198 protein-coding genes and 13 pseudogenes (1 of these 211 running past the window's edge) are annotated in these 227,495 nt (G+C 72.2%); 128 read left to right on the top strand and 83 right to left on the bottom strand.

Translation table 11 applies throughout. The annotated features are described in order from the left end of the window. The first annotated feature begins 232 nt into the window (after positions 1–232). Positions 233–1,600 (top strand): nucleobase:cation symporter-2 family protein, encoded by a 1,368-nt coding sequence (locus tag ACGFRF_RS06230; RefSeq protein WP_393737419.1) that lies wholly within the window; start codon positions 233–235, stop codon positions 1,598–1,600. Between the two features lie 164 nt (positions 1,601–1,764). Here ACGFRF_RS06230 and ACGFRF_RS06225 read toward each other — a convergent pair whose 3' ends face one another. Next, positions 1,765–3,213, bottom strand: coding sequence for an MFS transporter (locus ACGFRF_RS06225; protein ID WP_393737418.1), 1,449 nt, complete (start codon positions 3,211–3,213; stop codon positions 1,765–1,767). Positions 3,214–3,312: 99 nt separating this feature from the next. Here ACGFRF_RS06225 and ACGFRF_RS06220 point away from each other — a divergent pair, with 99 nt between their 5' ends. Next, positions 3,313–3,714, top strand: coding sequence for a winged helix-turn-helix transcriptional regulator (locus ACGFRF_RS06220; protein ID WP_393737417.1), 402 nt, complete (start codon positions 3,313–3,315; stop codon positions 3,712–3,714). A gap of 12 nt (positions 3,715–3,726) precedes the next feature. On the opposite strand, the gene ACGFRF_RS06215 is transcribed toward ACGFRF_RS06220, so the two are convergent. The 6 genes from ACGFRF_RS06215 to ACGFRF_RS06190 form a co-directional block, all read right to left on the bottom strand. Next, a complete protein-coding gene (locus ACGFRF_RS06215; RefSeq protein WP_393737416.1) occupies positions 3,727–4,149 on the bottom strand; it encodes an acyl-CoA thioesterase in 423 nt (140 codons plus the stop codon). Between the two features lie 52 nt (positions 4,150–4,201). Further along, positions 4,202–4,849 carry a hypothetical protein gene (locus tag ACGFRF_RS06210; protein WP_393737415.1) on the bottom strand — a complete coding sequence of 216 codons (648 nt, stop codon included), beginning with the start codon at positions 4,847–4,849 and terminating at the stop codon, positions 4,202–4,204. 628 nt (positions 4,850–5,477) lie between these two features. Further along, positions 5,478–6,077 carry a histidine phosphatase family protein gene (locus ACGFRF_RS06205; protein WP_393737414.1) on the bottom strand — a complete coding sequence of 200 codons (600 nt, stop codon included), beginning with the start codon at positions 6,075–6,077 and terminating at the stop codon, positions 5,478–5,480. Between the two features lie 237 nt (positions 6,078–6,314). After that, positions 6,315–6,842 (bottom strand): DUF4232 domain-containing protein, encoded by a 528-nt coding sequence (locus ACGFRF_RS06200; RefSeq protein ID WP_393737413.1) that lies wholly within the window; start codon positions 6,840–6,842, stop codon positions 6,315–6,317. Positions 6,843–6,870: 28 nt separating this feature from the next. Continuing rightward, a complete protein-coding gene (locus ACGFRF_RS06195; RefSeq protein ID WP_393737412.1) occupies positions 6,871–8,682 on the bottom strand; it encodes a trypsin-like serine peptidase in 1,812 nt (603 codons plus the stop codon). A 204-nt stretch (positions 8,683–8,886) separates the two neighbouring features. Next, a complete protein-coding gene (locus ACGFRF_RS06190) occupies positions 8,887–10,095 on the bottom strand; it encodes a pyridoxal phosphate-dependent aminotransferase (RefSeq protein ID WP_393737411.1) in 1,209 nt (402 codons plus the stop codon). 87 nt (positions 10,096–10,182) lie between these two features. On the opposite strand from ACGFRF_RS06190, the gene ACGFRF_RS06185 reads away from it, so the two are divergent. Further along, positions 10,183–10,809 (top strand): winged helix-turn-helix transcriptional regulator, encoded by a 627-nt coding sequence (locus ACGFRF_RS06185; RefSeq protein WP_393737410.1) that lies wholly within the window; start codon positions 10,183–10,185, stop codon positions 10,807–10,809. Positions 10,810–11,212: 403 nt separating this feature from the next. Here the strand turns inward: ACGFRF_RS06185 and ACGFRF_RS06180 are convergent, their stop codons facing one another. The 3 genes from ACGFRF_RS06180 to ACGFRF_RS06170 form a co-directional block, all read right to left on the bottom strand. After that, positions 11,213–12,013 carry a hypothetical protein gene (locus tag ACGFRF_RS06180; RefSeq protein WP_393737409.1) on the bottom strand — a complete coding sequence of 267 codons (801 nt, stop codon included), beginning with the start codon at positions 12,011–12,013 and terminating at the stop codon, positions 11,213–11,215. Next, positions 12,013–13,275, bottom strand: a complete 1,263-nt coding sequence (locus ACGFRF_RS06175) for a VWA domain-containing protein (RefSeq protein WP_393737408.1) — start codon at positions 13,273–13,275, stop codon at positions 12,013–12,015. Before ACGFRF_RS06175 ends, ACGFRF_RS06180 begins: the two co-directional genes overlap by 1 nt. 116 nt (positions 13,276–13,391) lie before the next feature. Continuing rightward, entirely contained in the window at positions 13,392–14,930 is a 1,539-nt protein-coding gene (locus ACGFRF_RS06170) for an IucA/IucC family protein (protein WP_393737681.1), read from the bottom strand. 86 nt (positions 14,931–15,016) lie between these two features. On the opposite strand from ACGFRF_RS06170, the gene ACGFRF_RS06165 reads away from it, so the two are divergent. After that, a complete protein-coding gene (locus ACGFRF_RS06165; protein WP_393737407.1) occupies positions 15,017–16,522 on the top strand; it encodes an IucA/IucC family protein in 1,506 nt (501 codons plus the stop codon). A gap of 410 nt (positions 16,523–16,932) precedes the next feature. Here ACGFRF_RS06165 and ACGFRF_RS06160 read toward each other — a convergent pair whose 3' ends face one another. Genes ACGFRF_RS06160 through ACGFRF_RS06150 form a run of 3 tightly spaced genes read right to left on the bottom strand, consistent with a single transcriptional unit; the run spans position 16,933 to position 20,644 of the window. After that, positions 16,933–19,143: a xanthine dehydrogenase family protein molybdopterin-binding subunit gene (locus tag ACGFRF_RS06160; protein ID WP_393737406.1), complete on the bottom strand. Its 2,211-nt coding sequence runs from the start codon at positions 19,141–19,143 to the stop codon at positions 16,933–16,935. After that, positions 19,140–20,129: an FAD binding domain-containing protein gene (locus tag ACGFRF_RS06155; RefSeq protein WP_393737680.1), complete on the bottom strand. Its 990-nt coding sequence runs from the start codon at positions 20,127–20,129 to the stop codon at positions 19,140–19,142. Before ACGFRF_RS06155 ends, ACGFRF_RS06160 begins: the two co-directional genes overlap by 4 nt. Positions 20,130–20,131: 2 nt before the next feature. After that, the gene (locus ACGFRF_RS06150; RefSeq protein ID WP_393737405.1) at positions 20,132–20,644 is read right to left on the bottom strand and encodes a (2Fe-2S)-binding protein; all 513 of its coding nucleotides are present in this window, start codon (positions 20,642–20,644) and stop codon (positions 20,132–20,134) included. Between the two features lie 270 nt (positions 20,645–20,914). Between ACGFRF_RS06150 and ACGFRF_RS06145 the strand changes: the two genes are divergently transcribed. Both ACGFRF_RS06145 and ACGFRF_RS06140 read left to right on the top strand, forming a co-directional pair. Continuing rightward, positions 20,915–21,829, top strand: a complete 915-nt coding sequence (locus ACGFRF_RS06145; RefSeq protein WP_393737404.1) for a HipA family kinase — start codon at positions 20,915–20,917, stop codon at positions 21,827–21,829. Beyond that, positions 21,826–22,107 (top strand): SelT/SelW/SelH family protein, encoded by a 282-nt coding sequence (locus ACGFRF_RS06140; protein WP_393737403.1) that lies wholly within the window; start codon positions 21,826–21,828, stop codon positions 22,105–22,107. Before ACGFRF_RS06145 ends, ACGFRF_RS06140 begins: the two co-directional genes overlap by 4 nt. An 87-nt stretch (positions 22,108–22,194) precedes the next feature. Here ACGFRF_RS06140 and aceB read toward each other — a convergent pair whose 3' ends face one another. After that, positions 22,195–23,820: a malate synthase A gene (gene aceB / locus ACGFRF_RS06135; protein ID WP_393737402.1), complete on the bottom strand. Its 1,626-nt coding sequence runs from the start codon at positions 23,818–23,820 to the stop codon at positions 22,195–22,197. Positions 23,821–24,004: 184 nt separating this feature from the next. Next, on the bottom strand, positions 24,005–24,613 hold the full coding sequence (locus tag ACGFRF_RS06130; protein ID WP_393737401.1) for an NTP transferase domain-containing protein: 609 nt from the start codon (positions 24,611–24,613) through the stop codon (positions 24,005–24,007). A gap of 143 nt (positions 24,614–24,756) precedes the next feature. Here ACGFRF_RS06130 and ACGFRF_RS06125 point away from each other — a divergent pair, with 143 nt between their 5' ends. Then, positions 24,757–25,074, top strand: a complete 318-nt coding sequence (locus tag ACGFRF_RS06125) for a DUF5955 family protein (protein WP_393737400.1) — start codon at positions 24,757–24,759, stop codon at positions 25,072–25,074. A gap of 82 nt (positions 25,075–25,156) precedes the next feature. On the opposite strand, the gene ACGFRF_RS06120 is transcribed toward ACGFRF_RS06125, so the two are convergent. After that, positions 25,157–25,951 (bottom strand): IclR family transcriptional regulator, encoded by a 795-nt coding sequence (locus ACGFRF_RS06120; protein WP_393737399.1) that lies wholly within the window; start codon positions 25,949–25,951, stop codon positions 25,157–25,159. Between the two features lie 271 nt (positions 25,952–26,222). Here ACGFRF_RS06120 and allB point away from each other — a divergent pair, with 271 nt between their 5' ends. From allB to ACGFRF_RS06105, 3 genes are all read left to right on the top strand, one after another. Next, positions 26,223–27,560 carry an allantoinase AllB gene (gene allB / locus ACGFRF_RS06115; RefSeq protein ID WP_393737398.1) on the top strand — a complete coding sequence of 446 codons (1,338 nt, stop codon included), beginning with the start codon at positions 26,223–26,225 and terminating at the stop codon, positions 27,558–27,560. A 45-nt stretch (positions 27,561–27,605) separates the two neighbouring features. Then, a complete protein-coding gene (gene alc / locus ACGFRF_RS06110) occupies positions 27,606–28,721 on the top strand; it encodes an allantoicase (protein WP_393737397.1) in 1,116 nt (371 codons plus the stop codon). A 124-nt stretch (positions 28,722–28,845) separates the two neighbouring features. After that, a complete protein-coding gene (locus ACGFRF_RS06105; RefSeq protein WP_393737396.1) occupies positions 28,846–29,661 on the top strand; it encodes an AIM24 family protein in 816 nt (271 codons plus the stop codon). A 140-nt stretch (positions 29,662–29,801) separates the two neighbouring features. Here the strand turns inward: ACGFRF_RS06105 and ACGFRF_RS06100 are convergent, their stop codons facing one another. Beyond that, positions 29,802–30,188 carry a ribonuclease domain-containing protein gene (locus ACGFRF_RS06100; protein ID WP_393737395.1) on the bottom strand — a complete coding sequence of 129 codons (387 nt, stop codon included), beginning with the start codon at positions 30,186–30,188 and terminating at the stop codon, positions 29,802–29,804. A 170-nt stretch (positions 30,189–30,358) separates the two neighbouring features. Next, positions 30,359–30,499, bottom strand: a complete 141-nt coding sequence (locus ACGFRF_RS06095; protein ID WP_393737394.1) for a hypothetical protein — start codon at positions 30,497–30,499, stop codon at positions 30,359–30,361. A 32-nt stretch (positions 30,500–30,531) separates the two neighbouring features. On the opposite strand from ACGFRF_RS06095, the pseudogene ACGFRF_RS06090 reads away from it, so the two are divergent. Both ACGFRF_RS06090 and ACGFRF_RS06085 read left to right on the top strand, forming a co-directional pair. Beyond that, positions 30,532–30,729: pseudogene (locus ACGFRF_RS06090) on the top strand (response regulator transcription factor); the annotation flags it as partial. A 72-nt stretch (positions 30,730–30,801) separates the two neighbouring features. Further along, positions 30,802–31,996, top strand: a pseudogene (locus ACGFRF_RS06085) (cytochrome P450). A gap of 13 nt (positions 31,997–32,009) precedes the next feature. Here the strand turns inward: ACGFRF_RS06085 and ACGFRF_RS06080 are convergent. Further along, entirely contained in the window at positions 32,010–33,032 is a 1,023-nt protein-coding gene (locus ACGFRF_RS06080) for a Gfo/Idh/MocA family oxidoreductase (RefSeq protein WP_393737393.1), read from the bottom strand. A gap of 130 nt (positions 33,033–33,162) precedes the next feature. Between ACGFRF_RS06080 and ACGFRF_RS06075 the strand changes: the two genes are divergently transcribed. From ACGFRF_RS06075 to ACGFRF_RS06025, 11 genes and pseudogenes are all read left to right on the top strand, one after another. Further along, entirely contained in the window at positions 33,163–33,900 is a 738-nt protein-coding gene (locus ACGFRF_RS06075) for a GntR family transcriptional regulator (protein ID WP_393737679.1), read from the top strand. A 199-nt stretch (positions 33,901–34,099) separates the two neighbouring features. After that, positions 34,100–35,113, top strand: coding sequence for a sugar ABC transporter substrate-binding protein (locus ACGFRF_RS06070; RefSeq protein ID WP_393737392.1), 1,014 nt, complete (start codon positions 34,100–34,102; stop codon positions 35,111–35,113). Next, the gene (locus ACGFRF_RS06065; RefSeq protein ID WP_393737391.1) at positions 35,110–36,210 is read left to right on the top strand and encodes an ABC transporter permease; all 1,101 of its coding nucleotides are present in this window, start codon (positions 35,110–35,112) and stop codon (positions 36,208–36,210) included. The genes ACGFRF_RS06070 and ACGFRF_RS06065 overlap by 4 nt, the downstream gene beginning before the upstream one ends. Continuing rightward, the gene (locus tag ACGFRF_RS06060; protein WP_393737390.1) at positions 36,207–36,998 is read left to right on the top strand and encodes an ATP-binding cassette domain-containing protein; all 792 of its coding nucleotides are present in this window, start codon (positions 36,207–36,209) and stop codon (positions 36,996–36,998) included. Before ACGFRF_RS06065 ends, ACGFRF_RS06060 begins: the two co-directional genes overlap by 4 nt. Before the next feature lie 142 nt (positions 36,999–37,140). Next, entirely contained in the window at positions 37,141–38,286 is a 1,146-nt protein-coding gene (locus ACGFRF_RS06055) for an ROK family glucokinase (protein ID WP_393737389.1), read from the top strand. Then, the gene (locus tag ACGFRF_RS06050) at positions 38,283–38,864 is read left to right on the top strand and encodes a sugar kinase (RefSeq protein WP_393737388.1); all 582 of its coding nucleotides are present in this window, start codon (positions 38,283–38,285) and stop codon (positions 38,862–38,864) included. The genes ACGFRF_RS06055 and ACGFRF_RS06050 overlap by 4 nt, the downstream gene beginning before the upstream one ends. 109 nt (positions 38,865–38,973) lie before the next feature. Continuing rightward, the gene (locus ACGFRF_RS06045) at positions 38,974–41,835 is read left to right on the top strand and encodes an SNF2-related protein (protein ID WP_393737387.1); all 2,862 of its coding nucleotides are present in this window, start codon (positions 38,974–38,976) and stop codon (positions 41,833–41,835) included. 818 nt (positions 41,836–42,653) lie between these two features. Continuing rightward, on the top strand, positions 42,654–44,537 hold the full coding sequence (locus ACGFRF_RS06040) for an SWIM zinc finger family protein (RefSeq protein WP_393737678.1): 1,884 nt from the start codon (positions 42,654–42,656) through the stop codon (positions 44,535–44,537). A 332-nt stretch (positions 44,538–44,869) separates the two neighbouring features. Next, positions 44,870–45,292: pseudogene (locus ACGFRF_RS06035) on the top strand (non-reducing end alpha-L-arabinofuranosidase family hydrolase); the annotation flags it as partial. A gap of 275 nt (positions 45,293–45,567) precedes the next feature. Beyond that, positions 45,568–46,056, top strand: coding sequence for a GNAT family N-acetyltransferase (locus ACGFRF_RS06030; RefSeq protein ID WP_393737386.1), 489 nt, complete (start codon positions 45,568–45,570; stop codon positions 46,054–46,056). Between the two features lie 6 nt (positions 46,057–46,062). Then, positions 46,063–46,491: pseudogene (locus ACGFRF_RS06025) on the top strand (amidohydrolase family protein); the annotation flags it as partial. A 222-nt stretch (positions 46,492–46,713) separates the two neighbouring features. Here ACGFRF_RS06025 and ACGFRF_RS06020 read toward each other — a convergent pair. Both ACGFRF_RS06020 and ACGFRF_RS06015 read right to left on the bottom strand, forming a co-directional pair. Beyond that, positions 46,714–48,399, bottom strand: a complete 1,686-nt coding sequence (locus ACGFRF_RS06020; protein WP_393737385.1) for a ribonuclease J — start codon at positions 48,397–48,399, stop codon at positions 46,714–46,716. A gap of 669 nt (positions 48,400–49,068) precedes the next feature. After that, entirely contained in the window at positions 49,069–49,938 is an 870-nt protein-coding gene (locus tag ACGFRF_RS06015) for a helix-turn-helix domain-containing protein (protein ID WP_393737384.1), read from the bottom strand. 132 nt (positions 49,939–50,070) lie between these two features. Here ACGFRF_RS06015 and ACGFRF_RS06010 point away from each other — a divergent pair. From ACGFRF_RS06010 to ACGFRF_RS05990, 5 genes and pseudogenes are all read left to right on the top strand, one after another. Next, positions 50,071–50,199: pseudogene (locus tag ACGFRF_RS06010) on the top strand (dehydrogenase); the annotation flags it as partial. Beyond that, positions 50,196–50,714, top strand: coding sequence for a cyclophilin-like fold protein (locus ACGFRF_RS06005; RefSeq protein ID WP_393737383.1), 519 nt, complete (start codon positions 50,196–50,198; stop codon positions 50,712–50,714). The pseudogene ACGFRF_RS06010 and the gene ACGFRF_RS06005, both read left to right, overlap by 4 nt. Positions 50,715–50,882: 168 nt before the next feature. Then, a complete protein-coding gene (locus tag ACGFRF_RS06000) occupies positions 50,883–52,127 on the top strand; it encodes an MFS transporter (protein ID WP_393737382.1) in 1,245 nt (414 codons plus the stop codon). Positions 52,128–52,185: 58 nt separating this feature from the next. Next, positions 52,186–52,572, top strand: a pseudogene (locus ACGFRF_RS05995) (SDR family NAD(P)-dependent oxidoreductase); the annotation flags it as partial. Then, positions 52,564–52,980, top strand: a pseudogene (locus ACGFRF_RS05990) ((2Fe-2S)-binding protein); the annotation flags it as partial. The pseudogenes ACGFRF_RS05995 and ACGFRF_RS05990, both read left to right, overlap by 9 nt. A 1,313-nt stretch (positions 52,981–54,293) precedes the next feature. Here the strand turns inward: ACGFRF_RS05990 and ACGFRF_RS05985 are convergent. Further along, complete coding sequence (locus ACGFRF_RS05985; protein ID WP_393737381.1) at positions 54,294–54,518, bottom strand: hypothetical protein; 225 nt, start codon at positions 54,516–54,518, stop codon at positions 54,294–54,296. 590 nt (positions 54,519–55,108) lie between these two features. Here ACGFRF_RS05985 and ACGFRF_RS05980 point away from each other — a divergent pair. From ACGFRF_RS05980 to ACGFRF_RS05965, 4 genes are all read left to right on the top strand, one after another. Next, on the top strand, positions 55,109–55,528 hold the full coding sequence (locus ACGFRF_RS05980; protein ID WP_393737380.1) for a fatty acid desaturase: 420 nt from the start codon (positions 55,109–55,111) through the stop codon (positions 55,526–55,528). Between the two features lie 33 nt (positions 55,529–55,561). After that, entirely contained in the window at positions 55,562–55,999 is a 438-nt protein-coding gene (locus ACGFRF_RS05975) for a DUF5994 family protein (protein ID WP_393737379.1), read from the top strand. Positions 56,000–56,354: 355 nt separating this feature from the next. Continuing rightward, a complete protein-coding gene (locus ACGFRF_RS05970) occupies positions 56,355–56,675 on the top strand; it encodes a hypothetical protein (RefSeq protein ID WP_393737378.1) in 321 nt (106 codons plus the stop codon). 224 nt (positions 56,676–56,899) lie between these two features. Further along, positions 56,900–57,880 carry a slipin family protein gene (locus tag ACGFRF_RS05965; protein WP_393737377.1) on the top strand — a complete coding sequence of 327 codons (981 nt, stop codon included), beginning with the start codon at positions 56,900–56,902 and terminating at the stop codon, positions 57,878–57,880. Here ACGFRF_RS05965 and ACGFRF_RS05960 read toward each other — a convergent pair. After that, positions 57,866–58,273 (bottom strand): hypothetical protein, encoded by a 408-nt coding sequence (locus tag ACGFRF_RS05960; RefSeq protein ID WP_393737376.1) that lies wholly within the window; start codon positions 58,271–58,273, stop codon positions 57,866–57,868. The two genes, ACGFRF_RS05965 and ACGFRF_RS05960, sit on opposite strands and share 15 nt — an antisense overlap. Before the next feature lie 565 nt (positions 58,274–58,838). On the opposite strand from ACGFRF_RS05960, the gene ACGFRF_RS05955 reads away from it, so the two are divergent. The 4 genes from ACGFRF_RS05955 to ACGFRF_RS05940 all read left to right on the top strand — a co-directional run bounded on the left by ACGFRF_RS05955 (position 58,839) and on the right by ACGFRF_RS05940 (position 61,691). Continuing rightward, positions 58,839–59,042: a cold-shock protein gene (locus tag ACGFRF_RS05955; RefSeq protein ID WP_003973099.1), complete on the top strand. Its 204-nt coding sequence runs from the start codon at positions 58,839–58,841 to the stop codon at positions 59,040–59,042. Between the two features lie 345 nt (positions 59,043–59,387). After that, positions 59,388–60,881 (top strand): DEAD/DEAH box helicase, encoded by a 1,494-nt coding sequence (locus tag ACGFRF_RS05950; RefSeq protein WP_393737375.1) that lies wholly within the window; start codon positions 59,388–59,390, stop codon positions 60,879–60,881. A 46-nt stretch (positions 60,882–60,927) separates the two neighbouring features. Next, a complete protein-coding gene (locus ACGFRF_RS05945) occupies positions 60,928–61,332 on the top strand; it encodes a CBS domain-containing protein (protein ID WP_393737374.1) in 405 nt (134 codons plus the stop codon). A gap of 50 nt (positions 61,333–61,382) precedes the next feature. Next, entirely contained in the window at positions 61,383–61,691 is a 309-nt protein-coding gene (locus tag ACGFRF_RS05940; RefSeq protein ID WP_393737373.1) for an SCO5918 family protein, read from the top strand. 98 nt (positions 61,692–61,789) lie between these two features. Here ACGFRF_RS05940 and ACGFRF_RS05935 read toward each other — a convergent pair. After that, positions 61,790–62,150, bottom strand: a pseudogene (locus tag ACGFRF_RS05935) (hypothetical protein). Between the two features lie 1,050 nt (positions 62,151–63,200). Between ACGFRF_RS05935 and ACGFRF_RS05930 the strand changes: the two are divergent. From ACGFRF_RS05930 to ACGFRF_RS05920, 3 genes are all read left to right on the top strand, one after another. Further along, a complete protein-coding gene (locus tag ACGFRF_RS05930; RefSeq protein ID WP_361994512.1) occupies positions 63,201–63,539 on the top strand; it encodes a MerR family transcriptional regulator in 339 nt (112 codons plus the stop codon). 241 nt (positions 63,540–63,780) lie between these two features. Continuing rightward, the gene (locus ACGFRF_RS05925) at positions 63,781–63,984 is read left to right on the top strand and encodes a cold-shock protein (RefSeq protein WP_030052720.1); all 204 of its coding nucleotides are present in this window, start codon (positions 63,781–63,783) and stop codon (positions 63,982–63,984) included. Between the two features lie 1,098 nt (positions 63,985–65,082). Then, positions 65,083–65,868, top strand: coding sequence for a hemolysin III family protein (locus tag ACGFRF_RS05920; protein WP_393737372.1), 786 nt, complete (start codon positions 65,083–65,085; stop codon positions 65,866–65,868). Positions 65,869–65,988: 120 nt separating this feature from the next. Here ACGFRF_RS05920 and ACGFRF_RS05915 read toward each other — a convergent pair. Then, positions 65,989–66,637 (bottom strand): annotated as a pseudogene (locus ACGFRF_RS05915) (serine/threonine-protein phosphatase); the annotation flags it as partial. A 246-nt stretch (positions 66,638–66,883) separates the two neighbouring features. On the opposite strand from ACGFRF_RS05915, the pseudogene ACGFRF_RS05910 reads away from it, so the two are divergent. Continuing rightward, positions 66,884–67,498: pseudogene (locus tag ACGFRF_RS05910) on the top strand (superoxide dismutase); the annotation flags it as partial. A 548-nt stretch (positions 67,499–68,046) separates the two neighbouring features. Further along, positions 68,047–68,838, top strand: a complete 792-nt coding sequence (locus ACGFRF_RS05905; protein WP_393737371.1) for a hypothetical protein — start codon at positions 68,047–68,049, stop codon at positions 68,836–68,838. Between the two features lie 29 nt (positions 68,839–68,867). Here ACGFRF_RS05905 and ACGFRF_RS05900 read toward each other — a convergent pair whose 3' ends face one another. From ACGFRF_RS05900 to ACGFRF_RS05880, 5 genes are read right to left on the bottom strand one after another with little or no spacing between them, the layout of a single operon-like run. Next, complete coding sequence (locus ACGFRF_RS05900; RefSeq protein ID WP_393737370.1) at positions 68,868–70,247, bottom strand: sensor histidine kinase; 1,380 nt, start codon at positions 70,245–70,247, stop codon at positions 68,868–68,870. Further along, complete coding sequence (locus tag ACGFRF_RS05895; protein ID WP_393737369.1) at positions 70,244–70,906, bottom strand: response regulator transcription factor; 663 nt, start codon at positions 70,904–70,906, stop codon at positions 70,244–70,246. Before ACGFRF_RS05895 ends, ACGFRF_RS05900 begins: the two co-directional genes overlap by 4 nt. Beyond that, a complete protein-coding gene (locus tag ACGFRF_RS05890; RefSeq protein WP_393737368.1) occupies positions 70,860–71,678 on the bottom strand; it encodes a phosphatase PAP2 family protein in 819 nt (272 codons plus the stop codon). The genes ACGFRF_RS05895 and ACGFRF_RS05890 overlap by 47 nt, the downstream gene beginning before the upstream one ends. Then, positions 71,675–72,280: a phosphatase PAP2 family protein gene (locus tag ACGFRF_RS05885; RefSeq protein ID WP_393737367.1), complete on the bottom strand. Its 606-nt coding sequence runs from the start codon at positions 72,278–72,280 to the stop codon at positions 71,675–71,677. Before ACGFRF_RS05885 ends, ACGFRF_RS05890 begins: the two co-directional genes overlap by 4 nt. Further along, positions 72,277–72,945 carry a DedA family protein gene (locus ACGFRF_RS05880; protein WP_393737366.1) on the bottom strand — a complete coding sequence of 223 codons (669 nt, stop codon included), beginning with the start codon at positions 72,943–72,945 and terminating at the stop codon, positions 72,277–72,279. The genes ACGFRF_RS05885 and ACGFRF_RS05880 overlap by 4 nt, the downstream gene beginning before the upstream one ends. A gap of 126 nt (positions 72,946–73,071) precedes the next feature. On the opposite strand from ACGFRF_RS05880, the gene ACGFRF_RS05875 reads away from it, so the two are divergent. Both ACGFRF_RS05875 and ACGFRF_RS05870 read left to right on the top strand, forming a co-directional pair. Continuing rightward, the gene (locus tag ACGFRF_RS05875; protein ID WP_393737365.1) at positions 73,072–73,443 is read left to right on the top strand and encodes a BlaI/MecI/CopY family transcriptional regulator; all 372 of its coding nucleotides are present in this window, start codon (positions 73,072–73,074) and stop codon (positions 73,441–73,443) included. Continuing rightward, positions 73,440–74,369 (top strand): M48 family metalloprotease, encoded by a 930-nt coding sequence (locus tag ACGFRF_RS05870; RefSeq protein ID WP_393737364.1) that lies wholly within the window; start codon positions 73,440–73,442, stop codon positions 74,367–74,369. Before ACGFRF_RS05875 ends, ACGFRF_RS05870 begins: the two co-directional genes overlap by 4 nt. A 50-nt stretch (positions 74,370–74,419) precedes the next feature. Here ACGFRF_RS05870 and ACGFRF_RS05865 read toward each other — a convergent pair whose 3' ends face one another. Then, on the bottom strand, positions 74,420–74,575 hold the full coding sequence (locus ACGFRF_RS05865; protein ID WP_393737363.1) for a hypothetical protein: 156 nt from the start codon (positions 74,573–74,575) through the stop codon (positions 74,420–74,422). Positions 74,576–74,870: 295 nt separating this feature from the next. On the opposite strand from ACGFRF_RS05865, the pseudogene ACGFRF_RS05860 reads away from it, so the two are divergent. The 6 genes and pseudogenes from ACGFRF_RS05860 to ACGFRF_RS05835 form a co-directional block, all read left to right on the top strand. Further along, positions 74,871–76,337: pseudogene (locus ACGFRF_RS05860) on the top strand (YbhN family protein); the annotation flags it as partial. Between the two features lie 259 nt (positions 76,338–76,596). Continuing rightward, entirely contained in the window at positions 76,597–77,397 is an 801-nt protein-coding gene (locus ACGFRF_RS05855; protein WP_393737362.1) for a M48 family metalloprotease, read from the top strand. Positions 77,398–77,524: 127 nt separating this feature from the next. Continuing rightward, entirely contained in the window at positions 77,525–78,463 is a 939-nt protein-coding gene (locus ACGFRF_RS05850; RefSeq protein ID WP_393737361.1) for an ATP-binding cassette domain-containing protein, read from the top strand. Further along, positions 78,460–79,299 carry an ABC transporter permease gene (locus tag ACGFRF_RS05845; RefSeq protein ID WP_393737360.1) on the top strand — a complete coding sequence of 280 codons (840 nt, stop codon included), beginning with the start codon at positions 78,460–78,462 and terminating at the stop codon, positions 79,297–79,299. Before ACGFRF_RS05850 ends, ACGFRF_RS05845 begins: the two co-directional genes overlap by 4 nt. A gap of 27 nt (positions 79,300–79,326) precedes the next feature. Then, positions 79,327–80,607 (top strand): histidine kinase, encoded by a 1,281-nt coding sequence (locus ACGFRF_RS05840; RefSeq protein WP_393737359.1) that lies wholly within the window; start codon positions 79,327–79,329, stop codon positions 80,605–80,607. Next, positions 80,604–81,272: a response regulator gene (locus tag ACGFRF_RS05835; RefSeq protein ID WP_393737358.1), complete on the top strand. Its 669-nt coding sequence runs from the start codon at positions 80,604–80,606 to the stop codon at positions 81,270–81,272. Before ACGFRF_RS05840 ends, ACGFRF_RS05835 begins: the two co-directional genes overlap by 4 nt. Positions 81,273–81,370: 98 nt before the next feature. Here the strand turns inward: ACGFRF_RS05835 and ACGFRF_RS05830 are convergent, their stop codons facing one another. Both ACGFRF_RS05830 and ACGFRF_RS05825 read right to left on the bottom strand, forming a co-directional pair. Beyond that, on the bottom strand, positions 81,371–82,099 hold the full coding sequence (locus ACGFRF_RS05830; RefSeq protein WP_393737357.1) for a response regulator transcription factor: 729 nt from the start codon (positions 82,097–82,099) through the stop codon (positions 81,371–81,373). Positions 82,100–82,151: 52 nt separating this feature from the next. After that, positions 82,152–82,319: a hypothetical protein gene (locus ACGFRF_RS05825; RefSeq protein ID WP_393737356.1), complete on the bottom strand. Its 168-nt coding sequence runs from the start codon at positions 82,317–82,319 to the stop codon at positions 82,152–82,154. Positions 82,320–82,366: 47 nt separating this feature from the next. Between ACGFRF_RS05825 and ACGFRF_RS05820 the strand changes: the two genes are divergently transcribed. Next, entirely contained in the window at positions 82,367–83,518 is a 1,152-nt protein-coding gene (locus tag ACGFRF_RS05820) for a histidine kinase dimerization/phospho-acceptor domain-containing protein (protein WP_393737355.1), read from the top strand. A gap of 7 nt (positions 83,519–83,525) precedes the next feature. On the opposite strand, the gene ACGFRF_RS05815 is transcribed toward ACGFRF_RS05820, so the two are convergent. Further along, positions 83,526–84,569 (bottom strand): sodium-dependent transporter, encoded by a 1,044-nt coding sequence (locus ACGFRF_RS05815; RefSeq protein ID WP_393737354.1) that lies wholly within the window; start codon positions 84,567–84,569, stop codon positions 83,526–83,528. Between the two features lie 90 nt (positions 84,570–84,659). Here ACGFRF_RS05815 and ACGFRF_RS05810 point away from each other — a divergent pair, with 90 nt between their 5' ends. The 15 genes from ACGFRF_RS05810 to ACGFRF_RS05740 all read left to right on the top strand — a co-directional run bounded on the left by ACGFRF_RS05810 (position 84,660) and on the right by ACGFRF_RS05740 (position 95,926). Then, on the top strand, positions 84,660–85,499 hold the full coding sequence (locus ACGFRF_RS05810) for a hypothetical protein (RefSeq protein WP_393737353.1): 840 nt from the start codon (positions 84,660–84,662) through the stop codon (positions 85,497–85,499). Positions 85,500–85,734: 235 nt separating this feature from the next. After that, a complete protein-coding gene (locus ACGFRF_RS05805; RefSeq protein ID WP_393737352.1) occupies positions 85,735–86,283 on the top strand; it encodes a hypothetical protein in 549 nt (182 codons plus the stop codon). 45 nt (positions 86,284–86,328) lie between these two features. After that, a complete protein-coding gene (locus tag ACGFRF_RS05800; protein WP_393737351.1) occupies positions 86,329–86,586 on the top strand; it encodes a hypothetical protein in 258 nt (85 codons plus the stop codon). Positions 86,587–86,786: 200 nt separating this feature from the next. After that, the gene (locus ACGFRF_RS05795; RefSeq protein WP_393737350.1) at positions 86,787–88,010 is read left to right on the top strand and encodes an MFS transporter; all 1,224 of its coding nucleotides are present in this window, start codon (positions 86,787–86,789) and stop codon (positions 88,008–88,010) included. A 188-nt stretch (positions 88,011–88,198) separates the two neighbouring features. Beyond that, positions 88,199–88,459, top strand: a complete 261-nt coding sequence (locus tag ACGFRF_RS05790; protein WP_393737349.1) for a hypothetical protein — start codon at positions 88,199–88,201, stop codon at positions 88,457–88,459. A gap of 21 nt (positions 88,460–88,480) precedes the next feature. Then, positions 88,481–88,849, top strand: coding sequence for a hypothetical protein (locus tag ACGFRF_RS05785; protein WP_393737348.1), 369 nt, complete (start codon positions 88,481–88,483; stop codon positions 88,847–88,849). Then, a complete protein-coding gene (locus ACGFRF_RS05780; RefSeq protein ID WP_393737347.1) occupies positions 88,822–89,307 on the top strand; it encodes a transposase in 486 nt (161 codons plus the stop codon). The genes ACGFRF_RS05785 and ACGFRF_RS05780 overlap by 28 nt, the downstream gene beginning before the upstream one ends. A 32-nt stretch (positions 89,308–89,339) precedes the next feature. Then, the gene (pcaC, locus tag ACGFRF_RS05775; protein WP_393737346.1) at positions 89,340–90,629 is read left to right on the top strand and encodes a 4-carboxymuconolactone decarboxylase; all 1,290 of its coding nucleotides are present in this window, start codon (positions 89,340–89,342) and stop codon (positions 90,627–90,629) included. 36 nt (positions 90,630–90,665) lie between these two features. Beyond that, positions 90,666–91,301, top strand: a complete 636-nt coding sequence (locus tag ACGFRF_RS05770) for an MBL fold metallo-hydrolase (RefSeq protein WP_393737345.1) — start codon at positions 90,666–90,668, stop codon at positions 91,299–91,301. A 44-nt stretch (positions 91,302–91,345) separates the two neighbouring features. Then, on the top strand, positions 91,346–92,125 hold the full coding sequence (locus tag ACGFRF_RS05765) for an exodeoxyribonuclease III (RefSeq protein ID WP_393737344.1): 780 nt from the start codon (positions 91,346–91,348) through the stop codon (positions 92,123–92,125). Positions 92,126–92,140: 15 nt separating this feature from the next. Beyond that, entirely contained in the window at positions 92,141–92,560 is a 420-nt protein-coding gene (locus ACGFRF_RS05760; RefSeq protein WP_393737343.1) for a DUF6278 family protein, read from the top strand. Between the two features lie 148 nt (positions 92,561–92,708). Further along, positions 92,709–93,452 (top strand): amino acid ABC transporter ATP-binding protein, encoded by a 744-nt coding sequence (locus tag ACGFRF_RS05755; RefSeq protein WP_393737342.1) that lies wholly within the window; start codon positions 92,709–92,711, stop codon positions 93,450–93,452. Positions 93,453–93,471: 19 nt separating this feature from the next. Then, entirely contained in the window at positions 93,472–94,395 is a 924-nt protein-coding gene (locus tag ACGFRF_RS05750) for a glutamate ABC transporter substrate-binding protein (RefSeq protein WP_393737341.1), read from the top strand. 11 nt (positions 94,396–94,406) lie between these two features. Further along, positions 94,407–95,051, top strand: a complete 645-nt coding sequence (locus tag ACGFRF_RS05745) for an amino acid ABC transporter permease (protein WP_393737340.1) — start codon at positions 94,407–94,409, stop codon at positions 95,049–95,051. After that, positions 95,048–95,926: an amino acid ABC transporter permease gene (locus tag ACGFRF_RS05740; RefSeq protein WP_393737339.1), complete on the top strand. Its 879-nt coding sequence runs from the start codon at positions 95,048–95,050 to the stop codon at positions 95,924–95,926. Before ACGFRF_RS05745 ends, ACGFRF_RS05740 begins: the two co-directional genes overlap by 4 nt. Positions 95,927–95,974: 48 nt before the next feature. Here the strand turns inward: ACGFRF_RS05740 and ACGFRF_RS05735 are convergent, their stop codons facing one another. Beyond that, a complete protein-coding gene (locus ACGFRF_RS05735) occupies positions 95,975–97,540 on the bottom strand; it encodes a CocE/NonD family hydrolase (protein WP_393737338.1) in 1,566 nt (521 codons plus the stop codon). 107 nt (positions 97,541–97,647) lie between these two features. Then, complete coding sequence (locus ACGFRF_RS05730; RefSeq protein ID WP_393737337.1) at positions 97,648–98,394, bottom strand: hypothetical protein; 747 nt, start codon at positions 98,392–98,394, stop codon at positions 97,648–97,650. A 141-nt stretch (positions 98,395–98,535) separates the two neighbouring features. Between ACGFRF_RS05730 and ggt the strand changes: the two genes are divergently transcribed. Next, positions 98,536–100,338 carry a gamma-glutamyltransferase gene (gene ggt, locus ACGFRF_RS05725; protein ID WP_393737336.1) on the top strand — a complete coding sequence of 601 codons (1,803 nt, stop codon included), beginning with the start codon at positions 98,536–98,538 and terminating at the stop codon, positions 100,336–100,338. Positions 100,339–100,458: 120 nt separating this feature from the next. Here ggt and ACGFRF_RS05720 read toward each other — a convergent pair whose 3' ends face one another. Further along, positions 100,459–102,999: an ATP-dependent Clp protease ATP-binding subunit gene (locus ACGFRF_RS05720; RefSeq protein WP_393737335.1), complete on the bottom strand. Its 2,541-nt coding sequence runs from the start codon at positions 102,997–102,999 to the stop codon at positions 100,459–100,461. On the opposite strand from ACGFRF_RS05720, the gene ACGFRF_RS05715 reads away from it, so the two are divergent. The 10 genes from ACGFRF_RS05715 to ACGFRF_RS05670 all read left to right on the top strand — a co-directional run bounded on the left by ACGFRF_RS05715 (position 102,998) and on the right by ACGFRF_RS05670 (position 114,620). Continuing rightward, entirely contained in the window at positions 102,998–103,240 is a 243-nt protein-coding gene (locus ACGFRF_RS05715; RefSeq protein WP_393737334.1) for a hypothetical protein, read from the top strand. The two genes, ACGFRF_RS05720 and ACGFRF_RS05715, sit on opposite strands and share 2 nt — an antisense overlap. 38 nt (positions 103,241–103,278) lie before the next feature. After that, positions 103,279–103,530, top strand: coding sequence for a helix-turn-helix domain-containing protein (locus ACGFRF_RS05710; RefSeq protein ID WP_393737333.1), 252 nt, complete (start codon positions 103,279–103,281; stop codon positions 103,528–103,530). A gap of 149 nt (positions 103,531–103,679) precedes the next feature. Continuing rightward, entirely contained in the window at positions 103,680–105,440 is a 1,761-nt protein-coding gene (locus ACGFRF_RS05705) for a hypothetical protein (RefSeq protein WP_393737332.1), read from the top strand. A 272-nt stretch (positions 105,441–105,712) separates the two neighbouring features. Further along, the gene (locus ACGFRF_RS05700) at positions 105,713–106,555 is read left to right on the top strand and encodes a nitrilase-related carbon-nitrogen hydrolase (RefSeq protein WP_393737331.1); all 843 of its coding nucleotides are present in this window, start codon (positions 105,713–105,715) and stop codon (positions 106,553–106,555) included. Further along, positions 106,552–107,835 carry an aspartate aminotransferase family protein gene (locus ACGFRF_RS05695; RefSeq protein ID WP_393737330.1) on the top strand — a complete coding sequence of 428 codons (1,284 nt, stop codon included), beginning with the start codon at positions 106,552–106,554 and terminating at the stop codon, positions 107,833–107,835. Before ACGFRF_RS05700 ends, ACGFRF_RS05695 begins: the two co-directional genes overlap by 4 nt. 40 nt (positions 107,836–107,875) lie before the next feature. After that, positions 107,876–109,453, top strand: coding sequence for a PucR family transcriptional regulator (locus ACGFRF_RS05690; RefSeq protein WP_393737329.1), 1,578 nt, complete (start codon positions 107,876–107,878; stop codon positions 109,451–109,453). A gap of 155 nt (positions 109,454–109,608) precedes the next feature. Next, a complete protein-coding gene (locus tag ACGFRF_RS05685) occupies positions 109,609–110,451 on the top strand; it encodes a nitrilase-related carbon-nitrogen hydrolase (RefSeq protein ID WP_393737328.1) in 843 nt (280 codons plus the stop codon). Positions 110,452–110,545: 94 nt separating this feature from the next. Next, positions 110,546–111,940 carry a dihydropyrimidinase gene (gene hydA / locus ACGFRF_RS05680; RefSeq protein WP_393737327.1) on the top strand — a complete coding sequence of 465 codons (1,395 nt, stop codon included), beginning with the start codon at positions 110,546–110,548 and terminating at the stop codon, positions 111,938–111,940. Between the two features lie 11 nt (positions 111,941–111,951). Beyond that, entirely contained in the window at positions 111,952–112,971 is a 1,020-nt protein-coding gene (locus ACGFRF_RS05675; RefSeq protein WP_393737326.1) for a TIGR03842 family LLM class F420-dependent oxidoreductase, read from the top strand. Between the two features lie 122 nt (positions 112,972–113,093). Further along, the gene (locus ACGFRF_RS05670) at positions 113,094–114,620 is read left to right on the top strand and encodes an NCS1 family nucleobase:cation symporter-1 (protein ID WP_393737325.1); all 1,527 of its coding nucleotides are present in this window, start codon (positions 113,094–113,096) and stop codon (positions 114,618–114,620) included. Between the two features lie 283 nt (positions 114,621–114,903). Here the strand turns inward: ACGFRF_RS05670 and ACGFRF_RS05665 are convergent, their stop codons facing one another. From ACGFRF_RS05665 to ACGFRF_RS05655, 3 genes are all read right to left on the bottom strand, one after another. After that, positions 114,904–115,572, bottom strand: coding sequence for a hypothetical protein (locus ACGFRF_RS05665; RefSeq protein WP_393737324.1), 669 nt, complete (start codon positions 115,570–115,572; stop codon positions 114,904–114,906). Positions 115,573–115,764: 192 nt separating this feature from the next. Further along, entirely contained in the window at positions 115,765–115,911 is a 147-nt protein-coding gene (locus ACGFRF_RS05660) for a hypothetical protein (protein ID WP_393737323.1), read from the bottom strand. A 56-nt stretch (positions 115,912–115,967) separates the two neighbouring features. After that, complete coding sequence (locus ACGFRF_RS05655; protein WP_393737322.1) at positions 115,968–117,032, bottom strand: biotin/lipoate A/B protein ligase family protein; 1,065 nt, start codon at positions 117,030–117,032, stop codon at positions 115,968–115,970. A 119-nt stretch (positions 117,033–117,151) separates the two neighbouring features. Between ACGFRF_RS05655 and ACGFRF_RS05650 the strand changes: the two genes are divergently transcribed. The 4 genes from ACGFRF_RS05650 to ACGFRF_RS05635 all read left to right on the top strand — a co-directional run bounded on the left by ACGFRF_RS05650 (position 117,152) and on the right by ACGFRF_RS05635 (position 122,110). Continuing rightward, positions 117,152–118,969 carry a gamma-glutamyltransferase family protein gene (locus tag ACGFRF_RS05650; RefSeq protein ID WP_393737321.1) on the top strand — a complete coding sequence of 606 codons (1,818 nt, stop codon included), beginning with the start codon at positions 117,152–117,154 and terminating at the stop codon, positions 118,967–118,969. Between the two features lie 109 nt (positions 118,970–119,078). After that, a complete protein-coding gene (locus tag ACGFRF_RS05645) occupies positions 119,079–119,924 on the top strand; it encodes an inositol monophosphatase family protein (protein ID WP_393737320.1) in 846 nt (281 codons plus the stop codon). Between the two features lie 270 nt (positions 119,925–120,194). Next, positions 120,195–121,604, top strand: a complete 1,410-nt coding sequence (locus ACGFRF_RS05640) for a phytoene desaturase family protein (RefSeq protein WP_393737319.1) — start codon at positions 120,195–120,197, stop codon at positions 121,602–121,604. Then, positions 121,601–122,110 (top strand): O-acetyl-ADP-ribose deacetylase, encoded by a 510-nt coding sequence (locus ACGFRF_RS05635; RefSeq protein WP_393737318.1) that lies wholly within the window; start codon positions 121,601–121,603, stop codon positions 122,108–122,110. Before ACGFRF_RS05640 ends, ACGFRF_RS05635 begins: the two co-directional genes overlap by 4 nt. 153 nt (positions 122,111–122,263) lie before the next feature. On the opposite strand, the gene ACGFRF_RS05630 is transcribed toward ACGFRF_RS05635, so the two are convergent. Together ACGFRF_RS05630 and ACGFRF_RS05625 are read right to left on the bottom strand one after the other, a co-directional pair. Further along, complete coding sequence (locus tag ACGFRF_RS05630) at positions 122,264–123,982, bottom strand: PLP-dependent aminotransferase family protein (protein WP_393737317.1); 1,719 nt, start codon at positions 123,980–123,982, stop codon at positions 122,264–122,266. Positions 123,983–124,019: 37 nt separating this feature from the next. Then, positions 124,020–124,721 (bottom strand): B3/4 domain-containing protein, encoded by a 702-nt coding sequence (locus ACGFRF_RS05625; protein ID WP_393737316.1) that lies wholly within the window; start codon positions 124,719–124,721, stop codon positions 124,020–124,022. Positions 124,722–125,487: 766 nt separating this feature from the next. On the opposite strand from ACGFRF_RS05625, the gene ACGFRF_RS05620 reads away from it, so the two are divergent. From ACGFRF_RS05620 to ACGFRF_RS05610, 3 genes are all read left to right on the top strand, one after another. Continuing rightward, a complete protein-coding gene (locus ACGFRF_RS05620; protein ID WP_393737677.1) occupies positions 125,488–126,294 on the top strand; it encodes a methylenetetrahydrofolate reductase in 807 nt (268 codons plus the stop codon). 122 nt (positions 126,295–126,416) lie between these two features. After that, complete coding sequence (locus ACGFRF_RS05615) at positions 126,417–127,898, top strand: AlkA N-terminal domain-containing protein (RefSeq protein WP_393737315.1); 1,482 nt, start codon at positions 126,417–126,419, stop codon at positions 127,896–127,898. 12 nt (positions 127,899–127,910) lie between these two features. Next, positions 127,911–128,402, top strand: a complete 492-nt coding sequence (locus ACGFRF_RS05610) for a methylated-DNA--[protein]-cysteine S-methyltransferase (protein ID WP_393737314.1) — start codon at positions 127,911–127,913, stop codon at positions 128,400–128,402. Positions 128,403–128,456: 54 nt separating this feature from the next. Here ACGFRF_RS05610 and ACGFRF_RS05605 read toward each other — a convergent pair whose 3' ends face one another. After that, entirely contained in the window at positions 128,457–129,194 is a 738-nt protein-coding gene (locus ACGFRF_RS05605) for an NAD-dependent deacetylase (RefSeq protein ID WP_393737313.1), read from the bottom strand. Positions 129,195–129,513: 319 nt separating this feature from the next. Between ACGFRF_RS05605 and ACGFRF_RS05600 the strand changes: the two genes are divergently transcribed. Continuing rightward, positions 129,514–129,714 (top strand): DUF2191 domain-containing protein, encoded by a 201-nt coding sequence (locus tag ACGFRF_RS05600; RefSeq protein ID WP_393737312.1) that lies wholly within the window; start codon positions 129,514–129,516, stop codon positions 129,712–129,714. Positions 129,715–129,718: 4 nt separating this feature from the next. On the opposite strand, the gene ACGFRF_RS05595 is transcribed toward ACGFRF_RS05600, so the two are convergent. From ACGFRF_RS05595 to ACGFRF_RS05570, 6 genes are read right to left on the bottom strand one after another with little or no spacing between them, the layout of a single operon-like run. Further along, entirely contained in the window at positions 129,719–130,210 is a 492-nt protein-coding gene (locus ACGFRF_RS05595) for an NUDIX domain-containing protein (protein WP_393737311.1), read from the bottom strand. After that, positions 130,197–134,150 (bottom strand): SAV_2336 N-terminal domain-related protein, encoded by a 3,954-nt coding sequence (locus ACGFRF_RS05590; protein ID WP_393737310.1) that lies wholly within the window; start codon positions 134,148–134,150, stop codon positions 130,197–130,199. The genes ACGFRF_RS05595 and ACGFRF_RS05590 overlap by 14 nt, the downstream gene beginning before the upstream one ends. Positions 134,151–134,155: 5 nt before the next feature. Then, positions 134,156–135,160 (bottom strand): AAA family ATPase, encoded by a 1,005-nt coding sequence (locus ACGFRF_RS05585; protein WP_393737309.1) that lies wholly within the window; start codon positions 135,158–135,160, stop codon positions 134,156–134,158. Next, complete coding sequence (locus ACGFRF_RS05580) at positions 135,157–137,307, bottom strand: trypsin-like peptidase domain-containing protein (RefSeq protein WP_393737308.1); 2,151 nt, start codon at positions 137,305–137,307, stop codon at positions 135,157–135,159. Before ACGFRF_RS05580 ends, ACGFRF_RS05585 begins: the two co-directional genes overlap by 4 nt. A 3-nt stretch (positions 137,308–137,310) precedes the next feature. Continuing rightward, positions 137,311–137,676, bottom strand: a complete 366-nt coding sequence (locus ACGFRF_RS05575) for a CU044_2847 family protein (RefSeq protein WP_393737307.1) — start codon at positions 137,674–137,676, stop codon at positions 137,311–137,313. A gap of 39 nt (positions 137,677–137,715) precedes the next feature. Next, a complete protein-coding gene (locus tag ACGFRF_RS05570; protein WP_393737676.1) occupies positions 137,716–138,819 on the bottom strand; it encodes an ADP-ribosylglycohydrolase family protein in 1,104 nt (367 codons plus the stop codon). Positions 138,820–138,999: 180 nt separating this feature from the next. Here ACGFRF_RS05570 and ACGFRF_RS05565 point away from each other — a divergent pair, with 180 nt between their 5' ends. After that, the gene (locus tag ACGFRF_RS05565; protein WP_393737306.1) at positions 139,000–140,136 is read left to right on the top strand and encodes a glycerate kinase; all 1,137 of its coding nucleotides are present in this window, start codon (positions 139,000–139,002) and stop codon (positions 140,134–140,136) included. A gap of 621 nt (positions 140,137–140,757) precedes the next feature. On the opposite strand, the gene pssA is transcribed toward ACGFRF_RS05565, so the two are convergent. The 9 genes from pssA to ACGFRF_RS05520 all read right to left on the bottom strand — a co-directional run bounded on the left by pssA (position 140,758) and on the right by ACGFRF_RS05520 (position 151,730). Next, positions 140,758–141,576, bottom strand: a complete 819-nt coding sequence (gene pssA, locus ACGFRF_RS05560) for a CDP-diacylglycerol--serine O-phosphatidyltransferase (RefSeq protein ID WP_393737675.1) — start codon at positions 141,574–141,576, stop codon at positions 140,758–140,760. 22 nt (positions 141,577–141,598) lie between these two features. Beyond that, a complete protein-coding gene (locus ACGFRF_RS05555; protein ID WP_393737305.1) occupies positions 141,599–142,255 on the bottom strand; it encodes a phosphatidylserine decarboxylase in 657 nt (218 codons plus the stop codon). A gap of 169 nt (positions 142,256–142,424) precedes the next feature. After that, positions 142,425–143,630, bottom strand: a complete 1,206-nt coding sequence (locus tag ACGFRF_RS05550; RefSeq protein WP_393737304.1) for an acyl-CoA dehydrogenase family protein — start codon at positions 143,628–143,630, stop codon at positions 142,425–142,427. Positions 143,631–143,633: 3 nt separating this feature from the next. Continuing rightward, positions 143,634–144,161 (bottom strand): MaoC family dehydratase, encoded by a 528-nt coding sequence (locus tag ACGFRF_RS05545; RefSeq protein ID WP_393737303.1) that lies wholly within the window; start codon positions 144,159–144,161, stop codon positions 143,634–143,636. Positions 144,162–144,166: 5 nt separating this feature from the next. Next, positions 144,167–145,129 (bottom strand): HpcH/HpaI aldolase/citrate lyase family protein, encoded by a 963-nt coding sequence (locus tag ACGFRF_RS05540; RefSeq protein ID WP_393737302.1) that lies wholly within the window; start codon positions 145,127–145,129, stop codon positions 144,167–144,169. Continuing rightward, positions 145,126–147,153 carry a protein meaA gene (locus tag ACGFRF_RS05535; RefSeq protein ID WP_393737301.1) on the bottom strand — a complete coding sequence of 676 codons (2,028 nt, stop codon included), beginning with the start codon at positions 147,151–147,153 and terminating at the stop codon, positions 145,126–145,128. Before ACGFRF_RS05535 ends, ACGFRF_RS05540 begins: the two co-directional genes overlap by 4 nt. Before the next feature lie 17 nt (positions 147,154–147,170). Beyond that, entirely contained in the window at positions 147,171–148,514 is a 1,344-nt protein-coding gene (gene ccrA / locus ACGFRF_RS05530) for a crotonyl-CoA carboxylase/reductase (protein WP_393737300.1), read from the bottom strand. A 434-nt stretch (positions 148,515–148,948) separates the two neighbouring features. Then, a complete protein-coding gene (locus tag ACGFRF_RS05525; protein WP_393737299.1) occupies positions 148,949–149,770 on the bottom strand; it encodes a TetR family transcriptional regulator in 822 nt (273 codons plus the stop codon). A 145-nt stretch (positions 149,771–149,915) separates the two neighbouring features. After that, the gene (locus ACGFRF_RS05520; protein WP_393737298.1) at positions 149,916–151,730 is read right to left on the bottom strand and encodes a 3-hydroxyacyl-CoA dehydrogenase family protein; all 1,815 of its coding nucleotides are present in this window, start codon (positions 151,728–151,730) and stop codon (positions 149,916–149,918) included. 379 nt (positions 151,731–152,109) lie between these two features. Here ACGFRF_RS05520 and ACGFRF_RS05515 point away from each other — a divergent pair, with 379 nt between their 5' ends. Continuing rightward, on the top strand, positions 152,110–152,694 hold the full coding sequence (locus ACGFRF_RS05515; RefSeq protein WP_393737297.1) for an adenylosuccinate lyase: 585 nt from the start codon (positions 152,110–152,112) through the stop codon (positions 152,692–152,694). Between the two features lie 7 nt (positions 152,695–152,701). Here the strand turns inward: ACGFRF_RS05515 and ACGFRF_RS05510 are convergent, their stop codons facing one another. The 3 genes from ACGFRF_RS05510 to ACGFRF_RS05500 all read right to left on the bottom strand — a co-directional run bounded on the left by ACGFRF_RS05510 (position 152,702) and on the right by ACGFRF_RS05500 (position 156,400). Continuing rightward, on the bottom strand, positions 152,702–153,226 hold the full coding sequence (locus ACGFRF_RS05510) for a GNAT family N-acetyltransferase (RefSeq protein WP_393737296.1): 525 nt from the start codon (positions 153,224–153,226) through the stop codon (positions 152,702–152,704). Positions 153,227–153,621: 395 nt separating this feature from the next. Further along, a complete protein-coding gene (locus tag ACGFRF_RS05505) occupies positions 153,622–155,202 on the bottom strand; it encodes an alpha/beta hydrolase (protein ID WP_393737295.1) in 1,581 nt (526 codons plus the stop codon). Between the two features lie 136 nt (positions 155,203–155,338). Continuing rightward, on the bottom strand, positions 155,339–156,400 hold the full coding sequence (locus tag ACGFRF_RS05500; protein ID WP_393737294.1) for an Rv2578c family radical SAM protein: 1,062 nt from the start codon (positions 156,398–156,400) through the stop codon (positions 155,339–155,341). Between the two features lie 134 nt (positions 156,401–156,534). On the opposite strand from ACGFRF_RS05500, the gene ACGFRF_RS05495 reads away from it, so the two are divergent. The 10 genes from ACGFRF_RS05495 to ACGFRF_RS05450 all read left to right on the top strand — a co-directional run bounded on the left by ACGFRF_RS05495 (position 156,535) and on the right by ACGFRF_RS05450 (position 170,987). Beyond that, positions 156,535–156,978, top strand: coding sequence for an SRPBCC family protein (locus ACGFRF_RS05495; protein ID WP_393737293.1), 444 nt, complete (start codon positions 156,535–156,537; stop codon positions 156,976–156,978). Positions 156,979–157,130: 152 nt separating this feature from the next. After that, positions 157,131–159,587, top strand: a complete 2,457-nt coding sequence (locus ACGFRF_RS05490; protein WP_393737292.1) for an MFS transporter — start codon at positions 157,131–157,133, stop codon at positions 159,585–159,587. Positions 159,588–159,751: 164 nt separating this feature from the next. After that, complete coding sequence (locus ACGFRF_RS05485) at positions 159,752–162,199, top strand: SpoIIE family protein phosphatase (RefSeq protein ID WP_393737291.1); 2,448 nt, start codon at positions 159,752–159,754, stop codon at positions 162,197–162,199. 145 nt (positions 162,200–162,344) lie between these two features. Beyond that, positions 162,345–163,064: a class I SAM-dependent methyltransferase gene (locus ACGFRF_RS05480; RefSeq protein ID WP_393737290.1), complete on the top strand. Its 720-nt coding sequence runs from the start codon at positions 162,345–162,347 to the stop codon at positions 163,062–163,064. A 310-nt stretch (positions 163,065–163,374) separates the two neighbouring features. After that, a complete protein-coding gene (locus ACGFRF_RS05475; protein WP_393737289.1) occupies positions 163,375–164,208 on the top strand; it encodes a M55 family metallopeptidase in 834 nt (277 codons plus the stop codon). Continuing rightward, positions 164,201–165,505, top strand: coding sequence for a M20/M25/M40 family metallo-hydrolase (locus tag ACGFRF_RS05470; protein ID WP_393737288.1), 1,305 nt, complete (start codon positions 164,201–164,203; stop codon positions 165,503–165,505). The genes ACGFRF_RS05475 and ACGFRF_RS05470 overlap by 8 nt, the downstream gene beginning before the upstream one ends. Before the next feature lie 3 nt (positions 165,506–165,508). Continuing rightward, complete coding sequence (locus ACGFRF_RS05465; RefSeq protein WP_393737287.1) at positions 165,509–167,476, top strand: prolyl oligopeptidase family serine peptidase; 1,968 nt, start codon at positions 165,509–165,511, stop codon at positions 167,474–167,476. Beyond that, positions 167,473–168,396 (top strand): LD-carboxypeptidase, encoded by a 924-nt coding sequence (locus tag ACGFRF_RS05460; RefSeq protein ID WP_393737286.1) that lies wholly within the window; start codon positions 167,473–167,475, stop codon positions 168,394–168,396. Before ACGFRF_RS05465 ends, ACGFRF_RS05460 begins: the two co-directional genes overlap by 4 nt. Positions 168,397–168,413: 17 nt before the next feature. Then, complete coding sequence (locus ACGFRF_RS05455) at positions 168,414–168,965, top strand: GNAT family N-acetyltransferase (RefSeq protein ID WP_393737285.1); 552 nt, start codon at positions 168,414–168,416, stop codon at positions 168,963–168,965. 60 nt (positions 168,966–169,025) lie between these two features. After that, positions 169,026–170,987, top strand: coding sequence for a DUF5107 domain-containing protein (locus ACGFRF_RS05450; RefSeq protein WP_393737284.1), 1,962 nt, complete (start codon positions 169,026–169,028; stop codon positions 170,985–170,987). On the opposite strand, the gene ACGFRF_RS05445 is transcribed toward ACGFRF_RS05450, so the two are convergent. Then, positions 170,954–171,355: a VOC family protein gene (locus ACGFRF_RS05445; RefSeq protein ID WP_393737283.1), complete on the bottom strand. Its 402-nt coding sequence runs from the start codon at positions 171,353–171,355 to the stop codon at positions 170,954–170,956. The genes ACGFRF_RS05450 and ACGFRF_RS05445 overlap by 34 nt on opposite strands. A gap of 81 nt (positions 171,356–171,436) precedes the next feature. Between ACGFRF_RS05445 and ACGFRF_RS05440 the strand changes: the two genes are divergently transcribed. Then, positions 171,437–171,877 (top strand): phage holin family protein, encoded by a 441-nt coding sequence (locus ACGFRF_RS05440; RefSeq protein WP_393737282.1) that lies wholly within the window; start codon positions 171,437–171,439, stop codon positions 171,875–171,877. Between the two features lie 186 nt (positions 171,878–172,063). Here ACGFRF_RS05440 and ACGFRF_RS05435 read toward each other — a convergent pair whose 3' ends face one another. After that, positions 172,064–173,020 carry an LLM class F420-dependent oxidoreductase gene (locus ACGFRF_RS05435; protein WP_393737281.1) on the bottom strand — a complete coding sequence of 319 codons (957 nt, stop codon included), beginning with the start codon at positions 173,018–173,020 and terminating at the stop codon, positions 172,064–172,066. A 213-nt stretch (positions 173,021–173,233) separates the two neighbouring features. On the opposite strand from ACGFRF_RS05435, the gene ACGFRF_RS05430 reads away from it, so the two are divergent. The 13 genes from ACGFRF_RS05430 (at position 173,234) to ACGFRF_RS05370 (ending at position 183,273) form a co-directional block, all read left to right on the top strand. After that, positions 173,234–174,637 (top strand): NAD(P)/FAD-dependent oxidoreductase, encoded by a 1,404-nt coding sequence (locus ACGFRF_RS05430; protein WP_393737280.1) that lies wholly within the window; start codon positions 173,234–173,236, stop codon positions 174,635–174,637. A gap of 340 nt (positions 174,638–174,977) precedes the next feature. After that, complete coding sequence (locus tag ACGFRF_RS05425; RefSeq protein WP_393737279.1) at positions 174,978–176,825, top strand: transketolase; 1,848 nt, start codon at positions 174,978–174,980, stop codon at positions 176,823–176,825. After that, complete coding sequence (ligD, locus tag ACGFRF_RS05420) at positions 176,822–177,787, top strand: non-homologous end-joining DNA ligase (RefSeq protein WP_393737278.1); 966 nt, start codon at positions 176,822–176,824, stop codon at positions 177,785–177,787. The genes ACGFRF_RS05425 and ligD overlap by 4 nt, the downstream gene beginning before the upstream one ends. 104 nt (positions 177,788–177,891) lie before the next feature. Continuing rightward, positions 177,892–178,272 (top strand): gas vesicle protein, encoded by a 381-nt coding sequence (locus tag ACGFRF_RS05415; RefSeq protein ID WP_393737277.1) that lies wholly within the window; start codon positions 177,892–177,894, stop codon positions 178,270–178,272. A gap of 57 nt (positions 178,273–178,329) precedes the next feature. Further along, a complete protein-coding gene (locus ACGFRF_RS05410) occupies positions 178,330–178,752 on the top strand; it encodes a gas vesicle structural protein GvpA (protein ID WP_393737276.1) in 423 nt (140 codons plus the stop codon). Continuing rightward, positions 178,749–179,519: a GvpL/GvpF family gas vesicle protein gene (locus tag ACGFRF_RS05405; RefSeq protein WP_393737275.1), complete on the top strand. Its 771-nt coding sequence runs from the start codon at positions 178,749–178,751 to the stop codon at positions 179,517–179,519. The genes ACGFRF_RS05410 and ACGFRF_RS05405 overlap by 4 nt, the downstream gene beginning before the upstream one ends. 30 nt (positions 179,520–179,549) lie before the next feature. Next, entirely contained in the window at positions 179,550–179,807 is a 258-nt protein-coding gene (locus ACGFRF_RS05400) for a gas vesicle protein GvpG (protein ID WP_393737274.1), read from the top strand. A 1-nt stretch (position 179,808) separates the two neighbouring features. Further along, the gene (locus ACGFRF_RS05395) at positions 179,809–180,435 is read left to right on the top strand and encodes a DNA primase (RefSeq protein WP_393737273.1); all 627 of its coding nucleotides are present in this window, start codon (positions 179,809–179,811) and stop codon (positions 180,433–180,435) included. Beyond that, complete coding sequence (locus tag ACGFRF_RS05390) at positions 180,432–181,703, top strand: SRPBCC family protein (RefSeq protein WP_393737272.1); 1,272 nt, start codon at positions 180,432–180,434, stop codon at positions 181,701–181,703. Before ACGFRF_RS05395 ends, ACGFRF_RS05390 begins: the two co-directional genes overlap by 4 nt. Beyond that, complete coding sequence (locus tag ACGFRF_RS05385) at positions 181,700–182,035, top strand: gas vesicle protein (protein ID WP_393737271.1); 336 nt, start codon at positions 181,700–181,702, stop codon at positions 182,033–182,035. The genes ACGFRF_RS05390 and ACGFRF_RS05385 overlap by 4 nt, the downstream gene beginning before the upstream one ends. Next, positions 182,032–182,784: a GvpL/GvpF family gas vesicle protein gene (locus ACGFRF_RS05380; RefSeq protein WP_393737270.1), complete on the top strand. Its 753-nt coding sequence runs from the start codon at positions 182,032–182,034 to the stop codon at positions 182,782–182,784. The genes ACGFRF_RS05385 and ACGFRF_RS05380 overlap by 4 nt, the downstream gene beginning before the upstream one ends. Positions 182,785–182,797: 13 nt before the next feature. After that, positions 182,798–182,986, top strand: a complete 189-nt coding sequence (locus ACGFRF_RS05375; RefSeq protein ID WP_393737269.1) for a gas vesicle protein — start codon at positions 182,798–182,800, stop codon at positions 182,984–182,986. Continuing rightward, positions 182,983–183,273, top strand: coding sequence for a gas vesicle protein K (locus ACGFRF_RS05370; RefSeq protein WP_393737268.1), 291 nt, complete (start codon positions 182,983–182,985; stop codon positions 183,271–183,273). Before ACGFRF_RS05375 ends, ACGFRF_RS05370 begins: the two co-directional genes overlap by 4 nt. A gap of 199 nt (positions 183,274–183,472) precedes the next feature. Here ACGFRF_RS05370 and ACGFRF_RS05365 read toward each other — a convergent pair whose 3' ends face one another. Continuing rightward, on the bottom strand, positions 183,473–184,294 hold the full coding sequence (locus tag ACGFRF_RS05365) for a class I SAM-dependent methyltransferase (protein ID WP_393737267.1): 822 nt from the start codon (positions 184,292–184,294) through the stop codon (positions 183,473–183,475). A 122-nt stretch (positions 184,295–184,416) separates the two neighbouring features. Then, on the bottom strand, positions 184,417–185,907 hold the full coding sequence (locus ACGFRF_RS05360) for a bifunctional phosphatase PAP2/diacylglycerol kinase family protein (protein WP_393737266.1): 1,491 nt from the start codon (positions 185,905–185,907) through the stop codon (positions 184,417–184,419). 80 nt (positions 185,908–185,987) lie between these two features. Between ACGFRF_RS05360 and ACGFRF_RS05355 the strand changes: the two genes are divergently transcribed. Together ACGFRF_RS05355 and ACGFRF_RS05350 are read left to right on the top strand one after the other, a co-directional pair. Next, positions 185,988–186,647 carry a histidine phosphatase family protein gene (locus ACGFRF_RS05355; RefSeq protein WP_393737265.1) on the top strand — a complete coding sequence of 220 codons (660 nt, stop codon included), beginning with the start codon at positions 185,988–185,990 and terminating at the stop codon, positions 186,645–186,647. A 42-nt stretch (positions 186,648–186,689) separates the two neighbouring features. Further along, positions 186,690–188,309 (top strand): ABC-F family ATP-binding cassette domain-containing protein, encoded by a 1,620-nt coding sequence (locus ACGFRF_RS05350; RefSeq protein ID WP_393737264.1) that lies wholly within the window; start codon positions 186,690–186,692, stop codon positions 188,307–188,309. Between the two features lie 63 nt (positions 188,310–188,372). Here ACGFRF_RS05350 and ACGFRF_RS05345 read toward each other — a convergent pair whose 3' ends face one another. Further along, complete coding sequence (locus ACGFRF_RS05345; RefSeq protein ID WP_393737263.1) at positions 188,373–189,488, bottom strand: Vms1/Ankzf1 family peptidyl-tRNA hydrolase; 1,116 nt, start codon at positions 189,486–189,488, stop codon at positions 188,373–188,375. Here ACGFRF_RS05345 and ACGFRF_RS05340 point away from each other — a divergent pair. Next, positions 189,468–189,832 (top strand): annotated as a pseudogene (locus ACGFRF_RS05340) (DUF6158 family protein). The gene ACGFRF_RS05345 and the pseudogene ACGFRF_RS05340 sit on opposite strands and share 21 nt — an antisense overlap. 96 nt (positions 189,833–189,928) lie before the next feature. On the opposite strand, the gene ACGFRF_RS05335 reads toward ACGFRF_RS05340, so the two are convergent. The 4 genes from ACGFRF_RS05335 to ACGFRF_RS05320 all read right to left on the bottom strand — a co-directional run bounded on the left by ACGFRF_RS05335 (position 189,929) and on the right by ACGFRF_RS05320 (position 193,406). Next, on the bottom strand, positions 189,929–190,471 hold the full coding sequence (locus ACGFRF_RS05335) for a type 1 glutamine amidotransferase domain-containing protein (protein ID WP_393737262.1): 543 nt from the start codon (positions 190,469–190,471) through the stop codon (positions 189,929–189,931). A 5-nt stretch (positions 190,472–190,476) separates the two neighbouring features. Further along, positions 190,477–191,130, bottom strand: coding sequence for a diguanylate cyclase (locus tag ACGFRF_RS05330; protein ID WP_393737261.1), 654 nt, complete (start codon positions 191,128–191,130; stop codon positions 190,477–190,479). Then, complete coding sequence (locus ACGFRF_RS05325; protein WP_393737260.1) at positions 191,127–191,504, bottom strand: DUF2795 domain-containing protein; 378 nt, start codon at positions 191,502–191,504, stop codon at positions 191,127–191,129. The genes ACGFRF_RS05330 and ACGFRF_RS05325 overlap by 4 nt, the downstream gene beginning before the upstream one ends. Before the next feature lie 105 nt (positions 191,505–191,609). Continuing rightward, positions 191,610–193,406: a thiamine pyrophosphate-requiring protein gene (locus tag ACGFRF_RS05320; protein WP_393737259.1), complete on the bottom strand. Its 1,797-nt coding sequence runs from the start codon at positions 193,404–193,406 to the stop codon at positions 191,610–191,612. A gap of 414 nt (positions 193,407–193,820) precedes the next feature. Between ACGFRF_RS05320 and ACGFRF_RS05315 the strand changes: the two genes are divergently transcribed. From ACGFRF_RS05315 to ACGFRF_RS05305, 3 genes are all read left to right on the top strand, one after another. Continuing rightward, positions 193,821–194,996, top strand: a complete 1,176-nt coding sequence (locus ACGFRF_RS05315; RefSeq protein ID WP_393737258.1) for a hypothetical protein — start codon at positions 193,821–193,823, stop codon at positions 194,994–194,996. Positions 194,997–195,333: 337 nt separating this feature from the next. Beyond that, positions 195,334–196,590, top strand: a complete 1,257-nt coding sequence (locus ACGFRF_RS05310) for an aminotransferase class I/II-fold pyridoxal phosphate-dependent enzyme (protein ID WP_393737257.1) — start codon at positions 195,334–195,336, stop codon at positions 196,588–196,590. Next, positions 196,587–197,711 (top strand): MBL fold metallo-hydrolase, encoded by a 1,125-nt coding sequence (locus ACGFRF_RS05305; protein ID WP_393737256.1) that lies wholly within the window; start codon positions 196,587–196,589, stop codon positions 197,709–197,711. Before ACGFRF_RS05310 ends, ACGFRF_RS05305 begins: the two co-directional genes overlap by 4 nt. Positions 197,712–197,808: 97 nt before the next feature. On the opposite strand, the gene ACGFRF_RS05300 is transcribed toward ACGFRF_RS05305, so the two are convergent. Then, positions 197,809–198,441 (bottom strand): DedA family protein, encoded by a 633-nt coding sequence (locus ACGFRF_RS05300; RefSeq protein WP_393737255.1) that lies wholly within the window; start codon positions 198,439–198,441, stop codon positions 197,809–197,811. Further along, positions 198,438–199,211: an MBL fold metallo-hydrolase gene (locus ACGFRF_RS05295; RefSeq protein WP_393737674.1), complete on the bottom strand. Its 774-nt coding sequence runs from the start codon at positions 199,209–199,211 to the stop codon at positions 198,438–198,440. Before ACGFRF_RS05295 ends, ACGFRF_RS05300 begins: the two co-directional genes overlap by 4 nt. Positions 199,212–199,325: 114 nt before the next feature. On the opposite strand from ACGFRF_RS05295, the gene ACGFRF_RS05290 reads away from it, so the two are divergent. The 4 genes from ACGFRF_RS05290 (at position 199,326) to dnaK (ending at position 204,933) form a co-directional block, all read left to right on the top strand. Next, the gene (locus ACGFRF_RS05290) at positions 199,326–199,727 is read left to right on the top strand and encodes a hypothetical protein (RefSeq protein WP_393737673.1); all 402 of its coding nucleotides are present in this window, start codon (positions 199,326–199,328) and stop codon (positions 199,725–199,727) included. A 163-nt stretch (positions 199,728–199,890) separates the two neighbouring features. Beyond that, positions 199,891–202,029 (top strand): phage holin family protein, encoded by a 2,139-nt coding sequence (locus tag ACGFRF_RS05285; protein WP_393737254.1) that lies wholly within the window; start codon positions 199,891–199,893, stop codon positions 202,027–202,029. A gap of 475 nt (positions 202,030–202,504) precedes the next feature. Further along, the gene (locus tag ACGFRF_RS05280) at positions 202,505–202,930 is read left to right on the top strand and encodes an OsmC family protein (RefSeq protein ID WP_393737253.1); all 426 of its coding nucleotides are present in this window, start codon (positions 202,505–202,507) and stop codon (positions 202,928–202,930) included. Positions 202,931–203,067: 137 nt separating this feature from the next. Next, complete coding sequence (gene dnaK, locus ACGFRF_RS05275) at positions 203,068–204,933, top strand: molecular chaperone DnaK (RefSeq protein WP_393737252.1); 1,866 nt, start codon at positions 203,068–203,070, stop codon at positions 204,931–204,933. A 131-nt stretch (positions 204,934–205,064) separates the two neighbouring features. On the opposite strand, the gene narJ is transcribed toward dnaK, so the two are convergent. From narJ to ACGFRF_RS05260, 3 genes are all read right to left on the bottom strand, one after another. Then, entirely contained in the window at positions 205,065–205,562 is a 498-nt protein-coding gene (gene narJ, locus ACGFRF_RS05270; RefSeq protein ID WP_393737251.1) for a nitrate reductase molybdenum cofactor assembly chaperone, read from the bottom strand. Between the two features lie 180 nt (positions 205,563–205,742). After that, complete coding sequence (locus ACGFRF_RS05265) at positions 205,743–206,606, bottom strand: helix-turn-helix domain-containing protein (RefSeq protein ID WP_393737250.1); 864 nt, start codon at positions 206,604–206,606, stop codon at positions 205,743–205,745. 109 nt (positions 206,607–206,715) lie between these two features. Further along, positions 206,716–207,543, bottom strand: a complete 828-nt coding sequence (locus ACGFRF_RS05260) for a helix-turn-helix domain-containing protein (RefSeq protein WP_393737249.1) — start codon at positions 207,541–207,543, stop codon at positions 206,716–206,718. A gap of 132 nt (positions 207,544–207,675) precedes the next feature. On the opposite strand from ACGFRF_RS05260, the gene ACGFRF_RS05255 reads away from it, so the two are divergent. From ACGFRF_RS05255 to ACGFRF_RS05240, 4 genes are all read left to right on the top strand, one after another. Next, a complete protein-coding gene (locus ACGFRF_RS05255) occupies positions 207,676–207,981 on the top strand; it encodes a 4a-hydroxytetrahydrobiopterin dehydratase (RefSeq protein WP_393737248.1) in 306 nt (101 codons plus the stop codon). Between the two features lie 5 nt (positions 207,982–207,986). Beyond that, on the top strand, positions 207,987–208,778 hold the full coding sequence (locus tag ACGFRF_RS05250; protein WP_393737247.1) for a class I SAM-dependent methyltransferase: 792 nt from the start codon (positions 207,987–207,989) through the stop codon (positions 208,776–208,778). Between the two features lie 289 nt (positions 208,779–209,067). Beyond that, positions 209,068–209,244, top strand: coding sequence for a hypothetical protein (locus ACGFRF_RS05245; protein WP_393737246.1), 177 nt, complete (start codon positions 209,068–209,070; stop codon positions 209,242–209,244). Positions 209,245–209,294: 50 nt separating this feature from the next. Then, a complete protein-coding gene (locus tag ACGFRF_RS05240) occupies positions 209,295–210,422 on the top strand; it encodes a low temperature requirement protein A (RefSeq protein ID WP_393737245.1) in 1,128 nt (375 codons plus the stop codon). A 67-nt stretch (positions 210,423–210,489) separates the two neighbouring features. On the opposite strand, the gene ACGFRF_RS05235 is transcribed toward ACGFRF_RS05240, so the two are convergent. The 6 genes from ACGFRF_RS05235 to ACGFRF_RS05210 all read right to left on the bottom strand — a co-directional run bounded on the left by ACGFRF_RS05235 (position 210,490) and on the right by ACGFRF_RS05210 (position 221,760). Then, a complete protein-coding gene (locus ACGFRF_RS05235) occupies positions 210,490–212,232 on the bottom strand; it encodes a pyruvate dehydrogenase (protein WP_393737244.1) in 1,743 nt (580 codons plus the stop codon). 208 nt (positions 212,233–212,440) lie between these two features. Beyond that, the gene (locus ACGFRF_RS05230; RefSeq protein ID WP_393737243.1) at positions 212,441–213,478 is read right to left on the bottom strand and encodes a helix-turn-helix domain-containing protein; all 1,038 of its coding nucleotides are present in this window, start codon (positions 213,476–213,478) and stop codon (positions 212,441–212,443) included. 149 nt (positions 213,479–213,627) lie between these two features. Continuing rightward, the gene (locus ACGFRF_RS05225) at positions 213,628–214,884 is read right to left on the bottom strand and encodes an ABC transporter substrate-binding protein (RefSeq protein WP_393737242.1); all 1,257 of its coding nucleotides are present in this window, start codon (positions 214,882–214,884) and stop codon (positions 213,628–213,630) included. A gap of 107 nt (positions 214,885–214,991) precedes the next feature. Next, positions 214,992–215,756: an alpha/beta fold hydrolase gene (locus tag ACGFRF_RS05220; protein ID WP_393737241.1), complete on the bottom strand. Its 765-nt coding sequence runs from the start codon at positions 215,754–215,756 to the stop codon at positions 214,992–214,994. 88 nt (positions 215,757–215,844) lie between these two features. Continuing rightward, positions 215,845–218,592 (bottom strand): AAA family ATPase, encoded by a 2,748-nt coding sequence (locus tag ACGFRF_RS05215; protein WP_393737240.1) that lies wholly within the window; start codon positions 218,590–218,592, stop codon positions 215,845–215,847. Positions 218,593–218,844: 252 nt separating this feature from the next. Next, complete coding sequence (locus ACGFRF_RS05210) at positions 218,845–221,760, bottom strand: glycoside hydrolase family 48 protein (protein WP_393737239.1); 2,916 nt, start codon at positions 221,758–221,760, stop codon at positions 218,845–218,847. A 261-nt stretch (positions 221,761–222,021) separates the two neighbouring features. Between ACGFRF_RS05210 and ACGFRF_RS05205 the strand changes: the two genes are divergently transcribed. Beyond that, the gene (locus ACGFRF_RS05205) at positions 222,022–223,497 is read left to right on the top strand and encodes a cellulose binding domain-containing protein (protein WP_393737238.1); all 1,476 of its coding nucleotides are present in this window, start codon (positions 222,022–222,024) and stop codon (positions 223,495–223,497) included. A gap of 34 nt (positions 223,498–223,531) precedes the next feature. Continuing rightward, entirely contained in the window at positions 223,532–225,325 is a 1,794-nt protein-coding gene (locus tag ACGFRF_RS05200) for a glycoside hydrolase family 6 protein (protein ID WP_393737237.1), read from the top strand. Here the strand turns inward: ACGFRF_RS05200 and ACGFRF_RS05195 are convergent. Continuing rightward, positions 225,307–225,623: pseudogene (locus ACGFRF_RS05195) on the bottom strand (hypothetical protein); the annotation flags it as partial. The gene ACGFRF_RS05200 and the pseudogene ACGFRF_RS05195 overlap by 19 nt on opposite strands. Positions 225,624–225,836: 213 nt before the next feature. Here ACGFRF_RS05195 and ACGFRF_RS05190 point away from each other — a divergent pair. Both ACGFRF_RS05190 and ACGFRF_RS05185 read left to right on the top strand, forming a co-directional pair. Continuing rightward, positions 225,837–226,718, top strand: coding sequence for a class I SAM-dependent methyltransferase (locus ACGFRF_RS05190; protein WP_393737236.1), 882 nt, complete (start codon positions 225,837–225,839; stop codon positions 226,716–226,718). A 31-nt stretch (positions 226,719–226,749) separates the two neighbouring features. Then, positions 226,750–226,977: a hypothetical protein gene (locus ACGFRF_RS05185; protein WP_393737235.1), complete on the top strand. Its 228-nt coding sequence runs from the start codon at positions 226,750–226,752 to the stop codon at positions 226,975–226,977. A gap of 156 nt (positions 226,978–227,133) precedes the next feature. On the opposite strand, the gene ACGFRF_RS05180 is transcribed toward ACGFRF_RS05185, so the two are convergent. Continuing rightward, positions 227,134–227,495, bottom strand: the 3' portion of a protein-coding gene (locus ACGFRF_RS05180) for a glycoside hydrolase family 75 protein (RefSeq protein ID WP_393737234.1). Its footprint extends 346 nt past the window's final position; only the last 362 of its 708 coding nucleotides appear in the window; the start codon falls outside the window, past its right edge — the gene reads right to left on this strand; its stop codon occupies positions 227,134–227,136.

The following is a 227,495-nucleotide window of genomic DNA, read 5'->3' as shown; positions in this document are numbered from 1 at the left end:
GCCACGAGACTCCGGTCGGGAGGGACGGCTCCCGGCCGGGGCCGTGGATCCGAGCGGGATCCACGGCAAGCCGTGTCCGGGGCGCGTGCGGACGCGCGCGCCCCGGACACGGTCACCCCTCAGCCCCCGCACCGCTCATGCGCCACCTCCGTCACGGTCCCGCACGACCACATGCACCACCTCCCTGAAACCCACGTCGACGACGACGTGTTACCCGCCCGGAGGAGCCGCCGTGGCCGCCCATCCTGTCGACGAGAAACTCCCCGCCCTCAAAATGGCGACCAGCGGCCTGCAACATGTGGCCGCCATGTACGCCGGAGTCGTCGCCCCACCCCTGATCGTCGGCGCGGCCGTAGGCCTGTCCGCGACCGACCTGACGTTCCTCACCGGCGCCTGCCTGTTCACCGCGGGCCTCGCCACCTTCCTGCAGACCCTGGGCGTCTGGAAGATCGGTGCCCGGCTGCCCTTCGTCAACGGCGTCACCTTCGCCGGTGTCGCCCCCATGACCGCGATCGTCGCCTCCACCGAGGACAAGTCCGACGCCCTGCCGATCATCTTCGGCGCGGTCATCGTCGCCGGCCTCCTCGGCTTCCTCGCGGCCCCGATCTTCTGCAAGGCGATCCGCTTCTTCCCGCCGGTCGTCACCGGCTCGGTCATCACCCTGATCGGTGTCTCCCTCCTCCCGGTCGCCTTCGGCTGGGCCCAGGGCCCCAACCCCGGGGCCGACGACTACGGTTCGACGACCTACCTCACCCTCGCCGGCGTCACCCTGCTCATCGTCCTGCTGCTGCGCCGCTTCACCCGTGGCTTCGTCAAGCAGATCGCCGTCCTGCTCGGACTGGTCGTCGGCACCCTCGTCGCCATACCGTTCGGCGTCACGGACTTCGGCCCCGTCGCGGACGCCGACGTGGTGGGCTTCCCCACCCCGTTCCACTTCGGCGCCCCCCAGTTCCAGCTCGCCGCCATCCTGTCGCTGTGCGTGGTGATGGTGGTCTCGATGACCGAGTCGACCGCCGACATGCTGGCACTCGGTGAGATCGTCGAACGCCCCGCCGACGAGCGGACCATCGCGGCCGGTCTGCGCGCCGACACCCTCGGCTCGGCGCTCAGCCCGCTGTTCAACGGCTTCATGTGCAGCGCCTTCGCGCAGAACATCGGCCTGGTCGCGATGACCAGGATCCGCAGCCGGTACGTCGTCGCGACCGGCGGCGGCTTCCTGGTCCTGATGGGCCTGTGCCCGATGGCCGCGTCCCTCATCGCGGTCGTGCCCCGCCCGGTTCTCGGCGGTGCCGGCATCGTCCTGTTCGGCTCGGTCGCCGCGAGCGGCATCCAGACCCTGGTCCGGGCCGGCCTCGACAGGGACAACAACGTCCTGATCGTGGCCGTGTCCCTGGCCGTCGGCATCATCCCGATCACCGCGCCGGAGTTCTACCACTCCTTCCCCGAGACCGCGAAGATCGTCCTGGACTCGGGCATCTCCACGGGCTGCGTGACGGCCGTGGTCCTCAACCTCCTCTTCAACCACCTCGGCAAGGGACGCGAGGCCCACGACGTCACCCATCCGATGGAGGCGGGGGAGGAGATCGCAGCCGCACACTGACACCGCGCGGGGGTACGGACCCGGACGCCGTATCCCCGCCGCCACCCTGCCAGACCCGCGGACCCGCCTGGCACGGGGTCTGGAGGGCAGCCGGGACGTGCCCGAGGTCCGGGCGGCCGGCGCGGACCTGCCGCGCGCGGGCGCAGGGCCCAACCGGTCGGCGTTCAGCGGGAGCCGAGGCGCCCGGGGCGCAGCACCGCCCCCGCCAGCAGCAGTGCCGCCACCGCGATCCCGGTCGCCACGCGGAACGCGAGACGGTACCCCTCCGCCGTGGCCGGGATCAGGTCCGCGCCGCCGTCGAGCAGGGTGCCGGTGCGGCTCGCCGCGAGGGTGGACAGGACGGCCAGGCCCAGCGAACCGCCCACCACCTGCGTGGTGTTGAACAAACCGGAGGCCAGACCCGCGTCCTCCGCGCGCGCCCCGGACATCGCGAGTCCGGTCAGCGCGGGCATCGCGGCCGCGAACCCGGCGGCGAGCAGCAGCATCGGCGGCAGCACGTCGGCGGCGTAGGAGCCGTCGGCGGGCGCGCGGCCCAGCAGGGCCATGCCGGCGGTGATCAGCACCAGGCCGGCCAGCAGCACCCGGTAGGCCCCGAACCGGGCGACGGTCCGCGCGGACAGCCCCAGCATCAGCACGCCGATCGCGACCGGAGCGGGAAGGAACGCGGTGCCGGTCGCCAACTCGCCGTAGCCGAGCACGCGTTGCAGATACAGCGCGCCGATGAACTGGAAGCCGTACATCGTGCCGATCATCAGCACCTGGACCGCGTTCGCGCCGGTCAGCAGCCGGGAACGGAACAGGCGCAGCCGCAGCAGCGGACGGGCGGCCCGGGCCTGACGCAGGGCGAACCCGGTGAACAGGACCAGGGCGAGGGCCGCGAGCAGCAGGGTGACGGTCAGGGTGCGGTCGCCGGCACCGACGATCACGTACACCGTGAGCATCAGCGCACCCGTGACCAGCGCGGCCCCGGGATAGTCGGCGCCCTTGCCGAGCCCGGCACCGCGCTCCGGCGCGAGGACCCGTACCGCGGCCAGCCACGCGACCACCCCGATCGGCAGGTTGATCAGAAAGATCCAGTGCCAGTTCAGGGCCTGGGTCAGCGCGCCACCGAGGAAGGTGCCGAGCGCCCCGCCCGCCGCGCCGACCGCGCTGAACGCCGCGATGGCGCGGGCCTGTTCGCGCGGCTCGGGGAAGAGCGCGACCAGCATCCCCAGAACCACGGCCGAGGCCATCGCCCCGCCCGCGCCCTGCAGCGCCCGAGCCGCGATCAGCGTGCCCTGCCCGGTGGCCGTGCCGCACAGCACCGACGCCACCGTGAACACCGCGAGCCCCGCCGTGAACATCCGCTTGCGGCCCACCAGGTCACCCAGTCGTCCCACCAGCAGGAGCAGCCCGCCGAAGGCGATCAGGTAGGCGTTGACGACCCAGGCCAGACCGGAGGCACTGAAGCCGAGATCGCTCTGGACGGCGGGCATCGCCACCGTGACGATGTTGCCGTCCAGGACCGTCATCAGCGTCCCCGCGCACAGCACGGCGAGCGACGCCCACCGGGAGTACCGTCGTCCGGACGCCACCGTCTCCGGTGACGGCCTGTTCTCGATCGTGGCCGACATCGCGTGCCGCCTCCCCGTTCTTCCTGCGCGCCTTGGTGCACGACTTGTAACGGGGTTCATGGTGGGTGACCATGGAGCCGGGTGTAAGGAGGCAGTCGGATGTCCCAGAGGAACACCGGTGTTACCGTCCAGGCAGTGAACGCGCACGCGTGCCCCATCCGCGAGGTTCTTGACAGGGTGGCCGGCAAGTGGAGCGTGCAGATCCTCGTCGCCGCCGCGCACGGGCCCATCCGGTTCACTGAGCTGGAGCGCGGCATCGAGGGCATCAGCCGCCGCATGCTCACCCTCACGCTGCGCAACCTGGAGCGGGACGGGCTGGTGACCCGCACCGTGCACCCGACGGTGCCGCCCAAGGTGGAGTACGCACTCACGCCCGTCGCCCACGAGTTGAACGACACCCTGCGACGGCTGACCGACTGGGCCGAGCGCAACCGGGTGTACATCGCGGAGGCGCGGGCGGCCTACGACGCCGAGCACGAGCCGGAGTCGCTCGACGCGTAGGCCGGAAGCCGGTTACAGGCCGAACAGGCCGAGGTCCGTCGCCAGCTCCTTGAACACCTCCCGTGGATCGGCGAGCAGCTTGCGCTCCTTGAGGTTCAGCAGGCCGCCCACCGCGGTGACCTCCGCCGCCACGGTGCCGTCGGCCTTGCGTATCTCCTGCCGGATCCGGAAGGTCTTGCCGTCACCCCACTCGAACTCACAGGTCACATCGACCTCGTCGCCGGCGAGCAGCTCTCGCCGGTAGCGGATCGTCGTCTCCAGCGCCACCGGGCCCACGCCCCGGCCCACGAGCCGGGCCTGGCTCACCCCGGCCGCCTGGAGCAGCGACCAGCGGGCGTGCTCCGCGTAGTTGAGGTACACGGCCTGGTTGAGATGTCCCTGCACGTCGGTCTCGTAGCCGCGGACGGTCACACGGACGGAAAACGGTTCGGCCACTGCTTGCCCTTCTCGCGTTCGAATCTCCGGTCGATCGATCTTGGCACGCCGGTCATGCCCGGCGCGGCGAGGCCAGCAGATAGCGCGCCCTGGTCCGCGGCTCGGTGTACTCGCCCGCCTGCCAACCGGCCCGGCCCAGCGTGGCCGCGCAGGCCGCCAGTGCCCCCGCGTCCGGCGCGTACACCGCGACCGCCTCGGGCTGCGGGGTCGCCCGCACCCGGTACCCGTCCGCGTCGCCGCCCGCCGGACGGTGGCCCGCCGCCTCCAGGGCCAGGGCCGCGGCCCGCACCAGATGCGTGCGCTCCCAGCCGCACGGCCGGTCCACGGCACCGTCGGGATTGGTCATCCGGCGCAGCTCCAGCAGCCCCTCCCAGGCGCTGCGCACCTCGCGCAGCCGCGCCGGTGCCGACGGCGGGGCCGCCTCCTCACCGCCGACGCGGGCCGCGAACACCCCGGTGGACGGCGCGGACGGCTCCGTCGTCCGCGTCGCCTCCCTCGCCTCGCTCGCATCCGGCACCGCCTCGCGTATCCGGTGCCCGGCAGGGGTCAGGAAGTGATCGTGCGGCGGCCGCGGATGCCGGAAGGCGAGCCCCCGCTTCACCAGCGCCGAGAGCTGCGCGTCCGTGCCCCGCAGCCGGCCGGTGACCGGATCGGCGGCCTCGATCACACGCCGCTGCGCGGCGGTCGGCGGTCGGGTCACGGCGCGCTCCTTCCAGTGCCTTCGCTGCACGGAGCCGCCCGGCGGACGGCCCCTTCGCAGGGTACGGCCCGGGTCCGACAACAGGCGGGGCGTGAAGCCGCTGCCGGGCACCGGCCGAGGATGCGTACAGCCGGCTGCCGACCGTCGCCGAACGGTGTGGCCACGGCAGTCGGAGGCCCGCGCACGGCCGACCGCCCGGCAGCTCGCGTGCGGTCGGCCGAGGACAGCTCGCGTGCGGTCGACCGAGGGCGGCTCGCGCACGGCCGACCGCCCGGCAGTTCGCGTACGGTCGACCGCCCGGCAGTTCGCGTACGGCCGACCGCCCGGCAGTTCGCGTGCGGTCGACCGCCCGGCAGTTCGCGTGCGGTCGACCGGAGGCAGCTCGCGTACGACCGACCGCGCGGCAGCTCCGGTGTGGCAGCTCCTCTACGGTCGACCGGCGGCAGCGCAGCTCCGGTGCGGCAGCTCCCCTACGGTCGACCGGCGGCAGCTCGCGCACGGCCGACCGCCCGGCAGTTCGCGTACGGCCGGCCGGCGACGCTCGCCCGATCGCTCCCGCACACGCGTGACCACGCTCGCTCAGCGGCAGAGCGACCGTGACGCTCACCCGGCCGACCCGCGCCTCGACCTACCCCGGTGGCCGGATGTTCCACCCCGCCACGACCGGTCGCCCGTGCTCCGTGCCGAGGCGGCACAGGGTGCCCGTGGCCAGCTGGAAGAGGGCCCCGTGCTGCGGCGGGAGCCCCAGACGGCGGGCGGTGAGGACGCGCAGGAAGTGGCCGTGGGCGACCAGGACCACGACACTCTCCGTGTCGGCCAGGGCGGCATCGACCTTGTCCAGCACGCGGTCGGCGCGCTCCCCGACCTGCTCCGGGGTCTCGCCCGGATGCTCCGGCGGCCCGGGCGCCACCCCGTCCGTGAACAGGAACCAGCCGGGCCGGCTGCGCTGGATCTCCACGGTGGTGACGCCCTCGTACCCGCCGTAGTCCCATTCGCGCAGGTCGGCGTCGACCCGGGCGTCGTGGATGCCGATGAGCCGGGCGGTCTCCCGGGCCCGCTGCAGGGGGCTGACGAAGGCGGCGCCGATCCGGTGCGAGCGGATCAGCGGCACCAGTCGGCGCGCCTCCTCCCGCCCGTGCTCGGTCAGGGGTACGTCGGTGCAGCCGGTGTGCCGTCCGGACCGAGACCACTCGGTCTCACCGTGCCGGACGAGAAAGAGGTCACCCACGTCAGCGCCCTTCCCGCTCGTCTGCACTCACGGTGCCACAGGACGGCCACCGCCCGCAGGACGGACTGGGCCGGACGGCAGTCCTAGACGGCTTCGGTGCGTGGATCGACTCGAACACCGGAGCCGTCCACGAGCGGCGCCTGGGCAAGGCCGGCGAGAGCCTCTCCAGGGAATCCCTCTCCCGGACCGACAAGAAGGCCGGCTCCTCCTGCAAGGACATCCTCGTCCGACCGGCCGTCACGTCCGGCGTGGGGGAGCCAACGACATGGATTCCCCGCACGCATCGATCGTGGTGTGCCTCAGATGCGCGTCCAGGACCGGGACGACGGCACGCGCGGCGTCGTGCGGTGCCCAGACCACGGCCTCGGGCTGCCGTACGCAGTTCGGGCCCGCGTCCTTCGTGCCACCGGGTGTGTAGCGGATGTCGACGGTCGCCGCCGCCTTCCCGGGCAGCGGGAGCGACGCGGCGTGCCCGTGCCCGGCACCGTCGATCGTCTCCGCTTTCCCGTTGTGGACCTCCACGCCCGGATAACCGTCGAACACGCAGGTTCCCGGGCCCTTGTTGACGGCGGTCAGCCGTGCGTTGGGCCGCCTGCCGTCCTGGTCGGTGCCGTCGAGCAGGGTCAGGGTCCACGTCAGCGAAGAGGTTCGGCACGGCGGTGCCTTCGCGTCGGGTCCGGCGGTCGTGGTGGTGCCGCAGGCCGTCAGGGCCAGGCCGGCAGTGAGGACGGTGAGGCCGCCGGTCAGTCGAGTCGTCGCTCGCATCGTTCCCCCTGGAAGATGTGCGGTGCGGTCAGGTGCCGGGGTGGACCAGCGTGTGCTCGGTGCCGAGGGCCCTGGTGCGCGTGTCGGCGTACAGGGTGGTCTCCCCGTCGGACCAGCGGACGATCAGGTCGTTGCCCATGTGGTCGGCGGTGAAGTCGCCGACCGCCATGACCTGGGCGTGCTTCCAGAGACCGTTCGGGCCGCGCACCCGTGCCTCGGTGCCGAGCTTCGCGGTCGAGGTGTGCGCGTAGGTGTCGAGCGCGCCGTCCGTCCAGCGCACGAGCAGGTCCCAGTCGGCCGTGCGGCCGAAGTTCCCACCGGTCAGCAGGGCGGCCCCGGTCCAGGTGCCGTTCGCCGCGCGGAGCCGCTTCCCGGTGCCGAAGGTGCCGGCGCCGACCCCGGTGTACACGGTCACCCGGCCGTCGGACCAGCGGGCCAGCAGGTCGGTGGCGCCCGTGGCGCCGTGGAACTGCCCGGCCGTGACCTGTACGGCGTTCTTCCAGCCGGAGCCGGGGCGCGCCATCCGGATCTCCCGGCCCAGGCCGGAGGTGCCGAGGTCCGGGTACAGGGTGACCTCGCCGTCGGACCAGCGCACCAGCAGGCCGGAGCGATCGGCGTCGGTGAAGTTCCCGCCGGTGAGGGTCCGGGCGTGCGTCCAGGTGGAGTTGGCCTTCAGCAGCCGCCTCTCCACGCGGAAACCGCCCTTGCCGTCGCCGGGATGCAGGGTGACCGCACCGTCGGACCAGACCACGAGCAGGTCGCCGCGCCGGTCGCCGGTGTAGTCGCCGGAGGTCATGAGAGCGGCCTTCCGCCAGCGTGCCGCGCCGCCCGCCAGCTTCTCTCCCAGGCCCTGGTACGGGGGGAGGCCGGCGGGCGGGGCCTGGTCGGCCACGGCGTAGCCGAGGAGGTTCGCGGCGTCGGCGCCGAACGCGGGGGCGTAGCTGATGTAGTCGACGTTCGCGTCGTTGCCGCCGCCGTTGTAGCCGCCGAGGTTGCCGATGACGTGGCCGGAGCGCGCGTCGTCCGCGTAGTCGGTGATCCACGGGCTGCCGGACACACCGCCGTAGTAGCCGCCGCAGGTCATCGACATCTGCCGGTAGCCGCGCAGTTGCGTGGTCGGCACGGTGCACTTGACGGCGCGTCCCGCGCTGTTGTGCCGGTGCGCGGGGTATCCGACGACGGTGACCTTCTGGTGGGTGTAGCCGGACGGCCGGGTGAAGGTCAGTCCGCCGCCGACGGCGTCCTGGAGGGAGGTGCCGTGCTGGTTGGCCGAGACGCGTGCGAACGCGGTGTCCAGGTCGGACGACTGCTTCTTGGTGGTCGTCGACCCACGGTCGGGCTGGTAGCGAGGGTCGGTGAACACGCGCTGGACGGGGAAGATGCCGTACGGCTGCCGGTCGGGGCCCGCTCCCTTCACGAACTTCGGTACGAAGAGGTAGTCGCTCTTCATGTTCAGCGCGCAGTGGGCCGCGGTGAGGACGATGTCCCGTGCCGGGGTGTCGATCACGCTGCCGGTGCAGTGCCAGGTGGTGCCGCTCGGCCCGTCGGAACCGAAGAACGTCCCTACCAGCCGGGTCCCCTTGAACATCGTGCCCTGGGGCCGGCGCGCCGCCGCGCCGCCCGGCCGCACCGGACGGGACGGGGCCGCGCGGAGCCCGTCCAGCGGCTGCGCGTCCGCCATGCGCTGGGCGGTCCAGTACCGGGCCGCGTCCCGGGCTTCCTGTCCGGCGGAGCCCACAGGCGGCGCGGGCGACCCGGCCCGGGCGGCCGGGGCGGCGAGCCCGAGCGCCGCCACGCACACAGCGGCGACGGCCGCCCGGCGTCCGCCGCCGTACGCCAACAGGCGTCTTCCGCAAGCGAACAGGCGTCTTCCCTGCGCGAACAATGCTGATCCCCCTGAATCGATCGAACGGACCGGAGGGAACGACGGTCGGTGCGGTGCGGCGCTGGTCAGGCGCGCACCGGCGGCTCGTACGGGCCGTGCACCGCGACACTCCCCCGGTCATGCGGGGGTGATCTTCGCACAGACGCGCGAAACGGGCCACTACTGCCGGTATCCGCCGAGGAACCGCCCGATCCGCCCGATCGCCGCCTCCAGGTCGTCGGCGTGCGGCAGGGTGAGGATGCGGAAGTGGTCGGGGGAGGGCCAGTTGAAGCCGGTGCCCTGCACGACCTGGATCTTCTCCCGCAGCAGCAGGTCGAGGACGAACTTCTCGTCGTCGTGGATGGCGTGGACCTTGGGATCGATGCGCGGAAAGGCGTACAGCGCGCCCTTGGGCTTCACGCAGGACACCCCGGGGATCTCGTTCAGCTTCTCCCAGGCGACATTCCGCTGCTCGTACAACCGGCCGCCGGGCACGGTGAGTTCGCGGACGGACTGGCGGCCGCCGAGCGCGGCCTGGATGGCGTACTGGGCGGGCGCGTTGGCGCACAGGCGCATGGAGGCCAGCATGGTCAGGCCCTCCAGGTAGTCCTTCGCGTGCTGCTTGGGGCCCGTCACGACCAGCCAGCCGGAGCGGAAGCCCGCCACCCGGTACGTCTTCGACAGGCCGCAGAAGGTGAGGACCACCAGGTCGGGGGCGAGCGCGGCGGCCGAGTGGTGGACGGCGTCGTCGTACAGGATCTGGTCGTAGATCTCGTCGGCGAACACCATCAGGCCGTGCCGGCGGGCGAGGTCCAGGATGCCCTCGACGACCTCCTTCGGGTACACAGCGCCCGTCGGGTTGTTGGGGTTGATGATGACCACGGCCTTCGTCCGGTCCGTGATCTTCGACGCCATGTCGGCCAGGTCCGGGTTCCAGTCGGCCTGTTCGTCGCACAGGTAGTGGACCGCCTTGCCGCCCGCCAGCGTGGTCACGGCCGTCCAGAGGGGGAAGTCCGGTGCGGGGACGAGGATCTCGTCGCCGTCCTCGACCAGGGCCTGTACGGCCATGGAGACCAGTTCCGAGACACCGTTGCCCAAGTAGACGTCGTCGACGTCGACTTCGAGACCGAGGTTCTGGTAGCGCTGGGCGACCGCGCGGCGGGCGGAGAGGACGCCGCGCGAGTCCGTGTAGCCGTGGGCCTGCGGCAGCATCCGGATCATGTCCTGGAGGATCTCCTCCGGCGCCTCGAAACCGAAGGCCGCGGGATTGCCGGTGTTCAGGCGCAGCACGCTGTGCCCCGCCTCCTCCAGCGCGTTGGCGTGCTCGATCACCGGGCCGCGGATCTCGTAGCAGACCTCGCTGAGTTTGTTCGACTGCCGGAACTCCATGCGCCGCTTCCCCTCCGGTATCTGGTGTCGCTTGGTTTTACCAAGTGTGAGCTTGGAAAGTCCAACAACGCGTCTAGACTGCGTCGCATGTCACCTCGCCGAAGCTACGACCAGTACTGCTCCGCAGCCCGCGCGCTCGATCTCGTCGGCGACCGCTGGACCCTGCTGATCGTCCGGGAGCTGCTCGCCGGTCCCCGCCGCTACACGGACCTGCACGCGGACCTGCCCGGCGTGAGCACGGACGTACTCGCCTCACGGCTGAAGGACATGGAACGCGACGGGCTCACCACCCGCCGCAGGCTGCCTCCTCCCGGCGCCGCGTACGTGTACGAACTCACGTCGCGGGGGCGTGAGTTGCTGCCCGTGCTGCAGGCGCTGGGGAAGTGGGGCGAGGCTGAACTGGGCGAGCGGCGGCCGACCGACGCGGTACGTGCGCACTGGTTCGCGCTGCCGCTGCTGCGGGCGCTGGAGGGGGAGGGGGTCGTCGAAGTCCGGCTGGAGGAAGGGGAGTTCCACCTGCGTGTCGACACCGACAGCGGGCCGGTGTACGGCGAAGGGCCCGCGCCGGGTGAGGCCGAGGCACGGCTGGCGATGGACGCGGCGACCTGTGAGGCCATCGCCCGGGGGGAATTGACCCTGCCGGACGCGGTGCGGGACGGACGGGTGACGGTGACCGGGGACGGCACGCTCGCCAAGACGCTACGGGAGGTGTGACAGCCCACAGACCGGCTGGCCGCCGACCTGACCGCCCGCCTACCCGGCCCCGCTTCCCGTCCCGGCCTGCGTGCTTGTCCGGTCCGGTTCGGGGGTCGGTGAGGGCGGGCGACGTCTTGGCACGGCGGGTGGCCGGAGGACATCCGCCCGCCCGCTTGTCCGGCCCCGCCTCCCGTCCCGGCCTGCCCGGCTCGCCCGCTTGTCCGGCCCGGTGCGGGGCCGTGGAGCGGGCGACGCCTCGGGCTCGGACTGCTCGGCGCCCGCGTGCGGGCGGGTGCCTCGGGCTCCGACTGCTCGGCCGACCGCGTTCCGACGACGCCCTCAGCCTGCGGTTCCGCGGTCGGCCGGGTGGGGTGGGCGAGCGGAAGGCCCGCCGGCAGGCGGGCCTTCTACCCGGGTCGGCTCAGACGCTCGGCGGCACGCGGGACGGCCGCCCGGACCCACGCGTCAGCACGTACCCGCCGATGCCGGCGAGCGCCGCAAGGATGCCGCCGATCGCGGTCCACACCCAGCGGTCGGACCACCAGCCGGAGGACCAACCGTCGTCCGAGCCGAAGCTGGACAGCACCGCCGACTTCGAACCGTCCGCGTCCTCCTCGGACTCGACGGCGATCCCCGGGACGAGCGGCTTGCCCAGCGAGCCGTCCACCGCCGCCGCGCCGCCGATGTGCTTGGAGTCGACGCGGACGTCGGCGTTCACCGGCAGACCGAGGTCGGAGGCACCGAGGCCCACCACGGTCAGCCGGACGTAGTACGTGCCCGGCAGGGGGTCGTCGGCCCACGGCTCCGACCAGCCGCGCACCGTACGCAGCACACAGGCCAGCTCGACCGAGGAGGTGCCCTGCGCGGCGGTGCGGGTCTGGGCGCCGTACTGGCAGGCCTGGCGGCGCCGCAGCCCGTCGTACACGTCGAGCTGCCAGGTCTGCGAACCGTGCGTGTCGGGGAGCTTCACCGTCGCCTTGACGGTGGGGCGCTGCCCGGTGTCCGCCGGGAACGACCAGTACAGGTAGTCGCCGGTGGAGCCGGACGCGGTGGCCTGCTGCCCCTGCTCGATCTCCGTGGCCGTACGGAAGGAGGTGCCCGCCTGGGTGGGTGCCTTGCCGTCGTCCGAGGGGCTCGGGGAGGGCGAGGAGTCGGCGGCGGCCGGTCCGGCGGCCAGTCCCAGCGCCAGCAGCGCGGCGCCCCATATACGTGTGATCCGCATCAGTTCGTCCTCCAGACCGCGACCCGCCAGCGCGACAGCCAGCCCCACAGCAGACCCGCCAGGAAGCCGGCCAGCACCAGGGCGCCCAGCAGCCACCAGCCGCGGCCGAGACCGAAGGCGGCCACGTCGTGGTGGCCCGACGGTCCGTCCACGACGTCGACGGTGAGCTCCAGCGGCAGACCCGGCGTGGTCTTCACGCCCGCGGCCGCCGTGAACGACTGGGTGACCTGCAGGCACACCGTCTCCGCCGGCGCGTTGTCGTCGTCGCTCTCCGGGCTCGGGTAGCGCAGCCCCGTGGAGATCACATCCGTACGGCCGGTGCCGGCCGCCTCCCCGCGCACGATCTCCCGCCCGTGCGAGGTGACCGCCCGCAGCAGTACCCCGTAGTTCGGGCCCACGGCCCGGTCGTCCGCCACGCTCACCGAAGCACGCAGCTCCTGGCCGGGGTTGACGTCCACCTTGTACCAGCGCTGCTGCCCGAACTCCTCACGGTCGGTGTAGAGGCCGGACTTGAGCGTCGGCGCCTTCTCGCAGCTGTCCGCACCGTCGGTCGCCACCGGCGTGACCACCGGATCGGCCGCCCGGTCGACCAACTGCCCGACCCGGTCGCTCAGTTCCTCCTTGTGCTGCACGGAGGTGTAGGTGCCGCCGGTCGCGTCCGCGATGCAGCTGAGCTGGTCGCGGGTCTTGGCGTCCGGCACCAGGCCGAGGGTGTCGATGGTCAGCCCGATGCCCTTGGCCGCTATCTCCCGCGCCACTTCGCACGGGTCGAGCGGCTGGCAGGTGTCCTCGCCGTCACTGATCAGGACGATGCGGCGGGTGCCGGCACCGCCGTTCAGGTCGTCGGCCGCCTTCAGCAGCGCCGGTCCGATCGGCGTCCAGCCGGTCGGCGCCAGCGTGGCCACCGCCGTCTTCGCCTCGGTCCGGTTCAGCGGGCCGACCGGGTAGAGCTGCTCGGTGTCCTTGCAGCCCTCCTTGCGGTCGTTGCCGCGGTAGTTGGCGCCCAGGGTGCGGATCCCGAGCCGGACCTCCTCCGGGGTCGCGTCGAGCACCTCGTTGAACGCCTGCTTCGCCGCGGCCATCCGGGAGCCGCCGTCGATGTCCCGGGTGCGCATGGAACCGCTGACGTCCAGCACGAGTTCGACCTTGGGGGCGGCCTGCTCGGTCTCGTCGGCGACCGCTCCGGCGGGGAACGCCAGCCCGGCCGTCAGGGCGGCGAGGAGAGCACAGGCTCCCGCCGCCAGCCGTTGTCTTCTGATCATCGCCGGATCCTATTGATCAGATGTACCCCTCTTCAAAACGGCAGGTGGCGGAGCGGGTTCCCGTAGTTGTCGTTCCCGCCGGGCGCGGTGTGCGGCATGTCGTGACGTGTACGTGTTCAGCCCCGCACCGGGAGCCGGGTCGAGCGGGGATGGGGGAGGGCCGTCCAGATGTCCCCGGAGTGGCCGGGGGAAAGGCGCATCAGCGTCAACGCCTTCGTCGGCAGCGGGTCTTCGCGCAAGGCCGCGAGGTCCGGGGTGTGCGGGAGGCCGGGCAGGGTGGCCTCCAGGGCCGCGGCGAGGGCCGGGCCGGAGCCCGCAGTGCCCGCCAGCGCGCCCGCCACCAGGGAGCCGAACAGCTTGCGGCGCAGGGCGGTCTCGTCGTCGGTGATCAGGCGGCCCGTCAGGGCGGGCGGGGTGATGCCGTGCCGGGTCAGGCGGGCGGGGCTGATGCGGATGTCGGCGAGGTCGCGGTAGACGAGACGCAGCGGGGTGCCGTCGGCCGACAGGATCACCAGCAGGTTCTGCCCGTGCGCCTCCAGGGCCACCCCCAGGTCCAGCAGGCGCAGGCCCACGGTCAGGGCCAGGCGGGTGAAGGCGGCCAGCCAGGCGGGGGAACCCGGGAGTCCGGTGGTGGCCAGTGCGGCCACCGGCAGGACCCGTTCGCCCGCTGCCGCGTACGCCTGCGGCGACTCCCGCAGCAGCGCGGCCAGGTCGGGCGAGCCGGCGGTGACCGCGCCCAGGGTGCGGGTGATGTGCAGCAGCCCGTCCGTGCGCGCGGCCAGGTCCGTCGCGAGGGCGGTCAGCGCCGCGGACGCCTCGACGGAGTACGGCGAGATGTCCCGCACCGAGGACGTCAGCCGCGCGCTCAGCGCGGTCTTCACGTGCGGGCCGCCGGGCAGGGCCAGGGTGCGCAGGGACATCAGCGGGTGCGCGGACCGCCAGGGGGTGCAGGACCGCTTGAGCACATGGGCCGCCTGCCAGGGATGCACCGGCAGCAGCAGCCGGTCGGCGTCCCGCAGTTCCGCCGGCCAGTCCCCCGACACCAGGCACTCCGCCGCCGGCACCGGCACCGTTCCCAGCTCCACCGACGGCCGGTGCTCCGGCCCGTACGCCAGGTGGTCCGCCGCCGAGAAACCGGGACGCGAACGACAGTTCGGATGGTAGGGGTGGCCGTCCACCACCCGCTGCTCCCACTCCCAGTCCCTCCCCCGGCCTCCGGCCGGGGGGACCCCCACCGGCCACTCCTCCGGGTGATCCGCGTCCGCCCGGGACAGCGCCATCGAGGCGGTGCTGTCGGCCAGTTCGGCGGCGAAGGCGGACGCGTGCGGCACCGCGAGGTCGGTCATGAGCCGCGCGGGATCGTCGTAGCGCTCCCGGTCCAGGCGCAGGGCCGTGACGTACGCGCCGGTCGCGTAGGGATCCGCGTGCGGCCCGTGCAGCCTCCTGCCGTCGGCCAGCCGCAGGGCGAGACCGTGGGCCCCCTCGACCCGGTCGGCGACCCAGGGCAGGGGCTCGTGGGCGAGCGCCCGCCACAGCCGGGTCAGCACGGCCGCGCGGGCGCCCGGCAGCTCGGCCCGGTACCGGGGCAGCAGACCGGGCCGGACGGCGGCCAGCTCCTCGGCCAGCCTGTCCTCGGCGGTGGGGGAGTGGTACACGATGGGCTCCTCGGGTACGGGCACCACGGCACGTTGTCAGGGACGACAGACATACTGGTCGGGATCGGGCCCAGGACGAAGAACGAATGGATCGCGTGGACCTCAAGCCCCCCACCGACACCGTCGGACAGCGCGCCGACGCGTACGCGGCCGCCCCGCTGCTGAACTGCCTGCTGCGGGAGGTGGCCCAGCCGCTCCCCGGCCACGACGGGGAACGGCCGGTCTACCGGCTGCCCGGCAGCGGCCGGCTGCTGCGGGTGCGCCCCGGCCGCCGGCCCGCCGACCCCGAGGTGCGCGCCGCCGGGGCCTGGCGCCCGGTCGGCCACACCGAACTGGTCAAACTGGTCGCCGACGAGCTGCGCCGGCACACCGGGCTGCCGGGCGGCGACCTGCCCGCCGAGATGATCGACAGCCGCGACGCCGTCGCCGCCCTGCTCACCGCCCGCGAGCAGGCGACGGCACCCGCGGACCCGTACCTGCGCTCCGAGCAGTCCCTGCTCACCGGCCACCCCTACCACCCGGCCCCCAAGGCGCGCGGCGGCGGCCCGGTCGCGTCCTGGCTGCCGTACGCCCCCGAGGCCCATGCCCGCTTCCCGCTGGTGCTGCTCGGGGTCCGCGAGGACCAGGTCGCCGAGGAGGGCGACACCCGCGCCCTGGACGCCCTCGGCACCGCCCCGCCCGGCTACCGGCTGCTGCCCGCCCACCCCTGGCAGCTCGCCCTCGTCGGCCACGACCTCGCCCCGGCCTTCGCCGACGGCCGCCTGCTCCGGCTCGGCACGACCGCCTTCGACACCTGGCCGACGGCGGCGGTGCGCACGGTGTACGAGCCCCGGCGCGATGTGTTCCTGAAGTTCAGCCTGGACGTGCGCATCACGAACGACATCCGCCGCCTGTGGCGCCACGACCTGCACCGGCTGCGCCGCACCGACCTCGCCGCCGAGCACGCCTTCGCGGCGATGGGCCCGCCCGCGGCCTGGCTGAGCGACCGCGGCTACCGCACCGCCGTCCCCGCCTTCGAGGAACTGGCCGTCCTCGTCCGGGACGGCCTGCGCGGCCACCTGGTTCCGGGCGCCACCCCCCTGCTCGCCGCGGGCCTCGCCGAGGGCTTCGACGGCAGCCCGCTGGCCGCAGCGGCCGATCCGGCGGCCTGGTGGGAGGCCTATCTGCGGCAGGTCGTCCCGCCCGCCCTGACCGCCTTCGACGACCACGGGGTCGTCCTGGAGGCCCATCTGCAGAACACCCTCGTCGCCGTGGACGCGGCCGGCACGCCCGTACAGGCGCTGTTCCGCGACGCCGAGGGTGCGAAACTGCTGCCGGACGTCTCCCGGGCCGCCGGCTGGGAGCGGCTGGTGTACTGCCTCCTCGTCAACCACCTCGGCGAGATCGCCGGCGCCCTGGCCGAACACCACCCCGGCTTCGATCCGTGGCCCGCTGTCCGCCGCGAACTCGCCCGGCACGCCCTGCCCGAGATCCCCGCCCTGCTCACCGCGCCCAGCCTGCCCGGCAAGACGAACCTGCTGCTGCGCTGGACGGCGGCGGACGGCGCGGCGGCCCGCTATCTGCCCCTCCCGAACCCGCTGCTCGGCGGCTGACCGGCGCATGTGCCGGACGGCGGCACACGCACCCGACCCCGCAGCGACTCCCCCGGCCGGGGGAGCACGCCCAAGGGGGTGTCCGGTCCGGGCCGGCGCCCCGCCGGTACGGACACCGCGGGACTGCCCCGGCGGGGCCGCCCCTGACCGGCCGGTGGCCGGCGGATGGCGCCGCCGAGCCTCGGCCGGCAGCCATCGCCGGGGCGCGGCGATACACGCCGTACCAGTGACCGCTCGCCGGTTCGCCGGCGGTGGTGGCGTCGTCGCCGGCCTCGCTGTCGGCCACCTGCTGGGCGGTGCCCCGGCCGCCGCCCTTGCGCCTCCCCGACGACTTCGAGCCCCCACGCCGGCTCATGCCCGCGATTCGGCAGGTCGCCGGAGTGCGGGTCGCGCGGGCGGTGCCGGGGCCGTCAGAGCATGAGCTGATCGATGGTGATCGGCAGGGAACGGATCCGGCGCCCCGTGGCGTGGTGGACGGCGTTCGCGATGGCCGCCGCCACACCGACCAGCCCGATCTCCCCGATTCCCTTCGTACCGACAGGCGTGGCCCGGTCCGGGCCGCCGACGAAGATCACCTCCATGTCGGGAACATCGGCGTTGACCGCCACCAGGTAGTCCCCGAAGGTGGCATTGGCGATGCGTCCGGTCCCGGCATCGGTGGCCGTCTCCTCGAACATCGCCTGGCCGATCCCGCCCACCGTGCCGCCGACGATCTGGCTGGTGGCGGTCTTCTCGTTGAGGATGCGCCCGCCGTCGATCGCCGACACCACGCGGGCCACCCGCAGCAGTCCCAGGTCGGGATCGACACGGACCTCGACGAACTTGGCTCCGAAGGCGCCGGCGGTGGCCATCCCCCCTTCGTCGGGCCGGGGAGGCGTGCTGCGGCCGTCGGCGCTCAGTTCCTCCAGGCCATGGCGGACCAGGATGTCCGTGTACGACTCGCCCTGGTCCGGGATCCCGGTGCGGTGGATCCGCCCTGCGTGGACGGAGACATCGTCGAGCGCCGCTCCACGCAGCGGTGAGTCCGGGTCGTCCTTCACCACGTCGAGGAACTCCTGCACGAGACGGCGGCAGGCGGAGTGGACGGCGTTGGCCAACGCGCCGGTGAGACCGGAACCTCCTGCCTGCGGCGCGTAGGGCAGGTCGGAGTCGCCGAGGTCGAAGTGGACGCGGGAGACATCCAGGCCCAGCAGTTCGGCGGACAGCTGCGTGATGATCGTGTAGGTGCCCGTGCCGATGTCGGTGGCCGCGCTGCGCACATCGGCCGACCCGTCGCGGTGGAGCGACGCACGGGCCTGGCACGGCACCTGGTAATTCGGATAGGACACCCCGGCCAGTCCGTAACCGATCAGCCAGCGGCCGTCGCGCATCGAACCCGGCTGAGGACTGCGGTGTGACCAGCCGAACCGCTCCGCTCCCTGCAGATAACACTCCCGGAGGGCCTTGCTGGACCAGGGCAGCCCGAGCAGCGGGTGCTCGTCCGCATAGTTGCGCAGGCGTAGTTCGAGGGGGTCGACGCCGAGTTCGTGGGCGAGCTCGTCGATCGCGGACTCCAGGGCGAAGTTGCCCTGCCCCTCGGCCGGCGCCCGCATGGAACCGGGGCACGGGATGTTCAGCCGCACCTGCCGGTCCCGCGTTCTGACGTTCGGGCAGGCGTAGGAGACGGCCGACCCGGCGGACACGGGCTCGTAGTCGTCGTCCTCCATCGCCACGGGGGAGACCCCCTCGTGCTCGATGACGGTCAGCTCTCCGGCCCGGGTCGCCCCGATCCTGATCTGCTGGACGCTGTAGGGCCGATGCCCGACAGCGGTGAACATCTCGGGCCGGGTGAGCACGAGCTTGACCGGCTTGCCCACCTCGCGTGCGGCGAGCACGGTGAGGATCACATGGGGCCACACACGCAGCCCGGCACCGAAGCCACCCCCGACGTAGGGGGCGAGGACCCGGATGCCGCTCTCGGGGACCTTGAAGACGGCGGCAAGCGTGGCGCGGACGTTGTGGGGCCACTGGGTGGAGTCGTGGACGGTGAGCGAGTCGCCGTTCCAGGCGGCGACCGTGGACATCAGGCCGAGCGGGTTGTTGGTGTTGTCCGGAGTGGTGTAGGTGCCGCCGACGACCACGTCCGCGGCGGCCAGCCCGGCGTCGACGTCGCCCCGGTCGGAGTCGAGCCCCCAGGGGTTGGTGACCACCGTGGCGCGCGGGTCGTGGAGGTCCAGCAGCGGCTCGGCCGGCTCGTAGTCGACGCGCACCAGCGACGCCGCGTGGCGGGCCTGCTCCCACGTGGCGGCCACCACGACGGCGACGTGCTGCCCGTAGTGCAGGATCCGGTCGTCCTGGAGCGGGGCCGGCGGGGACGGACCCAGCAACGTCATCGGCCCGCGCTCCAGCTGCGGCGCCGTCAGGTGGGTGATGACGGCCAGGACGCCCGGTGCGGTTTCCGCCGCGGTGGTGTCGATCCCGCGGATGCGTCCTGCGGCGTTGGTGCTGTGCACCAGGGCGGCGTGCACCATGCCGGGCAGGCGGAAGTCGTTGGGGTAGGGCGCCTTTCCGGTGATCTTCATAGGCGCGTCTACGCGATCCAGGCCGGGACCGACGGCCCTGGCGGCTTCGAGCGTGGTCATTGCTCGGCTCCTGACACGGTTTCGAGGGTGCGGATGAGCGTGCGCTGGGCCAGCTCGATCTTGAACGCCGTGCCGGGCAGTGGACGGGCTCCCGCGAGGGCGGCCCGGGCAGCGGCCAGGAACGTCTCCGCGTTCGCGGGCGCGTCACGCAGTACGTCCTCGGCGCCCCAGGCCCGCCAGGGAACGGTGCCCACTCCGCCGAGCCCCACCCGCGCCTCCCGGATGACGCCGTCCTCCTGCAGCAGTGCCACACCGGCCGAGACCAGCGCGAACTCGTACGAGACCCGGTCGCGGACCTTGATGTAGTGCGAACGCGTACCCCGTGGTGGCAGCGGGATCTCGACCGCGGTGATCAATTCGCCGTGCTGGAGCACGTTCTCGATGTGCGGGGTGTCACCCGGTGGCAGATAGAACCGGGTCAGCGGTACACTACGCGCTCCGATCGCGCCCTGGAGGTGGACGACGGCGTCGAGGGCGGTCAGGGGCACGGCGACATCCGAGGCATGCAGCGCGATGCAGTGGTCGCTGGTGCCCAGGATGGCGTGCATCCGGTGGACCCCGGTGATGGCGGCGCACCCGGACCCAGGGCTGCGCTTGTTGCAGGCGGCCACGGTCGGATCCCGGAAATAGCGGCACCGGGCGCGTTGCAGCAGATTGCCGCCGATCGTGGCCATGTTGCGCAGCTGCGTCGAGGCCCCGAGGAGCAGCGCTTCCCGTACGAACGGCAGCCGGTCCGTCACCACGGGATCGGCGGCGAGCTGCTCCATGGTGGTCAGCGCCCCGACGCGGACCGTCGACTCGGTGTGCGTGATGCCGCCGAGCGGGAGACGGGTGATGTCGACGAGCCGGCTCGGATGCAGCACACCGTCCTTCATCAGGTCCAGCTGCGTGGTGCCACCCGCGAGGTAGGAGGAGCTGGGATCTTCGCTGACCACGGCCACGGCCTGGTCGGAATCGGTGGCCCGCACGTATGCGAAGGGGTGCATCGTCACGCCCCCGCCACCACGTCGCGGATCGCGGCGCGGATGTTCGGGTAGGCGCCGCAGCGGCAGATGTTGCCGCTCATGAACTCGCCGATGGCCTCGTCGGAGGTGGCGCGTCCCTCCGCGATGAGGGAGATCGCCGACATGATCTGGCCCGGGGTGCAGTAACCGCATTGGAACGCGTCGTGCCGGGCGAAAGCCGCCTGCACGGGGTGCGGTTCACCGTTCGGCGACAGGGCTTCGACGGTGGTGATCTTCCGCCCCTCGTACTGGGCGGCCAGCGCCAGGCACGCCACCACGCGTCGTCCGTCGGCCAGCACCGTGCAGGCACCGCAGGCCCCCTGGTCACAGCCCTTCTTCGAGCCTGTCAGACCGAGGTGGTCACGTAGCGCGTCGAGCAGGGTGACCCGGCTGTCGAATCGCAGGTGGTGTTCGGTGTCGTTCACGTCGAGTGTGATGTCCACCTGGGGCGGGGCATCGGCGGAGGACGGCATTGCCGCGGTGTCTGTGTGGTCCATGGCAGCTCGATTCCAGGGCGTGCGGCTGGCTCGGCGCAGAGACTCACGGCCCCCTGAGCCGATCTGGAGTCGATGCTATGCACAGAAAACCTTTTGCGCGATTCATACCGGATCGAGTGAAATGTCGGCATGCCGCACGGCTTCCAGGCCGTACCGGAGGACCGGGCGGGCGCTCCTCGTCGGCTGGTGCGCCCGATTACTATGGTCACTTCACGCCGGTTGGGGGTTGACCGTGACATACAGGGCAAAAGAGCCGTGGGGCCTGGGAAAATGCTGAGAACGGTCACCGCGACCCGCTACGTCGAACCCCTGCGCTCCGGCGGCTCCGTGCCCGGTGTCGTGGAGGCCGACGACCTCGGCACCTACGTCGTGAAGTTCACCGGTTCTGCGCAAGGACACAAGGCGCTGGTCGCCGAGGTGATCGTCGGCGAACTCGCCCGCGCGCTCGGCCTGCGCTTCCCCGAGCTGGTCCTGGTCCACTTCGACCCGGCCGTCGCCGCCGGCGAGCCGCACCAGGAGGTGCGGGAGCTGCACACCGCGAGCGCCGGCGTGAACCTCGGCATGGACTATCTGCCGGGCGCCCGGGACTTCGCCCCGGACATCGCGAAGCTCTTCGAGGTGGACCCGCTGGAGGCCGGCCGGATCGTCTGGCTGGACGCGCTGACCGTCAACGTGGATCGTACGGTCCACAGCTCCAATCTGATGGTCTGGCCCACGCTCGGCACCGCGCCCCCGCGCCTGTGGCTCATCGACCACGGCGCCGCCCTCGTCTTCCACCACCGCTGGGACACCACGACCCCCGGCAAGAAGTACGACTTCCGGCACCACGCACTCGGCCACTACGGCCCCGACGTGCGGGCCGCCGACGCCGCACTGGCGCCCCGGGTGACGGAGGAGCTGCTGCGCGGGATCGTCGCCGAGGTGCCGGACGCCTGGCTGGCCGAGGACGCCGGGTTCGCCACCCCCGACGACGTCCGGGACGCCTACGTCGACTACCTCCTGGCCCGCGTCCGGCTCTCACCCGAGTGGCTGCCCACCGACTTCCCGAGTCGCGAGGAACTGGCGGCCGAGGAGGCCGCCCGCGCGGCGAAGACGCAAGCGGGCCGCCCGGACTGGCTGAAGCGGGTCCCCGACCTGCACGGCAAGCCGGCGGCGGAACAGGATTGGTCGGTGCACCTGGGATGACGGACGTACAGCGGGTCCAGATCGAGTACTGCACCCAGTGCCGCTGGCTGCCCCGCGCGGCCTGGCTGGCGCAGGAGCTGCTCACCACCTTCGAGGCCGAGCTGACCGAGCTGTCGCTCAAGCCCGGCACCGGCGGAGTCTTCGTCGTCCGCGTGAACGACGAGGTGGTGTGGGACCGCCGCGAGCAGGGCTTCCCGGAGCCCACGGCGGTCAAGCGGCTCGTCCGCGACCGGGTGGCACCGGGCAAGCCCCTGGGCCACTCGGACCGGCCGGCCTGAACCAGGACGGCCGGCACGGGGACGGCGTCGGCCTTCACGATCCGGCGGGTCGTCAAGGCCGACGCACATGGTGCCGGGGGGCCGGTTTCAGCCCGCGAGCTGCTCGTACGCCGGCAGGGTGAGGAAGTCGGCGTAGTCCTCGTCGAGGGACACCTTCAGCAGCAGGTCGTGCGCCTGCTGCCAGTGCCCGGCCGCGAAGGCCTCCTCGCCGATCTCCTTGCGGATGCTGTCCAGTTCCTCGGCGGCGACCTTGCGGGCCAGCTCCGGCGTGGCCTTGTCGCCGTTCTCGAACTCCACGCCCGCGTTGATCCACTGCCAGATCTGGGAGCGGGAGATCTCGGCGGTGGCCGCGTCCTCCATCAGGTTGAAGATGGCGACCGCGCCGAGCCCGCGCAGCCAGGCCTCGATGTAACGGATGCCGACCTGGACGGCGTTGACGAGACCGTGGTACGTCGGCTTGGCGTCCAGCGAGTCGATGGCGATCAGGTCGGCCGCTTCGACGTGCACGTCCTCGCGCAGCCGGTCCTTCTGGTTGGGCCTGTCACCGAGGACCTTGTCGAAGGACTCCATGGCGATCGGCACCAGGTCGGGGTGGGCGACCCAGGAACCGTCGAAACCGTCGTTCGCCTCACGGTCCTTGTCGGCGCGGACCTTCTCGAAGGCCACCTTGTTGACCTCGGCGTCCTTGCGGGAGGGGATGAAGGCCGCCATGCCGCCGATCGCGTGGGCGCCGCGCTTGTGGCAGGTGCGGACGAGGAGTTCGGTGTACGCCCGCATGAACGGGGCGGTCATCGTCACCGCGTTGCGGTCCGGGAGGACGAACCTCGCCCCGCCGTCACGGAAGTTCTTCACGATGGAGAACAGGTAGTCCCAGCGGCCGGCGTTCAGGCCCGAGGCGTGGTCGCGGAGTTCGTAGAGGATCTCCTCCATCTCGTACGCGGCTGTGATCGTCTCGATCAGCACCGTGGCGCGGACGGTGCCCTGCGGGATGCCGAGGTATTCCTGCGCGAAGACGAACACGTCGTTCCAGAGCCGGGCCTCGAGGTGCGACTCGGTCTTCGGCAGGTAGAAGTACGGGCCCTTGCCGAGGCCGAGCAGCCGCTGCGCGTTGTGGAAGAAGTACAGGCCGAAGTCGACGAGGGCGCCGGGCACCTGGCGGCCGTCGGCGTCCACGAGGTGGCGCTCGTTCAGGTGCCAGCCGCGCGGGCGCATGACGACGGTCGCCAGCTCCTCGTTCGGGCGCAGGGCGTAGGACTTGCCGGTGCGCTCGTCGGTGAAGTCGATGTTCCGGGTGTAGGCGTCGACCAGGTTGACCTGGCCGAGGACGACGTTCTCCCAGGTGGGCGCGGAGGCGTCCTCGAAGTCGGCGAGCCAGACCTTCGCGCCCGAGTTGAGCGCGTTGATGGTCATCTTGCGGTCGGTCGGGCCGGTGATCTCCACGCGCCGGTCGTTCAGCGCGGCCGGGGCCGGGGCGACCTTCCAGGAGTCGTCCGCACGGACGGCGGCCGTCTCGGGGAGGAAGTCGAGCGTGGAGGTGCGGGCGATCTCGGCGCGGCGCTCGGCCCGGCGGGCGAGGAGTTCGTCACGGCGCGGGGTGAACCGCCGGTGCAGCTCCGCCACGAAGGCGAGCGCCGCGTCCGTGAGGACCTCTTCCTGCCGGGGCAGGGGCTCGGCGTCGACGATGGCCAGCGGGGACGGCGCTGGTGCGGACATGAGCTGTCACTTCCTTCAGCGGTGGCACCGGGTGCCAAGCGGCACGAACAGGGCGATCAGCGCCCCCTGTGCGGACAGGCGCTTCTGAACAGTGGATAGTAGTTTCCTCATCGTGGAACTTCAATGGTTTGTTGATGTCGAGATTCTCTGAGTCGAGGCAAGGTGGCGCCCAGTGCCACCCCGTTCACTCAAGGTGGCTCAGATCGGCCTCGGTGTCGATGTCGTACGGCTCGGCCACGTCCGCGCACTCCACCAGCCGGATCGCCGCCGCGTGCCGCGCCAGGTAGGCGCGTGCCCCGCGGTCTGCAGTGGCAGTGGCCGCGATACCCGCCCAGTGGGCCGCGCCGAAGAGCACCGGATGGCCGCGCGTCCCGTCGTAGGCGGCCGACACCAGCGAATGCTCACCCTCGTACGCGCCGAGCACCCGGGCCACCGCCGCGGGCCCGATACCGGGCTGGTCCACGAGACTCACCAGGGCCGCGCGCGCACCCGTACCGGCGAGCGATGCCAGTCCCGCGCGCAGGGACGACCCCATCCCCTCGGCCCACTCCGGGTTGTCCACGACCACGCAGCCGCTCAGCTCGGCGCGCCGTCTCACCTCGTCCGCCCGGGCGCCCACCACGACGTGGATCCGCCCGCATCCGGCCGCGCGCAGCACACCGACCGCGTGCTCGACCAGGGGCCGCCCCCGGTGCTCCAGCAGCGCCTTGGGCCGCCCGCCGAGCCGTCTGCCGCCGCCGGCGGCGAGCAGCAGCCCGGCGACCTCCCCCCGATGATCCTGGTTGTCCGTCATGGGTCCTGCATACCCGACGGGGGACCGGGCGTCCGGTTTCCGGGCGGCGATTCCGTTGGGCTGAATTTCGGTCCGCGCTGTGGCGCTCCCGCACGGGGTGGCGTTTACTGGCCCGCGCACGACGGCGTGTCAGGGGGAGGGCTGTGTTGCGGAGCTTGGGGCAGAGGCAAGTGACCGGCAGCGACGAGGACCCGAGAGTGACGGAACTGCGGACCGCGGTGTCCCGGCTGCGCCGTGAACTCGCCGCGCACCCGGCGGAGTTCCCCGACCGGGCCATAGCCGAGGACGAACTGGCGGCGCTGGCCGCGATGGCGGCGGGCGGCCCCCCGGAGATCCCCCGCCTGCGCCGCTCGCTGTTACTGATCGCGGGTGCGATCGGCTCGGTCAGCGCGCTGGCGCGGGGCTTGCGGGGCGTGCGTGAGGCGGTGGAGTTGTTCGGGCAACCACCGCGGCAGAGCTGAGTGCGCCGACTCCGCAGCGGGGGAAGTGCGCGAACGACCACGGCGCACCCGCGGTCGCCCACGCACCGCTGACGGTCCCCGCTCAGGCGCCAGAACTCGCCAGCGCCGCGGACAACTCGAGGGCGACCTGCTGGAGCACCGGCACGATCTTCTCCGTCGCCGCTTCCGTGACCCGTCCCGCCGGCCCCGAGATGGAGATCGCGGCCGCCGTCGGGGAGTCCGGGACGGACACCGCGAGGCACCGCACCCCGATCTCCTGTTCGTTGTCGTCGACGGCGTATCCCGCGCGCCGTACGTCCTCCAGCGCGGCCAGGAAGCCCTCGGGCGTGGTGATGGTCTTCTCGGTGGCCGCGGGCATCCCGGTACGAGCCAGCAGTGCCCGCACCTCGTCGTCCGGCACCCCGGCCAGCAGTGCCTTGCCCACCCCGGTCGAGTGGGGCAGCACCCGTCGGCCCACCTCGGTGAACATCCGCATCGAGTGCTTGGACGGCACCTGTGCCACGTACACGATCTCGTCGCCGTCCAGCAGCGCCATGTTCGCCGTCTCGCCGGTCTCCTCCACCAGCCGGGCCAGGTACGGCCGCGCCCAGGTGCCGAGCAGCCGGGACGCGGACTCACCGAGCCGGATCAGCCGCGGTCCGAGCGCGTACCGCCGGTTCGGCTGCTGACGGACGTACCCGCAGGCGACCAGCGTGCGCATCAGCCGGTGGATGGTGGGCAGCGGCAGTCCGCTGGTCGCGGACAGCTCGCTCAGGCCGACCTCGCCGCCCGCGTCCGCCATGCGCTCGAGCAGGTCGAAGGCGCGCTCCAGGGACTGGACCCCGCCTCCGTTGGAGGACTTGGCGGAGTCGGTGGTGCTGGCGCTGGACGTCGGCACGGCGCGTTCCTTTCGGGGCTGGCAGAGGGCAGAAGCCTACCCGGCAGCCGGTTGACTCCCAGCTTGTGCGTAGCTACGTTCTGCCTGCTGGAATTCTAATTCCGCTTTGTGGAAACGTCCAGGGTGGGTGCGGGTGGTGTCCCACCCGGAAGTGTGCCTCTTGACGGAGGAGGAGCGGGAGTGAAGACTCCTTCAACAGAACGTTGAAATCCGTTACGTGGGAGTAAATCCCGTTTCCTGGGCGTAAACGGCGGTACAGAGAGGGGTTCGGGTGTCCGAGGCTGAACTGGTGCTGCGCTCGAGGCGCGTCATCACTCCGGAAGGCACGCGGGCCGCCACGGTCACCGTGTCCGCCGGGAAGATCACGGCCGTTCTGCCGTACGACGCCGAGGTCCCGGCCACGGCCCGGCTGGAGGACGTCGGCGACCACGTCCTGCTGCCCGGCCTGGTCGACACCCACGTGCACGTCAACGACCCGGGCCGCACCGAGTGGGAGGGCTTCTGGACCGCCACGCGCGCGGCGGCGGCCGGCGGCATCACCACCCTGGTCGACATGCCGCTCAACTCCCTGCCGCCGACCACGACCGTGCCGCACCTGCGGGTGAAACAGGAGGTCGCCGCCGGCAAGGCGCACATCGACGTCGGCTTCTGGGGCGGCGCCCTGCCCGACAACGTCAAGGACCTGCGCCCGCTGCACGACGCCGGCGTCTTCGGCTTCAAGGCCTTCCTGTCCCCGTCCGGCGTGGACGAGTTCCCGCACCTCGACCAGGACCAGCTCGCCCAGTCCATGGCGGAGATCGCCGGATTCGGCGGACTGCTGATCGTGCACGCGGAGGACCCGCACCACCTGGCCGCCGCCCCGCAGCACGGCGGCCCGAAGTACGCCGACTTCCTCGCCTCCCGCCCGCGCGACGCCGAGGACACGGCGATCGCGGGCCTCATCGCGCAGGCCCGCCGGCTGCACGCGCGCGTGCACGTGCTGCACCTGTCCTCCAGCGACGCGCTGCCACTGATCCGCGCCGCCCGCGCCGAGGGCGTCCGCGTCACCGTCGAGACCTGCCCGCACTACCTCACCCTCACGGCCGAGGAGGTCCCGGACGGCGCCAGCGAGTTCAAGTGCTGCCCGCCCATCCGCGAGGCCGCCAACCAGGACCTGCTCTGGCAGGCCCTCACCGACGGCACCATCGACTGCGTGGTCACCGACCACTCGCCCTCCACCGCCGACCTCAAGACCGACGACTTCGCCACCGCGTGGGGCGGCATCTCCGGCCTCCAGCTGAGCCTGTCGGCGGTGTGGACCGAGGCCCGCGAGCGCGGCCACGCACTGGAGGACGTCGTGCGCTGGATGTCCACGCGGACCGCCGCCCTGGTCGGCCTGCGCCAGAAGGGCGCCATCGAGGCCGGCCGCGACGCCGACTTCGCCGTCCTCGCCCCCGACGAGACCTTCACCGTCGACCCGGCCGGCCTCCAGCACCGCAACCGGGTCACCGCGTACGCCGGCAAGACCCTGTACGGCGTCGTCAAGTCCACCTGGCTCCGCGGTGAGCGCATCGTCGCCGACGGCGCGTTCACCGAGCCGAAGGGCACGCTGCTCAGCCGCCCCCGGTGAGCCACCCCAGCACCGGCCGACCTCAGAAAGGAACCCCTGATCTCCGTGACGGCGACACCAAGCTTCACCGGCGACGCGAACCCCTACCGAGGCGGCGACCCGTACGCGGACTACCGCACCGCCGACTTCCCCTTCACCCAGTACGCCAACCTCGCCGACCGGCAGCTCGGCGCCGGTGTCATCGCCGCCAACGACGAGTTCTTCGCCCAGCGCGAGAACCTGCTGGTCCCCGAGCCCGCCGAGTTCGACCCCGAGCACTTCGGGCACAAGGGCAAGATCATGGACGGCTGGGAGACCCGCCGCCGGCGCGGAGCCTTTGCCGAGCACCCCTGGCCGGCCGCCGAGGACCACGACTGGGCGCTCGTCCGGCTCGGCGCACCCGGCGTGATCCGCGGGATCGTCGTCGACACCGCCCACTTCCGCGGCAACTACCCGCAGGCCGTCTCCATCGAGGGCACCTCAGTACCCGGCTCCCCCTCACCGGAGGAACTGCTGGGCGACGACGTGAAGTGGACGACCCTCGTCCCGCGCACCCCGGTCGGCGGCCACGCGGCGAACGGCTTCGCCGTCTCGGCCGAGCAGCGCTTCACGCACCTGCGGATCAACCAGCACCCCGACGGGGGCATCGCCCGCCTGCGCGTGTACGGCGAGGTCGTCCCGGACCCGAAGTGGCTGCAGGTGCTCGGCACCTTCGACGTGGTCGCCCTGGAGAACGGCGGCCAGGTCGAGGACGCCTCCAACCTCTTCTACTCCCCGGCCACCAACACCATCCAGCCGGGCCGCTCCCGCAAGATGGACGACGGCTGGGAGACCCGCCGCCGCCGCGACCAGGGCAACGACTGGATCCGCTACCGGCTGGTGTCCCAGTCCCAGATCCGCGCGATCGAGATCGACACCGCCTACCTGAAGGGCAACAGCGCCGGCTGGGCCTCGGTCTCCGTGAAGGACGGGGAGGACGGCGACTGGACCGAGATACTGCCGCGCACCCGCCTCCAGCCCGACACCGATCACCGCTTCGTCCTGCCGCGGCCGGCCGTCGGCACGCACGCGCGTGTCGACATCTTCCCCGACGGCGGCATCTCCCGCCTGCGCCTGTTCGGCTCCCTGACCGAGGAGGGCGCGACCCGGCTCGCGACCCGCCACCAGGAACTGGGCGGCTGACCGACCCTCACGCGCGCGTGGGGCGCCCCGGCCGGACAGCACCGGGGCGCCCCACGTGTCACTCGCACCGACCCAGTTCCCCAGGCCCGGAACTCTTTCGTCCGCCTCCCGCGTTCTTCTCCACGTGACCCTTCAGCAAGAGATCGTCGGCAACGCCATGCAGATGGCGGTCGTCAACCTGCACCCCGGCCAGACCGTGTACTGCGAAGCCGGGAAGTTCCTGTTCAAGACCACGAACGTGACCATGGAGACGCGGCTGTCCGGCCCGTCGGGCAACGGCGGGCAGCAGCAGAACGGCTCGGGCGGCGGCATGGGCGGCCTGCTGCGTCAGGCCATGGGCACCGCCATGCAGGTCGGCCAGCGCATGCTCGCGGGCGAGTCGCTGGCCTTCCAGTACTTCACCGCCCAGGGCGGTGAGGGCACGGTCGGTTTCGCCGGCGTGCTCCCCGGCGAGATGCGCGCCCTCGAGCTGGACGGCACGCGCGCGTGGTTCGCGGAGAAGGACGCCTTCGTGGCCGCCGAGTCCACCGTCGACTTCGGCATCGCCTTCGCCGGCGGCCGCACCGGCATGAGCGGCGGCGAGGGCTTCATCCTGGAGAAGTTCACCGGGCACGGCACGGTGATCATCGCCGGCGCGGGCAACTTCATCGACCTGAACCCGGCGGACTTCGGCGGCCGCATCGAGGTCGACACCGGCTGCGTGGTCGCCTTCGAGGAGGGCATCCAGTACGGCGTGCAGCGCGTCGGCGGCCTCAACCGGCAGGGGATCATGAACGCCGTGTTCGGCGGTGAGGGCCTGTCCCTGGCCACCCTGGAGGGCAACGGCCGGGTGATCCTGCAGTCCCTCACCATCGAGAGCCTCGCCAACGCCCTGAAGAAGGCCCAGGGCGGCGACAAGCAGGGCCCGACCGGCGGACTGTTCTCCACCCACGCCGGCTGAATCGATACGTTGCGGGTGCGTGCGGGGTCCGAGCTGATGACAGCGGACCCCGCACCCCGGAAGAGGGCACCCGCCACGGAAAAGCTGGTCTGCACCGTCTTCGTCACCCTCGACGGCGTCCACCAGGCGCCCGGCGGACCTCAGCAGTCGAAGTCGATGAGCTTGAACGTCGCGTAGTGGTCGGACGTGTAGTAGTCCTCCTCGTACCGCTCACCGGTGACGATGCGGCGTGCGCCGCGCGTGGGGGAGCCCGGCGTGATCACGGTGTATTCGTGGTAGTAGCCGGACGCCTGGCTGGGCAGGACGCCTTCGCGGTTCGAGAAGACGGTGCCGTCCTGCGAGTACGGGAACGGGCCGCCCTGCTCGATCAGGTCGAGCGTGTCGTACGCCTGGGAGGGCAGGGCGCTGTGGCAGATGCTGCCGACCGCGGCGTTCGCCGTGGTGGCGGAGACGGTGCCACCCACGAGGAGGGCGGACAGGAGTGTGGCTGCGGCGCCGATCCGTGCGGCGCTGTGGGGGATTCGCATGCCCTCATGGTGACGCGCGTAGAGCATGGCATGTCAACGACAACTTCGGAGTTTTCGCCGTCAAGTCCGATGTCTTTTCGGGAAGTTGACCTGGCCGGCCGACGGCTCCATGGGTTCTCCACAGGCCGTTCACCGGCGCGCCACCGGCGGCGCCACGGCGGCGCACGCACTCAGCCGGGCCCCTGGCTCCCCGCGGCGGCGAACAGCGCGAACGCGAGCACCACCAGCGCGACGCCGGCGTAGACCCCGTAGCCGTCGAGGAAACCGATCCGCTGTACGAGCCCCACCTGCCAGTGCGTGAACTCGTGCACCAGGGCCAGCGCGCCCTGTACCAGGGCGAGGAATCCGAGACCGCGAGCGCGAGGTCGCCGTCGCCGTCGGCCGTGGTCTCGCCACCGCCCAGATCGCCGCCGAACTCTTCATGAGCGTGGCCACCGTCAAGACCCGCGTCTCCCGCATCCTCGCCAAGCTCGGCCTCGGCAACCGGGTCCAGATCGCCCTGCCGGCGTACGACGCGGGACTGCTGGAGGACGGGCACTGAGCGGCCGCCCCGGGCGTTGTCCCGGTACCGGGATGCGCCCGGGCAGCCTCGGGGGATTGCGGAGGGGGAGCGATGGACAGGCAACGGGTGGTCGATCTGCGGGAGTTCGGAGACACGTTGCGCCGCGATCCCCATCGGGTGTACGCCCGCCTGCGCGAGCAGGGCCCCGTGCACCGGGTCCGGCTGCCGTCGGCGGACGAGGGCTACGAGACCTGGCTGGTCGTGGGGTACGAAGAGGCGCGCGCGGCCCTCGCCTACCCCCGGCTGGCCAAGGACGGCGCCAAGATCGGCGCGACCTTCCTGGACGAGCAGATGATCGGCAAGCACCTGCTGGCCACCGACCCGCCTCAGCACACCCGCCTGCGCGGACTCGTCACGCGCGCGTTCACGATGCGCCGGGTGGAGCAGCTGCGCCCCCGGATCCAGCAGATCACCGACGACCTGCTGGACGAGATGCTGCCGCGCGGCCGCGGCGACCTCATCGACTCGCTCGCCTTCCCGCTGCCCATCACCGTCATCTGCGAACTCCTCGGCGTCCCGGACATGGACCGCGCGGAGTTCCGGAAGATGTCCACCGAGGTGGTCGCACCGACCGACGGGGACACGGAGTACGACGCGGTCGTCCGCCTCGCCGCGTACCTCACCGAGCTGATCGAGGACAAGCGGTGCGCCGGACCCACCGACGACCTGCTGAGCGACCTGATCCGCACCACCGCCGAGGGCGGCGACCTGCTCTCCCCGCAGGAACTGCGCGGCATGGCCTACCTGCTGCTCATCGCGGGCCACGAGACCACCGTCAACCTCATCGGCAACGGCGTCCTCGCCCTCCTCACCCACCCGGAACAACTCGCCGCCCTGCGCGCCGACATGGGCCTCCTGGACGGCGCCGTCGAGGAGATGCTGCGCTACGAGGGCCCGGTGCAGAGCGCCACGTTCCGGTACGCCGCCGAGCCCCTGGAGATCGCCGGCACGGTCATCGAGCAGGGTGAACACGTGGTGGTCGGCCTCACCGCCGCCCAGCGCGACGGCGGCCGGTACAGCGACCCGCACCGGTTCGACATCCGCCGTGACACCCGCGGTCACCTGGCGTTCGGCCACGGCATCCACTACTGCCTGGGGGCACCCCTAACCCGTCTGGAGGGCCGGCCGTATCGCCGTCGGCACCCTCCTGGAGCGCGCCCCCGGTCTCGCCCTCGACGGCGCGCCGGGCGAGTGGCTGCCGGGCCTGCTGATGAGAGGGATGCGCAGCCTTCCGGTGCGCTGGTGAGCGGCCCGGGGAGTCAGGCGTACGACGGCCCCGCCCGGTCCGGGACCTCCGCCAGCGCCACCGGCCGCCGCTCCCGGCGGGAGATCTCGCAGGCCTCGGCGACCCGCAGTGCCTGCAGCGCCTCCCGGCCGTCGCACGGGTTGGGCCGCTCGCCGCGCACCACCTCCACGAAGGCGGCCAGCTCGGCCTCGTAGGCGGGCCCGAACCGCTCCAGGAAGCCCGGCCAGGGCTTGTCCGCGGGCGGTGGCCCGGTCGGCTCGGTGGACGCCAGCGGCGTACGGTCGTCCAGTCCCACCACCACCGTGTCCCGCTCCCCGGCCAGCTCCATGCGCACGTCGTAGCCCGCGCCGTTCAGCCGGGTCGCCGTCGCCGACGCCAGGGTGCCGTCGTCCAGCGTGAGCAGCGCCGCGCCCGTGTCGACGTCACCGGCCTCGCGGAACATCGCGGGACCGGTGTCGGAGCCGGTGGCGTACACCTCGGCCACCTCGCGGCCCGTCACCCAGCGCAGCACGTCGAAGTCGTGGATCAGCGTGTCCCGGAAGAGCCCGCCGGACAGCGGCAGCCACTCGGCCGGGGGAGGGGACTGGTCGCAGGTCAGGGCCCGTACGGTGTGCAGCCGCCCGAGCCGTCCCGTGCGCACCGCCTCGCGGGCGCCGGCATAGCCCGCGTCGAACCGCCGCTGGAAGCCCATCTGCAGCACCGTCCCGGCCGTCTCGACCTCGGCGAGCGCCTGCAGCGTGCCCGGCAGATCGAGGGCGATCGGCTTCTCGCAGAAGACCGGCAGACCCGAGCGGGCTGCCCGGCCGATCAGCTCGGCGTGGGCCGCCGTCGCCGCGGTGATCACCACCGCGTCCACGCCCCACGTGAAGACCTCGTCCACCCCCGGCGCCGCCGTCTCGCCCAGCCGGTGCGCCAGCTCCTGCGCCCGCGCCGGGTCCGCGTCCGTCAGGATCAGGGATCCGACCTCGCGGTGGCGGCTGAGCGTCCGTGCGTGAATGGTGCCGATGCGGCCCGTACCGATGACGCCGATGCGCATGGAAACAAAGTGAGGGCGGACCCCGCACGCTGTCAATGCGTATGTCCGGACAACCGGACTACACGACTTCCCGTCAACCCGTCACGGGGATACGCTCGGGCCCGTGCCGAAACCAGATGTGGACCCGACCGTGTCGCTCGACCTCCGCGTGGACCGTAGCTCCCCGGTACCGCTGTACTTCCAGCTCTCCCAGCAGCTGGAGGCCGCCATCGAGCGCGGCAGCCTCACTCCGGGCAGCCTGCTGGGCAACGAGATCGAGCTGGCCGCGCGGCTCGGCCTGTCCCGGCCGACCGTCCGCCAGGCCATCCAGTCGCTCGTCGACAAAGGGCTCCTCGTCCGCCGCCGGGGCGTCGGCACCCAGGTCGTGCACAGCCAGGTCAAGCGCCCCCTGGAACTGAGCAGCCTCTACGACGACCTGGAGGCGGCAGGCCAGCGCCCCGCGACCAAGGTCCTGGTCAACACCGTCGTCCCCGCCTCCGCCGAGGTCGCCGCGGCGCTCGCGGTCGCCGAGGGCAGCGACGTCCACCGCATCGAGCGCCTGCGCCTCGCGCACGGCGAGCCGATGGCCTACCTGATCAACCACCTGCCGCCCGGCCTGCTCGACCTGGACACCGTCCAGCTGGAGGCCACCGGCCTGTACCGGCTGATGCGCTCCGCCGGGATCACCCTGCACAGCGCCCGCCAGTCCATCGGCGCCCGCGGCGCCACGCCCGCCGAGGCCGAGCGGCTCGCCGAGGCGGAGGGCGCCCCGCTGCTCACCATGCAGCGCACCACCTTCGACGACACCGGTCGCGCGGTCGAGTTCGGCGACCACACCTACCGTCCGACGCGCTACTCCTTCGAGTTCCAGCTGCTCGTACGTCCGTGACGTCACCCCGGCATTCGTCGCAATGTCCGGACAATGAGACCGTCATGAGGTCCCCGGTCGTGTCACGGGTGTTCCCTGTGTTCGATACTGAAGTGTTTGGGGCAGGTGAGGTCACCGCCGGGACACGCCGACGGTGAGGTCGCCCGCCCCTTGCGCACGTCGGAGCAGAGCAAGAGCACAGCAAGAAGGGCACGGCCTCGTGGCACGGTTTCGGACCTGGGTAGGCATAGCGCTGGCGGGGGCACTCTCCGTGACGTCCTTGTCGTTGGCCGGGTGCAGCAGCACCGGCGGGAAACGGGCCGAGGACGCCCGCAAGGCCGCCGCCGCCCAGGGCAGGGCGGCGGTGAACACGCCCCGCTGGACCTTCGCGATGATCACGCACTCGGGAGACGGCGACACCTTCTGGGACATCGTGCAGAGCGGTGCCGAGCAGGCCGCCGTCAAGGACAACATCAAGTTCCTGTACTCGCACGACGACGAGGCCCAGCAGCAGGCGCAGCTGGTGGACGCGGCCGTGGACAAGAAGGTCGACGGCATCATCGTCACCCTCGCCAAGCCGGACGCCATGAAGGCCGCCGTGGCACGCGCGGAGAAGGCCGGCATCCCCGTGATCACGGTCAACTCCGGCTCCGAGGAGTCCAAGGACTTCGGCGCCCTCACCCACATCGGCCAGGACGAGACCATCGCCGGTGCGGCCGTGGGCGACGAGCTGAACAAGCGCGGCAAGAAGAAGGCCCTGTGCGTCCTGCACGAGCAGGGCAACGTCGGCCACGAGCAGCGCTGCGACGGCGTCGCCAAGACCTTCCGCGGCACGCTGCGGAAGCTCTACGTCAACGGCACCAACATGCCCGACGTGCAGTCCGCGATCGAGGCCAAGCTCCAGGCCGACACGTCCCTCGACGCCGTCGTCACCCTCGGCGCTCCCTACGCCGACACCGCCGTGAAGGCGAAGACGGACGCGGGCAGCAAGGCCGAGATCGACACCTTCGACCTCAACGCCAAGGTCGCGGCCTCGCTGAAGGACGGCACCCTCGGCTTCGCCGTGGACCAGCAGCCGTACCTCCAGGGCTACCAGGCGGTCGACCTGCTGTGGCTGTACAAGTACAACGGCGACGTCCTCGGCGGCGGCGAGCCGGTGCTGACCGGACCGCAGATCATCACCAAGGACCAGGCGTCCGCGCTGGCCGAGTACACCGAGCGGGGCACCCGATGAGCGCCACGACGGAACCGACCGCCGACGGGACCGCTCCCGGGGCAGCCGACGGGGCCGCCCCTGAGACAGCCGGCGCGACGACGGACGAAAGGGTTCTGCGGACCTCGCCGCTGCGCAAGCTGCTCGCCCGCCCGGAACTCGGCTCGGTCGTCGGCGCGCTCGCGGTCTTCGTCTTCTTCGCCTTCGCCGCCGACGGCTTCCTGCGCGCCACCAGCCTCAGCACGGTCCTGTACGCGTCCTCGACCATCGGCATCATGGCCGTACCCGTGGCCCTGCTGATGATCGGCGGCGAGTTCGACCTGTCGGCGGGCGTGCTGGTGACGTCGTCCGCGCTGATCTCCTCGATGTTCAGCTACCAGATGACGGCGAACACCTGGGTCGGCGTGGGCGTGTCCCTGCTGGCCACCCTGGCCGTCGGCGCCTTCAACGGCTTCATGCTCACCCGCACCAAGCTGCCCAGCTTCATCATCACGCTGGGTACCTTCCTGATGCTGACGGGCATGAACCTCGGCTTCACCAAGCTGATCGACGACACGGTCTCCACCAAGTCCATCGCCGACATGGAGGGCTTCCCGAGCGCGCGCGACGTCTTCGCCTCGACGATCACCGTCGGCGGCGTCGACTTCAAGGTCACCATCCTGTGGTGGCTGGGTCTGGTCGCCCTCGCCTCCTGGATCCTGCTGCGCACCCGCGCCGGCAACTGGATCTTCGCCGTCGGCGGCAACGAGGACGCGGCCCGCGCGGTCGGCGTCCCGGTCGCCAAGACCAAGATCGGCCTCTACATGGGCGTCGCCTTCGGCGCCTGGATCTCCGGCCAGCACCTGCTCTTCTCCTTCGACGCCGTCCAGTCCGGCGAGGGCGTCGGCAACGAGCTGATCTACATCATCGCTGCCGTCATCGGCGGCTGCCTCATCACCGGTGGCTACGGCAGCGCCATCGGCTCGGCCGTCGGCGCCCTGCTGTTCGGCATGACCAGCAAGGGCATCGTCTTCGCCGAGTGGAACCCCGACTGGTTCAAGTTCTTCCTCGGAGCGATGCTGCTCCTCGCGACCCTGCTCAACGCCTGGGTCCGCAAGCGCGCGGAGGCGACGACATGACGCAGACCGAGACGCGTACGGCCCTGGTGGAGCTGTCCGGCGTCAGCAAGCACTACGGCAACGTCCGGGCCCTGGAGGGCGTCTCCCTGGAGGTCCACGCGGGCGAGATCACCTGCGTCCTCGGCGACAACGGCGCGGGCAAGTCGACGCTGATCAAGATCGTCGCCGGTCTGCACCAGCACGACGGCGGCACCCTGTGCATCGAGGGCGAGGAGACCCGCCTCGCCTCCCCGCGCGAGGCCCTGGACCGGGGCATCGCCACGGTCTACCAGGACCTCGCGGTCGTCCCCCTCATGCCGGTCTGGCGCAACTTCTTCCTCGGCTCCGAGCCCCGCAAGGGCGTGGGCCCCTTCAAGCGCCTCGACATCGACCTCATGCGCCGCACCACCCGCGAGGCCCTGCTCCGCATGGGCATCGACCTCCGGGACGTCGACCAGCCCATCGGCACCCTCTCCGGCGGCGAACGCCAGTGCGTGGCGATCGCCCGGGCGGTCCACTTCGGCGCGAAGGTCCTGGTCCTGGACGAGCCGACGGCCGCACTGGGCGTGAAGCAGTCCGGTGTGGTGCTCAAATATGTGGCCGCGGCACGCGACGAGGGACTGGGCGTTGTTTTGATCACCCACAACCCACACCACGCGTACCTGGTCGGCGACCGATTCGTGCTCCTGCGCCGGGGCACGATGGTGGGCCATCACACACGGGACGAGATCACACTGGACGAGCTGACCCAGCAGATGGCGGGCGGGGCCGACCTGGACGCCCTGGTCCACGAACTGCAGCGCACCTGAAGGGGCGCGGGGCCGTGCCGAGCAGCGGCTCCGCCGCGGGGCGCGATCGACCGGAACGGACCCGCACCGGGCGGCGATCGCGCGCCTCTTCCCCCCTGCCCCGCGCAGCACCCACCGTGAGCGTGCGGCAGAATCGAGCCCGATGAGCACCTACCGCGACCTCACGGCCCCCATCGGCTCCCGCCGAGCCCCCGTCCTGCGAACGGTCGGTACCCGGGAACGCCGGTCACATCTGACTGCCCCCCGTGTCCCCACCGTCGGCATCGACATCGGCGGCACCAAGGTCATGGCGGGCGTCGTGGACGCCGACGGCAACATCCTGGAGAAGCTCCGCACGGAGACCCCGGACAAGTCCAAGAGCCCCAAGGTCGTCGAGGACACCATCGTCGAACTGGTCCTGGACCTGTCCGACCGGCACGACGTGCACGCGGTCGGCATCGGCGCGGCCGGCTGGGTCGACGCCGACCGCAACCGCGTGCTGTTCGCCCCCCACCTGTCCTGGCGCAACGAACCCCTCAGGGACCGCCTCGCCAGCCGGCTGTCCGTGCCGGTCCTCGTGGACAACGACGCCAACACCGCCGCCTGGGCCGAGTGGCGCTTCGGCGCCGGCCGCGGCGAGGACCACCTCGTCATGATCACCCTCGGTACCGGCATCGGCGGCGCCATCCTGGAGGACGGCCAGGTCAAGCGAGGCAAGTTCGGCGTCGCCGGCGAGTTCGGCCATATGCAGGTCGTGCCCGGCGGCCACCGCTGCCCGTGCGGCAACCGCGGCTGCTGGGAGCAGTACAGCTCCGGCAACGCACTGGTTCGCGAGGCCAGGGAGCTGGCCGCCGCCGACTCCCCGGTCGCCTACGGGATCATCGAGCACGTCAAGGGCAACATCGGTGACATCACCGGCCCGCTGATCACCGAACTGGCCCGTGAGGGCGACGCCATGTGCGTGGAACTCCTCCAGGACATCGGCCAGTGGCTCGGCGTCGGCATCGCCAACCTCGCCGCCGCCCTCGACCCGTCCTGCTTCGTGATCGGCGGAGGCGTCAGCGCCGCCGACGACCTGCTCATCGGCCCCGCCCGGGACGCCTTCAAGCGCCACCTCACCGGCCGCGGCTACCGCCCCGAGGCCCGCATCACCCGCGCCCAGCTCGGCCCCGAGGCCGGCATGGTGGGCGCCGCCGACCTGGCCCGGCTGGTCGCCCGCCGCTTCCGCCGGGCCAAGCGGCGCCGGGTGGAGCGGTACGAGCGCTACGAGCGGTACGCCCAGGCCCGCCGCGACCGGGACACCGCATGACCCCGTCCCTTCCCCACCAGGGCGGCCCGCCGGACGAGCCGGGGCCGCCCGCGGAGGACCCGCGCCACAAGGCCAAGCGCCGGGCGCTCACCCTGCTGATCATCGTCCTGCTCATCGGCGTCCCGGCCGGCTACCTGGTGATCTCCGCGAACCAGAGCCGCAACAGCGGCAAGGACAAGGAGGCGAAGTACTCCGCGACCGGCCTCACCCCCGGCTGGCCGTCGAAGGTGCAGCGCCGCCTCTACCAGGTGACCGTCCCGCACCCCGCCGACCGCATCGCCTACTACGAGACGAACAACTGGAAGACCAGCCGCCTGTACGTGCAGTTCCGCACCAACGCGGCCGGTCTCGACAGCTTCCTGGGAGCCATGGGCGTGCGCCGGGACCAGCTGGAGAAGGACGACATCACCATCAGCGACCGCGACCAGCAGGTCTCCGGCTGGCAGTTCACCGGCCCCGGCCCCTGGTCCGGCCTCACCCATGCGCAGAAGAACCCGGCGCCCACCCAGGACGTGGTCGTGAACCTGTCCGACCCGGACTTTCCGATGGTGTACGTCGTCTCCCGCACGGTGCCGTGATCACTGCCCTGGTCACCGGCCCCGGCTGGTCCCCGGAGCCGATTGTCGGACCCCGCCCGTAGAGTCGAAGACGTCTGATCCGACGCACGGGCGGGAGGTGGCAGGACGTATGAGCGGGGGCACGGCCGCGGTGGCCGAGCGCACGGGAGTTTCCGGGCGGACCGGGAACCCGGTCCCGGTGCGCCTCGCGTCCGTCTACCTGCCCGCACCCCTCCCGCGTGAGGGCCGCATCGCCTTCTGGGACCCCGACGGCGGCCCCCTGCCCGCCGACGGCGACACCGGAGCCGACCTCGCCGAGCTGACGGTCGTACGACGCCACGGTCCCGGTGTGCGCCGCCGGCAGGTGCCCGCGCTCACCCTGCCGCTCGCCGAGGCCCTGCCGCTGCTGGTCCGGGCCCGGCGCGACCCGGCCGCCCACCCGGCCACGGCCTGCTGGGGCGCCGCCGCCCTGCACGCCCTGCGCCTGGTCGCCCGCGGCCGCCTGCTGCCGGGCCTGACCCCGAGCGGCCACGACGCCTGGCGGGCCGGCCCGCTGGAACCCGACGACATCGCCCACCTGCGCGCGATCGCCGCCGCCCTGCCCCCGGAGGGCCACGCCGTGCCCCTGCCGGACCCCGGCCCGCTCCGGCTGCCCGAGCCGGAGGCGTTGATCCGCTCCTTCCTGGACGCGGTCGCCGACACCCTGCCCCGCACCCCCGCGGCCCCGTACACCTCCGGCCGGCCCTTCGCCGCCCGCGAGCCCCAAGCCCTGCCGCAGGCCCACGAGTGGGCGGCCGAGGTCGCCGCCGGGATGGACGCGGGCGTGCGGATCTCGCTGCGCCTCGACCTGTCCGCGTACGACGTCTTCGACGCCGGCGCGAGCGAAGGCGCGCATGCCGCGGGGGCGGCGATCGTGCAGGTGCACAGCCTCGCCGACCCCACCCTGGTGGCCGACGCGGCCGCCCTGTGGGCGGGGGAGGCCGACACGGCGTTCGGGCCCCGCGCGCGCGTGGACGCGGCCCTCGCCGTCCGGCGCGCGGCCCGCGTGTGGCCGCCCCTGGACCGGCTCGCCGAACAGGACGTACCCGACGTCCTCGCCCTGTCCGAGGAGGAGCTGGCCGAGCTGCTCGGCGTCGCGGCCGCCAGGCTCGCCGCCGCCGGGGTGGCCGTGCACTGGCCCCGGGACCTCGCCCGAGACCTGACGGCCGCCGCGGTGGTCCGCCCGGCACCCGGCTCGGCCACCGACGGCACCGGCTTCTTCGAGAGCGAGGACCTGCTCCAGTTCCGCTGGCAGCTGGCGCTCGGCGGGGAACCGCTCAGCGAGGCCGAGATGGACGCGCTCGCCGAGGCCCACCGGCCCGTCGTACGGCTCCGGGACCGCTGGGTCCTCGTCGACCCTGCCCTCGTCCGCAAGGCCCGCAAGCGCGAACTCGGCCTGCTCGACCCGGTCGACGCCCTGTCCGTGGCGCTCACCGGCACCGCCGAGGTCGACGGCGAGACCGTCGACGCCGTCCCCGTCGGCGCCCTGGCCGCCCTGCGCGACCGCCTCACGGCGGGCCTCCGCCCCGCCGACCCGCCGGCCGGCCTGAACGCCACCCTGCGCGACTACCAGCTGCGCGGCCTCGCCTGGCTGGACCTGATGACCACCCTCGGCCTCGGCGGCTGCCTCGCCGACGACATGGGCCTCGGCAAGACGATCACGCTCATCGCCCTCCACCTGAAGCGGGCCCGCACCGAGCCGACCCTCGTCGTCTGCCCGGCATCCCTCCTCGGCAACTGGCAGCGGGAGATCACCCGGTTCGCGCCCGGCGTGCCCGTCCGCCGCTTCCACGGCCCCGACCGCACCCTGGACGGCCTTCAGGGCGGCTTCGTCCTCACCACCTACGGAACCATGCGCTCGGCCGCGGGCCGCCTCGCCGAGCAGCCCTGGGGCATGGTCGTCGCCGACGAGGCCCAGCACGTGAAGAACCCCTACTCGGCCACCGCCAAGGCACTGCGCACCATCCCGGCACCCGCGCGCGTGGCGCTCACCGGCACCCCGGTGGAGAACAACCTCTCCGAACTGTGGGCCCTGCTCGACTGGACCACCCCCGGACTCCTCGGCCCGCTGAAGTCCTTCCGCGCCCGGCACGCCCGCGCGGTGGAGAACGGCGAGGACGAGGAGGCGGTGGAGCGCCTGGCCCGGCTGGTCCGGCCTTTCCTGCTGCGCCGCAAGAAGTCCGATCCCGGTATCGTCCCCGAGCTGCCGCCCAAGACCGAGACGGACCACCCGGTGCCGCTCACCCGGGAACAGGCCGCGCTGTACGAGGCGGTGGTGCGCGAGTCCATGCTGGCCATCGAGACCTCCGAGGGCTTCGCCCGCCGCGGCCTGGTCCTCAAGCTCCTCGGCGCTCTGAAGCAGATCTGCGACCACCCGGCGCTGTACCTGAAGGAGGAGACACACGCCCACGACCGCCTGTCCGCCCGCTCCGGCAAACTCGCCCTCCTCGACGAGCTGTTGGACACCCTGCTCGCCGAGGACGGCTCGGCGCTCGTCTTCACCCAGTACGTCGGCATGGCCCGCCTCATCACCGCCCATCTGTCCGCCCGCGCGATCCCCGTGGACCTCCTGCACGGCGGCACACCGGTCCCGGAGCGCGAGCGCATGGTCGACCGCTTCCAGGACGGCCGGACCCCGGTCCTGGTGCTGTCCCTGAAGGCCGCGGGCACCGGCCTGAACCTCACCCGCGCCGGCCACGTCGTCCACTTCGACCGCTGGTGGAACCCGGCCGTCGAGGAACAGGCCACCGACCGCGCCTACCGCATCGGCCAGACCCAGCCCGTCCAGGTCCACCGCCTGGTCACCGAGGGCACGGTCGAGGACCGCATCGCCGAGATGCTGACCGCCAAGCGCGCGCTGGCCGACGCCATCCTCGGTTCCGGCGAGGCTGCCCTCACCGAACTGACGGACCGTGAACTGTCCGACCTCGTCTCGCTGCGGAGGACGACGTGACGACCGGCGAACAGCGCCCGGGTGATGCCGCCCGCCGGGCCCTGCGGGCGGCACGGGAACGCGCGCAGTCCGAACGAGAAGCCACGGCCCGGACGACACCGGGCCCTGCGGGCGGCACGGCCCCGACGGCGCGGGGTGCGGCGGAAAGCGTGGCTGGGACGGCGCGGGATGCGGTGGGAGGTACGGCCTCGACGGCGGAGGGCGCGGTGGGGGGCGTGGCGGGGACGGCGCAGGGTGGGGCGGGCGGCGTGGCTCGGACGGTGGGAGGTACGGCCCCGACGGCGCAGGGGGCAGCGGGCGGCACGGCCCCGACGTCGGAGGGTGCAGCGGGAGGTGTGGCACGGACGGCGCCGGGTGTGGCCGCGGCAGAGGGCGCGGTTTCCGACACGGCTCAGGCACCGCAAGGCCCTGCCGGGGACGGGACGGAACGCTCCGGCGGCACCGGTCCGAACCCCCGCGCCGCGGCGCGAGCGGCGCTCAGGGCCGCCGTCTCGGCACGCCGGGGTGACGCCGAAGCGTCGGCGGCCACCGTTGCGGTACCGCCCGCCGACGCCACCGCTCCGACACCGGACGAAGCTCCGGAAAAGACCTCCCGTCAAGCGCCGGAGGCCGGATCCACCGAGGCTGCGCGCGGTCGCAGGCCCGGTGACGCGGCCCGGGAGGCGCTCCGCGCGGCCCGGAGGGAGGCGCTGCGCGCCGAGGCGGCGGAGCCCCGGCGCGAGCGGCAGGCACCCGCGCGTCCCGGCCTCTCCACAGCGCGCACCTCGTCCGCGCCCGGGCAGGAGACCCGGGCCGCCCAGGCCAAGGCCGCCCAGGACATGCGGCACTACTTGGCGAACGCCTTCCGCATGCCCACCTGGACGGAAACTCCCGACCAGACGCAGGAACCCGGCCCCGACACGCCGACAGCCCCCGCCCCGACCCCCTCGACCCCGGCCCCCGCCCCCGCCCCGTCGGAGTCCGCCTCCTCGACCCCGGATGTCGCGCCCTCGGCCCCGGCGCCTTCCGCTGCGGCGCCTTCGGCCTCGGACTCCCACCTTCCGGTACCTGCGCCTTCGGCTTCCGGCTCCTCGGCGTCTGAGTCCACCACCTTGCCTTCGGCTTCGGCTTCCGGCTCCTCGGTCTCGGAGTCCACCACCTTGCCCCCGGAGTCCACCCCCGTGCCCCCGGCGCCCGCTGCCTCGGCCTCAGCCCCCGAACCCACCCCTCCGTCCCCCGGCCCCACCCCTCCGGCGCCCGCGCCCGCCCCCTCGAACCCACCGCCCGCTCCCTGGACCTCGGCCCCCGTGCCTACATCCCCGGCCCCCGTGCCCGCGGCGCCCGCACCCCCTGCCTCCGTGCCCGCACCCCCTGCCTCCGTGCCCGCACCCCCTGCCTCCGTGCCCGTGCCCGCGGCGGCCGCCCCCGTGGCCCCTCACGTGCCGAGCACCATGGCCGCCCCGCACCGGGACACCGAACTCCGCCGGACTTTCCCGGCGTTCCGGACCCGCGAGACGCGTGCCGAGGGCGGGGCGTTCGCCGGGACCTGGTGGGGCAACGCATGGGTCGAGGCACTGGAGGAGGGCGCGCTGGATCGGAAGCGGCTGGTGCGCGGCCGTGGTTACGCCGACCAGGGGCATGTCGACGCCATCACCGTGACACCGGGACTCGTGCTGGCGTACGTGCGGGGGAGCCGGCCGCGCCCGTACCGCGTGCAGGTGCGGGTGCGCACGCTGGCGGACGAGGACTGGGAGCGGTTCCTGGACGCGGCCGCCGACCGGCCGGGGCACATCGCCGCGCTGCTGGACAAGGAGCTGCCCCAGTCCCTCGCGGACTGTGGCGTCCCCCTGCTGCCCGTCCCCGGCGATCTCGCCCCCCGGTGCAGCTGCCCCGACTCCGGCCACCCCTGCAAGCACGCGGCCGCCCTGTGCTACCAGACGGCACGCCTGCTCGACGCCGACCCGTTCGTGCTGCTCCTGCTGCGCGGCCGGGGTGAGAAGGACCTGCTCGAAGCGCTCTCCCGCCGCAGCGCCGCCCGCGCGGCCCGCGCCGCACAGGAGCGGCAGCCGGAGTCCCTGCCCGGAGTGCGCGCCACCGAAGCACTCGCGCCCCGTCACCTCCCGCCGCTGCCCCCGCCGATGCCGGTGCCGCCGCACCCTGAGCAGCCCCCGGTCTATCCGGCGGCCCCCGGCGGTCCCGACCCCTTCGCGCTGGACCAGCTCGCGACCGACGCCGCCGTTCGCGCGCACGCGCTGCTCGGCACCGGGCACGACCCCGTCGGCGAGTTGACCCTGTGGCAGGACGCGGTGCGTCTCGCCGCGGCCCGCCCCGGTTCCGGACTGACCGCGGCCACCCGGACGCTGTACTCCACGCTCGCCGCGGCCGCCGGCCGCACCCCGGCCGACCTCGCGCGGGCCGTCGCGGCCTGGCGGCAGGGCGGCCCGGAGGGGCTGGCCGTCCTGGAGGAGCCGTGGGACCCGCCCGCCGGCCGCTTCGACCGGGCGCGCCCGCTGTTGCTCGCCGCCGACCTCCCGGCGTTCCGCCCCTGGTGCAACCGCCTCACCCACCCCCGCGGCCACGTCCAGCTCCGCCTCGGCCGCGACGGCCTGTGGTACGCCTACGAGTCGGAGCCCGGCCAGGAGGACTGGTGGCCCCGCGGTACCCCGGACCTCGACCCGGTGGGCGCACTGACGGGCCTCGGCACACCGGACGACGTCGAGTAGACATCCGCCTCTTCGCCCCGGCAAAGGCTGTCACAAAGGAGGACAGCCTGCGCGGGTGGGACCTTCCCCCAGCGGCAGAGTGAGTGCCGGGCTGCCCGCGCGGCCGTGGCGGTGGAGTGGGAGGAGGCCGTCAAGGACGCGGTGACCGTACGGCGGTCGCGAGGAGGCGGAGCAGTCGTCCGCCTGATCGTCTGGGCACCTAGGGCTCCTTTTCCGGGGATCATCTGTCGGTTTCGAAAGTTCGGACACCATTCGGAAAGTCGGGCTGGGCACGGATACCAGAGAGGTGGCCGATCATGTCAACGGCGTCCGCGAAACCGGCCTCGCTCCGGCCGATCGGGAACTTCCCTGGCAGCTTCGGCTCGTCGTACACGACGGTCATGAGCGACTCGACGAACAACCTGTTCGAGGCGGTGCAGGTCTACAAGGTTCAGGGCCAGAACCAGTACCTCATGATCGTCGAGGCGATGGGCGCGAATGGGCGCTACTTCCAGTCGTTCACGGCCTCCAGCCTGAGCGGTTCGTGGACCCCGCAGGCCGGCAGCGAGAACAACCCCTTCGCGGGCAAGGCCAACAGCGGCGCCACCTGGACCAACGACATCAGCCACGGTGACCTGGTCCGCAACAACCCCGACCAGACCATGACCATCGACCCCTGCAACCTGCAGTTCCTCTACCAGGGCAAGTCCCCCACCGCGGGCGGTCCCTACGACCAACTGTCGTGGCGGCCGGGCGTCCTCACCCTGCGGCGCTGACCTGCCTGATCCACGGTGATCGCGATCTGGTGGGGTCAGCCGACGCGTGGACGATCGGTTCACGGCCCGGGCACCTCCACCTGCTGACCGATACGCACGAAGAACCCCAGCCGTGCGTCGGCTGGGGTTCCTCTCTTGTGCGGACTTTCACCGTGGGTACGCACCGAGCACTGCGACGCCACCGGGGATACCGCTCGCAGGCGATGATGTGCCGCGAATTCCGCAGTCGTCGACCCGCCGCACGAAGGCACTCCCCGGTGCGACATACTCTCCCGATGAGTTCACGCACTTCCCCGGTCAGCCAGCCGATCACGATACGGAGGGCCGTCGCGCGGGATGCCAAACGGCTCACGCGGCTCGTGCGTGGCTCAGGCGCCTACCAGGGTAAGTACGCAGCCGCAGTCGCGGGCTACCGGGTCGGTCCTGATTACATCGAGGCCCACCGCGCCTTCGTAGCCGTCGGCGCCGACGAGCACGGAGGCCGGGTCCTCGGGTTCTACTCGCTCGTCCTCGCTCCGCCGGAGCTCGACCTGCTGTTCGTCGCCGACGAAGCGCAAGGACGGGGTATTGGACGGCTGCTCGTCGCGCACATGCAGTCCGAGGCCCGCGCCGCCGGACTCGACCGCGTCAAGGTCGTGTCGCATCTTCCGGCCGAGGACTTCTACCACCGCGCAGGTGCGGTGCGGACCGGGACCGCGCTCGCGAACCCGCCCGCCGTGCCGTGGGACCGTCCCGAATTCGAGTTTCGCATTCCTTCGGAATGACGCGATGTGCCGCTTCGCAGGACACCGGCTTCGCCTGCAGGGCGGCCGGCATGCCGGAGCCGCTGGACGCCGCGCGCTCCGTGTGTGCCGTCGTCTGCCTTGGCGGGGGGTTCGCCCGCGCCGGCGGGCCTTCCCCGGCACCGACACCTGCGGCACCGCAAGCCCGTCGCGGCCGGCCGTGAACTCCGCCGCGCGGTACGGGATCTGGGCTTCAAGGCGCTGCCGGTGGTGCCGTGGCTGCGGGGCTGGCCGCCCAACGACCGTCGCTCTTACCCGCTGTACGCCGAATGCGTCGAACTCGGCATCCCGTTCTGCACCCAGGTCGGCCACACCGGCCCGTTGCGCACCTCCGAGACCGGGCGCCCCATTCCGTACCTGGATGACGTGGCACTGGACTTCCCCGAGTCGACCATTGTCGCCGGGCACATCGGTGATCCCTGGACGGAGGATCGATCATCCAGCCCTGGCCGGCGGCGGCCGGCACCTCCCGTTCGCGGTCGCCGGGTCAGCTCGTGCCACGACGGGCCGCCGGTCGCGACGGCCCGGACAGTGCCGACCGACCCGGACCGCAGGTGTGCGCCGTCGGCGGCGGCGGTCACCGTGACCGCCGCCTGCGGGGCCGCGGCCGGAACCGGGACCGTGCGGCCGGGCTGTGGCTCAGGCGTCGATGATGACAGGGATGATGAGGGGCTGGCGGCGGTGGGTGCGGAACGCCCAGTTCGCCACGGCGCGGGCGACGAGTTGTTCGAGTTGACGCGCGTCCCCGACGCCTTCCTCGGCCGCGGTGGCCAGGGTCTTCTCGATGACGGGGATGACCGGCTCGAAGGTGGTGTCGTCGTGGACGAAGCCGCGGGCCAGGAAGTCGGGGGCCTCGGCGAGGGCGCCGGTGTCCGCGTCGACGATCGCCACCACCGTGACCACGCCTTCGGCGGCGAGGGTGAGACGGTCCTTGAGGGACGCTTCGGTGGCACCGCCGACTTCCATGCCGTCCACGTAGACGTTGCCGGCGGGCACCTTGCCGGTGATGGACGCGCGCCCGTCGACCAGGTCGACGACGACGCCGTCCTCGGCGATGACGACCCGTTCGGGGTCCACACCCGTACGGATGGCGAGGTCGCCGTTGGCCCGCAGGTGGCGCCATTCGCCGTGCACGGGCATGACGTTGCGAGGCTTGACGATGTTGTAGCAGTAGACGAGTTCGCCGGCGCTGGCATGCCCGGAGACGTGCACCTTGGCGTTGCCCTTGTGGACCACGTGGGCGCCCCACCGGGTGAGCCCGTTGATCACCCGGTAGATGGCGTTCTCGTTGCCGGGGATGAGGGAGCTGGCGAGCAGGACGGTGTCGCCCTTGCCGATGCGGATCATGTGGTCGCGGTTGGCCATCCGTGACAGCGCGGCCATCGGCTCGCCCTGGGAGCCGGTGCACACCAAAGTGACCTTGTGGTCCGGGAGCTTCTCCAGCTCCTTCGTGCTCACGACCAGACCGGAGGGCACCTTCAGATACCCCAGGTCACGGGCGATGCCCATGTTGCGGACCATCGACCGGCCGACGAAGGCGACCTTGCGGCCGTGCTGGTGGGCGGCGTCCAGGACCTGCTGGATGCGGTGCACGTGGCTGGCGAAGCTGGAGACGATGACCCGGCGCGGCGCGGTGCGCATCACCTGCTCGATCGCCGGGTTCAGCTCACGCTCGGAGGTGGTGAAGCCGGGTACTTCGGCGTTGGTGGAGTCGGTGAGGAACAGGTCCACGCCCTCCTCGCCGAGGCGGGCGAAGGCGCGCAGATCGGTGATGCGGTCGTCGAGAGGGAACTGGTCCATCTTGAAGTCGCCGGTGTGCAGCACCAACCCGGCCCGGGTGCGGATCGCGACCGCGAGGCTGTCGGGGATGGAGTGGTTGACCGCCACGAACTCGCAGTCGAAGGGCCCGAAACCACGCCGGTCACCCTCCCGCACCCGCACCGTGCGCGGCCGGATTCCGTGTTCCTTGAGCTTGGCCTCCAGGAACGCCAGCGTCAGCTTGGAGCCGACGACGGGAATGTCGGACCGCTCGCGCAGCAGGTACGGCACGCCGCCGATGTGGTCCTCGTGGCCGTGGGTGAGTACCACGGCCACGATGTCGTCCAGCCGGTCCCGGATCGAGGTGAAGTCCGGCAGGATCACGTCCACGCCGGGCTGGGTCTCCTCGGGGAACAGCACGCCGCAGTCGACGATGAGCAGCTTGCCCGCGTGCTCGAAGACGGTCATGTTGCGGCCGATCTCACCCAGGCCGCCCAGGGCGATGACCCGCAGCCCTCCTTCAGGAAGGGGTGGGGCGGCTTTCAGTTCGGGGTGCGGATGACTCATACCCTGACGGTACCCGGAGAGCCGGACAGGTGAGCCATTGGGTGATCTCCTTTCCCGGCGGAGCGGGACACCCGCAGTTGGTGCCTCAGCATGATCGGATCATGCCGGCGGCCGGAACAGGGAGCGGTGAAAGCACTACCACCTTCCGTGGCCGAACCGTTCGCCCGGGGCTGGAGAGATCTCGTGCACCCTGTCGTGTTTCCCGGCGTTCCGCTGCCTTCCGGTCGGCCTCGGCACTGGTCCACTCGGAGTAGTCGAGACGCGGGTGCCGTCGGCGCAGAGGAGCAAGTGGGCTGAGAGGGCCCCGAGGCAGCTCCCTTCGCCGGGCACACGGATGACGGTGTCCCCGAAGCACTCGCCGCCCCCGCCCGCCATGCCGGAAGCCGATGTGGTGCCCCATGAACTCGACGACGAGGTCGCGCGGGGGCGGCTCGGCGGTGGTCTCCAGCCGGGCCCGGGAAGTCGAAGGCGACGTCCGTGACCGGCCGCAGCGACCGCTGAGGCCGACGCGGGTGCCGGGCGGCTTCGCGGGGCGCGCGGGGGGTGAGCATCCCGCCCGCGATCACGCACAGGGCGAACCGACGGCCCGGGCATGCGCTCACCGCCGCTGAAGCATCGAGGGTGAACGTGGACTCTTCTCGCCGACTTCGTGGCGGCGGCCCGTTGCGGTCAGCTGACGGGGGAGGAGGCCGGCAGGTCCTGGTCGGCGGCCCAGGAGGCCAGGATGCGCAGCCGTTCGTTGGTGGGGGAGCCGGGCGCGGCGGTCCAGACGGTGAGGTGCTGGTCGGGGTCCGTGTTGGCGGTGAGAGTGTCCCAGTCCAGGACGAGTTCGCCGACGACGGGATGGTTGAGGGTCTTCGTGCCCACGGTGCGGGCGGCGACGTGGTGTTCGCCCCACCATCGGGCGAACTGCTTGTCCCGCAGGGACAGTTCACCGACCAGCTCGATCAGGCGGGGGTCCTCGGGATACTTCGCGGCCTCCATGCGCAGTTGGGCGACGGCGATGTGCGCGGAGCTCTCCCAGTCGGCGTACAGGGTGCGCATGGCTGGATCCGTGAAGATGATCCGCGGGTAGTTGCGATGCTTTTCCGGGAGTCGGGAGAAATCGGTGACCAGGGCGGCGGCCAGCGCGTTCCAGGCCAGGACGTCCCCGCGCCGACCCTGCACGACGGCGGGAGTGGCGGTGAGGTCGTCCAGGACCCGCTGCAACTGTGGCTGAACCTTCTGCCGGCCGCGGCGCCGAGTGCGGGTGGTGGTCTTGCCCGCCAGCTGGAAGAGGTAGCCGCGCTCGTCGTCGTCCAGATGGAGTACGCGGGCGAGGACATCCAGCACGGGCGCCGACGCCTGCATCCGGCCCTGTTCGAGGCGGGTGTAGTAGTCGGTGCTGATGCTGGCGAGCTGAGCGACCTCCTCGCGACGCAGCCCCTCCACCCGGCGGGGCCTGTCGGACTCGGGCAGGCCGACCGTGCGCGGGCTCAGCTCCGAGCGGCGCTTCTTGAGGAATTCTCCCAGCTCATTGAGGGGAAGGTTGGCGGTCATGCTTCACAGCATGGCACCGATCGCACCTGCGCAAGGGGGGCGAGTTTCCTCCCAGGATATTTCTCTCCCGGGAGACTTCTCTCCGCTTTTCGCGCCTGCCGTCGCGCGTGAGTCTTGAAGCCGTCACGCCGGATCCGGCCCGACGCCGAACACAGCAGCCCCGACGTCCTGGCCCAGCGTCTGTACGACATCCACCAGCGGCGTGACGGCTTCCGCCACTATCCCGAGCCCCTGCCCGACCAGCACAGGACGATCCCGTGAACCCCGCGCCCCTTCGCACTCTCGCCCGCGTGGTCCCCGCCGCCGTGCTGCTGCTGGCCGTGACCGCCGCCTGCACCGACGATGCCCCGTCCTCCTCGGCCTCCGAGCCCGCGTCGCCGCAGGCTTCGTCGGCTCCGGCCACCACCTCACCCGGCAGGACAACCGCCATGAACATCCGCCTGACGATCAACGGCCACCGCATATCCGCCACCCTGAACGACAGCCCCACCGCCCGCGACTTCGCCGCCCAGCTCCCCCTCACCCTGCCGCTGCGCGACTTCCACCAGGCCGAGAAGATCGCCGACCTGCCGCGAAAGCTGTCCACCTCCGGCGCTCCGGAGGGCGCCGACCCCGAAGTCGGTGACCTGGCGTACTACGCGCCCTGGAACCAGCTCGCCACCTACTACCGCGACGCCCCGTACGCGGCCGGCCTGGCCCCCCTCGGGCACATGGCCGACGGCGGCGCCGAGCAGCTCGCCACCGCCGACGAGATCACCATCGAAGCCGCACCCTGACCCGTCCCACCGCTCGCCCCCTCACGAAGGGGGGAGGAGATCCTCCCCTTTTCGTCCGGTTCGCCGTATGGAACCGTCGAAGACGTGGCCGCGCCGTCCACTGTCCGCCGCGACGGCTTCAGCCGCCACCGTGATCCCCCGTTTTCCACGCAAGGAGATACCACACGTATGCCTTCCGCATCCGGGACCACCCCCGGCAAGCTTCCCTTCGTCGTCTGGGTGCTCGCCGCCGGCACGTTCCTGATGGGGACCACCGAGTTCGTCGTCGCCGGCCTGCTGCCGGAACTGGCCGGTGACCTCGGAGTCAGCGTCTCCCACGCCGGCCTGCTGATCACCGCCTTCGCCATCGGCATGATCGTCGGCGCGCCGACCATGGCCATGGCGACCCTGCGCCTTCCCCAGCGCCAGACGCTGATCCTCGCCCTGTCCGTGTTCTGCCTGGGACATCTCGTCGCCGCCCTCAGCACCTCCTTCACGATCGTCCTGGCCGCCCGGGTTGTCACCGCCCTGGCCACCGGGGCGTTCTGGTCCGTCGGCTTCGTCGTCGCCACCACCGCCGCAGGCCCGCACAACGCCACCCGCGCCACGGGCGTCATGATCGGCGGCCTGACCCTGGCCAACGTCGTCGGCGTGCCGATCGGCTCGTTCGCCGGCTGGCGCGGCCCCTTCTGGGCCCTGGCCGTCCTCTCCGGGCTTGCCGCCGTGTTCATCGGCCGCTTCATCCCCGCCCAGGAGCAGCGGGCGGACGTGTCCATCCGGGCCGAGGTCCGGGCTCTGCGTCACGGCCGGCTGTGGCTGGCACTCGGCGCCGCGATGCTGATCATGGGCGGCGTCCTGGCGACGTACACCTATGTCACGCCGCTGCTGACCGACCGAGCAGGCGTCCCGACAGACGCCGTACCGCTCGTCCTCATCGCCTTCGGTCTCGGCGCCCTGGGCGGCACCACCACGGGAGGCCGCCTGGGCGACCGGCGTCCGATGGTCACCACCATCACGGCCGCCGCGGCCACCGCCCTGGTCCTGCTCCTGATGATCCCGCTGTCCGGCAACCCGGTGACGGCCACCCTCCTCGTCCTCCTCATGGGGCTGACCGGCTTCACCGTCAACCCGGTGGTCACCGCCCTGGCCATGCGCTTCGCGGGCGACGCCCCCACCCTCACCTCGGCGCTGACCACCTCCGCCTTCAACACCGGCATCGCCGCCGGCTCGGCGATCGCCGGCACGGCCCTGGACTCCTCCCTCGGCCTGACCGGCCCGCCCCTGGTCGGCACCGTCATCGCCGCCCTCACCCTGCTGCCCCTGATCGCCCTCGCCGTCCACGGCCCGTCCCACAAGGGCCGGATCGTGGCCCGGAGCAGCGCTCCCACGCAACGGCGGCGCGACGAACCCGCGGAGGTGCCGTCGCAGCACTGACTCAAGCCCAGGTCCGCGTACTGCCGACGACGTACCAGTAAGCGAGAGGACTCCACACATGACGGTGAGCAGCACGGGCTTCGCCGGAAAGGTGGCCTTCGTGACCGGAGCCGGCTCCGGCATCGGTCGCACCACCGCCGTCGCCTTCGCCCGAGCGGGCGCCCGCGTCGCCCTCGCCGACCTGTCCCCCGACGGTCTCCGAAAGACCGCACGGCTCATCGAGGAAGCGGGCGGACAGGCCCTGGCCCTCTCCTGTGACGTCACCAGCGAAGACGACGTGCGGTCCGCGCTGGACGACACCGTCCAGGCGTTCGGACGACTGGACGTCGCCTTCAACAACGCCGGCGTCGAGCAGCCGGTCAAATCGGCCGCGGACATCACGAAGGACGAGTGGGACCGTGTCATCGGCGTCAGCCTGACCAGAACGTTCCTGTGCATGAAGCACCAGATCCCCTGCGGATCCGGCGAGTCCTCCCCGGCGCCCACTCGGCGCATCTTCATCGCCACGAGTACCGCGGTCGGCGGCGCGGTCCTCGCGGGAAGCGTCGTCGGAGGGACCTCCCTCATCGGCGCGGAAGAGGCGACGGCCGCCGAGCGGCCGCCGTCCAGCCGTGTCTCCCTCACGATCAACGGCACCCGCCGGACCGTGACGGTCGACAACCGCACCTCACTGCTGGACCTGCTCCGCGAGCATCTCGGTCTGACCGGCTCGAAGAAGGACTGCAACGCCGGGGCCTGCGGTGCGTGCACCGTGCTGGTCGACGGCCACCGGGTCAACGCCTGTCTGACGCTCACCGCCCGGCTGGAGGGCGCCGAGATCACCACGATCGAGGGCCTTGCAGACGACGGCGAACGCCGCCGTGCGGTGGGGTCGGCGGGTAAGACAGTCGCCCAGCCGGAAGGTGACCGTGCGCAGCGTCGGCTCCGTAACCCCCGGCGCCTGCAACAAGGTCCGCCGTCAGGCGATCGAACCGGCCGTCGAGGACCGCGAGTCGCCGCTGTACGGGGTGGCGGCCGGCGATGTAGTGGTACGCAACGGATGCGCTCCGCCGGCAGCCTGGCCCCCGGTCCGGCTGCCGGACTTACCGGGGCCGCCGCCGCGTGACGTTTCCCCGGCGTCGCGGCGGCGGCCCGCTCACCTTCCGATCCTGGTCCCGCCGTGGAGCATCGAGCAGCTCACCGGGCAGATCTGCCGACGCGGCCCTGCACCGCATCGTGTTCACCCGGCTGCGCCACGATCCGCGCACCCAGGCGCCGCACCCAGGAGGGCAGGACCCGACGTGAGATCATCCGATGCCCCGAGCGGTATGCCGCCCGAGAGGTCTTCCACCTGGTCAGGACGGTACCCAGCGTCCCCCCGTTTTAGGGGCGTCCGTGATACGTGAGAGGGCCTGTGGCGTGAGTGAGACACCCCCGAACACCCTGCAATACCGCTTTGACGGGCCGGAAGACGCCCCAGTCCTGATCCTGGGTCCCTCACTGGGTACCACCTGGCACAGGTTGTAGTTGGCGTCTTGTGGTGTCCAGCTGGTCTCGGGCAGGAGCGTTTTTGCAGGTCAGGTCTTTGTGTCCAGGTGCGTCGACGCAGTCGGTGACACCCGTGTGACAGCAGGGTGAGAGGTGAGGGACCCCCGTCGGCCGGCTCCGGCGGGGGTTTCTGTGTTCGGGGACGGCCCTGGTGTGTGGTGTTCGACGCGGTCTTGGTGTGCTCCGGCGCGCCGTTCTCGACCCCTGGCGAGCGTCCCCATGACGCTGAGCGCAACCGCCACGATGAGCAGCACAAGAAACCGCACCCCGTCAGCCTCCGGGCGTCAGCGGCGGGCAACACGTTGTCCGCCGTCAACGTGCACGGCGGACTCATCTCTCGGCCCTGCGGGTCGGCGTTCGTCTCAGCTTCGTCACTCGCGAAGATCGGCCGAGTGGATCACCACCTTCTCTCCGTGGCATGTGGCGGTGACGCAACGGCCCCGGCGTATACACACCGGGGCCGCCCTTCCGGGTCGTTGCACGTGAGAGTGCACCGGCCCACTCACCAGGGTATGCCCAGGATCCCATTTCGGTCATATGGCAGGACATGGCCGTCATGCGGCCAGCCGCAGCCCTGAGCCGGTGGGTGTGACGGCCGCCGCCCCACACCCACCCCTGGCTGGAAGCAGGTCTGCGTCATCATCGGCCCCCCTGTCGATCCTCACGACGTGTGGCGTCGGCAGGAGGGCCCTTCGGCACGGCGGCACGTGGGCTCTTACGGGTCCGCCGACGGATTCCCGGTAGGGCATCGCTGTAGCGGAACGCCCCGATCCTTTCGGCATGCTGCACATTGAGCCGGTGGATCAGGAACATGCCCGCGATGATCACGAAGAGGATCACGGCGACGGTGACGGCCGTCTCCACGTCTTCATCTCCTCACACGAGCCGAGCGGGCAGGGCCGGGTGGAGGTCCGCCTGGTCTCCGCGGACCCCGACGCGTCGCGGACGCGCTCCGGCTGCTGTTCACCGGCGATGAACAGCGCAGCTATCCCGGCCCCTCGGGAACCGGGACGCGGCTGCACCTCACACTGGACGCCTCGCGTGCCGCCGGTCCGCTCGGCTCCTGGCTCGACTCGAGCAGACCGGCCGCCGATCGCACCCACCAGGGCGAGACCGCCTGACGGCCCCGCCGCCCACTCTCCACGTCCTCACCAGCCCAAGCCCCTGTAGCTCCCGTATCCACCGTCCGTGCGACTCGCATCCGCTCTCAGCGATGCCGTTACGCACCCACGTCGAAGCGGCGCAGCCCAAGACCCCGGCCGCACTGTCGTCACCGAGCTCTCCGTATCGCTACGGCACGTCTGTATGCGGCCAGTTGCGGGGACTTGGGGATGCCCACGGCGGCTGGTTGTTCCGCAACGACCCCACGCCGCGACGCTTCCCCACACTCGGCTTCGCTCGCGCGGGGGGACCCCATCGCTCCCGATCTGCTGGCCGACCGTGACATCCGGGCCGTGTCCCGGGCCTTCACGGCCCTGTGTGTGCTCGCCCTCGCTCTGCCCTTCGCCGTGGGGTGGCTGATCTGCGGCAGCTGGGTGTCCGCCCTGACCGCCCTGCTGTGGGCGGGACTTGTCCGCATCGCCCTGCTCCGCCACGTGACGTGGAGCGTGAACTCTCTCTGCCATGTGATCGGTGAGCGCCCGTTCCGTACCCGTCGTCACGACCGCGCCACCAACCTGTGGCCCGTGGCCCTGATCTCGTTCGGCGAGAGCTGGCACAACCTGCACCACAACGACCCCACTTGCGCCCGGCACGGCGTCGACCGCGGCCAGCTCGATCCGTCCGCCGCCTTGATCCGCTTCTTCGAATGCCTGGGTTGGGTCAGGGACGTGCGCTGGCCCACCCCGGACCGTATCGCCGCCCGCCGCGTGTGAATCCGAGCGACCGCATCCCCTTGAGGAGTTTCCATGACACTCGCCCCACCGCCCCCGCTCTCCTCGACGTCCGCCGTCCGCCTGCGCCTGGTGTCCCAGCCGGCACAGCGCCACATGGCCCGGCGCATCGACGGCGCCTGGTGGCCCCAGTCGCCCGATCTGGCGTCCGAACTGCCCGGGCTGCTGGACGTCCTGCCGCACGCGTGGGGACAGGTCACCAGCGTCCTCGTGGATGAGGCCATATGGTCCCCGTTCCCGGGCCGGCTGCTCGTCGCCAACCAGGTCGTACGCCTGCGCCGGACGACCACCCAGCGCTCCCCGTCCACCGTCTGCCTGCTGGCGCCCGGCCGCGGCCGGTGGGACCTGCTGGTGGTGCCGCCCGCCGCCACGGACGCGGAGGCCGGGCGGCTTATGGAGAGTATGGCCGCCGTCGTGCAGGACAGAGTGGGCTTGGAAGTCGCAGTCCGTTGACGGTGGCCTTCGGACCACCCCCGAGCCCGCACTCTGGGTACGGGCCTGGGGGTGTTGTCACCGGACCCGGCTGGGGAGGCTCCACGTGCCCGGCCCTGGACCGGCCGCGCTACCCGGACGGGGGTCCGCTCGGACCGTCGACGGAGTACGCTGGTGTTACCGAGGGTATTTCGTGCACCGGCTTCCAGTCGCTGTCACTTTCGGCGATTTGATCACGCCGGGCCGGTTTCGGTCGGCCCGGAGCAGGGTTCGCGTCATGACTGCGACCGTTTCCCCCACGCCGATCCCCGGAAGTATGCCCTGCTCCACGTCACTCCGGATCTCTTGCGCTCCCCTCGGTGCCTCGCCGACGGCCGTGCCCGATCCGCTGTCGGGGCTGATCACCGGGGGCCTGTTGAACCGCGGGTACTGGTCGGCCGCCCCGGGTGCTGGACTCTTCGGTGGGCAGGTGCAGCCGACCCCGGTCTCGGCCCTTTGGCTGATGGCCGCCGGCCGAGACTGCCTGCGCACCTCGCACGTGAACCGGTTGATGGCGGAGGCGGCGTTCCTGCGCACGATGTCGGAGACCGAATCGGCCGTTCAGGCGGCCTGGGACTCCGAGGAAGACCACGAAGTCCGCGATCCCGCGGCGCGCCCGCAGATCCCGGCCGTTTCCGCTCCGCCGACGGCGAGGTGAGGGTCGTGCGCACTCCAGCGACCACCAGGGCCACAGCCGGCGGAGCCCGGACCGGCGTACCGCAGAGTTCTCCCGACTGAGCCGGGCCGACAACACACCAGAGCCTCAAAAGCAGCCCGGGACCCCAGCCGCACCTCAGACGACAGGCCGGGGTCCTCCCGCGCCATGCGCTTCTTGGACCGCTCGGGTCCGGGACCGTCATCGACGTAAGGAAAGTGAGAACCATGGGTGTTCTGATCACCGTGTTGGTGGTGTGTGCCGTGGCCGGGTTCGTCCTGCTGGCCCTGAGCGTGCGCAACGTCCAGCAGTACGAGAAGGGCGTGGTGTTCCGTTTCGGGCGGCTGCTGCCGGACATCCGCGGGCCGGGCCTGCGTGTCATCCGGCCGATCGGGGACCGGATGCGGAAGGTGTCCGTGCAGACCGAGGTCCTCGGCATCCCACCACAAGGGTCCATCACCGCCGACAACGTGACGCTCACCGTCGACGCGGTCGTCTACTTCAAGGTCATTGACCCCGTCAAGGCCCTGGTGAACGTGCGCAACTATCCTGCCGCCGTGTCCCAGATCGCCCAGACGTCGCTGCGCTCGGTCATCGGGAGGGCTGACCTGGATACGCTGCTCTCCGACCGTGACCACATCAACGCGGAACTCAAGAAGGTGATGGACGCCCCCACCGAGGAGCCCTGGGGGCTGCGCATCGAGCGCGTCGAGATCAAGGACATCGCCCTTCCGGAGTCCATGATGCGCTCCATGTCCAAGCAGGCCGAGGCCGAGCGGGAACGGCGCGCGCGGGTCATCGCGGCCGACGGAGAGTTCCAGGCGTCCCAGCGGCTGACCGACGCCGCCGCGACGATGGCCGACACTCCCGGAGCACTCCAACTGCGGCTGCTGCAGACCGTGGTGGACGTCTCCGCCGAGAAGAACAGCACCCTCGTGATGCCGTTCCCCGTGGAGATGCTCCGCTTCTTCGACCACCAGAGCAGGGAAACCGACGGCGAGTTGGCCGGACGGCGCGTGCACCGGACCGCCAGGCGCCCCGCGCTGTCCACCAGTGCCGTGATCCCCGAGCCCGCCACCCCCGCACCGGCCCTCACACCGTCGGTCTCCCTGCCCGGAGAGCGGGCCGGCAGCCGTGCGGAGGTGGCCCGGGAGCGGCGGGACAACTGGCCGACGCGCCGGGACGCCGAGGAATCACTGAGCGGTTGACTGTTCCGGGCCGCCCGGGGTGACGTGATCGTCTCGGTGCGGTGGTGCCGCTGACGGCCCTGGTGACAGCGTGTCACCGGGGTCGCAGCGGTCCGGGGTGGCTGAAAGCGGCCGGCACGCCGTTGGATGCGATGCCGGAGGGTGCGGTGGCGTACCGGGTGGAAGCGCGGCCTGTGCGTCGGCCCGGGTGTAGAAGACGTGCTTGGCGCCCTCGATCAGTACCAGGTAGAGCACGACCATCAGGGCCAGGGCGAGAACGAGTCCGAGCGGCAGGGACCGGAAGCCGAGTGGTCCCGCGAGCGGGCACATCGGCAGCGCGACACCGACGGCGACGACACCGATGGCGCTGACCAGCAGGCGGTGGCTGGGCCGGCTGCGTGTCGAACGGGACACCCGTCCCCGGGTAGAGCGCCTGCCGGGCAGCCTCCCGACGTCCTGCCTCCGTGAAGCCCAGCCTGGCCTCTTGATCACCCAAACGATCGGGATTCCGCGACCTTCGAAGTGGCCACTGCTTTCGCCGCAGGCGGAGCGGTGCCGCAGTCGGTTCGGCCCCTCACCATGTCGATACGATGCTGGACCCCTTCCGAGCGGCGTCCTACGGGAAGCCGCGTACGTCGTCGCGCCCCTGAGAGCCCCGGTGTGGCAACTCTTCCTGAGACGTCACACTCCGAGTGAATCAATATCTGCGCCCGGGGGATCAGATTTTGGCACACTGCACAGTGGGAGTTTTTGTCGCGAAGAGCAGAGTGAAATATTCCAACACGCACGGGCCGTTCCGGCGTGCTACTGTCGATCCAAGTTGCAGTTGTGGTTCCCAAGACTTCAAGTGCCCCCACCAGCCTTCTGCCGGTCGGGAGCACTTCTGTATTTCCGGTCATTTCCGGGCGGGATAATCATCGCGGCGACACGGCGTCCGCGCAGTGCGGACGCCGATGCACTGCCCCAAAGGAGATATGACATGGCTGCTGGTACCGTGAAGTGGTTCAATGCGGAAAAGGGCTTCGGCTTCATCGAGCAGGACGGTGGCGGCGCCGACGTGTTCGCCCACTACTCGAACATTGCCGCGCAGGGCTTCCGTGAGCTGCTCGAGGGCCAGAAGGTGAACTTCGACATCGCGCAGGGCCAGAAGGGCCCGACGGCCGAGAACATCGTTCCGGCCTGACGCTCACGCGCAATCCGTAGCTGGGGCCCGCATCCCTCGGGGTGCGGGCCCCAGCTGCACGCGTATCCCGCAGCGGCTTTCACCCGCGGGACGCCCCGGAGGAATCCGCAGTACCACCACAAGCGGTTCCTCCCTCGGGACGCAGACGCATCCTGAAGCGCTGCCCCGCAGCCGACGCCCGGATCGCGAGGTCCCCATCGCGTCACCCATTTCAGCACCTGTGCCCACGGATGTTTCCGCCGGCCGGCTCTGCTTTCTTCTTTCACTGGTCCATACTTGTAATTCTCCATGCCGTTCATCGCAGTGGGAATTCCTTGATATGTGCCCCATCGAGGAAGGTTCCGCATGAACCGCACGTACACGAACGACCGCCCCGCCCGCACCCGTGACGGCCGTGCCGACGCCGGAAGGGGCGGCAGCGGCTACGGCTCGCAGGCACCGCGTCGTACCGGCGCCCCCGTCCGCTCCGGCGGTTACGGCCGTCGGCCCGCCGCCGTGCAAGGTGAGTTCGCGCTGCCCAGGACGATCACCCCCGCACTGCCCGCTGTCGAGGGCTTCGCCGATCTCGACATGCCCGAGCAACTGCTGGCCGAACTCGGCAGGCAGGGTGTGACCGCACCGTTCCCGATCCAGGGAGCGACGCTGCCGAACTCCCTGGCGGGCCGTGACGTGCTGGGCCGCGGGCGCACTGGTTCCGGCAAGACCCTCGCCTTCGGCCTCGCCCTGCTCGCCCGCACCGCTGGTCAGCGTGCTGAGTCCCGCCAGCCGCTGGGGCTGATCCTCGTACCGACGCGTGAGCTGGCACAGCAGGTGACCGACGCGCTGACCCCGTACGCCCGCTCCGTGCGGCTGCGGCTGGCCACGGTGGTGGGCGGTATGTCGATCGGCCGGCAGGCCAGTGCGCTGCGTGGCGGAGCCGAGGTGGTCGTCGCGACCCCGGGCCGGCTCAAGGACCTCATCGACCGCGGCGACTGTCGGCTGAACCACGTGGGCATCACCGTGCTGGACGAGGCCGACCAGATGGCCGACATGGGCTTCATGCCCCAGGTCACCGCGCTGCTCGACCAGGTGCGCCCGGAGGGGCAGCGCATGCTGTTCTCCGCCACCCTGGACCGCAACGTCGACCTGTTGGTACGCCGCTATCTGACCGACCCCGTCGTGCATTCCGTCGACCCGTCGGCCGGTGCGGTCACGACGATGGAGCACCACGTCCTGCACGTCCACGGCGCCGACAAGCACGCCGCCACGACCGAGATCGCCGCCCGCGACGGCCGCGTGATCATGTTCCTGGACACCAAGCACGCCGTCGACCGGCTGACCCAGGACCTCCTCAACAGTGGCGTACGGGCCGCCGCGCTGCACGGCGGCAAGTCGCAGCCCCAGCGCACCCGCACGCTGGCGCAGTTCAAGACGGGGCACGTCACCGTGCTGGTGGCGACCAATGTCGCGGCGCGCGGCATCCACGTCGACAACCTCGACCTCGTCGTCAACGTCGATCCGCCGACCGACCACAAGGACTACCTCCACCGCGGCGGCCGTACCGCCCGGGCCGGGGAGTCCGGCAGCGTCGTCACCCTCGTCACGCCGAACCAGCGCCGCGGCATGATGCGCCTCATGTCGGACGCGGGGATCAGGCCGCAGACGACCCAGGTCCGCTCGGGAGACGAGGCCCTGAGCCGGATCACCGGCGCCCAGGCCCCGTCCGGCATCCCGGTCGTCATCACCGCACCGGTGGTCGAACGCCCCAAGCGCAGCGCCACCTCCCGAGGCCGACGCCGCCCCACCTCCGCGACCAGGCGCACCCCCGTACGCCAGTCCGGCTTCGGCGCGGTGGCCTAGAACCTTCGTGATCAGGAAGCCGGCCCATCTCTGCAGGAGGCACCCTTTGACGCCGGTTCAGACGCAACCCCGCCCGGCGGAGGCCAACCCCGTGCACTCGACGGTGGCTGAGGTCATGGACCCGGCCGGACCGCAGGTCTGTGACGACATGAGCGTCGAGGTGGCGCTGGCCGTCATGGCCGCCACCCGCACAAGTCGGCTGGTCGTCTGCGACCAGGACGGCCAGTGCACCGGCTTGGTCACCCGTACCGAACTCGCCGCCGTCCGTGACAGCTCCGACTACACGGACCGTGTCCGCCTGCGCGACATCCTCGGCGACCACGGATCGTCCACCTCACCCGTGACCACGATGGCCGAAGCCGAGCACGAGATGCGCTCCCGTCGGCTCGGTGTCCTGCCGGTGGTCGACGAGCAAGGCAGCGCCCTGGGCATCCTCGCCCTCTCCCGCTGAAACGTCTCGCCCCCGGTCGGACCGTTCTTCCCTTCTCCCTGTGAGGCCACATGCGCTGCGTCATCGCCCGCTTCCCCTTCGAGCTCACCAGGGGCGGAGTGCTGGAATCGATGAAGAGCATCAAGCCCGAACGGGTCACCGGAGAATCGGTGATCATCGGCCGCCGCCACTACCCCCTCAAGCAAGTCGGCCAAGTCATCACCCGCCAGGACCGCCGTGACTTCAGCGCCGCCGAAGTCCTGCGGGCCATGACTCAGCTCGGCTTCACCTGCCGCGCTGTTCCCAAGACAGCGCCCCCGGGCGTTCTCAGCCCGATGCAGCGCGCCTCCGCGATGCTCGGCACCCCCGTCACGGTCTGACCGGGTAAACGACACGAGCCGTCGCCTGACCAGCAGTGTGGGCCCGACCGGTACGCCGGTCGGGCCCACAGCGTGCAGCGGGTTCCCGTCGCCGTCGCTCAGTGGCCGGAACAGATGAAGTCGCCCACGGTCCAGGCGCTGAGTTCCTCGATCGCAACCCGGTATCGCCCACCCCGTCTCGGGGCCCCCAGGGTGCCCTGCGGGATCCGGGTGACATGGAAGTGCAGACGCGTGGGCGGCCCGTCCTTGCTTCGCGGGGGAGCCGAAGACGGCGGTGAATCCGTCCAAGCGGGGGAAATTCGTCAGTACATCCGACCCCCTCTGCCTTCACGTGGCCGCGAGAGCCAATCGACCGGTGATGACAGCGCCACCGGTGACCACGGTCAGGGACTCCGATCGCTCTGGTCGCACTCCACCCGGGGCGCCGACGTCAGCGAGCAACTCGTCAGGCTGCGACATGAGGCGGACCATGTTTGTCGGCCATCCGGCTGCTTGACCGCTGACGCTACGGGCAAGGAAGGCGCTCATTCCGGGATCGTCGAGGGGGACGCGGGGCCTCCTGCCACGCCTCCTGCCACGCTCGTCAACGGCCGAGCTGAGGGGCGTCCGTCCCGGCCGGTGGAGTTCTCCACGAGACGCAGTGTTGGCCGGAGCCCGCCGACAGTAGCCGCGGCCGAGTCGGCGACGTCACACTCAGCCCGACGTGCCTGCGCGGCGGGGGATCCCTGCGCGCCGGACTGAGCCTCGGAGCTGCTTGAACCAGCCATGGACCGGTCGAGGCGGGTCACCTTGTCTTCGAGCGCACGGAAATCTATGTCAGTCAGAGTAGACTTTGTGGTGTCGACCGGGTTATGTTTCTCTCGTAGTCGAGATCGAAGAGGCCAGGCAGAGATGAACTGCCGGCCAGCAGTACCGCAGTTGCAGTTCGCAGGACGGTGCGGTGGTGGAGTTCCGAAGCCAGGGCGGTTGCAGGACGGCGACGGGACTGACGACCGGACCGGGTGGCCCGCAGTGATCAGGGGCCGCCATGAGCAGTACCGCAGTGGCAGTACCCGGCAGTGAATGAGCAGTGCCTCGGTGAAGGCGTCGGCTGCGGGCGCGCGCACCGGGAGGTTCGGCAGTGGGTTCCAAGCCAGAGCAGACGCAGGACGGGCGACGGGGCCGACTGCCGAAGGGTGGCGCTGTTCGAGGACCACCAGCAGTGTGCGGTACCAGCAGTTCGCAGTTTCCGTTAGTGAGTAGTTGCTCAAGAGGGAAGAACGGAGGAGCCGAGCGCCATCAGGATCGCCCGGGCGGAAGTCTTGGCCCCGGGTACCGCAGGACATCGATAGTGAGGTGGTCTCCGGTCAGGCAACCGCGATCCCCGCGCCCCCGACAGCTTCTCGGTCGGGTCTGCGGAAACAGAGGGCCGGTGCAGTATCAGGGCCGGCAGATGGTGTAGTAGTTCCTTCGGGGCCCTGGTGCCAGTACGGCGCCAGGGCCCCTCCACGCGTTCCACAGAGAGGTGCAATGACAGCAGACGACACGTTCGGCCGTCTCGATGACGACGATTACCCCGCCTACACCATGGGCCGGGCCGCCGAGATGCTCGGCACCACCCAGGGCTTCCTGCGCGCCATCGGGGACGCCCGCCTCATCACCCCGCTGCGCTCCGCGGGTGGTCACCGCCGCTACTCCCGCTACCAGCTGCGCATCGCCGCGCGCGCCCGGGAACTCGTCGACCACGGGACTCCCATCGAGGCCGCCTGCCGCATCGTCATCCTCGAGGACCAGCTCGAGGAAGCCCAGCGCCTCAACGCCGAATACCGCCGCGCCACCGAATCGGCGAACCCGACCGCAGCAGCGTGAGGTGAGCGTGCCCGTCAGCGTCGACGGGCACCGCACCCACGACCGGTGTGCGGTGTGATCGTTTCCTATGGTGACGCGGTGTGTGGGCGTGTAGCGTCTGCGTCAGCTGTCGTGGTTCGGAATTCCCTCTTGCTCACGCCTCTGGTGTGAGCGTTTTGCTGTGCCTGCCGCAGGGACCAGGGCGATCACCTCCGTCTGCCACATGGAGTGGGAGGCGTTCATCGACTGGAAGGCATCAGACATGGCAACGGGAACTGTGAAGTGGTTCAACGCGGAGAAGGGCTTCGGTTTCATCGCCCAGGACGGCGGCGGCCCGGATGTCTTCGCGCACTACTCCGCGATCAACTCCACGGGATTTCGTGAGCTCCAGGAGGGCCAGGCCGTGACGTTCGACGTCACCCAGGGCCAGAAGGGTCCGCAGGCCGAGAACATCAACCTGGCCTGACCTTCCAGACCTGCCCGGGGGACCGCGCACACTACGTCCGGTGAGCGCAGCCCGTGCGGGCTTTGCCGCCTTACCGGGCGAAGCGCCTGCTCTCATGCCGGGCGTGCATAGGATCAGGGCCGCGCAGCCATTGCTGCGCGGCCCCCTGTTGTGTTGAGGCGGAGGCGGGTGCGACCTCGGCCCGAACTTCCTGACCTCGGTTGCTTCGAGCGTCGTCCGGTTCGGGTGCCGCATGCCCTGCGCCTCTGCGCGCGCAGTTTGGAGCAGCAGACGGTCAGGTGCCCGTCCAGGCGGCGAGGAAGGCTTGCCGTCCATCGAATCGTCCCATCTGAGGTCCGCATGCAGAACGCGCCAGGCGGTGAGCTCGAGATCGCGGAGCCACAACTCGCCGATGACCTGGGTCTTGAGGTCAGGCAAGTGGTCGGATTCGGCGAGGGCTTGACCGATCACCTCCCCGGCCGCTACGCGCTGGGGCGGAGTCATCTCATCGACGGCCGAGAGGATCTGCCTGGCCAGGGCGGTCCCCTCTCCTCCCAGAGAACGCAGCACCTGAGCCTTCATGTTGACGGGTAGCAGGTACGCGGTGCCCGACGGCCTCCACGGGTCCGACCAGAAGCGTTCTCCTGCCTTGGTGGGAGCAGGCAGCGCGGCCAGCAGCCCGAGGAGATGGCCGGTGGCCGCATAGCCGTCGGAGTGGGCGGCTGCGACGACTGCGATGCCGGCGACGCCCTTCACATCGAGCCGGCCGGCCTCGAGATGCGGAGCCAGGCCCAGTTGGTGTTCCAACTGGTCTGCGAGGGCGGCGGATACGTGGGGGCGGACCTCAGGAAGCATCGGCGATCCTTGTGCGTAAGCGAGCGGAGATCCCCGTTCGGAAGCCCTGATCTGTCCCATGGCCGGCCGTTCTACTCGGCTTCGGCAGGCCCAATCGGCGGGAGGGCCGACGGGGCTGGAGTTCACGCGGTGGCGAGCCGGCCCGGGCCCGGCGATGGCCCTGGGGTGTGGACCGACCTTCCATGAATGCTGCCGGAGTGAGGTCTTTAGCATTACCGCATTGCTGTCAGTGACGCCCTGTCGCCCGAGGGAGAACGAGAAGCTGTGTCCCGTGATGCCGCTGAAGTCGAATACGGTCACGTCGCCTCAGCGCGTGGAGAGCGCCGTGAAGACGGGCTACCCGACGGATCGCAAGGCGGACAAGCAGGGGAGAAGGCTCACTCGGTCTCCGCTCTGGTGGAGCGGGCGGCCGACCTCGCCGAACCGATCAAGCCGAAATTGCGTGGCTGGCTCCATGCCGGAATGGTCCCCGCCGCACTGATCGCGGGCGTCGTACTCATCTGCCTGGCCCGTACCCCGCAAGCAGTCCTGGCCTGCGCCGTGTACTCCGTCACCGCCTGGCTGCTGTTCGCAACGAGCGCCATCTACCACCGCGGCACCTGGGGACCACTGGGCGAGGCTCTTCTACGACGACTCGACCACGCCAACATCTTCCTGATCATCGCCGGCACCTGCACCCCCCTGGCCGTGCTCCTCCTCCGGTCGGAACAGCGGTCCATGCTGCTGTGGATCGTATGGACTGGGGCATTGGCCGGCATCGTGTTCCGGGTCCTGTGGGTCGGAGCTCCGCGCTGGCTGTACACCCCGTGTTATCTGGCCCTGGGGTGGGCGCCGGTGTGCTACCTGCCCGACTTCCTGCACACCGGTGGAGCAGCCGTAGTCGTCCTGATCGTTGTCGGCGGTCTCCTCTACAGCGCGGGCGCGGTCGTCTACGGCCTGCAGCGGCCCGACCCCTCAGCCCGCTGGTTCGGTTACCACGAGGTCTTCCACGCCCTGACCGTGGCAGCCTTCACCGCGCACTACATCGCCATCTCCCTGGTCACCTACTGACCGCGGCAGCGTCCGGGCCTGCGCCGCTCGTCACACGCGTTGCCGCGTGCTGCACCGCGAACGGGCCGGGCGGTGGCCGAGGCATCGGTCCGTAGCTGACCCGCGACGGAGGAGCCTCGACGCGGCGTCGACGTCGTGGCCCATGGCATCGGTGACGGAGAGCTGGACCGTGTCCCGGTCGATCACGTAGTCGAAGGTGTCGCCCCCGACGTGGTCGGCCGGCTCCAGCGCCCCGGCCACCGCGAACTGCGCAGCCTCACATGCCAGCGACGACGGCAGCAGCCGGTGCTGGATCTCCGCGGCCAGGCTCAGCGGGACGGTACGACGGCCCCACTGGTACACATCGGTGTAGGACCGGTTCGCGATGACGATGTAGGCCAGGGCGTGCGCGGTCTCGCCGATCTCCCGCATCACCTCCGCGTCCGGCGCCGCGGGCAGGAACAGTTCGAGGAGCCCGATGGCGTCCCCGCGGTTGGTCACTGGGGCGACGATCCGCACCAGCGTGCCCTCGCCTTTGTCCTCCATGCTCGGGCGCTGGGTGCGGATCACGTCGTCGTACAGGGTGCCGCGCAGCGTGATGTGCCGGCGGTTCATTGGTGTCGACGCTGCCCGCCGCCCCCAGCCGTACGACCGAGCCGCCGGTGAAGTCGGTGATCGGGAACGACACCGAATTCGCCCCGAGGCGATCCTTGAGCATGCGCGCGACTACGTCGAGCGACTCCACGGGCGCCGCGGTCTCCGCCGCCGCCAGCGTCCCCGCCAAGGTCATCGCCCTGTCCCGGCCGTGCCCGCTCTCCGGAGTAGGACAGGTCGGCCCACCGTCTCCAGGCTCGCATACGGTCACCGGTACTCCTTGTCGCTCGCTGGTACTCAGAGTTTCGGTCCCGGCCGCGCGAGGGCCCGCGCCAAAAGCCCGGTGCGGGGCAGATGGTATGGCACCCACGGGGCCCTTGGACGGTGTTTCACTCGGCCGAGCGCCCGTTCCTTCTCGTGGGCGGCGCCGTCCCGGACGGGGCTTCCCTACGACTACGCGGCGCTCGAACCGGTCATCAACCCACAGATCATCGAGCTGCACCACGACAAGCACCACGCGGCGTACGTCAAGGGCGCGAACGACACACTGGAGCAGCTCGCGGAGGCCCGGGACAAGGAGCAGTGGGGCTCGATCAACGGCCTGGAGAAGAACCTGGCCTTTCATCTCTCCGGACACATCTGCACAGCATCTACTGGCACAACATGACGGGTGACGGCGGCGGCGAGCCGCTGGAGAGGAACAGCGTGGGCGAGCTCGCGGACGCGATCGCCGAGTCGTTCGCATCGTTCGCGGGCTTCAAGGCGCAGCTGACCAAGGCCGCGGCCACCACCCAGGGCTCCGGGTGGGACGTCCTCGCCTACGAGCCTGAGCGGTCGGCTCATCGTCGAGCAGGTCTATGACCACCAGGGCAACGTCGGCCAGGCCTCCACCCCGATCCTCGTCTTCGACGCCTGGGAGCATGCCTTCTACCTGCAGTACAAGAACCAGAAGGTCGACTTCATCGACGCGAGGTGGGCCGTGGTCAACTGGCAGGACGTATCCAGGCGATACGCCGCCGCCAAGGAGCGCGGCGACAGCCTGCTGCTCGCTCCGTGAGGGCCGGCAGTGCCATGACGCTGTAACCGCCTGAGCACAGACCGCCTGCTCGTGATCGTCTTCTCAACCTTCACTGCAGGAGGCACAGCGAAGGGCTCCCGCAGGGACGCGACTTGGGGGAGCCCTTCGGTTTTCGCCGCACCCTGATGAGGCGTCAGCTGGGAGTGGGCCGCCGCCGGCAGCACGTGGTCGCCGATCTCGCCGGTGCTCAGGCAGAGGGAGCGGACCGGGCGTCGTGCGACTGGCAGGCTGCCACATCCGGGCGCTCGAAATCCTGCCTGCAGAAGAGGTGGCACTCGTAGGTGAGCTACCGGATTCGCCCGTTGAACGTTCGGGCAGCCACCGGTTGGCTGTCGCTTCTCGGCCGCAGTGCAACGTCGGCAGATTGCCGATATCACCGGTCGCGCGCCGCTGACCAGCTCGTCGGCCCTTGTGTTCAGGTTGCGTTCAGGCTCGGACGAGCCTCGGGCAAGTCGAGCACCAGAAGCGCCAAAACTCTCGCAAAGGGGTCTGGGGCGAAGGCCGGGCCTCATGTCATCGTGCCTGCCATGTCGACTGATCACCTCACTCACAACCGGCCCGGGGGCCACATCCGTCACACGACGAGCAAGGTGCCGGAGGTGACCGTCTACTTCTGGATCATCAAGGTACTCACGACCGGCATGGGCGAGACGGCCTCTGACTGGCTCGCCCACCTGCTCGGCCCGATCCCCGCTGTCGGCCTTGGAGGTATCGCCCTGGTGGCCGCTCTGGCGGTGCAGTTCGCCGTCCGGCGGTACGTGGCCTGGATCTACTGGACGGCGATCGTCATGGTCAGCGTGTTCGGCACGATGGCCGCCGACGTCCTGCACGTCGGCCTCGGTGTGCCGTACACGCTCTCGACCCCGGTCTTCATGGCCGTGCTGGCCGCCGTCTTCGCCCTCTGGTACCGCAGCGAACGCACCCTGTCCATCCACAGCATCCACACCCGGCGCCGCGAGACGTTCTACTGGGCCGCCGTGCTGGCCACGTTCGCGCTGGGCACCGCCGCGGGCGACCTCACCGCCACGATCGGTCTCGGCTACCTGGGCTCCGCAGTCCTGTACGCCGCCGCGATCGCCGTTCCGGCCGTCGCTCACCGGTGGGGGAGCTTGAACGCGGTGGCCGCGTTCTGGGCCGCGTACGTCATCACCCGCCCGCTCGGCGCCTCCGTCGCAGACTGGATGGCCGTCGGCCGCGGCAGGGGTGGACTCGACCTGGGCCTGGGGCCGGTCACGCTGTCCTGGACGGTGGCCATCCTCGGCTTCGTCGGCTACCTGGCCACCTCCCGCAAGGACGTCCCGCGCGACATCGCACAGTGATACGCCGGTAGCGCCCAGCGGCGCCGCAGTCACCCGGCAGGCAGGCTGACCACGAACCGTGCACCGGGGGTGTGTCCGGGGTCGTACGTCACCTCGCCGCCGGCGGAGCGGGCCAGGCGTCGCGCCAGCGGCAGCCCGAGGCCCGCTCCGCCGTGGCCGTCGCCGGGATCCGCGCGTTGACCGGGTTCGAAGAGTTGTCCGGCGAACGAGGGCGGTACGCCGGGCCCGTCGTCGATCACTTCGACGCGTACGCCGTCGGGTGCGCGGTACGCACGGACGGCGACCTTGGAGTGGGCGTAACGGCAGGCGTTGGTCAGGAGGGGGCTGATAATGCGTTCGAGGAGGGCGGATGGGACTCCGGCCTCCACATGTGGGCCGTCAGCGGTGACCGTCAAGTGGCCTGGCACGGGCGGCAGTTCGGTGAGTCGTCGGAGCGCGGGCAACACGTCGGCGGTGCCCGGCGCGGTGAGTGTCCCCCCGCGGGCGTCGTCCAGGAGGGTGTCGCAGATGGTGCGCATGGACTGGGCTGCTTCCGCGATGACCTTGTGGGTCGCGTGGGTCTGGTCGGCGGTGCGGGGGCGGGTCTGCCACCAGTCGAGTTCGGCGATGATCCGGCTCAGGGGCGTACGCAACTCGTGCGACAGTTCCCCGGTGAGCTGCCTCTCGTGGCGCAGAAGGGTGCGGATGCGGTCCAGTATGGCGTCCAACGACGTACCCAGGCGGGCGAGTTCGACGGGGTGCCGCCTACTGCCGAAGCGTTCTTCGGAGGCGACGGCGCTCCACTGGGTGGCCTGGTCGGTCATCGTGCGGACCGGGCGCAGCGCGTGGCCTACCGCCAGCCGGGTCAGGGCGTAGGTGCAGGCGAGCATCACGACGTCCAGCGCGAGTGACCCCAGGAGCAGCGTGTCGGCCGAACTCCGGTAGGGGGAGAGGTCGAGCGCCGTGACCACCGTGGCCTCGCTCTTCTCTCCGGACACAGGCTGCGAGCACAGCCGCAGGGGGCCGTCGACGTCGGCCGTGACGCACCGTTGCCCGCCGCGCCCGGCGAGGGCGTCGGCGACGTGGGTCAGGCGGCCGGGGTTCGGTGGCTCTTCCAGCAGGCGTCGGCCGGCGTAGATCCACACGTTGGTGTCGAGGAGTTCGTCGTGGGAGGTCTCCAGGACATGTACGGTCGTGCCGCTGGTGTCGACGGTCGTCGCGACGGCGGCTGCGCGGGTGCGCAGTTCGTCGTCCGCCTGGTGCTGGAGGCGGTGCTGGGCGACGACGTTGAAGGCGACGGTGAGGACCAGCATCAGCAGCGCGGCCGTGGCGAGGGCCACGAGCGAGAGCCGGCCGCGCAATGTGCGGGGCGCCAGACGGTGGAGGAAGGCGGGCACGGCCGGCCGCAGCCGGTGACGGATACCGCTCATGACAGGCGGTGGCCGACCCCGCGGGCCGTGCCGATCGTCCGGTCGCTGCCCGCCTCGCGCAGCTTGCGGCGCAGCCGGGTCAGGTACTGGTCGAGGGTGTTGTCGTGGACTTGGGCGCCCTCGGGCCAGCCCGCCCGGACCAGCTCGCGGCGGGGCACGATGTGGCCGGAAGCCGCCATGAGGGCGGCCAGGAGACGGAACTCGGTCGGTGTCAGATCGACTCGGGCGCCGCGGACGCTGACCACGTGCCGGACGGCGTCCAGTGCCAGATCTCCCGCTGTGGCGGCAGGCGGCGGCGCGGCCCGTTTGAGGGCTACCCGCAGGCGGGCCGCGAGTTCGGCGAAATGGAACGGCTTGGACAGGTAGTCGTCCCCTCCGGCGGAGAACCCGGACAGCCGGTCGGTCAGCCGGTGGTGGGCGGTCAGGAAGATGACGGGGAAGAGGAATCCGTTCGCGCGCATCGCCTGGCACACGTCCCGTCCGTCGGCGTCGGGCAGCCCGATGTCGAGCACGGCGGCGGAGATGTCGGGGGTCGCCAGCCGCAGGGCGGTGGCGCCGTCCGGCGCGGGGACGGGGGCGAAGTCCTCGTCGCGCAGCGCGCGCATCAGCACGTCACGCAGGGCGTGATCGTCCTCCACGACCAGGATCGTCTGGCGCATGGTCCTCCCTCTGCTCTCGTGCCCCGTCCGTCTGTTCCGGTGCCGTCTCCGTCCGGCCCCCTGCTGTGCTGCTCATCGGTTCTACCGTCCTTCGCGCCAAGTCCGTGTCCGGGTCCGTCGTGCCGGGGGTCCATGGCTCGGGAAGCCAGCGGGCCACGGCGCACAGGCACAGGCCCAGCCAGCCGAGTGCGAACAGCCAGCCGCCGACGACATCGGTGAACCAGTGCACTCCGAGGTAGACGCGCGTCAGTCCGACCGACGCGCCCCAGCCGCCGATCACCAGGGTGAGCGGGGTCCGGCCGCGCGGGCCGCGTATGTGGACGGCGATGATCAGCAGTCCCGCGGTGAGGGCCGCCGTCGTGGTGTGCCCGGACGGGAACGCCCATCCCGAGGCGTGCGTCGCCCAGTCCGTCAGGGGTGGCCGCGGCCGGGTGACGAGCTCCATTACCGCGTACCGCAGCGCCTGGCCCGCCCCGAGGCAGCCCAGACAGAGCGCGATGGCCAGCGCGCGCTGCCGACGGGTCCGCCCCGCGATGACCGCGGCCAGCACTGCCAGCGCGAACGGGACCACACCGGTCCCGGTGCCGGTCAGCCCGCGGGCGAACGCCTCCGCCACGTCAGGCCGGTGGCCGGCGGACCACGAGAGGAAGTCGGCGTCCGCGAACAGCGGTATGCCGTCGTGGCCGACCACGACCATGGTCAGCACCCCGAACGCCGTCCACGCGCCGAGGCCGCAACTGCCGGCCAGTTCGGCGACCTCACCGCGCTTCACGACACCACCAGCAGCGGCCGCAGGCGGGTGGCCGTGAGCCGCAGGGCCAGGGCCTCCGCACCCCTGCGCAGCGCCGACATGGCGAGCAGAGCAGCCAGAGCGCCCACCACGACCCCTGCCAGCACGTCGTGGGGGTAGTGCGCGCCGACCCAGACCCGCGAGAGCGCCATCGCGCAGGCAGCCACCAAGGCCACCGCGCCGAGCCGGCGGGAGACGAACAGCAGGGCGACGGCCGCCGCCGCGGCGATGGCCGCGTGGTTGCTGGGGAAGGACCAGTCGCCGGGCGCCGGACACTCCTCCAGCGTGGCCACCCGCAGGCTCCGGCAGGGCCGGTCCTCGCGCACCAGCAGCTTCAGTACCGCATCCACCCCGTAAGCCACGACCACGACGAACGGCACGGCGAGCGCAGTCACCGACGCGGTGGCGCCCAGTCGCCGGGCGCGCCACCAGCCGACGGCCATGAGGACCGCGAACAGGGCGAGCCCGTACGTCGACCAGGCCGACACCGTGTCGTCCAGCCACGCGGGAGCGTGCCGGGCGAGGTTCACCACGTCGGTGTAGGCCGAGCCGTCGACGGACGAGCCATTGACAGCGAGGATCATCCCCGGGCCCCCTTGGCCTTCGCGGCCCGGTGCGAGCGGTACACCTCGGAGGCGACCGGAATCAGCGACACGGCCACGATCACCGCGACGATCGGCAGCAGATACCGGTCCACGTTCGGCACGGAGGAGCCCAGCGCGTACCCCGCCAGGGTGAGACCCAGGCTCCACACCAGCCCGCCGGTCACCTGCCACAGGGTGAACGTCCGCACGGGCACGCGCAGGGCGCCGGCCATCGGGTTCAGGACCGTGCGCACCACCGGAACGAAGCGGGCCAGGACGATCGCCTTCGCGTGTCCGTAGCGCTCCAGCAGCTCCTCCGCGCGTTTCGCCCCCTCGTGCAGGCGGGCCGAGCGGCTGCGGGCGAGCAGGGTACCGCCCGCTCGACGGCCCAGGAGATATCCGCACTGTGCGCCCGCCAGCGCGCCCACCGCCGCGGCGATCAGAAGCGGGGCGAGCGACAGCTTCAGGCCGCGGTCGGCGGTGCCGGTGCACAGCAGGCCAGCCGTGAACAGCAGCGAGTCGCCCGGGAGGAAGAAGCCGATCAGCAGCCCGGTCTCGGCGAACAGCACCACGCCCACGCCCAGCACGCCGAAGGCGGACAGCAGCGACCGGGCGTCCAGCACATTGACGGCGAGCTGCGACGATAGGTGCATGGCTGTGGTCATCGTCGGGAGCTCCTTCATCGTTCTTCCGGACTGTCGGATGCGGCAGAACGGCGGCATCCGACGACCGACTACAATCTTGTAGACGTCTACTGAACTGTAGACGATGGCGGAATGAGGAACGTTCCCATGACGGACGCGAGGGACGAGAGGCGGCCGGCCGGCGAGCTCGAAGCCGCCGTCATGGCGGCGCTGTGGGCCGTCGGGGTCCCGCTCACACCCGGGCGGGTGCAGACCGAGCTCGGATCCGGCCTGGCGCGGACCACGGTGGCGACGATATTGGCCCGTCTGCACGAGAAGGGCGTCGTCGACCGTGAGCGGCAGGGGCGCGGCTACGCCTACTTCCCCGTGCAGGACGCTCCCGGATTGACCGCCCGGCGCATGCACACCGAACTCGACCGGGACACCGACCGGGAGACGGTCCTGGCCCGCTTCGTCGCCCAGCTCAGCCCCGGCGACGAGCAGCACCTGCGCCGGCTCCTGGAGGGTGATGGGCGATGACCGCTCTGCTGCTTCTACCGCTGATCCTGCCCTTCCTCGCGCCGACGCTGGCCCGCCGGACCCTCGACTGCCTGGCCCCCGCAACCGCGCTGTGGGTCTTCACAGCATCGGCCCTGGCGCTGGCGGGGGCCTGTGTCGCTGCCCTAGGCGCACTGGTCCTGACCGGACTGCTCAAACTCCCCGTCCTCGCCGCCCTCGGTGAACTCATCCACCCCCTGCGAACCCCCTCGGACTACCTCGTACTCCCCGCCGCCATGGCGGCCACCGGAGTGCTCACCCTCAGTTCCTGGACCCTTGTGCGCTCGGCCTTCCGGCAGACCCGTGCCTTCCGGGCCGCCCGCACGCAGGCCGACCGCCGCCCCGCCGCCGGCGACCTGTGCGTAATCGATTCGCCCGATCCGGACGCGTACGCCCTGCCCGGACGGCCGCACCGCATCGTCGTCACCACCGCTATGCTGCGCAGCCTGGGACCTGCCGAGCGTGAGGCCCTCTTCGCCCACGAGCGCGCCCACAACCAGGCTGGCCACCACTACTTCCTGGCCGCGGCCGAACTCGCCGCCCACTGCCACCCCGCCCTGCGCGCCACCCGCGACACCATCCGGCTCGCCGCCGAGCGAGCCGCCGACGAGGCCGCCGCCGAGGTCACCGGCGACCGGCGCCTGATCGCCACGGCCATCGCCCGCGCCGCCCTCGTCGGCCACGCCTCCCCGTCCACGCGTCCGGACTTCGCACCCGCGGCGACGACCGGCCCGGTTCCGCAACGCGTCGCAGCCCTCCTTGCACCCTCCGAGAAGCGCTCGCGCACCATCCGCCGTACCGCGTTGCTCCTCGTGGCCTGCACGGTCCTGTCCGTCGCCGCCGGAACAGCCGGCGTCGTCGACTTCCACCACGAGGTCGAGGTCGCCCAGGGCGAGGAAGGTCCATGACCACCTCGGAGCGGTGTTCGACCACGAGGATCACTTTGTCCGCCGGGTCATCACCCTCGGGCGAGGATCGGCTCCAGCAGCCGGAACAGGTCGCCGGTGGCATCGGCGGCACCCAGCGCGGTGAGGGCGCCGAGAGCCAGAACGGGCGCCGCCAGCAGCCACAGCCGTGGCGGCGGGGCGATCTGGAGAGCGGATCCGCCGCCCACAGGGCCGCGAGCACCTCGCTCTCCAGTTCGCCGGCGCTACGCCGTTCGGCTCTGCCCCGCGGGCCCGTGCCAGCCCTGACTGAGACCTTACAGCGTGTAGGGGCATGGCGGTCTCGGTCTCGAGGCGCTGCCCTTGGCGTGGACCCTACAGTCTGTAGGGTTGATCTGGCTCTACAGGCTGTAGGAGTAAAGGGGCGAATGATGAGAGACGGCCCGCAGGCCACGGACAGCGCGTCGGCGACGTGACCGGTCCGCGCAGGCCCGACCCGCCGACGGCCGCTCGCTTCGCCCCTCGATCCCGCGGCGAGGTGGCGCTCGCGGCCGTGGCCGGCGCCTTCACTCTGGCCCAGCTCCTCCTCGTACGACCGGGGATGGGCCTCGGCTGGGACGAGTCGGTCTACGTCAGCCAGGTCTCCTCCCACGCCCCGGCCGCGTTCTTCAGCGCCCCGCGCGCCCGCGGCGTCCCGCTGCTGGTGGCGCCGGTAGCCGCCTGGACGTCGTCCACCGCACTGCTGCGGATCTACCTGGCCGTACTCTCCGGCCTCGCCCTCTTCCTCGCGCTCCGCGCCTGGCGAGGCGTCTTCCCCGCCCGGGTGCTCGCGACCGCGGGCGCCCTGCTCGCCACTGTGTGGGTGACGCTGTTCTACGGCCCTCAGGCCATGACCAACTACTGGGTCGCCGTCGGCGCCTTGGCCTGCACGGGCTGCTTCCTGCGCGCCCAGGCGAACCGCTTCGACCGCGCGGCCCTGTGGGGCGTGGGCCTGAGCGCCGCCCTGATGGCCTGGATGCGCCCCACGGGAGGGCGGCAGTGAGCGCCACTGGCGTTCCGCTGTCCCGCGGCCTTGGCCGACCCTGGCAGCTCGCCGTCACCGCGGTCGTGGTGGTGGCGGCAGTCTGGATGCTCGCCGCACACCGGCACACGGTGGACGCCGGTGCCGACAGGCTTGCCGTCGCCGATCGCGCCTGGCTGCTGGCGGCCTGCGCGGCCGCTCTGGCGACCTGGGTGTGCGCGGCCGTCGCCCAGCAAGGAGCGGTGGCCGAACGGCTGCCCGCCGGGCGACTGGTGGCGGCACAGTTCGCGGCGTGCGCGGCCAACCACCTGCTGCCTGCCGGCGTCGGTGCGAGCGCGGTCAACCTGCGGTTCCTCACCCGCTGCGGCCTGTCCACCGCCCGCTCGGCGACCGCTCTCGCGGTCAAGGCCGCCGTCGGCGGGCTGGTCCGCTTCGCGCTGGCCGTCGTACTGCTCCTGGCCTCGCCCGGGACCCCGCGTCTCGCGCCGGCCGTCCCGCGCGCCTGCGTCATGCTCTCGGTGGTCGGCTGTATCGCCGTGGTCGCCACAGCCGTGGCACTGAGCCGGTCGGCGCGCCGCAGTGTGGGGCGCGCGGTCGGCCGGGTCCTCGTCGACGTGCGTGCGGTGCACGGCCGGCGGGTCAGGGCATGCGCCTTGTGGGGCGGCTCTCTCGGCTTCGCCCTGCTGCACGCCGCCGTGCTGATCGCCGTGGTCCGGGCACTGGACGTGCCCGTGCCGGCCGGTCACGTCCTGCTGGCGTACCTCCTGGCCAGCGGCGCCGCCGTACTGCTGCCCACTCCGGGCGGTCTGGGCTCGCTGGACGCCGCGCTCGTGCTGACGCTCACCGCGGCCGGGGCTCCCGGACCCGCGGCCCTGTCGGCGGTCTTCGGCTACCGCATGCTGACGGCGTGGCTGCCGCTGCTCCCCGGCCTGCTGGTGCTCGTGGTGTTGGCCCGCCGTTCCGTCCTGTGATCCTGGCCGGACACCGAGGGGGCCGCCGCGTGAATGCGCCCCTTTGCGTGGTCCCGGGGCCTCTGCGGTGATGTCCGGGCCGTGGGCGGACGATCCCCGGGGCGCTGGTCGGCTCGATGTCGCTGCCGCCCACAGGCCAGGGGCGGCAGCGATGGTTGATGCGTTCGAAACGGGCGAAGACGCGGGGTGGCGGCGACGGACCGCCGGACCGTGACCTGGCGATGGGCGACCGGCAGAGGATCTCGCTGAGTCAGGCCGGATGAGGCCATCCGTGGTCGCGCAACCGGCCGACCTCGTAGCCGTGTTGCTCACAGGTGTCGAGGATGCGGGGGAGCGCGCCCAGGGCCGAGCGCCAGGCGCCCGGGGCGGACGTGCGGTCCGAGTCGTGGAGCAGGATCGTCCCCTGGAGACACCGAACTGGTGGTGCTCGACGACGAGGCCCCGCAGGCGTTCGCGCTGCCTGGTGGCCCGGGGACGGATCGTGGTGTGCCGCGGAATGTTGCGTTGCCTCGGTGCCGCGGAGCGCGAGGCCCTCCTGGCGCACGAACGGGCCCATCTTCGCGGCAGCCACCACCGCTTCCAGATGGCGACTCACAGCGGCCGTCAACCCGCTGCTGCGACCGCTGGCCCAGGTCGGTGGCTTCGTCCTGGAGCGATGGGCCGACGAGGAGGCCGCAGCCCGAATCGGCAGCCGGACGGTCGTCGCCCGCGCCGTCGGTCGGGCGGCTCTCGCCTCTGCCGGTACGCCGCGGCCCGCCACTCTGGCCGCGAACGGCGGAGCTGTGTCCCAGCGGGTGCAGGCCCTGCTGGCCCCGCCGCCCCCGCGCCACAGCCTGCCCTTCGCGGCGGGCGCCCTCCTTCTCGCCCTGTGCTGCGCCAGCCCGGCCAACGCCGCGTCGGACAGCGAGAGCCTGGTCGAGAGCGCGGAGCGGGCCCAGTGCGCGGCGGATGCCGGGGCGCCGGGCGCCGCGTGGGCGGGGCGCCCTCCGCAGCGGCCGGACGCCTGCTGCCACCGCGGCGGAGCCGACGACCACGGAAAGCGCCGCAGGTAGGCGCGTAGTACCGAGGTACTACGCGCCGCGCGCTGTTCAGCCTCCCGGTACCACCGGATCGGGATGATCCGGCACTTAGCGTTGCGGGTGAGGCGTCGGAGGTGAGGACGCCGGAGCCTGACAGGGAGAACGTGAATGATCGACGCACGGCGGTTGACCAAGAGGTACGGCGAGAAGACGGCCGTCGACGGGCTGGACTTCGTCGTGAAGCCCGGCACGGTGACCGGCTTCCTGGGGCCCAACGGCGCGGGCAAGTCCACGACCATGCGCATGATCGTCGGCCTCGACGCCCCGACCAGCGGCTCCGTCACCGTGAACGGCCATCCCTACGCCCGCCACCGGGCGCCGCTGCAGGAGGTCGGCGCCCTCCTGGAGGCGAAGTCGATCCACCCGGGCCGCTCGGCCCACCAGCACCTTCGGGCCCTCGCGCTGACCCACGGCATTCCGGGCAGCCGGGTCGACGAGGTCATCGGCCTCGCCGGACTCGACAGCGTGGCGAAGAAGCGGGCCGGCGCCTTCTCCCTCGGCATGGGCCAGCGGCTGGGCATAGCGGCGGCGCTGCTGGGCGACCCGCAGACGGTGATGCTGGACGAGCCGGTCAACGGGCTGGACCCGGAGGGCGTGCTCTGGATCCGCAACCTGCTCAAGGGGCTCGCCGAGGAGGGGCGGACGGTGTTCGTGTCGTCGCACCTGATGAGCGAGATGGCCCTGGTCGCGGACCACCTGATCATCGTGGGACGCGGCCGGCTGCTGGCCGATACCACCGTGGCGGACCTGATCCGCGAGGCGGGCGGCGACACGGTGACGGTGGCGACCCCGGACCCGGCGCGGCTGCGGGACGTGCTGGCAGGGCCGGGCGTCGACGTCACCGGCCGGATCGGCTCCGAGGAGCTCCAGGTGACCGGGCTGACCGCCCGGCAGATCGGACTCAAGGCCGCCGAACACGGCATCGCGCTGTTCGAGCTGAGCGCGCGGACCGTGTCACTGGAGGAGGCGTTCATGGATCTGACCAGGGACGCCGTGGAGTACCACGGCACCACCACCGCGACCGAGACCCTCGGGAGGCCCGCATGAGCACCCTCACCGCAACCGCCGAGGACCCCCGGACCTCCGCTGCCCGCCCCGCCTACCGGGTGACCGGACGGCGTGTACTCGCCTCCGAATGGGCCAAGCTGTGGTCCCTGCGCACGACCTGGATCACCTTGGGCCTCGGCCTGCTGTTCCTGGTGGCCTTCGGCCTGATCTCCGCGAGCCGCTACAAGTCGGGGATCAACTCCGGCCACATGGACCGGGACTTCGCCGACTCGACGGCCGTCAGTCTGTCCCTCTTCGGTACCAACTTCGCCCAGCTCGCTCTGGGCGTACTCGGCGTGCTGGTCACGGCGGGGGAGTACTCGACCGGCATGATCCGTTCCACGCTCGCGGCGGTGCCGCGCCGGCTGCCCGTGCTGTGGTCCAAGGCGGCCGTGTTCGGGCTGGCCGCGCTGGCCGTGGGGACGGTGGGCGGGTTCGTCGCCTTCCTGATCGGGAGCCGGATCGTCTCGGGCACGCCCGCGGCCATGAGCCTTTCGCACGCGGGTGTCCTGCGCAGCCTGCTCGGCGCAGGGCTGTACCTCGGCCTGGTCGGGGTGATCGGCACCGCGCTGGGCGCGCTGCTGCGGTCGGTGGCCGGCGGGATCTCGGTGCTGGTGGCCTCCCTGATGCTGATCCCGGGGCTGATCTCCCTGCTGCCCAGCTCCTGGCAGAACGACATCAGCCCCTACCTGCCGTCCAACGCGGGGGAGTCGATGTTCGCGCTGACCCACGACTCCACGGCCCTGTCGCCGGGCGCCGGACTGCTGGTCTTCCTGTGCTGGACGGCGCTGGCGCTGGGGGGCGCGGCGTACCGGCTCGCGCGCACCGACGCCTGACGCCCGCACCATGGACAGGTGACACCCGTGACCACCGATGACCTCAGCGGCATGGGACCGCTGGTCGCCCGTCTGTCCCGGGGCGGCCAGCGGTTGCGGCAGGCCGACCGGACACATCCCTGGGTGCTGGACACCGCGGTCGTGATCGTGGTCTTCCTGATGTTCTGCCTGCCCGACCTGCTCCGCGGCGGGGCGGACGACGGCGACGGCCCGCGCCGGTTCCGCCTGGCCTTCACCCACCTGCCCATAGCGGGAATGCTGGTCCTGCAGGCCGGCCTGGTCCTGCCCCTGCTGTGGCGGCGGCGCGAGCCCGCGGTGGCCTTCGGCGTCATCGCCGCGGTGTTCGTCCTGCAATGGTCCCTGGGCGCGGCGCTGCGCGCGGACATCGCCCTCTTCGTCGCCCTGTACAGCCTGGCCCTGCACGGGCGGCTGCGGCAGCTGCCGTGGGCCTGCGCGGTCATGGCGGGCGCCATGGTGCTGGTTGCGGTTCGGGCGTCCCCGGCCGTGTCCGTGTGGGACGCGCTGTTCTTTCTGCTGAGCACGGCGACGGCGGCCCTCGCGCTCGGTCTGATGGTACGGATCCGCCGAGCCCAGCTCGCCGGGCTGCGGGACCGGGCGGCCCGACTGGAGATAGAGCGCGACCAGCGCAGCAGGCTGGCCACGGCCACCGAACGCACCCGAGTGGCACGCGAGATGCACGACATCGTCGGCCACAACCTGTCCGTCATCATCACGCTCGCCGACGCCGGCGCCTACGCCACGGACATCGCTCCGGAACGGGGCAAGGAGGCCCTGCAACTCATCGGTGACACCGGCCGACAGGCCCTCGGCGAACTGCGGCGCGTGCTCGGCGTGCTGCGCGAGGCCGCGGACGGTCCCACGGGCGGGCCCGAACTGAGCCCGCAGCCCGGCATCGCGGACATCGAAGCGTTGTGTGCGAATGTGCGTGCCGCCGGACTGGAGGTCGTCTACCGGACCTCCGGCGAGGTGGACGATCTGGACAGCGGGGTGCAGCTGACGGTGTACCGCATCGTCCAGGAAGCCCTCACCAACACCCTGAAGCACGCCGACAAGGACACCCAGGTGGCCCTGGCGATCCTCGTCGGGGAGAGTCGGTTGAGCATCCGGGTCCAGGACACCGGCCCGGCCGCACCGTCCGGATCGCCGAACGAGGAAGGACACGGCCTGGTGGGCATGCGGGAGAGAGCGGCTCTGTATGGCGGCACCGTCAGCGCGGGGCCGACGGGCGGCGGGGGATGGAGCGTCGAAGCCGTCCTCGACCTCACCCCCCGAGGCGGTGACCGATGACCACCGTCCTGATCGTGGACGACCAGCCGCTGCAACGCTACGGCTTCCACATCCTTCTGGACTCCGTCGCCGAGACCGATGTCGTCGGTGAGGCCGCGCACGGCGCCGAGGCCGTCCGCAAGGCCGCCGAACTGCGCCCGGACGTCGTCCTGATGGATGTCCGCATGCCGGGCATGGACGGCATCGAGGCCACCCGCCGCATCGTCGCCGCCGGCGGCCGCTCACGGGTCCTCGTGCTCACGACGTTCGACCTCGACGAGTACGTCCACGCCGCCCTGCGGGCCGGCGCGAGCGGCTTCCTGCTCAAGGACGCGCGTCCCGAGGAGCTCCTCGCCGGGATCCGCGCGGTGGCCTCCGGCGACGCCGTCATCGCGCCCGCCCTCACCCGCCGTCTCCTGGAGCAGTACGCCCGCTACGTCCCCGCGCACCGCGCGGACTGTGCCGAGGACCCGGCCCTGGGCTCCCTCACCGACCGCGAACGCGAAATCCTCGTCGCCGTCGGCAAGGGCTGGACCAACGGCGAGATCGCCACCCACTTCGTCCTGTCCGAGTCCACCGTCAAGACCCACGTCGGCCGCGTCCTGGCCAAGATCGGCTCCCGCGACCGCATCCAGGCCGTGATCTTCGCCTACGACCACGGTCTCGCCCGGCCCAACGCGGACTGAACCGACGCGCGGCGGCTCGGAAGCCGGGCGGCCCGGTCGCCCAGGCCGCGACACCTGGTCACAGGACGCGCGGCAGTGCGCCATGTCGGCGGCGCCCCTCACAGTTCCAGGCGGTAGCCGTGCCCGCGCAGGGTGGTGATGCGGGGCAGGCTGCCGGGATGGACCGAGGCGTCGGCGGCCTGTGCGAGGCGGCGGCGCAGGCCGGCCATGGTGACGTCGAGCGTCTTGGTGGAGCCGAACCAGTTCTCGTCCCAGACCTCGGCCATCAGGGTTTCCCGGGAGACGGCCTCCCCTGCGTGCCGGGCCAGGACGGCGAGCAGGTCGAACTCCTTGGGACGCAGGTCGATGTCCGCGTCGTGGAGCGTGCAGCGTCGGGCTGTGACGTCGAGGACGAGGTCGGCCAGCCGGACTGGTTCCTGCGGCGGCGTGGCGACGACCCGGCGGCGCAGATGGGCGCGGAGCCGGGCGAGCAGCACGGTCAGGCTGAACGGTTTGACGAGGTAGTCGTCGGCCCCCGCGTCCAGCCCGGCGATGACGTCGATGTCGTCCGTGCGGGCCGTCAGGATGACGATCAGCAGGTCCGGGTGCCGGGCTCGCAGGGTGCGCGCGACGTCCAGACCGTCCATGTCGGGCAGCCCCAGGTCGAGCAGCAGCACGTCGTACGGGGTGCGCGCGGCCTCGGCCAGAGCTGCGGAACCCGTCCGGCTCAAGGTCGGTGCGTAGCCGTTGCCGCGCAGACCGGTCTCCAGGTGGCGGCCGATGGTGTCGTCGTCCTCGACGACGAGGACGCGGTGACGGCTGGGGTCGGCGGTCGCGTGCGTGCGCATGCTGGACAGCGTAGGAGCGGGCGACGCGCTCGGCCCGCCCGCTCCCGGCCGCTCACAGGTCACGCAGTTCCTCCACGGCGGGCCGGCCGGCGCTGCGGATGCCGTTCAGCGCGGCCGCCAGTACGGCGACGACGGCCGCGCCGGAGGTCAGGGCCAGGTAGCCGCCCGGCACCGACAGGCTGGCGGGCGGCGGATCGAAGACGCCCGTCAGGACCTTCACGAGCGGGGGCGGCCCTGTCGGGGGCCGTACGCGTCAGCCCGGACTACGTGACCGGCGACCCGGTGGAGCTGCCCGCGCCGCCGCCCGGCGGACGCCTCGGTCTGTACGACCCCGCGCTGCGCCTGCGGGCCGGCACCGGTCCCCATGGCGGCGACGCGGCGGTGCGAAGGGCGCTGGGCGCGGGGGTGGTGCGCGGCCGGTCGGGTGGTGACCTGGTCATCGCGGTGCCCGTGTCGCACGCCGAGCGCGTGATCGGCGTCGTACGGGCCTCCTCGCCCGCGGCCGCCGTACGCGACCGTGTCCTGATCGCCTGGGCGGTCCTGGCCGGGGTCTGCGCCCTCGCGCTGACCGTGGCCGTCTTCGTCGCCCGCCGACAGGCGCGGGTGCTGGCCGCGCCGCTGGAGGACCTCTCCCGGCACTGCCGGGCTGTCACCGCCGGCGACCTGGGCGCCCGGGCCGCGCCCAGCAGCATCGCCGAGATCGACCAGGTCGCGCGGACCCACAACGAGATGCTGCACAGCTTGACCGAACTCCTGCGTCACGAGCGCGACTTCACCGCCAACGCCTCCCATCAGCTGCGCACCCCGCTCACCGGGCTTCAGCTGACGCTGGATGCGGGGCTCGCCGAGGACGACGCTGGGACTCGGCCCGCTCTGGAGGAGGCCCTGGCGACCACGCGCCGCCTGCACAGCACGGTGGGGGAGGTGCTGCGCCTGTCCCGCTTTCACGGCCTGCCGCGTCGGCCCGCACCGGACACACCCGTGCCGCAGCTGCTGCGCGAGACCGAGGAACGCTGGCACGGACTGTTCGCCCGCGACGGCAGACGCCTGGAGTGCGGGACTCTCGAGGCGCCGGACGACATCCGTGTCCCCGGCGCCCCCGTCACCGAGATCCTCGGCGTCCTGCTCGACAACGCCCGCGTCCACGGGCGCGGCACCGTCCGCCTCACGGCCCGCGACCTCGGCGAAGCCGTCGCCTTCGACGTCACCGACGAGGGCGCCGTGCACGGTGAGGCGGCTCAGCTGTTCGACCGCGGCCACACCGGCGCGGCACCGGGCTCCGGCATCGGCCTGTCCCTCGCCCGCGACCTGGCCGTCTCTCTGGGCGGAAGACTCTCCCTGACCGGTCGCCGTCCTGCCACGTTCAATCTGCTCGTTCCCGTACGCCAGGAGGAGGCCCACCCGGCGGGCGGCGGCTGAGCATCGGTCAGGGGCCTGCGGGGGGAGCGGGGTCGCGCCGCAGGCGGGTGACGATGCGGCTCGCGGCGGTTTTCTGGAGCAGGCCGTAGGCGAGGACCGGCAGCAGCAGGTGGGGTTTGTCGGGCAGGGACGCGGTGATCAGGACCGCGCTGGCGCTGCTGTTGTTCATGCCGCAGGCGAGTGTGAGCGACGAGGCGGTGCCCGCCTCCAGCCGCAGGACGCGGGCGGCGGCCCGGCCGAGGGCGAAGGAGAGCAGGCAGACCAGGGCGGCCACCGCCAGGGCGGCGGCGAACAGCAGAGGGCGGGGCCGGGCGAGGACGGAGCCGAGGGCGCCGCTGGCGTTGACGTAGGTCAGCAGCAGCGAGCCGGCCAGGGCCAAGGGCGTCACCGTCGACTGGAGACGGTGTAGCGGGCGCGCGGGCAGGACGAGCGCGCCCAGGAGCCCCGCCGCACAGGGAAGGACCACGGCGGTAAGGGCGAATCCGCCCTCCGCCAGCCGGCCGGTGGCGGCAAGGGTGTGCGCGTAGCCGCCGCTGAGCAGCGGCGACAGCGTCGCCAGCAGCAAGGGGGTGGTGAGCGGGCTGAGGAGGGTGGAGGCCAGGACGAGGCCCACCATCGTCGGCTGGTCGCCGTCGCCCTTGTCGGTCCACACGGTGGCCCCGGCGGCGACGGGCATCGCCACGACGAGGATCATCGCGGTGAGCAGTCCGCTGCCGCCGTCGGTGTCGGGGGTGCGCCGCAGCAGGAAGGCGACGAGCGGCACGACCGCCAGCGGGATCGCGAGGTGCAGCACGAGTCCGGCGACCAGGGCCTTCGGCCGTCGCAGCAGACGGCCCAGCGCGCGGACAGGTACCTGAAGCCCTGCCGAGAACAGGACCAGGGACAGCAGGAGCGGTGCGGTGTGCAGCGTCAGGTGCGTCGGTGGTAGCGGTGAGGGATGAGGGCGGCGCAGCCACAGGCCGGGGCCGGGCAGGAACAGAGCGAGGGCGTAGGACATGACGACGACGCGGCCGAGCCGGTGCCGCAGCCAGGACGCGGCGCGAGTGTGCATGGCACCATCATGATCAGGCCGGACCCGGGGGCGGGGAAAGCCGCGCGGCAGTCAGGATGCGTTCAGGTAACCGCTGGCAACGTCCTGCCCATGACCTACGAACTCTCCGAGACTCCCGAGGCCGAACCGGGCACGAGTGCCTCCGCTCGCCCCACCCACCGTCTGCGCTGGAACAAGGTCCCCGAGGTCACCGCCTACTTCTGGATCATCAAGGTGCTGTGCACGACGGTCGGCGAGACCGCTGCCGACCTGCTCAACGAGAAGGCCGGCCTGGGCCTGACCGGCGTGTCCGTGCTCATGAGCGCGCTGCTCGCGGTGGTCCTCGTCGTCCAGTTCCGCACCACGGCGTACCGCGCGGGCGTGTACTGGCTCGCCGTCGCCCTCATCAGCGTCGTCGGCACGCTGATCAGCGACAACCTCACCGACAACATGGGCGTACCGCTGGAGACGACCTCCGCGGTGTTCGCCGTTCTTCTCGCCGTCGTGTTCGTCGTCTGGTACCGGCGCGAGCGCACCCTCTCCATCCACAGCATCGACACCACCAGCCGTGAGGCGTACTACTGGCTGGCCGTACTGTTCACCTTCGCCCTCGGAACGGCGGGCGGCGATCTGGTCTCCGAACGCATGGACCTGGGCTACTGGCTCGCGGCGGTCCTGTTCGCGCTGGCCATCGCCGCCGTGGCGGTCGCGCACTTCGCGCTGGGCCTGGACGCGGTGTGGAGCTTCTGGATCGCCTACATCCTGACCCGCCCGCTCGGCGCATCGATCGGCGACTACCTGTCCCAGCCGACCGGCGACGGCGGCCTCGGGTTCGGCACCGTCGTCACGAGCGGGCTCTTCCTGGCCGTCATCCTCGGCCTGGTGGTGTACCTGGCGGTGACCCGCAAGGACGTCGCGGACCCCGCGCCCGTGACGCGGCAGACAGCCTGAACGGCTGGGAAGGCGTTCAGGAAGCGTTCAAGCGATCACCGGCAAGGTCGGACACCACGGCCGGCCTCTGCGGTCGGCCCGTGTGTCGCAGGGTCGCCCGTCCCCCTCGCGGAGAGGGGCGCCCTTTCACACCCCCCACGAACAGGAGCGTCCGACCATGGAGAATCCCGAAGTCCTCACTGGCTTAGACGTTGCCGCAGGGCAGCATCGTGCCGCGAGCACGGCCGGGGCGGTGATGAAGAAGCTGCCCGAAGTCACCCTCGCCTTCTGGATCATGAAGATTGCTGCGACGACCCTGGGCGAGACGGCCGGCGACCTCGTCGCCCAGACCCTGAAGCTCGGCTACTTCCTCACCACGATCGCCCTGTTCCTGCTCTTCGTGGTGACCCTGGTCGTTCAGTTGCGCTCCCGCCGCTACAACCCGTTCTTCTACTGGACGGTCATCCTGTCGACCAGCATGGCCGGCACCACGATGTCCGACTTCATGAACCGCGACGCCAGCACCAAGTACCTTGCGAGCGGCGCCGCTTCGCTGGGCTGGGGACCGCAAGGCCTCGGTCTCGGATACCCGACGGGCGCGGCGATCCTGATCTCGGTCCTGGTCGTCATCTTCGCCGTCTGGAAGCTGACCGGGATGACGTTCGTCATCCGGGACATCGTCGGCTTCCGCGGGGAGGCGCTGTTCTGGTCGGCGATCCTCGTCTCCAACACCCTCGGCACCTCGATGGGCGACTCGTGTCCGACAGTTCGGGCCTCGGCTACGCCGGCGGGGCGGCACTGGTGACCGGTGTCCTGCTGGTGCTGGTGGCCCTGATGAGGGCTGCCCGCCGTGCCGAACGTGCTGCTGTTCTGGGTCGCCTTCGTGCTGACCCGCCCGCTCGGCGCGACGGCCGGCGACTTCCTGACCAAGCCGGTCGCGAAGGGCGGTCTCGACCTCGGTACGGCGGGTTCGTCGGCCGTGCTGCTGGCCATACTGGTCGGTCTGACAGGTTACGCCCACACTCAGGAGCGCCGTAGCCTCGCCCGGTCCGCGGCCCTGCCTCCGGAGACCGGCGAGTACGACCGGGCCACCGAGCGGACTGACTGAGCGCGAACGGCGCCACGCTCGTCGGGCGGGCGCGGGAGAGCGTCCTGCGCCCGCCTCGGCACCTGACTGCTACAACGTGTTGCGAGGGCATGTGCCTGCCGGATTCGTCCGGTGAAGATGAGAGCGCCACCAGGAGGTGGGCCGATGTTCAGGAGGCCATGTCCGGCCTGTCAGGCGCGCGACACCCTGGGGAGGAGTTCGTGAACCCCGCCCGAACCACGTCCGCCACGCCCGAACCGTCGGGCGGTCCCGCCCGGGGGCTCTCGGCGTGGCGGTTCGTGTTGGTGTTCGGGAGCGTCAGTCTGCTGATGGACTTCGTCTACGAGGGCGCTCGCTCCGTCACCGGCCCACTGCTCGCCCACCTGGGCGCCTCCGCGGCCGTGGTCGGAGTGGTCACGGGGGCGGGCGAGGCTGCCGCGCTCGGACTGCGTCTGGCTTCGGGACCGCTGGCCGATCGCAGCCGCCGCTTCTGGGCGTGGACGATCGCCGGATACGTGCTGACCGCGGCCACCGTCCCGGTGCTCGGTCTGACCGCAGTGCTGTGGGTGGCCTGCACCCTGGTGATCGCGGAACGCGTCGGCAAGGCCGTACGCTCCCCGGCCAAGGACACGCTGCTCTCGCACGCCACCGCCGCCACCGGACGGGGCCGCGGCTTCGCGGTCCACGAGGCGATGGACCAGGTCGGCGCGCTTGTCGGTCCGCTCACGGTGGCCGGGGTCCTCGCCCTCACCGGCGACGACTACGCCCCGGCGCTGGGGGTGCTGGCGCTGCCCGGCGTGGCCGCCGTCGCGCTGCTGCTCTGGTTGCGTGCCAGGGTTCCCGATCCGATCGGCTACGAGACGACCGTCGGCACGGCGGCGCCCGAGGAGCCGCCTCCCGCCGGATCCCGCGACAGGAAGCTGTCGCGGGCCTTCTGGGCCTACGCGGTATTCACCGCAGCCACCCTGACCGGTTTCGCCACCTTCGGTGTGCTCTCCTACCACCTGGTCGTCCGCCACTTGATACCGACCGCGACGGTGCCGGTGCTGTACGCGGCGGCCATGGCCGCGGACGCGGTGGCGGCGCTGGCCACGGGCTGGCTGTACGACCGGTTCGGCGCCCAGGTCCTGGTCGTCCTGCCGCTGCTGTCTGCCGCCGTTGCGGCCTTGGTCTTCACCGACACGGTGGGAGTCGCCGTGGCGGGTGCGCTGGTGTGGGGCGCCGCGGTCGGCGTTCAGGAGTCCACGCTGCGTGCCACCGTCGCCGACCTCGTACCGTCCTTGACCAGCGGAAACCGTCACGACGTCACCCAGCTCATGCCCCTGCTGGACGCGATACCCCGCATATTCGGAAGAAGCCATCCGGCAGTGATCGAGTCATGCCATTGGGCCGGGATCAATGGGACGGTTGGGCGGCGCCGTCCCGGACGGGGGTCTGACTCATGAGATCTATGACCGAAGTGTCCAGTCGCGGGCTTGTCGACTGTCGTCGCGGGGTGGCGCCTGCCGGTACCGAGCCACATGGTGTGTCCCCATAGGGGCGTTGCCGACGATCAGGCGCCATCACGGTTCAGACCGCCCGAGCAGGCCGGTGTCGGCTACCCAGCACGTGATCACGCGGGAGGCGGACCACCATGACACCCCGACAATGCAGGGCCTCGTCCAGCAGCACAGGGCCGCCCGCTTGGGGCGAGGTCGTCCTGGGCGTGGACGCACACGGCGAGGTTCGTGTCGCCGCGGTGGTCTGCCCACTGGGCCAGTTCCTGGGTGCCAAGTCCTTTCCGGCCACAGTGGCCGGCTACCGGCGGCTGGTCGTCTGGGCCAGCAAGCGGGGGACGGTGCGCCGGGCCGGTGTGGAGGGCCCCGGTACCTTCGGAGCGGGCCTGTCGCGCTAGCTGCTGGCGCAGCGTGTCGTGGTGTTCGAGGTGAACCGGCCCGACCGCTCGGCCCGCCGTCTGCTCGGGAAGTCGGACCCGCTCGATGCGCAGGCCGCCGCGCGAGCCGTGCTCAGTGGTCGCGCCCGGGCCCGGGCAAAGTCCGGCGACGGTCCAGTGCACAGCGCCCGGATGTACAAGCTCGTCAAGGACTCCGCGGTCAAGGCCCGCACCCAGGCGATCAACCAGCTCAAGGCCGTCTTGGTCATCGCCGACCCCGCCCTGCGGGAGCGGTTGTCGAACCTCGGCAATGCCGAGCTCTTCCGCACCTGCCCGCGCCTCAGCCCGCGCGACGGCGAAAGCGGCGGGGCGATGAGGACGCCGTGGCCCAAGCCACCCGCGTCACCCTGAGCATGCTCGCCGAGCGCATCGAACAGCTCACCGGGCAGATCGATGAGTTGAATCAGCGCCTGACCCGGCTCGTCGAGCGCCATGCCCCGCAGTTGCTCGTGCCGGTGGGCATCGGCCCGGACAGCGCCGTCACCTTGCTGATCACCATGGGAGACAACCCCGAACGGCTGAACACCGAGGCGTCCTTCGTCGCCCTGTGCGGAGTCAGTCCCGTCGAGTACTCCTCGGGCCGCCGGACCTCGCGTCGGCTCAACCATGGCGGCGACCGGCAGGCCAACGCTGCCCTGCACCGCATCGTGTTCACCCGGCTGCGCTTCGATCCCCGCACCCAGGCGTACTACGAACGCCGCACGAAGGAGGGCAAGACCCGCCGTGAGACCATCCGTAGCCTGAAGCGATATGCCGCCCGAGAGGTCTTCAACCTGGTCAGGACGGTATCCGGCGTCCCCCCGTTATAGGGGCGTCCGTGAGACGTGAGAGGGTCTGGGGCGTGAGTGAGACACCACCGAACACCCTGCAATACCGCTTCGACGGGCCAGAAGACGCTCCGGTCCTGATCCTGGGTCCCTCACTGGGTACCACATGGCACATGTGGGACCGTCAGGTTCCCGAGCTGACCAAGCAGTGGCGGGTCTTCCGGTTCGACCTGCCGGGACACGGCGGCGCCACCGCCCACCCGGCCGGCTCGGTCGCCGAGCTGACCGCTCGTCTGCTGGGCACGCTGGACGCGCTCGGCGTCCAGCGCTTCGGCTACGCGGGCTGCGCCCTGGGCGGCGCGGTCGGTATCGAGCTCGCGCTGCGCCACCCCGAGCGGGTCGCCTCGCTCGCGGTGGTCGCGGCCTCGCCCCGGTTCGGCACCGCCGACGAGTTCCGGCAGCGCGGGGTGATCGTCCGCACGAACGGGCTCGACCCGATCGCCCGGACCGCGCCCGACCGCTGGTTCACCGGCGGGTTCGCCGCGGCGCAGCCCGCGATCACCGAGTGGGCGGTGCAGATGGTCCGCACCACCGACCCCGGCTGCTACATCGCCGCCTGCGAGGCCCTCGCCTCGTTCGACGTACGGCCCGAACTGGGCAGGGTCGGCGTGCCGACCCTCGTGCTGGTCGGTTCCGAGGACCAGGTCACCGGTCCCGCCGAGGCCCGCACCCTGGTCGCCGGCATCCCGGACGCCCGGCTCGCGGTGGTTCCCGGCGCGTCCCACCTGGTGCCGGTCGAGCAGCCCGCCGCCGTCACCGACCTGCTGGTGCACCACTTCGCCACCGCCTGGCAGCAGCCCTTCGACACCGGCCAGACCGCCCTGCCGAGCGTGCCGGCCGCCCCGGTCCCGCTCGCGCCGCCGCAGGCCGTGCCGATCGCGGAGATCGCCCCGGCGGCCGTACCGGCCGAGCCCGCCGGGCAGCCGGAGCGGTACGAGACCGGGCTGAAGATCCGCCGGGAGCTGCTGGGCGACGCGCATGTCGACCAGGCGCTGGCGCAGGCCGGCGAGTTCTCCGGGGACTTCCAGGAGTTCGTCACCCGCTACGCCTGGGGCGAGATCTGGGACCGGCCGGGTCTGGACCGCCGTACCCGCAGCTGCATCGCGCTGACCGCGCTGGTCGCGGGCGGCCACCTGGAGGAGCTGGCCTTCCACACCCGGGCGGCCCTACGCAACGGGCTCACCCCGGACGAGATCAAGGAAGTGCTGCTGCAGGCGGCCGTGTACTGCGGGGTGCCGGCCGCGAACAGCGCTTTCCGGGTGGCCCAGCAGGTCATCCGCGAGGAGACCACGCCCGCTGAGTGAGGCCCCGCGGGGTCCCTCGCGGCAGGATGGGGAGTCATGAAGCTCACGAAGATGTCCCACGCCTGTGTCCGCCTCGAGAAGGAGGGGCGGACGCTCGTCATCGACCCCGGCGGGTTCAGCGAGCAGGACGCCGCGGTCGGCGCGGACGCGATCCTGGTCACGCACGAGCATCCCGACCACTTCGACGAGGGCCGGCTGCGGGCCGCCCTGGAGGCGAACCCGGCCGCGGAGATCTGGACGCTGAGGTCCGTCGCCGACCAGATCACCGCGGCCTTCCCGGGCCGCGTCCACACCGTCGGCCACGGCGACACCTTCACCGCCGTCGGCTTCGACGTGCAGGTCCACGGCGAACTGCACGCCGTGATCCACCCGGACATCCCGCGCATCACCAACGTCGGCTACCTGGTCGACGGCGGCAAGGTCTTCCACCCGGGCGACGCCCTCACCGTCCCCGACCGACCCGTGGAGACCCTGCTGATCCCGGTGATGGCCCCGTGGAACAAGATCGCCGAGGTGATCGACTACGTCCGCGAGGTCAAGCCGCGGCGCGCCTACGACGTCCACGACGCGCTGCTCACCGACCTCGCCCGCCCGATCTACGACCGCCAGATCGGCGCGCTCGGCGGCACGGACCACCAGCGGCTCACCCCGGGGGCGTCGGCGCAGGTCTGAGCGCACGGACGGCGTTGTCACACCCGCCGGGTAGGTTGTGAGGCATGCGCATCGCTACCTGGAACGTGAACTCGATCACCGCCCGCCTTCCCCGGCTGCTGGCCTGGCTGGAGAGCAGCGGCACCGACGTGCTCTGCCTCCAGGAGGCCAAGATCGCCGAGGAGCAGTTCCCGTTCGACCAGCTGCGCGAGCTGGGCTACGAGGCGGCGGTCCACGCGACCGGCCGGTGGAACGGCGTGGCGGTGCTCTCCCGCGTCGGCATCGAGGACGTGGTCAAGGGCCTGCCCGGCGACCCGGGCTACGACGGCGTGACCGAGCCGCGCGCCCTCTCGGCGACCTGCGGCCCGGTCCGCGTCTGGTCCGTGTACGTGCCCAACGGCCGGGAGGTCGGCCACCCGCACTACGCGTACAAGCTCCAGTGGTTCGAGGCCCTGAAGGCGGCCGTGTACGGCGACGCGCAGGGCAGCCGCCCGTTCGCCGTGCTGGGCGACTACAACGTGGCGCCGACCGACGACGACGTCTTCGACCCGGCCGCGTTCGAGGGCTCGACCCACGTCACCCCGGCCGAGCGGGCCGCCCTCGCCGCCCTGCGCGAGGCCGGGCTGAACGACGTCGTCCCGCGCCCGCTCAAGTACGAGCACCCCTTCACGTACTGGGACTACCGCCAGCTGTGCTTCCCCAAGAACCGCGGCATGCGCATCGACCTGGTGTACGGCAACGGTGCGTTCGCCAAGGCCGTCAAGGACGCCTACGTCGACCGTGAGGAGCGCAAGGGCAAGGGCGCCTCCGACCACGCGCCGGTGGTGGTCGACCTCGACGTGTGATGCCACGCTGGGTCCATGAACATTCCGTTCCTGGGCCACCGGCACAAGAAGGACGGTCACGCGGTGCTCCCCGCCGACCCCGAGTCGGTCGCCGCGCTGCTGTCGGAGTGCGAACTGCTCCGCTCGCAGGCGGCCCAGGCGGGCGTCCGCCTCGACGACACCCCGGCCTCGCTGGAGGCGCTGGACCAGATGGTCCCGCGCTGGCGCGACGACGCCGAGATCCTGCCCTGGCTGGGCAACGACGCCGGGCTGTACCTGGGCACGGTCGTGGTGCGCACCGTGCCCGGTGCCGCCTGGGAGATCCGCTCCGACGGCGAGCCCGTCGTACGCCTCGCCTCCGGCCGTGCGGTCGAGGTGGTGCCGGCCGGGCGGGAGTGGGCCGCGAGCGGCGTCCCCGAGCTGTCCCAGCTGTACGCGGAGATCGCCGAGACCTGACTCCGCGGCCCCGTACGAGCACCCATGGGATCACCCCACTGACGTAAATACGGCTAATGCCCGGCAGGTGCGTGTCGGCCGTCGCCCCCACTGTCGTCTGGATAGTTTGCGGCAACCACGACACAGCTGAGAGTGGGTAGGGCTGCGTATGGCCGTCGATCCGTTGATCGAACTGCGGAACGTCAACAAGTACTTCGGGGAGCTGCATGTCCTCAGGGACATCGACCTGACCGTCGGCAAGGGAGAGGTGGTCGTGGTCATCGGCCCGTCTGGGTCGGGCAAGTCGACGCTGTGCAGGACGATCAACCGGCTGGAGACCATCGCCTCGGGCACCATCACGCTCGACGGGCAGCCGCTGCCCGAGGAGGGCAAGGCCCTCGCCCGGCTCCGCGCCGAGGTCGGGATGGTCTTCCAGTCCTTCAACCTCTTCGCCCACAAGACGGTCCTGCAGAACGTCTCCCTCGCCCAGGTCAAGGTCCGCGGCCACAAGCGGGAGGACGCCGACCGCCGCTCCCGCGAGCTCCTCGACCGCGTGGGCCTGCTGAACCAGGCCGACAAGTACCCGGCGCAGCTCTCCGGCGGCCAGCAGCAGCGTGTGGCCATCGCCCGCGCGCTCGCCATGGAACCGAAGGCGATGCTCTTCGACGAACCCACCTCCGCCCTCGACCCGGAGATGATCAACGAGGTGCTGGAGGTCATGCGGCAGCTCGCCCGGGAGGGCATGACCATGGTCGTCGTCACCCACGAGATGGGCTTCGCCCGCGCCTCCGCCAACCGCGTCGTCTTCATGGCCGACGGACGGATCGTCGAGGACCGCAGCCCGGAGGAGTTCTTCACCAACCCGAGCAGCAACCGCGCCAAGGACTTCCTCTCCAAGATCCTCAAGCACTGACCCCGGGGGAGTGCGACCCGTGTTCCGTACCACCCGTGCGCCCCGCGCCCTGTGCGCCGCCCTGCTCGGCGTGCTCGCCCTGCTCACCGCGGGATGCGGCAAGGCCGGCAGCCCGCCCGCCAAGGGCCCGGCGACCGACAAGCTCCCGGACTACCAGGTGGCCCGGGGCTTCAGCCTGCCCGACTCCCCGACCTGGACGCGGGCCAAGAAGCGCGGCTACTTCGTCGTCGGCGTCAAGGAGGACCAGCCCTACCTGGGCGAGAAGGACCCGGCGACCGGTACCTACTCCGGCTTCGACATCGAGATCGCCAAGATGATGTCCGCCTCGCTCGGCTTCCCGCCGGACACGATCCGCTTCCGCACCATCGCCTCCGCCAACCGCGAGACGGCCCTGCAGAACGGCCAGATCGACTTCTACGTCGGCACCTACACCATCAACCCGGGCCGCAAGAAGCTCGTCGGCTTCGCCGGCCCCTACTACATGGCCGGCCAGTCCCTGCTGGTCCGCACGGACGAGAACGACATCCACGGCCCGCAGGACCTCGCGGGCAAACGCGTCTGCTCGGCTGCCGGTTCGACGCCCTACCAGCGCATCAAGACCGACTACCCGAGGGCGATCCTGGTCGCCTACGACACCTACTCCGTCTGCGTCGACAACCTCCTCACCTATCAGGTCGACGCCGTCACCACCGACGACGCCATCCTCATCGGCTACGCGGCCAAGGTCCCCGACGAGCTGAAGGTCGTCGGCAAGCCGTTCTCCAGGGAGCCGTACGGCATCGGTGTCCCGCACGGCGACAACGCCCTGCGTCTCGCCCTGGACGACGCCCTTCAGGCCCGGGAGAAGGACGGCGACTGGAGGAAGGCGTACGACGCCACGCTCGGCCTGTCCGGCGTGCCCGCACCCCACCCGCCCGCCATCGACCGCTACCCGGCGAGCTGACCGAGGACGCCATGAACGTACTGACAGACAACTTCGCCATCTACCGGGAGGGTTTTCTCGGCACGGTCGAACTGACCGTCTACGCCTCCCTGCTGGCGCTGGCGCTCGGTTTCCTGATGGCGTCCTTCCGGGTCGCCCCGGTCGGCTCGCTGCGCGTCTTCGGCACGGTGTGGGTCACGGTGCTGCGCAACACCCCGCTCACCCTGCTGTTCTTCGCGGTGCTGCTGGGCCTGCCCCGGTTCGGACTCGTGCTGCCCTTCAAGGTGTTCGCGGTCCTCGCCCTGGGCTGCTACACCTCGGCGTTCATCTGCGAGGTGCTGCGCTCCGGCATCAACACCGTCCCCAAGGAGCAGGGCGAGGCGGCCCGCAGCCTCGGCATGACCTTCGCGCAGACCCTGAACCTGGTCGTGCTGCCGCAGGCGTTCCGGTCCGTGATCCCGCCCGTCGGTTCCACGCTCATCGCGCTGGCCAAGAACTCCGCGATCGCCGGCGCGTTCAGCGTCACCGAACTGCTCGGCACCTACAAGACCATCAACGAGCTGGGCTACAACATCGTCTGGACCTTCGTCTGGATCGCCCTCGGCTACCTGGTCATCACGCTCGCCATCAGCGCCCTGTTCAACGTGCTGGAACGGACGTGGGGAGTCGCCCGATGACCGGGGCCACCGCGCTCTACGACGTTCCGGGCCCGCGCACCCGGCGCCGCCACCGCGCCTACGGTGTCCTGTCCACCGCCGCCCTCCTCGCCCTCGTCGGCTGGATCCTGTACCTCCTGTTCCACACGGGGCAGTTCACGGCCACCAAGTGGATGCCGTTCGCGTACAAGGGCATCCAGGAGCTGCTGCTGCGAGGGCTCGGCAACACGCTGAAGGCGTTCGCGCTCGCGGCCGTCCTCTCCCTCGCCCTCGGCGGTCTGCTCGCCACCGGGCGGCTGTCGGACCACCGGCCGGTGCGCCTGCTCGCCACGCTCCTCGTGGAGTTCTTCCGGGCCATGCCCGTCCTGGTGATGATCTTCTTCATCTTCGTGGCGCTCAAGGTGCAGCCGCTGCCCGCGCTGGTGGCCGGACTCACCCTCTACAACGGCTCGGTGCTCGCCGAGGTCTTCCGCTCCGGCGTCAACTCCGTCGAACGCGGCCAGCGTGAGGCCGCGTTCGCGCTCGGCATGCGCAAGACCCAGGTCATGGGGTACGTCCTCGTCCCGCAGGCGGTACGGGCCATGCTGCCCGCCATCATCAGCCAGCTGGTCGTCGCCCTGAAGGACACCTCCCTCGGTTTCCTCATCACCTATGAGGAGTTCCTCCACGCCGGGAAACTCATCGCCTCGAACCTCGACTACGATTTGCCGTTCATCCCTGTGGTGATGGTGATCTCGCCGATCTACATCGGGATGTGCATGCTGCTCTCGTGGTTCGCCGGCTGGGTGTCCCGCCGTGAGCAGCGCAGTCCCAAGACCGAGGCCGTGGTGGTCGCCGCGGCCGGACCTGGGGCGCCGCTGCCGGGTGGGGAGCCCCCCACGGCCCCGAGACCGTAAGGGGGCGGCAGTTCCTACGGGCCATGCTCGTCCGGCGGCAGCCGGAGATCACTGCTCGCGCACGGGGACGGACACGTACGACGGGTCGTCCGAGGGCGAGGAGAAGGTCAGCTGCGCGCCGGACGGGTTGTGCTCGGTGTACAGCGGGTCGACCGTGTCGACCACCAGCGCGAGGCGGTGCCCGGCGGGGACGTCGTAGGCCGTGGAGAACAGCTCCAGGTCGACGTCGAACGGCTCCCCGGGCGTCCGCCCGTGCCATGTGCAGGGCGCGTGCGTGACCAGCTTGCCGATGCCGAGCGGCCCCACGTCGTACAGGTAGGCGATCAGGGTGCCGCTCTCCTTCGTCGGAGTGAGCGTGGTGTGCAGGCGCGCCGTGCCGCGCACCCGCTGGGCGCTGCCGTACCGCTCCGACTGCCACACGGCCGCCCAGCGGCGCGGCAGCAGCGGCATCGAGGCGATCGGCGGCAGCTGGGCGACCTGGTCGAGGATGCTGGAGAGGAAGACGGTCCCGCCGTCCGCGCCGGAGTCGAGGCCGGCGTGGAGGGTGGTGGAACCCGCGAGCGCGATCTTCCTGCGCGTGGCGCCGACCGACTTCCAGTCCGGGTAGGCCTCGTAGTCCCCCGCGCCACGGGACTTCAGCCGGACCGGCTGCTCGCGGTCGATGCCGTTGTCGGCGCCCCTGAGGTAGTGGTCGAACCAGCGCTCGGTGTCCGTCCACACGTCGTTGGGCAGCCCGAACAGGCCGGTCAGCTCGGCGGTCGCATGGTCGCCGGGGCGCAGCTGGAGCCGCTTGGGCCCGGTCAGCTTCTCGTAGAAGTCGGCGTACTGGTTCGCCGGGAAGACCGTGTCACCCCAGGCGTTGGCCAGCATGACCGCGGCGCCGTTCTTGTTCAGCTGGTCGACATAGGTTGCGGCGGAACGTTTCCTCCCCCAGTCGATCATCTCCTGTTCCTTGGACAGGTTCGAGGAGTACAGGTTGTCGAAGATGGCGCGCAGTTCGGGACTCTCGCGGCCGGTGAGGGTGGCCGCGCCGTCCAGGACGGCCGCCGCCTGGACGTGCTGGGTGCGGCCCGAATAGATCGAGGCGATCAGGTCCGCCCAGCCGCTGAGCGCGGCCACGGCCTTGACGCGCTTGTCGTGGGCGGCCGTGAGCAGGCTGATCCCGGCGCCGTACGAGACACCCGCCATGCCGATGTGCCGCGGGTCGGCCGGGGTGTGCGCGAGGGCCCAGTCGATGACCTTGGAGGCGTCCGCTATGTCGGGCGGACCGGCCACTTCTATCCGGCCGCCGGACTGCCAGAAGCCGCGCACGTTGTAGCTGAGCACCACATAGCCGGAGTCGGCGAGCTTCCGCGCCTGGGCAAGGTACTCGACCTGGGGCAGGCCCCAGCTCGTGGGCAGTACGATGAGCGGGTAAGCGCGCGAGCCGTCGGTGTCCGCGGGCGTGAGGACGTTGGCCTTCAGTACGGTGCCGCCGTCGCCGGTGATGTCGACGAAGCGGACGGACGGGGCGGCCTCGGCGGCCGGCGCCAGGCCGACGACGGTGCCGGCGATCAGCGCCGCCGAGACGGCTCCCGCGGCGGAGGTGCGCAGGGCGGTGCGACCGTGTCCCATGGGTCACTCCTTCACTGGTCCAGTGCAAAGTGACCCGACGGTAACCTCGCCCTCTTACCGCAAGTAACCCGTCGGTAAGTTACGTACGGGTAAAGATTGTTGAAGTGTCACTCGGTGGTGGCGGCAGCGGGCTCCGGCAGGGGCGTCTGTGCCGCCCGGGTCACATCCGCCACCAGCTCGACCACATCGGGGCCGTACGCCTGCGAGTTGACCACCTTCAGCAGCAGGACGAAGGAGCCGCCGCCGTACTTGCGGGCCAGCCGCTCGTGGTGGCGGGCGAGATAGCGGGTGGCGGCCTGGTTGGTGATGGCACGCTGGCCGCAGAAGAGGAACACCGGGCGGGCGTCGCGCCGGCCGCCCGCGGTGAGCCGGGCGAGCAGCACGTACTCGCTCCGCCCGCTCTCCATCCGGTAGTCGTCCCCGCCGATCCGGAAGGCGCCGAGGTCCGGGCCGGCCTCGGCCTCGACGTTCACGTGCACGCCCGGCAGCAGCGAGGAGATGTGGGCCGCCATCCGGCGGTTCGAGGCGGGACCGCCCAGGCAGAACTCCGTGCGCTCGCCGAACCCCTGCTGGGTGGCGTCGTGCGCCACGACCTGGGCGTGCGCGTTGCAGTCCTTGATGAGGGCGGAGAGCTCCAGCAGGGCGAACACGTCGTGCCGCATCACCGACAGCTCCGGCCCGCCCGCGTTGCGATTGACCACCAGCAGCGACTCGGAATGGTCCGGCAGCCCGAAGAACCCCTGTTTGCGCCGCAGTCTGCGCCGCCACAAGTAGGTACGGGCGACCCAGCCGAGCGAAGCGGAGACGCCCGCCGCTATGACGCCCAGGACGATGTTGCGCACGTCGTCGTTCATGGCCGCGCATGGTAGCGGGACCGGGTGGCGGCTAGTACCCGTGTTCGATGTGTGACGTTCGTGTGGCAGGGCGCCGAGGCGTACTGTCGTGAGTACGGCGATCTGGTTACGCTGCGCGGACTGTCCCGACGGGAGGTACGGATGGGTCGCCCAGGTACGCGGAAACTGACGGTTCTGGCGGTCTCGGTCGCCGTGGTGTCGGTGGGGGCCGCCGCGCCACCCGCCGCGACAACGAGCCGTACGGTCCCCAAGGTTCCCGTGGCCGTCGGCTACGGCGGCGCCGTGGCCAGCGTCGACGCGGACGCCTCCGCCGCCGGCATCGAGGTGCTGAAACACGGCGGCAACGCGGTCGACGCGGCCGTCGCCACCGCCGCCGCGCTCGGCGTCACCGAGCCCTACTCCGCGGGCATCGGCGGAGGCGGCTACTTCGTCTACTACGACGCCAGAACCCGTACGGTGCACACCATCGACGGCCGCGAGACCGCACCGCTGTCCGCCGACTCCGACCTGTTCACCGAGCACGGCAAGCCGCTCGCCTTCGCCGACGCCGTCAGCAGCGGCCTGAGCGTCGGTACGCCGGGCACGCCCGCCACCTGGCAGACGGCGCTGGACGCGTGGGGCAGCGAGAAGCTCGGCACCGTCCTGAAGCCGGCCGAACGGATCGCCCGCGACGGCTTCACGGTGGACGACACCTTCCGCTCGCAGACCGCGTCCAACGAGACCCGGTTCCGCTACTTCCCGGACACCGCGAAGCTGTTCCTGCCGAACGGGCGGCTCCCCGTCGTCGGCTCCACCCTCAAGAACCCCGAACTCGCCCGCACCTACGAGGAGCTGGGCCGCAAGGGCGTCGGCGCGATCTACCGCGGGGACATCGGCGACGACATCGTCAAGACGGTCGAACACCCGCCCGTGGACCCCGCCTCCGGCTGGAACGCCCGCCCCGGCAAGCTGGCCGAGAAGGACCTCGCCGTCTACCGCGCCAAGCTCCAGGCGCCCACCAGGACCTCGTACCGCGGCCTGAACGTGTACTCCATCGCGCCCTCCTCCTCGGGCGGCACGACGGTCGGCGAGGCCCTCAACATCCTGGAGGGGACGGACCTTTCCAAGGCCGGCGAGGTGCAGTACCTGCACCGCTACATCGAGGCCAGCCGCATCGCCTTCGCCGACCGCGGGCGCTGGGTCGGCGACCCCGCCTTCGAGGACGTACCGACCAAGCAGCTGCTGTCGCAGCGGTTCGCCGACTCGCGCGCCTGCCTGATCAAGGACGACGCGGTGCTCACCAGCCCGCTCGCCCCCGGCGACCCGCGCCACCCGGCGGCCTGCGGCAAGGGCGGCACGGCGGCCCCGACGACGTACGAGGGCGAGAACACCACCCACCTGACCGCGGCCGACAAGTGGGGCAACGTCGTCGCCTACACCCTGACCATCGAGCAGACCGGCGGCAGCGGTATCACCGTGCCCGGCCGGGGCTTCCTGCTCAACAACGAGCTGACCGACTTCTCCTTCGCCCCCGCCAACCCGGCCGTCCACGACCCGAACCTGCCCGGGCCGGGCAAGCGGCCGCGCTCGTCGATCTCGCCGACGATCGTCCTCGACCGCCACAACCGGCCCGTCGTGGCGCTCGGTTCGCCCGGCGGCGCCACCATCATCACCACCGTGCTGCAGACCCTCACCGGATTCCTGGACCGGCGCCTGCCGCTGGTCGACGCGATCGCCGCGCCCCGCGCCAGCCAGCGCAACGCGGCCCAGACCGAACTCGAACCGGGCCTGTACGACAGCGACGTCAAGGCACGTCTGGAGGCCCTCGGGCACAGCTTCAAGCCGAACCCCGAGATCGGCGCGGCGACCGGCGTGCAACGGCTGCCGAACGGGAAGTGGCTGGCCGCCGCCGAGAAGGTACGGCGTGGCGGCGGCTCGGCGATGGTGGTGGACCCGGCGCCGTAGACGCGCCGTGGAGGCGACCCGGCGCCGTGAACGGGCGGTGGAGGGGGCCGTGACGCTCCCGGCCGTGGCTTGTCGGCCCCCGGACGTGACGCCCCCGGCGGTCTGGCGCCGGGGGCGTTCTCACAACTGCGCCGCGGACGACCTGGGTTCGTCCGTGCGGAAGTCCAGCCGCCCGTCCCGTACGTCCACCGTGACCCGGCTGCCCTTGACGATCGTGCCGTTCAGCAGCAGCCGGGACAGCTGGTTGTCCACTTCCCGCTGGATGGTGCGGCGCAGCGGCCGGGCACCGTACTCCGGCTGGTAGCCGCGCTCGGCGAGCCAGTCCACGGCCGCGGTCGTGAACTCGACCCCGACGCCCTGCCCGTCCAGCAGCCGCCGGGTGCTCTCCAGCAGCAGGTCGGTGATCTGCCGCAGCTGCTCGCTCGTCAACTGCCGGAAGACCACGATCTCGTCGATGCGGTTGAGGAACTCCGGCCGGAAGTGCTCGCGCAGCGGCCGCAGGATCTGCTCCCGCCGCGCCTCCTCGTCCGCGTCCGCGCCGCCCGGCCCGAAGCCGATCCCGGCACCGCGCCGGGTGATCGCCTCGGAACCGAGGTTGCTGGTCATCACGATCACCGTGTTGGTGAAGTCCACGGTCCGGCCCTGGGAGTCGGTCAGCCGGCCGTCGTCGAGCACCTGGAGCAGGATGTTGAAGACGTCGGGGTGGGCCTTCTCCACCTCGTCGAGCAGCAGCAGCGAGTACGGGTGCCTGCGCACCACCTCGGTGAGCTGCCCGGCCTCCTCGTGACCGACGTACCCCGGCGGGGCGCCGACCAGCCGGGAGACCGTGTGCCGCTCCTGGTACTCGCTCATGTCCAGGCGCACCATGCGGTCCTCGCTGCCGAACAGCGCCTCGGCGAGCGCCCGGGCCAGCTCGGTCTTGCCGACGCCGGTCGGGCCGAGGAAGAGGAAACTGCCGATCGGCCGGTGGGGGCTCGAGAGCCCCGCGCGCGAACGCAGTACGGCCTCCGCGACCACGCTGACGGCCTCCTCCTGGCCGACCACCCGCTGGTGCAGGTGCTCCTCCAGACCGAGCAGCCGTTCCTTCTCCTCCTGGGTCAGCCGGCTCACCGGGATGCCGGTCTGCCGGGACACCACCTCGGCGATGGCCTCCGCGGTCACCTCCAGATCCAGCCCCTCGTCGGCCTTCCCGTCACCGCTCGCCTCCGCGATCCGCTGCTTCAGCTCGCCGATCCGGTCGCGCAGCTGCTTGGCCTGCTCGTAGTCCTCGTCGGCGACCGCCTGGTCCTTGTCCCGGACCAGCTGGTCGACCTCGCGCTCCATCGCGCGCACGTCCGTGTCCTTGGTCCGGGCACCGAGCCGGACCCGTGCGCCCGCCTGGTCGATCAGGTCGATCGCCTTGTCCGGCAGCCGCCGGTCGGTGAGGTACCGGTCCGACAGCTCCACGGCGGCGACCAGCGCCTCGTCGGTGTAGCGGATCTGGTGGTGCGCCTCGTACCGGTCACGCAGCCCCCGCAGGATCTCGATCGTGTCCTCGACGGTCGGCTCGGGCACCAGGATCGGCTGGAACCGGCGGGCCAGCGCCGCGTCCTTCTCGATCCGGCGGAACTCCTCCAGCGTTGTCGCGCCCACGACGTGCAGCTCGCCCCGGGCCAGCGCCGGCTTGAGGATGTTGCCGGCGTCCATCGCGCCGCCCTCGCCGCCGGAGCCCGCGCCCACGACGGTGTGCAGCTCGTCGATGAACACGATCAGCCGGTCGGAGTGGGCGCGGATCTCCTCCACGATGTTGTTCAGGCGCTCCTCGAAGTCGCCCCGGTAGCGGGTGCCGGCCACCACCCCGGTGAGGTCCAGGGCGACGACCCTGCGTCCTGCCAGGATGTCCGGGACGTCTCCGTCCGTGATGCGCTGGGCCAGGCCCTCCACGATGGCCGTCTTGCCGACGCCCGCGTCACCGATCAGCACCGGGTTGTTCTTGCCGCGCCGCGACAGCACCTCGATGGTCTGCTCGATCTCCGTGTCCCGGCCGATGACCGGGTCGATCCGGCCCTCCCGGGCCAGCTCGGTCAGATCGCGGCCGTACTTGTCCAGGGTGGGCGTGGAGGTCGGCCGCTGCCGCTCCGGGCGGGCCTGCGGGTTCTCCGGGGCCTCGGGCGGCAGCGCAGCCCCCGAGAAGCGGGCCGCGTTCAGGATGTGCCCGGCCGCCGAGTCCGGGTTCGAGGCCAGGGCGCTCAGCACGTGCTCCGGGCCGATGTACCCGGCGCCGCTCGCCCGCGCCATGTCGTGCGCGTCCAGCAGGGCCCGCTTGACGGCCGGGGTCAGCGACAGCGAGGTCGGCGGCGGTACCTCGCCCGGCGGATGCTGCACCGGGCCGGCCCGGTCGTCGATCTCCGTCGCGAGCGAGTCGGGGTCGGCGCCCGCCCGGCTCAGCAGGCTCCGGGTGGGCTCGGTGGCCAGCGCGGCGCGCAGCAGGTGCTGGGTGTCCAGGTCCCGGCTGCCATGCTCGGCGGCGTACTGGGCGGCCCCTCTGACCAGCTCCCGGGCCGGCTGGCTGAGCAGGCGCCCGATGTCGATGTGGCGAGGGCGGTTGGCTCCGCCGACGGCCCCGCTGAAGAAGCGGGCCAGGAACTCACCGAAGGGGTCAGGAGGGTAGCCGTTGGTCATGGCGTTCCGTTCCTTCGCGGACGACTGGCTGCGCCGGGTTACCGGATGGGAGCTGCTCATGCCCACGATGACACGATCCGTGGGGGCGGGCATGTTCGCCCATGGGGGTGGGGGCCCGTGCGGCTACGGCGGCCGCACGTTCTTCGTGGTCGCCCGCGCCCACGCGGTCGCCGCACATCGATGCGGCCACCGCACCCACGCGGCGGGGCCGCACCATGCCCATGACTGCACCGGTAAGTGAAGGGGGCGGCGCGAGGGGCCGGTATTAGAATGGGTCGCATGGTGCGCACCCCTCTCACTCCCGAAGAACGCGAACGCGGCGAGCGGCTCGGTCGGCTGCTGCGCGAGGCGCGCGGCGGCCGGAGCATGACCGAGGTCGCCGCAGTGGCCGGCGTGTCGGCCGAGACGCTGCGCAAGATCGAGACGGGGCGGGCGCCTACTCCGGCGTTCTTCACGGTGGCCGCGCTGGCCGGGGTGCTCGGCCTGTCGATGGACGAAGTCGCCGCGCGGTGTGCGCTGGTGGCCGTCTGAGACGCCGGAACGGGTGTCGCGGTGCGCGCAACGGCCGAGATCCCGCAATGAGCCGTCCGCACGCTGCCGGAAAACTGTGCGTAGCAGGGTCGTAACACGACTGGTGTTGCCTACGACCGGACTGCTGGCGGTCGGGCGGGAGCTGGGCGATGGCTGTGGATCGACTTCCCGGTCGGGTGCGGGAGTTCGCGAGCTACCTGGACGGCCTCATCGCGCGCCTCGACCCGGGCGGGGGCTGGTGCGCAGTCTTCTGGCAGCGCGACCCCGAGGGCATGCGGGCCTGCCTGGACGGGCGCGAGGTGCCGCCGTGGGACGTCGTGGAGGCGCTGCTGGAGGACCTCGGTGCGGCGTACGGCCCCGCCGCCGCGGCGGCCGAGCGGCAACGGGCCGGCACGCTGCACGCCACCGCGCTCACCGCGTACGACGCCCGGCCCGGCGCCCGGGAGGCCCTGGCCGACCGCCTCGACGTCATGCTCCGCGAGCAGCGGTACGCCGCCGAACGGCAGGCCGAACTGAACCGCCTGCTGGCGGCACCGGCCACCCCCGAGGAGGCCGAGTCCCTCCGCCTGGACCTCGCCTGGGCCCACGACGACCACGAGCGCGCCACCGCCCGCTGCGCCGAACTCCGGTCCCGGATGGCGCAGCTGGACCGCCGTGCGGCACCCGGCCGACTCGAGCCGGAGGGAGGTCGGCACGGGCTGGAGCGTGGTGCTGAGCCGGGAGCCCTGTGGGCGGGCGAGGGGCACGCCGTGGTGGGGGAGGCGTCGACAGGCCCGACGGCGCCCTTCCGGCACACCGGCCCGGCCGCTGCCCACCGCGCAGGGGGACCCGCCCCCGAACAGACCTCCTGGCCCACCGGGCCGGCGCGTCACTCCGGGCCGGCGCCTCACGCCGGGCCCGCCGCTGCCGGTCTCGGTGGCCCTGGGCCGTCCTCCCCGCCCGGTGTTGCCGCTGCCCTCGGTCCTGCCGGGCAGTCCGCCGCGCCCGTGACCGCCACGGGACCTGGTTCCGTCGGGCCGTCCGTCCCGCCTGCTGTCTCCGCTGTCCTCGGCCTGGCCGGGGAAGCCGCCGGACCTGCTGCCGGACCTGGTTCCGCCGGGCCCGCTGCCGGACCTGGTTCCGCCGGGCCGTCCGTCCCGCCCCCGGCTGCCGCCCCCCCCGCCGGGATGCCGCCCGCTCCCAAGGCCCGCAAACGCCGGCGGGGGAGTGCCCGGTTCGCGGGGATGGCCGAGGAGGAGGGCGCTTCCGTGGCCGTACCGCAGGCGCCGGTGCCGGTCGTGCCGGAGTCCGCCGCTGGGCGCCCTACGCCGCGTGGGGCCCGGTTCGCCGGGGGCGCGTCGTCGGGTGAGCCGGTGCCGGTGCCCGTCGAGGCGGCGGACGACGGGGCGGGCGAGGTGGTCGACGGGGTCGTGGAGCGGCTGGTGCGGCTGCGGGGCGAAGGGCGCAGCGGAGAGGCGCACGTGCTGCTGGTGGAGGCCACGTGGTGGCCCGCCGCCCGCCTCCCGCTGCTCGCGGACGCCCTGCACCGGGCCGGGCTCGACGCCGACTGGACGACCCTGCTGTGGGAGGCCGCCGCGCTGCCCGCCGAGCGGCTGGTGGCCGCCGCCGACGCGCTGGCCGCGGCCGGGCGGGGCGCCGACGGGCAGCAGATGCTGCGGCAGGGCGTGGCGCGGCCGGCGGAGCAGATCGGCACGGCCGTGCTGCGGCTGGACGACGAGGGCCGCCGGCGTGACGTGCGGGCGCTGCTGGACGCCTATGTGCGCGTCCGGCCCCCGGAAGAGGCCGCCCGCAGCGTCGCCGCCGACCCGGACCGCCTCGTACCCCTGCTGCTGGAGGTCGCGCACGCCGTCTCCGACGAACGGTACTGGGACCTCGTACACGCCCTGCGGGTGGCGGGTCATGCACCGTGACCACCGGGGCGCCGGTGACGACGGTGACGCCCGCCGGGCCGGTCCCGGCGTTCTCGTCCCCTGTGCCAGGTCCACTCTCCGGCCCGCTCCTCGTGCGCCCCGGTCCACCCGCGCGCCCGCTCCTCCGCTCACCCACAGGAGTGTGAAACGTGATCGACACCGCGGGTTGACGACGATGGTCTTGGCAAGGGCCGTCCGGAGGCTTACTTTCGTCCCTCTACGGCCTGCTCTACGGGCGTAGAGGCTCTGACGTCGCTTCGAAGGAGCAGCTCATGGCCAACGTCGTCCGCGCCGCTCTGGTCCAGGCCACCTGGACCGGCGACACCGAGTCCATGGTGGCGAAACACGAGGAGCACGCCCGCGAGGCGGCCCGCCGGGGCGCGAAGATCATCGGATTCCAGGAAGTCTTCAACGCTCCGTACTTCTGCCAGGTACAGGAACCGGAGCACTACCGCTGGGCCGAACCGGTGCCCGACGGTCCGACCGTCCGCCGGATGCGGGAACTCGCGCGCGAGACCGGCATGGTGATCGTCGTCCCCGTCTTCGAGATCGAGCAGTCCGGCTTCTACTACAACACCGCCGCCGTGATCGACGCCGACGGCACCTACCTCGGCAAGTACCGCAAGCACCACATCCCGCAGGTGAAGGGTTTCTGGGAGAAGTACTACTTCAAACCCGGCAACCTCGGCTGGCCCGTCTTCGACACGGCCGTCGGCAAGGTCGGCGTGTACATCTGCTACGACCGGCACTTCCCGGAGGGCTGGCGGCAACTCGGGCTGAAGGGCGCCGAGTTGGTCTACAACCCGTCGGCCACGCACCGGGGGCTGTCCGCCCACCTCTGGCAGCTGGAGCAGCCCGCCGCCGCCGTCGCGAACGAGTACTTCATCGCCGCCATCAACCGGGTGGGGCAGGAGGAGTACGGCGACAACGACTTCTACGGCACGAGCTACTTCGTCGACCCGCGTGGACAGTTCGTCGGCGAGCCGGCCAGCGACAAGAGTGAAGAACTCCTCGTCCGCGACCTGGACTTCGACCTCATCGAGGAAGTGCGGCAGCAGTGGGCCTTCTACCGCGACCGCCGCCCCGACGCCTACGAAGGGCTGGTACAGCCGTGAACGACCTCTACTCCCGTCACCGGAGGGTCCTGCCCGACTGGCTCGCCCTCTACTACGACGACCCGCTGGAGATCACCCACGGCGAGGGACGGCACGTCTGGGACTCCGCCGGAAACAAGTACCTGGACTTCTTCGGCGGCATCCTGACGACGATGACCGCGCACGCGCTGCCCGAGGTGACCAAGGCGGTCAGCGAGCAGGCCGGCCGGATCATCCACTCCTCGACCCTCTACCTCAACCGGCCGATGGTCGAACTCGCCGAGCGCGTAGCCCACGTGAGCGGCATCCCGGACGCCCGGGTGTTCTTCACCACCTCCGGCACCGAGGCCAACGACACCGCCCTGCTGCTGGCCACCACCTACCGGCGCAGCAACACCGTCCTGGCCATGCGCAACAGCTACCACGGCCGCTCCTTCAGCACGGTCGGCGTCACCGGCAACCGCGGCTGGTCCCCGACCTCCCTGTCCCCGCTGCAGACCCTGTACGTCCACGGCGGCGTCCGCACCCGGGGCCCGTACGCCGGACTCGACGACCGCGCGTTCATCGACGCCTGTGTCGCCGACCTGAAGGACATCCTCGGTCACACCCGGCCGCCGGCCGCGCTGATCGCCGAACCCATCCAGGGCGTCGGCGGCTTCACCTCTCCGCCCGACGGTCTCTACGCCGCCTTCCGCGAGGTGCTGAAGGAGCACGGCATCCTGTGGATCGCCGACGAGGTGCAGACCGGCTGGGGCCGCACCGGCGAGCACTTCTGGGGCTGGCAGGCACACGCCCGCAGCGGCCCCCCGGACCTCGTCACGTTCGCCAAGGGCATCGGCAACGGCATGTCCATCGGCGGGGTGATCGCCCGCGCCGAGATCATGAACTGCCTGGACGCCAACAGCATCTCGACCTTCGGCGGCACCCAGATCACCATGGCCGCGGGCCTCGCCAACCTCACGTACCTGCTCGAACACGACCTGCAGGGCAACGCCCGACGGGTCGGCGGACTGCTCATCGAGCGGCTGCGCGCCGTCGCCGCCCAGCTGCCCGGCGTACGCGAAGTGCGCGGGCGGGGGCTGATGATCGGCATCGAGCTGGTGAGACCGGGGACCGACGAGGCCGATCCGCAGGCGGCCGCCGCCGTGCTGGAGGCGGCCCGCGAGGGCGGACTGCTCATCGGCAAGGGCGGCGGCCACAACACCAGCGCCCTGCGCATCGCACCCCCGCTGTCGCTCACCGTCGCGGAGGCCGAGGAGGGCGCCGCCATCCTCGAGGACGCGCTGAGGAGTTCGTACTGACACCACCCGAGCCAGCACCAGCCGAGCAAGGGACACGGCCATGACCGCCATCTCGACCGCCACGTGGCAGCCGCTTGAACCCGCGCTCTCCGTCCGGCAGGTGCTCACCCTGGAACGGGTGCTCGCCGGAGAGCCCGAGGTGGTGGCCGGGGCCGGACAGCTGGACCGGCCGGTGCGCTGGGTGCACGTCGCCGAGGCCGCCGACGTCGGCGTGATGCTCAGCGGCGGCGAGATGGTGCTCACCACCGGGGTGCTCCTCGCCGGGGACGAGGCCAAGCAGGCCGAGTACATCCAGTCCCTGCACCGGGCCGAGGCCGCTGCCGTCGTGCTCGGCCTCGGCCGGGCCTTCCCCGCGCCGCCTGAGGTGATGCGCCGGGCCGCCGAGCGGTGCGGGCTCCCCCTGGTCGTCCTGCACCGGCCCTTCCCCTTCGCCGAGCTGACGGAGGAGGTGCAATGCCGGCTGGTGCGGCGCAAGTTCGCCGCCGTCAGCCTGTCGGAGACCGTGCGGACCGCCCTCACCGGGCTGATCACGGCCGGTGCCCCGCTGCAACGGCTGCTGGACGAGGTCGCCCAGCACAGCGGCTGCCCGGTCGTCGTCACCAACCTCGCCCACCGCGTCCTCGCCACCGCGGGGGAGCGGCCGGCGGTGGACGACGTGCTGCGCGACTGGGAGCGCATCGCCCGGCAGGCCGGTGGCGGCGCGGCCGACGGCTGGATCCCCGCCGAGCTGGGCGGGCGCGGGGAGCGGTGGGGCCGGCTGCTGCTGTGCGGCTACCGGGGCGACGCCGCCACCGGGCGGCTGCTCGCCGACCGTGCTGCCGAGGCGCTGGTCCTGCACCGCATGCTCGGCGGCGGCTCCGGGCACACCTGGGAGGAGCAGTCCGCCCAGAGCCTGCTGACCGACCTGATCTCCGGCGTCGTACCGGCCCGGCAACTGCTGCCGCGGGCGCGGGCGGCCGGGCTGCCGGTCAACCGGCGGACCTTCGTCCCGCTCGTCGTGCCCGGCGCGGACCCGGCCCCACTCGGGCGTGTCCTGCGGATGCTGGGGCTGCCCGGGCTGGTCGCGCAGTCGGCCGGCGGAACCACCGCGGTTGTGCTCAGCCTTCCCCGCGACCAGCACGCCGAGGCGCTGACCGCGCACTTCGCGGCCCGGCTGCGCACCGAGACCGGAGCGCCGGCCACGGTGGTCGCCGCCGCCGATCCCCGCACCGACTGGGAGGACGTACCGGCCGGGCTGCGCGAGGCCCGGCATGTCGCCGACGCCGTCGCCGACTCCTCCGCCGTCCTGGACCTGCCGGCCGTCGTACGGCTCAAGGACGTGCATCTGCGCGGGCTGATCCGGCTGCTGCGCGACGACCCGCAGGTGCAGTCCTTCGCCGAGCGGGAGCTGGACGGGCTGCTGTGCGACGCCGAACCGGAGTTGCTGAACGTCCTGCGCACCTATCTCGCGACCGGCCGCAACAAGTCCCGCACCGCCCAGCTCCACCATGTCTCCCGGCCCGCCCTCTACCGCCGCCTGGAGGCCATACAGGCCCGCCTCGGCGTCGACCTGGACGACTTCGAACAGGCGGCCTCCGTACACATCGCGCTCCTCGCGCATGACGCGCAACAGGGGTGAAACATGCGACGACCTGGGAATACGGCGGTGAAACATGGGCCCACGCACACGTGACACGGTGGCACGCCCACGGCCCGCAGACGTGACACGCTGCCACTCAAACGGCCCCTTCGGGCTTTCTAGGCTCACGGCACACCGAGCTACCGGAGGTCCCGATGAGCCGAGTGATCCGTGCCGCCCTCTTCCAGACCGCCTGGACCGGCGACAAGGAATCCATGATCCAGGTCCACGAGCAGGCGGCCCGCGACGCAGCGGCGCAGGGCGCACAAGTCCTCTGCTTCCAGGAGCTGTTCTACGGCCCCTACTTCTGCCAGGTCCAGGACAAGGCGTTCTACGAGTACGCCGAACGCGTCCCCGAGGGCCCGACCGTCCGGCGCTTCCAGGCCCTCGCCCGCGAGCTGGGCATCGTCCTGGTCCTGCCGATGTACGAGGAGGAGCAGCCGGGCGTCCTGTACAACACCGCCGCGGTGATCGACGCGGACGGCTCCTACCTGGGCAAGTACCGCAAGACCCACATCCCCCAAGTACAGGGATTCTGGGAGAAGTTCTACTTCCGCCCGGGCAACAGCGGCTGGCCCGTCTTCGACACCGCCGTGGGCAGGATCGGCGTCTACATCTGCTACGACCGCCACTTCCCCGAGGGCTGGCGGGCACTCGGCCTCGCCGGAGCCGAGATCGTCTTCAACCCCTCGGCCACCTCGCGCGGCCTGTCCCGCTACCTGTGGCAGCTCGAGCAGCCGGCGGCGGCCGTCGCCAACGAGTACTTCGTCGGCGCGATCAACCGGGTCGGCGTGGAGGACCTGGGCGACAACGACTTCTACGGCACCACCTACTTCGTGGACCCGGAGGCCCAGTTCGTCGGCGAGGTGGCGAGCGACAAGGAGACCGAACTCGTCGTCCGCGACCTCGACCTGGCCAAGCTCCGAGAGGTCCGCGACCGCTGGCAGTTCTACCGCGACCGGGCGCCGGGGGCGTACGGGCCGCTGACGGCACCGTAGAGACGCCGGTGCGGGCAGTGCCCCGAAGGGGGCGCGGGGAACTGCGCGACCAGCCACAGACGACCCGCAGGTGACCACGAAAGAGAGGCACCCCATGACCACGCGCACCGTCATCCGCGGTGGCCTAGTCATCACCGCGTCCGACGAGATCCACGCCGACGTCCTCATCGAGGACTCCCGTATCGTCGCCCTCGCCGCGCCCGACTCACAGAACTGGAGCGCGGACCGCACGATCGACGCCACCGGCAAGTACGTCATCCCGGGCGGCGTCGACGCCCACACCCACATGGAGCTGCCGTTCGGCGGCACCTCCGCCTCGGACACCTTCGAGACCGGCACCCGCGCGGCCGCCTGGGGCGGCACGACGACGATCGTCGACTTTGCGGTGCAGAGCGTCGGCCACACCCTGCGCGAGGGCCTGGACGCCTGGCACGCCAAGGCCGAGGGCAACTGCGCGATCGACTACGCCTTCCACATGATCGTCTCCGACGTCAACCAGGAGACGCTGAAGGAGATGGACCTGCTGGTCGAAGAGGGCGTCACGTCGTTCAAGCAGTTCATGGCCTATCCCGGAGTCTTCTACTCCGACGACGGCCAGATCCTGCGCGCCATGCAGCGCTCCGCCGAGAACGGCGGCCTGATCATGATGCACGCCGAGAACGGCATCGCGATCGACGTCCTGGTCGAGCAGGCGCTGGCCCGCGGGGAGACCGATCCCCGCTACCACGGAGAGGTCCGCAAGGCCCTGCTGGAGGCCGAGGCCACGCACCGCGCCATCCGGCTCGCCCAGGTCGCCGGCGCCCCCCTGTACGTCGTGCACGTCTCGGCCATGGAGGCGGTGGCCGAGCTGGCCCGGGCGCGCGACGAGGGGCTGAACGTCTTCGGCGAGACCTGCCCGCAGTACCTGTTCCTGTCCACCGACAACCTCGCCGAGCCCGACTTCGAGGGCGCCAAGTACGTGTGCAGCACGCCCCTGAGGCCGCGCGACCACCAGGCCAGGCTGTGGCAGGGGCTCAGGACGAACGACCTGCAAGTGGTCTCCACCGACCACTGTCCCTTCTGCTTCGTCGGCCAGAAGGAACTGGGCCGCGGCGACTTCTCCAAGATCCCCAACGGTCTTCCGGGTGTCGAGAACCGCATGGACCTGCTCCACCAGGCCGTCGTGGACGGGCACATCTCCCGCCGCCGCTGGATCGAGATCGCCTGCGCCACCCCGGCCCGGATGTTCGGCCTCTACCCGAAGAAGGGCACCATCGCCCCGGGCGCCGACGCGGACGTCGTCATCTACGACCCGCACGCCGAGCAAGTGATGTCCGCCGAGACGCACCACATGAACGTCGACTACTCGGCCTACGAGGGCAAGCGCGTCACCGGCCGGGTCGAGACCGTGCTCTCGCGCGGCGAGCCCGTCATCGACCAGCGGGAGTACACCGGACGCGCCGGCCACGGCGTCTACACCCCGCGCTCCACCTGTCAGTACCTCAACTAGGAGTGGCGCCCATGGACTTCGGACTCGTCCTACAGACCGATCCGCCGGCCTCCCGGGTCGTCAGCCTGATGAAGCGGGCCGAGCGCAACGGCTTCCGCTACGGCTGGACCTTCGACTCCGCCGTGCTGTGGCAGGAACCGTTCGTGATCTACAGCCAAATCCTGGCGAACACCCAGAAGCTGAAGGTCGGCACGATGGTCACCAACCCGGGCACCCGCACCTGGGAGGTCACCGCCTCCACCTTCGCCACCCTCAACGACATGTTCGGCAACCGCACCGTCTGCGGCATCGGCCGCGGCGACTCCGCGATGCGCGTCGCGGGCCGCAAACCCAACACCCTCGCCCGCATCAGCGAGGCCATGAAGGTCATCCGCGCCCTCGGCCGCGGCGAGGAGGCCGACCTCGGCGGCACGAAGATCCGCTTCCCATGGATCAAGGAGGGCGCCGAACTGCCCGTCTGGATGGCCGCCTACGGCCCGAAGGCGCTGAAGATGACCGGTGAGGAGGCCGACGGGTTCATCCTCCAGCTCGCCGACCTGTATCTGACCGAGTACATGGTGAAGGCCGTCAAGGACGCGGCCGTCGCCGCCGGCCGCGACCCGTCCGAGGTCACGATCTGCGTGGCCGCCCCCGCGTACGTCACCGAGGACGACTCGCCCGAGGCCCTCGCCCACGCCCGCGAGCAGTGCCGCTGGTTCGGCGGCATGGTCGGCAACCACGTCGCCGACCTGGTCGGCAAGTACGGCGAGCACTCGGCCCAGGTCCCCCAGGAACTCACCGACTACATCAAGGCACGGCAGGGCTACGACTACGCCCACCACGGACGCAGCGGCAACCCCGACACCCAGTTCGTGCCCGACGAGATCGTGGACCGGTTCTGCGTCATCGGCCCCGCCGAGAAGCACATCGAGAAACTGAACGCGCTCCGCGCCCTGGGCGTCGACCAGTTCGCGGTGTACGACATGCACGACGCACAGGAAGCCACGATCGACGCCTACGGCCTCCGGATCATCCCCGCGCTCCGTCCCTGACCCCCGTTCCCCGAGTACGAGTCCCCCCACGCCCCTCTTGGTCTCCCCTCCCCGCCGTCCCGGGGAGGGGGCTGGTGCCCGCACGGCCTTTCCCGACCCACCTCTCCCCGATTGGCCAGCCCATGACCGACACCGCTCCCACGGCCATACCGCCGTCCGGCCACGTCACCCTCCCCGACGGGCGCGTGGAACTCGCCCCCGGCACGCCACCGCCCAGCGGCCCCTACGCCAACGAGGACCTGCTCCCGGTCCCCGCGGCCAGGCGCACGTGGACGACGTACAACTTCTCGGCCCTGTGGGTCGGCATGGCCCACAACACCGCTTCCTGGACCCTGGCCTCCGGCCTGATCGCGGTGGGCATGGACTGGAAACAGGCCGTGTTCACCATCGCGCTGGCCAACCTGATCGTGCTGGTGCCGATGCTGCTGACCGGGCACGCCGGACCCAAGTACGGCATCCCGTTCCCGGTCTTCGCCCGCGCCTCCTTCGGCGTGCGCGGCGCCAACCTGCCCGCCGTCGTCCGGGCGTTGGTGGCCTGCGGCTGGTTCGGCATCCAGACCTGGATCGGCGGCGAGGCCATCTACTTCCTCGCCGGCAAGCTGATCGGCGACAGCTGGTCCGGCGCCTCGCACATCGGCGGCTACGCCTGGACCATGTGGCTGTCCTTCGCGATCTTCTGGGCCCTGCAGGTCGCGATCATCTACCGGGGCATGGAGACCATCCGCCGCTTCGAGAACTGGGCGGCGCCCTTCGTGATCGTCGGCGCGCTGGTGATGCTGTGGTGGATGAGCGGCAAGGCCGGCGGCGTGGGCCCGCTCTTCGACCAGCCGTCCAAGCTGGGCTGGGGCGGCGACTTCTGGAAACTGTTCTGGCCCTCCCTCATGGGCATGATCGGCTTCTGGTCCACCCTGTCGCTGAACATCCCCGACTTCACCCGGTACGGAAAGAGCCAGAAGGCACAGACCTGGGGCCAGGCCCTGGGCCTGCCCACCACGATGACCCTCTTCGCGTTCCTCTCCGTGCTCGTCACGTCCGGTTCGCAGGCGGTCTACGGCGAACCGGTCTGGGACCCGGTCCAGCTCGCCGCCAAGACGGACAACGTGGTCGGGCTGCTCTACGCGCTGGTCACCGTGCTGGTGGCCACCCTGTCCGTGAACATCGCGGCCAACCTGGTCTCCCCGGCGTTCGACTTCTCCAACGTCGCGCCACGGAAGGTGAGTTTCCGCACCGGCGCACTGATCACCGCCGTCCTCGCCGTGGTCATCTTCCCGTGGAAGCTGTACTCCGACCCGCAGGGCTACATCTTCACCTGGCTCGGCCTGGTCGGCGGTCTGCTCGGCACGGTCGCGGGCATCCTCGTCGCCGACTACTGGCTGCTGCGCCGTACCCGCCTCGACCTCGCCGACCTGTACCGCACGGGCGGCCGCTACTGGTACGCGGCCGGCTGGAACTGGCGGGCGGTCGTCGCCTTCCTGGCGGGCGGTGTCCTCGCGATCGGCGGCGCCGGCTTCAAGCCGCTGATCGACGGCCGCCCCATCCCGGCCCTGTCCGCGCTGGCCGACTACGGCTGGGCGGTGGGCCTCGGCACCTCCCTGGTGCTGTACCTGGCCCTGACGTACGCCACGGGCCGGGACCGGCTCGCGGTCTGACCGGCCGAACCGGTCCGCCGGTGGGGCGCATCGCCGGAAGGTGGTCGCCCCACCGCCACGGCCCGGCCGCGTCCGGAGCGGCTGCTTCGGGCGCAGCGAGGCCGGGATCACTCGGCGGGCGAACCGCCGGGCGTCGTCGACCGCGGCCACAGCCTCGGCCGGTCGAGTCGGCCCGGCCCGCGACCGTCGACGGCGGGACCGGGTGACCGAGGGCGGGCTTCCTCGTCCGCGGGATCGAGGAGGCACCCGGGCCGACGGCGGACCGGACACCGGACGGACGGGCTCAGCCCCGGCCGCCCTCCAGCGCGCCCACCGCGGCCTTCGCCGCCTTGATGGCCCCCTTGTTGATCTCGTCCGTGCTCGGGGCCTTCTTCGACTCGAAGTCGCTGCCGTTGTAGGTGACGATCACCAGGGCGTTGGAGATCCGGGCCAGTACCACGCCCTCACGGGTCTGCTGCTTGTCCTCCGTGGTGAGGTTCACGACGGAGTAGGCGGAGTCCCCGAGGCCCGGAACGGCCCCGCCACCGCTCTTCTCGCCGACCCGCTGCTGGTACTCCTGCCTCGCCTCCTGGTCCGACTCGCTGATCTCGAACGACACGTCGAGCCAGCGGTAGTCGTAGCCCTTGAGCGCGTTCCAGGAACACGTGCGGCGCAGCTTGGTGTCCGTCGACGGAATCTCCTTGCCGGCCGTCTTCGCCCCGGGCACCAGCGAGGTGACGGTGGCCACGGGCACGCTGGAGCAAGGTGCGGGCGCGGTGGCGTACGCCTTCGACGCGGAGGTGGACGACGGGGCGGAGGAGGAGGACTCGGCGGGCGTCTTCGTGGCCGCCGGCCGGTGTGCGGCGGCGGGCGGTGCGGCCGGGCCGGACGTCAGCGCCCAGCCGGCGCAGGCGAGGACCGCGACCGGGGACAGACGTGCGGTGAGGGCGAGCGGCAGAGGAAGAGAACGCACAGCGCACTTCTCGTGGGGGAGTGGGTGCGGAAGGGGTCCGCATGGTGGACGGGGACGACAGTGTCACATGACTGCCTGTGGGGCGGAAGGGAAAACTCGCTGCGTGCCCGACCGGTCACGGCAACGCGATCACGACGTGCCACTCTGCCCGTTATGTGCCTCCAGGCCGCGACGGGCGCCGACTTCGCCGGGTCAGGTGCGGACGGTGAACGCGGCGGCGGACCGGCCGACATCCCACGCCGCCGACGCGGGCACGACGGGTGCCGCGATCAGCCGCCGGACCTCGTCCCGCCCGGCAGCGCGGACCTCGCCGGGCGCGGGGGTCCATGAACTGCCCACGGTGGTCCCCCCGTTGACCCGCTGCCGCCGCACCGTCCACGCCCGCGACACGGCCCCTACGGCACCCTCGCCGTCCACTCCGGGGACGTGAACTTGGTCCGCGCCAGCTCCTCCGCCCGGGCCAGCTCCTCTTCGGTGACCTTGCCGTGCACCAGGCCGTACCGCGCGCGGAACGACTCGATCATCCGGTCGATGACCGCCTCGCGCGGCAGCCCCGTCTGCCGTCGCAGCGGATCGACCCTCTTCTTCGCGCTCCTGGTGCCCTTGTCGGAGAGCTTCTCGCGCCCGATCCGCAGCACCTCGACCATCTTGTCGGCGTCGATGTCGTACGACATGGTCACGTGATGCAGCACGGCCCCCGGTCCGCCGCCGGGGCCGACGATCCGCTTCTGCGCCGCGCCCGTGATCTTGCCCTGGTCGGTCGCGATGTCGTTCAGCGGCTGGTACCAGGCGCGGATGCCCATGTCGCCGAGGGCACCGAGCACCCAGTCGTCGAGGTAGGCGTAGCTGTCCTGGAAGGACAGGCCCTGCACCAGGGACTCGGGCACCGACAGCGAGTAGGTGATCGTGTTGCCGGGCTCCACGAACATCGCGCCGCCGCCGGAGATCCGCCGCACCACCTCGATGCCGTGCCGGGCGGCGCCCTCCGGGTCCACCTCGTTGCGCAGCGACTGGAAACTGCCGATGATCACCGACGGGGCGCCCCACTCCCACACCCGCAGCGTCGGTGGCCGCCGGCCCGCGGCCACCTCCGCGGTCAGCACCTCGTCCAGCGCCATGTGCAGGGCCGGCGGCTGCGGACCCTCGTGGATCAGCTGCCAGTCGTAGTCCGTCCAGTCCGTGGCGTGCGCCAGCGCCCGGCGCACCGCGATCCCCACGCCCTCCGAGGTCAGGCCGTACATCACGGTCCCGGCGGGCAGCGCCGCGTCGATCCGCGCGGCCAGCCCTGCCGCGTCCGTGTCCGCCGGGGCGCCCTCCAGCGCGCGGTTCACCGCGTCCAGCGCCTCGTCCGGCTCCAGGAAGAAGTCGCCCGCCACGCGCACGTGCCGCAGCACGCCGTCCTCCACGTCCACGTCCACGACGACGAGCTTGCCGCCGGGCACCTTGTACTCACCGTGCACTGCCTGGGCCTCCGTTCCTGCCGTACGAGACCAACGTGGGGCGGGGTCGGGGTGTTCCCGGGCGGCCGTCACCTCCGTACGATCGGCCGGGAGACGTACCCGAGCCGAGGAGCGCGCTGTTGTTCACCACCCGGCCGACCCTCCAAGGGACCTTCGGCATGGTCTCCTCCACCCACTGGCTCGCCTCGCAGTCGGCGATGGCGGTCCTGGAGGACGGGGGCAACGCCTTCGACGCCGCGGTGGCCGGGGCGTTCGTGCTGCACGTGGTGGAGCCGCACCTGAACGGGCCCGCCGGCGAGGTGCCGATCCTGCTGGCCCCGGCGGGCGGTGAGGTGCGCGTGCTGTGCGGGCAGGGCGTGGCCCCGGCGGGCGCCACGGCCGCGCACTACCGGGGGCTCGGCCTGGATCTCGTCCCCGGCACCGGACCGCTCGCGGCCGCCGTGCCCGGTGCCTTCGACGCCTGGCTGCTGCTCCTGCGCGACCACGGCACCAAGTCCCTCGACGACGTCCTGAAGTACGCCATCGGATACGCCGAGCACGGGCACGCGCCCGTGGAGAAGGTCGGCACGACCGTGGAGACGGTACGGAAGCTGTTCGAGACGGAGTGGACGTCTTCGGCGGAGGTCTACCTGCCCGGCGGCAGGGCGCCCCGGCCCGGCGCGCTGCTGCGCAACCCCGCCCTCGCCGCCACCTGGAAGCGGCTGCTCGCCGAGACCGCCCGGGCCGGCGACCGGGAGGCCCGGATCGACGCCGCGCGCGAGGTGTGGCGCTCCGGCTTCATCGCCGAGGCCCTGGTACGGCAGTCCCGGCGTCCCACCCTGGACACCAGCGGCGAACGGCACACCGGCACGCTCACCGAGACCGACCTCGCCGGCTGGTCGGCGGCCTACGAGACACCGGTGACGTACGACTGGAACGGCTGGACCGTGTGCAAGGCGGGCCCCTGGAGCCAGGGGCCCGCCCTGCTCCAGCAGCTCGCCCTGCTCCCGGCCGAGCTGCCCGCCTACGGCTCCGCCGACTACGTCCACCTGCTGATCGAGGGCTGCAAGCTCGCCATGGCCGACCGCGAGGCCTGGTACGGCGACGCCGCCCGGGTGCCGCTCGCCGAGCTGCTGTCGGAGGACTACAACGCCGGGCGGCGCGCCCTCGTCGGCGCGAAGGCCTCGTACGAGCTGCGTCCCGGCAGCCCCGGCGGGCGCACCCCGCGGCTGCCCGCGCAGGCATACGCGCGCGTGGAGGCCGGCGGCGCCCCCGGCTTCGACCCGATGGGCGCGGGAGAGCCCACCGTCGCCGAGATCCCCGGCGAGCCGCACGTGACCGGTGACGGCACCACCCGGGGCGACACCTGCCACCTGGACGTGGCCGACCGCTGGGGCAACATGATCGCGGCCACGCCCAGCGGCGGCTGGCTCCAGTCCAACCCCGTCGTGCCCGAACTGGGCTTCCCGCTCGGCACACGGCTGCAGATGACGTGGCTGGAGGAGGGCCTGCCCAACACCCTCACGCCCGGCCGACGCCCGCGCACCACCCTCACCCCGTCCCTCGCGCTGCGCGACGGGGTGCCGGTCCTTGCGTTCGGCACGCCCGGCGGCGACCAGCAGGACCAGTGGCAGCTGCACTTCTTCCTCGCCGCCGCCCTGCGTGCCCCGGTCCGCGGCGGCCTCGACCTCCAGGGCGCCATCGACGCCCCGAACTGGCACAACGACAGCTTCCCCAGCTCCTTCTATCCGCGCGGCCGCCGCCCCGGCAGCGTGACCGTGGAGTCCCGCATGGACGCCGCGGTCATCGAGGAGCTGCGGCGGCGCGGCCACGACGTCACCCTGGGCCCCGCGTGGTCGGAGGGCCGGCTGTGCGCGGTCGCACGGGACCCGGAGACCGGCGTCCTGTCGGCGGCGGCGAACCCGCGCGGCATGCAGGGGTACGCGGTGGGCCGGTGACGGACCCCTACCGGCGGCGGCCTCGTCCTGTCCCTGTCCGTCATCCCGATTCCACCCGGCGTGCACCGGCCGGGCGGGGATTGTCAGTGGCGCGTGCTCTCATGGAGGCATGATCGAAGAGACGGAAACCATCGAGGAGTTTCTCACCCGCTGCTCGGCCGACGTGGAGGAAGCGGTCCGCAAGGCGGCCGCGGCCGAGATCCTGCCCCGCTTCCGCCGCCTCGCCGAGCACGAGGTCGACCAGAAGAGCGGACCGCACGACCTGGTGACGGACGCCGACCGCCTCGCCGAGCTGCGGCTCACCGAGGACCTCCGTGCCCTGCTGCCCGGCTCCGTGGTGGTCGGCGAGGAGGCGGTGCACGCCAACCCGGCGACGTACGACGCGCTCAAGGGCGACGCGCCGGTGTGGATCGTCGACCCGGTCGACGGCACCCGCCAGTTCGTGCACGGCGACGACGGCTTCTGCACACTGGTGGCACTCGCCCACCGCGGCGTCGTCCTCGCCTCCTGGACCTACGCCGCGGCCCGCGACCAGCTCGCCACCGCCGTCCGCGGGCAGGGCGCCTTCCTCGACGGCGAGCGGCTGTTCGCGGGCCCTCCCACGCCCGGCCGTGACCTCGTCGTCGCCACCTCCCACCCCGACTACACCACCGACGAGCAGAAGCGCGCCCTGCGGGCCCTGTGGACCGACGGCGTCGCACCCCGCCCCTGCGGCTCCGCGGGCCTGGAGTATCTCGCCGTCGCCCGGGGCGAGGCGGACGCCGTCGCGTTCTCCTGGGAGGCAGCCTGGGACCACGCGGCCGGTCTGCTCCTGGTCGAGGAGGCGGGCGGAGCGCACGTCACCCTCAGCGGCGAGCCGTTCCGCGTGACCGGCGGCAACGCACTGCCGTTCACCGCCGCCCGCGACGCCACCACCGCCCGCCGACTGGCCGATCTGCTGCGCACGTCGGCCTGACGGCACCGGCAGGCATCCGGCGTTGCCGCCCGGCGGTTCCGACGGGCCCACGCCCCACCCTGCACCGGAGCCACCGCACTACCGAGCACCGGATTCCGGCCACCCCGCACCCGGCGCCACAGCGCATTCACGCCACCCGCCACCGCGCATCCGGCCACCCCACCGCCGGGCCGGTGGTACGGACCACCCGGGTCGGGGATGTGTCAGTCCCCCGGCATATCCTGATCGGGAGTGGCCATCGGCTGACGAAGGGGTCCGAAGGTGCCGTCGATGCTCGATGCGGTCGTGGTGGGTGCGGGACCGAACGGACTGACCGCTGCGGTGGAGCTGGCCCGCCGCGGCTTCTCCGTCGCCCTGTTCGAGGCGCGGTCCACCGTAGGCGGCGGCGCCCGCACCGAGGAGCTGACCCTCCCCGGCTTCCGGCACGACCCGTGCTCGGCCGCCCATCCCCTCGGCATCAACTCGCCCGCGTTCCGCGCCCTGCCCCTCGACCGCTACGGCCTCGAATGGCTGCACGCCGACCTGCCGATGGCGCATCCCTTCCTCGACGGCAGCGCGGCCGTGCTGTCCCGGTCGGTCGCCGAGACCGCCGCCTCCTTCGGACCACGCGACGCGGGCGCCTACCGCCGGCTGGTCGAGCCGTTCCTCGCCCACTGGGACACCCTCGTACGGGACTTCATGTCCCTGCCGCTGACCGCGCTCCCGCGCGACCCCGTCACCCTGGCCCGCTTCGGTCTGGCCGGGCTGCCCCCGTCCACCTGGCTGATGCGCCGCTTCAAGGACGACCGGGTCAAGACCCTCTTCGCGGGCCTGGTCGCCCATGTGATGGCCCCGCTCGGCGGACTGGCCACCGGCGCCATCGGCCTGGTCTTCGCCCTGTCCGCGCACGCCCGCGGCTGGCCGGTGGCCCGTGGCGGCTCCCAGGCCGTCTCCGACGCCCTCGCCGCCTACCTGAAGGACCTCGGCGGCGCCGTGCACACCGACTACGAGGTCAAGCGCCTGGACGACCTGCCTCCCGCGCGCGCGTACGTCTTCGACACCTCGCCCACCGCGCTCGCCCGCATCGCCGGCTTCGGCAACTACTACGCGAACTACCGTTACGGCCCCAGCGTCTTCAAGATCGACTACGCCCTGGACGGACCGGTGCCCTGGACCGCGCCCGAGGCCCGCGTCGCCGGAACCGTCCAGATCGGCGCGAGCAGCGCCGAGATCGACACCGCCCTGCGCGCCGCCTCCCGCGAGGACCGCGCCCCCGACAGACCGTTCATGATCACCGTGCAGCCCAGCGTGGTCGACCCCACCCGCGCCCCTGAGGGCAAGCAGGTCTTCTGGGCGTACGGTCACGTCCCGAACGGCTGGTCCGGTGACCTCACCGACGCCATGGAACGTCAACTGGAGCGCTTCGCCCCCGGCTTCCGCGACCGCGTGCTCGCCCGCGCTGTCGCCGGTCCCGCCGAGATGGCCGCCCACAACGCCAACTACGTCGGCGGCGACATCGCCTGCGGCGCGGCCTCGGGACTCCAGCTGCTGCTGCGCCCCAAACTGTCCCTGTCCCCGTACCACACCCCCCACCCGGCGGTGTTCATCTGCTCCTCGGCGACCCCACCGGGACCGGGCGTGCACGGCATGTCGGGGCACAACGCGGCCAAGGCCGTATGGCGGAGACTGAGACAGCCATGACCACCATCACCCTCGTGCGGGGCGACATCACCCGGCAGAGCGCCGACGCGATCGTCAACGCGGCCAACTCCTCCCTCCTCGGCGGCGGGGGAGTGGACGGCGCGATCCACCGCCGCGGCGGCCCCGCCATCCTGGAGGAGTGCCGCACGCTGCGCGCCTCCCGGTACGGCAAGGGCCTGTCCACCGGCCAGGCGGTCGCCACCACGGCGGGAGAACTGGACGCCGGCTGGGTGATCCACACGGTAGGCCCGGTCTGGTCGGCCACCGAGGACCGCTCCCACCTGCTCGCCTCCTGCTACCGCGAGTCCCTCCGGGTGGCCGACGAACTGGGTGCCCGCACGGTCGCGTTCCCGGCCGTCTCCACCGGCGTGTACCGGTGGCCGATGGACGACGCCGCGCGCATCGCGGTGGACACGGTCCGGAACACACCGACGGCCGTCGAAGAGGCGCGCTTCGTCCTGTTCGACGACCGGGCGTACGAGGCGTTCGCCCGGCAGGTCGGCTGACAACCGGCGAAGGAGCCTGCGCCGCGGGAGGCGAAGCGGCCCGCGTGGCACGAGCGCCGATGTGGAGGGGCCCCGACGGCCGGTCCCAACCGATCCCGACGGCCGATCTCACCGAGGGGAGACGTTCGAGCCTCGGGAGGAGAGCAGGTCAGGTCAGCTCAGTTCGCGCAGCGTCCGGCCGAGCAGTGCCACGCCCTCGGCGACGACCCCGGGCGGGGTGGCCGCGTAGCCGAGGACGAGGCCGGGGCGGCCGGGCGACTGCCGGTGCCAGGAAAGCGGTTGGCACTTCACGCCGCGCGCGAGCGCGGCCGCGGCGACCTCGGTGTCGGGCACGTCCGCGGCGTAGGTGACCGTCAGATGCAGGCCCGCAGCGGCGCCGTGCACGACCCCGCGGGGCAGGTGTTCGGCGAGGGCGGCGATCATCGCGTCCCGGCGCCTGCGGTGGCGGCCGCGCAACAGTCTTAGGTGGCGCTCCAGTTCACCGGACTCCATGAGCCGGGCCAGTACCAGCTGCGGCAGCACCGCGTTGCCCAGGTCGTTGAAGCGCTTGGCGTCGATCAGCCCGGCGCGGTAGCGGGGCGGCGCCACCAGCCAACCGGTGCGCAGCGCCGGAGCGAGCAGCTTCGACACGCTGCCCATGTAGCACACCCGGTCGGCCAGCAGCGCGCGCAGCGCGGGCACTGGCGGCCGGTCGTAGCGGTGCTCGGCGTCGTAGTCGTCCTCCAGGATCAGTCCGCCCTCACGCGCCCAGCCCAGCAGCTCACGCCGGCGCTCGCCGCTGGTCACCACCCCGGTGGGGAACTGGTGGGCCGGGGTGAGGAGCACCGCTCGGGCTCCCGTGGCCCGCAGCGCGTCCACCCGCACCCCGTCCTCGTCGACCGGCACCGGCGGGGTGGCGAGGCCCCCGTTCCGCAGGTGCTGGCGTGCCCCGAGCGAGCCGGGGTCCTCCACCGCGACAGTCTCGATGCCGTCCGCCCGCAGCACCGGATGCAGCAGGGTCAGCGCCTGCGCGGTGCCCGCGACGATCAGCACCTCGTCGGGCTCCACCCGTACGCCCCGCATCCGGGCGAGCCAGTCGGCGACGGCCCGCCGCAGTCGGGGAGCACCGCGCGGATCGCCGTAGCCGAGATGGCCGGCGGACAGCTCGGCGAGGACGGCGCGCTCGGCGCGCAGCCAGGCGGCACGCGGGAAGGTGGCGAGGTCGGGACGGCCCGGGGTGAAGTCGACGGTGGCGGGGGCGGCCCGCAGCGCGTCGAAGACGTCCGCGCCAGGTACGCCGCGGAACAGCGCGCCGGAGGCGGCTTGTTCGGTCTGTGCTGCGGTGCTCGGTGTGCTGGGGTGCAGTGTGTTGAGGGCGGCTTGTTCGGTCTGTGCCGCCGTGCTCCGTACGCCGGTGCGCGGTGTGCCGGGCGCGGTCGGCTCCTCGCTCCGCGAGGCCGCGCTCCCCGCGCCCCGCGAGCCCGCGCCCGCCGTGCTGTGTGAGGCTGCGCTCTGCGTGTCCTGCGCGGCCCAGCCCCCCGCGCCCTGCGCGGCCGTACCCCCAGGGGCCGCCGGAGTTGCGAACGGTGCCGCGACCACCACCGTGCCACCGCGGCGCCGGCCTTCCACCTGGCCGTCCTCGGCGAGCCGCCGGTACGCCTCGGTCACCACCCCGCGCGAGACCCGCAGCTCCGCCGCCAGCACCCGGGTGGGCGGCAGCCGGCCGCCCACCGCCAGCCGGCCGTCGGCGATCGCCTGCCGCAGCCGGCCGGTCAGCCACTGCGCCTTCCCACCGGCGGGCACGTCACCGACGGCCAGCTGCAGGAAGTCCGAGCCGTGGGTCGAAAGTTCCCCCGCCCCCGGCACCGCCCGCCCCTCGTCCACCGTGCTCATGCTGTCACGTACCGCTGCCGGCCCCCGTACGCCGGGCTCAGGGGCCGAAGACGAACTCCGGCGCATCCTGGGTGAGCAGTGCCGTCGTCGTGACGGCACTCCAGTGCGCCGCCACCTCCTCCTCGACCGTCTTCAGCAGCTCGGACAGCATCTCGGCGCCGCCGTCGTGCATGGCCTCCGCCACCACCAGCACCCTGCCGGTCCGTTCACCGACCGCCGAATAGCCGCTCTGCCGGTGCGTCCAGCGGCGGGCGTGTGCCCGTCCGGCGGAGTCGACGAAGGTCACCTCACCGGGCGCGGGATGCTCGACGCCGCCGCCGAACGCCGTGTACGTCTCGTTCCCGCGGGCCGGCCGCACCTCCAGCAGCGGCCCGGCGATGCGGTCGGCGTCGAGGACTGCCACCGGCACGCCGTACGCCACCGAGAGGGCGTTGCACAGGTCCACCAGCGGGTGGATGCGCGGCAGCGACCCCTCCTTCCGCAGCCGCCGCAGCAGCGACTCCGACGCACACCGGTACTGCGTCGGCTTCACTCCCAGCCGGGTGAACGTCCGCCGCCAGGCCAGTACTTCGGGGAACTCGCCCTCGGTGGCCCCGGCCAGCCGGGCCGCGGCCCGGGCGGTGTACGCGGCGGCGCGCGGCCCGGTGTCCGCCGAGGCGTCGACGCCGGTGGCGTACAGCGCGCCGGAGGACAGCTCGGGAAACGCGGCCCAGACGGTCTCCGCATGCCGGAATCGCATGATCACAACACCGCCGCTCGCGCACCGGGGCCCAGGGGTGCCGCAGTGCGGCGGGGAGGGGCCGGCGGAACCGGGGTGACCAGCGGGAACGAGACGCTCAACAGAACCTCCTGGACGTTCGGGACCACCACCCTGCCGAGACCGTGGTCCGACGGCCAGGGCCAAACCAGACCCGATCGACCGGTCCATATCCCGCGCTGGGCCATACGTCCGCCCGGCCCGGCCCCTCCCGCACCGTGTGCGTGGGCCCTGCGTCATCCCCGGCCGGGCCCCTCCCGCACCCCGTGCTTGGGCCATACGTCATCCCGGCCCAGGGCCACACTCCGCGCGACGGTCGTTCGCCTGGAGGCCGCCGCCGGATGCCCGGCCGTGGCCGTGCCCCCCCAAGGCCGGCGGCGTGCTCCGCCCGCCCCTGGTCCGAGGCGGCGGCGGCCCGCGTGGCATCATCGGCCGGGGTCAGGACCGCCGCCGTACGAGGAGCACGATGAAGCCCGCTCTCACCGCCCTGCCCGACGGGGGTACCCCCCGCCCGAACGGAGTCGAGAGCCCGGGGCGGGCCACCGGCCTCCTGAACGACCTCTCCCTGCCGGCCGACCCCACGCTGCCGGCCGACCCCACGCTGCGGGCCGACTCCCCTCTGAGGACCGACTCCCCTCTGCGGGACGACCCCACTCCGCGAGGCGACCTCGCCCGAGACGACCTCGCCCTCCGGGACGACCCCGCCCTGCGGGACGACGTTTCCCTGCTCGACGATTTCTCCCTGGAGATGACCGGCAAGGACGTGCCCCGGCTGGAGGAGGCCCGTGACGGCATCCCGCCCGGTACCCGGATCAACATCACCTTCCTCGCCGGTGAGGACCTCGGCATGCGGCTGGCGGCCGCCCGCGCGGTCAAACGGCTCGGCTTCGTCCCCGTACCGCACGTCTCCGCGCGCCGCCTGCCCTCCCGCTCGGCACTGGAGGAGTTCCTGTCCGGGCTGGCGGCGGACGGCACCGCCGAGAACGTCTTCGTCGTCGGCGGCGACCCCGCCCGCCCCGAGGGCCCGTACGAGGACTCCCTCGCCCTCCTGCGCACCGGTCTGCTGCGGCGCCACGGCGTCCGCCACATCGGCATCAGCGGTTACCCGGAGGGCCACCCGGCGATAGCCGGCCCCGTACTGTGGTCGGCGCTCACCGACAAGGCGGCGGCCATCGCCGCCGAAGGGTTCGGCGGCGACGTCATCACCCAGTTCGGCTTCGACGTGGAGCCCGTCCTCACCTGGCTGGAGGCCGTCCGCGCCCGCGGTGTCCACCTGCCGGTCCGTATCGGTGTCCCCGGCCCGGCCGGCGTGCGCCGGCTGCTCGGCTACGCCACCAGGTTCGGCGTCGCCACCAGCGCCTCCGTCGCCCGCAAGTACGGCTTCTCGCTGACCAACCTGATGGGGACGACCGGCCCGGACCGCTTCCTGCACGCACTGGCCCACCGGTACGACCCCGCGCGGCACGGCCGGGTGAAGGTGCACTTCTACACGTTCGGCGGGTTGCGCACCACCGCCGAGTGGGTCGCCCGGTTCCGGCAGGCCGGCCAGCTGTAGGGCGTGCCGAGGTCCGCGGCGAAAACGGACCTTTCACCGACTGGGAGTGCCTCCTGGTCACGCCCACGTACGTGTCGGATTTCCGCCAGCGGCCGGGCCCGGCGGTGGTCGATGCTGGACACATGCAGACAGGGATGCACCTCGACCGGGAGCACTGCGTGCGTGCCGTGCAGTCCAAGGACGCGCGGTTCGACGGGTGGTTCTTCACGGCCGTCCTGACCACCCGGATCTACTGCCGGCCCAGCTGCCCGGTGGTCCCGCCCAAGGCCGAGAACATGACGTTCTACCCGAGCGCCGCCGCCTGCCAGCAGTCCGGCTTCCGCGCCTGCAAGCGCTGCCGCCCCGACACCAGCCCCGGCTCCCCGGAGTGGAGCCGGCGCGCCGACCTGGTCGCCCGCGCCATGCGGCTCATCGCCGACGGCGTCGTGGACCGCGAGGGCGTGCCCGGCCTCGCCACCCGGCTCGGCTACAGCACCCGGCAGGTGGAACGGCAGCTGCTCGCCGAGCTGGGCGCGGGACCCCTCGCGCTCGCCCGCGCCCAGCGCGCCCAGACCGCGCGCCTGCTCATCGAGACCACCCCGCTGCCCATGGCGGAGATCGCCTTCGCGGCCGGTTTCTCCTCCATCCGCACCTTCAACGACACCGTCCGCGAGGTCTTCGCCCTGTCCCCGAGCGAGCTGCGCGCCCGCGTCCCCGGCAACCGCGCGGCGGGCACCCCCGGCACCCTCTCCCTGCGCCTGCCGTTCCGCGCCCCGCTCAACCCCGACAACCTCTTCGGCCACCTCGCCGCCACGGCCGTACCCGGCGTCGAGGAGTGGCGCGACGGCGCCTACCGGCGCACGCTCCGGCTGCCCCACGGGCACGGCATCGCCGCCCTCACCCCGCGGCCCGACCACATCGCCTGCCGCCTCACCCTCAGCGACCTGCGCGATCTGACCGTCGCCATCAGCCGCTGCCGCCGCATGCTCGACCTGGATGCCGACCCGGTCGCCGTGGACGACCGGCTGCGCGCCGATCCGCTGCTCGCGCCGCTGGTCGACCGGGCGCCGGGCCGCCGGGTGCCCCGCACCGTCGACGAGGCCGAGTTCGCCGTCCGTGCCGTCCTCGGACAGCAGGTGTCCACGGCGGCCGCCCGCACCCACGCGGCCCGCCTGGTCACCGCCCACGGCAAGCCCCTCGACGACCCAGAGGGCGGGCTCACCCACCTCTTCCCGTCCCCCGAGGCGCTGGCCGCCGTGGACCCCGAGACCCTGGCCATGCCCCGCACCCGGCGCACCACCTTCACCACCCTCGTCCGGCAGCTCGCCGACGGCACCCTGCACCTGGGCGTCGAATCGGACTGGGCTCAGGCCCGTGCACGGCTGCTCGCCCTGCCCGGCTTCGGGCCCTGGACGGTCGACGTCATCGCCATGCGCGCCCTCGGCGACCCCGACGCCTTCCTCCCCACCGACCTCGGAATCCGCCGGGCGGCAGGGGAGTTGGGTCTGCCGGCCACCCCGGCCGCGCTCACCGCGCGCGCCGAGGCCTGGCGGCCCTGGCGGGCGTACGCGGTGCAGTACCTGTGGGCGACCGACAGCCACCCGATCAACTTCCTCCCCGTCTAGGAAGGTTCAGCAGTGAAGCGCCACACCGTGATCGACAGCCCGTACGGTCCGCTCACCCTCGTCGCCGACGCGGACGGCGCCCTGTGCGGCCTGTACATGACCGACCAGCGGCACCGCCCGCCCGAGGAGAGCTTCGGCCCGAACGAGGACGGCCTGCGCTGCTTCGCCGAGACGGAGGAGCAGCTGTCGGCGTACTTCGCGGGCGAGCTGACGGAGTTCACCGTGGAACCCGCCCTGCACGGCACGCCGTTCCAGCGCCTCGTGTGGGAGCAGCTCACCCGCATCCCCTACGGCGAGACCCGCACCTACGGCGAACTCGCCGACGCCCTCGGCAATCGCCAGGCCTCCCGCGCGGTCGGCCTCGCCAACGGACGCAACCCGATCGGGATCATCGTCCCCTGCCACCGGGTGATCGGCTCCGACGGCAGCCTCACCGGCTACGGCGGCGGCCTGGACCGCAAGCGGCAGCTGCTGGACTTCGAACGGGGAACGGCCCTCTTCTAGCGCACGGGAACCGTGACCATGGTCAGCGGACCGGAATCCGGTGCTGGGAGGCCCCTACGGGGCGCCCTCGGCACCGAGCCGCCGCAGGAGTTCGGGCAGGGCCGTGCCGATGGGCTCGCGGATCACCTCGTGGGCCAGTTCGTCGTACGGGGTCGGCTCGGCGTTGACGATGATCAGGCGGGCGCCGTGGTCGGCGGCGACTCCTGCCAGGCCCGCGGCGGGCTGCACCTGCAGACTGCTGCCGACCGCGATGAACACGGTGCAGGCCTTGCTGATCGACAGGGCCTCACCGAGGACCACCGGGTCCAGCCGCTCGCCGAACATCACTGTCGCCGACTTCAGGATGCCGCCGCACACCAGGCACGCCGGATCCTCCTCGCCCGCGTCGATCCGGGCGAGGGCGTCCTCCATCGGCCCCCGCGCCCCGCACCCGGTGCACACCACGCTGCGCGCGCTCCCGTGCAGTTCGAGCACCTTGCGCGCGGGCATGCCCGCCAACTGGTGCAGTCCGTCCACGTTCTGCGTGATCACCCTGACGGGGACACCGGACCGCTCCAGCTCGGCCACGGCCAGGTGGGCGGCATTCGGCTCGGCGTTGAGTGTGCGGTTCCCGCGCCGCATCTGCCACGACCGCCGCCGGATGTCCGGATCGCTCATGTAGTACTCGTAGGTCACGAGCTTCTCGGCTTCGGGATCCGTCCGCCACAGCCCGTTCGGCCCGCGATAGTCAGGGATTCCGGAATCCGTGGAGATGCCTGCCCCGCTGAGGATGGCGACGAGTGGCCTGTTCATGGGCCGAGAGTAGGACGCCCGCTCGCCCGGGGCGAACGGATATCCGTCCCGTCCGCCGTGTTGTCCGCGCCGCGCTCCTCGCCGCGGCCGGAGCCGCGTCGGCCGCTCGCCGTCGCCGCGGGGGTGACCGCTCGCTCAGCCGGTGCACGCCCAGCGCGCGGCGGCCACCGCGGCCAGTGCCAGGGCCGGCGCCGCCCAGCCCCATCCCAGGACCCGTGCCGGCGTACGCGTCGTCGTCCCACGGGCCGGACGGGCCGGTGGCGTCCCCGGCAGGCGGATTCCGGTCACCGTGGGCAGGCGCCGATGCTAGCGTCCGGGCATGGCCAAGGTGACTGTCTCGCTCGACGCCCAGCTCGTCGTGGAAGTCATGGTGCTCGCCGGTGTGGGCAACCCCCAGGACGCCGTCGAACTCGTCGTCCGCGACTACATCGAGCGCGGACACCGCACGGAGGCGCGGGTCGCCGCCCGCGACGAGGCGCTGCGTGAGCAGGACGCCAAGCCGCGGGACCCGGAGGGCTGACCGGTCACGCCACCCGGTGGCCGTTCTCCAGCTCCGCCGTGCCGGAGCCGTCCGCGAGGACGTCCAGGGCGGCCAGGACACGGCGGCCGAGCGCGCCGGGCAGATGGTCCGTGATCTCCTCGCGGGCGACCAGACGCCAGGACAGCAACTCCTCCTCCTGGAGCCGGATGGCCTTGAAGTCGGCCTCCGGCAGGACACCGCCGTCGTACAGGTACGCCACCAGCGGCGGCCGCCCCGCGCCGTGCACCCAGTCCACGGCCAGCAGCCGGCCGAGTTCCCGGTCGAGGCCGATCTCCTCCAGGGTCTCCCGGCGGGCTCCCTGGCGCGGGGTCTCCCCGTCGTCGGACTCGATGGTCCCGCCCGGAAGCGCCCAGCCCTCACGGTAGTTGGGCTCGACGAGCAGCACCCGCCCCTCGTCGTCCCGGAAGAGCGCGGCGGCACCAGCGAGGACGCGGGGCAGACCCGCGATGTACGCGGCGAAGTCAGGAGTGGTCATTCTGCTCAGGGTAACGCCCTGCGTGGCCCTCCAGGATCCGCCGGATGTCCGCCGTCTCCGGATGGTCGGAGCCCAGAACGCGCAGTTGACGTACGTGCAGTTCCTCGGCGAGGGTCGCGGCCTCGTCCGCCGCGCCCGAGGCGTGCAGGGCGACGGTCAGCTGGTAGGCGCTCGCCAGGGTGTCCTCGGCATCCGGGCCGAGCCTCCTGCTCCGGCTCTCCATCACCGCCCGCGCCTCGGGCACCGCCTCGGCATGCCGGCCGAGGGCGTTCAGCGCGACGGCCAGGCTGTGCCGGCAGTGCAGCGTGGAGTGGTCGTCCGGGCCCACGGCCCGCTGCCAGGACTCCAGCACCGCACGGTACACCGCGCAGGCCTCGTCCAGGCGGCCCATCCGGCCAAGGGTGTACGCGCACTGCTGGCGGGCGGCGAGGGTCTCGTGGTGGTCGGCCCCGAGCAGGAACATGCGCCCGTCGGCCGTGTCCCGGTACAGGTCCAGCGCCTCCTCCAGGAGCCCGGAGCGCAGACACAGGTACCCGAGTTCGTAGCGACTGGTCAGCGTGTCGCGGTGGCCCGTGCCGAGGAGCGCCTGCTGCTGGGCGGTGATGCCGCGCAGGGTCCGCAGTGCTTCCTCGACCCGGCCGGAACGCCCGAGGGAGGACGCGTACTGCTGCTCCTCCCGCAGCCGGTCCGCATCGTCGGTGGGGGGTACGGGCGACAGCGGACGGAAGCGACTGCCGTCGCCGGGCGCGCCGGAGTACCGGAGCCGGCCCCGCCCCCCGGGGCCGATCTCGATGAGGTAGCCCGGGCCGGACGGCGTGGACACCACCGTGTCCAGGACGACGACATGCAGTCCGAGCCCGGCGGGCAGGGAGTCCAGCCAGGCGCGGACCGCAGCGTGGTCCGGTTCCTCGGCGACGACGACGATCGCGGCCATCGCAGGAGGGGCCTTCATGGCGGCCCGGGCCTCGCCCAGCAGAAGATCGCGCCGGCGCAGTTCCCCGGTCAGGTCCGCGGCGAGGGTGGGCACATCGTCGTAGTGGGCGATCTGGCGCAGATTCAGTGCCGGGGGATCGAGATACAGGCGGGCGTCGCCGAGCAGCATGAACCGGGTCTCGTCGGGGGTGTACCGGCGTCGGAGCATGCCGTTGACGATCGCTCGCAGCAACGTGGCCCGGACGTTGAACGGGCCGTGGATCCGGCCGTGCGGCCCCATGGTGGCCAGGTCGAGCACCACCCGGCCGCCGCCGTCCCCACTTCCGATGGTCACCTCGGGCGGCAACTGCGGCCGCCAGGACGGCGGCGGCTCCGCCTCTGTGGTGAAGTCCCGGAAGGACAAGGCCAGTTGGGCCGCTGTGGGCCGGTCGGCGAGGATGGGGCTGGAGCAGCGCCGGAGCAGGGACCGCAGCGGTTCGGACCGCCAGGGTTCGCCCAGCCAGGGTTCGCCGATGTCCAGCAGGATCGTGCCCAGGCGCTGCACGTCATGTGCCGCCCCGTCGGGGTGCTCGTCCACGGCCCACCCGGTCACGCACACGAGCCGGCCCGTCCACAGGATCCGCTGCGCCGACAGCCCGCCGTGGACGACACCCAGGGCATGCGCGCGGGCGAGGACGGTGGTCGTCTCCTGGGCGACCCGGGCGAACACGTCCCGGGGCAGCCCGCCGTCCGCCTCCAGCCGGGCGGCCAGGCTCGTGGCGGGCCGGGGGGAGCGGCCGCCCGGGAACACCTCGGTCGCCAGCCACGTACCGGCCGCGTCCAGCAGCCGGGGCGCCTGCCGGCCCTCGAGCGCGCGCAGCGCCCCCGCCTGCTGCGCCAGCGTCGCGCGTGCCCGCGACCGCGCCCGGGTCAGCCGGAGCACGGCGAGCATGCCGTCCTCCTCGTCGCGGCCCAGGAAGAGACCTGACTCGGTACGGGCCTGGGCATGGCGGGCGAACAACCGCCAGGAGCCGGCCGCGCGCGGGTTGCCGGGGGCCAGTGGGAGCCACTCCGAGCCGGGGGCGCCGACGTAGTCGGGCAACGGCGGCCCGTCGGCCGCGGGGTCGGTCGCCGTCGTACCCGACGGCGCGTCCGCCTGCCCGGCCGGCTCCTCCGTCCCGCCCGGGGCGGGGTCGGGCCGTTCGCCGGGGGCCGGCCCGCCCGGTGCGTCCGGCCGCGGCTCCCCGATGCCCAGCCGGCGCAGCAGCCGCCGGCTCAGCCAGGTGAACGGGTGGCTGTCGGCCGCGACGCGCTCCACCCCCTCCGGGTGGGCCAGCCAGGCCGGGAGGTCCCGGGGGCCGTCGGAGAGGCGGCCGAGCCCCTCGGCGACCCGCCGGCTGGTGCGGAGCAGATCGGCGGCCGGGGCGGTGCCCAGCAGGATGGCGCGGGCCGCGTCCGAGAAGTCGTAGCCCCGGTGCTGCGGCGTGAGCGTGTCCTCGGCCGTGCGTCGCAGCAGCCCGCCCAGGAACACCTCGGCCAGGTGGCCGGTCGTGATGTCCGGCCCGAGGGCCTGCTGCACCAGACGCATCACGGGGACCGAGACCGGGGCGACGGCGGCCAGATGCGCGGCCAGCCGGTAGGCCTCGGCGGAGGCCGTCTCCCGGAAGCGCAGGACCGTACGGGCGGCGTCCGGACCGGGTCCGCCCTGGGACACGACCGGGTGCGGCTCGGCCAGCAGGGGCAGTACCGCGCTGGCGCCCGGCGAGGCCACCAGGCCGGCCCAGCGGGCCAGCGCCGCCGGCTCCGCGGCCAGCACGGGCACCGGGACCCGGCGGCCGAACGCCGCCAGCTGGGGCGGCAGCAGCGGATCGGCCACCTCCCAGGCCGCGTTGGGCGCGCCCCGCCGCCGGGTGGTGACCTGCCAGGACTCGGCCCGGATCCCGGAGCCGTCCCAGAGCCGCTGCGGCAGGGCGTGCAGCACCGCCGTGGGGCCGCTGCGCGCCCACAGTTCCAGTTGCCGGGCCATCCTGCCGTCCCGCCAGGCGGCACCCGCGCCGTCGCTGATCACCAGGAGCAGCGTGTGCCCGGCCGGATCGGTGACCGTGGACGGCGGCAGGGGCGCGGCGTCGGGCACGAACGGACGGTGGGTGAGCCACGGTGCCTGCCCGGCGCGGGTCTGCAGGCCCAGGACGCGTACGGTGCGGAAGGCGCCCGCGCGTTCCAGGAGCCCCTTCACCTGGGAGACCAGCCGCTGCCACAGCAGCATCGACGTGCCGTCGTCGACGAGCAGGACGACGTCGAGCCAGCGGACCCGGGACGGCCGCAGGACCGCGTCCGTCAGCCCGGCCTCGGCCATCGCCTCGGCGGTCGCCGTCTCGTCCAGCTCCCAGCCGTGCGGGTCGCGTACCCGTAACTTCAGCGGGCGCAGGGAACGGCTCAGCTGGAGTTCACCGGCGCGCGCGGTGTCGGCGGACGGCGTGCGCACAGGCCGCGCCGGCCGGGTGTCGCGGGGCCGGTCGTGCGCCGCCGCGGGCGCGGCGTGGAGGGCGACGAGCCGCTCCACCGCCCCCGCGAGGGCGTCCGCCTGCTCCGGCGCCCGGCGCGGTGCGGGGGGATCGTCCCCGAGGACCACGGAGGCGGGCGGCACCGGCTCGGGCGGCCGCGCCGGGATCTCGCTCGTGCCGGACCCGGCGGCCCCGGCCCGCGGCGCGACGACGGCCGACGCGGTCAGCGCCCCCTGCCCGGCCGGAAGACGCCGGGCCAGCCACAGCACGTCGAGGAACTCGTCCGGCGAGAGGTCCACCCCACTCCCACCCAGAACCCCCACCACCCGACCGAGCAGCTCACCACCCGAGAGCCCGCGGTGGCTTGCGTCCTGGGTGTGGCCGTCGGGCCGCGCGGTGGGGGGACGCTCGATGCGGCCGGGTAGCTCGCTGCCGCCTTCGTCGTGGGCGTCGTCGGGGACGGGGAGCCCCCCGGCGGGGATGTGGGTGTCCGGCTCGGCAGGGGGATCCGGCTCGGGGCGCACGTCGGCTACACCGTCCCGCCGAGGCGGTGGAGTACGGCGGTGAGCAGGCCGTCGGCCGGCAGCTCCACCCCGCCCTTGCGCAGGAACACGGCGTTGAGCAACTGGTCGGTGGCCAGCTCACCGCGGGCCCGCCGGTCGAGGAAGGCGCGCAGCAGGTCCTCCACGCCGTCCAGCGCGGCATCGCCGAGGTGGGCCCGGACGATGTCACGCAGCCGCGCCTCGTCCGGCTCGGGCAGGTCGAGCCGGACGCAGCGGCGCAGGAAGGCGGGCGGGAACTCGCGTTCGCCGTTGCTGGTGATCACGACGACGGGGAACTGGGAGCAGCGCAGCCGGCCCCGGCTCACCGGCACCGTGCGCCGGGGATCCGCCGTCAGCACCTCGATCGTGCCTTCCTGCTCGGGCAGCCGCGCCAGCTCCGGGATCTCGAACTCGCCCTCCTCGAACACCGTCAGCAGGTCGTTGGGCAGGTCCACATCACCCTTGTCCAGCTCGTCGACGAGCAGCACCCGGGGCCGCTCACCGGGGACGAGCGCGGTGCCCAGCGGGCCCAGCCGCACGTAGGAGCCGATACCGGGGCCTTCGGGCAACGGCTCCGCACCGCTCTCGGCCCGCTCCCGGCGCAGGTTCGCCTCCCGGAGCCGGCCGATCGCGTCGTACCGGTAGAGCGCGTCCTGGAGCGTGGAACGGCTGTTCACCGGCCACGCCAGCACCCGGCCCAGCGACAGCTCGTGCGCGACGGCGTACGCCAGCGAGGACTTGCCCGTCCCCGGATGGCCGGTCACCAGCAGCGGGCGGCGCAGCAACAGTGCCGCGTTGACCACGTCCGCCTCTTCGGGGCCGATCAGATACGGGCGCGGGCGCGGGGCGTCCTCGGCACCGCCCGAGAAGCGCCGCCACGGGGGAGCCTCCGGGAAGTCCACCGGCCGGGCCCGCCCGTCACCCCGGAACAGCCGCCAGCCGTCGGTCGGCGGCGACGCGTCCTCGCCGGTGCGCGCGTGTGCTGCGGTCATGGTGCGCGGACTCCTTCGTCGGGGTCGATCTGCTGCGGACCGTGGCCCTCGGTGGCGAGGCCGTCCCAGGTGCCGACGTCCCACACGAGCGCGGGACTGGCCGATGGCCGCTCCGGGCGGGACCGGAACTCCCTCACCCGCTCCGGAAGGTCGGTCAGCGCCCCGGTCGGCGCCAGCGGGGCGAGACGGTCCGCGTGCTCGTGGCCCTCGGCGTCCCGGTCCCAGAGCACCACCGGCACGCCGAGCGCCAGGCACACGTTGAGCATCTGCTCGCGCTGCTCCGGGGAGCCGTTCACCACCACGTGGTTGGTGGTGTAGTGGCTCCCCCCGGCCAGCAACCGGGCCAGCCGCGGCCCGTCCGCGCACGAGGCGTCGACGACGAGCGAGCGCCGGTGGCCGTCACCCCAGCGCCGCCGCCGGTGCGCGTCCCGGTCGGGGACACGCCGGCTCATCTCCGGGCAGAGCAGGGTCAGCTGGAAGGAGACGCCGAGCGGCTGGCTGGGCAGGTACTCGTTGGGGCTGCCGCCGTCCCACTGGTCGACCGGCAGGTGCAGCCAGGCGCGCGTCACCTCGACGTCCACGGCGGGCGGCGCCGACCGGGCGGGGTCGTAGGAGCGTTCCGCGCCCACCCGGATCAGCTCGGCCGCCTCGGCGGAGGTCAGGGGCGTGTCCCCGGCCGCGGTGTCGAGGCGCCGTACGGAGCCGTCGCAGGTGCGCTGCCACAGCCGACAGCGCAGCAGGTCCGGCGAGCCGCTCTCCGGGGTGAGCCGCACCAGCAGCCGGGACACCGGGGGCGTGGCGGACCGCGCCCAGCGCTCGGCGTCGGCCCGCCGCTCGGCCAGCGCCGCCCGGTGCACGCCGAGCCGGGCGCAGACGCGGTCGCTCCAGTCCCGCAAGTCCCGCTCGGCCTCGGTGAGGCCGGCGGCGACGAACTCCGCCCAGTGCAGCAGGGGCGGCATCCGCGTGATGCCGTCCGGACCGGGCTCGTAGGCGTAGGACTCCAGCGCGGTGATCGCCTCGTCGAGCTGGTCCGGCCGGAGCGCGGCCGTGCACAGCACCGGGGGCAGCGGGGTGAACCGCAGCGCCGCCTGCGCCGCCCGTCCGGGCAGGCCCGCGTCCCGGGCGACGACCGTGCGCAGCCGCTCGGCGAGTACGGCGTACTCGTGCCGGGACAGCAGCCCCGCGGCCGGGATGGCCGTACCGAGGCGCAGCAGGGAGTCGAGGTGGCCGGGGCGGGCCCGGCTGCGGGTCGCGAGGGACTCGCTGAGCGTGGGCAGCGCCCTGGCGGTGCCCAGCAGCAGCTCCGCCAGCTCCTCCGGCCGCGGCGCGCTGTCGTCCTGCGGGGTGTCGAGTCCGAGGTCGGCCGCGAGCTGCCGGGCGTGCTCGGCGCGTTCGGCGGGCAGCGGCATCAACTCCCGCAACACGGTCAGCAGCTCGGCGCCGACCAGGGCGTCCGCCGGCTCGCGCCGGTCGCCGTGGCAGACGGCCAGCACCTCGTCGGCCCCCGCCGCCGTCAACTCGGCGCGGATCGACTGCCAGGGCAGACCCCAGGCGCGCCGCACCACGTGCCCGGACTGCAGCGGTCCCGCGGGCGGACGCAGCTCGCCCGCCACCAGGCCCACCGCCCGGTGGTCCGCGCGACGCAGCAGCGGCCCGCCGCTGTGCCCGGGGCCGATGGCCGCACCCGACAACGCACCGTCCACGAAGCCCAGTCCGTCGTCGAGCCGTTTCGCCTCGACGTCCGCGAAGGTGACCTGGTACCCGCTGCCGTGCCAGGCCCGCAGATCGTCGCCCTCCGCCATGTCGGCCCAGACGACCGGCTCGGCACCGGGCGGCGCGGGCTCGGCCAGCAGGAGCACACACACGTCACCGTGCCAGGTCCCGCCCGGCCGCGGCCGCTCGGGCACCCAGACCTCGACGTGCGCCTTGACGCGCCGCTCGCCCTGGCAGAAGGCGACCTCGACCACCTCGCCGTCGGGCCGCCGGGTGCTGCGGGGCGCCCGGCCGAGGGCGTCGTTGACGACGTGCGCACAGGTCAGCACCCGGTCCGGGGAGAGCAGTGCCGCCGCGCCGACGGCCGGGCCGCCGTCCCGGCGCAGCACGGAGACCACGGGCGGCTCGCCCGCGGGTCTGCGGAACCAGCTCACCCCCTAGGCTCCGCGCACCTCATGCCGCCAGGTGGCCGAAACGGTCATCGTGGCCGCGCCCTTGACGCCGACGACACCCAGTTTGAGGTCCTTGCCGACCTCGATGCCGAACTCGACGGTGAACGACTCCGGCGGGTTGGCGGCTCCACGGACCGCGTCGTGCACCTCGTCCAGGAGCGGGCCCAGGGGACGCAGGGTCGCCCGCAGCGCGTCCGCGGCCGCCGACGCGACCCGGCCTCCGCCATGCGAGACGGGGCTCGGCACGCCGAACTCCGCGGGCAGTCCGTCGTCCGCGAACGGCTCGCCCACATCGGCCAGTTCCACACGGACCGCGGCTCCGGCCAGGTCGAGTTCCAAGTACTCCGGCATGGGTTCATTGTGCCGACCGGCGCACCTTCGTGACGGTGCTTACGACGGATTCGAGCCGCCGGAAGCGGCCTCCTTCCGCTCGGTCGCCAGCCGCAGGGTGCGCGCCGCCAGGTCGCTGATCCGTACGCCGTCGAAGCCGAACACCGCGCTGCGGACGGTGTCCTCCAGCGGGCCCTTCCACTGGTCCGGGATCGCGGCCGCGCCGGTGAGGACCCCGGCCACCGACCCGGCCGTCGCCCCGTTGGAGTCGGTGTCCAGGCCGCCGCGCACGGTCAGGGCGATGGTCCGGGTGAAGTCGCCGTCGCCGTACAGCAGCCCGGCGGTGAGCACGGCGGCGTTCGGCACGGTGTGGATCCAGCCGAGCCCGGCGGTCTCCGCGGACAGCGTGGCCAGGGTCTCCTCCCACGGCAGCCGTGCCTCGTGCAGGGTCATGGCCCGCCGCACGGTACGGGCCAGGCGGCTGCTCGCCGGAATCAGCCCGAGTGCCCGCTCCAGCGCGTCCCGCACGGTCTCGGCGGTGAAGGCCGCCGCGATCAGCCCCGCCGCGAACATCGCGCCGTAGACGCCGTTGCCGGTGTGCGACAGCACCGCGTCCCGGCGGGCCAGACCGGCGGCGCGCGGCGGGTCGCCGGGGCAGGTCCAGCCGTAGACGTCGGCGCGAATGAGGGCACCGATCCACTCCTGGTACGGGTTGTCGTACGTCGCCGTCAACGGCGGCTTCAGCCCGTTGGCGAGGTTGCGGTACGCCGCCCGTTCCGCGGTGAAGGTCTGCAGGTACGGCAGCCGGAGCAGCCACAGGTCGCCGACCTGCTCGGTGCTGAAGCCGAAGCCGTGGGTCTCCAGCAGGTGCAGGCCGAGGATCGCGTAGTCCACGTCGTCGTCCCGGCAGCTGCCGTGGACACGGCCGCGCACACAGGCGCGCCACTCCGGGCGCATCACGGCGCTCTCGGCCGCGTCGGCGGGCTCGGGCAGGTAGTCGGTGAGCGGCAGCGCGGCGGCCCGCCGCAGATAGCGGTCGATGCGGTCGCGGGTCCACACCTCGCCCTGCTCGACCGGCTTGCCGAGCATGTTGCCCGCGATCCGGCCGAGCCAGCCGCCGTGGATGCGGTCGGCGAGGTCGGTCTCGGTGCGCCGGATGGTCATGGGCCGGGTGGTCATGGCTGGGGTCTACCCGTTTTCCCCGGCCGCCTCCCAGGGGCTTGCCAGGGTTCGGCCGGGGCATGACGGGGAGGGCGTCCTGAGGTTATGGTCGCAGCGGCGCGACTGGCCCTGACGTGCGCGGGGCCCGGAGAGCAAGGGGAAAGCAAGGTGGCGGACGCTGCAGTGAACGAGACCCGTCGGGTGCTCATCGCCGCGGACAAGTTCAAGGGCTCGCTGACGGCCGTACAGGTCGCCGAGCGGGTGACGGCCGGGCTGCGCCGGGTCGTGCCGGACGTTCAGGTCGAGGCGCTGCCCGTGGCCGACGGCGGTGACGGGACCGTGGACGCGGCGGTCGCGGCCGGCTTCGCACGGCGGGAGGTCCGGGTCGCCGGACCGCTCGGCCAGGAGGTCACCGCGGCGTTCGCGCTGCGCGAGGGCACGGCGGTCGTGGAGATGGCCGAGGCGAGCGGGCTCCAGCGCCTCCCGGCCGGTGTCTTCGCGCCGCTGACCGCCTCCACGTACGGCTCCGGGGAACTGCTGCGGGCCGCGCTGGACGCGGGTGCGGGGACGATCGTGTTCGGCGTCGGCGGCAGCGCCACGACGGACGGCGGCGCGGGCATGCTGGCGGCGCTCGGCGCACGCTTCCTGGACGAGAACGGTGAACCGGTGTCCCCGGGCGGCGGCGGGCTGGCCGGCCTGGCCCGCGCGGACCTGTCCGGTCTCGACCCCCGGCTGTCCTCGGTCGAGCTGGTGCTGGCCAGCGACGTCGACAACCCGCTGACCGGGCCGAAGGGCGCGCCCGCCGTGTACGGCCCGCAGAAGGGGGCCTCGCCGGACGACGTGGCGACCCTGGACGCGGCGCTCGCCCACTACGCCAAGGTGCTCGAGGCCGAGGTCGGGCCGCGGGCGGCGGAGTACGCGGCGTCCCCGGGGGCGGGAGCGGCGGGCGGCATCGGCTACGGCGCCCTGCTCCTGGGCGCGCGTTTCCGTCCCGGCATCGAGGTCATGCTGGACGTCCTGGGCTTCGCACCCGCCCTGGAGCGGGCCTCCCTGGTGATCACCGGGGAGGGGTCCCTGGACGAGCAGACGCTGCACGGCAAGGCACCGGCGGGAGTGGCCGCCGCCGCTCGGGCCGCCGGCAAGGAGGTCGTGGCCGTGTGCGGGCGGCTCGCGCTGGCGCCGGAGGTGCTCGGGCGGGCCGGTATCCGACGGGCCTACCCGCTGACGTCCGTCGAGCCGGATGTGGCCACGTGCATCGCGGACGCGGGACCGATCCTCGAGCGGGTCGCCGCACGGATCGCCGCCGACTTCCTGAACTGACACCGCTGCCCCACCCGCCTACCGGACTCAGCGGCCGGGTGGACCCTGCTCCGGGCACCTCGATCGGCCGGGGGAGGCCGTCGTGGACGTCCGGATGGGGTACGCGCCATCGTGTGCGTCCGGGCCGGCTGGGTGGGCGCCGTCACAGGCGCCCGCGCCGGGTGAGGTGGGTGCCGTTGTGGGCGTCCGGGTCGGCTGGGGCGGGCGCTGTTCTGGACACCTCGATCGGCCCGGGGAGGCTGTCCTGGGCGTCCGGGTGGGGTGCGCGCCATCGTGTGCGTCCGGGTCGGCTGGGTGGGCGCCGAGGCGTCCGGGTCGGCTGGGGTGGACCCTGTTCTGGACACCTCGATCGGCTGGAGGAGGCCGTGATGGGCGTCTCGATCGGTTGGGTGGGTGCCGTGCTGGGCGTCCGAGCCGGGTGAGGTGGGCGCCGTCCCGGGCGACGATCGCCCTGCCCTGCCTCGCCCCGCTGGCCTCGTCCGGCTCTCGGCCTGCCGAGTCGGGTGGTGGGTGGGCGTGGGCCGGGGCCTGGGGGGCGGAGCCCCAGGGGCCGCCGGCGTCGGTGCCGGCACAGCGAAGGGCCCCGGACCCGACCAGGTCCGGGGCCCCGACAGCGGAGCGCTACGGCAATTGCGCCGCCCGCGCCTCACGCCGGTTGTCGCGGAAGTTGTTCACCCGGCGAGCCGTGGCGAACAGCGGGATCACCGCGCCCATGACCAGCTGCAGCGCGCAGCCCGTCTGGAGCAGCAGCTGTCCGCTCGGGGCGTCGAAGGCCCACGCGGCCAGCAGCCCCATGGACAGCACGATCCAGGAGAGCATCGCGCCGGCGAGGCGGCCCCGCGGCTTCGGGTACTCCACCCGGCTGACCATCAGCCACGCCGTGCCCAGGATCGCCAGCAGCGTCGCCACGAAGGGCAGCTCGAGCAGCACGATCGAGACGACCGTCAGCGCGCCGAACGGCGAGGGCATGCCCTGGAACATGCCGTCCTTCATGGTCACGCAGGAGAAGCGCGCCAGACGCAGGACGACGGCCAGGAGCACCACGATCGCCCCGAGCGCCGCCACTCTCTGGTGCGCGTCGTCCGCGACCATGCCGTAGACGAGCACGAAGTACGCCGGCGCCAGGCCGAAGCTGATCAGGTCGGACAGGTTGTCCAGCTCGGCGCCCATGGGGGAGGAGCGCAGCTTCCTCGCCACCAGGCCGTCGAACAGGTCGAAGACCGCCGCGCACAGCATCAGGATGACCGCCGTGGCCGCGCTGTGGCGGGCCATGCCGGACTCCTGGCTGCCGGTGAGGTGCGGGATCAGGATGCCGGTGGTGGTGAAGTACACCGCCATGAAGCCGCACGTGGCGTTCCCGAGCGTGAGGGTGTCCGCTATCGACAGGCGCAGCGAGAGGGGCATCTCCTCCTCTTCGTCCACCTCGTCGGCCTCGGGCACCCAGCCCGCCTGGGTCTCCGGATCAATCACGGTCAATGCGAGTCACCCCAGCCACGGTCTTCTGGCCGACCTCGACCGCGACCTCCACGCCCTCGGGCAGGTAGAGGTCGACACGCGAGCCGAAGCGGATCAGACCGATGCGGTCGCCCTGCTCGACCTTCGTGCCCTCGGGAAGGTAGGGCACGATGCGACGGGCCACCGCGCCGGCGATCTGGATCATCTCGATGTCGCCGAGTTCGGTGTCGAAATGCCAGACTACGCGCTCGTTGTTCTCGCTCTCCTTGTTGAAAGCTGGAACAAAGCCGCCCGGGATGTGCTCGACCGACGTCACGGTGCCCGCGAGGGGCGCGCGGTTGACGTGGACATTGAGCGGGCTCATGAAGATCGCGACGCGGGTGCGGCCGTCCTTCCACGGCATGATGCTCTGCACCACACCGTCGGCGGGCGAGATGACCCTGCCTGTGGCGATCTCACGCTCGGGGTCGCGGAAGAACCACAGCATGCCCGCCGCGAGCGCGGTGGCGGGCACGGCGACGGCCTTGGCGGCGCCCGAGCGGCGAGCGCGGGCCAGGCTGAGGGCTGCGGTGGCGACGGTCGGGAGGAGCCACGGCGATGCTCCGCGCGCGAGGCGTACGCCTGCGAGGCTGTCGCGAGGTGCAGAGGTTTGGCTGTGGGGCATGGATGACCTTCGTAGCGGATGATGCCGCGCTATGACGGGGGACGGCGGCTTTCCGGGATCGTACCGGTCGTGGGCCGCAACTGGGCAAGCCAGGAAGCCGAGTCGGCGGCCGAAGAGTGTCTACGGGGTGTGATCTTCTTCTCGAAGAAAACACCCCGCATCCGGACAATCAGCCCTGGAATCGATACTCTTCGAGCAGCCTGCGCCCGATGATCATTTTCTGGATCTCGGCGGTGCCTTCACCGATGAGCAGCATCGGGGCCTCCCGGTAGAGGCGCTCGATCTCGTACTCCTTGGAGAAGCCGTAGCCGCCGTGGATCCGGAAGGCATCCTCCACGACCTCCTTGCAGTACTCGGAGGCGAGGTACTTCGCCATGCCTGCCTCGAGGTCGTTTCGTTGTCCGGAGTCCTTTTTGCGTGCCGCGTTCACCATCATGGCATGAGCGGCCTCGACCTTGGTGGCCATCTCGGCCAGCTTGAACTGGATGGCCTGGTGCTGGGCGATCGGTTTGCCGAAGGTGTGCCGCTGCTGGGCGTACTGGACACCCAGTTCGAACGCACGCTGGGCGACGCCACAGCCACGCGCCGCCACGTTGACGCGGCCGACCTCGACGCCGTCCATCATTTGGTAAAAACCTCGGCCGGTGACGCCACCGAGCACCCGATCGGCCGGAATGCGCAGTCCGTCCATGATCAGCTCGGTGGTGTCGACACCCTTGTAGCCCATCTTGTCGATCTTGCCGGGGATGGTGAGACCGGGGCGGACCTCCCCGAAGCCCGGCTCCTTCTCGACCAGGAAGGTGGTCATCGACTTGTGAGGGGCCGTGCCCTCGGGGTGTCCTTCGTCACTGCGGACGAGTACGGCCACGAGCGACGACGTACCGCCGTTCGTCAGCCACATCTTCTGGCCGTTCAGGACGTACTCGTCGCCGTCCTTGACCGCCTTCGACGTGATCGCCGACACATCGGAGCCGAGGCCCGGCTCCGACATCGAGAAGGCGCCGCGGATGTCGCCGGCCGCCATACGGGGCAGGAAGTGGTCCTTCTGCTCCTGCGTGCCGTGCTGCTTGAGCATGTACGCCACGATGAAGTGCGTGTTGATGATGCCGGACACCGACATCCAGCCGCGGGCGATCTCCTCCACGCACAGCGCGTAGGTGAGCAGCGACTCGCCCAGGCCCCCGTACTCCTCGGGGATCATCAGACCGAACAGGCCGAGTTCCTTCAGGCCGTCCACGATCTGCTGCGGGTACTCGTCGCGATGCTCCAGCTCGGTCGCGACCGGGATGATCTCCTTGTCGACGAAGTCCCGGACGGTGGAGAGGATCTCCTGCTGGACGTCGGTCAGACCGGCGGTCTGGGCGAGACGGGCCATGGCTTACTTCTCCGACTTCTTCTCCGCAGGTGCGGTCGGCTCCGGGCGGCCGGGCTGCTCGCCGCCGCGCTCCTTGATGTATGTCTCGGTGGGCACCATGACCTTGCGACGGAAGACGCACACCAGGGTGCCGTCCTGCTTGTAGCCCTTGGTCTCGACGTAGACGATGCCGCGGTCGTTCTTCGACTTCGACGGCCACTTGTCGAGCACGGTCGTCTCGCCGTAGATCGTGTCGCCGTGGAAGGTCGGCGCCACGTGCTTGAGCGACTCGATCTCGAGGTTGGCGATCGCCTTGCCGGAGATGTCCGGGACGGACATGCCGAGCAGTAGGGAGTAGATGTAGTTCCCGACGACGACGTTCTTGCCGAAGTCCGTCGTCTTCTCCGCATAGTTGGTGTCCATGTGGAGCGGGTGGTGGTTCATGGTGAGGAGACAGAACAGGTGGTCGTCGTACTCCGTGACCGTCTTGCCCGGCCAGTGCTTGTACGTCGCCCCGACCTCGAATTCCTCGTAGGTGCGTCCGAACTGCATGGCGCTCAGGCCTCCGGGATCTCGAACTTGCTCGTGCGCTGCATGCCGGCGGCGCGCCCCTTGCCGGAGATGACCAGGGCCATCTTGCGGCTGGCCTCGTCGATCATCTCGTCGCCGAGCATCGCGGAGCCCTTCTTGCCGCCCGCCTCGGACGTGTAGTAGTCGTACGCGTCCAGGATCAGCTCGGCGTGGTCGTAGTCCTCCTGGGAGGGCGAGAAGATCTCGTTGGACGCCTCGACCTGGCCCGGGTGCAGCACCCACTTGCCGTCGAAGCCGAGCGCGGCGGCGCGCTGGGCGACCTCGCGGTAGCCGTCGACGTTGCGGATCTGGAGGTAGGGGCCGTCGATCGCCTGGAGGTTGTTGGCGCGGGCGGCCATCAGGATCTTCATCAGGATGTAGTGGTAGGCGTCCGCCGGGTAGCCGGGCGGCTGCTCGCCCACGACCAGCGACTTCATGTTGATCGACGCCATGAAGTCGGCCGGGCCGAAGATGATCGTCTCGATGCGCGGCGAGGCCTGCGCGATCTCGTTGACGTTGTTCAGGCCCTGCGCGTTCTCGATCTGCGCCTCGATGCCGATCTTCCCGACCTCGAAGCCCATCGTCTTCTCGATCTGGGTCAGCAGCAGGTCCAGCGCGACGATCTGCTGGGCGCTCTGCACCTTCGGCAGCATGATGCAGTCGAGGTTCTGGCCGGCGCCCTCGACGACCGTCACGACGTCCCGGTACGTCCATTCGGTCGTCCAGTCGTTGACGCGCACGACCCGCGTCTTGCCCGTCCAGTCGCCCTCGTTGAGGAACTTGACGATGGTGTGCCGCGCCTCGGGCTTGGCGAGCGGCGCGCACGCGTCCTCCAGGTCCAGGAAGACCTGGTCCGCCGGGAGGCCCTGCGCCTTCTCGAGGAAGCGCGGGTTCGAGCCCGGCACGGCCAGGCAGGAGCGCCGCGGGCGAAGGCGGTTGACGGTCGTCATGCGGGGACCTCCAGGGGGTCGAGCTTGTTCGCTTTCCGGATCTCGTCGACGATGCGGCCGATGATTCCGGTGATGTCGAAGTCCTTCGGGGTGAACACCGCGGCCACTCCGGCGGCCCTGAGCTGTTCGGCGTCACCGTTCGGGATGATGCCACCTGCGATCACCGGTATATCTGTGGCACCGGCCACACGCAGCCGCTGGAGCACGTCCGGCACCAGCTGGGCGTGCGAGCCGGACAGGATCGACAGGCCCACGGCGTGGACGTCCTCCGCCAGAGCGGCGTCCACGATCTGCTCCGGAGTGAGCCGGATGCCCTGGTAGACCACCTCGAAGCCGGCGTCACGCGCGCGCACGGCTATCTGCTCGGCGCCGTTGGAGTGCCCGTCCAGGCCCGGCTTGCCGACCAGGAAGCGCAGGCGGGCGACGCCCAGCTCGCGGGCGGTGGCGTCCACCTTGGCGCGGACCTCGGCGAGCGCCGAGCCGGCCTCGGCGGCGACGGCCACCGGCGCGGAGGAGACCCCGGTGGGCGCCCGGTACTCGCCGAACACCTCGCGCAGCGCCCCGGCCCACTCACCGGTCGTGACCCCGGCGCGGGCGCACTCCAGCGTGGCCTCCATCAGGTTGTCGGTGCCCTTGGCGGCCTCCTTCAGCCGCTCCAGCGCCTTGCAGGGGCGCGGGTGGTTGAAGGGCGGCTGGTAGCGGGTGTCCCGCCAGCTCTGCAGGGACTCGATGACACGGGCCTCGACCGCCGGGTCGACCGTCATGATGGCGGTGTCCAGGTCGGCCGTGAGCGGGTTCGGCTCGGTCGTCTCGAAGATGTTGACGCCGACGATCTTCTCCTGGCCGGACTCGATCCGCGCCCGCCGCTCGGCGTGCGAGGAGACCAGCTGCGACTTCAGGTAGCCGGACTCGACGGCCGCCATCGCGCCGCCCATCTCCTGGATCCGGTCCATCTCGGCGAGGGACTCCTCCACGAGGGCGTTCACCTTCGCCTCGACCACGTGCGAGCCCTCGAAGATGTCCTCGTACTCCAGCAGGTCGCTCTCGTGCGCGAGGACCTGCTGGATACGCAGCGACCACTGCTGGTCCCAGGGCCGGGGCAGGCCGAGGGCCTCGTTCCAGGCGGGCAGCTGCACGGCACGCGCGCGTGCGTCCTTGGAGAGGGTGACGGCCAGCATCTCCAGGACGATCCGCTGGACGTTGTTCTCCGGCTGCGCCTCGGTCAGGCCCAGGGAGTTGACCTGGACGCCGTACCGGAAGCGGCGCTGCTTGGGGTTCTCGATGCCGTACCGCTCCCGCGTGACCTTGTCCCAGATGCGGCCGAACGCGCGCATCTTGCACATCTCCTCGATGAAGCGGACGCCCGCGTTCACGAAGAAGGAGATCCGCGCGACCACGTCACCCATGCGCTCCTGCGGCACCTGGCCGCTGTCCCGGACGGCGTCGAGGACGGCGATCGCGGTGGACATCGCGTACGCGATCTCCTGCACCGGCGTGGCCCCCGCCTCCTGCAGGTGGTAGCTGCAGATGTTGATCGGGTTCCACTTCGGGATGTGGGAGACCGTGTACGCGATCATGTCCGTCGTCAGCCGGAGCGAGGGTCCCGGCGGGAAGACGTGCGTCCCGCGGGACAGGTACTCCTTGACGATGTCGTTCTGGGTCGTGCCCTGGAGCTTGGTGATGTCCGCGCCCTGCTCCTCGGCGACGACCTGGTAGAGCGCCAGCAGCCACATGGCGGTGGCGTTGATCGTCATCGAGGTGTTCATCTGCTCCAGGGGGATGTCCTGGAACAGCCGGCGCATGTCACCGAGGTGCGCCACGGGCACGCCGACCCGGCCGACCTCGCCGCGGGCGAGGATGTGGTCCGGGTCGTAGCCGGTCTGCGTCGGCAGGTCGAACGCGACCGACAGGCCGGTCTGCCCCTTGGCGAGGTTGCGCCGGTACAGCTCGTTGGACGCCTCGGCCGTGGAGTGACCGGCGTACGTGCGCATGAGCCACGGCCGGTCCTTCTGACGCTCAGTCATCTATGACCTCGGGTGTCTCAGACGTTGCGGAAGCGGTTGATGGCGTCGATGTGCTTGGCGCGCATCTCCTCGTCGCGCACGCCGAGGCCCTCCTCGGGGGCGAGGCACAGCACGCCGACCTTGCCCTGGTGGAGGTTGCGGTGCACGTCGTAGGCGGCCTGGCCGGTGTCCTCCAGCGAGTACACCTTCGACAGCGTGGGGTGGATCTTGCCCTTCGCGATCAGCCGGTTGGCCTCCCAGGCCTCGCGGTAGTTGGCGAAGTGCGAGCCGATGATCCGCTTCAGCGACATCCACAGGTAGCGGTTGTCGTACTCATGCATGTAGCCCGAGGTCGAGGCGCACGTGGTGATGGTGCCGCCCTTGCGGGTGACGTAGACGCTCGCGCCGAAGGTCTCGCGGCCGGGGTGCTCGAAGACGATGTCGATGTCCTCCCCGCCGGTCAGCTCGCGGATGCGCTTGCCGAAGCGCTTCCACTCCTTCGGGTCCTGGGTGTTCTCGTCCTTCCAGAACCTGTAGCCCTCGGCGTTGCGGTCGATGATCGCCTCGGCGCCCATCGAGCGGCAGATGTCCGCCTTCTGGTCGCTGGAGACGACACAGATCGGGTTGGCGCCGCCGGCGAGGGCGAACTGGGTGGCGTAGGAGCCGAGGCCGCCGCTGGCGCCCCAGATCAGGACGTTGTCGCCCTGCTTCATGCCGGCGCCGTTGCGGGAGACCAGCTGGCGGTAGGCGGTGGAGTTGACCAGGCCCGGGGCGGCGGCCTCCTCCCAGCTGAGGTGGTCCGGCTTCGGCATCAGCTGGTTGGACTTGACGAGCGCGATCTCGGCGAGCCCGCCGAAGTTGGTCTCGAAGCCCCAGATGCGCTGCTCGGGGTCGAGCATCGTGTCGTTGTGGCCGTCGGAGGACTCCAGCTCGACGGACAGGCAGTGCGCCACGACCTCGTCACCGGGCTTCCAGGCGTTCACGCCGGGGCCGGTGCGCAGGACGACGCCCGCGAGGTCGGAACCGATGATGTGGTACGGCAGGTCGTGCCGCTTGGCCAGCTCGTTGGTGCGGCCGTAGCGCTCCAGGAACCCGAAGGTGGACAGCGGCTCGAAGATCGAGGTCCACACCGAGTTGTAGTTGACCGAGGAGGCCATGACGGCCACCAGGGCCTCGCCCGGTCCCAGTTCGGGCACCGGCACCTCGTCGAGGTGGATCGACTTGCGCGGGTCCTTGTCACGGGACTCGAGGCCCGCGAACATCTCCGTCTCGTCCTTGTGCACGGTGATCGCACGGTACGACTCGGGGAGCGGCAGAGCGGCGAAGTCGGCGGACGTGGCGTCCTTCGACTGGATCGCGTCCAGGATGTCCTTCACGGTCACGGTGTTGCCTCCGGCGGTGAGCGCCCTGAGGGAGGGGCGCTGGGGGTTCGTCGGTGCTGCGATGAGTGCTGCTGAGGGTTTTTTCGGGGGTGCCGTCGGTTCGGCTCGGTGGTGCTTCGGCAGCGCTTTGTGGCGCGGGAGGTTGCCTGTGACGCAGGCGTCCGGGCGCGCAGGCCGTCGGCTTGCGGGGACAGCCGGCGAGCGAATGGTCTCTGCTCGCCGACCGCCCGGACATCTTCAACGTATGACACCGCGTGTCAGCTGACAAGGCACTGAGTGCCAGAATTTGGCCTCAGATGAAATCTTTACGTAACAAATGAGCGATGATCGATCGAACGTCCCTGGAAATGTGCGGGAAAACGGCCCCTGACATGGCAAAACGGCCACCCCGAAGGGTGGCCGTCATCACAGCGCGAAGGGAGCGAACGGAGCCGTCAGCGCTCCTTCAGAGCCTCTTCGATGGTCCGCATGACCTCGTCCAGCGGCGCGTCGGTACGGGCGACCGTCACGAGCACCTCGCCGTGCGGGGAGACCGTCGCCGGGGCGGTGGCGGCGGCCGGCCGGCCGGCCGAGCCGCGCCCGGCCCCGATCCCCGTGCCGAACGTCTTGCGCACGATCGCGAAGGCGTGGTCCAGCTGGGCCTCCACGTCCCCCTGGCCGCCCGCCCGCAGCCAGCGCCTGAGGACGTGGTTGTGGGCGGTGACGACGGCGGAGGCGGCGACCTCCGCCAGCAACGGGTCGTCGTTGGCGTCGTCGGCGTGCGCGTGCTCGTCGAAGTGGCCGAGCAGATACCGGGTGAACAGGCGCTCGTAACGGGCCACCGAGGCGATCTCGGCCTCGCGCAGGGTGGGCACCTCCCGCGTCAGCTTGTAGCGGGCGACCGAGATCTCCGGCCGCGCCGCGTACATCTTCATGACTTCCTTGATGCCGCGGCACACGGTGTCGAGCGGATGCTCGTGCGCGGGGGCGGCGTTGAGGACCGCCTCGGCGCGGATCAGCGTGTCGTCGTGGTCCGGGAAGATCGCCTCTTCCTTGGAGCGGAAGTGGCGGAAGAACGTGCGGCGGGCGACGCCGGCCGCGGCCGCGATCTCGTCGACGGTGGTGGCTTCGTACCCCTTGGTCGCGAACAGCTCCATGGCCGCGGCCGCCAGTTCTCGGCGCATCTTGAGCCGCTGGGCGGCGGCGCGACTGCCTGCGGCACTCTCCGGCGCGTCGGGCGTAGCTGGTGTACGTGAGGACTTGGCGGGCTGGGACATGACCCGAACGTACTGCATGTGCGCAGCTCGATGCGCAGGTGCGGGGTTTCCCCCGCCCGTGGAGGGCGGGGGCGTGTCCACCGGGTCGAGCAGCCCGCCCCAGTCCGCGCCGTCCGGGGCGCCGTCGAACCAGTCGCCGACGCCGTCAGCGGCGGGCATACTCGCGGAAGCCGCGGCCCGTCTTGCGGCCGAGGCAGCCCGCGGCCACCAGGTGCTCCAGCAGCGGGGCCGGAGCGAGTCCGGGGTCGCGGAACTCGCGGTGCAGCACCTTCTCGATGGCCAGCGAGACGTCCAGACCGACCACGTCCAGCAGCTCGAAGGGGCCCATCGGGTAACCGCCGCCGAGCTTCATCGCGGCGTCGATGTCGTCCAGGGAGGCGTAGTGCTCCTGGACCATCTTGATCGCGTTGTTGAGGTACGGGAACAGCAACGCGTTCACGATGAAACCGGCCCGGTCGCCGCAGTCCACCGCATGCTTCTTGATCTTGACGCAGACCTCGCGGACCGTCGCGTGGACGTCGTCCGCGGTCAGCACCGTACGGACCACCTCGACCAGCTTCATCGCCGGCGCCGGGTTGAAGAAGTGCATGCCGATCACGTCCTGCGGGCGCGAGGTGGCGCGGGCGCAGGCGACGACGGGCAGCGAGGAGGTGGTGGTGGCCAGGACCGCACCGGGCTTGCAGACCTTGTCCAGCGCCTCGAACAGCTGCCGCTTCACCTCCAGGTCCTCGGCGACCGCCTCGACGGCCAGGTCCACGTCGGCGAAGGCGTCGTACGACCCGGCCGGGGTGATCCGGTCCAGGATCTGCGCGGCGGCCTCGGCGGTCAGCCGGCCCTTGTCGACGGAGCGCGCGAGGGACTTGCCGATCCGGGCCTTGGCGGCCTGCGCCTTCTCCTCGCTGCGGGCGGCCAGCACGACCGCGTAGCCCGCCTTCGCGAACACCTCGACGATGCCGGAGGCCATCGTGCCGGAGCCCGCGACACCCACCGAGCGGACCTCGCGCCCGGCGGTGAGCGAGCCGCCCTCCGCCGGGGTCAGCGCGTCCGGCACGACCGTGGCGCTGCCCGGCGCCTCGTAGGTGTAGAAGCCGCGCCCGGACTTGCGGCCGGTCAGGCCCGCCTCGCTGAGCTGCTTGAGGATCGGGGCGGGGGCGTGCAGCCGGTCGCGGGACTCGGTGTACATCGCGTCCAGCACCGTACGGGCGGTGTCGATGCCGATCAGGTCCAGCAGGGCGAGCGGGCCCATCGGAAGGCCGCAGCCGAGCCGCATCGCCGCGTCGATGTCCTCGCGGGAGGCGTACCTGGCCTCGTACATCGCGGCGGCCTGGTTGAGGTAGCCGAAGAGCAGCCCGTCCGCGACGAACCCGGGGCGGTCGCCGACCGCGACCGGCTCCTTGCCCAGCTCGATCGCCAGGTCCGTGACCGCGGCGACGGCCTGCGGCGCGGTCAGCACCGAGGAGACGACCTCGACCAGCTTCATCGCCGGGGCCGGGTTGAAGAAGTGCAGGCCGAGCACGCGCTCGGGACGGGCCGAGTCGGCGGCCAGCCTGGTCACGGACAGGGCGTTGGTGCCGGTCGCGAGGATCGTCTCCGGGCGGACGATGCCGTCCAGCTCACGGAAGATCTGCTGCTTGATCTCGTACGACTCCGGGGCCACCTCGATGACGAGGTCGGCGTCGGCCGCCGCGCGCAGGTCGGTGGAGGTGCGGACCCGGGCCAGCGTCCCGGCGCGCTCCTCCTCGGTGAGCCGGCCGCGGGCCACGGCGCGGGAGGTGGCGGCCTCCAGGGCGGCGAGCGACCGCGTGGCCTGGGCCTCGCTGATGTCGATGCCGATCACCTCGCGGCCGGCCTTGGCGAGGACCTCGGTGATGCCGGTGCCCATGGTGCCGAGGCCGACGACGGCGATCGTCCTGAGCGGGGACAGCGGGCTGCCGGACTGGGGGGACAGGGGAGTGGCCATCGCGGGACTCCAGGAATGAGGGTGACGACGAGGAGCGCGCCGGGTGCGCCCGAGGGCGCACCACGGTGCGGAAAAGGAGTGCGGGTGTTGCCGGGCTGCGAGCGCACACGCCCGGTGCTGCCGGTGCCACGGGCGTGCACACGCCCGGGGAGCGGCGGAACTTCCGACCGGCTCTGTCCCGAAGCCGGGTCGTACTGCGGTACACACCGTGCACCGAACCGACCACGCTCGCGACGGCCGCGTCACCAAACCGTCGCCAGTGGAAGTGCGAGAGGGTTACTCGCTCGAATGAGCTTAACCGGCGGGTAACGAGCACGCTAGTCCCCGGACTTTGTGATCTGGCTCCCTCTGCCGGCGCAACCCCTCTACGCTGGTGCTCGTGGACGAAGAGTTGCGATCGCTCACAGAACGCTTACGGCAGGAGGCGGGCGGCTCGGCGGCGTTCGAGTGCCTGCTGGCCACCGCCGACCACGGCGAACTGGCGGAGGTCCTCACCGCTCCCGGACAGCCGCTGTGGGCCAGGGAACTGGCCGCGTTCCGCCTCGGCCTCGCGGGCGACCGGCGTGCCTTCGAGTCCCTGGTGCTGCTGCTCAACCACCGCGACCCGCCGCGCTGCGCCTCCGCCGCCCACGCCCTCGCCCGGCTCGGCGACCCGCGCACCGCCCGGGCGGCCGCCGCCCTCGCCACCAACGAACTGCGCGTCGCCTACGCCCTGCACCCGGTACGGCTGCTGGTCGCCCTGCGCGCCCCGGAGTCCGTGCCCGCGCTGATCACCACCCTGGAGCGGCGGCTGCGCCCGCACGACCCCTACCGGCGGGTCGCCCTCGCCTGTGTGGAGGGCCTGGGCGCGCTCGGCGACGCCCGCGCCCGGCGGGTGCTGAACGAGGCCCTGGCGCACCCGGCCCTCGCGGAGGCGGCGGTGCACGCGCTGGCGCGGATCCCGCGGCAGCGGGAGGCCAGGTGACGTCCGGTCAGTCCCGCAGGTCCCTGACGTACCGCACCTCGGGCACGGCCACGCCGTCCGCCTCGAAGGGCTCCTCGGCACCGTCCGGCCGGAACCCGGCGCGCTCGTAGAAGCGGCGGGCGGGGGAGTTGTCCCGCAGCACCCACAGGTACATGCGCGGATACGGGGAGCACTGCCCGACCGCCTCGGTCAGCAGGGCCCGCCCGATCCCGCCGCCGAGGTGGGCCGGGTCGACGTAGATCGCGTACAACTCGGCGTCCCCGGTGCGCGCCTCACCGTCCCGGTACGGCCCGTGCGCCGCCCAGCCGAGGATCTCACCGCCCCGCTCGGCGACCAGGTTCACCACCGAGCCGTCCCCCTGCGCGAAGCGGACCCGCCGCCGCTCGGCGTCCGCCGCGAGGCTGAGCCCGTCCAGGAAGGACCGGGGCACGATCCCCTGGTAGGCGTGGCGCCAGCCGCGTATGCGGATCTCCGAGACGCGCTCGCAGTCGGCGAGGGCCATCGGGCGGATGCGGGTGAGTCGGTCGTCCATGACGGCACCCTAGGGAGCGGCTCCGGCGCGCGCCCGTGATTATCCGCCCACCACCGCGATCGCCTCGCTCTCCGTCAGGCACTCCGGCGCCACCAGCCCGGCCACCCGCACGGCGGAGGACGCCGGAAGGCGGTCGTCGGGTCTGTGCGCGGGGCGGGCGCGCGGATCGCCGGTACGTGGACCGTGTCCGTGACGAAGTACGTCAGTTTCACGACGTCCGCGAAGCCGGCCCCGCTGCGGCCGGACAGCGGCCGCGGGTTCTCGAACACCCGCCGTGCCCGGACCGCCGGCTCGCGGGGGCGGCCCCGGCGGGGGCGGGGATCCGGGTCGGTTCACTCGTGGCTCCATCGCGGACCACCCCGCCGACAACGCCCCCGGTGTCTCCGCCGGGGTGGCTAGCGGCGGAAGCCCAGGAGGCCGTGCAGGGTGGAGCCGCGGGAGGAGGTCGACGCCGCCTTCCCCGTGAGCGGCTTCGGGTCGGGTGACTTCTCGCAGACCGCGTCGGCCGTACCGGCGCCGCGCGGCACCCTGCCGTCGGCCAGGTACGCGGAGAGGTACGTGTCCAGGCAGGCGTTGCCGCTCAGCGCGATGCCGTGGTTGCCGCCGCCCTCCTCGACCACCAGGCCGGAGCCGGCCAGCAGCCGGTGGGCCGTGACGGCGCCCGGGTAGGGGGTGGCCGCGTCGTCGGTCGCCTGGAACAGCAGCGCCGGCGGCAGCTTGCCGTTGGCGATGTCCACCGGCTGCAGCGGGCCGGTCGGCCAGAACGCGCAGGGCGCGTTGTACCAGGTGTTGTTCCAGGCCATGAAGGGTGCCTTGGCGTACACCTTCCAGGCGTCCGAGTTCCACCGGTTCCAGGTGCGCCGCCAGGGGGTGTCACGGCACTGCACGGCCGTGTAGACGCTGTAGCCGTTGTCGCCCGCGGCGTCCACGGCGCCGAAGTTCTCGTACGCCTTCACGAGCGGCCGGGTGTCCTGGTGGCGGACGTAGGCGGAGAAGGCGTCGGCGAGGTAGGGCCAGTAGCCGTTGTAGTAGCCGCCCGGGATGAAGGTGTCCTCCAGCTCGGCGGCGCCGATCTTGCCGCCGGCCGGTTTCCTCGCCAGCGCGGCCCGCATCGCGTACCACGCGGCCTCGACCTGCGCGGGGTCCTTGCCGAGCCCGTACGTGGCGTCGTACCTGGCGATCCACGCCATCAGCGCGCGGTGGCGGTCGTCGAAGGCGTAGTCCTGGCCCAGGTTGTCCTCGTACCAGACACCGGTCGGGTCGACGATCGAGTCCAGCACCAGGCGGCGGACCCGCTCGGGGTACAGCTTGGCGTAGACCGCGCCGAGGTAGGTGCCGTAGGAGTACCCGAAGTAGTTGATCTTCTTCGCGCCGAGGGCCTGCCGGATGGCGTCCATGTCGCGGACCGTGCTGACGGTGTCGATGTACGGCAGCACATCGGCGTACTTGCGGCCGCAGGCGGCGGCGAACGACTGCGCCCGCCTCAGGTTCGCCCGCTCCAGCGCGGGCGTGGCCGGCACGGTGTCCGGGCGTCCCGGTGCGAAGTGGCCGGGCACGCAGTCCAGGGCGGGGGTGCTCTTGCCGACCCCGCGCGGGTCGAAGCCGATGACGTCGTACTGGGCCGCCACGTTCCTGGGCAGCGCCGAGGCGACGAATCCGGCGAGCGCCAGCCCGCTGCCCCCGGGGCCGCCGGGGTTGACCAGCAGCGGGCCCTGGGACGTCCGCGCGGTGTGCGGGACCCGGGACAGGGCGAGCGTGATCTGCCGGCCCGACGGGTGCGCGTGGTCCAGCGGCACCTTCAGGGACGCGCACTGGAGCGCCGGGTACTCGGTCGTGCCGCACTTCTTCCAGGCGGCTTTCGCCGCCGGGGCGGACGGCGCCGACGAGGCCGGGGCGGTCGCCTGCGCGGGGACGGCCGTGACCGAACCCGCCACCACGGCTACGGCTGCGCACAGCACGGCTGCGCGTGTTCTCATGGGCCCTCCCGGGACGGAGGCGGCGACGAACCGTGAGGATCACGGTTCTCGCCGCATCGTCCCGGCAACGGGGACCCGTGGAACGCCTTCCGGCGATACTTGACCCAATTGGGTCGCGCGATGCCCTCGAACGCGCTCAGATGAGGGTGAGTTGGGTCGGCTCGGACACGGCCTCGGGTTCCGGCCGCGCCGGGCGGATCCGGCGGGCCGTGCCCGCGCGCGTGGGCCCTATGCCGTACTCCTGCGCCAGCTCGTGCACCTGACGGGTGATCCGGCGCTGGTACCACTTGGGCGCGTAGGCGCCCTCCGCGTACAGCCGCTCGTAGCGGCGCACCAGGTGCGGGTGGTGCTGCCCGAGCCAGGCCATGAACCACTCCCGGGCGCCCGGCCGCAGATGCAGCACCAGAGGGGTGACGGAGGTGGCGCCGGCCGCCGCGACCGCCCGGACCGTGGCCCGCAGTTGGGCCGGGTCGTCGCTCAGGAACGGGATCACCGGCGCCATCAGCACCCCGCAGCCGATGCCGTGCTCGCCGAGGGTGCGTACGACGTCCAGCCGGCGCTCGGGTGCCGGGGTGCCGGGCTCCACCGTGCGCCACAGCTCGGTGTCGAGGAAGCCGACGGAGACCGAGATGCCGATGTCCGTCACCTCGGCCGCCCGGGTCAGCAGGTCCAGGTCGCGCAGGATCAGGGTGCCCTTGGTGAGGATGGAGAAGGGGTTCGCGTGGTCGGTGAGGGCGGAGATGATGCCCGGCATCAGCCGGTAGCGGCCCTCCGCGCGCTGGTAGCAGTCGACGTTCGTGCCCATCGCGACGTGGTCGCCCTGCCAGCGGCGGGAGCCCAGCTGGCGGCGGAGCACCTCGGGGGCGTTCACCTTGACCACGATCTGGGTGTCGAAGCCGATGCCGGTGTCGAGGTCCAGATAGCTGTGCGTCTTGCGCGCGAAGCAGTACACGCACGCGTGCGTGCAGCCCCGGTAGGGGTTGACCGTCCACTCGAACGGCATGCGCGAGGCGCCCGGCACCCGGTTCAGCACCGACCGCGCCCGCACCTCGTGGAAGGTGATCCCGCGGAACTCGGGGGTGTCGAACGTCCGGGTGGTGACGGCGTCCGCGCCGAACAGCGCGGCATCGGCCGCCCGCCCGTGCTCGACGGGCTCCCCGGACGCCGCGGACTCGACGGTGAGGTTCTCCCAGCGCATGACGCCTCCTCGCTAGCACTGCCCACACAATAGAACATCTGTTCCCATGATCGTGCGGGCCTCGATTTGGGCGGCCGGGCGCCGGAATGGTTGGCTTGCCCCAACCCCGAGCAACCAGGTCCTGGAGGAACGCAATGGCGCAGGTCGAGGCCACTACGGAGCGGGTCGTCGCGGCGGACGCGGAGAAGGTGTTCGACGCCCTCGCCGACTACAGCGGCACGCGGCAGAAGCTGCTGCCCGAGCACTTCAGCGAGTACGAGGTGCGTGAGGGCGGCGACGGCGAGGGCACCCTCGTCCACTGGAAGCTCCAGGCCACCAGCAAGCGGGTGCGCGACTGCCTGCTGGAGGTCAGCGAGCCCACCGACGGCGAGCTGGTCGAGAGGGACCGCAACTCCACCATGGTCACCACCTGGCGCGTCACCCCGGCCGGCGAGGGCAGGTCCCGAGTCGTCGTCACCACCACCTGGAAGGGCGCCGGCGGCATCGGCGGCTTCTTCGAGAAGACCTTCGCGCCCAAGGGTCTCGGCCGGATCTACGACGCCGTGCTCGCGCGCCTCGCCGCCGAGGTCGAGAAGTAGCTCCAAGCCCCCGCCGGTGAAGGGGTGTTGTGCCCCTTCACCGGTTCGAGTGGATCTGCGCCCCAGCTCTGGCCGTGCCGTAACTCGCCGCAGTTGTTCGCAGTTGTCGCCTTACGCGGGAATTGTGACAGGTGTGACGAGGGGAGCGGTACGTGGGCGGGACGACTCTGGTGAAGCACGAGCCGGCCGTGGCACCGGCTGCGGTGGAGGCGACCGAGGGGACCGCCGCCGCAGCGCCGCCGTCGCCCGTACCCGCCGCCGAACTCGGGCCGCGCCGCGTGCGGCTGGTGTTCTTCGGGCTGATGCTCGCCCTGCTCCTGGCGGCGCTGGACCAGATGATCGTCGCCACCGCGCTGCCGAAGGTCGTCGGCGAGCTGCACGGCCTGGACAAGATGTCCTGGGCGATCACCGCCTACCTGCTCACCTCCACCATCGGCCTGCCCCTGTACGGCAAGCTCGGCGACCTGGTCGGCCGCAAGGGCGTCTTCCAGTTCGCCATCGCCGTCTTCGTCGTCGGCTCCGCGCTCGCCGGGCGGGCGCAGACCATGGACCAGCTGATCGCCTTCCGCGCGGTCCAGGGCGTCGGCGCGGGCGGACTCATGATCGGTGTACAGGCGATCATCGCCGACATCGTGCCGCCCCGCGAACGCGGCCGCTACATGGGTCTGATCGGCGCCGCCTTCGGCCTCGCCTCCGTGGCGGGCCCGCTGCTCGGCGGCTACTTCACCGACCACCTCTCCTGGCGCTGGTGCTTCTACATCAACGTCCCCTTCGGCCTGGTCACCTTCGCCGTCGTCACCGTCGTCCTGAAACTCCCGAAACCCACGGTCCGCGGGCGGCTCGACGTGCTCGGCGCGCTGCTGCTCGCCACCGCCTCCACCTGCCTGGTCCTGCTCACCAGCTGGGGCGGCACCGAGTACGCGTGGGACTCCCGGCAGATCCTCGGCCTCGGGGCCGGCGCCCTCGCCGCCACCGTCCTCTTCCTCGTCGCCGAGCGCTTCGCCACCGAACCCCTCATCCCGCTGCGGCTGTTCCGCGACTCCGTCTTCAACATCAGCGGCCTGGTGGGCCTCGTGATCGGCGTCGCCCTGTTCGGCGCAGCCAGCTACCTGCCCACCTTCCTGCAGATGGTCGACGGGGCCAGCGCCACCGAGTCCGGACTGCTGATGCTGCCCATGATGGCCGGCATCGTCGGTGCCTCGATCATCGGCGGACAGCTCATCAGCCACACCGGCCGCTACAAGATCTTCCCGGTGCTAGGCGGTGCCGTCTCCGTGGTCGGCATGTGGCTGCTGTCCCGGCTTCAGGAGGACACGCCCCGGCTGCACTACAGCATCTGGATGGCCGTCCTCGGCGCCGGCATCGGCCTGGTGATGCCCGTGCTGGTCCTCGCCGTGCAGAACTCCGTACGCCCGGCCGACCTCGGCACCGCCACCAGCGCCAACAACTACTTCCGGCAGATCGGCGGCAGCGTCGGCGCCGCCGTCTTCGGCACCCTCTTCGCCGACCGGCTCGCCGACTCCCTGCGCGAGGAGCTGCCTCCGCGCGCCGGCGCCCGGCTGCCCGCTGCCGACTCCATCACCCCGCAGCTCGTCCACGCGCTGCCCCCGGCGCTGCGCGACGCCTACATCCGCGCCTACGCCGACGCGATGCCCCGGATCTTCCTCTATCTCGTGCCGGTGCTCGTCCTCGGCCTGCTCATCGCCTTCTTCCTCAAGGAGAAACCACTGGTGTCCCACAACGCCCCCGCCGCCGACCAGGAGACCGCACCGGCCGGTGCCTCCATTCCACAGGCCCGCCTCCAGCCCCCGGCCGAGGGGACCCCCCTCTCGCACCGCTCGCCGTACCCCGCCGGGATCCCCGTCTGCGGCACGGTGCAGCACTCCGACGGCACGGTGGTGCCCCGAGCGGCACTCACCCTCATCGACGTCGCCGGACAGCAGATCGGCCGGGGCGCGAGCGGCGAGGACGGACGGTACGCGCTCAGCACGCCCGGCTCCGGGTCGTACGTGCTCATCGCCGCCGCCGGCGGCCACCAGCCGCAGGCCGTCTCCGTCACCGTCGGCGAACGGCCCGTCGAACTCGACGTCGTCCTCGGCGGCGCCGGACGTCTCGCGGGCAGCGTCCTCACCGCCGACGGCAGCCCCGTGCGGGACGCCACCGTCACCCTCACCAACGTGCACGGCGAGGTCGTCGCCGCCACCCGCAGCGGCCGCGAGGGCGGCTACGTCATCACCGAGCTGGTCGCCGGCGAGTACACGCTCGCCGCCAGCGCCCCCGCCTTCCGGCCCGCCGCGCTGCCCGTCACCGTGCAGGCCTCCCGGGAGACCCGGCAGAACGTCGAACTCGCGGGCGGCGCCGTACTCAAGGGCACCGTCCGGGCGACCGGCGGCCGCCCCGTGGAGGACGCCCGCGTCACGCTCCTCGACGCCGCCGGCAACGTCGTCGACACCCTCACCACCGGACCCGACGGAACGTTCCGGTTCGTGGACCTCTCCTCCGGCGAGTACACCGTCATCGCCGCCGGTTACCCGCCGGTCGCCACCGTGCTGCAGGTCGCGGGCGGTGGCCGCACCGAACGGGACCTGCAACTGGGGCACGAGGACTGAGGAGCAGACCGGGAGGTGGCGCCCGCGCGGCGCCGGGCTGCGCGCCGGGGCGATGAGGTGAAATCAATTCCAGGATTGCCCCACATCGCCACCGGCCGCAGCCGTACCGTAGTGGCGGCGGCACAGATCGTTTGCGAACAGCCATGGGGAGAGAGGGCCTGGCCATGGACCGTGGCAGCGAGCGGGACACAGCTCCCGGGCGCGGTGCCGGCGACACCGCGGCGGGCCGGATTCCGCTGGCCGTGGTCGTCGTCGACCGCGCCGGCCTGGTGTCCCACTGGAGCAGTGGCGCGCGGCGGCTGTTCGGCGTGGGCCGGGAGAATGCCGTCGGGCGTCCCGCGGCGGACCTGCTGCCGGTCTCCGGCGCCCTCCCCGAGGACCTGAGCGGCGACCCGATGCCGGACGCCTACGAGGGGTACGACGGACTCGGCCCCGACCTGGAGTCCTCGCTCGGCGGTCACAGCGCCTACGCCACGGCCGGCCGCGCCCGCATCTTCCCGCACCGGCAGGAGCCGGACGGCGAGCGGCTCGACGTGCTCTGGTGGGCCTACCCGCTCATCGGCCCCGGCCCCTCCCGGCTGCTCGTGCTGGCCGCCGACGCCACCCTGCTGCGCGACGAGCGCGGCTACGACGACGAGACCGCCGAACGCATCTCGCCCGGCTTCGCCCGCCACACCGAACTGCCCGCCTCCGACGAACTGGAACGGCGCCTGCCCGAGATCCTGCCCAGCATGGGCCCGGGGCTCAGCGGCCGCATCGTCTCCCAGATCCTCGAACTGGGCTACCCCGTCCTGGAGTTCAGCCAGTTCGACCGGGTGCCCGTGACCCCGTACTGGGGTGTGCCGCGCCGCCCGGGACGCATGCGCACCGAGGCCGTCGTACCGCAGGAGCGGGCGCCGGCCGCCCTGGTCCCGGCCGGCGCCGAACAGGACCTCGAGTACGCCGCCGTACGCGAACGGCTCGAGTTCCTCAACGAGGTCAGCTCCCGCATCGGCTCCTCCCTCGACCTCGGCGAGACCATCCGCGAGGTCACCAGCGCCGCGGTCCCCCGGTTCGCCGACTTCGCCGGCACCCACCTGCGCGCCGCGGTGCTGGCAGGCGAGGGCTTCCCCGACGGCCCGCCGGACGCCAGCACCGTGATGTTCCGCGTGTGGGTCGAGCACAACGACGAACCGGGCCGCTGGGACGACACCGTGCCCGTCGGCGAGGCCTTCGCGTTCCCCGAACACACCCCGTTCTACCAGTGCATGGTCACCGGTGAACCGGTCCTCGTCCCGAGGGTCACCCAGGAGCTGTCCGAGCGCATCTCCGGCGAGTTCGAGAAGCGCGACCTCAGGCCGCTCATCGGCGGCCGTTCCCTGCTGATCGTCCCGCTCAAGGCGCGCAACGTCGTCCTCGGCTTCATGGTGCTGATGCGCCGCCCCGACCGCCCGGCGTTCGACGACATGGACCGCACCACCGGCGCCGAACTCGCCGCCCGCGCGGGCCTCGTGCTGGACAACGCCCGCATGTACACCTACCAGGAGAACGTCGCCGACACCCTCCAGGACAGCATGCTGCCGCAGGTGACCCCGCGGATGGCCGGGTGCGACATCGCCACCCGCTATCTGCCCGGCACCCGGCTCGGCCGGATCGGCGGCGACTGGTTCGACGCCATCAAACTGCCCGGCTCGCGCACCGCCCTGGTGGTCGGCGACGTCATGGGCCACGGCCTCAACTCGGCCGCGATGATGGGACAGCTGCGCACCGCGGTGCAGACCATGGCCGCCATGCAGACCCCGCCCGACCAGCTGCTGCGCAACCTCGACGACCTGGCCCGCAGGCTCGGCGACAACTACCTCGCCACCTGCCTGTACGCGGTCTACGACCCGATCCGCGGCGAGCTGACCCTCGTCAACGCCGGACACATCCCGCCGGTCCTGGTGCGCGCCGAGGACGGCAGCAGCGAGCTGCTCGACCTGCCCACCGGCGCCCCCATAGGCGTCGGCGGTGTCCCCTTCGAGGCCGTCCGCGTCAAGGTCGCGCCCGGCGACCGGCTGGTGCTGTGCACCGACGGTCTGGTCGAGGTGCGCGGCTCCGACATCGGCGAGGGCCTGGCCGCGCTCTGCGAATCGGCCGCGCACCCCGCGGCCTCGATGGACGACGCCTGCGACACCATCATCCGGGCCCTCAACACACGCGGCGGCCGCAAGGACGACGTCGCCCTCCTCATGGCCCGGCTCAACGGCATCCCCGACGAGCACGTCGCCGAATGGCGGCTCGACGCCGACCCGCGCGAGGTGGCCCGGGCCCGCCGCCTGGTCCGCGAACGGCTCCTGAAGTGGGGCCTGCCCCAGGCGGTGGAAACGGCTGAACTGCTGGTCAGCGAGGTCGTCACCAACGCCGTCCGGCACGCCGGGAGCGACCGGATCGGACTGCGCGTGGTCCGCACCGACGCCCTGCTGTTCGAGGTCACCGACGACGAACCCGCCCTGCCCGTCATGGTCAGCGCCGGCCCCTCCGACGAGTCGGGCCGCGGACTGCGCGTGGTCAGCCGGCTCGCCCGGGAGTGGGGCGCCGGCGCCGCCGGACACCGCAAGACCGTCTGGTTCGAGCAGGCCATCACCGGATAGCACCGAACAGGGGGCGTGCAACCTTCCTGTGCGCGTCCCGGCACGGCCGGGCGCCCGTACGTCTCGTGAAGGTGGCCGCCCGCCCCTTGCCGAACCCGGCGCCGTCGCGATATCCCGATCACGGAACCGACCGTGGGGAGATCGCATGAACGTCTCGGACAACTACCGCAGCGCCTGGGAGAGTTACTGGAGCGAGACCTCCGACGCCCCGGGTGAGGCGATCTGGGACTCCGACGCCTCCCTGACCGCCGAACCGCACAGCGAACTGCTCCTGCCGTACGCGGACCCGGCCCGCACCATCGTCGACCTCGGCTGCGGCAACGGCACCCAGACCCGCTACCTCGCGACCCGGTTCTCCCGCGCCGTCGGCGTCGACCTCTCGCACGCCGCCGTCGAGCACGCCCGCCGCGCCAAGAACGGCGACACCGTGGAGTTCCAGCAGCTCGACCTCACCGACACCCAGGCCGTACGCGCCCTGCACGACCGGCTCGGCGACAGCAACGTCTACATGCGGGCCGTCATCCACCAGAGCGAACCGGCCGCCCGCCCCGCCGTGGCCGCCGCCGTCGCCGAGATCCTCGGCACCGAGGGCCGGGCGTTCGTCGTCGAACTCACCTCCGGCTCCCGGGACGTGCTCAAGCGTGCCGCGTCCGAGCCGGGCGGCCCGGGGCCCAAGCTCCAGCGTGTCTTCCACCACGGGCTCAAGCCCGCCGACGCCGACGACGAGGAGATCCCGCGCCTGTTCGCCCAGGCGGGCCTGAAGATCCTCGCCGACGGCGAGACGGCCCTGCCGCAGACCGAGTACCTGACGGACGGCACCCGCATCGACCTGCCGGCGCGCTGGTTCGTCCTGGCCGGGAGGTGACCGGAGCCTGAGGCCGCGCACCGGCGCGCGGGGCGGGGCGGCGACCACAGCCACCCGCCCCGCCGGCGTCACCGGAAAACGCGCTGCTCGCCGTGATCCTGCTGGGGCGGCCCGCCCCGGCCGAGGAGGCCGTGCGCCAGGACATGCGCTGCGCCGGTCGCCACCGCTCACCGGCTGCCTGCCGTACCGCACGTCGCCGGGCGCGGGCACTTCGAGATCCGGGTCCGGCGGGAGAGCGGCCGGTAGCGGTCCGTTTCGCAAGGGGCGGGGTCGTAGCCTGTCCGCTCCTCGACGCGTAACGTGACGCAGCATGAAGATCCTCATCAGTGCCGACATGGAGGGGGCCACGGGCGTGACCTGGCCGGCCGACGTGCTGCCGGGAACGCCGCAGTGGGAGCGGTGCCGGTCGATGTTCACCTCCGACGTGAACGCCGCCGTGGAGGGCTTTTTCGACGGCGGCGCCGACCAGGTGCTCGTCAACGAGGCCCACTGGACCATGCGCAATCTGCTGCTGGAGCGGCTCGACGATCGGGCCGAGATGCTCACCGGGCGGCACAAGGCGCTGTCCATGGTGGAGGGCGTGCAGCACGGCGACGTCGACGGCATCGCGTTCATCGGCTACCACGCGGGCGCCGGCATGGAGGGCGTCCTCGCCCACACCTACCTCGCCAACCAGATCACCGGGGTCTGGGTGAACGACGTCCGCGCCAGCGAGGGTCTGCTCAACGCGCACGTCGTCGCCGAGTACGGCGTTCCCGTCGTGCTCGTCACCGGTGACGACCTGGCCTGCGAGGACGCGCTCGGGTACGCCCCGGAGGCACTGAAGGTCGCCGTCAAGGACCATGTGTCGCGGTACGCGGCCGTCTGCCGCACCCCGGCCCGCACCGCGGCCGACATCCGCGCCGCCGCCAAGGAGGCCGCACAGCTGGCCGTCCGACACGAGCCCGTGCAGGCGGGGCCGTTCACGGTCGCCGTGGAGTTCGATGCCGAGCATCTGGCGATGGCCGCGACCGTCGTCCCCGGGGTCGCGCGGATCGGGGAGCGCAAGGTGGCCTACACCAGCGCCGGCATGTACGAGGGGATCAGAACGTTCAAGGCGGTCACCACGATCGTCTCTGCCGCCGTGGAGGAGCAGTATGGCTGACCAGCAGGCCCTGGACGAGGTCGTGGAGTTCACCTCCGGCCTGATCCGGATCGACACCACCAACCGGGGCGGCGGGGACTGCCGGGAGCGGCCCGCCGCCGAGTACGCGGCCGAGCGGCTGGCCGGGGCGGGCCTCGACCCGCTGCTGCTGGAGCGGACACCGGGCCGGACCAACGTCGTCGCCCGGATCGAGGGCACCGACCCGTCCGCCGACGCGCTGCTGGTGCACGGCCATCTCGACGTGGTGCCCGCCGAGGCCGACGACTGGAGCGTGCACCCGTTCTCCGGCGAGGTCCGGGACGGAGTCGTGTGGGGGCGGGGCGCCGTCGACATGAAGAACATGGACGCGATGATCCTGGCGGTCGTCCGGTCCTGGGCCCGGCAGGGCGTACGGCCCCGCCGGGACCTCGTCATCGCGTTCACCGCCGACGAGGAGGCCAGCGCCGAGGACGGCTCCGGCTTCCTCGCCGACCGGCACCCGGAGCTGTTCGAGGGCTGCACCGAGGGCATCAGCGAGTCCGGCGCCTTCACCTTCCACGACGGCGCCGGCCGGCAGATCTACCCGATCGCCGCGGGGGAGCGGGGCACCGGCTGGCTGAAGCTCACCGCGCGCGGCCGGGCCGGGCACGGCTCCAAGGTGAACAAGGAGAACGCGGTGACCCGCCTCGCCGCGGCCGTCACCCGCATCGGCGAGCACGAGTGGCCGCTCCGGCTCACCCCGACCGTGCGGGCCGCGCTCACCGAACTCGCCGCCCTGTACGGCATCGACGCCGACCTCAGCGACGTCGACCGGCTGCTGGAGAAGCTCGGCCCGGCCGCCAAGCTGGTCGAGGCGACCGTCCGCAACAGTACGAACCCGACCATGCTGGACGCCGGCTACAAGCTGAACGTGATCCCCGGGGAGGCGGTCGCCTTCATCGACGGACGCTATCTGGCAGGGGCCGAGGAAGAGTTCCGCGCCACCCTCGACCAGCTGACCGGCCCGGACGTGACCTGGGAGTTCGAGCACCGAGAGGTGGCCCTGCAGGCGCCGGTCGACTCGCCGACGTACGCGAGGATGCGGGCCGCCGTCGAGGAGTTCGCGCCCGACGGGCACGTGGTGCCGTACTGCATGTCCGGCGGCACGGACGCCAAGCAGTTCTCCCGGCTAGGCATCACGGGGTACGGTTTTGCCCCGCTGAAGCTGCCCGAGGGACTCGACTACCAGGCGCTGTTCCACGGCGTGGACGAGCGCGTGCCGGTGGAGGCCCTGCACTTCGGCGTGCGGGTGCTCGACCGCTTCCTGCGGACGGCCTAGACGATGGGGGACGAGGTGCTGAAGTCGGCATACGGTTCCTGGCCGTCGCCCATCGACGCGGCGCTGGCCGCCGCGCACGACGGGCGACCGGAGTGGGTGGGATTCGTCGGGGACGAGGTGTGGTGGACCGAGCCACGGCCCGCCGAGGGCGGGCGGCGGGCGCTGGTGCGCCGGACGGCCGCCGGCACCGAGGAGTCGGTGCTGCCGGAGCCGTGGAACGTACGCAACCGGGTCATCGAGTACGGCGGCCGGCCCTGGACCGGGGTGGTGCGGGACGGCGGGCCCCTGGTGGTGTTCACGCACTTCGCCGACCAGCGGCTGTACCGGTACGAGCCCGGTGGCGAGCCGCGCCCGCTGACCCCGCTCTCGCCGGTGGGCGGCGGACTGCGCTGGGCGGAGCCGCAGGTGGACCTCGCCCGCGGTGAGGTGTGGTGCGTGCTGGAGGAGTTCACCGGGGACGGGCCGGACGACGTGCGGCGCGTCCTGGCCGCCGTACCGCTGGACGGCTCGGCCGCCGAGGACCGTGCCGCCGTGCGCGAACTCACCGGCGGCCGGCACCGGTTCGTCACCGGCGCCCGGCTCTCGCCCGACGGCCGCCGGGCCGCCTGGCTCGCCTGGGACCATCCGCGGATGCCGTGGGACGGTACCGAGCTGCTCGTCGGCGAGGTCGGTGCCGACGGCACACTGCACACGGTCCACACGGTGGCGGGCGGACCGGACGAGGCCGTCGCACAGGCCGAATGGTCCGCGGACGGCCGGCTCGTGTACGCGAGCGACCGCAGCGGCTGGTGGAACCTGTACCGGGACGGCACCCCGCTGTGCCCGCGTGAGGAGGAGTTCGCCGGCCCGCTGTGGAAGCTGGGCCTGACCTGGTTCGCGCCGCTGGACAACGGGCTCATCGCGGTCGTCCACGGCCGGGGGGCGACCGCGCTCGGGATACTGGACCCGGAGTCCGGCGAGGTCGTCGACGCCGTCGGGCCCTGGACCGAGTTCGCGTCCACGCTCGCGGTGCACGGCGAACGGGTCGTCGCGGTCGGCGCCGGCCCGCGCACCGCCTGCGAGGTGGTCGAGCTGGACACCCGCGGCGGACGCGCCCGGGCGATCGGCGCCCGGCACCACGACCCCGTCGATCCCTCCTACTACCCCGAACCGCAGATACGGGTCTTCACCGGCCCCGACGGCCGCGAGGTGCACGCCCACGTCTACCCGCCGCACCACCCCGGGCGGACCGCGGCCGACGGCGAACTGCCGCCGTACGTCATCTGGGCGCACGGTGGCCCCACCAGCCGGGTGCCGCTCGTGCTGGACCTGGAGATCGCCTACTTCACCTCCCGGGGCATCGGCGTCGTGGAGGTCAACTACGGCGGCTCCACCGGATACGGCCGCGCCTACCGGGAGCGGCTGCGCGAGCAGTGGGGCGTGGTCGATGTCGAGGACTGCGCGGCCGTCGCCCGTGCCCTCGCCGACGAGGGCACCGCGGACCCCGCCCGGCTCGCGATCCGGGGCGGCAGCGCGGGCGGCTGGACCACCGCCGCCTCGCTGACCACGACCGACCTCTACGCCTGCGGCACGATCATCTACCCGGTCCTGGACCTGGCCACCTGGGGCCCGGGGGAGACCCACGACTTCGAGTCCCGCTACCTGGAGTCGCTGATCGGGCCCCGTGACGAGGTGCCGGCCCGGTACGCCGAGCGGTCGCCGACCGCCCACGCCGACCGGCTCACCGTGCCCTTCCTGCTGCTCCAGGGTCTGGACGACGTCATCTGCCCGCCCGCCCAGTGCGAACGCTTCCTCGCCCGGATCGAGGGCCGGGGTGTGCCGCACGCCTACCTCACCTTCGCGGGGGAGGGGCACGGGTTCCGGCGGGCCGAGACGATGATCCGCGCCCTGGAGGCGGAGCTGTCCCTGTACGCCCAGGTGTTCGGACTGAGCCCGACGCCGGAGATCCCGAAGGTGGAGTTGGGCACGTGAAGGAACTGGTGCGCCCGGCCCGGCTGGCCCCCGGGGCGCGGGTGGCGGTCGTCGCCCCCAGCGGGCCGGTGCCCGAGGAACGGCTGCAGGCGGGGCTCGACGTGCTGCGCGGCTGGGACCTCGACCCGGTGGCCGGGCCCCATGTCCTGGACCGGCACGGCGAGTTCGGCTATCTGGCCGGTACGGACGCCGACCGTGCCGCCGACCTGCAGAACGCCTGGTGCGACCCTGCCGTGGACGCGGTGCTGTGCGCCCGTGGCGGGTACGGGGTGCAGCGCATGGTCGACCTGCTCGACTGGGAGGCGATGCGGGCGGCCGGGCCGAAGGTGTTCGTCGGCTTCAGCGACATCACCGTCCTGCACGAGGCCTTCGCCACCCGCCTGGGGCTCGCCACGCTCCACGGGCCGATGGCGGCCGGCATCGACTTCGTCAAGAACGCGCGGGCCCAGGAGCACCTGCGGGCCACGCTGTTCGCCCCCGAAACGGTCCGCACCATCGCCTCCGGCGGTACACCGCTGGTGACCGGCCGGGCCCGGGGCGTCACCCTCGGCGGCTGTCTGAGCCTGCTCGCAGCGGAACGCGGCACCCCGCACGCCCGTGCCTCGGCGAGCGGCGGACTGCTGTGCCTGGAGGACGTGGGCGAGGAGACGTACCGGCTCGACCGCTATTTCACCCAGCTGCTGCGCGCGGGCTGGTTCGACGGCGTGCGCGGTGTGCTGCTCGGCTCCTGGGAGAGCTGCGGCGACTACGCCGAGGTGCGCCCCCTGCTGGCCGACCGGCTCGGCGCGCTCGGCGTTCCGGTGGTGGAGGACTTCGGGTTCGGCCACTGCGCGGGCGCGCTCACGATCCCCTTCGGGGTCGCGGCCGAACTCGACGCCGGCACCGCCACGCTGACCCTCGACCAGCCGGCGCTGCGCTGACGCCGTAGGCTGACCGGATGCCGCACACCCCCGCTCCCTACCTCGCCGAAGGCCCCCGCGTGGCCATCCGTCACTTCACCGCCGGGGACGGCCCCGAGTTCACCGCGCGGGCCCGGGAGAGCAAGGACCTGCACCGGCCGTGGCTGTTCCCGCCGGACACCGAAGAGGCCTACGCCGCCTACGCGGGCCGGCTGATCGAGGACCCGGCCAAGGCCGGCTTCCTGGTGTGCGAGAAGGACAGCGGGGACATCGCCGGGTTCATCAACATCAACAACATCGTCCGGGGCGGCTTCCAGTGCGGCGCCCTCGGTTACGGAGCCTTCGCGCACGCCGCCGGACGCGGGCTGATGCGCGAGGGCCTGGACCTGGTGATCGGCTACGCGTTCGGACCGCTGGGGCTGCACCGGCTGGAGATCAACGCACAGCCCGGGAACACCGCCTCCATCGCCCTCGCCCGGGGCGCCGGATTCCGGTTGGAGGGCTTCTCACCGAACATGATCCACGTCGACGGAGCCTGGCGCGACCACGAACGCTGGGCGCTCACCACCGAGATGAGGCCCGGCGGCTGAGCGCCTTTGCGTAATCCTGACCGGCAGCTCCCCTGGCCGAGTCCCGCGACGGCGGGTTCCATGGTCGTCGTGACGAGGATCCGACGTGAGGTACTGACGCTGCCCGCCGCGCCGTTGGGGCCCGACAACCCCCTGCCCCCACTGCGCCCGCTCGACGAGGTCCACCGCATCGACGACCGGGACCGGGGTGAACTGCCGAGGGACATGGCCCGGCAACTCGGCTGGGAGCCGCTGCACAGCCTGCTGCCGGTACGGATCCGTGACGGCTACGGCAGGACCCGCGAACCCCGCTCCCTCGACGCGCTGGTGATCGAGAACGACCGGCTGCGCGCCACCGTCCTGCCCGGCCTCGGCGGCCGGATCGCCTCCCTGCTCCACCTGCCCACCGGACGCGAACTCCTCTACCGCAACCCGGTGTTCCAGCCCGCGAACTTCGCCCTCAACGGCGCCTGGTACTCCGGTGGCATCGAATGGAACATCGGCGCCACCGGCCACACCACCCTCTCCTGCGCCCCGCTGCACGCCGCCCGCGTCCCCGCCCCGGACGGCGGCGAGATGCTGCGTCTGTGGGAGTGGGAGCGGCTGCGCGACCTGCCCTTCCAGGTCGACCTGTGGCTGCCGGAGGGCTCCGACTTCCTCTACGTCGGCGTCCGGATCCGCAACCCGCACGAACGGCCCGTGCCCACCTACTGGTGGTCCAACACCGCCGTACCCGAGGACCGCCGGATCCTCGCCCCTGCCGAGGAGGCCTGGCTCTTCGGCTACGAACGCCGGCTGCGCCGGGTGCCCGTCCCGTCGTACGACGGCACCGACCGCAGCTACCCGCTGGGCAGCCCCTGCGCCGCCGACTACTTCTACGAGGTCCCCGACGGCCGCCGGCGCTGGGTCGCCGCGCTGGACGCGGACGGGCACGGGCTGGCGCAGACCTCCACCGACGTGCTGCGCGGCCGCAAGCTCTTCGTGTGGGGCAGCGGGCCCGGCGGCCGCCGCTGGCAGGAGTGGCTGACCGAGCCCGGCACCGGCGGCTACTGCGAGATCCAGGCCGGGCTCGCCCGCACCCAGCTCGAGCACGTCCGGCTGGAACCGGAGAGCGAAGTGTCCTGGCTGGAGGCGTACGGCCCGCTCGACGCGCCGCCCGACGGCGCATGGGCCCAGGCCGTCCGGGGCGCCGAGGAGCGGCTGGAGTCGGCACTGCCCCGGGCCCGCGTCGAGGAGGCGTACACCGCCTGGCGACCGAGCGCCGACACCGAACCCGGCGAGACCCTGGCCGTCGGCTCCGGCTGGGGAGCGCTGGAGGTCCTGCGCGCCGACTGGAAGCTGCCGGGTACGCCGTTTCCCGAGTCCACCCTCGGCGAGGAGCAGGCGCCGTGGCGGGAGCTGCTGCGCACCGGCTCCCTGCCCGAGCCGCGCCGGGTACGGCCGCCCGGTGAGACCCTGGTCGCCCCGCACTGGCGGGACATGCTGGAGACCGCGCCGGCCACCCCGCACACCGAGTACCACCTCGGTGTCGCCCAGTGGCACGCCGGTGACCGCGCGCAGGCGGTCCGCAGCTGGGAACGCGCCCTCCCGCTCGCGCCCTCCCAGTGGCCGCTGCTGCGCTGCCTGGCCGTCGCCGACCAGGAGGCCGGCCACCACGAGCGGGCCGCCGAACGGTACGCGGACGCCTTCGACGACCTGTGCCGCGAACGCAGGGACGACGGCGCCACCTGGACGGCCGCCGTGGCGGCGCTCGGCCGGGAGAGCCTCCAAGCGCTGCTCCGCGTCGGGCGCACGGCGCAGGCACGGGCCGTGTGGGACCGGCTGCTGCCCGCCGTCCGGCAGCGCGGAAGGTTCCGGTTGCTGCAGGCCGAGCTGCTGCTCGCCGAGGGCCATGCCGCGCGGGCGAGGGCCGTCTTCGACGAGGGCTTCGAGGTCGCCGACCTCAGAGAGGGCGCGGACGTGATCGGCCGGCTGTGGGCCCGCCTCGGCGACGGGCCCCTGCCGGCCCGCTACGACTTCCGGATGCGACCGGACGCGGTCTGAGCACTCCCGGCGCTTCCGCCTCGGCCGCGCTGGTCCACGTACTCGAACACCGACCCGTCCGGATGCATCGCGAGCAGATTGCGGCCCACCGGTGTCGGCACCGGCCCCGCGACGATCCGGGCGCCCAGCTCGGTCAGCAGCCGGTGGGCCTCGTCCACGTCCTTCACGGCGATCGTCGCCGTCACCTTGCGCAGGATCTCCAGTTCCGGCTCCGGGCCGCTCATCAGCAGGAAGGAGCCGATCGCGGCGACCCGGACCCCGCCGCGGTCGAAGCGCAGCGCTCTGCCGCCCGCCAGACGTTCGTAGAAGGGGATCGCGGCTTCGAGGTCGTCGACGCAGATGCGCAGCGAGGCGCCCAGAATCTCCATACGGCCGAGCCTAGTTGGGACGCACCCGGTGGCGCAGCGGCCCCGGCGTTACCCGCTGTGTCCGGCGGGTACCCGCACGGTATGGACCGTTTGGATCACCTGGAACATCTGGACAAGCACCTCGTCGAAGAGCTGGCACAGGTGGCACGCGAGACGGTACGCGACGAACTGCGTGAGCAGAGCCGCAAGCAGCGCCGCACCGCGATGCTCTACGCCGCCTCCGGTGCCGCCGCCCTCTACGCGGGCGGCGCGGTGGCGCTCGCCGTGGGCCTCGCCCTGGCCATCGGCCTGCCCGGCTGGGCGGCCGCACTGATCACGGCGGCGATCCTCGGCACGGTGGCCTATGTGCTGCGCGGCGCCGCCCACCCCAGGCACAGCCGTCCGTCGCCTCCGGCGCACGTCGTCGGCGGCACCGCGCCGGGCGCCCCGCCGAGCGGACTCGGCATGCCGTATCCGCCGATGCCCTCCGGAGCCCCGCCCCGCCCGGACATCGACCCGGACGTCCCCCACCACAGGGCCTGACGACCGGGAGACGTCCGCACCACCCCTGCCCCGGCCACGCAGCGGCGCGGCCGGGGCGATCGCGCGTACGCGGCGCCCGGGTTCCTTCCGGCCGACGCCGGCGGCAACCGACCCGGGGGGCGCGGGGACCGCTCGACCAGCCGCACAGCGCCCGCACCCGACGACGCGTCGGAAGCCGCCGGCCCCTCATCCGGCGAGCTGCGGCAGCACCTTCGTGCGGTAGAAGTCGAAGAACCCGCGCTGATCCGCCCCGATCTGATTCACGTACACCCGGTCGAACCCCGCGTCGGCGAACGCCCGCAGCGCCGAGACATGCTCGTCCACGTCGTCCCCGCACACCGACTTCTCCCGCACCATGTCCTCCGTGACCAGCTCGTGCAGCTGCTCGAAATGGCGTGGCGAGGGCAGCACCTGGCCCATCTCGCCGGGCAGCAGCTCGTTGTACCAGAGCTTGTGCACCGTACGGACGCACTCGTCGCGGTCGGTGCCGTAACAGACCTTCGTGCCGCCGCTGACCAGCTTGGCTCCGCCGCCGCCCTTGCGGAAGCGGGTGACCATCTCCTCCTCCGGCATCATCGTGATGTAGCCGTCGCCCACGCGGGCGGCGAGCGCCGTGGCCTTGGGGCCGAAGCCGGAGATGTCGATCGGCACCGGCTCGTCCGGCACGGTGTAGAGGCGGGCGTTCTCCACGGTGTAGTGCGTGCCGTGGTGGTTGACCTCCTCGCCGGTGAACAGCCGGCGCATCACCTGGATCGCCTCCTCCAGCATCTCCAGGCGCACGTGCAGCGGCGGCCACCGGTCGCCCAGGATGTGCTCGTTCAGCGCCTCGCCGGTGCCGACGCCGAGCCGGAAGCGGCCCCCGGTCATCACCGCGCTCGTCGCCGCGGCCTGCGCCACCACCGCCGGGTGCATCCGCACGGTCGGGCAGGTCACCGCCGTCTCGATGGGCAGGGACACCGCCTCCGACAGCGCGCCGATCACCGACCACACGAAGGCGCTCTGGCCCTGCGCGTCGTTCCACGGGTGGTAGTGATCGGAGATCCACAGCGCCTGGAATCCGGCCTGCTCGGCCATCCGGGCCTGTTCGATCAGGGAGGCGGGATCGTGCTCCTCGCTCGCCAGGAAATAGCCGTACTCGGGCATGGCAGGCACCTCCGCGCGGGGCCGCTGGGTCCGTGTGATCCGGTCGCGGGCCGGGTTACCGGGGGGCGACCGGGCGAAACGCCGCTCCGGGCGGTGCGTCGAGCCCGCGGCGTTCGGGTGCTGGGCCCGGCGTACGGGTGACCCGCCCGGCGTTTGGGTGCCCCGGCCCCGGTTACGCGGAAAGCCTCGGACGAACACCGCCGGAGGCGCACCGTGAGCCGACCCCACGTCGTGATCGTCGGCGCCGGTTTCGCCGGGTACCGGGCTGCCCGCACCCTGGCCCGCCTCACCCGGAACCAGGCCGACGTCACCTTGCTGAACCCGACCGACTACTTCCTGTACCTGCCCCTGCTGCCCCAGGTGGCCGCCGGTGTCCTCGAGGCCCGCAGGGTCACCGTGTCGCTGCCCGGCACCCTGCGCGGGGTCCGGCTGGTGCTCGGCGAGGCCGATCGGGTCGACCTCGACGGCCGCACCGTCCACTACACCGACCCCGAGGGCGGCCCGGGCACCCTCCGCTACGACCGGCTGGTGCTGGCCGTGGGCAGCGTCAACAAGCTGCTGCCCATTCCCGGCGTCGCCGAGCACGCGCACGGGTTCCGCGGGCTGCCCGAGGCGCTGTACCTGCGCGACCACGTGACCCGGCAGGTGGAGCTCGCCGCGGCGGACGACGACCCGGGGACGAGGGCCGCCCGGTGCACCTTCGTCGTCGTCGGCGCCGGTTACACCGGCACCGAGGTGGCCTCTCACCTGCAGATGTTCACCGACCGGCTGGTCCGCCGGAGCCCGCTGCCGGGCGGCCTGCGCCCCCGCTGGATCCTGCTGGACGTGGCGCCGCGTGTGCTGCCGGAGATGGACGAGCGGCTGTCCCGCACGGCCGACCGGGTGCTGCGGGCCCGCGGCGTGGATGTGCGGATGGGGACCTCGGTGAAGGAGGCCACCCACGACGGGGTGCTGCTCACCGACGGGGAGTTCGTCACCTCCCGGACCCTGGTGTGGTGCGTGGGCGTACGGCCCGATCCGCTGGTGGAGGGAGTCGGGCAGCCGCTGGAGCGGGGGCGGCTGATCGTCGACCCGTTCCTGCGGCTGCCGGGCCGCTCGCAGGTGTTCGCCTGCGGGGACGCGGCCGCCGTACCCGACCTGCGGCGTCCCGGGGAGTTCACCGCGATGACGGCCCAGCACGCCTGGCGGCAGGGCCGGGTGGCCGGGGAGAACGTGGCCGCCTCGCTCGGCCTCGGCCGGCGCCGGCGCCCGTACCGCCACCGCGATCTCGGTTTCGCCGTCGACCTGGGCGGGGTACGGGCCGCCGCCAACCCGCTCGGCATCCCACTGTCCGGTCCGGCGGCCGGGGTGGTCACCCGTGGCTACCACCTGGCCGCGCTGCCCGGCAACCGGGTGCGGGTCGCCGCCGACTGGCTGCTGGACGCCGTCCTGCCGCGCCAGGGCGTCCAGTTGGGTCTCGTACGGGCGTGGTCGGTACCCCTGGACACGGCCTCCCCGGAGCTGGCGCGGGTACCGGGCGGCCCCGGCCGGGTGGGGGAGGGAGCGGGCACGGGCGCGGCCCCCGGGGCGCCCCCGGCGTCCGATGCCGGTCCCGACGGGAAGGAGGCGAACCCATGACGAAGCAGCCGAACCAGAAGCACCCGAATCAGAGGCAACCGGACCAGAGGCAACCGAACCGGCGGGACGCGGGCGCCGCGAGCGACCAGCCCGGCCGGGAACCCGCGCGGAACCAGCCGGGCGGCGAACCGGCGAAGAACCAGCCGGGCGGCGAGCCCGCGAAGAACCAGCCGGGCGGCGAGCCCGCGAAGAGGCAGCCGGGCGAAGAGTCCGCCCGGGGCAGGCCGGAACGCCCCGCCCCCGGGCATCCCGCGCCCGGCCCCGTCAGGCGCAGCGACCCTCCTGATCCCGCGGACCGCCGCCCTTCACCCCACTCTGCGCAAGGAGACCTAGGAGACTCATGAACACCGCCGAACTCGCCGACCTGGGACAGCAGCTGCGCGTGGACAGCGTACGGGCGGCCGCCGCCGCGGAGTCCGGGCATCCCACGTCCTCGATGTCCGCGGCCGATCTGATGGCCGTCCTGCTGGCGAACCATCTGCGCTACGACTTCGAACGCCCCGAACACCCCGCCAACGACCGCTTCGTGCTGTCCAAGGGACACGCCTCGCCGCTGCTGTACGCCGCCTACAAGGCGGCCGGCGCCATCGAGGACGGCGAGCTGCTCACGTTCCGCAAGCTCGGCAGCCGGCTCGAGGGACACCCGACGCCCCGGCGCCTGCCCTGGGTGGAGACGGCCACCGGCTCCCTCGGCCAGGGCCTGCCGGTCGGGGTCGGCATCGCCCTCGCCGGAAAGCGGCTGGACCGCACCGGGTACCGGGTGTGGGTGCTGTGCGGCGACAGCGAGCTGGCGGAGGGCTCGGTGTGGGAGGCCGCCGAACACGCCGGGTACGAGAACCTGGACAACCTGATCGTGATCGTCGACGTCAACCGGCTCGGGCAGCGCGGCCCCACCCGGCACGGCCACGACCTCGACGCCTACGCCCGCCGCTTCCAGGCCTTCGGCTGGCACACCGTCGAGATCGACGGGCACGACGTCGACAAGATCGACCGGGCGTACGGGGAGGCGCTCTCCACCAGCGGGCAGCCCACCGTGATCCTCGCCCGCACCCTGAAGGGCAAGGGTGTCGCCGCCGTCGAGGACCGCGAGGGACTGCACGGCAAGCCGCTGCCCGAGGCCGAGGAGGCCGTCGCCGAGCTCGGCGGACCGCGCCGGCTGCACGTCCGCGTCAGCGAGCCCCCGGCCGCCGCCGCGCTGCGCTCGGTCACCACCGAGGCCCTCCGGCTCCCGCGCTACGACCAGGGGGACGAGGCCGCCACCCGGGACGCCTTCGGCAAGGCCCTCGCCGCGCTCGGCAGCGCCCGCGGTGACGTCGTCGCCCTGGACGGCGAGGTCGGCGACTCCACCCGGACCGAGGAGTTCGCCAAGGCCCACCCCGACCGGTTCTTCGAGTGCTACATCGCCGAGCAGCAGCTCGTCGCCGCGGCCGTCGGCATGGCCGCGCGCGGGTGGGTGCCGTACGCCTCCACGTTCGCCGCGTTCTTCAGCCGCGCCTACGACTTCGTGCGCATGGCGTCCATCAGCGGCTCCGGACTCAACCTGGTCGGCTCGCACGCCGGGGTCGCCATCGGACAGGACGGGCCCTCGCAGATGGGCCTGGAGGACCTGGCGATGTTCCGGTCCGTGTACGGCTCGACCGTGCTCTACCCGTGCGACGCCAACCAGACCGCCAAGCTGGTCGCGGCCATGGCAGGCCTCGACGGCATCCGCTACCTGCGCACGTCCCGCGGGAAGACTCCGGTGATCTACGGCCCCGACGAGGAGTTCCCGGTGGGCGGCAGCAAGACGCTGCGCTCCTGCGAGGACGACCGGCTGACCGTCGTGGCCGCCGGGGTGACCGTGCCCGAGGCGCTGGCGGCCGCCGACCGGCTCGCCGAGGACGGCATCCGGGTACGGGTCGTCGATCTGTACTCCGTCAAGCCCGTCGACGTCGAGACCCTGCACCGGGCCGCCGAGGAGACCGGCTGCCTGCTCACCGTCGAGGACCACCACGCGGAGGGCGGCCTCGGGGACGCCGTCGCGGAGGCCTTCGGCGACGGCCGGCCCGTGCCCCGCCTGGTGCGGCTCGCGGTGCGCACCATGCCGGGGTCGGCGGCGCCCGACGAGCAGCTGCACGCGGCCGGCATCGACGCGGTGGGCATCGCGACGGCAGCCAAGCTGCTGGTGGAGGAGGCGGTCGTGCGATGAGCCGGGGCGACGCGCGGGCGATACGGGCGGGCCGCCGCACGGTGGAGATCCAGCGGCCCGGCAAGGTGCTCTTCCCGGGCGGCGCCGGCGCCAAGGAGTACACCAAGGGCGATCTCGCCGACTACTACCGGTCCGTCGCGCCGTACCTGCTGCCGCACCTGCGGGGCCGTCCGCTGATGCTGGAGAGGTATCCGGACGGCCTCGACGGGCCGCGGTTCATGCAGAAGAACACCCCGGAGCACTATCCGGACTGGATCACCCGCGTGGAGGTCGCCAAGGAGGGCGGCACGGTCACGCACGTCGTGTGCGACGACACCGCCACCCTCCTCTACCTCGCCGACCAGGCCTGCCTCACCCTGCACCGCTGGATGTCGCGCACCGACCGCGCCGGCGGCCCCGGCCACCCCGACCGGCTCGTCTTCGACCTCGATCCTTCCCCCGTGCCGGAGGGGCCCGGGGGGACGCCCGGGGACGAGTTCACCCAAGTCCGCGAGGCCGCCGGATGGTTGCGGGAGCTGCTGGACGAACTGAGCCTGCCCGCCGCCCCCATGACCACCGGTTCGCGCGGACTGCACCTCGTCGTCCCGCTCGACGGCCGCCACGACTTCGACGAGGTACGCCGATTCGCCCACGCGGTGGCCGAGTCGGCGGCGTCCCGGCACCCGGACCGGCTCACCACCGCCGCCCGCAAGAACGAGCGGGCCGGCCGCCTCTACCTCGACGTGCAGCGCAACGGCTACGCACAGACCGCCGTGGCCCCCTACACCGTCCGCGCCCGCCCCGGCGCACCCGTCGCCGTGCCCCTCACCTGGGAGCAGCTGGACGACCCGGGGGTGGATGCGCGCCGCTGGACCATCGCCGACGCCGTGGACCAGGCGCGCACGGACCCCTGGGCCGGCCTGTCGGGTCGCGGCCGGTCCCTGGAGCCCGCCCGGCGTCGTCTCGCGGCACTGGATGGCTGACACACGTACCCCTTCCGACCAGGAAGGACGGCAGATCTGTGGGACGCGTCCGCTCGTGAAGGTTTGGCCAAGCATGTGAGGGCCACACGCAGGGAGAGGTGGCCATGTCGAACACAGAGAACACATCCCAGTCCCAGAGTTCACGTGAGTCACGACATTCCCATGACTCACGGGAAACACAGAAGAACACAGACAAGCACGCGGCGGACGACCACCGTCCGAGCCCCATGGAGGTGCTGCGCCAGGCCCGCGCCCAGCTCGCCGAACTCACCGGTCTCACACCGGATTCGGTGTCCTCGTTCGAGCAGACGGAGGACGGCTGGTCGCTGGAGGTCGAGGTCCTCGAACTGGCGAGGGTGCCCGACACGATGAGCCTGATGGCCAGCTACCAGGTCGAACTCGACCCGGACGGAGAACTCACCGGCTACCGGCGCGTCCGCCGCTACGAACGCGGCAGGGCCGACCCGCGCGGCGGTGGCCGTTAGGCCACCGCCCGGGCCCCACCCGCGCACACCGACTACGCACGAGGAGGAATCGCCGGCATGACTGTAGTTCCGGCACAGCAGACCGGAGGCGGAGGCGGCAGCAGCGGCCTCTACGACGTACTTGAGCTGGTCCTGGACAGGGGACTCGTGATCGATGCGTTCGTGCGTGTCTCCCTGGTCGGCATCGAGATCCTGAAGATCGACGTCCGGGTCGTGGTGGCCAGCGTCGACACCTACCTGCGGTTCGCCGAAGCCTGTAACCGCCTCGACCTGGAGGCCGGACCCCGCAAGAGCCCGGGGCTGCCCGAGATCGTCGGAGAGGTCACCGAGTCCGGTGCCCGCGGCAAGTCCAAGGGCGCGCTGTCCGGTGCCGCGGAGACCATATCCGACGCCTTCAAGCAGGCCCGCGGCGAAACCGAGGCCGAGTCCAGGCAGCGTCCCCGCAAGACCGCGGCCCGCCGGAAGGAGGAGCAGGAGTGAGCAGCTACGTCTACGGGATCACCGCACGGTCGCACCCCGCGCTGCCCGAGGGCATGACCGGCGTGGGCGAGCCGCCCCGCCCGGTGCGGATCCTCACGGCCGGTGAACTGGCCGCCGTGGTCAGTGACGCCCCCGAGGACCTGCGGCCCAAGCGCAGGGACCTGCTCGCGCACCAGAACGTGCTCGCCGAGGCCGGCGCGGCCGGCTGCATCCTGCCCATGCGCTTCGGCAGCGTCGCCCCCGACGACGACTCCGTCACCCAGGTGCTCACCGAGCGTGCGGAGCACTACAAGGAGCGGCTGCGGGAGCTGGACGGCAAGGTCGAGTACAACATCAAGGCCACCCACGTCGAGGACGCCGTCCTCCACCTCGTGATGGCCGAGAACGCGGAGGTGCGCACCCTCGCCGAGGCCAACCGCCGCTCCGGCGGTGGCAGCTACGACGACAAGATCCGCCTCGGCGAGATGGTCGCCGCAGCCGTCAAGGCCAAGGAGGCCGAGGACGCGAACGAGGTGCAGGGCCTGCTGGCACCGGCCGCCGCCGCGGTCAGCGTGGGTCCCGAGTCCACCGGCTGGCTGGTGAACGTGTCGTTCCTGGTCCCGCGGGACACGGCCGAGCGCTTCCTGGCCGCCGTCGAGCAGGTCCGCAAGAGCCACGCGCACCTGGACCTGCGGGTCAACGGGCCGCTGCCACCGTACAGCTTCGTCGAGCCCGGCCCCGCCGCTCCCGCGAGCAGCACGGCCGGTGCGGACGCCGGCGCGCAATAGCGCCCCCGGCCCGAACGGAAGGAGAACACCGTGGGACTGATCGGCGAAGTGCTGATGCTGCCGTTCGCCCCAGTGCGCGGTAGCGCGTGGGCCATCAGACAGGTGCTCCGCGAGGCGGAACGGATCTACTACGACCCCGCCACCGTACGGGCCGAACTCGCCCGCCTCGAAGAGCAGCTGGAGGCGGGCGAGATCACTGAGGAGGAGTTCGACCGCCGCGAGGACGAACTGCTCGACCGGCTGGAGACCACTCTGCGCTCCGGCGACACCACAGGCAACGGGACGTGAGATGAACCGAACGGCACTGGGCCTCGCCGTAGGGGCCGGATATTTCCTCGGACGCACCAAGAAGCTGAAGATGGCGCTCGCCGTCGGTTCCCTGGTCGCCGGGAAGAAGCTGAACCTCGGCCCGCGGGCGCTCGCTGAGCTGGCGCAGCAGCAGCTGAAGAACAATCCGCAGTTCAAGGAGATCGGCGACCAGTTGCGCCAGGACCTGCAGGGCGTCGGAAAGGCCGCCACCGGCGCGATGGTCGAGCGGCAGATGGGCACGCTCGCCGACCGGCTGCACGGCCGCACCGCCCAGGTGCGCGACCAGCTCTCCGGAACGCTGCCCACCGGCTCCGCCGGGGAGCAGGACGAGGAGGACACGGACGAGGAGTCCGCGGAAGAGCCCACCGGGCGGGAGGACGCCGACCGCAAGGACCGGGAGGACGGGGCGCGCGCCGAGAAGCCGGCCAAGAAGGCCGCGTCGAAGCAGGCTTCCGCCAAGAAGGCCGCGGCGAAGAAGACGGCTCCCGCGAAGAAGACGGCGGGCAAGAAGACCGGAGCGGCCCGGACGGCCGCGAGGAAGACGGCCGGAGCCGGCGGCGCCCGGGGCGCCACGTCCCGGCAGTCGAAGGGCGGCGATGACCGATGACCGAGACCCTCGGATCCGCCACCTCCGCGGCAGGCAAGGCCACGGGGGCGGCCAAGAACAACCCGCTGACGGACCTCGCCCACAGCGAGGCCGCCGACCGGCTCAAGGCGGAGGCCCAGGAGTACCTCTCCGCGCAGGCCCAGCGAGCGCTGACCGGCCTCGGCCGCAAGCTCGGTGAGACCACCGGCAAGCTCAACGACATCGCGGAGGGCAAGAGCCCGGGCTTCGCCAAGCTCGCGCTCGACGGCGGACGCAAGCTCGCCGAGGGCAAGGGCCCGCTGCGCTCCGCCCTGGAGCTGGGCGCCTCCCGCGCCAAGGAGAACGTGATGGGTGCGCTGAAGAACCTCGGGGGCGGCAAGGGGAAGAGAAAGAGCGGCGGGGGCAACAAGCCCACCGTGATCATGGAGTCCGTCGACGTCGGCGTGCCGGTGCGCACCGCCTACGACCAGTGGACCCAGTACAAGGACTTCTCCGCCTTCGCCAAGGGCGTCAAGAGCGCCAGCCGGGCCAGCGACACCGACTCGGACTGGCAGGCGAAGATCTTCTGGTCCAGCCGCAGCTGGAAGGCGCACACCACCGAGCAGATCCCCGACTACCGCATCCAGTGGACGTCGGAGGGTGCGAAGGGCAGCGTCAAGGGTGTCGTCACCTTCCACGAGCTGGGGGAGAACCTCACCCGGGTCCTGCTGGTCATGGAGTACTACCCGAGCGGGCTGTTCGAGAAGACCGGCAACATCTGGCGCGCCCAGGGCCGCCGGGCCAGGCTGGACCTGAAGCACTTCGTCCGCTTCATCACCATGAAGGGCGAGGCGGAGGACGGCTGGCGCGGTGAGATCCGCGACGGCGAGGTGGTCCGCAGCCACGAGGACGCCGTGGCCGAGGAGGAGGAGCAGAAGCAGGAGGCCGGAGCACCCGAGGACGAGGACCAGGAAGGCGAGGCCCCGCAGGACGAGGCCGAGGACCAGGGCGAGGAAGAGGAGGAGGAAGAGGAAGAGGGCGAGCCCGAGGAGCACCGGGGTGAGGAAGAGGGCGAGCCCGAGGAAGAGGAGGAGGAAGAGGAAGAGGGCGAGCCCGAGGAGCACCGGGGTGAGGAAGAGGGCGAGCCCGAGGAAGAGGAAGAGGAAGAGGGCGAGCCCGAGGAGTACGAGGGCGAGGAAGAAGGCCCGTACGAGGGCGAGGAAGAAGAGGAGGAGGGTGAGGAGCCCGAGGAGGAGGCGTACGAGGAGGAAGAGGAACCCGAGTACGCCGAGCGCGGGAGCCGTCGATGACGATGCCCAGCCGGTTCCCCGAGCCCTACGGCCAGAGCTCGGGGGCCAACCTTGCCGACATCCTGGAGCGCGTGCTCGACAAGGGTGTCGTCATCGCGGGTGACATCCGGATCAACCTGCTCGACATCGAGCTGCTGACCGTCAAGCTGAGGCTCATCGTGGCCTCGGTCGACAAGGCCAAGGAGATGGGGATCGACTGGTGGGAGAGCGACCCGGCGCTCTCCTCCCGGGCCCGCCGGGACGAGCTGACCCGGGAGAACGCCGAGCTGAGGGAACGACTGGCCCGGCTGGAGGAGTTGGAACCCCGCCGTGCGCCGAAGGAGGCACCATGACCGGACTGCGGTACGTCTACGCCGTCTGCCGCCCCTTCGGGACGCCCCTGCAGTCCCAGCTCACCGGCATCGCGGGCGCCCCGCCGGCGCTGCTGCACCACCACGGTCTGGTGGCGGTCGTCAGCACCGTCCCGGAGGCCGACTTCTGCGAGAGCGCCCTCAAGGCCCACCTGGAGGACCTGGACTGGCTGGCCGCGACGGCCCGCGCCCACCAGGGCGTGATCGACGCCCTCACCACGGTCACCACCCCGCTGCCGCTCCGGCTCGCGACCGTCTTCCGGGACGACAGCGGCGTCCGCACCATGATCGAGGCCCGGGAGGACGACTTCCGGCGCACCCTGGACCGGCTGGACGGCCGGGTGGAGTGGGGCGTGAAGGTGTACCTGGAGCCCGAGCCCGAACCCGCCCCCGCGGCGGCGAAGCCGGCCAGCGGGCGGGACTACCTGCGCCGGCGCCGCGAGAGCAGCCACGCCCACGAGGAGAAATGGCAGCGGGCCGAGAAATTCGCGCACACCCTGCACGAGCGGCTCTCGCGGCTCGCCGAGGATTCCCGGCTGCACGCCCCGCAGAATGCCGCGCTGGCCACGACGCCGGGCCAGAACATACTCAACGGGGCCTATCTGGTGCCCCGGGCGCATTCCGAGGAATTCGTGGAACTGGTCGACCGGACGAAGGACGAGGCCCCCGGGATCCGCGTGGAACTCACCGGTCCCTGGGCCGCCTACTCGTTCACGGGAGAGGAATCATGAGGGGGGCGCAACGGTGACCGTCGTGGAACGACGCGAGATCGCACTCGTCGACCTGCTCGACCGGCTGCTGGCGGGCGGAGTCGTCATCACCGGGGACCTCACGCTGCGCATCGCGGACGTCGACCTCGTCCGTATCGACCTGAACGCGCTGATCAGCTCCGTCAACGAGCAGGTCCCCTCGCCCTTCGAGGAGCCGACATGAGCGCGCGCAGCCCCCGGGGACGGCTCGACCTCGAACCCGACACCGTCGAGCGCGACCTGGTGAAACTCGTCCTGACCGTCGTGGAACTGCTGCGTCAGCTGATGGAACGGCAGGCGGTGCGCCGCTTCGACACCGGCGATCTGACCGAGGAGCAGGAAGAGCGCATCGGGCTCACCCTGATGCTGCTGGAGGACCGGATGGCCGAACTCAGAGACCGGTACGGCCTGCGGCCCGAGGACCTGAATCTGGACCTCGGACCGCTCGGACCGCTGCTTCCCCGCGAATGAACCGGGCGCGGGACCGGGCTTGCCGGACTTCGCGGACCAGGCTTCTGACGCGGACTTCGCGGGCCAGGCCCTCTGGTGGGGGATTCCCGGTCCAGCCCTTCTGCTCCGATTTCCGGATCAGGCCGCCTGGTGCGGGATTCCCGGGACAGGCCTTCTCACCCCGATCTCGGATCAGGTCGCCTGGCGCGGGCTTCCCGGGTCAGGCTTCCTTACGGCACAGGATCTCCCCGTGCAGGACCGCGAACCAGCCGTCCTCCCGCCGGCCCCACTCCCGCCACGCCTCCGACACCGCCCGCAGTTCCTCCGTCGTCGCGTGACCGCCCCGGGTGGCCCGGTCGGCGTAGGCGGAGGCGAGGGTGCGGTCCGCCCACAGCCCGCTCCACCAGACCCGCTCCTCGGGCGAGGCGAACGTCCAGGTGCTGGAGGTGGCCGTGACGTCCCTGAGCCCGGCGGCCAGCGCCCATGCCTTCAGCCGGCGCCCCGCGTCGGGCTCACCGCCGTTGGCCCGGCTCACCCGCTCGTACAGGTCCAGCCAGTCGGCCAGGCCCGGCAGCACCGGGTACCAGGTCATCGCCGCGTAGTCCGCGTCGCGTACCGCGATGAACCCGCCCGGCTTGGTCACCCGGCGCATCTCGCGCAGCGCCTGCACCGGATCACCGACGTGCTGGAGGACCTGGTGGGCGTGGACCATGCAGAAGGTGTCGTCCGGGAAGTCCAGGGCGTGGACGTCCGCGACCGAGAAATCGACGTTGTCCAGGCCGCGGGCGGCGGCGGTGGCGCGGGCCTGCTCCAGGATTCCCGGCGCCCGGTCGACGCCGGTGACACGGCCCTCCGGGACCAGCTCCGCCAGGTCGGCGGTGATGGTCCCGGGGCCGCAGCCGATGTCCAGGATCCTCATGTGGGGCTTGAGCGAGCCGAGCAGGTAGGCCGCGGAGTTGGCGGCGGTGCGCCAGGTGTGCGAACGCAGCACCGACTCGTGGTGCCCGTGCGTGTAGACGGCGGTCTCCTGCGCTTTCGGCATGGCTGTACCCCTTCCGGTCGTACCGGCCCGGTGCCCGGCGGCACCGCCCGGCGGTACGCGTCACGGTACGCGCGCATGCCGAATGATGAGACCCACGTTTCGCATCATGGACTGATGGATCGTCAGGACTCGCGCAGCGGACGGTAGACCGTCAGTGCCTCGGGCAGCTTCACCAGCGTCACCTCGCCCGACACCGCCGTGACCTCGCCGTCGTAGGCCAGCGGGGTGCCGGGGGCGATGCCGGTCAGCCGCAGCCGGTTCACCTGCACCTCGGCATGCGCGGGAGAGCGGGTCAGCGGGCCGGCGACCGCCGCGGCGAGCAGCCTGAGCGCCGGCCGCCGGCTGCCGTGCACCACCCGCACGTCCAGCAGGCCGTCCGCCAGGTCGGTACGGCGGCCGGGCGTCAGGCCCATGCGGTGGTAGACGCCGTTGCCGACGAACAGCAACCACAGCGGCCGCCGTTCACCGCTCACCTCCACCTCCAGCGGATGCTCGTCGGCGCGCAGCACCCGCAGCGCGCCCAGCACCCCGGCCGGCCAGCCGCCGACCCGGTGCGACCACCGGTCCCGCGCCCGCACCAGCTCCGGATAGACGCCCAGGCTCAGCGTGTTGAGGAACAGCCCCGAGCCGTCGGCGGTGACGAACCGGCCCGCGTCCACCCGGACCGCCTCGCCGTGCCGGACCGCGCGGGCCAGGTCGCGTTCGTCCTCCACGCCCAGGTCGTAGGCGAAATGGTTGAGGGTGCCGCCGGGCAGCACCGCGAGCGGCAGACCGTGGCGCAGGGCGACCTCCGCGGCCGCGTTCACGGTGCCGTCGCCGCCGCACACCCCGAGCACCCGCGCCCGGGCCGCCGCCTTCGCCAGCGTGTCCCGGATCTCCTCCGGAGCACACTCGAGGACCTCCGCCTTCGGCAGCGCCTCGTGCAGCGCGCGCACCCGGTCCGCCGTGCCCGAGGCCCGGTTGGCGACCACCACCAGACCGTCGCCCTCGGGCAGCGCCGGCGCCTCGGCACGCGGCCGGGCGGGCCGCCAGACCTCCGCCCGGGTCGGCACCAGACGCCGTACCAGGAAGGCGGCGCCCGCCCCCAGCGCCGCGCCGGCCAGCACATCGCTCGGGAAGTGCACCCCCGTGTACACGCGGGAGGCCGCCACCGAGAACGCCACCGGCGCCACCGCCGCCCCCCACGCCGGCGACTCCAGCGCGACCCCGGTCGCGAACGCGGCCGCCGACGCGGCGTGCCCCGACGGGAACGAGGTGGTGATCGGCTGCCGCTTGAGCTGCCGCACCAGCGGCACCGGGTCCAGCACCGGCCGGGCCCGGCGCACCGAACGCTTGCCGAGGGTGTTGATCGTCAGCGATGCCAGGCCGAGCGAGGCCAGCCCCCTGACGGCGGCCCGGCGGGACCGGGGCGTGCGGCTCGCCGCCATCGCGGCGGCCGTCGCGAACCACAGCACCCCGTGGTTCGCGCTGCGGCTCAGGCGGGGCAGTACCCGCTCGGCGCCGGGCCAGTGCCGGGCGGCGGCCGCCTCGAACACCCGGGCGTCGAGGTGGAGCAGCCTGCGCAGGGCATTGCGGCCGGTCGGGACGGCAGTCAGGTCCAGGTCTGGGCTCATGGGGTGCGGTTACCCTGAAGGGCCCGTTTCTTGTGTTGCCGTGCGCCGGCGTCCGGCCGGTGCGGTGAGGAGACCCCCGGATGCGCCTGCTCCTCGTCCGCCACGGCCAGACCCCGGCCAACGTGGACCATCTGCTGGACACGGCCGCACCGGGCCCGGGACTCACGCCGCTCGGCGAGGCGCAGGCCGCCGCTCTGCCCGAGGCGCTCACCGGCGAGGACATCGAGGCCCTGTACGCCTCCACGCTGACCCGCGCCCAGCTCACGGCCGCCCCGCTGGCCGCCGCCCGCGGCCTCGAGGTGCTCGTCCGCGACGGCATCCGCGAGCTGGCCGCGGGCGACCTGGAGATGCGGCCCGGCCACTCGCCCGAGGGCGAGCTGTACCTGCGCACCGTGTTCGCGTGGGCGGCCGGGGACACCGGCCTGCGCATCCCCGGCGGGGAGAGCGGCGAGGAGGCCCTCGCCCGGTACGACGCCGTGATCGCCGAGGCCGCCGCGAGCGGCGCCCGGACCGTCGTCATGGTCAGCCACGGCGCCGCGATCCGCGTGTGGACCGCCGCCCGCGCCGACAACGTCGACGTGGACTTCGCCGCCGCCCGCCCCCTGGAGAACACCGGCGTGGTCGTCCTGGAGGGCTCCCCGTCCGACGGCTGGAAGGCCCTGTCCTGGCAGGGCCACACCGTGGAACCGGCAGGTGAGGGCGGCCCGGCGGGAGAACCGCTGGACGGGCCCGAAGGATAAGCGTTTGCCGCAGCTCCGGGCGGCCCCGGAGAATGCCTGTCCATGGGACATCTGGAAGCCGCGCACCTCGAGTACCACCTCCCCGACGGGAGGACGCTGCTCGGCGATGTCTCCTTCCGGGTCGGCGAAGGCGCAGCCGTCGCCCTGGTCGGCCCCAACGGCGCCGGCAAGACCACCCTGCTCCGGCTGATCTCCGGTGAGCTGAAACCGCACGGCGGCACCGTCACCGTCAGCGGCGGCCTCGGCGTGATGCGCCAGTTCGTGGGCTCCGTACGCGACGAGACGACCGTACGGGACCTGCTAGTCTCCGTCGCCCCGCCCCGCATCCGCGCGGCGGCGAAGGCCGTCGACGAGGCCGAGCACGCCCTCATGACCGTCGACGACGAGGCCGCCCAGCTGCAGTACGCCCAGGCCCTCGCCGACTGGGCCGAGGCGCGCGGCTACGAGGCCGAGACACTGTGGGACATGTGCACCACCGCGGCCCTCGGCGTGCCCTACGAGCGCGCCCAGTGGCGGCAGGTGCGCACCCTCTCCGGCGGCGAGCAGAAACGCCTCGTGCTGGAGGCGCTGCTGCGCGGCACCGACGAGGTGCTGCTGCTGGACGAGCCGGACAACTACCTCGACGTGCCCGGCAAACGCTGGCTGGAGGAACAGCTCGGGGAGACCCGGAAAACGGTCCTCTTCGTCTCCCACGACCGGGAACTCCTGGCCCGCGCCGCCGAGAAGATCGTCTCCGTCGAGCCGGGGCCGGCCGGCGCCGACGCCTGGGTGCACGGCGGCGGCTTCGCCACCTACCACGAGGCCCGCCGTGAACGCTTCGCCCGGTTCGAGGAGCTGCGCCGACGCTGGGACGAGAAGCACGCCCAGCTGAAGAAGCTGGTACTGAACCTCCGCCAGGCGGCCGCCGTCAGCCACGAGATGGCCTCCCGCTACCAGGCCGCCCAGACCCGACTGCGCAAGTTCGAGGAGGCCGGCCCGCCGCCGGAGCCGCCCCGCGAGCAGGACATCACCATGCGCCTCAAGGGCGGCCGCACCGGCGTGCGGGCCGTCACGTGCGAGCAACTCGAGCTGACCGGCCTGATGAAACCCTTCGACCTGGAGGTCTTCTACGGCGAGCGGGTCGCCGTCCTCGGCTCCAACGGATCGGGCAAGTCGCACTTCCTGCGGCTGCTCGCCGGCGAGGACGTGGCACACAGCGGCGCGTTCAAGCTGGGCGCGCGGGTGGTGCCCGGCCATTTCGCGCAGACCCACGCCCACCCCGAACTCCAGGGCCGCACCCTGCTGGACATCCTGTGGAAGGAACACTCCCAGGACCGGGGAGCGGCCATGTCCCGGCTGCGCCGCTACGAGCTGACCCAGCAGGCCGAGCAGTCCTTCGACCGGCTCTCCGGCGGCCAGCAGGCCCGCTTCCAGATCCTCCTGCTGGAACTCGCGGGCGCCACCGCGCTGCTGCTGGACGAGCCCACCGACAACCTCGACCTGGAGTCCGCGGAGGCCCTCCAGGAGGGCCTGGAGGCCTTCGACGGCACGGTCCTCGCGGTCACCCACGACCGCTGGTTCGCCCGCTCCTTCGACCGCTTCCTCGTCTTCGGCAGCGACGGCCGCGTCCGCGAGACCCCGGCACCGGTCTGGGACGAACGCCGGGTGGAACGGGCCCGGTAACCGCGGAACGACGCCGGCAGGAGCAGACCTGCCGGCGCCGACCCGCTCACCCTGTCCCGGCGGTCACTTCCAGCGCAGCAGCGCGCCCAGGCCGCCCGCCGCGACCTCGTCGCCGGTCTGGTCCAGGACGGGGGTGAGCGAGACGACCGGCGCGTTCGTCACCACGGCCGCCCGCACGAGCACGTCGTCGGCGCGGGCCGGCCAGGAGTGCTGCTCGCCCAGGTTCCTCAGCTCCGTACGCCGGGCCGCCAGCTGGTCGGGGTCCTCACCGATCCACACCTCACGGTGCGTGTCGGGGGCGTCCGGGCGGATCAGCAGCTCGGCGAGCCGGTGCTCACGCGCCGCCTCGATCAGTTGCGGCACACCCTCGACGGCCGCCGCCCGCCGCTCCTCGTCCGGCGTCCGGGCCGCCCGGTACCGGTCCACCTCGGCCAGTATCCGCTCCCGCACGTGCCGGGCGCGGATGTCCTCCACCTCCCGCGGCAGCAGCCGGCTGCCGATGCCGTGCGCGGTCTCCACCACCCGGTCCTGAAGATGCTTCGGCAGCTGCTCGTGCACCGACCGGCACTCCCGCTGCTCCCCGCACAGGATCAGCAGGTCGGCGCCGGTCTCCGCCTGGCAGGTGGCGAGCGCCTCGGCGACCTCCCGTGCGTTGTGCTCCCAGGTGTTCTCCACCTTCAGCTGGAAGTGCCGCTCGGACCAGTCGGAGGCCTTCGCCCGGTGCATCGGCCACTGCCGGCCCGTCACCTGCCCGGCCTCCTCGTGGAGCAGCGCGCTGCGCAGCTCGAAGTCGGCACCCGTGCGGTCGATGTACGCCACCAGCGACACCGGGTCCTCCCCGGCCAGATCCAGCAGCGGCGTCACATGCGGCAGCGTCCCCCAGTGCACCAGGCCGTCCGGCGGCGCCTGCCTCAGCGGCACCTGGAGCACCACCTCGCCGTCCCGGGCGAACACCGCCCGGCCGTACGGCTCCGACGTGTGCCGCAGACCCTCCACCGTGTCGTACACCGCTCGGCAGGTGGCCTCGTCGGCGCCCTGGTCGCGCAGCCGCCGGGACACCGCCTCGGCCGTCAGGTGCCGCCGGTGGTCCATGTCCTCGTCGTGCTGGGACAGGTCCACGTACGCGGAGGCCCACGACCCGGGATGTTCGTACAGTGGATGCAGAAACGCGAGCTCCATGGATTCCTCCCGGAGACCGCTCGGGTGCAGTGCACGCCCGGCGGGTACCCGGACCGCACACACGAACACGACGAGCGGGGAACACCATGACCGGAGTCGAGCCCAGCCGGCTGGACGACCAGCAGCTCATGAAGGAGCTGGAGACGATCCACCGCACGCGTCACGACACCCTCCTGTACGGCTCCAACGACGCGCTGCGGGCCCACAACGAGCGCATGGCGCAGTTGGAGGGCGAATACCTGCGCCGCAACCCGCGCCGCCTGGTGAGCGCGGGCCGCACCCGCGAGGGTGCCCGTGAGCGCAACTGCGGCGAGGCGGCGACTCCGGACACGTCCGGCACCTGACCGGCGCCCGGCACCCGGTGGCAGCCAACCCACGCGTGAAGGGCCGGCCCGAACGGACCGGCCCTTCACGCGATGGCCCTCACGCCATGCGGCGGATCAGCCTGCCTCCCCGGCGAACACGTGCACGAACGCGTCACAGAACGCCTTCAGATCGTCCGGCTTGCGGCTGGTCACCAGCTGGTTGGAGCCGTGGTCGCAGATCTTCACCTGCTCGTCCACCCAGGTCCCGCCCGCGTTGCGGATGTCGGTCCGCAGACTGGGCCAGGACGTCAGCACCCGGCCGCGCACGACGTCCGCCTCCACCAGCGTCCACGGCGCATGGCAGATCGCCGCGACCGGACGGCCCAGCTCGAAGAACTCCTTCACGAACGCGACGGCCTTCTCGTCCATCCGCAGGAAGTCCGGATTGGCCACCCCGCCCGGCAGCACCAGGCCGCCGAACGAACCGGCCGACGTCTCGCCCACCACCTCGTCCACCGGGAAGGTGTCCGCCTTGTCGAGATGATTGAACGCCTGGATCTTCCCGGACTCCGTCGACACCAGCACCGGCTCGTGCCCGGCGTCCGAGGCCGCCTTCCACGGCTCGGTCAGCTCGACCTGCTCCACGCCCTCGGGCGCCACCAAAAACGCGATACGCATGATCCTCAGCTTCCTTTCCCGGCCCGCACAGCCGCCTTCGCCGCCCGTGCGCGCCGCTTCCTGTCCCGGGCCGCCCGCCGGCAGCGCAGCAGCTCCTCGCCGTACGGCAGGAGCACGTACGCGCCGATCGCCAGACCGATGCCCGCCAGATAGCCCGGCGACAGCGGGCGCCGGCGCGGCACCAGACGCCATGCGTCCGGATCCCCACGTCCGCCCCGCAACAGCGACCGCACCTGATCGGCGTGCAGGCACATCAGCGACGTCAGCCCACCGAGCGGCAGCGACTCCAGAAAGCTGTGGACGTGCTGCTCGATCGGCTTGACGTCACGGTCGCTGTCGACGGCCGTGCGCACGTCCCACAGCGCCGTCGCCTCGTGCACCGCCGCCGCGCCCAGCTGCACGGTCAGCAGCAGCGGATTGATCTCGTAGCGCAGGGTCAGCGCGATCGGCAGGCCGACCTCGGCCATCATCAGAGAGTGGATCAGGGACTCCTTCGTCCCCGCCGTGTCCTCGATCCGGGTGCGCCGGTGCATCGCCCAGTCGGCGAGTCCCGGCAGGAACCAGCCGGGCAGCAGCCCGTACAGCAGGAACCGCGTCGTGACGTCCCCGACGTCGACGGTCGCGTCACGCGCGATCTCGGCCGCCTGATCCCGGCTCATTCGCCGCCCGCCAGCGCCTTCGCCAGCTGCTGGAGGTTCTCGTACTGGTCCCCGTGCGGCAGACCCGCCACCGCGTCGATCAGCCCGCCGGGCGCGTTGCTCCGGCGCAGCGCCCGCGCCAGCTCGCCCGCCTTCGCGGGAAACGCGTGGCGGCTCAGGTGCCGCGCCAGCTCCAGCCGCAGCCGCTCCAGCGACGCGGGCGATCCCAGGCCGCCCACCGGCCCGCTCCAGACCTCCGGGTCGTCGTCCGCGGCCGGTTCCGGATCGTGCCATTCCTCGACGCGCGTCGGATGCCCGGACCTGAGAAGACCCTTCAGCTCGTGTTTCATCTCGTCGTCCCGGTGGACGCTCAGCCGGTCACTGCCTCGCTGCATGTCTCCCTCCAGAGGGTCGAAGGTCCGCACCGCGTACCCGGGGGCCGGAGACCGACACCCGCTCCGGCCGCCGGAAACCGGCCGTTCCCCTCCTGCTGGTCCCGGCTAGTGCTTGCCCCGGCCCGGCAGGAACTCCTGCACCTTCGCCTTCAGCCCCTGCTTCATCACCGAACCCCGGTCGGCGTCGCCCTTGAGGACGGACGCGGCCGTCGCCTCCATCTGCTCCCAGGTGGCGTGCGGCGGGATCGGCGGTACCGCGGGGTCGGTGAGGAACTCGATCACGGCCGGCCCGTCGGCCTCCAGGGCCGCCCGCCAGCCCGCCTCCACCTCCTCCGGCTTCTCCACCCGAATGCCGGTCAGGCCGAGCGAACGGGCGAACGCCGCGTACTGCACGTCCGGGATCTCCTGCGACGGCAGGAACGACGGGGCGCCTTCCATCGCCCGCATCTCCCAGGTCACCTGGTTCAGATCACGGTTGTTCCACACGCCCACCACCAGTCGCGGATCCGACCAGCGGTCCCGGTACTTCGCAGCGGTGATCATCTCCGCCAGCCCGTTCATCTGCATCGCACCGTCCCCGACCAGCGCGAAGACCGGCCGGTCCGGATGCGCGAACTTGGCGCCGATCGCGTACGGCACACCCGGCCCCATCGTCGCCAGCGTCCCGGACAGCGAGCCCCGCATGCCCGGCCGCATGGTGATGTGCCGCGCGTACCAGTTGGCGACCGATCCGGAGTCGGAGGTGAGGATCGCGTTGTCCGGCAGCAGCGGGTCGAGGGCGCGGGCCACGTACTCCGGGTTGATCGGGTCGGCCGACAGACCGGCCCGCCGCTCCATCGTCTCGTGCCAGCGGCGCACGTTCGCGCACACCGTGTCGTACCACTCGCGTCCGCCCCGGTCGGTCTTCAGCAGGGGGATCAGCCGCCGCAGCGTCGCCTTGGCGTCACCGACGAGATTCACCTCGTACGGGTAACGCATGCCGATCATGTGCGGATCGAGGTCGATCTGCACGCCCCGCGCCTTGCCGAAGTCCGGCATGAACTGCGTGTACGGGAACGACGAACCGATCGTCAGCAGCGTGTCGCAGTCCCGCATCAGCTCGTACGAGGGCCTGCTGCCCAGCAGGCCGATCGGCCCGGTGACGTACGGCAGCTCGTCGCTCAGCACGTCCTTGCCGAGCAGCGCCTTCGCGACACCCGCGCCGAGCAGCTCGGCGATCTCCTGCACCTCCACGACCGCGCCGGCGGCACCCTGCCCGACCAGGATCGCCACCTTGTCGCCCTCGTTCAGGACGTCCGCCGCCCGGCGCAGCGCCTCGTCCGTCGGGGTCGCCGTGTAGTCGCTCATGCCCAGGCTGGAGGGCACCATCTTGAACTCGTGCGTGGGCGGTGAGTAGTCCAGCTCCTGCACGTCACCGGGGATGATCAGCGCGGTCGGGCAGCGCCGGGCGTAGGCGGTACGGATCGCCCGGTCCAGCACGTTCGGCAGCTGCTCGGGCACCGTCACCGTCTCGACGAACTCCGAGGCGACGTCCTTGTACAGCGTGTGCAGGTCCACTTCCTGCTGGTAGGAGCCGCCCATCGCCGTCCGGTTCGTCTGGCCGACGATCGCCACCACCGGCACATGGTCCAGCTTCGCGTCGTACAGGCCGTTGAGCAGGTGGATCGCGCCCGGCCCCGAGGTCGCCGCGCACACGCCGAGCCTGCCGCTGAACTTGGCGTACCCGACGGCCTCGAACGCGGACATCTCCTCGTGCCGGGACTGGATGAACCGCGGCTGGTCGTCGGCGCGGCCCCAGGCCGCGAGCAGCCCGTTGATGCCGTCGCCCGGATAGCCGAAGACCTGTTCGACGCCCCAGGCGCGCAGGCGCTCGAGGATGTGGTCGGAGACCTTGGTGCTCATGGAGGGACCTCCCCGGTGCAGTACGAAGCGGACGATCCGGTCAGCGCTTACCGAGTCACCTGCGGGGGAGACGGAAAACCTCCGCGGGCCGTCGTCCACCCACCCGCCTGGCGGTGCGTCGGGTGGTCATACGCAGGCCTGGCGGTGCGTCGGGTGGTCACGCGCTGCCTGTCGGCACGTCCGGTCGTCACCCGCCTGCCGGAGCCTCCCCTGTCACCCGGCCGGCCGTTCGTGTCCCGCGAATGGGCTGCGGCCGCGCGCGGTACGACGCCGCGCGGGCTGTGATGGCAGCGAGGGCACGACCCGTGCCCCGTACCCGTGGCGCCGCACGGCCGTACCGCCGTACCGCCGTTCCCGGTGCCCCGGCGTATCGCCGCCCGGCCCAGCCGCCGTAGCCGCCGAGGAGCACGTCCCATGCGCCGCACCGCCCGTGCCCTGTCCGTCGTCTTCGCCGCCGGTGCCGCGCTCGCCCTCGCCGGGCCCGCCGCCCTGGCGGATCCCGCCGCCGAAGCCAGTCCCGGCACCGTCCTGCCCGGCGGCACCGTCACCGTGTCCGTGACCTGCGATGCCGTCACCGGCCCGGCGCCGCAGACCCTGGACGCCGCCTCACCGGGCTTCGAGGGCGGCACCGCGCACCTGACCCGGGTCACCGGTGACGCGGACCAAGAGACCGGCGCCACCGGCCTCGCCTACCGGGGCACCGCCCGCGTGGCCGCCGACGCGAAGGCCTCCGACGCGCCCACAGGCGGGCAGGCCGCGGACGCTGACATAGGCGGGCAGGCCGCCGACGCAGACATAGGCGGGCAGGCCGCCGGCGATCCCGCCGACGCCGAGGCCGAGGGTGATTCCGTCGGCGCCGAGGCCGCCGGCGATCCCGCCAGCGCCGAGGGTGATTCCGTCGGCGCCAAGGCCGCTGACGATCCCGCGGACGCCGACGCCGACGCCGACGCCGAGGCCGGGGGCGATTCCGTCGGCGCCGAGGCCGAGGGCGACCCGGCAGACGCCGAGGTCGAGGGCGATCCCGCCGGTACCGACCGGGACGCCGCTTGGACCGTCGACGGCACCTGCCCGGCCGCCACCGGCAGAACGGGCAGGCCGTGGAGTGCGACCTACACCGTCGCCCACGGCGACGACGGCGGCGCGTGCGCCGAACCGGGGCCGTGCGGCGGCACCCAGGTCTGCGAGGACGCCGAGCCGTGCGGCGACGACGGCCGGTGCCGGGAGGGGGCGTCCTGCCAGGAAGAGGGGTCCTGCCAGGAGAACGAGGCGTGCCCGGACCGGTCCCCGTGCCAGAAGGACGAGGACGAGGGGTCCCGCGGAGCGTCCTGCACCGACGGCGGCGGCAGGTGCGAGGAGTCGCACGGCGGGGCATGCCCGGACGGCCGTACCTGCCGTGAGCCGCAGGGCACCGGCGGATGCGGCCAGGCGTCCGTGCAGCGCGGAGTGGAGGCCGGGGCGGGAGGCATCTTCGACGACTCGCTACCGGCCCTCGCCGCCGGCGGTGTGTTCATGGCCGCCGGCTGCGGCGCGGCCGCCTACCGGGTGTACGGGCGCAGGCGGTCCGCGGGAGGCCGGCCCACGGGTCTGTGACCCGGACAACTCCGGGGACCGGCCATGGAGCGCCGTCCGGCGGGTACACACCCTCCCGAGGACACACCGGCAACGAGCACCACACCCACCGCACCCGGCGCGGCGGCAGACAGCGAGGAGAGCACAGATCCGGACGCGACGGCACACGGTAGCCGGCGCGGGAACGCGCACCGGACGCACACACGGCACAGCGGAACCGGCGACAACGGCGCCCGGTAGGCCGAAGGACGGCGGCCGGCGGGCACCCGCACCTCACCGGACACCACACAGCGGTTCCCGGCGGCACCACGGCCCGGACGGGACGGCACCCGGCACCACGGACTGCGCGGAGGCGGACATGCGGCGGACGGACCCCGAGGGCCACGGCCCCGTCCGCTACGGCCCGCCCCTGCCCGGCGACGGCCTGCCCGTGCTCCCCGAGCTGTCCGCCGTGCTCGCCGCCGCCGCGGACCGCGCGGACGCCCAGCCCGTCGGCGGCGCCCCCGTCCTGCTGGAAGCGGCCTGCGGCTACTGGACCCGCCGCGGACTGCCCTGCGTCCCCGACCAGGTGGCCGCCGGTCCCGGCGCTCCCGCACTGCTGCTCGCCCTCACCGCCGCCCTCTCCGGCGACGGCGCCGACGTTCTCGTACCCCGCCCCTGCGCCGCCTGGTGGGCGCCTTACGCCCGGCTTCTCGGCCGGCCCGTCTTCCACGTGCCCACACCCCCCGAGAGTGGTGGCGTCCCCGACCCGTACGCCCTGCTGGAGACCGTCCGCCGGGTCCGCGCCGAGGGCGGCGATCCACGGCTGCTGGTGCTGTCCGTCGCCGACGACCCCACCGCGACCGTCGCCCCGCCCGAACTGCTGCACGAGACCGTCGAGGCCGCCGCGGCCGAGGGACTGCACCTGGTCAGCGACGAGACCTGGCGCGACACGTTGCACGACCCGCACGGGACCGTGCTGCTCAGCCCCGCCGAGATGTGGCCCGACCGGGTCACCGTCGTCACCGATCTGGCCGGCTCCCTGCTGCCCCCCGGCTGGCCCGCCGCCGTCGCCCGCTTCCCGGCCACCGAGACCGGGCAGCGCCTCCACGCGCGCGTGCTGGACATCCTCACCGCGCTGGGCGCCCGGATCGCGGTCCCCGTCGCCGCGGCCGCCGGATACGCCCTCGACGAACCCCCGCCTGTCACCGAGCGCCGCGAGGCCACCGTACGGCTGCACGCGCGCGTGGCCGCCGCCGCGTACGCCGCGGTCGTAGCCGCCGGCGCGCTCGCCCGCCCGCCCCAGGCCGGCCGCCACCTGTACGCCGACCTCGGTCCGCTGCGTGAACCGCTCGCCGCGCAAGGCGTCGGCGACGCGCAGGAACTGGAGGACCTCCTCACCGCCCGGCTCGGTATGCCCGCGCCCGGCGGCCACCGCTTCGGCGACGACCTCGGGGCCCTGCGCGTACGGCTCGCCACCGGCCCCCTGCTGGGCGGCACGGACGAGGAACGCACGGAATGCCTCACGTCACCCGCGCCGTTGGAACTGCCGCACGTGCAACGCGCGTTGAACTCCTTGCGGTCGGTCCTCGACGATCTCCGCGACGACGCTCAGCGATGGGAGCCTCCTCGATGACGCAGCAGACGCATGAGCCCGGATCGACCACCACGACCACCACGACCACGACGACCACCACGACCACGACGACCGCGGGCACCACGACGACCGAGGCGACCGGCGCAGCCGACGTGCCGGCCCCGCTCGCGCGCCCTTTCCCACCGCTGGCCGAGCCCCGCCCCCTCGGCGAACACCGGGTCTGGCCACGGACCTTCCACGACCGGCTCACCGCCCCCCTGCCCGGCCTCAAGTCCCTCGCCCGCTTCGCCCGCGAAGGCGCCGTACGCCCTGGACCGGAAGGCCTCGCCGACATCCCCCGGCTCCCGTACGCACCCGCCCCGCTGCCCCGCGTCGACACCCGCACCCTCGCCGTCACCTGGGCGGGACACGCCAGTTGGATCCTGCGGATCGGCGGCCTGACCGTCCTCACCGACCCCGTCTGGTCCCGACGCATCCTCGGCACCCCGGCCCGCATCACCCCCGTCGGCGTCGCCTGGGACACCCTGCCCCGGGTCGACGCCGTCGTCATCAGCCACAATCACTACGACCACCTCGACGCTCCCACCCTGCGCCGGCTCCCGCGCGACACCCCGGTGTTCGTACCCGCCGGCCTCGGCCGCTGGTTCCGCCGCCGCCGGTTCACCTGCGTCACCGAGCTGGACTGGTGGGAAGGCGCGGAACTGTCCGGCGTGCGCTTCGACTTCGTGCCCGCGCACCACTGGTCCAAGCGCACCCTCACCGACACCTGCCACAGCCTCTGGGGCGGCTGGGTCCTCACCGCCCCCGAGGGACAGCGCCTGTACTTCGCCGGCGACACCGGTTACGGCCACTGGTTCTCCCGCATCGGCCGCCGCTACCCCGGCATCGACCTCGCCCTGATGCCCATCGGCGCCTACGACCCCCGCTGGTGGCTCAGCGACGTCCACTGCGACCCGGAGGACGCGGTGCAGGCCACCCTCGACCTCGGCGCCCACCGCATGGCCCCGATGCACTGGGGCACCTTCATCCTCTCGGCGGAGCCGGTCCTCGAACCGCTCACCCGGGTGCGGGTGGCCTGGGAGAAGGCGGGACTGGAGCGGGCGGACCTGTGGGATCTCCCGGTGGGCGGATCGAAGGTGCTGGAGGGCGGCGCCCCGTAAGGGGCGCGGGGCTGTGCCGGTGCGCGGCTCCGTCGTACCGGCGCGACCAGCCGCATGCGAAGCCGCGGCCCAAAGCCGGCGGACACCCCCGACGGCGCTATCGAAAACGCCGCACCGCACTCGGGACCGCGCTGATCACCACGGTCAGCGCGACCGCCACCACGACCCCCTCCCACGGCTCCTCGAACAACGAACCCCCCAGAACACCGACCACCTGGTAGGTGGCGGCCCATGCCAGGCACGCGGCCACATTTCCCCGCGCGAACCTCCGCAGCGGCCAGTCGGCCATCAGGCACGCCAGCATCACCGGTATGCGCCCCGCGGGGACGAGCCGGGACAACACCAGCACCGCGACCCCATGCTCGGCCAGCTTCCCCCGCGCCTGCGCCAGCCGCTCCTCCGGCGCCCTCGACCGGATCGCGGCCAGCCACCGCGAGCCGTTCTTCGACCGCATCCCGCGCCGCCCCAGCCAGTACAGCGCCGCATCCCCCAGGAACGCGGCCAGCGACGCCGTCACGAACACCAGGAACAGCGAGAACGGTGCCGTCTGATGGAACGCCACCACCGCCGCCGAACTCACCAGCGCCCCGGTCGGCACCACCGGCACCAGCGCGCCGATCAGCACCAGCAGGAACAACGACGGATAGCCGAGCGCCTGCTGCGTCGACTCCGGAGGCACGGTCGACGTGGACGCGGCGGCCAGCACCGCGGCCAGGGCCGGCCGGCTCACCGGGCGACCTCCAGCCGGACACTCTCCCCGTGCCCCAGCTTGTGCACCGCCACCTGCGGCGCGGCCACGGCCGCCAGCCGCACGAACTCGTCGCCCGGCGCATGGAATTCGTGCGGGCGCACCGCGTCCATCCCGATCGGCCAGTACGTCCCGTAGTGCACCGGCACCGCCACGCGCGGCGCCAGCCGGGCCAGCGCCCGCGCCGCCCGCCCGGCGTCCAGATGCCCCTCACCGAGATACGGCCCCCAGCCGCCCACCGGCAGCAGCGCCACATCCACCGGCCCGACCCGCTCGGCCATGCCGTCGAACAGCCCGGTGTCCCCGGCGAAGTAGGTGCGCGCCTCGCCCGCCACGACGTAGCCGAGCGCCGGCGAGCGGTGCGGGCCCACCGGCAGCCGCCGCCCGTCGTGCAGTGCCGGCACCACCCGCACCAGCAGGTCACCTATCCGCACCTCGTCCCCGGGCACCACCTCGGTGATCCGCAGCCACCGCAGCCGGCGCAAACCGGGTACCGCACGTGGTGCGCCCCGGGGCACGAGCAGGCGCGTGCCCGGGGCGAGGCCGGCCAGCGAGGGCAGATGCAGATGGTCGGCGTGCAGGTGACTGACGAGCACGACGTCGGCGCGGCGGGCCTCGGCGGGCGGTACGGCACCCCGGCGGCGCCGCAGATGCGCCAGCCGCCTGGCGAACAGGGGATCGGTGAGCACCCGTGTGTTCGCATCCTCCACCGTGCAGGTTGCGTGACCCCACCAGGTGATCTCCACCGGCACCTCCTTCGCCTCCTTCACGCGACTCCCCGAAGCCTACGGGCAGGAGTAGGGTCGGCGGCGAAACCCGGAGGTGAGGGGGACGCCATGGGACAGCTACGGGGTGCCTTCGGCGCGATCACGCCGGTGCGGGTCACCGCCATCGCCAGCCTGACACCTCTGGAGGAACTGGAGGCCGACCCCTTCCTGGTGGACTCCCGCAGCCAGCACGCGATGTGCGCCCGCTGGGCGGCCGAGCGCGGCTACGTCGTCGCCCGGGAACTGCTCGTCGGCGGCCTGCGTTTCGACCATTGCGCCCTGTGGGACGGGGTGCGGCCGGGGGTGGACGTGTTCGTCGCGCCCAGTCTGCGGGTGCTCGAGCGGGCCCTGTCGTCGGTGGAGGAGTTCACCGCCGAGTGCGCGCGCCGGGGCGTGCGCGTGGAGACGGTCGGACGGGCCGAGCCGTCGTACGACGCCCAGATGAAGGCACGCGTGCACCGGCGCCTGTCGATGCCGACGGCCGGTTACGACGGACGGTGACGCGCCCCCTGTGACCCGCCCGGACCGGGTTTCGCCCGATACGGCCCCGAGCGTGCCCTGCCCGGTATGACAAGGTGGAGCCCGGCCCGATGGGCCGAGCGAAGCGAGATGGGGGTCCCCTCGCCCGGGCTGGGGGAGGGCCGGGACGTGAGGTGTGCGGGGCATGCGAGGCGTGCGGTGGCGGCGGATCGCCAGTCAGGTCGGGCGGAGCATCGCCGTATGGGCGGCCTCCACGCTCACCATGCTGGTCCTCGCCGGGCTCCTGCCCGACTTCCAGCTCCAGTCCGCCGACGGCGACAGCGCCACCCGTATCGCCATCGCCGCCGCCTGCGGGGCCGGCGCCTTCGGTGTGCTCTCGGCCGTTGTCTGGCCGCTCCTGGTCCGGCTGCTGCTGCTCGTGCCCGCCCTGGTGCTCGGCCTGCTGGTCTTCTTCCTCAACGGTTCCCTGCTGCTGCTCGCCCTGCGCATCAATCCCTCCGGCCGCGGCGAGGCCGCCCCGGAGACCGCCGTCATCGTCGCCGCCGTGATGTCCGCCGTCGCCTCGGCCACCGGCGCCGCCCTCGCCGTACGCGACGACGAGACCTACCGGCGCCGCCTGCACCGGCTCGCCACCCGCGGCCGCCGGGCCGAGCCGCCCTGTCCGTCCGCCCCCGGCCTGGTCTGCGTCCAGCTCGACGGCGTGGGCCATGACGTGCTCATGGAGGCCGTCGGCAAGGGCCTGATGCCGACCGTCGCCCGCTGGCTGGCGGCAGCCGACGGCGCACAGCCGGCGGGCGACCCCCCGCAATCCGCCGACGGTACGCGGCCGACGACCGCCCGCCCCCGGCCCACCCACCGCCTCACCCCCTGGCACACCGACTGGTCCAGTCAGACCGGCGCCAGCCAGCTCGGCATCCTGCACGGCAGCACCTTCGACGTGCCGGCCTTCCGCTGGTACGAGAAGGACCGGGGCGAGGTGATGGTCTGCAATCGCCCGACCAGCGCCGCCGAGCTGCAGCGCCGCGCGACAGCGCACACGGGCGACGGCGGACTGCTCGCCCTCGACGGCGCCAGCCGCGGCAACCTGTTCAGCGGGGGCGCCGGCGAACAGGCCCTCGTCCTGTCCATCGCCGTCCGCCGCCGCAGCCGGGAGAACCGTTCCCGCGCCGGGTACTTCGCCTACTTCTCCGACCCCGCCAACGCCGTGCGCACCGCCCTGTCCTTCGTCGCCGAGGTGGTCCGCGAGATAGGCCAGTCCACCCGCGCCCGCATCCGCAGACAGCGGCCCCGGGTCAGCCGCGGCGGGCTCTATCCCTTCGTCCGTGCCTTCGCCACCGTGGTCGAACGGGACGTCGTCGTCGCCGCGGTGCTGGGGGACATGCTGGCCGGCCGCACCGCCGTCTACGCCGACCTCGTCGCCTACGACGAGGTCGCCCACCACTCCGGACCGCACAGCCGGGACGCCGAGAAGGTACTGCAGCGCCTCGACCGGTCCCTCGCGCTCCTCGCACGGGTCGCCGAACACGCCCCGCGCCCGTACCGGATCGTCGTCCTCTCCGACCACGGGCAGAGCCCCGGCGAGACCTTCCACGCCCGCTACGGCCTCACCCTCGGCGACCTGGTCCGGGCCGGCTGCGGACTGCCCGTCCCCCGCCGCGCCGAACGCACCCACAGCGGTGCCGAGGCCCGCGCCGCCGTCCGCGCGGCCCTGCGCCGGCCCGTGGAGGAGAACGGCACGCACCACCGCTCCGCCCGCGGCCCGGAACCGATCGTGCTGGCCTCCGGCAATCTCGGCCTGGTCTCCTTCCCGGACGTGCCGCACCGCATGACCAAGGAGGAGATCGACGCCCGCCACCCCGCCCTGCTCACCACCCTCGCCAACCACCCCGGCATCGGCTTCCTGCTGGTGCGCAGCGAGGCGCACGGCGGTGTCGTGCTGGGCGCCTACGGCGCCGAGATCCCGCTGGCCGAACTCGACGACACCTCCGGCCCGCTGGCCCGCTTCGGCCCCGGCGCCGCCGACGCCGTCCGCCGCACCCACTCCTTCCCGCACACCGCGGACATCATGGTGAACTCCGCCCATGACCCCGCCGACGGCGAAGTCCTCGCCTTCGAGGAACAGATCGGCTCCCACGGCGGCCTCGGCGGCGCCCAGTCGCGCCCGTTCCTGCTCTCCCCGCTGGACCTGTCCGCACCCGTCGGGGACGGGGAGCGGCTGACCGGCGCCGAGCAGGTGCACCACGTCCTGCGCCGCTGGCTGGGCGAGCTGGACGGACCGCAGGTACCGCTCACCACGGCCGTGGAGGAGGAGCGGGCCGCCTGAAATCCGGCTGCGCCCGCACCGCCGCACGCCCACACGAATCCCCGCTTCGCAGGCTGCCGTCGCCGTCACTCCCGCCCGCGTCCCCGAACTCCTCCTCGGCCTCGCCACCGCCCGGCCCGTCTTCCTCTGGGGCGCCCGAGGAGATCGCCCGCTGTACGTTCGGCGTGGTCAAGGGTGCTCGGCGCGATCGCCTCCTACGCCGAGGCGCGCACGGGCGCGGCGGCACGCTCACTGCAGCCCGGCATCGACCTACTGCACCGGGTGAGGACTTCCCGCCGACCGCTCCGGTGCTGGTCATCACCGACGGCTGGTGCGACGTGCCGCGGGTGCGCCGGGAGCACGCCTACATGATCCCGCAGGGAAGTCAGCTCCCGTTCACCCCGCGTGGGCCGGTCTTCGGAGTGCGATGAGCCGGAATGTGATCGGATAGGAGCAGAGAATCCTGGAAACGGGACCACACGCGAAAGGAACCACCGTGGCTACCACGCGCACCGCACACACGGTCTGGGAAGGCAACCTGCTCGAGGGCAGCGGCGTCGTCACCTTCGACTCCTCCGGCATCGGCCAGCAGCCGGTCACGTGGGCCTCGCGCGCCCAGGACGCGAACGGCAAGACCAGCCCCGAGGAGCTGATCGCGGCCGCCCACTCGAGCTGCTTCTCCATGGCCCTCTCGCACGCCCTGGCCGGCGCCGGCACCCCGCCCACCCGGCTGGAGACCAACGCCGACGTCACCTTCCAGCCCGGCGAGGGCATCACCGGCATCCACCTCACCGTGCGCGGTGAGGTGCCCGGCCTCGACGCGGACGGTTTCGCCTCGGCCGCCGAGGACGCCAAGAAGAACTGCCCGGTCAGCCAGGCCCTGACCGGTACGACCATCACCCTGACGGCCGAGCTGGCCTGACGCTCGTACGTCCCCGCGTGCCGCGCCCCCCACCGGGGCGCGGCATCGCCGTTTCCTGGGAACCCGTGCATTGACAGCGCCGTACGCACGTCCTGTGCTGGAAGTGCCGAAGGCGCCCGGGTGGAAGGGGACGGACCATGGCACGTGCGGTCGGGATCGATCTGGGGACGACGAACTCGGTGGTGGCCGTCCTGGAGGGCGGCGAGCCCACGGTCGTCGCCAATGCGGAGGGTGCGCGGACCACACCGTCCGTGGTGGCGTTCGCGAAGAACGGCGAGGTGCTGGTCGGTGAGGTCGCCAAACGGCAGGCCGTGACGAACGTGGAGCGCACCGCCCGCTCGGTGAAGCGGCACATGGGCGACACGGCCTGGCGCTTCCCCGAGCAGGGCACCATCGACGGCACCCGCCTGCGGGCACAGGAGCTGTCGGCGCGGGTGCTGCAGAAGCTGAAGCGGGACGCGGAGGCCTACCTGGGCGAGGACGTCACGGACGCGGTGATCACCGTACCCGCGTACTTCGACGACACCCAGCGGCAGGCCACCAAGGAGGCCGGGGAGATCGCCGGCCTGAAGGTGCTGCGGATCATCAACGAGCCGACCGCCGCCGCCCTCGCCTACGGCCTGGACCGGGGCGAGGAGCAGACCGTCCTGGTCTTCGACCTCGGCGGCGGCACCTTCGACGTGTCCCTGCTGGAGATGGGCGACGGCGTCATCGAGGTGAAGGCCACCAACGGCGACACCCACCTCGGCGGCGACGACTGGGACCAGCGGGTCGTCGACCACCTGGTCAAACGGTTCAAGGGGCAGTACGGCATCGACCTCGCGGCCGACAAGATGGCGGTGCAGCGGCTGCGGGAGGCCGCGGAGAAGGCCAAGATCGAGCTGTCCTCGTCCACCGAGACCTCGATCAACCTGCCCTACATCACCGCCTCCGCCGAGGGTCCGCTGCACCTGGACGAGAAACTGACCCGGGCCCAGTTCCAGGAGCTGACCGCCGACCTGCTGGACCGCTGCAAGACGCCCTTCCACCAGGCGGTGCGGGACGCCGGTGTGGAGCTGTCCGCGATCGACCACGTCATCCTGGTCGGCGGCTCCACACGGATGCCCGCGGTCACCGACCTCGTGAAGGAACTCACCGGCAAGGAGCCCCACAAGGGCGTCAACCCCGACGAGGTCGTCGCGGTCGGCGCGGCCCTCCAGGCGGGCGTCCTGCGCGGCGACGTCAAGGACGTGCTCCTGCTCGACGTCACCCCGCTGTCCCTGGGCATCGAGACCAAGGGCGGCATCATGACCAAGCTGATCGAGCGCAACACCACGATCCCGACCCGCCGTTCGGAGATCTTCACCACCGCCGCCGACAACCAGCCCTCGGTCGGCATCCAGGTCTACCAGGGCGAACGCGAGATCGCCGCCTACAACAAGAAGCTCGGCGTCTTCGACCTCACCGGCCTGCCGCCCGCCCCGCGGGGCATCCCGCAGATCGAGGTCGCCTTCGACATCGACGCCAACGGCATCATGCACGTCTCCGCCAAGGACCTCGCGACCGGCCGCGAGCAGAAGATGACCGTCACCGGCGGCTCCGCCCTGCCCAAGCAGGACATCGACCGCATGATGCGGGACGCGGAACAGTACGCGGAGGAGGACCGCAAACGGCGCGAGGCCGCCGAGACCCGCAACCAGGCCGAACAACTCGTCTACCAGACCGAGAAGTTCCTCCGCGACAACCAGGAACGGGTGCCCGCCGACACCCGCCGGGAGGTCGAGGAGGCGACGGGGGAGCTCAAGACCCTGCTGGAGCAGAACGCGGACACCTCCGCCCTGCGCGCCGGCGTCGACAAACTCGCCACCGTCAGCCAGAAGATGGGGCAGGCGATGTACGCCCAGGCCCAGCCGTCCGCCGACGACGGTCCGGCCGGGGAACAGAGTGCCGGCGCCGATGAGGAGGGCGTCGTGGACGCGGAGATCGTCGACGAGGACCGGGACGCGAAGGGCGGCGCGGCCTGACCGCCCAGCCGCTCCCGGCCCCGTGCACCAGCCGGCTGTACGGCGTGAGCAGCGGCCGGTCGCCTGGTGGTGGGTGCGGCCGTCGCGACAGCCCGATCCCGGCGGCGGCCCGCGCTACGGCTGCCGTGCGGTCACGATGGGCGCACTCCGGTGGGCGCGGGCGGCAGGGTGGCACACACCGCGTCCAGGACGCCGGCATACGGGGTGCCGTAGTCGGTCAACCGCGTCCGCAGCTGTTCGAGGGCGTCGCGGTGTTCGGTGAGCAGTCCGGTGTCGCCCGTCCGCGCGGTGAACTCCAGCACCGCCGGCAGGAAGTCCGGCAGCTCCTCGCCGCTGCACTCCAGGCCGTGCTCCCGGTACACCTCCGCGAACCGGACCAGGGACATCCCGCGCCGCCGGGTGCCGCCGTCGCGCCACCGGCTCAGGTAGAGGGTGTGCCGGTTCTTGACGTCGAAGACCTGCACGTAGTGCGCGGCCAGTTCCTGCGGCGGGGTGACGGCCGCGTGGTCGGTGAACGCCCGCAGCTGCGGGGCGGCTTCGCGCAGCAGCGGCAGGCGGGCGACGAAGTCGTCGTCCGGGTAGGTCAGGCAGAGCGCCGCCGCCTGGTACAGCACCGCGTCCGAGGGCATCACGCCTCCTTCGCGTCGTCGGACGTCTGCCGCCGGCGCACCGGATGGAGGTTCACCGTCCAGCGGCACGCACCGGTGCGGTTCGCCCCGTGCTTCGAACCTAGGGGAGGGCGCCGGAACGCACCCGTTCACAGACCCGTACGGGTCATCCTGGAGGCGGGCGGTGCCGGAGGGCCCGGGTCAGAGGTTCTCGCGCCACTGTCGCAGGAGTTTCCTCGTGCGCTGGACCGAGGCCGCCCGGGCCGTCATGTGGTCCAGGACCTCCAGATGCGCGGCGACCTCGCGGCGCGAATCCAGGTAGAGCGCACCGGTCAGGTACTCGGTGAACACCATGTCCGGCAACTCCGGTTCGGCGAACCGGAACAGCGTGAAGGGCGCGTACGTCCCCGGATGCGGGCCGGCCGCGAACTCGGCGAGCTGCAGTGTGACCCCGTCCCGTTCCGCGTACTCCAGCAGCCGGTCCAGCTGGTCCCGCATCACCTCGGACCGCACGCTCACCGGACGCCTGAGCGCCGTCTCGTCCATGATCACCCACAGATGGGGCGGATCCTGCCGCTCCAGCAGCCGCTGCCGTTCCATGCGCAGCGACACGTGCCGCTCGATCGTCTCCGGCTCCCGCTGCCCGACCGTGCCGGCCTCCAGCACCGCCCGCGCGTACTCCTCCGTCTGCAGCAGCCCGGGCACGAAGTGCGGCTCGTAGGAGCGGATGACCCGCGCGGCGCCCTCCAGGCTGACGTACAGGCTGAACCAGTCCGGCAGCACATCGTGGTACCGCTGCCACCAGCCCGGCTGGTTCGCCTCCTCGGCCAGCCGCACGAACGCGGCCGCCTCCTCCTCGGCCACCCCGTAGGTGGACACCAGCACCTGCACGTACGGGATCTTGAGCGCGACCTCGGCCATCTCCATGCGCCGTACGGTCGCCGACGCCACCCGCAGCACCCGGGCGGCCTCCTCACGGCTCAGCCCGGCCGCCTCCCGCAACTCCTGCAACCGCTTGCCGAGCACCACCTGGCCCACGGTGGGCGCAGCCCGCCGCTCACTCACGCCACGCCCTCCCCTACGCGCCGAAGTACGCGGGCAGTCTGTCACGGGATGGCGTCTCGCACACGCGGTCGAGCAGACTCGGCGTCGGCCGACTCGCGTACGCGGCCGTTCACCCGGCCAGCGTGTGCAGGTATTTGGTGGTCGCCGGGTCCGCCGGCAGGAACGTCTCGATCGCGATCTCGGCGACCGTGACGTCCATCGGCGTGTTGAACGTCGAGATCGACGACACGAAGGACAGGATCCGGCCGTCGTGCTCGATCCGCAGCGGCAGCGCGAAGTACGCGACGGGCTCGGCCGGTTCCTCACCGGCCGCGTCCTCGGGCACCGGGTAGGCCGACACCTCCTCGTACAGGGCGCGGAGCCGGTCGGAGCGGTGCAGGGCGATCTCCCGCTCCATCTGCGCCAGCAGATGGCCGCGCCACTCCCGCAGATTGCGGATGCGCGGCGCCAGACCCCGTGGGTGCAGGGTCAGCCGCATCGCGTTCGGCTCCGGTGTCATCAGCTCCTGCGGCACACCCTCCAGCAGCATCGCGATGCCACGGTTGGCCGCGAGGACCGTGTAGCCGGCGTCGACCACCAGCGCGGGGTAGGGCTCGTAGCCCCGGATGAGGCGCTCCATGCCGTCGCGCAGCGCGTCCAGCGCCGGGTCGTCCAGCGGCGTCTCCGGGTAGTGCGGGGCGTAACCCGCCGCCAGCAACAGGGCGTTGCGCTCCCGGACCGGCACGTCCAGATGCTCGGCGAGCCGCAGCACCATCTCCTCGCTCGGCCGGGACCGGCCGGTCTCGATGAAGCTGATGTGCCGGGCGGAGGAGTCGGCGCGCAGCGCCAGCTCCAGCTGGGAGATCCGGCGCCGCTCCCGCCAGGCGCGCAGGTGCGGGCCGACACCCTTGTCGGCGACGGCGGCGGACGCTGAGGGACCGGGCGCGACCATGGTCATACGGACGACCCTATCGAGTGCGGCCGCCGCCGGCGTGGCAGGCTGAACACGTACCCGCCTACTCCGGAGGGGGACGCCCTCGAGGGGACGCCCGCGAGGGAGACGCCCGCCGACACCGAGGGAGATCCCGTCATGGCCGTCGAACCGCTGTCGCAGAAGGAGATCGAGGACCGGCTGGCCGAGCTGCCCGGCTGGTCGGTGGACGGTGACCGGCTCACCCGCTCCTACCGGCTCGGCTCGCACTTCGCGGCGGCGGCGCTGGTCGTGCACATCGCGGGTATCCAGGACGAGCTGGACCACCACTCGGACCTCACCCTCGGCTACAACACCGTCTCCCTCAGCGTGAACACCCACAGCGCGGGCGGTGTCGTCACCGCGAAGGACTTCGGCCTCGCCCGTAGGGTGGAGGACATCGCCCCAGGTCACGGCGCACACTGAGGGGCGTGCTCGACTACGACAAGGAAGCCGGCCACTACGACGCCTCCCGCGGCGGCGAAGCCCGTGCCGCGGCCGCCGCGCAAGCCCTCCTCGCCCTGCTGCCCGACACCCCGGGCCACCTCCTCGACGTCGCCTGCGGCACCGGGATCGTCACCCGGCGGCTCGCCGCCGCCCGCCCCGGGCTGCGGGTGACGGGCGCCGACCTCACCCCCGCCATGGCCCGCATGGCCTCGGCCCGGCTGCCCGGCGCGATCGTGCGGGCCGACAGCCGCCGGCTGCCCCTGCGCACCGGCAGCGTCGACGCGGTCACCACCGTCTGGCTGCTGCATCTGCTGGACGCCGAGGACGTCCGCGCCGTCGTCGCCGAGTGCGCCCGGGTGCTGCGGCCCGGCGGGGTCTACGTCACCACCGTCGACAAGGCCGCAGCGCACGACGTCGGCAGCGACATCGACGCCGTCCTCGCCTCCCGCCCGCGCCGCCCCGCCGCGGACGCCGCCGGCACGGTGACCGCGCACGCCGCCCGGCACGGGCTGCTCCCCTCCGGCCGCGCCTGCTTCCGCGGCGTCGGACAGGGCCGCAGCCCCCGCGACACCATCGCGGACCTGCGCCGCGGCTGGTTCACCCTGCTGCCACCGGGCGAGCCGCGCACCGAGGAGTTCGCCACGCGACTGGCCCACCTCCCGGACCAGGACCGGCCCCGCGGGGACCCGTCCTTCAGCCTGTGCGCCTTCCGCAAGCCGACGGCCGCCTGGGCGGGGCTCCTGCCCCGGTCGCCGGAGGGCAAGGCCGTCAGGTGATGTGCCGTGGTAGCGCGGCGACCGGGGCAGGAGCCTCGCCGGGACGCCGTACCACCATGACCTTCCCGCTCGGCGCGTGGCGGTCGAACAAGGCAGTGCCCAGTTCGCGTTCGAGGGCCCGGACCGTGCTGGACACGGCGGAGGCGGCGGCCCTCGATCCTCGCCGGGTCCGTGCGGGTGTTCACTCCGGGGCAAGTCTCCGTGCACGGGCGGACTCGGGCCGTCGTCCGGCCGTCCTAGTGTCAACGGGACGGCCCATGCCCGAAGAGCCGTCGGAACGAGGAGAGGCGTGAGCGCGAACGAACAGGCGGTCGTGGTGGCCACCGGGCCGCGCCGCGCGACGGCCGCTGCCCGCGCCGTCGAGGCCCGGCGCGCTGCCGGGCCGACCGCCGGTACCCGGCCCCGGATCCCCCCGTGTGCCCCCTTCCACCGCACCGTCGAGCCGGCCCTGGGAGTCCTCCGCTGAACCGCGCCACGACCGTGCGGACGGACCCGGGTGCCAGGCGATGGCACACCATGGTGGGCCGCGACCCCGGAGAGCCGCACCGGTCCGCCACCTCGCTGGAACTCTTCTTCGACCTGTGCTTCGTCGTCGCGGTGGCGCAGGCCTCCGCGAGCCTGCACGGGGCGCTGACGGCGGGCGACTACGCCACCGGTGCCCTGCGCTTCGCGCTGGTCTTCTTCACCATCTGGTGGGCGTGGATGAACTTCACCTGGTTCGCCTCCGCCTACGACCCGGACGACATCCCGTACCGGCTGACGGTGCTGGCGCAGATCACCGGCTCGCTCGTCCTTGCCGCCGGGGTGCGCCGCGCCTTCGAAGGCGGGGATCTGCGCGTCGTCACGCTCGGGTACGTCGTGCTGCGGACGGCGTTGGCCGCGCTCTGGCTGCGTGCCGCGCTGTCCGACCCCGCCCACCGGAGGACGACGCTGCGCTTCGCCGCTGGAGTGACGGTCTGCCAGTTCGGCTGGGTGGGACTGCTGTTCGTCCCGTCGCCGGTGCGGCTTCCCGGCATCGTGGTGCTGATCGTGGCCGAGCTGTCCGTACCCCTGTGGGCGCAGGCCGCCGGGATGACCCCCTGGCATCCGCACCACATCGCCGAGCGCTACGAGCTGTTCACCCTCATCGTGCTCGGCGAGTCCGTCGCGGCCGCCACCGTCGCCGTCCGCGGCGCCTTCGACCGGCACCAGGGCACCGGCGCGCTGTACGCGCTGGCGGGCGGCGGCCTGCTCATGGCCTACGCGATGTGGTGGCTGTACTTCGCCAGACCCGCACACATCCTGCTCGCCACGACGCACCAGGCCCACCGCAGGAGGTTTCCCTGGGCCTACGGCCACTACCTGATCTTCGCCTCGGCGACCGCCGAGGGCGCCGGCCTGGCCGCGTACGCCGATCACGTCACGCGTCACACCGGCGCATCGCCGACCGCCGCCGGCGCCGCGGTCACCGTGCCGGCGGCCGTGTTCCTGATCACCGTATGGGCGGTGCACCTGCGGCCCCACCAAAGGACCGTGGCCGAACGGATCCCGTTCCCCGTCGCCGCGATCGGTGTCCTCATGGCCACCTGGGCGCCGGTACCCGCGCTGCTCGCCGGCATGACGCTGGCGGTCCTGGTCGCCGTGGCCACCGTGCCGCGCCGGTGACGACCCGTGGCAGCCCTCAGCGGCCGCTCCCGGCCGCGGCCGCCTCGCCGAGAAGCGCGCGGAGCCCTCAACCGCGGGGAATGTTGCGCAGGTTGGCCCGGGCCAGGTGGACCATGCGTCCGACGCCTCCGGTCAGGACCGTCCGGCTCGCCGAGAGCGCGAAGCCTCTGATCTGCTCGGCGGTGATCTTCGGCGGGACGGCCAGCGCGGCGGGATCGGTGACGACGTCGACCAGCGCGGGCCCCTCATGGGCGAAGGCCTCGCGCAGCGCGTCGCGCACCTCGCCGGGCCTCTCCACCCGGATGCCGCGGGCACCGGCCGCGGTGGCGATGGCCGCGTAGTCGGCGTGCGGGTAGGTCGTGCCGTACGGAGGCAGCCCGTCGACCATCATCTCCAGGTCGACCATGCCGAGGGAGGAGTTGTTGAACACGACCACCTTCACCGGCAGTCCGTACTGGACGAGCGTGAGGAAGTCGCCCATGAGCATGGAGAACCCGCCGTCGCCGGAGAGGGAGACGACCTGCCGGCCGCGGTCGAGGAACTGGGCGCCGATGGCCTGGGGCAGCGCGTTGGCCATCGAGCCGTGCACGAACGAACCGAGGATGCGGCGCCGGCCGTTCGGCGTCAGATAACGCGCCGCCCACACACAGCACATGCCGGTGTCCACGGTGAACACCGCGTCGTCGGCGGCCTCCTCGTCCAGCACCGCGGCCACGTACTCGGGATGGACCGGAGTGTGCCTGTCGACGTTGCGGGTGTAGGCGCTCACCGCACCCTCCAGCGCGTGGGCGTGCCGCTCCAGCATGCGGTCGAGGAAACGGCGCGAGGACTTCTCCCGCACCGCGGGGGTCAGGCACCGCAGGGTCTCGCGCACGTCTCCCCAGACGGCGAGGTCGAGCTGCGTGCGCCGGCCCAGCCGCTCCGGCTGCACGTCGACCTGGACGGTCCGCACATCGCGGGGCAGGAAGTCCGTGTACGGGAAGTCCGTGCCGAGGAGCAGCAGGAGGTCGCACTCGTGCATCGCCTCGTACGCCGCTCCGTAGCCGAGCAGACCGGACATGCCGACGTCGTACGGGTTGTCGTACTGGATGTGTTCCTTGCCGCGCAGCGCGTGTCCGACCGGTGCCTTGACCTTCTCGGCGAAGGCCATCACCTCGGCGTGGGCACCGGCGACGCCCCGGCCGCAGAACACCATGACGCGTTCGGCGGCGTCCACCAGGTCCGTGAGCCGGGCGAGTTCCTGGTCGCTCGGGCGGATGGCCGGAAGGTCCAGGGGCATGGCGAGTTCGGGTGCCGAGTCCGGGGATTCCTCGGAGGCGGTGTCACCGGAGAGCGCCACCACCGAGACGCCGCGCCGGCCGACGGCGTGCTGGATCGCCGTCTGCACCACGCGCGGCATCTGCCGGGGTGAGGAGATCAGCTCGGCGTAGTGGCTGCACTCGGCGAACAGCCGGTCGGGGTGGGTCTCCTGGAAGTAGCCGGTCCCGATCTCCCCGCTGGGTATGTGCGCGGCCAGCGCGAGCACGGGCGCCATCGAGCGGTGGGCGTCGTACAGGCCGTTGATCAGATGGAGGTTGCCCGGCCCGCAGGAGCCCGCACAGGCCGCCAGCCGACCGGTGAGCTGGGCTTCCGCGCCGGCGGCGAACGCCGCGACCTCCTCGTGGCGGACCTGGATCCACTCGATGGCATCGTGCCGTCTGACCGCGTCCACGACGGGGTTCAGGCTGTCTCCGACCACGCCGTACATGCGGCGCACACCGGCACGGGCCATGAGGTCGACATACTGCTCGGCAATGGTCTGCTTGGCCATGGGGCTCCTCGTATTCCGGCATTGCCGCGGGCCCGCCGTGCGAGGGCACAGCGGGCCGGCTTCGCGCCCGGATCACGTTAGTGAGACGGCGGAGCCGCGCTTGCCCGACCGTGCACGGGCTCGGTTCCGTCAGTGCAGCGGTCCCCGACCGCGCCACGGCCACGGCGTACGGCGGCCGGTTCCGCCGCGAAGAACACGGAAACCCGTGTCAGGCGTCGACGAGCTGCGGGTGTGACGCGGGGGGCGGCGTCACACCCTGGGTGCCGCGCCATTCTCGTGGGGACATCCCGTAGGCGGCCCGGAACACCCTGCTGAAATGCGCGGCACTGGTGAAACCCCATCGGTGCGCGACCGCGGAGATCGTGGCGCCGTTCCCGCGGCGCGCGAGTTCACGCCGGCACTCCTCGAGCCGACGCCGTTGGATGTACCGGCCGACCGTGACGTCTTCGCTCTCGAACAGCTTGTGCAGGTAGCGCAGGGATATGTGGTGGGCGCGGGCGATGACCTGCGGGGTCAGGTCGGGGTCCGCGATGTGAAGGTCGACGAACTCCTGAACGCGCAGCAGCAGTGCCCCGTTCGCGCCCGGCGTGTCCGCGCTCGACCGGCCGAGGAGCTCGTCGGCCATCACGCCGATCAGATCCACGACGTTGCGCGCCATCAGCTCACTGGTGCGGGGCGAGTACGTTCCCGCGTCGTCCACGAGCCCGGCGAGGAAGGGCGCCATCAGCCCGCCCAGCGGGGTGGCGGAGCCGAGCGGGGAGGCCGTGACGCGAGCCATCTCGCACTCGTCCAGGCCCAGCACCTCCCTCGGCAGGACGAGGGACTTCGTCCGGAACGGCTGGGGCAGGTCCAGGCGGACGGGGCGTGCCCTGTCGTAGAGGAAGACATCCCCTGGTTCCAGGAGCGCTTCGCGGCCGTCCTGCTGGATTCGGGCGACTCCCCTTTCCAGCAGTTTGACCACCACGTACTCCTCCTCGCGGCCCCGCGCGACGAGCCGGCGGGTGCGCAGCACGGAAGGGCGGTCGCCGTCGACGGCGACCGCCTGGAGGCGGCCGAGCGGTGTCGTGCGGATCGTGCCGGAACGCACCTCGTCCGGGACGGCGATGTCCACCAGGCCGAACGTCCGGGACAGCGCTTCGCGCCAGTACGCACGTCTGCGGTCGGCGGGCGGCGAGTCGGTGGTGGAGAGGGCGCCCGGGAGGTGCCGGGACTCCGGACTCGTGGTGTCCGGCATGGTGTCCGGCATGGTTTCCGCCTTTCAGCCGGTGTGCGCTTTCCCGAACACCGTGCCAGGGGGCCTGGGCCTGACACATCGCGTGAATCCGCTAGATCAGGGATGTAAGAGGACGAGCCGCTCCCGGAAACGTCCCCGTTCCCTCGCGCCGGCCCTGCCGTTCAGGAACCGGTCGCCATCCGCTGCGCATGCTCGAGTGCTTCCTCGGGCGTCTGCTCGCCCGTGAGCGCGGACTGGATCGCGGTGTAGATGCCGGTCGCCGCCTTGGGCCACCTGACGCCGAGTTCGCTGGTACGGGCCCGCGCCGCTCGGACGCTCCTGACGAAGGCGGCCATCGACGGCACCCGCTCGGCGTACCGGGCGGCCACCGTGGAGCGGGAGGGCACGGTGAAGTGCTGCTCGGCCACGGTGAGCATGTGCGCGGAGTCGTTCAGGCAGGCGAGCACCTGGGCGGCCTTCTCCTGCCGGGCCTCGGAGGCGCTCTGCGGGACCGTCCACACCTCACCGCCGAGCGGGGTGACCGGGGTCTGCCCGATCCGCGGGACGGGGACCGGGGCAACGCCCCAGCGCAGGTTCTTGTCCTGGTTCAGGGCCGGGATGCGCCAGGGACCGTTGATCATCATGGCCGTCCTGCCGGCGGCGAACTGATCGTGGACGTCCGCCTGGGTCCAGTTCAGCACCGACTTCGACATGGATCCGCTCTTGACCAGGTCGACCCACAGCTGGAGCGCCTGCGCGGCCTGCGGGGTGTCCAACCGCCTCTCGTCCCCGCCGTTGGACCACAGGAAGGGCAGGAACTGCCAGGCGCCCTCGAAGGTGGCGTTCGCGTCGACCGCCATGCCGTGACGGCCCGGGCGCGTCAGCTCGGCCGCCGCCGCCTTCAGCTCGTCCCAGGTCCTCGGCACCGTGACGCCGGCCTCGGTCAGCATGTCCTTGTTGTAGAAGAGGGCGACCGTGCTGACGTTGGGCGCCAGTCCGTACACCTTTCCCTGATAGGTGCCCGCCGACAGGATGCCCTGGGCGAAGCCGCCCGAGTCGATGCCGTACCGGTCCAGCGGGGTCAGCGCGCCGGTCTGTGCGATCTGCTGCAGGTCGGGGTTGTCCAGCATCAACAGGTCGGGAAGGGTCCGCGACGAGGCCTGCCGCAGGACCGTGGGGACGAGCGACGCCCCCGGCACGCTCGTGTGCTCGACCCTGACACCGGCGGTCTTGCCGCAGGCCGTGAGCAACGCGCCCCATTGGGCGTGTTCGGACGCGTCGGTGTAGTAGTCGAGGGCGGTGATGGAGGTGGCATCGCCTGCGGCGGACCCGTCCCCGGCGCCGCCGGCGCACCCGGTGGCGGTCAGTAGCAGGGCGGCGACGCCGGCCCGCAGGAGGGCGGCCGTCCGCCGCGCCGACGGTCTGGCCGATGAGATCATGGTGGTGCCTTTACCGAGTGACGTCTGTGGCAGGAGAGTTGCGTGTCGACGGGCGTCGCCGAGGTGATCCACACTCATATCTTCTGAAACGCGAATATTATCGGACGTCATGGGCTGCCAAGTCCGTCGGCTTCTCCGCCCTCCGTACCGCGTTCGGCGGCCTCCCGGATCATCGCCGCCACGGCGCCGGGCTGTGACAGCAGGACGGCGTGCGAACCGTCCAGCGTGTATTCGGTGGCCGCCATGCGCTGCGCCATGAAGCGCTGGGCGGTGGGGTTGAGCATCCGGTCGGCGGCCGCGATGGCGTACCACGAGGGCTTGCAGGCCCAGGCCGGCGGGCCCGATCTGCCGGTCAGGGCGCCGCGGGCGATCGGGCGTTGCGCCAGGGACCGCACATCCGTGACGCCGGACGGCAGGTCGGCGGCGTACATCTGCGAAAACCGTTCCCGGCGGATGTACAGCTCGCTTTCCGGGCCGCCCGGAATCGGGGCGGGGAGCGCGGCCGTGATGACCGCGTCGGCCACCGCCACGGGAGCGAAGCGATTCGTGATGTCCAGGACGCACTCGCCCGTGTCGAGGCCGAACGCCGCGACGTAGCACAGGGCCACGACGTTGTCGGCGTCGGTGGCGGCGTGTGTGATGACCGCGCCACCGTAGCCGTGGCCGACCAGTACGACGGGAACGTCGAGGGCGCGCACGACGGCCCCGATGGAGGCGGCGTCCTGCGCCAGGCCGCGCAGCGGGTTCGCCGGGGCGCGCACGGCGAGCCCGTCCGCGTGCAGCAGGCTGATGACCCCCGCCCATGACGAGGCGTCGGTGAACGCCCCGTGCACCAGCACGACGGTCGGTGTGACGGGGGTGGGTCTGCGCATGCCGGTGGCCTCCGACCGAGTGTGGGGTTGTCCAGCCAACCGCGTCCGGGAGGGGCAGGGCATCGCGGGAACGTACCAACAGGTCCGCTCACCCGTCGGACAGGGCCATCACCAGATTCGCCAGCTGGACCCGGGAGTTGACCGACAACTTGCGGAAGACGGAGGTCAGGTGGGTGTTGACCGTGTGCGGTGAGACGACGAGCACATCGGCCGCCGACCGGTTGGTGTGGCCCTCGGCGACGAGGCGTGCGACCTTCTGCTCCGAGGCCGTGAGCGCTCCCCATCCGTGCACCGGGCGTGGCATGTCCGCCGCCCCGCGGCCGCCGGCCCCCGCACCGTCCAGATCGCGCCGCAGGCGTGCCGCGGCGGCGTGGGCGCCCGACCTGGTGAAGGCGCCGTGGGCGTGGCTCAGGGCGGCCACCGCCTGCGGTCTGCGTCCCGCCGCGAGGAGCGCCTTGCCGAGGTCGGCGTACGCGGCGGCCCGGACCAGCGGGCGAGGGCTCGCCTCGAGCAGCTCAGCGGAGTGTTCGAGCAGGGCGAGATCGTCCTTCACGAGCCCGAGGACCTGTGCCGCGATGCCCGTGGCGGTGGCCACGGCGGGGTTGCGCTCGGCGTGGGCCCCGGCCTGTGCGGCCAGGTCCTCGGCGAGCGCGCGGTCCGCGCCGCGCAGGGCGATGCGTACCGCGGCGTCGACCCAGTTGCGCAACAGCCGCCAGCGCATGAAGAAACCTTCCCGCTGTACCTGCCGGATCTTGTCGACGGCAAGCTCGAGGTGCCCGTCGGCCTCGGCGTGGACGGCTTCCAGGAAGCGCACCGCGGCCGTGTTGCCCGGATTCGGCTTCGTCGCCAGTCGTTCTCGCGCCGCGACCAGGTGCTGCCGCGCCGCTTCCCCGTCGCCGCGCAGCAGGGCGATCCACGAGCGGATCACGCGGGCGTTCACCTGCTGGACGGGCACCTGTACGTCGTCCTCCAGGCGCTCCATGGTCTCGAAGCCGGCGTCGGCGTCGTCGAGCCGGCCGAGCCCAAGATCGTGCTGGCCCTGGGCCCACAGCAGCATCGCCTGACGCGTCGGCCCGGCCGTGTCCGCCGCCCCCAGGAGCAGCCGCTCGCTGGACGCGAAGTCGTCCATGTGCTGGTGCGCGACGATCTCCTCCGGAAGGAAGGCGCAGTCCACGGCGCTGAGCGCGGTGAAGCGCTCCAGGGCGACGGTGTTCTCACCCGCGTTCTGCGCGATCTCGCCGAGCCCGGAGAGGGCCAGGACGTGCGCCTCCCGGTCCCCGATCGCGGTGGCGGCACGCAGTGCGGCCTCGCCCGCCGCACGCGCCGCGACCAGATCGTGCCCCCGGGACAGGGCCAGCGCACGCAGTGCGGCCAGCCTTGCCCCGACCTCCGGGGCCGCGCCCCGCACGGCGAGGGCCGTCTCGGTCCGGCGGCGCAACTCCTCGGCGAGATCCATGTTCCACAGCGTCCCGCCGAGGGCGGCCTGCAGCCGGCTGAACACCTCCAGTGGGGGCCGGCAGGCCAGTAGCCGGTCACCGGTCGACAACGCCTCTCGATTGCGGCCGGCCCGGGTCAGGCCGACGATCGCCTGCTCACCCACCTCGAACCGCAGCGGCCGTCCGGCCGGCACCAGTTCCAGGGCGCGGGTCAGCAGGTCGGCCGCCAGGCCCGGTGTCACCGGCAGTACGTCGTCAGCGGCTCGCCTCAGCAGCGCCACAGCTTCCTCGTCGCCGGGCGCGGCGCCCCTGAGGATGTGCGGCACCGCGTCGATCGGCCGGTGGCCCGCCGCGACGAGCCGGTGGGCAGCCTCTCGGTGCAGCGCCTTCCGGGCCGACGGGGGGATGTCGACGTAGACCGCCTGGCGCAGCAGGTCGTGCCGGAAGACCAGGTGATCGCCGTCGTCGTCCAGGAGCCCCGTGCGCACCGCCTCCTCGAGTTCGGCGATCAACGCGGCGGTCGGCCGGCCGCAGAGCGCGGCGGCGTCGGGGAAGCCGAACCTGCGTCCCAGCACCGCTCCCATCTGGAGGAAGCGCAGCGTGCCGGGCCGCAGGGACCTGAGTCTGCCGCGCACGCCCACCACGAGCCCAGGGGGCACCGGCTCGCCGGAGGACTCGGCGGTCCGTAGTCCCGCGAGCATCTCGACGGCCAGGAACGGGTTCCCGCCGGCCCCGTCGAGCAGCTCCCGTACCTGCTCGTCGACCGCTGTGCCCAGGGTGTCGCCGGCCAGCTGGCCGATGGCCGCGCCGGACAGCGGTCCCAAGGGCACCGTGGCCGTCGGGAGGTTGCCGGTCGCGGCCGCGACGATCTCTTCCGCCGGGTCGGCGGGCTCCCGTCGCCCGGTCAGCAGCCACAGCACCGGTGAGGTCCGCAAGCGCGTCGGAAGCTGCTTCAGGGCGAACCGGCTCAGCGGGTCGGCCCACTGCACATCGTCCAGCGCGATCAGCACCGGCACGCTGCCGGCTCGGGCTTCGATCGCCTCCGCCAGGCGCTCCACCAGCCAGATCCGCTGATCGTGACGGCGTGCGAGATCACCGAAGGCATCCCCGGACAGCAGCGGCTGATCGCCGTGCAGGAGGCAGGCCGCCAACGACGACAGCGGCACGATGTGATGCAGTTCGTCGGCCTTGCCGCAACCGACCGAGAATCCGGCTGCCGTGGCCCTGGAGACGGCCTCGGCGAGCAGCGTGGTCTTGCCGATGCCCGGTTCCCCCTGGAGCAGGGCCATCCCGCCGCTCCCGGTGCGGGCCACCGAGGCGATCAGTGCCTGCAGCCCCTCGAGTTCGGCCTCCCGGCCGCGTAGACCGCTACGGGTCAACGATCCGCCTGCCCCCGCCACTCACACGCCTTCCTGCCCGCACCCCGGCCGAAGCCGGTCCCGCCCCTGCCGGCGGAGGAACTCCGCCCTTCGTGGAGATCCTGCCAAAGGGCCCCGGGCTCGCACATCACGCGGGTGTGAACGCACGGTGTCCGGCGTCACAGGCCGGCGGGCGGCGCCGGGACCGCCGTGAGGATGCGGGTTCTTCGCACGGGGGAGTCCGCTGCGAAGAGGGGCGGTCCCCATGCGGGTGGGGACCGCCGGAAAACGGGCCTACTCCAACAGCTCCGCGTACGAGCCCATGGCCAGGGCGATGTCCGCCTCGGCCCAGAACCGGTGGTACGTGAAGACGGGCGCGGCACCGCCCTTGAGGTAGGCCTCGATCTTCGACCAGGCCGGGTCGTTCTGGTAGAAGGACCGGATCGAGGAGAACGTCGACGTCGAGTTGATCGCGTCGCCGTTCGGCATCGTGCCGCTCCAGCCGCTCGGCACGTACACGCTGTCACCGAACCGGCTGTAGTCGCTGCGGGTCTCCGGGACGGCGATGCCGAGGGCGTCCTGGTAGTTGCCCCACATGCCGTCCAGCAGCGCCTTCGCCGTCGACTTCGCGGCCGCGTCACCGGACCTGGCGGCGTAGTACGTCAGTGTCTTGGCGTACGCGGCCGCCACGCCGACGTCGTCGGTGTAGTCGGCGACGGTGACATGAAGTCCGCTGTTGGAGCCGGGGCTCGAGGCGTTCCAGGTGTCGGGCCGGCCCGACCACTGGAGGGTGGAGGGGATCCGGTAGGTGCCGTCCGGGTTGATCGTGGTCCTGGACAGCGCCCACTTCACCCACTTGTCGAGGATCGCCTTCGCCGCGGCGTTCCCGGTCTGCTGGTAGTACTCGGCGACCCGTTCCATGGACCACGCCTGGAACCCGAACCACTGGTTGGAGGGCGGGTCGTGGTAGACGGGCTGCCAGTCGTAGTACATGCCGTAGAAGGTCGGCGTACCGGACGGCGGGGTGGCGTAGCGGCCCTGCCAGCTGTTGGTCGCGCCGCCCGCGATGGCGCCCTCGGACGACTGCAGCCACTGGTAGAACTCCAGTTGCCGCTGGAGCGACTTGCCCCAGTCGGCCGCGCCGGTCGCCGACTTGGGCTTGAGGTCGGCGTAGGAGCTGAGCGCGTACGCCGCGAGGGGGTTCTGGTAGCCGCCGTGGGTGTGGCTGGAGCCGATGCGCCAGGCCCAGCCCGAGCTGGTGTCGGTGGCGCCGCCCCAGGCGTAGTACCAGGACAGCAGGTAGTGCGAGGCGTCCTTGCCGGTGCCGGCCGGGCAGGCCGACGGACCGACACAGTCGCCGATCTTCTTGAAGTACTTGTCGTACATCGCGTACCGCAGGTAGTCGCCCATCTTCGCCGCCTTGGCGACCGTCGCGGACACGTCACCGCCCTTGCCCTGCGCCTTCGCCCACACGTCCGCCCAGTACGCGGCCTGCACCGCGCGCGCGTCCGCGTCCGGGGCGTCGGTGAACTTCCACTGCCTGGCGTAGGAGGAGTCGCCGGTGAACAGGTCCAGGTAGCCGTTCTTGCCGCCGTACTTGAAGGCGTCGCAGGTCGGCTGCGGGACCGTCTCCCAGACCGACTCCTGCGGGCCGCGCTGGAAGGTGTTGATGTACGACGGTCCCGTGGCCGTCGGGCCCGCCTCGCACCTACCGGGCTCGTTGCCGTAGCCGTAGACGTTGTCCACGTCCTGGATCCAGTGCATGCCGTAGACGTCGTCCGTGCCGTAGGCCGACTTCAGCTCGCCGGCGATCGGGTCCGGGCCGACCGGCACCGACGTGTCCAGCTTCGCCGGGTACTCGTTCGGGGTGTCGTGCTCGGGCGCGTACGTCGCCGGCTTCGAGGCGTTGTAGTAGGCGTTCGTCGGCTGGTCGGCGTGCGTGGGGATCATGTACTTCTCCATGGTCTCCCAGGCGCCGTTGAACTTCGACCAGTCACCGGTGACCTTGCCGTACATCGCCTGCAGCCAGAGCAGGTAGCTGTAGGCCTCCGAGGTGGTCTCGTGGCCGTGGTCCGGCGCCTCGACGATCAGCGTCTCCACCGAGTGGTACGGGATGCCCTCGGGAGAGAAGTAGCCGTTCGCCGGGTTGGTGATCTTCCCGTACAGGTCCAGGAAGCGGGCGTCGTACGCCTTGGACGCGGGCAGCTCCGTCACCGTGACCGTCGCCTTGGTGTGGCCGGTGGCCGAGGCGGTGAAGGTCGCGCTGCCGGTGCCGGAGGAGTCGGCGGTGACGGTCACCGTCTGCGCGGTGCTCCAGTTGGCGGGCGTGAAGGTCAGCGACGAGCCGCCGGTGACCGACAGACCGGTGTTGCCGTCGGTGCGGGCCACGCTCACCGTCACGTTCGCGCTCGGCTGCGTCGACAGCTTCACCGCGAAGGTGCCCGACGTGCCCTGCTGGACGCCGAGTTGGGGCGGTGAGGCGACCACCGCCGGTCCGGCGGCGACCGTGATGCCGACCGGGGTGGAGTCCGCGGACGCGCCCAGGCTGTCGTACGCCTTCGCCACCAGCGAATGACTGCCCACGGTCAAGCTGGAGACGGAGAGCGTGTAGGGCGCGCTCGTGTCCGTCCCGAGCAGCGTGGTGTCGTCGTAGAACTCCACCTTCCCGATCGTCGCGTCGTCGGCCGCCGCCGCGGTCGCCGCGAGCGGGACCGCGTCCCCTTGCGTGTAGACCGCGCCCGCGCTCGGACTGGTCAGCACGGTGAGCGGCGGCTGGTGCGCGCCGGCGCAGGTCGTGCCGTTGACCGCGAAGGAGGTGGGTGCGGTGTTGGCGCCGCTGTAGCTGAACTGGGCGCCGGTGGAGACGGCGGACCCGGCGGCGATGGTGCCGTTGTAGGAGGTGTTCTTCACGGTGACGGCCTGCCCGGACTGGGACCAGGTGCCGTTCCAGCCGTTGGACAGCTTCTGGTTGCCCGCGTAGGCGTACGTGAGCGTCCAGCCGTCGATCGCGGCCGATCCGCGGTTGGTGATCGTGAGGTCGGCGGTGAAGCCGGAGCCCCAGTCGTTCGTCCTGTAGTCGACGCTGCACTGGACGGCCGCCGCGTGCGCGGTGGTCGTTCCGGTGGCGAGCATCGTCAGGGGCAGGGCGAGCGCGGCCGATGCGGCGGTCCACCACCGCCGCGCGATGCTGCGTCTGCGTCCGGGATCCATGTGCTGGTTCCTCCTTGCGGGCGTGCGGCTCGAAGAAGTCAAGGCTTGAACCAGTGGGAGCGCTCCCATAGTGGAGACCGGGCTGTGAGCGGTCAAGGTGCTTGAAGAGTCGAAAAGATTCGAGGGAGCGAGTCGCGGAAAAGTCGAGCAACTCCTCTGGGCAACCACGCCAGTTGCCGCTACCTTCCTTCGCACCAGTGGGAGCGATTCCGTTTCAGTCGACGCGCCTGTCACGGCGCGCCACACTGCAAGGAGTCGCTCATGCGACACCCCCCGCGTTCAGTACTTTTAGCCGTCACCGGTGCGGTCGCGCTCCTCGGAGGCGTGGTCGTCCCGGTGGTCACGGCCGAGGGAGCCACGCCCGCGTGCACGGTGGAGTACTCCGTCACCAGCCAGTGGACGGACGGCTTCCAGGGCTCCGTCAGGATCACCAACAACCGGGCCGCGCTGAGCAGTTGGTCGCTCACCTTCGACTTCTCCGGCGGCCAGAAGGTCACTCAGGGCTGGAACGCCAAGTGGTCCCAGTCCGGCACCACCGTGACCGCGGCCGGCGAGAGCTGGAACGGCTCGCTCGGCACGGGCGCGAGCGTCAGCGCCGGATTCCTCGCCTCCAGGTCGGGGAGCGATGCCGTGCCGACGGTGTTCAAGCTCAACGGCACGGCGTGCAACGTGGACTCGGAACCGACGACGCCCCCGCCGACCGACCCGCCCCCGACCGACGGCACCGCACCCGCCCTGCACGTCTCGGGCAGCAAGCTCGTGGACGCCGACGGCAGGACCCGCCGGCTGCTCGGCGTGAACCGCTCCGGGGGCGAGTTCATGTGTGTGCAGGGCTACGGCATCTGGGACGGCCCCGTGGACGACGCGGCGATCAAGGCGATCGCCGACTGGAAGGCCAACGCGGTCCGCATCCCGCTCAACGAGGAGTGCTGGCTGGGCCTTTCGAACATCGCACCCGAGTACGGCGGCGCCCACTACGTCGACGCCGTCAAGGACCTGGTGGCCCGCGTCGAGGCGCACGGCATGACACCGATCCTCGAGATGCACTGGTCCCACGGCCAGTACACCGGCAACTCCGCCGGCTGCTCCGACGTGCACGCCGGCTGCCAGAAGCCGATGCCCGACATGCAGTACGCCCCCTCCTTCTGGGCCTCGGTGGCGAGCACTTTCAAGGACGACCAGGCGGCCGTGTTCGACCTGTTCAACGAGCCCTACCCGGACCGGGCGACCTCCAGCACCGCGGACGCCTGGACGTGCTGGCGGGACGGTGGCACCTGCCCCGGCATCTCCTATGAGGTCGCCGGCATGCAGGACCTCGTGGACAGCATCCGCGGCGCGGGCGCCGAGAACGTCATCATGGCCGGCGGGCTCGCCTACTCCAACGACCTCAGCCAGTGGCTGACGTACAGGCCCACCGACCCGGCCGGCAATCTCGCCGCCGCCTACCACGTCTACAACTTCAACACCTGCGCGAACGAGAGCTGCTGGAACTCCACCCTCGCCCCGGTCGCGGCCCAGGTGCCGCTCATCGCCGGGGAGATCGGCGAGAACACCTGCTCGCACGGGTTCGCCGACCAGGTCATGAAGTGGTTCGACGACCGGAACCTGTCCTACCTGGGCTGGACCTGGAACACCTGGGACTGCTCCTCCGGCCCGTCCCTCATCTCCTCCTACGACGGCACGCCCACGGCGTACGGCATCGGGCTGCGCGACCACCTGCGCGCCGTCAACCCGTAAGCGCCCGCATCCACGGAAGAAGGAACCCGCACTCATGAGTCGTACCCGAACAACGCTGCTGGCCGCCCTGGGACTCCTCGCCGGAGCCTCCGGAACGGCGTTCGCCGCCCTGCCGGCCGGTTCCGGCGCCACCGTCTCCGCTGTGCCCTGCACCGTCGACTACAAGATCCAGAGCCAGTGGGACACCGGCTTCACCGCCGCCGTGACCCTCACGAACAACGCCGCTGCCAAGTCGAGCTGGTCGCTGAAGTGGTCGTACGACGGCAGCCAGAAGGTCACCAGCGGCTGGAACGCGAAGATCAGCCAGAGCGGCACCTCGGTCACCGCCGCCAACGAGAGCTACAACGGCACGCTCGCGACCGGCGGCACGGTCAGCTTCGGCCTGAACGGTTCCTACAGCGGCACCAACTCCGTCCCCGCCACGTTCACGCTCGACGGCGTCACCTGCAACGCCGACGACGGCAGCGGCGGCAGCGGCGGCAGTGGTGGCGGCACCGGCGGGGACACCGGTGGCGGCACCGGGGGTGGCACCGGCGGGGACACCGGTGGCGGCACGGGCGGCGGAGGCACCGGCAGCCGCGTCGACAATCCCTACACGGGCGCCAAGGCCTACGTGAACCCGCAGTGGTCGGCCAAGGCCGCCGCCGAACCGGGCGGCAGCCGCATCGCCGGCCAGCCCACCGCGGTCTGGCTGGACCGGATCGCCGCCATCGACGGCGTCAACGGCGGCATGGGGCTGCGCGCCCACCTGGACGAGGCCCTGAAGCAGAAGGGCTCCGGCGAGCTCGTCGTCCAGCTGGTCATCTACGACCTTCCCGGCCGCGACTGCGCCGCCCTCGCCTCCAACGGCGAACTGGGACCGAACGACATCGACAGGTACAAGACGCAGTACATCGACCCGATCGCGTCCGTCCTGTCCGACGCCAAGTACGCGGGCCTGCGGATCGCCACCGTCATCGAGCCGGACTCGCTGCCCAACCTGGTCACCAACGCCGGCGGCACCAACACCACCACCGACGCCTGCGTGACCATGAAGTCCAACGGCAACTACGAGAAGGGCGTGAGCTACGCCCTGGACAAGCTCGGCGCCATTCCGAACGTCTACAACTACATCGACGCCGGCCACCACGGCTGGCTCGGCTGGGACTCCAACTTCAACCCGTCCGTGCAGGAGTTCTACAAGGTCGCCACCACCAACGGCGCGAGCGTGAACGACGTGGCCGGCTTCATCGTCAACACCGCCAACTACAGCCCCACCAAGGAGCCGTACTTCAAGGTCACCGACAGCATCAACGGCCAGACCGTGCGCCAGTCGAAGTGGGTCGACTGGAACCAGTACGTGGACGAGCAGTCCTTCGCCCAGGCACTGCGGGACAAGCTCGTCGCCGCCGGCTTCAACAGCAACCTCGGCATGCTGATCGACACCTCCCGCAACGGCTGGGGCGGCTCCGCCCGGCCCACCAAGTCCGGCCCGCTGACCTCCGTCGACGACTACGTCAACGGCAGCCGCACCGACCGGCGCATCCACGCCGGGAACTGGTGCAACCAGAGCGGGGCAGGACTCGGCGAACGGCCGACGGCGGCACCGGCGGCCGGGATCGACGCCTACGTGTGGGTCAAGCCCCCGGGGGAGTCGGACGGAGCCAGCTCCGCCATCGACAACGACGAGGGCAAGGGCTTCGACCGGATGTGCGACCCCACCTACGGCGGCAACGCCCGCAACGGGAACAACCCCACGGGCGCGCTGGCGAACTCGCCGCTGGCCGGGCACTGGTTCTCCGCCCAGTTCCAGCAGCTGATGCAGAACGCCTACCCGCCGCTGCCGTAACAGGGACGGGCTGAGCGTCCGCCGGGGCCAGGCCTCACCGGTCAGTCCCCGGCGGATCGCCCGCTCCACCGGCGAGCGGGCCCCGTCCGGGCGGTCCAGCCCGTACGGCACCGCCGGGTCCGGCGGCGGCTGTGCCAGGAAGCGGGGCCGCGTGCGGTGGTGCGGCCGGGCCCGTGCACCGGGAACGGGCGGCACAGGTCAAGTACCGACTCTCGCCGTCGGGGAGGTAGCTGCCTTCGACGTGCCGGCCCGCGCCGTCCGGCTCCTCGGCGTGCGGGAAGCGCAGCGGCAAGCCGCCCGGGTCGCCGCTCACCGGACCGTCGGCCGTCGGGTCGTCAGCCACCGGGTCATCGTCGGTGACCGGCGGTCCTCCAGGCATCCGGTTGTCCGGCCGTCCGGCTTGCCGTTTCTTGCGTCCTCGCCGCTCCCTTTTGCCGTAACGGCAACAGGGCTGGCCCGTTCCCGGTGTGCCGTCGCACGCTGGCGGCATCCGGACGAGAGGCTGACCACCATGGCGCACGACCACCATCACAAGCACGGCCACGACACCACCGACATCGACTGGAGCGAGCAGGGTCCCTTGCTGGAGGCCCAGGCCGAGCTGTTCGCCCCCGTCTACGAGCGGGCCATGGCCTGGCTCGCGAAGGAGGTGACCGAGCCGGGTCTGATCGTGGACGCGGGCAGCGGGCCCGGCGTCGTCTCCTGCCTCTTCGCCGAGGCCTTCCCGGGCGCCCGGATCGTCGCCGTGGACGGCACCGAGCCACTGCTGGACCGTGCCCGCGAACGCGCGGCACGGCAGGGCGTCGCCGACCGCTTCGACACGCTCGCGGGTGAACTGCCTGGTGTGCTAGAGGAGTTGGAGTATCCGGCCGACCTGCTGTGGGCCAGCCGCAGCCTGCACCATCTCGGCGACCAGCGAGCCGGGCTCACCGCGTTCGCCGAGCGGCTGGCTCCCGGCGGCACCCTGGCCCTCCTCGAAGGCGGGCTGCCCTCACGCTTCCTGCCCCGCGACATCGGCATCGGCCGCCCCGGACTCCAGGCGCGGCTGGACGCGCTGGAGGAGGAGTGGTTCGCCCGGATGCGGGCCGGCCTGCCCGGCTCCGTCGCGGAGACCGAGGACTGGCCGGCCCTGCTGACCTCCGCCGGCCTGAAGCACACCCGGACCCGCAGCTTCCTGCTCGACCTGCCCGCCCCCGTCACCGACCGCGCCCGCGCCTACGTCGCCGCGTCCCTGTCCCGCCTGCGCGACGGCCTCGGCGACGCGCTCGACCCGGAGGACCGGAGCACCCTCGACCGCCTCCTCGACCCGTCCGACCCGGCGAGCGTCCACCACCGACCGGACGTGTTCGTCCTGGGCGCCTACACGGTCCACACGGCGGTACGTCCGCTGTAACCCGACGGCCCGGACGCACGCCGCCACGGACGTGGCGGCGTGCATCGTTCCTGCTGGGGGCCGGACGCTGCTCCTCGGCCGGTTGCTCAGCGCGGCCGACCCGGCCGCCCGGCCGCGGGTCGTACGGGTCGTACGCGCCGAACACGGCGAACCGGCCCGCGCGCTGCGCGACTCCACGCCGCTGCCCGGTCCGATGACCCCGCACCGGCCACGGGAGGCGGTCGTCCGGCCCGCCGGATCGTCCTGGAACGCGCCGTGAGGACAAGGATCGTGGAACAGACGTCCGCCCCAGTGCCGTCCCCGCATCGGCAGCAGTCCGCGCAGGGACCGGGCGGACGCTCGGCCGGTCGAAGGATGTCCTGCGCGCGGCCGAGCGATGACGCCGGACCCGTTCCCCAACGCGGGGTCGGATCCCCTAGTTGTTCTGGAGGAACTGCTTGGCGAGCTGGTCCCCGAGGGTCACCGCCGCGCTGTGGCTCTCGATGGGGGAGACCTTGGAGTTCTTGAACAGGATGTAGGTCACCCCGGAGTCGGCCCCGCCGGTTTCGGGGTCGGGGTCGATGCCGAGCGCCTTGGCGGTGGCGTACGACGCCTCGCCGATGATCTTCGTGGGGCCGGTGTCACCGACGACGGCGTACTCCACCTTGTTGTTGTAGATGACGGCGACCACACCGCCGCCCTGGATGCCGGCGCCGGCGTAGTTCCAGATGCTGCTGGAACTGGGGACCACGACGTACGGCAGGGTCTCGGCCTTCAGCGGCTTGCCGTCGGACTGGT

It is taken from the genome of Streptomyces sp. NPDC048521 (assembly GCF_043199855.1).
GTDB lineage: Bacteria > Actinomycetota > Actinomycetes > Streptomycetales > Streptomycetaceae > Streptomyces.
The sequence above is the reverse complement of the archived record's forward strand: the minus strand, read 5'-3'. Positions and strand labels throughout refer to the sequence as shown.

What these genes read in the sequence shown, in the direction of transcription:
- ACGFRF_RS06225 (WP_393737418.1), bottom strand. Translation starts at nt 3,213, where the DNA reads ATGTCGGCCACGATCGAGAACAGGCCGTCACCGGAGACGGTGGCGTCC.
- ACGFRF_RS06220 (WP_393737417.1), top strand. Translation starts at nt 3,313, where the DNA reads ATGTCCCAGAGGAACACCGGTGTTACCGTCCAGGCAGTGAACGCGCAC.
- ACGFRF_RS06200 (WP_393737413.1), bottom strand. Translation starts at nt 6,842, where the DNA reads ATGCGAGCGACGACTCGACTGACCGGCGGCCTCACCGTCCTCACTGCC.
- ACGFRF_RS06190 (WP_393737411.1), bottom strand. Translation starts at nt 10,095, where the DNA reads ATGGAGTTCCGGCAGTCGAACAAACTCAGCGAGGTCTGCTACGAGATC.
- ACGFRF_RS06185 (WP_393737410.1), top strand. Translation starts at nt 10,183, where the DNA reads ATGTCACCTCGCCGAAGCTACGACCAGTACTGCTCCGCAGCCCGCGCG.
- ACGFRF_RS06180 (WP_393737409.1), bottom strand. Translation starts at nt 12,013, where the DNA reads ATGCGGATCACACGTATATGGGGCGCCGCGCTGCTGGCGCTGGGACTG.
- ACGFRF_RS06175 (WP_393737408.1), bottom strand. Translation starts at nt 13,275, where the DNA reads ATGATCAGAAGACAACGGCTGGCGGCGGGAGCCTGTGCTCTCCTCGCC.
- ACGFRF_RS06165 (WP_393737407.1), top strand. Translation starts at nt 15,017, where the DNA reads ATGGATCGCGTGGACCTCAAGCCCCCCACCGACACCGTCGGACAGCGC.
- ACGFRF_RS06160 (WP_393737406.1), bottom strand. Translation starts at nt 19,143, where the DNA reads ATGACCACGCTCGAAGCCGCCAGGGCCGTCGGTCCCGGCCTGGATCGC.
- ACGFRF_RS06155 (WP_393737680.1), bottom strand. Translation starts at nt 20,129, where the DNA reads ATGCACCCCTTCGCATACGTGCGGGCCACCGATTCCGACCAGGCCGTG.
- ACGFRF_RS06150 (WP_393737405.1), bottom strand. Translation starts at nt 20,644, where the DNA reads ATGGACCACACAGACACCGCGGCAATGCCGTCCTCCGCCGATGCCCCG.
- ACGFRF_RS06145 (WP_393737404.1), top strand. Translation starts at nt 20,915, where the DNA reads ATGCTGAGAACGGTCACCGCGACCCGCTACGTCGAACCCCTGCGCTCC.
- ACGFRF_RS06140 (WP_393737403.1), top strand. Translation starts at nt 21,826, where the DNA reads ATGACGGACGTACAGCGGGTCCAGATCGAGTACTGCACCCAGTGCCGC.
- aceB (WP_393737402.1), bottom strand. Translation starts at nt 23,820, where the DNA reads ATGTCCGCACCAGCGCCGTCCCCGCTGGCCATCGTCGACGCCGAGCCC.
- ACGFRF_RS06130 (WP_393737401.1), bottom strand. Translation starts at nt 24,613, where the DNA reads ATGACGGACAACCAGGATCATCGGGGGGAGGTCGCCGGGCTGCTGCTC.
- ACGFRF_RS06100 (WP_393737395.1), bottom strand. Translation starts at nt 30,188, where the DNA reads ATGCGAATCCCCCACAGCGCCGCACGGATCGGCGCCGCAGCCACACTC.
- ACGFRF_RS06080 (WP_393737393.1), bottom strand. Translation starts at nt 33,032, where the DNA reads ATGCGCATCGGCGTCATCGGTACGGGCCGCATCGGCACCATTCACGCA.
- ACGFRF_RS06065 (WP_393737391.1), top strand. Translation starts at nt 35,110, where the DNA reads ATGAGCGCCACGACGGAACCGACCGCCGACGGGACCGCTCCCGGGGCA.
- ACGFRF_RS06060 (WP_393737390.1), top strand. Translation starts at nt 36,207, where the DNA reads ATGACGCAGACCGAGACGCGTACGGCCCTGGTGGAGCTGTCCGGCGTC.
- ACGFRF_RS06055 (WP_393737389.1), top strand. Translation starts at nt 37,141, where the DNA reads ATGAGCACCTACCGCGACCTCACGGCCCCCATCGGCTCCCGCCGAGCC.
- ACGFRF_RS06050 (WP_393737388.1), top strand. Translation starts at nt 38,283, where the DNA reads ATGACCCCGTCCCTTCCCCACCAGGGCGGCCCGCCGGACGAGCCGGGG.
- ACGFRF_RS06045 (WP_393737387.1), top strand. Translation starts at nt 38,974, where the DNA reads ATGAGCGGGGGCACGGCCGCGGTGGCCGAGCGCACGGGAGTTTCCGGG.
- ACGFRF_RS06040 (WP_393737678.1), top strand. Translation starts at nt 42,654, where the DNA reads ATGCGGCACTACTTGGCGAACGCCTTCCGCATGCCCACCTGGACGGAA.
- ACGFRF_RS06030 (WP_393737386.1), top strand. Translation starts at nt 45,568, where the DNA reads ATGAGTTCACGCACTTCCCCGGTCAGCCAGCCGATCACGATACGGAGG.
- ACGFRF_RS06020 (WP_393737385.1), bottom strand. Translation starts at nt 48,399, where the DNA reads ATGAGTCATCCGCACCCCGAACTGAAAGCCGCCCCACCCCTTCCTGAA.
- ACGFRF_RS06015 (WP_393737384.1), bottom strand. Translation starts at nt 49,938, where the DNA reads ATGACCGCCAACCTTCCCCTCAATGAGCTGGGAGAATTCCTCAAGAAG.
- ACGFRF_RS06000 (WP_393737382.1), top strand. Translation starts at nt 50,883, where the DNA reads ATGCCTTCCGCATCCGGGACCACCCCCGGCAAGCTTCCCTTCGTCGTC.
- ACGFRF_RS05975 (WP_393737379.1), top strand. Translation starts at nt 55,562, where the DNA reads ATGACACTCGCCCCACCGCCCCCGCTCTCCTCGACGTCCGCCGTCCGC.
- ACGFRF_RS05965 (WP_393737377.1), top strand. Translation starts at nt 56,900, where the DNA reads ATGGGTGTTCTGATCACCGTGTTGGTGGTGTGTGCCGTGGCCGGGTTC.
- ACGFRF_RS05955 (WP_003973099.1), top strand. Translation starts at nt 58,839, where the DNA reads ATGGCTGCTGGTACCGTGAAGTGGTTCAATGCGGAAAAGGGCTTCGGC.
- ACGFRF_RS05950 (WP_393737375.1), top strand. Translation starts at nt 59,388, where the DNA reads ATGAACCGCACGTACACGAACGACCGCCCCGCCCGCACCCGTGACGGC.
- ACGFRF_RS05940 (WP_393737373.1), top strand. Translation starts at nt 61,383, where the DNA reads ATGCGCTGCGTCATCGCCCGCTTCCCCTTCGAGCTCACCAGGGGCGGA.
- ACGFRF_RS05930 (WP_361994512.1), top strand. Translation starts at nt 63,201, where the DNA reads ATGACAGCAGACGACACGTTCGGCCGTCTCGATGACGACGATTACCCC.
- ACGFRF_RS05925 (WP_030052720.1), top strand. Translation starts at nt 63,781, where the DNA reads ATGGCAACGGGAACTGTGAAGTGGTTCAACGCGGAGAAGGGCTTCGGT.
- ACGFRF_RS05905 (WP_393737371.1), top strand. Translation starts at nt 68,047, where the DNA reads ATGTCGACTGATCACCTCACTCACAACCGGCCCGGGGGCCACATCCGT.
- ACGFRF_RS05900 (WP_393737370.1), bottom strand. Translation starts at nt 70,247, where the DNA reads ATGAGCGGTATCCGTCACCGGCTGCGGCCGGCCGTGCCCGCCTTCCTC.
- ACGFRF_RS05895 (WP_393737369.1), bottom strand. Translation starts at nt 70,906, where the DNA reads ATGCGCCAGACGATCCTGGTCGTGGAGGACGATCACGCCCTGCGTGAC.
- ACGFRF_RS05885 (WP_393737367.1), bottom strand. Translation starts at nt 72,280, where the DNA reads ATGATCCTCGCTGTCAATGGCTCGTCCGTCGACGGCTCGGCCTACACC.
- ACGFRF_RS05880 (WP_393737366.1), bottom strand. Translation starts at nt 72,945, where the DNA reads ATGACCACAGCCATGCACCTATCGTCGCAGCTCGCCGTCAATGTGCTG.
- ACGFRF_RS05875 (WP_393737365.1), top strand. Translation starts at nt 73,072, where the DNA reads ATGACGGACGCGAGGGACGAGAGGCGGCCGGCCGGCGAGCTCGAAGCC.
- ACGFRF_RS05870 (WP_393737364.1), top strand. Translation starts at nt 73,440, where the DNA reads ATGACCGCTCTGCTGCTTCTACCGCTGATCCTGCCCTTCCTCGCGCCG.
- ACGFRF_RS05855 (WP_393737362.1), top strand. Translation starts at nt 76,597, where the DNA reads ATGAGGCCATCCGTGGTCGCGCAACCGGCCGACCTCGTAGCCGTGTTG.
- ACGFRF_RS05850 (WP_393737361.1), top strand. Translation starts at nt 77,525, where the DNA reads ATGATCGACGCACGGCGGTTGACCAAGAGGTACGGCGAGAAGACGGCC.
- ACGFRF_RS05845 (WP_393737360.1), top strand. Translation starts at nt 78,460, where the DNA reads ATGAGCACCCTCACCGCAACCGCCGAGGACCCCCGGACCTCCGCTGCC.
- ACGFRF_RS05835 (WP_393737358.1), top strand. Translation starts at nt 80,604, where the DNA reads ATGACCACCGTCCTGATCGTGGACGACCAGCCGCTGCAACGCTACGGC.
- ACGFRF_RS05830 (WP_393737357.1), bottom strand. Translation starts at nt 82,099, where the DNA reads ATGCGCACGCACGCGACCGCCGACCCCAGCCGTCACCGCGTCCTCGTC.
- ACGFRF_RS05815 (WP_393737354.1), bottom strand. Translation starts at nt 84,569, where the DNA reads ATGCACACTCGCGCCGCGTCCTGGCTGCGGCACCGGCTCGGCCGCGTC.
- ACGFRF_RS05810 (WP_393737353.1), top strand. Translation starts at nt 84,660, where the DNA reads ATGACCTACGAACTCTCCGAGACTCCCGAGGCCGAACCGGGCACGAGT.
- ACGFRF_RS05805 (WP_393737352.1), top strand. Translation starts at nt 85,735, where the DNA reads ATGAAGAAGCTGCCCGAAGTCACCCTCGCCTTCTGGATCATGAAGATT.
- ACGFRF_RS05790 (WP_393737349.1), top strand. Translation starts at nt 88,199, where the DNA reads ATGACACCCCGACAATGCAGGGCCTCGTCCAGCAGCACAGGGCCGCCC.
- ACGFRF_RS05770 (WP_393737345.1), top strand. Translation starts at nt 90,666, where the DNA reads ATGAAGCTCACGAAGATGTCCCACGCCTGTGTCCGCCTCGAGAAGGAG.
- ACGFRF_RS05765 (WP_393737344.1), top strand. Translation starts at nt 91,346, where the DNA reads ATGCGCATCGCTACCTGGAACGTGAACTCGATCACCGCCCGCCTTCCC.
- ACGFRF_RS05760 (WP_393737343.1), top strand. Translation starts at nt 92,141, where the DNA reads ATGAACATTCCGTTCCTGGGCCACCGGCACAAGAAGGACGGTCACGCG.
- ACGFRF_RS05755 (WP_393737342.1), top strand. Translation starts at nt 92,709, where the DNA reads ATGGCCGTCGATCCGTTGATCGAACTGCGGAACGTCAACAAGTACTTC.
- ACGFRF_RS05745 (WP_393737340.1), top strand. Translation starts at nt 94,407, where the DNA reads ATGAACGTACTGACAGACAACTTCGCCATCTACCGGGAGGGTTTTCTC.
- ACGFRF_RS05740 (WP_393737339.1), top strand. Translation starts at nt 95,048, where the DNA reads ATGACCGGGGCCACCGCGCTCTACGACGTTCCGGGCCCGCGCACCCGG.
- ACGFRF_RS05735 (WP_393737338.1), bottom strand. Translation starts at nt 97,540, where the DNA reads ATGGGACACGGTCGCACCGCCCTGCGCACCTCCGCCGCGGGAGCCGTC.
- ACGFRF_RS05730 (WP_393737337.1), bottom strand. Translation starts at nt 98,394, where the DNA reads ATGAACGACGACGTGCGCAACATCGTCCTGGGCGTCATAGCGGCGGGC.
- ggt (WP_393737336.1), top strand. Translation starts at nt 98,536, where the DNA reads ATGGGTCGCCCAGGTACGCGGAAACTGACGGTTCTGGCGGTCTCGGTC.
- ACGFRF_RS05715 (WP_393737334.1), top strand. Translation starts at nt 102,998, where the DNA reads ATGGCGTTCCGTTCCTTCGCGGACGACTGGCTGCGCCGGGTTACCGGA.
- ACGFRF_RS05720 (WP_393737335.1), bottom strand. Translation starts at nt 102,999, where the DNA reads ATGACCAACGGCTACCCTCCTGACCCCTTCGGTGAGTTCCTGGCCCGC.
- ACGFRF_RS05710 (WP_393737333.1), top strand. Translation starts at nt 103,279, where the DNA reads ATGGTGCGCACCCCTCTCACTCCCGAAGAACGCGAACGCGGCGAGCGG.
- ACGFRF_RS05705 (WP_393737332.1), top strand. Translation starts at nt 103,680, where the DNA reads ATGGCTGTGGATCGACTTCCCGGTCGGGTGCGGGAGTTCGCGAGCTAC.
- ACGFRF_RS05700 (WP_393737331.1), top strand. Translation starts at nt 105,713, where the DNA reads ATGGCCAACGTCGTCCGCGCCGCTCTGGTCCAGGCCACCTGGACCGGC.
- ACGFRF_RS05690 (WP_393737329.1), top strand. Translation starts at nt 107,876, where the DNA reads ATGACCGCCATCTCGACCGCCACGTGGCAGCCGCTTGAACCCGCGCTC.
- ACGFRF_RS05685 (WP_393737328.1), top strand. Translation starts at nt 109,609, where the DNA reads ATGAGCCGAGTGATCCGTGCCGCCCTCTTCCAGACCGCCTGGACCGGC.
- hydA (WP_393737327.1), top strand. Translation starts at nt 110,546, where the DNA reads ATGACCACGCGCACCGTCATCCGCGGTGGCCTAGTCATCACCGCGTCC.
- ACGFRF_RS05675 (WP_393737326.1), top strand. Translation starts at nt 111,952, where the DNA reads ATGGACTTCGGACTCGTCCTACAGACCGATCCGCCGGCCTCCCGGGTC.
- ACGFRF_RS05670 (WP_393737325.1), top strand. Translation starts at nt 113,094, where the DNA reads ATGACCGACACCGCTCCCACGGCCATACCGCCGTCCGGCCACGTCACC.
- ACGFRF_RS05645 (WP_393737320.1), top strand. Translation starts at nt 119,079, where the DNA reads ATGATCGAAGAGACGGAAACCATCGAGGAGTTTCTCACCCGCTGCTCG.
- ACGFRF_RS05640 (WP_393737319.1), top strand. Translation starts at nt 120,195, where the DNA reads ATGCTCGATGCGGTCGTGGTGGGTGCGGGACCGAACGGACTGACCGCT.
- ACGFRF_RS05635 (WP_393737318.1), top strand. Translation starts at nt 121,601, where the DNA reads ATGACCACCATCACCCTCGTGCGGGGCGACATCACCCGGCAGAGCGCC.
- ACGFRF_RS05630 (WP_393737317.1), bottom strand. Translation starts at nt 123,982, where the DNA reads ATGAGCACGGTGGACGAGGGGCGGGCGGTGCCGGGGGCGGGGGAACTT.
- ACGFRF_RS05625 (WP_393737316.1), bottom strand. Translation starts at nt 124,721, where the DNA reads ATGCGATTCCGGCATGCGGAGACCGTCTGGGCCGCGTTTCCCGAGCTG.
- ACGFRF_RS05620 (WP_393737677.1), top strand. Translation starts at nt 125,488, where the DNA reads ATGACCGGCAAGGACGTGCCCCGGCTGGAGGAGGCCCGTGACGGCATC.
- ACGFRF_RS05615 (WP_393737315.1), top strand. Translation starts at nt 126,417, where the DNA reads ATGCAGACAGGGATGCACCTCGACCGGGAGCACTGCGTGCGTGCCGTG.
- ACGFRF_RS05605 (WP_393737313.1), bottom strand. Translation starts at nt 129,194, where the DNA reads ATGAACAGGCCACTCGTCGCCATCCTCAGCGGGGCAGGCATCTCCACG.
- ACGFRF_RS05600 (WP_393737312.1), top strand. Translation starts at nt 129,514, where the DNA reads ATGGCCAAGGTGACTGTCTCGCTCGACGCCCAGCTCGTCGTGGAAGTC.
- ACGFRF_RS05595 (WP_393737311.1), bottom strand. Translation starts at nt 130,210, where the DNA reads ATGACCACTCCTGACTTCGCCGCGTACATCGCGGGTCTGCCCCGCGTC.
- ACGFRF_RS05585 (WP_393737309.1), bottom strand. Translation starts at nt 135,160, where the DNA reads ATGACCGCAGCACACGCGCGCACCGGCGAGGACGCGTCGCCGCCGACC.
- ACGFRF_RS05575 (WP_393737307.1), bottom strand. Translation starts at nt 137,676, where the DNA reads ATGCCGGAGTACTTGGAACTCGACCTGGCCGGAGCCGCGGTCCGTGTG.
- ACGFRF_RS05570 (WP_393737676.1), bottom strand. Translation starts at nt 138,819, where the DNA reads ATGACCATCCGGCGCACCGAGACCGACCTCGCCGACCGCATCCACGGC.
- ACGFRF_RS05555 (WP_393737305.1), bottom strand. Translation starts at nt 142,255, where the DNA reads ATGCCCCACAGCCAAACCTCTGCACCTCGCGACAGCCTCGCAGGCGTA.
- ACGFRF_RS05550 (WP_393737304.1), bottom strand. Translation starts at nt 143,630, where the DNA reads ATGGCCCGTCTCGCCCAGACCGCCGGTCTGACCGACGTCCAGCAGGAG.
- ACGFRF_RS05545 (WP_393737303.1), bottom strand. Translation starts at nt 144,161, where the DNA reads ATGCAGTTCGGACGCACCTACGAGGAATTCGAGGTCGGGGCGACGTAC.
- ACGFRF_RS05540 (WP_393737302.1), bottom strand. Translation starts at nt 145,129, where the DNA reads ATGACGACCGTCAACCGCCTTCGCCCGCGGCGCTCCTGCCTGGCCGTG.
- ACGFRF_RS05535 (WP_393737301.1), bottom strand. Translation starts at nt 147,153, where the DNA reads ATGACTGAGCGTCAGAAGGACCGGCCGTGGCTCATGCGCACGTACGCC.
- ACGFRF_RS05525 (WP_393737299.1), bottom strand. Translation starts at nt 149,770, where the DNA reads ATGTCCCAGCCCGCCAAGTCCTCACGTACACCAGCTACGCCCGACGCG.
- ACGFRF_RS05520 (WP_393737298.1), bottom strand. Translation starts at nt 151,730, where the DNA reads ATGGCCACTCCCCTGTCCCCCCAGTCCGGCAGCCCGCTGTCCCCGCTC.
- ACGFRF_RS05510 (WP_393737296.1), bottom strand. Translation starts at nt 153,226, where the DNA reads ATGGACGACCGACTCACCCGCATCCGCCCGATGGCCCTCGCCGACTGC.
- ACGFRF_RS05505 (WP_393737295.1), bottom strand. Translation starts at nt 155,202, where the DNA reads ATGAGAACACGCGCAGCCGTGCTGTGCGCAGCCGTAGCCGTGGTGGCG.
- ACGFRF_RS05500 (WP_393737294.1), bottom strand. Translation starts at nt 156,400, where the DNA reads ATGCGCTGGGAGAACCTCACCGTCGAGTCCGCGGCGTCCGGGGAGCCC.
- ACGFRF_RS05495 (WP_393737293.1), top strand. Translation starts at nt 156,535, where the DNA reads ATGGCGCAGGTCGAGGCCACTACGGAGCGGGTCGTCGCGGCGGACGCG.
- ACGFRF_RS05485 (WP_393737291.1), top strand. Translation starts at nt 159,752, where the DNA reads ATGGACCGTGGCAGCGAGCGGGACACAGCTCCCGGGCGCGGTGCCGGC.
- ACGFRF_RS05480 (WP_393737290.1), top strand. Translation starts at nt 162,345, where the DNA reads ATGAACGTCTCGGACAACTACCGCAGCGCCTGGGAGAGTTACTGGAGC.
- ACGFRF_RS05475 (WP_393737289.1), top strand. Translation starts at nt 163,375, where the DNA reads ATGAAGATCCTCATCAGTGCCGACATGGAGGGGGCCACGGGCGTGACC.
- ACGFRF_RS05470 (WP_393737288.1), top strand. Translation starts at nt 164,201, where the DNA reads ATGGCTGACCAGCAGGCCCTGGACGAGGTCGTGGAGTTCACCTCCGGC.
- ACGFRF_RS05465 (WP_393737287.1), top strand. Translation starts at nt 165,509, where the DNA reads ATGGGGGACGAGGTGCTGAAGTCGGCATACGGTTCCTGGCCGTCGCCC.
- ACGFRF_RS05455 (WP_393737285.1), top strand. Translation starts at nt 168,414, where the DNA reads ATGCCGCACACCCCCGCTCCCTACCTCGCCGAAGGCCCCCGCGTGGCC.
- ACGFRF_RS05450 (WP_393737284.1), top strand. Translation starts at nt 169,026, where the DNA reads ATGGTCGTCGTGACGAGGATCCGACGTGAGGTACTGACGCTGCCCGCC.
- ACGFRF_RS05445 (WP_393737283.1), bottom strand. Translation starts at nt 171,355, where the DNA reads ATGGAGATTCTGGGCGCCTCGCTGCGCATCTGCGTCGACGACCTCGAA.
- ACGFRF_RS05440 (WP_393737282.1), top strand. Translation starts at nt 171,437, where the DNA reads ATGGACCGTTTGGATCACCTGGAACATCTGGACAAGCACCTCGTCGAA.
- ACGFRF_RS05435 (WP_393737281.1), bottom strand. Translation starts at nt 173,020, where the DNA reads ATGCCCGAGTACGGCTATTTCCTGGCGAGCGAGGAGCACGATCCCGCC.
- ACGFRF_RS05425 (WP_393737279.1), top strand. Translation starts at nt 174,978, where the DNA reads ATGAACACCGCCGAACTCGCCGACCTGGGACAGCAGCTGCGCGTGGAC.
- ligD (WP_393737278.1), top strand. Translation starts at nt 176,822, where the DNA reads ATGAGCCGGGGCGACGCGCGGGCGATACGGGCGGGCCGCCGCACGGTG.
- ACGFRF_RS05415 (WP_393737277.1), top strand. Translation starts at nt 177,892, where the DNA reads ATGTCGAACACAGAGAACACATCCCAGTCCCAGAGTTCACGTGAGTCA.
- ACGFRF_RS05410 (WP_393737276.1), top strand. Translation starts at nt 178,330, where the DNA reads ATGACTGTAGTTCCGGCACAGCAGACCGGAGGCGGAGGCGGCAGCAGC.
- ACGFRF_RS05395 (WP_393737273.1), top strand. Translation starts at nt 179,809, where the DNA reads ATGAACCGAACGGCACTGGGCCTCGCCGTAGGGGCCGGATATTTCCTC.
- ACGFRF_RS05390 (WP_393737272.1), top strand. Translation starts at nt 180,432, where the DNA reads ATGACCGAGACCCTCGGATCCGCCACCTCCGCGGCAGGCAAGGCCACG.
- ACGFRF_RS05385 (WP_393737271.1), top strand. Translation starts at nt 181,700, where the DNA reads ATGACGATGCCCAGCCGGTTCCCCGAGCCCTACGGCCAGAGCTCGGGG.
- ACGFRF_RS05380 (WP_393737270.1), top strand. Translation starts at nt 182,032, where the DNA reads ATGACCGGACTGCGGTACGTCTACGCCGTCTGCCGCCCCTTCGGGACG.
- ACGFRF_RS05370 (WP_393737268.1), top strand. Translation starts at nt 182,983, where the DNA reads ATGAGCGCGCGCAGCCCCCGGGGACGGCTCGACCTCGAACCCGACACC.
- ACGFRF_RS05365 (WP_393737267.1), bottom strand. Translation starts at nt 184,294, where the DNA reads ATGCCGAAAGCGCAGGAGACCGCCGTCTACACGCACGGGCACCACGAG.
- ACGFRF_RS05360 (WP_393737266.1), bottom strand. Translation starts at nt 185,907, where the DNA reads ATGAGCCCAGACCTGGACCTGACTGCCGTCCCGACCGGCCGCAATGCC.
- ACGFRF_RS05355 (WP_393737265.1), top strand. Translation starts at nt 185,988, where the DNA reads ATGCGCCTGCTCCTCGTCCGCCACGGCCAGACCCCGGCCAACGTGGAC.
- ACGFRF_RS05350 (WP_393737264.1), top strand. Translation starts at nt 186,690, where the DNA reads ATGGGACATCTGGAAGCCGCGCACCTCGAGTACCACCTCCCCGACGGG.
- ACGFRF_RS05345 (WP_393737263.1), bottom strand. Translation starts at nt 189,488, where the DNA reads ATGGAGCTCGCGTTTCTGCATCCACTGTACGAACATCCCGGGTCGTGG.
- ACGFRF_RS05335 (WP_393737262.1), bottom strand. Translation starts at nt 190,471, where the DNA reads ATGCGTATCGCGTTTTTGGTGGCGCCCGAGGGCGTGGAGCAGGTCGAG.
- ACGFRF_RS05330 (WP_393737261.1), bottom strand. Translation starts at nt 191,130, where the DNA reads ATGAGCCGGGATCAGGCGGCCGAGATCGCGCGTGACGCGACCGTCGAC.
- ACGFRF_RS05325 (WP_393737260.1), bottom strand. Translation starts at nt 191,504, where the DNA reads ATGCAGCGAGGCAGTGACCGGCTGAGCGTCCACCGGGACGACGAGATG.
- ACGFRF_RS05320 (WP_393737259.1), bottom strand. Translation starts at nt 193,406, where the DNA reads ATGAGCACCAAGGTCTCCGACCACATCCTCGAGCGCCTGCGCGCCTGG.
- ACGFRF_RS05315 (WP_393737258.1), top strand. Translation starts at nt 193,821, where the DNA reads ATGCGCCGCACCGCCCGTGCCCTGTCCGTCGTCTTCGCCGCCGGTGCC.
- ACGFRF_RS05310 (WP_393737257.1), top strand. Translation starts at nt 195,334, where the DNA reads ATGCGGCGGACGGACCCCGAGGGCCACGGCCCCGTCCGCTACGGCCCG.
- ACGFRF_RS05305 (WP_393737256.1), top strand. Translation starts at nt 196,587, where the DNA reads ATGACGCAGCAGACGCATGAGCCCGGATCGACCACCACGACCACCACG.
- ACGFRF_RS05285 (WP_393737254.1), top strand. Translation starts at nt 199,891, where the DNA reads ATGCGAGGCGTGCGGTGGCGGCGGATCGCCAGTCAGGTCGGGCGGAGC.
- dnaK (WP_393737252.1), top strand. Translation starts at nt 203,068, where the DNA reads ATGGCACGTGCGGTCGGGATCGATCTGGGGACGACGAACTCGGTGGTG.
- narJ (WP_393737251.1), bottom strand. Translation starts at nt 205,562, where the DNA reads ATGCCCTCGGACGCGGTGCTGTACCAGGCGGCGGCGCTCTGCCTGACC.
- ACGFRF_RS05260 (WP_393737249.1), bottom strand. Translation starts at nt 207,543, where the DNA reads ATGACCATGGTCGCGCCCGGTCCCTCAGCGTCCGCCGCCGTCGCCGAC.
- ACGFRF_RS05255 (WP_393737248.1), top strand. Translation starts at nt 207,676, where the DNA reads ATGGCCGTCGAACCGCTGTCGCAGAAGGAGATCGAGGACCGGCTGGCC.
- ACGFRF_RS05240 (WP_393737245.1), top strand. Translation starts at nt 209,295, where the DNA reads ATGGTGGGCCGCGACCCCGGAGAGCCGCACCGGTCCGCCACCTCGCTG.
- ACGFRF_RS05235 (WP_393737244.1), bottom strand. Translation starts at nt 212,232, where the DNA reads ATGGCCAAGCAGACCATTGCCGAGCAGTATGTCGACCTCATGGCCCGT.
- ACGFRF_RS05230 (WP_393737243.1), bottom strand. Translation starts at nt 213,478, where the DNA reads ATGCCGGACACCATGCCGGACACCACGAGTCCGGAGTCCCGGCACCTC.
- ACGFRF_RS05225 (WP_393737242.1), bottom strand. Translation starts at nt 214,884, where the DNA reads ATGATCTCATCGGCCAGACCGTCGGCGCGGCGGACGGCCGCCCTCCTG.
- ACGFRF_RS05220 (WP_393737241.1), bottom strand. Translation starts at nt 215,756, where the DNA reads ATGCGCAGACCCACCCCCGTCACACCGACCGTCGTGCTGGTGCACGGG.
- ACGFRF_RS05210 (WP_393737239.1), bottom strand. Translation starts at nt 221,760, where the DNA reads ATGGATCCCGGACGCAGACGCAGCATCGCGCGGCGGTGGTGGACCGCC.
- ACGFRF_RS05205 (WP_393737238.1), top strand. Translation starts at nt 222,022, where the DNA reads ATGCGACACCCCCCGCGTTCAGTACTTTTAGCCGTCACCGGTGCGGTC.
- ACGFRF_RS05200 (WP_393737237.1), top strand. Translation starts at nt 223,532, where the DNA reads ATGAGTCGTACCCGAACAACGCTGCTGGCCGCCCTGGGACTCCTCGCC.
- ACGFRF_RS05190 (WP_393737236.1), top strand. Translation starts at nt 225,837, where the DNA reads ATGGCGCACGACCACCATCACAAGCACGGCCACGACACCACCGACATC.